Source organism: Sphingomonas bacterium (assembly GCF_903642285.1).
Classification (GTDB): Bacteria; Pseudomonadota; Alphaproteobacteria; order Sphingomonadales; family Sphingomonadaceae; genus Sphingomonas.
On record NZ_CAHJWJ010000003.1, the window covers coordinates 1 to 181244 of the forward strand.

The window sequence follows — 181244 nt, forward strand, 5'->3', positions numbered from 1 at the left end:
CGGCGGCGGTCGTCGGCGCGGTGGCGGTGATGCCGGCCGGCGCGGCCGCGGCCTGCGGCGCAGCGGCACCCGCGGTACCGGCAAGCCCGGCCAGTGCCAGCCCGGCTGCGATCGCCAAAGTCCTGAAGCCCATATTGCGCATCCCTGTCGTCACCCCAAACCGGAAAGCCGCGTATCGACATGGTCCTGGCGGGACATGTGCGGGTTCCCGGACAATAAAATTGCCGGTTCGGCCATGCCTATACGCGGCAGGGGGGTCCGCCTCAAGCACCGAGCGCCGGTTTCTGGCCTACGCGTTGCTTTGCGTTGCGCGACGGCGCGTCGATCCCTAATCGCTGGGCTCGATCAACGCGTTGCGCCCTATGACGCGCGAGGGAGCCGATCCGCATGACCGACGATGACGTGCTCGCCGAATTCCGCGCCGCCGACGCGCTGCTGGAGGGGCATTTCATCCTGTCGTCGGGGTTGCGCAGCCCGCGTTACCTGCAGTGCGCGCGCGTATTGATGGACCCGGCGCGGGGGAGCCGGCTGGCCTGGGCGCTGGTCGCGCGATTGCCGGCGGAGGTGCGCTCGGCGATCGACATCGTCGTGTCGCCCGCGATGGGCGGTGTGATCGCGGGGCACGAGATGGCGCGCGCGCTGGGAGTCGAGGCGCTGTTCCTGGAACGGCCCGACGGCGTGTTCGGGCTGCGCCGCGGGTTCCGGCTGGCACCGGGGCAACGCGTGCTGATGATGGAGGACGTCGTCACCACCGGGCTGTCGTCGAAGGAGGCGATCAAGGCGATCGCCGCGGCGGGCGGCGAGACGATCGCGGCGGCGGCGTTGGTCGACCGGTCGGGCGGCGGCGTCGATCTGGGCGTGCCGTTCTATCCGCTGATCCGCCTGGACGTGCCGACCTATACCGCCGACGCGCTGCCGCCGGAACTGGCGGCGATCCCGGCGGTGAAGCCGGGGAGCCGGGCGGCGTGATCCCGTCCGTCGTAGCGCTCGCGATCGCGGCTCGCCCTCACCCTTCCGGCTCGTACGATTTCCCGATCGACGAGATCCGACAGGGCAAGGGCTTCGCCTGCGACCTGTTGAGCGCGGTCGCATGTTGAGGGTGTCATGTTGAGACTGGGCGTCAACATCGATCACGTCGCGACCGTGCGCAACGCGCGCGGCGTCGGCTATCCCGATCCGGTGCGCGCGGCGCTGCTGGCGGCGGAGGCGGGGGCGGACGGGATCACCGCACATCTGCGCGAGGATCGGCGGCATATCACCGACGACGATATCGCGCGGCTGGCGGCGGCGCTGACGATCCCGCTCAACCTGGAAATGGCCGCGACCGACGAGATGCTGGGCATCGCGCTCCGCCACCGGCCGCACGCCGCATGCATCGTGCCCGAAAAGCGCGAGGAGGTGACGACCGAGGGCGGGCTGGATGCGGCCGGACAGTTCGAGCGATTGGTACCGATGGTGCGCTCGCTCGCGGCGGGGGGGATCCGCGTATCGCTGTTCGTCGAACCCGACGCGCGCCAGATCGACGCGGCGCTGCGGCTGGGTGCGCCGGTCGTCGAGCTTCACACCGGGCGCTACGCCGATCTGGAAGGCGAGGATCGCGAGGGCGAACTTCGCCGGTTGGCGGATGCTGCGGCGCTGGCAATGAAGAACGGGATCGAGGTGCATGCGGGGCACGGGCTGACGTTCGACAATGTCGGGCCCGTCGCGGGGATCCGCCACGTCCGCGAGCTGAACATCGGGCATTTCCTGATCGGCGAGGCGTTGTTCGTCGGGCTGGGCGACGCGGTGCGGACGATGCGCGATGCGATGGATGCGGCGCGTGGGTAGGCGCGCAAATCCTCCCCGGGACGGGGAGGGGAACCAGCGAAGCTGGTGGAGGGGGATCACCGCGAGTGGATCGCTCGCGGTGATCCCCCTCCACCATCCGCTGAAGAAGCGGATGGTCCCCCTCCCCATATTGGGGAGGATTTAAGTGATCCTCGGTCTCGGTTCCGATCTCTGCAACATAGACCGCATCCAGGCGTCGCTCGACCGGTTCGGCGACCGGTTCGAGCGCCGCGTCTTCACCGATACCGAACGTGCCAAGGCGGCTAGACGCCCCTTCACCAAGGCGGGAACGCTCGCCAAGCGGTTCGCCGCGAAGGAGGCGTTCTCGAAAGCGGTCGGCACCGGCTTTCGCCGCGGGGTATTCATGTGCGACATCGGCGTGGTGAACGCAGCTTCGGGCGCGCCCACCCTGGTGCTGACCGGCGGCGCGAAGGCGAGGCTTGACGCGATGATACCGGATGGCCACGGCGCACGCATACATCTGACGATGACCGACGATCATCCCTGGGCGCAGGCCTTTGTGATCATCGAGGCGGTTCGGGAACCGGCGATATGAAGGACGTGGCCTTGGACGGTGAAGACGGCACGGCCCGGCCGGGCGGCGACGGCATAGCCGCCGATGGCGTCGGCGCCGACGGCAGTGCCGCGACGGCCAAGCGCGGCACCGACTGGTGGGGCGAGATCAAGGGCATCTTCTGGCTGATCGTGATCGTACTCGGCTTCCACAGCTTCGTCGCCAAACCCTTCTACATCCCGTCCGAATCGATGCTGCCGGGGCTGCAGGTCGGCGACAGGCTGGTCGTCAGCAAGTTCACCTATGGCTGGTCGTTCGTTTCGCCGACGATCCCCAACCCGGTTGCCATCTTCGACAGTCTGGTGCTGCACGAGCCCGAGGAAAGCTGGGCGTTTCAACTTCCTTTCATCCACGGCCGGCTTCTCGGTCGCCTGCCGGAACGGGGCGACGTCGTGATCGTGACGCCGCCGGGCACCAGCAGCGACTATATCAAGCGCGTCATCGGCCTGCCCGGCGACCGACTCGAGGTGCGCGGCGGCACGGTCATCCTGAACGGCGTCCCGGTGAAGCGCGGCCCGAAGCATGACGTGGATATCGCGCGTTACGGCGGTGACATGACGCCGGACGGCGAAACCTGCGGCGGTGGAACGATCGTGCCCAATGCCAAGGGATATAATTCCTGCCGCCTTCCCGTGGTCACCGAAACGCTGCCGGGCGGGCGCACCTTCGATACGGTCGACGACATCGATGGCAGCCAGGGCGACGACTATCATGTCGGGCACCCCATCACGATTCCGGCGGGCCATGTCTTCCTGATGGGCGACAACCGCGACCACAGCGCCGATAGTCGCTTTCCGTTGGGCGGGATCGAACGCGGTCTGGGTGGCCCGGTGCCGTTCGAGAATATCGGAGGTCGCGCCGAATTCATCACCTTCAGCCTCGACGCTACCGCGGGATGGAACCCGTTGACCTGGTTCGGATCGCTCCGCGGTAGTCGCGCGGGTCAGTCGCTGCATCCGCAAAACGCCGCGCCGCCGGCCGCCGGCAAATGAGCGGCGACGCGCAGGGCGACACGGGGCCCGTGATCGTTCAAGCGCTGGCCCCCAGCGAACTGACCGACCCCGCGATCCGCGCCGAGCTGAAGAAGGCGAGCGTCTGGCTCGGGCTGATCGCGGCGATGGCACTGGTCATCGTGCTGATCCAGCCGCTGCTGATCATCTTCGCCGGGCTGGTGTTCGCGGCGATGCTGGACGGCGGCGTCCGGCTGCTCGGACGGGTGCTGAAGATCGGGCGGGGGTTCCGGCTGCTCATCATCGTCCTGCTGGTCGTCGCGTTTCTGCTCGGCACCTTCTATCTGATGGGCGTCCAGCTGACCGATCAGTTCGCACAGCTTCAGGCGACGGTGATCGCGCAGGTCGGCCGGGTGACCGGATGGCTGAACGGCAAGGGGATCATGCTCGGTGCGTCGGACGTCAACGGCATGCTCCACCAGGCGGCGGGGCAGGTCGGCAAGCTGACATCCTGGGTCGGCAGCGCGCTCGGTGTGCTGACGACGGCGGTGTTCATCCTGGTGCTCGGGCTGTTCTTCGCGATGGAACCGCGCATCTACGAACGCGGGCTGGTGTGGATGGTGCCGAGCGACAGCCGCGCCGAATTCGCGGTGACGACCAAGCGGATGGGGTCAACGCTCCGCCGGCTGCTCGCCGGACGGCTGGTGGGGATGGCGGCGGAGGGCGTGCTGACCGGGATCGCGCTGGCGACCGGCGGCGTGCCGATGGCGCTGGTGCTCGGCATCATCGCGGGGATCATGGCGTTCGTCCCCAATATCGGCGCGTTCGTGACGGGCGCGCTGATGATCGCGGTCGGGTTCAGCGCCGGACCGCATACCGGTCTGTGGGCGCTCGTCACCTGGGCGATCGTGCAGAGCTTCGACGGCTATGTCGTCGTCCCGATCGTCGCCCGGCGGACGGTCGACCTGCCGCCCGCATTGACGCTCAGCATGCAGATCCTGGCGAGCGCGCTGTTCGGCATATTGGGGCTGATGCTCGCCGATCCGATGACCGCGCTGATCAAGGTCGCGCTGGAACGGCGGTCGGAACGCCAGGGCGACATCGAGGCCGACCGGTAGCCGGCGCATGGCGATCGTCCTCTACGATTACTGGCGCTCCTCCGCCGGCTACCGCGTCCGGATCGCGCTCAACCTCAAGGGGGTCGCCTACGACCGTGTCGCGGTCGACCTGATCGGCGGCGCGCAGGGGGCGGCGGCGAACGTCGCGGTCAATCCGCAGGGGCTGGTGCCGACGCTGGTCGTCGACGGGACGCCGCTGACGCAGAGCCTCGCGATCGTCGACTGGCTGGACCGGACCTGGCCTGATCCGCCGCTCCACCCCGCCGATCCCGTCGCCCGCGCGCAGGCGCTGGCGATGGCCCTGGTCGTGGCGGCGGACATCCATCCGATCGACAATATGCGCGTGCTGCGGCGGCTGGGGGTGCAGTTCGGCGCGGATCAGGCGGCGAAGGACGATTGGTATCGCCACTGGATCGCGGTCGGACTGGGCGCGCTGGAGGAGATTGCGCGGCGCGGCGACGGGCCGTTCCTGGGTGGCGCGGCTCCCGGTGTCGCCGATCTGTGCCTGGTGCCGCAGCTCTACAACGCGCGCCGGTTCGCGGTGCCGCTGGACGGCTGGCCGCGGCTGCTGGCGGCGGAGGCGGCATGTACGGTGCTGCCCGCCTTTGCCGCCGCGCATCCCGATCGCTTCAAGCCGTGACGAGGCTGTGGAACAAGGCGAGATAACGCGCCGCCGAGTCGGCACCCGGCGGCACGACCGGAGCCGGGCGTACGACGTCGTCGGCGAGCCAATGGTCGAGTGCTACGACGAGCGCGTCCTGATCGTCGCAGTCGACGATGCTGCCGAGCGAGGCATCGGTCACGATCTCGTCCACCGCCACGCTGGACCGTGTCGCGACGACCGGGGTGCCGACCGACAAGGCCTCGCGCAGCACCCCCGGCACGCCTTCATATTCGGACGGCAGCGCCAGCACGCACGCGTGCGTCATCGCGGGGAAGGGATCGGCCGCGTGACCCGGCAGCAGCACGCGGTCCGCCACTCCCAGGGCCGCCGCCTGCGCCTGCAGCGCGGGGCGTTCGGGTCCGTCGCCCAGGATCGCGAGCACGATATCCCGCCGCGCGAGCCGGGGGATGGCGGCGACCAGCCGGTCCCAGCGTTTCTGAACGACCAGGCGACCGACCCCGAGGATATAGGGCCGGTCGGTCGCGACGACGGGCGGCGCGGCCGGGACACCGGGATGCGCGGGCGGATGCGGCATCGCGGGCGGGTTAGCGATCACGCTGATACGCCCCGCCATCCGCATCGCCGCCGCCGCCGCGACCCCGGTCGCCGCGGTCATCGCCACCGCGTGATCCAGGAAACGGCCGTGCAGCGCCATCCAGGCGCGATATCCGGCGGCGAACAGCCGGCCATGATCGGCACGATCGGGCGCGTTCGATACTTTGCCGACGATCGGTGGACGCGAACCGCGCAGCCACAAAGCGGTCCAGGCGGCGACCGCGGTATAATGATTGCCGGGGCAGAACAGGATATCGGGGCATCGTCGCCGGACGATGACGGGCAGCGCCAGCATCGCCAGATAGCGGCGCGACCCGATCGCCACGCGCTCGACCCCCGCCGGGACGTTCGCCATCAACGGCCCTTCCGCTGCACCGACCACCAGCGTCACCCGGTGGCCGGCGGCGATCCACCCCGCCGCGAGCCGCAACATCGCCAGCTCCACCCCGCCGCCGCGAAGCGTCTGGGCGTAGGTCAGGATGTGGAGACGAGTCGGTTCAATGGTCATCGGCCGTGCCGCTATACCGGCTTGCGCGCCGGGCGCGAGGATGCGTTCCGCGACCCGCGGCGAGAATATTGCGCGGACCGCGTCGAGCGCGCAAGGGACGCCTGGATCGTATCCGCGGGCGGCGTCGTTCATCCGCGGGCAATATCGTATATCGTCTAGCCCCGTCGCGCGATCCGTCGGCAACAACGAGAACAGCATGCGCAAGGCAATCCGAGGGGCTTCCCGCTGACGACCGACACCGCAACCGTACCCGGATTGCTCGCGCCGAAGTCGCTGCCGACCGCAATGCCCGCGGTCGTCGATATCGCCGGGCTGGAACCATTGCCGTCCAAGCGCCGCCACTGGTCCGCCATCGCCGGCACGGCGCTGACCCTCGCGATGATCGTCGGGCTCGGGCGGCAATTGCTCGGCTCCGGGCTGGCGGGGCTCGGCCGCTCGGTGCCGGTCGACTCGCGTTTCTATCTCTTTTTCGCGCTGCTCTACATGTCGCTGCCGATCGGCGACTATGTCATCTTCCGTCGGCTATGGGGCATTCCGCTCGGCGGCGGTCTGGCCGCGCTCATCAAGAAGCGGATCGCGAACGACGTCGTCCTCGGATATCTGGGCGAAGCGTATTTCTACGCCTGGGCACGCGCGCGCGCGACGATGGTCGCGGCACCGTTCGGTGCGGTGAAGGACGTGTCGATCCTGTCCGCCATCGCCGGCAATGCGGTCACGCTGCTGATGATGGGCGTCGCGCTGCCGCTGGGTCACGCGCTGATGACCACGGGGCAGGTCCAGATGCTCAGCGGGTCGGCGGTGATCGTCTTCGCGATGTCGCTACCCTTTCTGATCTTTTCGAAACGCGTCTTTTCGCTGTCGCGGCGCGTGTTGTGGTGGATCTTCGGCGTGCATTGCCTGCGCCTCGTCGCCGGGTCGATCCTGATCGCGTTCGCCTGGCATTTCGCGCTGCCCGAGGTGTCGATCGGCATGTGGCTGTTCCTCGCCGCCGGACGCCTGCTCGTCTCGCGGCTGCCGCTGGTGCCCAACAAGGACCTTCTTTTCGCCAACTTCGCGATCCTGTTGATCGGGCAGGGGGAGGCGCTGTCGCGGTTGATGGCGTTCACCGCAGCGCTAACGCTGCTCGTGCATGTCGTCTTCATCGTGCTGTTCAGCCTGTACGGACTGGCGAAGAGGAAATTCGGATGACGTTCGCGTTCGTGAAGACTGCCGCCGGTCTGCCCACCCTGGCTATGGCGTTCGGTGTGGCGCTCGGCATGGCGGCACCGGTCGCCGCACAGGCCGAAGCCGAAGCATGTCCGGCGAACGAAGGGCCCGCGATCCAGGCCAACGTCGCCGGGCTGAAGGACCGGACCGGCATCGTGAAGCTCGAACTCTATCCCGACAATCCGACCGATTTCCTGAAGGACGACCACGACCTGATCGCGCAGGGCAAGGTCTTCCGCCGCGTCGAGATGAAGCCGCCGGCGACCGGCGAACTGGTGATGTGCATGAAGGTGCCCAAGCCCGGCCGCTATGCATTGCTGTTCACGCACAATCGCGACGGCAAGAACAAGTTCAGCTTCTGGTCCGACGGTGCCGGATTTCCGAGCAACCACCGGCTCGGACGGCAGCGACCGAGCGTGGACGAAGCGCTGGTCGAGGTCGGCAAGGGCGTGACGGTGACGAACATCCGCGTGCAATATCTGCGCGGGCTCGCCGGCTTCGGCCCGCTGACCAATTGAATCGATGGGGCGGGAGCGGTTTGGCGGCGTCGTTGGTTAAGCAACGCTTGAAGCAATCCTAAGGTCTGCAATGCGCATCGTCGACGTCAACGAATTCTACGCGCCGGCCGGTGGCGGCGTCCGCACCTATATCGATCGCAAGATGTCGATCCTGTCCGAGATGGGGCATGAACTGACCGTCATCGCCCCCGGCCGAGCCGATGCGGTCGAGGAGCGTCCGGGCGGCGGGCGGATCCATTACGTCAAGGCGCCGGCGCTGCCGTTCGACGCCAATTACGGGTTGTTCTGGGACGCGACACCGATCACCGACCTGCTCGACGCGATCGACCCCGATGTCGTCGAATGCTGTTCGCCCTGGCGCCCCGCCTGGATCGTCGGCGACTGGCGGGGACGGGCGGTCAAGTCGTTCTTCATGCACAACGACAATGTCGCCGCCTATCCGCAACGCTGGTTCGAAAGCGTGGCGAGCCCGGGGCGGATCGAGGACGCGTTCGCCTGGTACAGCCGGTATATGAGCCGCTTCCTGGCGAAATACGATACCGTCCTGACCAACGGGCCCGCGTTGCAGAAGCGGCTCGGCGCGCGCGGGGTCAGGATCGACGCGGCGATGCCGCTGGGGATCGAGCGCCAGCATTTCTCGCCCGGTTTTCGCGACCTGAAACTGCGCCGCGCGTTGCTGGCACAGTGCGACCTGCCCGAGGACTCGCTGCTGCTCCTCGGGCTCGGGCGGCATCATCCCGAAAAGCGCTGGCCGATGGTGATCGACGCGGTCGAGCGTGCGGGCGCGCGCATTCCCGTCGGCATGGTGCAGATCGGCATCGGCGGCGACGGCAAGCGGATGGAGAAACGGATCGCCGGATCGCCGCACATCCGCCTGTTCCGCCCGGTCTATGATCGCGAGCGGCTGGCGCGGATCATGGCGAGCTGCGATGCGCTGATCCACGGGTCGGAGGCCGAGCCGTTCGGGCTGGTCGCGTCGGAGGCGATGGCGTCCGGACTGCCGCTGATCGTCCCCGATACCGGCGGTTGTGCCGAGGTCGCCGATCCGCGATCGAGCGAACGCTATACCGCGCGCAGTGCGGCGAGCTGCGCGGCGGCGATCACCCGGCTATACGCGCGCGACCGGCCCATGCTTCGCCGCGCGGCCGAAGTCGCCGCGACCAGGGTCCGGTCGGACCGCGAACATGCCGCGGAACTGATCGCCTATTACGAAGCGATGGTCGCGGCGAAACGGGCGCGCGTCGCCTAGGTCACCCGATCCGCTTGTAGACCGCGATCCGCTCGCGTCCCATCGGCAGGGTCGCCGACAGCCCGTAGTGAAGACGGATATCGCCCAGCAGCAGCGCCCGGATGTCCGGGCGTTCGCCGCGGAACGGCGGGCGCATCACGATCATCGCCGGCTGCCTTTCAAGAATGCGGCGTAGCTCGACGGCCTGGTCGATCCCGGTCGCGCCGCTTTCGCGCGCGCGGTTGATATGCGCCGGCACGACGTAGCGCGACACGCGGCACCGCCCCGTCACCGGATACAGCATCGTCGTTCCCGAATAGACATAGAGGCACCCCGGCCCCGACCCCACCGCCCGGGCGAGCGCGCGGAGCTGGGGGCCGTCGCCGCGATCGGCGCGGTTGACCAGTACCGTGGCCTGCCCGCCGATCGCGACCAGCAGCAGCACCGCGGTGCCGATCCGCCGATGGCGGGCCTGCGCGAAGAACCCCGCCGCACAGGCCGTGCCGGGCACCAGGATCGGCAGCCCGTAATGATCGAACCACGGCGGAAACAATGCGACGCCGACGATCGCGACGCACAGCCATATCGCCAGGAATCGCCGGACGCGCGCATCGCCGCCCTCCGCGCCACCGCGCGCGCGCGCCGCCATCGCCAACAGCGGCGACAGGATCAGCAGCAAAGTGCCGATGTTGCGCAACATCTCCGACGCCGGATCGGGATTGCGGTGCAGGACCGACAGGAAATTTGCGTAGACGAACGCATCCGTCCGACCGAGTGCCGCATAGACCGCGAGCGCGGCGAGCGTCGGCGCGAGCGCGGCGACGATCAGCAGCCCGCCATGCCCGACGACCGCGGCGATCGACCGGGTCGTGCGCCATTCCCGCTCCAGCAGCCAGAGCCCGAAGAACACGCCTTCGAACACGACCGAATATTTGATCTGCAGCGACACGCCGACGAGCAGCATCGCGGCGACCCCCATCGCCCGCCGCCGCGGTCGCGCTTCGCCCGCGACGATCAGCCACGCCGCCCCCGCCATCGGCAGGTCGTAGAAGATCGGTGCCTGCCCGCCGACGCCGTTCAGCAGGTCCGGCCACAGCACATAGGCGACCCCGCCGAGCACCGCGCCGCGCCCCCATCCGGCCCGGATCGCGAGCCGAACGATCAGCCACGCGGTCGCGATCAGGCTGGCGAGCGCCATCGCCTGATAGGTAAGCACCGACCAGGGCAGCGGCAGCGCACCCGCGGGCAGGTACAGCAGGAACAGCCCCACAGGCTTGCGGTCCCAGATGTCGACGAACGGCAGCGCACCGTGTCGCATCGCGCTCGCCATGGTGAGGTAGAATTCCTCGTCGACATGGATCACCGGATCGCCGAAGCTCGCCGCGCGCGCCGCCAGCGCGACGAGGGCGAGCAGCGCGAGCGTGCGCCAATGGCGATCGACGGTGGGCAGCGTGGGTGGGCCGGGCATCAATCCCGGGCGGGGACGGCGGTCATGAAATAATCGAGTTGCGTCGATGTCCCGGTCACGAACCCGCGCGCGGGCGACAGAACCAGCCCGGTCGTGTCGATGACCCGCAATCCCGCCGCCGTCAGCAGCGCGGTCAGTTCGTCCGGCGTCAGGAAGGCGTTCCAGTCATGCGTCCCGCGCGGGATCCGACCCGTCCCCTCCGCGATCCCGATCAGCGCGAGGCGTGACAGCGGCGTGCGGTTGGGGGTCGACAGTATCAGCAATCCGCCGGGCGCCAATGCACCCGCCAGTCCGGCCACGAACGCCGCGCGGTCGACGACATGTTCGATGACTTCGAGACAGGTGACGAGATCGAACCGCGCGCCCTCCGTCGCTTCGATCCCGCCCGCGCGGTAGTCGATCGACAGCCCCCCCGACGCCGCATGGTCTCGCGCCACCGCGATATTTTCCGGCGCGGCGTCGATCCCCGTCACCGCCGCCCCCAACCGCGCGAGCGGTTCGGCGAGCAGCCCCGCGCCGCAGCCGATATCCAGCGCGGTGCGGCCGGCGAGCGGCGCGAACCCCTGCGCATCGCCGCCCCAATGCGCGTCCACCGCCGCGCGTATATAGCCCAGCCGGGGCGGGTTCAGCGTGTGCAGCATCGCGGAGGACCCCGCGGGGTCCCACCAATCCTTCGCCAACCGACCGAAATGCGCGGCCTCGTGCGGGGCGATCGTCGTGCTTGCGCTTGCCATGGCCGCTTCCTATCAGGATGGCCCCGCCCCCAACAAGGATTATGGCACGCAGCGATGGCACGGATCGTGATGAAGTTCGGCGGCACCTCGATGGCGGGGATCGAGCGGATCAGGATCGTCGCCGCCCGCGTGAAGCGCGAGGTCGAGGCGGGCAACCAGGTCGCGGTCGTCGTCTCGGCGATGGCGGGGGAGACCGACCGCCTCGTCGGCTTCTGTCGCGAAGCCTCCGCGCGCTACGATGCACGCGAATATGACGTCGTCGTATCGTCGGGCGAACAGGTGACGAGCGGGCTGCTCGCCATCGCGCTCCAGGCGGCGGGCGTGCCCGCGCGAAGCTGGCTCGGCTGGCAATTGCCGATCGGGACCTCGGATGCGCACGCCTCGGCGCGGATCGAGGCGATCGACATGACCGCGCTGGATGCCTCGCTCGCGCAAGGGGTCGTCGCGGTGATCCCGGGCTTCCAGGGCGTCGACGGCAGCGGCCGGGTGACGACGCTCGGCCGCGGCGGATCGGACACCTCGGCCGTCGCGGTGGCGGCGGCGATGAAGGCGGACCGGTGCGACATCTACACCGATGTCGACGGCGTCTACACCACCGATCCGCGAATCGTCCCCCGCGCGCGCAAATTGTCGCGGGTGACGTATGAGGAAATGCTCGAACTTGCGAGCGTGGGGGCCAAGGTGCTGCAGACGCGCTCGGTCGGGCTGGCGATGAAGGAGGGGGTGCGGGTTCGCGTCCTGTCCAGTTTCGAGGACGACCGCGACCAAGACGGCCACCGCGGCACGCTGATCGTGGGCGAAGAGGAGATCGACGACATGGAACGCCAGCTCATCACCGGCATCGCGCACGACAAGAACGAAGCGAAGATCACGCTGACCAAGGTCAGCGACCGCCCCGGCTCGGTCGCCGCGATCTTCGCGCCGCTGGCGGACGCGGGGATCAACGTCGACATGATCGTGCAGAACATCGCGCATTCGACCGGATCGACCGACGTCACCTTCACCGTTCCCTCGGTCGACCTGACGCGGACCATCGACGTCCTGGAGGGCGCGCGCGACAACATCGGCTATGCGAGCCTGGTCCCCGACACCCATGTCGCGAAGGTATCGGTCGTGGGCGTCGGCATGCGCAGCCATGCCGGCGTCGCGGCGACGATGTTCACGACGCTGGGCGACCGCGGCATCAACATCCAGGCGATCGCGACGAGCGAGATCAAGGTCAGCGTGCTGATCGAGGAGGATTATACCGAGCTGGCGGTGCGGGTGCTGCATACGGCTTATGGGCTGGATGCGGTGGAGGGGGCTTGATCGCCGCTCCATTTCGGAGGCCCCAGGAACGCGCGTAAGCGTTGGGAAACGGCCGCCTCGTCCTTCAGTTCGCACTCCCAGACGATCGCCGTTGTCCAGTGGTCCGCGACCAGCGCAAGGATGGTTTCGTTGTCACGTTCTCGGTTGCGCGAAATCTTGGCGTTCCAGAAGTCCGTGTTGGTCTGCGGCAGTCGGCCGCGTGGGCAATCATGCCCATGCCAGAAACAGCCGTGCACCAGCACGACCCGCTTGCGATTAATGAAGGCCAGGTCGAGACGCTTGCGTCGAAACGGGAATTGCACCCGAAACCGATAACCCGCTGCGTGCAACATGCGACGGACGCGGCGTTCGGGCGCGGTATCCCGCCCCTTGACCGCCCGCATCACGGTACTACGTGCCGTCGGGGAGAGCCGATCAGCCATCGCCGAACTTGGTCGCGAGCCAATCGTACACCGCGCGTTGCTCGTGCAGCCCGGCACGCCGTATTTGGCTCAGCAGCCAGATCGTGGATGGTTTCTGTGCGGTGATGTTCTTCGCGCCTTCGTTGCAACCCGAGCAGAGACTCCTGAGATTAGCGAGTTCGTCCTTGCCGCCCAGGCTCTTGTCGACGATGTGTCCGACGTGCATGCGAACCTTGCGCCTGGTGTCGGGGTCCACGTCGCCCGGCGTCAGCCCGCACATCTGGCAGGTGAACCCGTTGCGATCGAGGACTTGCGCCTTGAGCCTGCCGGAAATCGCGCGGGAAAAGGCGACGTCCTTGCGTTCGGTCGGCACCGACACCAGCCGGTACTCGCCGGGCTTCAGTGAAGCATCGTCGTTGTGCGAATGGATCGGCCAGCCTTCCTCGTCGCGCAATTCGCGCAAACGGCGCGCCCATTCGCTGATCCCCGCCGCGGTCCGAACTTGTTCCGCCGTCACGACCTGCCCGACTTTGGCGAGCAAGAATTGGCGCACGCGCTCTTTGCCGCTCGGCCTAGTCATGCGTCGCGGCCTCCGTCGTCGCAGTGACGGCGAGGTGCCGCATCAGTGCCAGCCCGACATATTCCGTGTAGGCGGGCGGGATGGCCTCGTTGATCTCGCCCTTGGTCATCCATTCGATGCCCATCGCGTCGCGGGCCGATGCCAGCGAGCAGTTACCCCCGCCGGTCACCTGGACAAAATCCTTCCACTCATCGGTCTTGCCGAAATGAGCCTTCCGCTTATCGAAGGTGTGGACCTTCGGATGCTTCGCATGGGGCGGGGCCTTCAGCGGGAAATTCGTTTCGAACAGACGGTGTCGCAGGACGCGCAGGCCGGGGAACATCGTACCGCACAGTATGACGGCATCGCGCAAGGGAGCGCCCTCGACGTTCTCGATCACATACGGCTTGCCCGACCGTTCGAGCAATTCCCGCACCGGTTCCACGAGCCGCGGCCAATCGCCGCCGTTGCCGTTGCGCTTGGCGAGATCCGAATAGGATTGGCACGGCGGTGAAGCGTGGATCGCGTCGAACAGCGCTACGAACTTCGGGTCCAGCGTCATCGCGTCGGCTTGCAGGAACGGCAGTGGATTGTTGGGGCGGGGTACGATGTCGACGCCGATCACATCGAAGCCTGCGCGCTGGTATCCCACGCCTGCTCCGCCCGCGCAACAGAACAGGTCGAGCAGTAGCGGTCGTTGCCGTCCGACCGCCTTCTTGACCGCGCCGTTGGATATGGAGGGCTGCCAATCGTCCAGGGAACGCTGCCGAGCCGGATCGAACTCGTCCAAGATATTGGTAATACGGGCTTGCACCGCTTCGTGCAGCATAACGAATGACCTTATGAAAGCGCAGCGATACCATGAAAGCGCCACGATCGATCGTCGCCGATGCCTTCAAGACTACTCCGTAGCGGTTCTTGACATGCTCTCAAGCCCGATGCGCGAATGGGCACCCTTTGCGCCGAGTGGCATCGATCCTATTTCCCGGGAAAGGAGAACGTAATGGGTGGAGCAACCGCAAGATTGGCGGAATTATTCGAAGCTCGGCAGGGCGTTCCGATCTCCAGGAATGAGGTTAGGGCGGTCGCGTCCCAGCTCGACTATATGAAACGGCTTCGACGAAACGGGGGTGCCCGCGACATTCTCGATCGGCAGGGGATTGTGCTGCTGTGGGGAGTCGGCGACAGCGAAGTGATCGGACGATTGGGTCTCGGCGATGTCGGCGACGACGAGTTCATTTCCTATACTCCGAAGAACACGGAAGAGTTGAAGATGCTGCGCGATGCGGGACATCCGTTGAGCCGCCCTCGAGGCTTGTGATCGCTGATACCGTCAGGGTTGAATGCCGGGCAGCGCAGCGCTCACTCCTTTTGGTCGCTCACCGCGTTTGCTAAATGATCAGGTGAGGGAGAGGATTGCGGATCTTCCCCCTTGCGGGCATGTGCGCGGCATGATCGATACGCTTGCCGAACCACCCGTCTCCGCGACCATCCGCGCCGACCGCCTGACCGCCCGCATGGCGCGGGGCACCGCGTTTCTCGGGTCCGAGGTCGCGATCCTGTGTGGGGCGATGTCGTGGGTCAGCGAACGCAACCTGGTCGCGGCGATGTCGAACGCAGGCGGCTTCGGGGTGATCGCATGCGGGGCGATGACGCCCGAACTGCTCGATACCGAGATCGCGGCGACCAGGGCGCTCACGACCAGGCCGTTCGGGGTGAACCTCATCACGATGCACCCCGGCCTGTTCGATCTCATCGCGGTGTGCGCGAGGCACCGGGTCGGCCATGTCGTGCTGGCGGGCGGGTTGCCGCCCAAGGGCAGCATCGAGGCGATCAAGGAGACCGGCGCGAAGCTCATCGCCTTCTCGCCCGCACTGGCGCTCGCGAAGAAGCTGATCCGCTCGGGCGTCGATGCGCTGATAATCGAAGGGATGGAAGCGGGCGGGCATATCGGCCCGGTCTCGACCAGCGTGCTGGCGCAGGAGATGCTGCCCGAGATCGGCGACCAGGTGCCGGTGTTCGTGGCGGGCGGGATCGGCCGCGGCGAGGCGATCGCGGGCTATCTCGACATGGGCGCGGCGGGGGTGCAGCTCGGCACGCGCTTCGTCTGCGCGACCGAATCGATCGCGCATCCCAATTTCAAGCGCGCCTTCATCCGCGCCTCCGCGCGCGATGCGGTGGCGAGCGTGCAGATCGATCCGCGGCTGCCCGTCATTCCCGTCCGCGCGCTGAAGAACGCGTCGAGCGACCTGTTCACCGCCAAGCAGCGCACGGTCGCACAGAGCCTGGACGAGGGCCGCGTCGCGATGCTGGAGGCGCAATTGGAGATCGAGCATTACTGGGCGGGCGCGCTGCGCCGCGCGGTGATCGACGGCGATGTCGAGAATGGCAGCCTGATGGCGGGCCAGTCGGTCGGCATGGTGACGAAGGAGGAACCGGTCGCCGCGATCATCGATGCGTTGATGGCGGAGGCGGCATCGGCGTTCGAGAAGCGCGCGGCGTGATCCGCTAGCTACGCGCCCCATCCCCTCCCAGTATATTCTCCCCCCCCCCCCCCCCGGGCGAAGGCCGGGGTCCATCGGCGAGACGATAGCGGCGGCGCGAACACCAGTCACGCCTGGTCCAGTCGGGCCCCGGCCCTCGCCGGGGCGGGGCGAGGGGGCCGGCTTGGCAAATGCGGTTACCCGGGCTTGCCGTTATCCATCGATGCCTTGGTCAGTCGGATGCGTGACGCTTCCCCATCGGTAGCAAGGGGTGGGGTCGCCGCACGGGAGGGGGTCGGTGCCCGCTTCCGGGCGCGGTTCGGTGCCGACTGGCAGGCGGCGAACGACGCGGCGATGGCGAGGCTCTACAATTCTGGGCACAACCATCCGCACAAGGCGGCTTTTGCCGCGAGGCAAACGCGGTGCTTCATGAGGCGCAAACGGTTGAACCCGACGATTTTCAGGCCTTCCCCGCGGCGGTCCTGCCCCGGCTGGCGGCACCGTTCCTCGCCGCCTTGGCGACAATCGACGAATATCATGTGCGGATGATGCGGTGGAACGACACGCACGGACCGCGTGCGGCGATCGCGACCGTCGCGGCGGTTACCATGGAAGGCACACCCGGACCGCGGATCGGAACCGAGGGACCGTGAATCCCGCGAAGGCTAGCGCGCCATCCGCCGCAACCGCACGTAGTTGACCGCGAAGAGCGCGGCGAGCGCCACGTCGATCAGCGCGAACGGCACCGGCATCGCGGGTACGCCCTTCGCCGCCAGCCAGAACACCGGCAGCGCGAAGCTGAGCTTCGAGACGATGCCGATCGGAATGAAGGGGGCATATCGCCGCGGATCGCCGGCGATCAGCAGATAGGCGAGCTGGGTCGCCGCCGCAGCACCCGCGAACCACCATGCCGCGAGCGTCGCCGCCGACAGCGGCTGCTGGGTATAGACCGCCAGCGTCGCCACCAGCCCGTAGATCCCGGCAAGCGCGAAGCTCGCTCTCGCAAAACGCATGGTTTCTCCCCTGCTTTACGCGGTCTTAACCGAAACGCGTGCAGATGTCCCGTCATGCCGGGGGGCGGAAGGATCGTCGAGTGATGGCCAGCGTACGTGTCCTGTCTACGAGCGTTTTCGCCGGGATCCTGTCCGCCGCCTTGACCGCCTGCGCCGGGCATCCGCCGATCGTCGCGGTCGCGGTCGCGCCCGTTCCCGCACCCGTCGCCATCGCCGCGGCACCGGCCTTGCCGCCCGGGGTGTCGCCGACGATGACCGTCCCGCCGATGTTGCCCGACGGCAGCTACCAGACGCCCAATCGGGGGCTCAGTCCCGACGGCACCCTGTGGCATTTCCGGGTCGCGCTGAACGTGGCCGCGCTAGCCTGCCGCGGTGCGCAAGGCGATGCGATCACGGCTTCGTACAACGCGATGCTGGCTCGCCGGCGCACGACGCTGTCCGCTGCGGAGACGCGCTTCGCCGCGGAATGGCGGGACGGCGGCGGCGATTGGCGCGACCGGTACGACGATGCGATGACCCGACTGTACAATTATTTTTCGCTGTCGCCGGCACGTACCGGCTTCTGCTCCGCCGCGGCGCAGGTGCTGGCGGATGCGGCGACGGTGCCCGACGATGCCCTGCCGGGTTTCGCCGCCGCCGAACTGCCTGCGCTCGACCGCCCGTTCACCGATGTCTACCGCGCGTTCGATGCGTGGCGCGGCGTGAACCGTCCGGCACCACTCCGCGCGCAGCCGCAGACGGTCGCCGCGATCGCCGTCGCGCCGCATATCGCCGCTGCGATGGCACCCCCGCGGCTGGAACTCGACCCGAGCGTCTTTCAGTGATCCGGATCGGCGAGACGGCGTAGCGCATCGCCGGTCAGCCGCTGTACCGTCCATTCGTCCATGCCGACCGCGCCGATCGACCGGTAGAACCCGATCGCTTCCGCGTTCCAGTCGAGCACCGCCCATTCGAGGCGCGCGCAGTCCCGGTCCACCGCGATCCGCGCGAGGTGCCGGAGCAGCGCCTTCCCTACGCCGCGACCGCGCGCTGCCGGCGTGATGTACAGATCCTCCAGATACAGTCCGCGCCGTCCGGTCCAGGTCGAGAAATTGTGGAAGAACAGCGCGAAGCCGATCGCCGCGCCGTCGTCTTGCGCGATGATCGCCTCCGCCGCCGGGGGCACCCCGAACAGCGCCTGGGCCAGCATCGCCTCGGTCGCGTGCACCGCGTCGGGCGCGCGTTCGAACGCGGCGAGATCGCGGACGAAGGACAGGATGACGCCCACATCCGCCAGGGTCGCTGCACGGATCATGCGCCGGCCTCGCTCATCGGCACCGGCATCGCGCGACGCACCGCGACGATGCACCCGCCGACGATCAGCGCCGCCCCCGCCAGCGTGAAGGACGAAACCCGTTCGCCGAAGACCAGATAGCCCAGGATCGCCGACCAGACGAACGCGGTATATTCGACCGGCGCCAGCACCTGCGCCTCGGCCCGGCCATAGGCCCAGGCCAGGCACACCGACGACACCGTCCCGAGCACCGCGGCCGCGCCGATCGCGGGCCATTGCGTCGCGGCCGGCCAGCCCGAGAACCAGGGCGCGCCGGCGAGCAGCACGGTACCGATGACGAGACTGGTGAACACCGTCACCTCCAGCGGGTCCGCCGCCTGCGCCTGGCGACGCAGCAGGATCAGGCTGGCGGCGTAGAGGACGGACGCGACGACGATCGCGACCGTCCCCGCCAGGCTGTCCGCGTTAGCCTCCGCCCGAATCTCGCCCGCGGCGATGACCAGGACGCCGACGACCGCGACCAGCGACCCGGCGATCGCCGCGCGGCGGATCGTCTCGCCCAGGAACGCGGCGGCGAGGTACAGCGCGATCAGCGGCGCAAGGAAGGTGAGCGCGATCGACTGCGCCATAGGCACGCGCTCGAGCCCCCAGAAGAACAGCAGGATACTCGCCCCCGCCGCCAGCCCGCGTGCGATATGGAGGTTCAGCGCGTCGCGTCCGGGCCACGGCCGACGGCGCGCGAGGAACACCGATCCGGTGATCGCCACCCCCGCGACCGAACGCCACAGCACCGTGCTGTACGCGCCGCTGTCGATCGACAGCCGCTTCATGATGGCATCCATGCAGGAATAGATCGCGATGCCGCCGCCCGCGACCATGAATGCGGCCGCGGGGGAGGTTTTGGGATGGGTCATCGGATGAGGCGGATGTCGATGCCGAGATCGAGCTCGGCCAGCCGGCGGTCTCCAGTAATGACCGGTTGAAGTCGCGTGAGCGCGAGGGCCAAGCAGGCACGATCACCCAGCGATGCACCCGCATGACGGGTCTTCGGACGCAGATCGGCAGCCAGCACCGCCTGTCCCATATCGAAAGGTACCACCGCGATTTCGGCTTGGCGAAACAACGTCATAACACTCGATGCGGCAAATCCGCGATCCACGGCACGGGCAATACATTCCGACGCGTTAAGGGCGGAAAGTGCGCTTCCCCGCATCACATCGATCACGAGATCGCTGCCGGGCTCCTCAAGCAAGACGGCGAGCAGCGCAGATGCGTCGAGAACGACGGTCACTCATCGCCCCAATCCGCCCGTCGCTCGGCGAGAAATTGATCGACGGTGTAATCCTCGCCGACCATTTCTCGGAATTTGCGCTGGCAGTCTTTTACGACCTGGGTGAACGTCCTTATTGAGATACCCCCTTCGGCATCGCGCTCGACGACGAGTGAATCGCCATCCTTGATGCCAAATTCCCGACGCAATTCCGAGGGGATGACGATCTTCCCGCCTGCAATCACCTTGGCATGGTAGGTCATATCGATACTCCCGGTACCTGACCTATAGCACAGGACCTATTCCGCCGCCACCGGCACCGCCGCCAGCAGGATCGCATCCGCCGCGTCGATCTCCGCCGCCTTCGCCTCGACCAGCGCGACGATATGCTCGATCATCCCAATATCCTGGACATGATGATCGGTCACACCCGACAGATACACCATATGCTTGCCGTTACCGCCGCCGGTGATGCCGATATCGGTCTCGCGCGCTTCGCCGGGGCCGTTGACGACGCAGCCGAGCACCGACAGCGACATCGGCGTGCGGATATGCTGCAGCCGTTCCTCCAGCGCCTGCACGGTGCGGATCACGTCGAAGCCCTGGCGCGCGCACGACGGGCAGGACACCACGCGCACCCCGCGGTTGCGGATGCCCAAGGCCTTCAGGATTTCGAACCCGACGCGGACTTCCTCCTCGGGCTCCGCGGACAGCGACACGCGGATCGTGTCGCCGATCCCGTACCACAGCAGCGATCCCATCCCGATCGCGGACTTGACCGTCCCGCCGACGAACCCGCCCGCTTCGGTGATGCCAAGATGCAGCGGGCAATCGACCTGTTCGGCCAGCTGCTGATAGGCGGCGACCGCGAGGAACAGGTCGGATGCCTTCACCGCGACCTTGAATTCGTGGAAGTCGTGATCCTGCAGCAGCTTGATATGATCGAGCGCGGATTCGACCAGCGCGTCGGGGCAGGGCTCGCCATATTTCTCCAGCAGGTGCCGCTCCAGGCTGCCGCCGTTCACGCCGATCCGGATCGCGCAGCCATTCGCCTTGGCTGCGTCGACCACTTCCTTCACGCGCGCCGCCGATCCGATATTGCCGGGGTTGATGCGCAGGCACGCCGCGCCCGCATCGGCGGCTTCCAGCGCGCGCTTGTAGTGGAAATGGATGTCCGCGATGATCGGCACGCGGGCGGCGCGGACGATCTGTTTCAGCGCCGCGGTCGATTCGACGTCGGGGCAGCTGACCCGGATCAGGTCCGCGCCCGCATCCTCGCAGCGGCGGATCTGGTCGATCGTCGCGCGCGGATCGCTGGTCGGCGTGTTCGTCATCGTCTGCACGGTGACGGGCGCGTCGCCGCCGACGGGGACGTTGCCGACCATGATCTGGCGGCTCGGACGGCGGACGATGTCGCGCCAGGGACGAATGGACATGGCCGTCCTTATACGCCGTCCGACGCGCGACCGGAAGCCCATGGCGACGATCGGACGATCGGGTTAAGCGCACGGCATGACGGAGATGAACTGGACGATCGCGGTGCATGGCGGCGCGGGCCGCCTGACGCGCGACACGCTGACGCCCGAACAGGATGCGGGCGCGCGGGCGGGGCTGGCGGCGGCGATCGATGCGGGCGCGGCGATCCTCGCCCGCGACGGCTCGGCGCTCGACGCGGTCGAGGCGGCGGTGCGCGTGCTGGAGGACGATCCCCGCTTCAACGCCGGGCGCGGTGCGGTGCTGACGCATGCGGGCGCCATCGAACTCGACGCCGCCATCATGGACGGCCGCGACCGGTCGGCGGGCGCGGTGACGGGGGTGACGCGTACGCGCAGCCCGGTGGCACTGGCGCGCGCGGTGATGGCGGACGGACGCCACGTCTTCCTGGCGGGCGCGGCGGCGGACGTCTTCGCCGACGACCAGGGTCTGGACCGCGCCGCCCCCGGCTGGTTCGAGACCGACGAGCGTCGCCGCCAGCATGCCGAACTGATCGCGGGCGGTGGCGACGGCTTCGACGTCGACATGAAATACGGCACCGTCGGCGCGGTGGCGCGCGATGCCGCGGGGCATCTGGCGGCGGCGACCTCGACCGGCGGCGTGACCGGCAAGCGCTGGGGCCGGATCGGCGATTCGCCCGTGATCGGTGCGGGGACCTGGGCGGACGATCGGTCGGTCGCGGTGTCGTGCACCGGGTCGGGCGAATATTTCCTGCGCGTGGGCGTCGGGCACGAGATCGATGCGCGGGTACGGCTGGCAGGCGCGACGCTGGCCGCGGCGACCGATGCGGTGCTGGCGGAGGTCGAGGCGCTCGGCGGCACCGGCGGCGCGATTGTCGTCGGGCGCGAGGGCCCGGCGCACTGGGCGTTCACGACGCCGGGGATGAACCGGGGGATGGTGTCGGCCGGTGGGGCGGCGGTGGTGGCGATCTACGGGGATGAGTGCGGGTAAGAGGCGGATCGGAAGAATGGCGAGAAATGGGTGGAAAGCAGTCGTTCAACGCAAAGCGTAGAGGATCAACCCGAGGGCTACGGCGATCAGTAGCAGCGTTCCAAAAACTGCCGTGATCCAAGCGGCAACCCACCCATGACGTTCGTCCACGACTTTAATTACGTCTTCGACCAGACCAAATAACATGACGTCCATGCGGCGAGCTTACGCGCGTAAGGAGTTTGCGCAAGTGGACGGAAGCGGCTGCACCTACTTGCTGGAAGCGCCGCACTAGAGCCGCGCGGCAACCCCGCCATTGATGACATTGCGTACTTTACAAACTCTCGTAGCCGAGGTTCAGCACGAAGGCGAATGTGAGGGCCGCGCCGATCCCAGCCAGCACGCCTACAATGGCTAAGCCGCGACGCTGCATTCGGAGATCGCGTCAAGCACTATAGAGGCAATAGATAGGGTTATTGCAAGAAGCAGGGCTGTCCCCAGGACAAGGAGGTCGGCGGACCTCACTCCGGCTTTTCCAGGGACTTAAGTTTTGCCTTTTGCATAATTCAAACCCATCGTTATGGACGGCGCAACCGACGAAAGTAATTCGACTGCTGCCGAAGCCGGACAATCACGGCGCATAAGGCGGGGTACAGGATCAACCCGGTAATCGCGAGACGCCGCCAAAGCTCTGACCAGCCGATATCGTCCTGTAGGCGAGTGTAGTAAGCGGCCCCAATCAGCGCACCCATAACGACGGGCCACATCAAAGCCGCCCGTTTGAGCGTAGAGCGCATTGTCACTCCAGCTTTTCAAGCATCGGCTTCGTGAGCCGTTCCTTGGGCGTTGACCTGTCGGCGGACGGAAAGATCATCTGCATACGACGATTATGCCGGTCTCAACGAACGTTTGCAATCGAGGTGCGACCCAAAGGCGCGGGAATGGCAAGAGTTGGGCGCAGCAGCCAATTCGACGCTGTCCTACAAACGATGATCCATGCCACGTCCGGGCCATGCTACCATCAGTCGGCCACTCAGCTACCACCCCACCAATCAGGCTAAGCCATTCTTTTCACACGAAGTGGAAAAGTGCATGGCACGCCTCCACTTCCTCCACTTCCGCGGCCATCCGGGCACCCGCGTCCCGCCGATCGCGGCCGGCGGCGACCCATGGTATCGGTCTGTCCTACACATTCCGTTCCGTGCCATATCGGCGGCATGTCGCATCATCCCGTCCCCGCCGCCCGCCGCCAGCGCTTCGCATCCGCCTTGCGGGAGGTGATTCCGGGCGGGACGTGGCGTGTGGTTCGTCCACTTCCGCGCATTTGGATGACCCGAATCGGCGCCCGCCTCGCCGCCGCCACGCTTGCGGCACTCTCCCTCGCGACCCCCGCCAGCGCCTATTGGGAATATGGCCACCAGACGATCGCGCAGATCGCGATGGCGAACGTTACGCCCAGAACCAAGACGGCGGTGCGGCGGTTGCTCGCGCGGTCGGCGGTGCTCGACACGCCGACCTGTCCGGCGACGACGATCGAGGACGCCAGCGTCTGGGCGGATTGCGTCAAGCCGCTCAAGGGCGCGGACGGCAAGTCGCGGTTCGGCTATGCCTATGGCTGGCATTTCCAGGACGTGGAGATCTGCCGGCCCTTCACGCTGGCCGACGCGTGCAAGGACGGCAACTGCGTGTCCGCGCAGATCACCCGCGACGTCGCGACGCTGCGCGACCGGCGCGCGGCGACGAAGGACAAGGTACAGGCGCTGGTCTTCCTGATCCATTTCGTCGGCGATCTGCACCAGCCGCTGCATGCGGGCGAGAAGGCGGACCAGGGCGGCAACAAGGTCGCGGCCGCCTACGGCATCTACGAACCCAAGCGCTTCAACCTGCATTCGATCTGGGACGGTCCGCTGGCCGAGCGCGCCGCGACCAGCGGGCCGTCGCTGGTCCGGCGCTTTCCGGTGTCGATGCGGGCGAAGGTGGCGGCGGGGACCGTCACGGACTGGAGCCGCGAAAGCTGGCAGGTCGCGCACGACAGCGCCTATGCCAGCGCGCTGCACGGCGATCCATGCGGTCCGACGCCGGCGCATGTGACGCTGAGCGACGCGGATATCGCCGCGCTGGTGCCGGTGGCGCGGCTGGAGATCGAGCGTGGCGGCTTAAGGCTCGCGAAGGAACTGGACCGGGCGCTGGGGTAATCCCTCTCCCTTCGGGAAGAGGGAAGGAGCAGCGAAGCTGCGGAAGGGTGAGGGCGATTGGAATGCGATGCGCGTCGCCCTCACCCTTCCCATTCGGCTGCGCCGAGCGGGCCCCTCCCTCTCCCAAAGGGAGGGGGAGATCAGCTCAGTTCACTACCACCGTCACCGCGCGGCGGTTCTGGGCCCAGCTCTCCTCGTCGGATCCGGTCGCGACCGGGCGTTCCTTGCCGTAGCTGATGGTGGAAATCCGCGACGGCGAGACGCCGCGGGCGGCCAGATAGTTCTTCGCCGCATTGGCGCGCCGGTCGCCCAGCGCGAGGTTGTATTCGCGCGTGCCGCGTTCGTCGCAATTGCCCTCGACCGTGATCCGGACGTTCGGATATCTCGCGAGCCACGTCGCCTGCCCGTCCAGGATCGCACGCGCGGTCGGATCGATGTCGGACAGGTCGACCCCGAACAGCACGGTGTCGCTCTGCACCGACCGGCGGAAGTCCGCCGCCGATCCCGGGACGACCGCACCGTCGACCGAACCGCCGCGATCGGCGGGTGGAGGCGTATAGGGTCCCTGCGTGTCGGTCGGCGCGGGAGGCAACATCTCGGGCCGCTTCTTCGAACACGCGCCCGTCGCGATCAGCGCGGCGACCAGCAACGTCGCGGCCGGCAATCGGTTGAGATTGGACATGAACACTCTCCAGCAGTTGAAAATCTCTGTCCCCCCCAACGCTCCTTAGCAGCAATCAGGGGCGAAGCGGACCCCAGGCGGGATCCGAGCCGTCGAGCGGCGTCGGGATATGACGTTCGTTGACCCCGGTCAGGTCGACCGAGCGAAGCGTCTCGTGCCCGCCACCGCCCTGGCCCGACCGGAAGAAGGCGATGACGCGGCCGTTGGCGGACCAGGTCGGCCCCTCGTCCTGCCAGTCGTCGGTCAGCAGTTTCTCGGCACCGCCATCGGGGTTCATGATGCCGATGCGGAACTTGCCGGCGATGCGGGTGTACGCGATCAGATCGCCGCGCGGGCTCCAGACCGGCGTCGCATAGCGCCCCCCGCCGAAGCTGATGCGGTGCTGGTTCGATCCGTCCGCGTTCATCACGTACAATTGCTGCCCGCCCGACCGGTCGCTTTCGAACACGATCCGCGATCCGTCGGGCGAATAGCTGCCGCCGGTATCGATCCCGGGCGAATGGGTCAGCCGCTGCGGCGCGCCACCGCTGGCCGATACGCGGTAGATGTTGGTGCTGCCCGACTGCGCCATCGAGAACAGGATATAGCGGCCGTCGGGCGAGAAGCGCGGCGCGAAGGTCAGACTCTGGTTCTCGACGACCTTGCGCTGCCGCCCCGATCCGATGTCGTAGACATAGATGGCGGGGCGATCGTTCACGTAGCTCATATACACGATCGACTGCTGGTTCGGCGCGAAGCGCGGGGTCAGGACGATCGCCTGGCCGTTGGTCAGGAAGCGGTGATTGGCCCCGTCCTGGTCCATGATCGCCAGCTTCTTGGTGCGGTGCGCCTTGGGGCCGGTCTCGGACACATAGACGATGCGGCTGTCGAAATACGGGCCTTCGCCGGTCAGCCGCTGGTACACCATGTCGGCGCATTTATGCCCCGCCCGCCGCCAGTCGGACGGCGATACGACGAAGCCGGCGCGCGTCAGTTCGGCCTTGGCGAACACGTCGTAGAGATAGCAGCCGACCGTCAGCGTCCCGTCGCCGTTGGCACGGACGAACCCCTGGACCAGCGCTTGCGCGCCCGATGCGCTCCAACCGTCGAACGCGGGCTGGGTGACGTCGGAATAGGCGACCGGGTGAAGCTGGCCGGGCGCGAGCGGGCTGAACAGGCCCGAGCCCTTCAGGTCGTTGGTGACGATTTCTGCCAGTTGCCGCCCGAGCGCATCGGTGCCGCCCGCCGGGGTGTCGACGGATGCGTTGGTCGGCATCGGCGGGATCGCGATCGGCATCGGCGCGGAGATGCCGCCGGTGACGGAGACCTCGAGTGGCGGCGGCGTCTGGCCGGGGGCGGGCGGCTGGGCGGGGGCCGCGGCGGTCTGCGCGAGCGCAGGGGTGGCTGCGGTGAGCAACAGCGGAAGGAGTTTGGCGAGACGGTGCATTGGCATCCTCATTATCCTATCGTCTCGGTGGGCGCTGGACCGCTCGCCATTCCCCAGCCCGGCGAAGGCCGGGGCCAGTTGCCGAGGTTTGTGGAAGGAAGCGGAACATTTGCCACGGCTGTCCCGCAACTGGGCCCCGGCCTTCGCCGGGGTGGGTATGAAAGAATGGCCAAACCGACCAATCCCATCATCGCAGCTGCCATTTGTAATTGATGTTGTTCCACCCGCCCGCCGGTGTCGAATAATATTCGCTTGGCAGCTTCAGTGGTGAACAGCCCTTGAACGCGGCGATGCCGATATCGGCGATCTGCTGGACATAGCGTTCGTTGCCCTCGACATTCTGGCGGCGGACGATGCTGGGCGTCGCGGCGAGCGTGCCGTCGGGGTTGAGCCGCAGGTTGAAGGTCACGATGACCTGCTTCGCGTCGTCGGGAATGCCGCCATTGGATTGCCGATCCGCGCAGGGCTGGATTTGCCGTGCGATCGCCGCCTGGATCGAGGCGAGCGCACGGCCGTCGATCTTGGCGGCGACGGGGGCGGGCGATTGGCTTTTCGAGGGCTTGTCGGACAGGCCCTTGAGGAAATCGTCGCCGAGCAGCGAGCCGCGCGGGCGGCTCGTCTTTGCGGCGACCTCGCTGCCGGTGCCCTTCGCAGCAGGCTTGCCGTTCGAGGAGGGCGAAGAGGCGCTCGCCTTGGCCGGTGTCGGCTTAGCGGGTGCCGTCTTCGCGACGGCCTTCTCCGCCGCGGCAGGTTCGGGTCGAGGCTTCTTGACCGGCGCAGGTTTCGCGGCCGCGACGGGTTTCGGCGCAGGAGCGGGTTTCGCGACCGGCTTGGGGGGCGCGGGCTTGGGTTTGGGCGGCGCAGGCTTCGGAACGGGCGACGCGGGTTTCGGCTCGGGTTCGGGCTGCGCATCCTCGGTCGCTTCGGGCGGCGCGGCGTCTTCGGGCGCGCCGCGATCGGGCGCGATCGAGGGGGCGGGGGGTTCGACGGCTTTCGGAGCGGCGGATTGCAGCGCGACGTCCTTGACCAGGCTGACCTCGAGCGATTGCTGCTGCACCGGCGTCGGGATCGGCACGGAGAAGAACCGCGCGGACAGCAGCGCGAAGAGCAGCGCGTGCCCCGCGACCGCTATGCCTAGACCGATCCGTTCGGTGCGGTCCATCAGCGAGCCGCGGCCCCGCTGCCTTCCACCGTCACCAGCGAGACGCGGTTGAGCCCGGCATGGTTCAGCTCGCCCATCACGCGCATCACCCGTCCGTAATCGAGCGCACGGTCGGCACGCAGGAAGATCTGCGGCGGCTGACCGACCGCTCGACTGCCGGCGATCTGCGCCAGTCGATCGGGCAGCGCCGCGTCGGATATCTCGTCCTTGTCGACGAACAGGCGTCCCTGGCCGTCGATCGAGATTTCGGTCGGCTTGGCATCCTGGTCGAGCGGCTTCGCGCGACTGTCGGGCAGCTGCACCGGGACGCCCGCGGTCAACAGCGGGGCGGTGACCATGAAGATGATCAGCAGCACCAGCATCACGTCGACCAGCGGCGTGACGTTGATGTCCGCCATCGGCGCACGCCGGCCGCGCGACCGCTGCGAGGGAAGCATAGGCATACTTAAATTCCTCCCCGTTCACGGGGAGGGGGACCAGCGAAGCTGGTGGAGGGGGTTCTCCACGAGCGTTTCGGTTGCTGCACGCCCCCTCCACCACGCCGCTCTGCGGCGCGGTCCCCCTCCCCGCCAGCGGGGAGGAATTGGATCGGTCCGCTCATCGTGTGCCATCCAGCTGACGGCTGAGCGTCGTGTGAAACCCATCGGCGAAGCGGGTCAGGCTCGCCTCGATCCGGTTGATGCCGTGGCTGAAGCGGTTGTACGCGATGACCGCAGGGATCGCGGCGAACAGCCCGATCGCCGTCGCGAATAGCGCCTCCGCGATGCCGGGCGCTACGACGGCGAGCGATGTGTTCTGCGCGCTGGCGATGCCGGTGAACGCGCGCATGATCCCCCAGACGGTGCCGAACAGCCCGACGAACGGTGCGACCGAGCCGACCGTCGCCAGCACGTTCAGCCGGTCGGACAATCGGTCGATCTCGCTCGCGACCGCGGCCCCCATCGTCGTCGCGAGCCGCTCGCGCGTGCCCGCCTTGTCGATCGCACCGCTGCCGGTCGAGCGCCGCCATTCGCCGACGCCGGCGGCGAAGACCTTGACCGAAGGCAATTCCTTCTCGCCCTTCTCTTTGTAGAAGGCATCAATATCCTCCGCCTTCCAGAAATCGCGTTCGAATATCGCCATGCCGCGCCGGGTGCGGCCGATCCGGAACGCGAACGCGACGATGATCGACCAGGTCCAGACGCTGGCGATCAGCAGCCCGATCATCACCGCCTTCACCACCCAGTCGGCCTGGAGGAACAAGGCGATCGGCGACAGCGATCCCGCGTCGAGATTGAGGGCGGCGTTCATTTGTTGCTCCCGTGAGCGGCCAGGCGGTGATAGGATGCGGTCCAGCCGTACGGCCGGCGGTGGGGTCGTCCGTCGATCGTGTCCGACGGCGGGTGTTGCGGCAATCCCCGCTCGGCTCGGTCGAAGCGCTCTTCGACGGGCTGATCGATGCCGGCGTGCGTCATGGCGGCGGCTGTTAACCCAAGCGCAGCGGCGAAGGAACCCCGGTGACGCTTGCGTCGGCTGCGCAAATGCTGCGAAAGCCTGTCCGGGACTTGCCGGGGCAGAGCCGGGGGGAAGAGCGAATGACCAGAAGCCTGACCGGCATCGCCGGTATCGCCGTGATCCTGCTGATCGCCTGTGCGCTGTCGACCGACCGCCGCGCGATCCGCCTCCGCGTGGTCGGTGCCGCGTTCGCACTGCAGGCGGGGATCGCGGTGCTGGTGCTCTACGCGCCCTGGGGACGCGCGGTTCTCGCTTTCCTGTCGGGCGGGGTTGCCGATCTGCTCGGCTATGCCAATGCCGGCACCAGTTTCCTGTTCGGCGCGCTGGCGGCCGATCCGCTGGGGCACAATTTCGCGATCCAGGCGCTGCCCGTCATCATCTTCTTCGCTGCGCTCGTCTCGATCCTCTACCATGTCGGCATCATGCAACTCATCGTCCGCTGGCTGGGCGGCGCGATCGAGCGGGTGATCGGCGTGTCGAAGGTCGAATCGCTGTGCGCGGCGGCCAACATCTTCGTCGGCCAAAGCGAATCGCCGCTCGTCATTCGCCCGTATCTGGCCGGACTGACGCCCGCGCAGCTGTTCACCGTCATGACCAGCGGGATGGCGGGCGTCGCGGGGACGATCCTCGCCGCCTATGCATCGATGGGCATCCGCATCGAATATCTCCTTGCCGCGAGCTTCATGGCGGCCCCCGGCGGCATCCTGATGGCGAAGATCATCATGCCCGACCGCGTATTGCCGCCCGACGGCGAACTGCCGCTCGGCGACCTGCCGGGCGAGGGCGAGCAGATCGCGATCGCCGAGGCCAGCCACGACGAGGAGAAACCCGCCAACATCATCATGGCCGCCGCGCAGGGCGCGCAGACCGGCGTGAAGCTGGCGGTGGCGGTCGGTGCGATGGTCCTGGCGTTCGTCGCGCTCGTCGCGCTGGCGAACGGGCTGCTGGGGGGCCTGGGCAATTTGGTCGGACTGCCCGGGCTGAGCTTCCAGGGGCTGCTCGGCTATGTGTTCAAGCCGGTGATGTTCCTGCTGAACGTGCCATGGAACGAGGCGGGGATCGCCGGCGGGTTGTTCGGCGAGAAGATCGTGCTGAACGAATTCGTCGCCTATATCGATCTGGGCAAGCAGACCGCGATGCTGTCGCCGCGCACCGTCGCGGTCGTGACGTTCGCGCTGTGCGGCTTCGCTAATTTCTCGTCGATCGCGATCCAGATGGCGGTGACGGGCAGCCTCGCCCCCAACCAGCGGCCGATGATCGCGAAGCTCGGCCTGCGTGCGCTGGCGGCGGGAAGCCTGGCGAACCTGATGTCCGCGGCGCTGGCGGGGTTGCTGATCGGTTGACGTCAGACGAGGAGTACGTGATCCCCGTAAGGAGCAAGGCGACGATCGTGCGTTACCAAAAGGTAGCCGTCGGACATGGCGATCGACACGAGTAGTCGATCGAAAGGATCGCCGTGATGCTGTTCCAAGCGTTCGACCATCGTCAGATGACGGGGTTCGATCGGCAGGATCGTGAACGCAGCTTCTTCAAATTCTGCCTGCGCATCCGCCAGGGTCAGACCGATCGGGTCCCGAACGACGCGGCCGAGATTGTTCTTCAGGGCAATTTCCCAAAGGCTGGCTATGCTGAGGGTGACAGGCATGGTCTGCCCTACGATCAACGTGGTTGCCTGGTCGGACAGCTTTGACGACCCCAGGACTGCCCACAGCGCAATGTGCGTGTCGAGCAGAAGCCTCACTGATCTGACATATGATCGAATAGCTTCGCGACATCATCGTCGAGCGCCAAAAAGGCGTCCTCGTCGAAGTTGAACTTGCCCTTCGCCAGTCCCAATCTCACGCGTCGTGCCGGTCGTACAGGCACCAACATCGCCGCCGGACGGCCATTACGTGCGATCGTGATCTCCGTCTCCGCTCCCGACTCGATCGCGTCGACCAGTTTCGAAAGCTGGGTCTTGGCCTCATGCATATTGATATGCTGCATCGCGATCAACTCCGCTTAGTCCAAGTTAGCTAAGCGACTTCGCGGAAGGCGTCAAGCGCGGGCGGCATGAACGCCGCCCGCGCTCGATCGGTCAGGGCATCATGACCGTGTCGATGACGTGGATCACGCCGTTAGACTGGTACACGTTAGCGATCGTGATCTTGCCCATATCCCCCTTGCCGTCCATGATCATCAGGCCGCCCATCGCCTTCTTGAACATCAGCGGCTCGCCCTGCACCGTGGTGTAGGTGGCAGTCCCGCCGTGCAGTTTCGCATTGGCCAGGATGTCCTTCGCGGTGATGCGGCCGGGGACGACGTGATAGGTCAGGATACCGGTGAGCGTGGCCTTGTTCTCCGGCTTTACCAGCGTGTCGACGGTGCCCGCGGGCAGCTTCGCGAACGCGGCGTTGGTCGGCGCGAACACCGTGAACGGACCCGTGCCCGACAGCGTGTCGACCAGGTCGGCGGCCTTCACCGCAGCGACCAACGTCGTGTGATCCTTGGAATTGACGGCGTTCTCGACGATGTTCTTCGTTGGGTACATGGCGGCACCGCCGACCATCGGGTCCTTCATCTGGGCGCTGACGCTGCCCGCGGCGATCAGGGCGGCGGCGGCGACAGTACTGCGAATGAATGTCGACATGAATTCTCTCCTTCGGCGATATCGATTGTGATATCCGAGCGGGAGATACGGTCGATCCGGTCCGAACGACGCAAGCCTCGACATGTCGATCGTCGAGAAACTTTATCCAAGATAACCCGAGATGATCCAGCGACGCGTGACGGTCGACCGGACCAGCGCATGGCCGCATGTCCGGCAACGGGCACGCTGAACGTGCGGATCGGCGGGATCGGCATGACGGCCGCACACCCGGTGCCCCGCCGCCAGACAGGCGTTTTCGCTGCACCCCATCGCCACTGCTCCACCGGCCCATACGGCATTGCGATAGGAGAGAGGTTGTGCCGCGATGTGTCGCGGATGTGCCGGATTGTCGCGAAATGTCGCAGCCGTCAGCGTGTCGGCACGGGCACCGCGCCGGAATAATCGTAGAAGCCGCGCTTCGTCTTGCGACCGAACCAGCCGGCCTCGACATATTTCACCAGCAGCGGCGCGGGGCGGAATTTGGGGTCGCCCGTCCCCTCGAACAGCACGCGGGTGATTTCCAGGCACGTATCGAGTCCGATGAAATCCGCCAGCGTCAGCGGGCCCATCGGATGGTTGAGGCCCAATTGGCAGGCGAGATCGATGTCCTGCATGGTCGCAACGCCTTCGCCCAGCGCGAAGCACGCCTCGTTCAGCATCGGCATCAACACGCGGTTGACGATGAACCCCGGCGCATCGTTCGCACGCACCACCTGTTTGCCGAGCGCCTTCGCATAATCCTCGACCGCGGCGACGGTCGCGTCGGCCGTGGCGAGGCCGCGGATCAGTTCGATCAACCCCATCACCGGTACGGGGTTGAAGAAATGCACCCCCATGAAGCGCGCGGGATCGGGTGCGCCCTGCGCCAGCCGCGTGATCGGGATCGAGGACGTGTTCGACGCGAGGATCGCGTCCTCCCCCAGCACCTTGCCGACGTCGGCGAAGATCGCGCGCTTGATGGCTTCGCGCTCGGTCGCCGCCTCGATCACCAGCGCGCAGTCGCCCATCGCCGCGACGCTACCGACGGGTTCGATCGAAGCGAGCGCAGCGTCGCGGTCATCCTCGGCGATCTTCTCCTTGTCGACCAGCCGCGCGAGCGCCTTGGCGATCCCCGCCTTGCCCGCCTCGGCCCGGTCCAGCGCGACGTCCGCCAGCAGCACGCGAAAGCCCGCCTGCGCGGAGACCTGCGCGATCCCCGCGCCCATCTGCCCCGCCCCGATCACGCCTATCGTCTGCATCGTCCCGCTCCGTTCCGTATGTTCGCGCGTTCCATAGCCCGACCGATCGACGCGTCTAGGGCGCGGGTCGTTCGGCCTGCGCTTCCGCCAGATACACCGCGAAGTGATCCTCCGGGTCGGTCCAGTGCGCGATCGGGGTCCAGCCACCGCTGCGCAGCAGGATGCGCGCATCGCGGGGGCCGTATTTATGGCTGTTCTCGGTATGGATCGTCTCCCCGGCCGTGATCGAGAAGCGGCGACCGTCGACGTCGAACGATACGTCGCGCTGTGTCATCAGGTGCATCTCGATCCGCGCGCGGTCGTCGTTCCACACCGCCTCGTGGCGGAACGAGTCGACGGGAATTGTCCCGTCCAGTTCGCGGTTGATCCGTTCCAGCAGATTAAGGTTGAACGCCGCGGTGACGCCGGCGGCGTCGTCATAGGCGGAGACGAGGACGTCCGCATCCTTGATCCGATCCATCCCGATCAGCAGCAGCGCGCCTTCGCCGAGCGATCCGCGCATCGCGCGCAGCAGATCGACCGCCATCAGCGGGGTCATGTTGCCGATCGTCGAGCCGGGGAAGAAGCCTAGCTTCGGCGTGGTCGCGATCGTGCGCGGCAGGGTCAGCGGGTGCATGAAGTCCGCCTCGAACGGCAGCACGAGCAGTGCGGGGAATGCCGCCGACAATATGCGTGACGATTCGCGCAGGAAATCGCCCGAGATGTCGATGGGGACATAGGCCGATGGACGAACCGCGCGAAGCAGGATCGGAGTCTTGGTCGACGATCCCGAGCCGAATTCGACGACCGCGCGGCCTTCGCCGGCAAGCGCCGCAATCTCCGGTGCGATCCGTTCGAGGATCGCGATCTCGGTGCGGGTCGGATAATATTCGGGCAGGTCGGTGATCGCCTCGAACAGTTCGGACCCCCGCCGATCGTAGAACCAGCGCGCCGGGATCGCGCGCGGGCGGCGGGTCAGCCCGGCAAGGACGTCCGCACGAAAGGCGGGGTCGGCGAAACTGCGAGTCCCGTCCTCGATCTCCGGCTTCAGCATCAAAGATCCTTTGCGAGGCGGACGCCGGTGAACTGCCAGCGTTGGTGGGGATAGAAGAAATTGCGGTAGCTGGCACGGGCATGGCCGCGCGGCGTCGCACAGGAGCCGCCGCGAAGGACGAACTGTCCGCTCATGAACTTGCCGTTATACTCGCCGACCGCCCCTTCGGCGGCACGGAAGCCCGGATAGGGGCGATAGGCGCTGCCCGTCCATTGCCAGACATCGCCGAAAAACGCCGGTGCGGCGACGGCGGGGCGAGGTTCCACCGGGCCGGCTTCGTCGAGTTGGTTGCCGCCCGCCGGATCATATCCGGCGGCCGCGGTCTCCCATTCGAATTCGGTCGGCAGGCGCACCCCCGCCCAGCTGGCATAGGCATCCGCCTCGAAGAAGCTGACATGCGTGACGGGGGCCGCGGGGTCGATCGCCCGGCGACCGTCGAGCCCGAAGCGAGTCCAGCCGTCGTCCCGTTCTTCCCAGTATAGCGGTGCCGCAATAGCTTCTGCCTTCACCCACGCCCAGCCGTCGGCGAGCCAATGGCGCGCTTCGCGGTAGCCGCCATCGGCGATGAACGCCGCCCATTCGCCATTGGTGACCGTGCGGTCGGCGATGGCGTGGGGCAGGAGCAGCGTGTCGTGGCGCGGCCCTTCGCAATCGAACGCGAAATCCGCCCGCTCGGTATCCCCGTCATGGCCGATCCCGACGATGCCGCCGGCATGTTCGATCCAGCCGACGGGACCGGGCATCGCCACCGGTACCTTGCGCGCCGGCGGCCAGATCGCCGGTTCGATGGGATTTTCGCCGAACAGATGCAGCATGTCGGTGATCAGCAATTCCTGATGCTGTTCCTCGTGATGACAGCCAAGCGCGACCAGTTCGTGTGCCGCGACCGGCAGCCCGGGCAACGCGCGCAGCAGCGCGGCATCGACCGCGGCGCGGTAGCCCCGCACTTCGTCCAGCGTGGGGCGGGTGACCATGCCGCGCCGATCGCGCGCGTGGCGGCGGCCTTCCGCCTCGTAATAGCTGTTGAACAGGAACGGAAAGCGTTCGTCGTGAAGCACGTAGCCGGGCAAATAGTCGCGCAATATGAAGGTTTCGAAGAACCAGGTCGTATGCGCCAGATGCCATTTGGTCGGCGAGGCGTCGGGCATCGACTGCCCGGTGGCATCCGCATCCGACAGGGGTGCGGCAAGCGCGAGCGACAGTCCGCGCACCTTGGCAAAGCGGTCGGCGAGCGCCGACGACAAGGCGGGCATTGGCTTCAGCATCGACGGACCCCTGTATGGCGACGCCTCTACCCCGAGGAACGCCAACCTTTACCGGGCGATAGCAATCAGCGCGCAGCCCCCGGAACCCATAGAACGTCGCCCCCCGCCTTTTTGTTCACGAAGCGTGCGGCGACGAACAGGAAATCGGAAAGGCGGTTGAGATAGGTTAGCGCCTGCGGGTTGAGCGCCGGGTCGACCGCGACCGCGCTCCGCTCCGCCCTGCGGACGATGGCGCGCGCGAGGTGCAGCGACGAAGCGCCGGCCGTGCCCGACGGCAGGACGAAACTGCGCAGCGGTTCCATCGCGTCGTTCATCGCATCGATCTCGCGCTCCAGCCGCGCCGGCTGTGCGGGAACGATTCGCAGCACCATGTCGGACGGCGTGAAATCCTCGCCCGGCGTCGCGATATCCGCGCCGAGGTCGAACAGGTCGTTCTGAATTTGCAGCAGCGCCGCGACGATCGGATCGTTTCCGAGTGCGGAGATCGCGACGCCGATCGCGCTGTTCGCCTCGTCGACATCGCCGATCGCCGCCATCCGCGGATCGGCCTTCGATACGCGGCTGCCGTCGACGAGGCCGGTCGTGCCGCCGTCGCCGGTCCGGGTATAGATTTTCGTCAGCCTGACCAATTCAGGTGCGACCCGCGGCGAACAGGATGACGACGACGATCAGGATCGCGATCGCCTGGAAGAAGATGCGCTGCTGCATCATCCGGTTCGATTTCAGCGACGCCTGGCTCGGGCCGGTGCCCTTCACCTGCGCGGTCGATTCCTGGAGGAACGCGATGATCCCGCGAACGAGCGCCACGACGGTCGCCAGCATCGCCGCGATCAGGAGGATGATGAGGAGCGTATTCATACGTCGGATGTAGGCACTGCCATGTCCGCCCGCAATCGATCCGCGAGCGCACGACCGTCCGTTCCGGTAACACGCATTGCCGCAAGCGTCGGTGCGCCGTCGCGCTTGGCGAGGCGCTTGCCGTCCGCGCCCAGCGTCAGCGCGTGATGATGCCAGCGCGGCACCGGCAGATCGAGCAAGGCCTGAAGCAGTCGGTGGACATGCGTCGCGTCGAACAGGTCCTGGCCGCGCACCACGTCGGTCACGCCCTGCGCGGCATCGTCGGTCACGACCGCGATATGGTAGCTCGTTCCCGCATCCTTGCGTGCCAGCACGACGTCACCCTGCGCGACCGGATCAGCGACGATGGTCCGGCCGTGATCGCTCCAGTCGAGCGGCCCCGCCAGCGCGACCGCACGCGCCATGTCGATCCGCCAGCCATGCGGTCGGCCGAGATCGGGCGCGACCAAACCGCGGCACGACCCGGGATAGACGGGCAGGGCCCCATGCGGTGCGTGTGCGCTCGCCGCGATCTCGGCACGGGTGCAGAAACAGGGATAGACGAGATCCATCGCCCGCAGCCGATCGAGCGCCGCGACGTAGAGCGGCAGCCGCTGCGACTGGAACAGCACCGGCCCGTCCCAGGCCAGGCCGAGCCAGGTCAGGTCGGCGAGGATCGATTCGACATGTACCGCCCGGCTGCGCGTTCGATCGATATCCTCGATCCGAACGAGGAACCGGCCCCCCGCCGCCCGCGCCAGATCGTGCGCGCGGATCGCGGACACCGCGTGGCCGAGGTGCAATTGTCCGGTGGGGCTGGGTGCGAAGCGGGTCACGATCACACCTGCGCACCCCATTTGGCGACGAAACGAGCCTTGACCGCGAATCGTCCGCCGTGCTGTCATGGCAGCGTCATCCGGCTGCGTCATTGGCTGCGTCGGCACTGTTGCTGGGAGGAGTCGTGTTTCATCCCGATCTGATCCGCCATCCGGACGGCTGCCCCGCACTCGTCCTCAATGCCGATTATACCCCGCTTTCCTATTACCCCTTGAGCGTGTGGCCCTGGCAGACCGCGGTCAAGGCGGTGTTCCTCGACCGTGTCGACATCGTCGCGCATTACGAGCGCGAAGTGCGAAGCGCGTCGTCGTCGATGAAGCTGCCGTCGGTCATCGCGCTCAAGCAGTTCGTGCGGCCGTCGCAATTCCCGGCCTTTACAAGGTTCAACCTGTTCCTGCGCGACCGGTTCACCTGCCAATATTGCGGTCACCCCGGCGAACTGACCTTCGATCACGTCGTGCCGCGGGCGCAAGGGGGGCGTACCACCTGGGAGAATGTCGTCACCGCCTGCGCGCCGTGCAATCTGAAGAAGGGCGGACGTACGCCCAAACAAGCGACGATGCCGCTTCACCTCGAACCGATCCGTCCGACGAGCTGGCAATTGCAGGAACATGGCAAGCGCTTCCCGCCGCACTATCTCCATGGTAGCTGGCATGACTGGCTCTATTGGGATGTCGAGCTGGAGGCGTGATGCGCCTGGCGGGTGACGGGGGCAGGAATGCGGTGGACGATCGGTGCGATGACGGCGGCGGCGATCATGCTGGCTGCCTGTGGGCCCTCGAAGCAGGAAAAGCGCGCGATCGCGGATGCCAGGGCGGCGAATTTCATCCCTCCTTCGGTTACCTCGCGGGCCGATTTCGGCATCTCGGTCGATCGCCGGTTCCACGCCCTGGACCGCAACGGCGACAATTTCATCACCCCCGACGAGATGCCGGCGAAGAACCGGGCGCGGCTGATGTCGTTCGACAAGGACGGCGACGGCAAGGTCAGCGCGATCGAATTCAGCGACGGCCAGCTGGCGCGGTTCGACCGCGACGATCTGAACCATGACGGTACGGTGACGTCGGAGGAACATCAGGCGGCACGTGCCGGGGCCGCCCCCGCCCCCACGGGGACGTCCGCGGTTCCCTGACGCGGCGCTCCGATCGACGAAAGCGCGGTTGACGAGGGCGCGCGATTGACGAGGGCGCGAAAGCCGGTAGCCTTGCCGGACATGAACACCCAACCGCCTGCGATCCCGCGTTCGCTCTTCGCCCTCTCGATCTTCTACGGCGGCATGGTCTGCATCGCGGGGGTGCTGGGGAACAAGCAGGTGTCGCTCGGTCCGGTCTCGGCGATCGGGCCGGTCGTCGGGCTCGGTCCGCTGGCGATCGAGGCGGGGATCTTCGCGTTCCTGCTGCTGGTGGTGGTGTCGAGTGCGGTCGCCGAACTGCACGGCGCTGCGACGGCCAACCGGCTGGTGCGGTTCGGTTTCGTCCCGCTGATCGTGTCGATCCTGTTGTCGCTGGTCATCCTGGCCATCCCCGCCGCGCCCGACATGGCCCCCGATCGCCGCGACGCATTCGCGCTGATGATGGGGGGCACGCCGCGCATCTGGGTCGGCGGGATCATCTCCTACGGCATCTCGCAGACATTGAACGTGTCGGTCTTCACCTGGCTGAAGGGGCGCGAGGGGTCGCAACTGCTGTGGCTCCGCGCCGGGATCGCCAGCGTGCTGAGCCAGATCGTCGACACGCTGCTGTTCGTCTCGATCGCGTTTCTGGGCGTCTTCCCGATCCGCGAATTGCTGCTGGGACAGATGATCGTGAAGGTGCTGCTGTCCGCGGTGCTGGTGCCGCCGCTGATCTATGCGTTCGTGGCGCTCGGGCGGCGGCTGGATCGCGGATGACCGTCTTTCGTCATCCCGGGCTCGTCCCGGGATCCAGAGCCCGGCGGGCGTCGCGGCCCCGGATGCCGGGACGAGCCCGGCATGACGGTAGATAGCGGGCTCGCCTTCCACTCCCCCCGCACTCCCGCTAAAGCCCCGCGCATGACCGATCACACCCCGAGCGCGCGGTTGCTGGCGAAGGCGCAGACGCTGACGGAGGCGCTGCCTTATCTCCAGCGTTATGCAGGGGCCACCTTCGTCGTGAAATATGGCGGGCACGCGATGGGCGATCCGGCGCTGCAGCGTGGGTTCGCGAATGACGTCGTGCTGCTGAAACAGGTCGGGATCAACCCCGTCGTGGTCCATGGCGGCGGCCCCCAGATCGGGTCGATGCTGAAGCGGCTCGGCGTCGAATCGCAATTCGTGAATGGCTTGCGCGTCACCGATGCGGAGACCGCGCACATCGCCGAAATGGTCCTGGCGGGATCGATCAACAAGGAAATCGTCGGCTGGATCGGCCGGGCGGGCGGGCGCGCGGTCGGCATTTCGGGCAAGGACGCGGGGCTGGTCCAGGCCGAGAAGGTCGGGCGCTCCGATCCCGATCGTCTGCAGGGAATCGAACGCCACGTCGATCTTGGTTTCGTCGGCGAACCCGTCGCGGTCGATCGGCGGATCATCGACACGCTGTCCGCCGCCGGCATCATCCCCGTCATCGCCCCGATCGCGATCGGGGCGGACGGGCATACCTACAACATCAACGCCGACACGATGGCCGGGGCGATCGCGGTCACGATGCAGGCGTCGCGTTTCTTCCTGCTGACCGATGTCGTCGGCGTGCTGGACAAGCAGGGCGACCTGCTGACCGATCTCGACCCCGCCGCCATCGCGGCGCTGCGCGCGGACGGCACGATCACCGGCGGGATGATCCCCAAGATCGAGACGTGCGTCGCCGCGGTGCAATCGGGCGTCGACGCCGCGGTCATCCTCGACGGCCGCGTGCCGCATGCGATGCTGCTGGAGATCTTCACGTCGGCGGGCGCGGGCACGCTGGTGCATCGCTGAGCCGGATCGGCTAGAGACGGGTTTTCCCGTGGAGTGTATTTCGTGATCCTGCTGCTTCAGATCCTCCAGATCCTGCTCGACGTCGTGTGGTGGGTCATCGTCGTCCAGGCGATCCTGTCCTGGCTGATCGCGTTCAACGTCATCAACACGTCGAACGAGGGCGTGCGAACGATCTGGAACGCGCTGCAGCGGATGACCGACCCGCTCTACCGCCCGATCCGCCGCGTCCTGCCCGATTTCGGCGCGCTCGACCTGTCGCCGCTCGTCGTGCTGATCGTGATCGCGATCCTCGACAAGATCATCCGGGCCGCGATCGTCCAGCAGGTCTATGGCGGAGCGGTCACGGGCTGATCCACGGCACCGGCCCCCGAGTCGCGGGCCTTGTTGTTCCTTATTGCGAACGGAAGTGGACGAACCACACGCTACGTCCGCACCGGAAACACCTCGCGCATGGGTTCGTCGGTGGTTCGTGCTGCGGGGGTGAGGCGAGGGATGCGCCATTGTGCCGCATAGATCACAAGTGACGTTGTGTAGGACAGCCATTTTTCCGTCGTCATCCCGGGCTCGACCCGGGGTCCTGCTTCTTCTTGTCTGCCGAAGAAGCGGGACCCCGGCTGAACGCCGGGGTGACGGTGGTGGGATGGCGTCGCGGGAGTGGGCCCGGGGTGACGCGAGAGGGACCATTGCCGCTAGCGCTCCCACACCGTAGGGGCGCGGGCATGAGTGCTACCATCATCGACGGCAAGGCCTATGCAGCGGCGCTGCGCATCCGCATCGCAGCGGGCGTGGCCGATTTCGCCGAAGCCACCGGCCGCCGTCCGGGCCTGGCGGTCGTGCTGGTCGGCGAGGATCCGGCGTCGTCGGTCTATGTCCGTTCGAAAGGCAAGGCGACCGAGGCGGCGGGGATGATCGGGATCGAACACCGGCTGCCTGCGGACACGTCGCAGGCCGACCTGCTCGCGCTGGTCGCCGCGCTGAACACCGATGCGACGATCGACGGGATCCTCGTCCAGTTGCCGCTGCCCGAGCCTATCGACGAAGCCGCGGTGATCCAGGCGATCGATCCCGACAAGGATGTCGACGGTTTCCACCCCGTGAACGCGGGCCGGCTGGCGACCGGGCTGCCCGGTTTCGTACCCTGCACGCCGCTCGGTTGCCTGATGCTGCTGAAGGACACGCTCGGCGATCTGGCGGGGCGCGACGCGGTGGTGATCGGCCGGTCGAACATCGTCGGCAAGCCGATGGCCGCGCTGCTGACGCAGGCGTCCTGCACCGTCACCGTCGCGCACAGCCGCTCGCGCGACCTGCCGGGCATCGTCGGCCGCGCGGACATCGTCGTCGCGGCGGTGGGACGGGCGAAGATGGTCAAGGGCGACTGGCTGAAACCCGGCGCGACCGTGATCGATGTCGGGATCAACCGGACCGAAGCGGGCCTCGTCGGCGATGTCGATTTCGACGCGGCGCTGGCGGTCGCGGGCGCGATCACACCGGTGCCGGGCGGGGTCGGGCCGATGACGATCGCGGTCCTGCTGCGCAACACGCTCGTCTCCGCCGCGCGGCGCGACGGCCATCCGCTCGATGCGGCTTCGCTGTGATCGAGCTTTATGTTTCGACGCTCATCACCTTCTTCGTAGTGATCGATCCGCCCGGCTGTGCGCCGATCTATGCCGGGCTGTCGTCGGGTGCGTCGTCGACGCAACGGCGCGCGATGGCGTTTCGCGCGGTCGGCGTCGCGTCGGGCATCCTGTTCGTCTTCGCGCTGTTCGGCGAGACGCTTCTGAAGGGGCTCGGCATCAGCCTGTCGTCGTTCCGGATCGCCGGCGGGATCATGTTGTTCCTCATCGCGCTGGAGATGGTGTTCGAACGCCGCACCCAGCGCCGCGAGGACCGTGCCGCGAAGGTCGCGCACGATCATGTCGAGGACGTGTCGATCTTCCCGATGGCGATGCCGATGATCGCGGGGCCGGGATCGATCGCGTCGGCGATGCTGCTGATGAGCCGCAACGATGGGTGGGAGCGGCAGGGCGTGGTCCTGGCCGCGATGGCGACGATCCTGGTGCTGACGCTGATCGCCCTGCTGGCCGCCGGCGCGATGATGCGCGTGCTCGGCACGAAGATCGAGGCGGTCATCACCCGCCTGCTCGGCGTGCTGCTCGCCGCGCTGGCGGTGCAGTTCGTGGTGGACGGCGTGTCGGAGGTCTTGCGGTAGGGGCGTCGTCGTTCCGGGCTTGTCCCGGGATCCAGGGCCTCGAGAACGTCGCGCGCGGCTCTGGATGCCGGGACGAGCCGGGCATGACGGAGGATCAATCGATCCGGAACAGCCGTAGCGGCGATCCCCGCGGCAGCGGCAGCGGGGTCAGCCAGTCGAACGTCCTGCCATGCGCGAGCTGGTCGTAGAAGCCGCCCCGGTTGCGCGCGCGGTAGATCGTGGATTCGGACATGTTCGGGCATACCAGCAGCAACGTCGCGCCGTGTCGCGCCATGATCGCGTGCGCCTGCAGGGGCGATCCGCCGAACGCATGCTGCACGTCCAGGATCGCGGGCCCGTTGCGGTGATAGGGTCCGGCCACCGCATCGTGATGCGTGATCGTGATCAGCCGCGGGCCGAGATCGATGAAGCTGAATACGGTCTGCGCCGGATAGCGGTTCAGCGCAGCCAGGATCGTCGTCCGCACGCAATTGCCCGAGGCGTAATTCACCCGCTTCGTATAGGCGCTCGGCGGATCGACCTTCAGCATGCCCATGGTCAGACCGACGAACGCGCCCGAGATGACGACGACCGCGGCGACCGTCCCGAACACGCGGATCAGCATCGAGCCGCTGCCGAGCAATCGCGGCACGAGCAGCCACGCCAGCGCGACCGCCCCCGGCACCGCGAGCAGCTGTGCCCCCGGTCCGGCGCGGGCCTGCCAGAACAGCATCGCGACCGCGAATGCGGTGAACAGCGCGACCGCGGCCCAGCCGACCGCGCGGTCGGCCCCCGCGCCGCGCGCACGCCACGCGGCGACCGCGGCACCGATCACCCCGATCACCGGGAACACCGTGATCGGGAATGCGATGCGCAACGGATGCTGATAGATCGGCTTGGCCTCGCGGATATTGCTCAGCCAGTTGCGTTCGAGTTCGGGCGAGACCTGTTCGGGGCGGCCGAGACATTGCGGGAAGAAATGGACGAAGCCGGCGACGATCAGCGCGCCCGCGATCACCGCAAGCGCCAATCGGACGATGCGCGACGCCGGGCCGACCCGGGCCAGCACGAACAGCAGCACCCCCGCCGCGATCATGACGCTCAGCCACACCGGCGTCAGCGCGTCGCAGCGCGCCACCCGGTCGGCATAGGACGCGAACCCCGCATAGCCGACCGCGCTGCCGCCGCCGAGCGTCAGCGCGTACGCCGAAAGCCGCCGTGCCTCCTGCCGGTCCCAGATCCAGCGAAGCGCGATGATCGCCCCCGCGCCCGCGCTGAACGGCAGCATCTCGAGCCCGATCGTCAGCGACGCGGCGCTGGCCAGCCCGACGACCGCGCCCCCGCGCGAATCCCTGGGATCGCACAGCCCCGCGACCGTCAGGCTCAGCATCGCCAGCTGCCAGCCATGATGGTCGATGCGTTCGGGCAGGAACATCAGCATCGTCGCCGACGTCCCCATCAGGAACACCAAAGCCAGCGGCCAGGCATAGGGGCTGACGAGACGACGCACCGTGGCGGACAGCCCGAGCATCGCGACCGACAGCGGCAGCAGCGGCGCGATCCCGCACGCGATCCGCTCCGCCCAGCTGTTGCTCGTGAACAGCCGCAAGGTCAGGATCAGCGCGGCGATCGGCAGGTCGACTAGCCGGCTCCAATGGATGTCGAACCCGGCCGGCGGGTTCATCCGGTATTGGCGCAGATCATACCAGGGCTGACCATGCAGCAGCGCGCGCACCTGCATGAGGCGCATATTGTCGTCGGTATCGCCAAGCGAAAGCCAGCGGACCTGGTTCCAGTCCTGCGCGAAGAACCAGATCGAGACGACCGCCCAGAAAACAAGCGTAAGCCGCACCCAGTCGCGATCGAGCGTTTCGCGCCACCATTCGCCCCGAGCGTCAATCAAGCCCCATACCTCGTCCGTCCCGATCTGCTCCCGCGCGGCCGCTCTAAGCGGCAGGCGGCGCGACCGCAATGGGAGGGGCTGGCGGTGCCGCCGTCCGCTCCCTATCTGCCGGGACGGCGCGGGGGATGCGCATGGGGACGGAATCATGATCACGACGCTGATGATCGGCCTGTGGCTGGCGATGACGATCGCACCGGCGACGCCGATCGCACGCACGTTGCGGGTTTGGATGGTCGATCGACCTGCGGCGTTGCTTGCGCGGATTACGCGGGGTCATGTCGTGATGATGGCCGGCGTAGTCCTCGTGACGTTCGCCGCCGCCCGCTGGCTCGGTGACGACATAGTCGCTTTCCTCGGCATGGGCGCGCCAGAATTCGTGGCGTGGAGCGTTGCGTTCGACGTCGCGACCTATGCAGACGTGGCGGTCGCGGTTTTGCTGATATCCTCGACGGTGCCGTTGCGACGCTTCGCGTCGCGTGTCGTGGCTCCAATCCGTCACCTGGCTTCACGCCATCGCCGCATGCGAAGCGTCTCGCGCGGTTCGCGGCGATCCGCGGCAAATGACGATGAAGAAGGACGATTGCCAACCGCCGCCTGATCGCGGCGTTGCGGATATCGTCCGCGGACTCTAGGTCGATCGCGACATTTGGAAGGGCGGACGTGACGGCGCTGTTGCGACGATTTGATGCGATGCGGGCGAGCGGTGTGCTGGGGCAGCTGGTGCGCTTCGGCATCGCCGGCGGGGTGTCGAGTATCGTCTATTCGCTCGTCTATCTGCCGCTCACGCATTTCGTGTTCCCGGGCACGCGCGCGGTGCTGGCGGTGCCCTTTGCGTTCGCAGTCGCGGTGACGGTCGGGTTCGTCCTCCACAGCAAATGGAGCTTCAAGGATCACGGCACGCGCGACGGCGGCTTCGTGCAGCATGGCAAGTTCGTCGCGGTCCAGGCGTCGGGACTGGCGCTGAACGCGGTCGTTACCTGGATCGGCACCGCGCAGTTGCACCTGCAACCCTGGGTTCCGCTGATCCCGGCGATTTTCCTGGCCGCGATCGTCACGTTCCTGCTCAACCGCTTCTGGGTGTTCGGCTGATATGGACCGCATCGTCTACGACCGCATGGCGGCGCATGATTCGACGCATTGGTGGTACCGCGCGCGCCGCGATATCCTGGCCGATTACCTGACCCGCTATGCCGATCTGCCCAAGGGCGCGCGTATCCTGGAGATCGGGTGCGGGACCGGGCACAACCTGCCGATGCTGAGCGGGTTCGGCAGCGTGGACGCGATCGAGATCGATCCCGCCGCGCGCGCCATCGCCAGCAAGCGGCTGGGCAAGGCGGTCGGCGCGGCACCGCTCCCCGAACTGCCGGGCGTGCCGCGCGCCGCTTACGACCTCGTCGCGGTGCTCGATGTGGTCGAGCATATCGAGGACGACGTCGCCGCGCTCGCCGCGATGGCGAAATGCCTGAGGCGCGGCGGCAAGATCCTGATCGCGGTGCCCGCGCACCAATGGATGTGGAGCGCGCACGACACCGTCAACCATCATCACCGGCGCTATTCGAAGACGACGCTGGTCGCCGCGATCGGGGCGGCGGGGCTGAAGCCGGTAAAGCTCGGTTATTTCAATTCGCTGCTGTTCCCGCTCGCCGCGGCGGCGCGGGTCGCCGGGCGGCTGACGGGGCGCGACGACAGCGACGATTCGCCGCCGGCCAAGCCGATCAACGCGTTGTTCGAACGCATCTTCCGGCTGGAACGGCATCTGGTCGGGCGGGTGCCGATGACGCCGGGGGTATCGATCGTGACGCTGGCGGTGCCGAAATAGATACCTACCTGGTCGAGTTAACGCTATCGTCGCTCCGGCCTCGAGCCGGGGTCCTGCTTCTACTGAACGCTCGAAGAAGCGGGGCCCCGGGTCAAGCCCGGGGTGACGAAGCGGGAACGCCCTCCACCGGTTCCGCCCGAAACCCCAAGGTCGCCCGCCCCAGCACCGGCCCCGCCACGTCGGCGACGATGTACAGCGGCCGGTGCTTCGATTCGATGTAGAGCCGCCCGAGATATTCGCCGATCATCCCGAGCACGAACATCTGCACCGCGCCCAGCAGCACGACGACCAGCATCGTCGAGGTCCAGCCCTGCACCGCGCTGCCGGTGAAGAAGCCGATCGCGATATAGACGAACAGCAATAGCGACGCGGCCGTGAGCGCCAGCCCGGCATGGCTCGCGAAACGGAGCGGTGCGGTCGAAAAACCCGTCACCGCGTCGAAGGCGAGCCGGATCATCTTGCCGATCGGGTAATTGGTCTCGCCCGCATGTCGTTCCGCGCGGTCGTACGGGAACGGCACCTGGCGGAAACCGACCCAGGCGACCATGCCGCGGATGAAGCGTGCCTGTTCGGGCAGCGACAGGAACGCATCGAGCGCACGCCTGCTCATCAGCCGGAAATCGCCGGTGTCGAGCGGGATCGGCGTGTCGGTGACACGGTCGAGCACGCGGTAGAACACGGCGGCGGTCGCCTTCTTGAACAGCGTCTCGCCGTCGCGCTTGCGGCGGACGGCATAGACGACGTCGGCGGCCTGAGCGACCATCGCCGCACGCATGTCGGCAAGGAGTTCGGGGGGGTCCTGCAGGTCGGCGTCGATGATGAGGATCTGCGCGCCGCCGCACAGGTCCAGCCCCGCGGTCAGCGCCAGTTGATGGCCATGGTTGCGCGACAGGTTGATCGCGACCAGTTTCGGATCGGCGGCGGCGAGCCGCTGCATCACCGCCCAGCTGTCGTCGCGCGAGCCGTCATTGACCAGGACGATCTCGTAATCCGCCCCCACCGCCGCGTGTGCCGCATCGGTCACGCGTCGGTGCAGCGGCTCCAGACACGCCGCCTCGTTGTAGCAGGGTATGACGATCGACAGCGCTGGACGGTGCATGGCGTGGATAGGTAGCGGCGGCGCGCGGAGGCGTCACCATTTTGTTGAAAGCCCGCGCCCGCTTAGCTAAGTAAGATGGCTAAGGAGCAGGCCATGGCGACGACGGTCAAGATGCACGAAGCGAAGACCCATCTGTCGAGCCTCGTCGCGCGCGCGGTGGGCGGCGAGGAGATCGTCATCGCGCGCGGCGACAAGGCGCAGGTCCGGCTGGTACCGGTCGAGCCCAAACCGAAGCGCGTCTTTGGATCGATGAAAGGGCAATTCGCGGTTCCCGACAGCTTTTTCGATCCTTTGCCGGAAGACGAATTGCGTCGTTGGGAAGGCGGATGAAGCTTCTTCTCGATACGCACGCGATATTGTGGTGGCTGCTGGGCGATGTGAAGTTGAGCGTCGAAGCGCGCAAGGCGATCGGCGCGCCTGAAGCACGCGTCCTGGTCAGCAGCGTGTCGGCCATGGAAGTCGGAACCAAATATCATATCGGCAAATTGCCCCAGGCCGCAGCGATCGCTGGGCTGATGGCCGCTCGAATTGCGGAGCATGGTTTTGAACCGCTTGGGCTGACGATCGCACATGGCGATCTGGCCGGCATGTTGGACATCCCGCACCGCGACCCCTTCGACCGGCTGCTGATCGCCCAGGCGCAGATCGAGGACGCGATGCTGGTCTCCAACGAAACCCTGTTCGACACGTTCGGCGTACGCCGCCTCTGGTAGGGGGCGTCCGGTCCTTTTAAGGTTGATCCGATGCTTTTCCGTTCGCCCTGAGCCTGTCGAAGGGCGCGCCAAGCGCGATATGTCGCTTCGACACGCTCGGCACGAACGGGATGCGGCAATCGGCGGCCGCTACACCCGCTCCGCCTTCGTGCAGACATCGGTCGCGCGCAGCGCCGCGAGCAGGCGCATCAGTTGCGGGACGTCGTGCACCTCGACGTCGATGATGTTGGTGTGAAGCCCGGTGTCGCGGTTGTCGAGGCGCAGGTTGAGGATATTGGCCTTGTGCGCGCCGATGACGGTGGCGAGTGTGCCGAGCGCGCCGGGTTCGTTCTTTACCTCGACCGCGATCCGTGCGGTCGCGCCTTCGGTCTTGTCGCCCCAGGACACGTCGACCCAGTCGGTCTCGTCCTGCGATCGCTCGGCGAGATCGGACAGCGTCGCGCAGTCGATGGCGTGAACCTCGATCCCCGCGTCGGGCCGCCGAAGCCCGACGATCCGGTCGCCGGGCACGGGGTGGCAGCAGGTGGCGAGGTCATAGGCGACGCCCGGGGTCAGTCCCTTGATCGAGATCGCGCTCGACTGCGGGGCGAGCGCATGCGGCTGTGCGACGTCCGCCCCCGCCGAACCCGGCATCAGCGCCTCCATCACCGCCGCATCCGACAGCGTCCGCCGGGCGATCGCGATCATCAGCGAAGATTCGTCGGGCAGTTTGAGGCGTTTGAGCGCATGCCCCATCGCCTCGCCGCCGATCTGCGCGGGCAGCCGGTGGACGATATTGACGTACAGCGTGCGGCCGAGCTTCACCTGTTCGTCGCGCGCGGTGTGGCGCAGATGGCGGCGGATCGCGGCCAGCGCCTTGCCGGTGATCGCGAAGTTCAGCCAGCCCGGCTGCGGCGACTGGCCCTTCGAACGCAGGATCTGGACCTGGTCGCCATTCTCGATCGGGGTGCGCAAGGGCACGACGCGACCGTTCACCTTCGCGCCGACGGTCTGGTCGCCCAGATCGGTATGCACCGCATAGGCGAAATCGACCGGGGTCGCGCCCTTCGGCAACTGGATCAGTTCGCCCTTGGGGCTGAAGGCGAAGATGCGATCGGCGTACATCGCCATCTTGGTATGTTCGAGCAGTTCCTCGGGGCTCTCCGCGGTCTCCAGGATCTCGACCAGGTCGGCGATCCAGCTCTGCTGCGTTTCGGGCCGCACGCCGCTTTGCTTGTAGGCCCAGTGCGCCGCCAGCCCGAACTCCGCTTCGGCATGCATTTCGGCTGTGCGGATCTGGATTTCGACGCGCGCATTCTCGGCATGGATGACGGTCGTGTGAAGCGACCGATAGCCGTTGCGCTTGGGCGTCGAGATATAATCCTTGAACCGCCCCGGCACCATCGGCCAGCGGCGGTGGATGACGCCGAGCGCCGCATAGGCGTCCTCGACGGTCGGCACGATCGCGCGGAACGCCATGATATCGGAGAGTTGTTCGAAGCTGATGTGCCGTTCGGCCATCTTCTTCCAGATGCTGTAGGGATGCTTCTCGCGCCCGGAGATATCGGTGTCGATCCCCGACCGGGCGAGCAGCAGCTTCAACCCCGATCCGATCTTCGCGATCCGGTCGCCGCCACCGCCGTCCTTGAGCTGTGCCAGGCGGCGGGTAATGGACTCGTACGCCTCGGGTTCGAGTTGCGCGAAGGCGAGCGTCTGCATCTCCTTCATGAACTCGTACATCCCGATCCGCTCGGCGAGCGGAGCGTAGATGTCCATCGTCTCCTTCGCGATCCGCCTGCGCTTCTCGGGTTTTGCGATGTGGTGGAGCGTGCGCATGTTGTGCAGCCGGTCGGCGAGCTTCACCAGCAGCACGCGGATGTCGTCGGACATCGCCAGCAGGAACTTGCGCAGATTCTCCGCGGCGCGTTCGTTCTCGGTCTGCGCTTCGATCTTGCTGAGCTTGGTGACCCCGTCGACCAGCCGCGCGACCGATGCGCCGAACACCCGCTCGATCTCCTCGGGCGTGGCGACCGTGTCCTCGACGGTGTCGTGCAGGATCGCCGTCGCGATCGTCTCGTCGTCGAGATGCAGATCGGTCAGGATGCCGGCGACTTCGATCGGATGGCTGAAATAGGGATCGCCGGACGCGCGTTTCTGCGACCCATGTGCCTGAAGCGAAAAGACATAGGCGCGGTTGAGCAGCGCCTCGTCGGCGTTGGGATCGTAATCGAGGACGCGATCGACGAGTTCATATTGGCGCAGCACCGGATTAGGATGAGACCGTCCGGTGCTGCTTTGCAACACAATACGGCGTCATTTCGTCTTCAAACGGTTGCAAGACAAAACCTATCGGCGCTGGGCAGGATGGCCGATCTGCGGTAATGGGCGCTCAGAGGATGTCGTCGATGGGATTGCGCGAACCGTTGCTGAAATGCAGCCTGCCCGCCGCGCTGGAGGCGGTGGGCGAACGCTGGTCGTTCCTGATCCTGCGCGCGGCGTTCAACGGGCTGCACCATTTCGAGGAATTCCAGTCCGAACTGGGCATCGCGCGCAACATCCTGGCGAACCGGCTCGGCCGGCTCGTCGAGCATGGCATATTGGCGCGGCAGACGATCCCCGAGGATCGACGCAAGATCGCCTATGGCCTGACCGACAAGGGCTTCGCATTGCTGCCGACGATGATCGCGCTGCGGCAATGGGGCGAGCGGTGGGAGACGGGCGTACCCGCCTATCCGATCCTGGTCGACGAACGCGATCGGCGGCCGTTGCAGCCTATATCGGTGCTGTCGCAGGACGGCCGCGTGCTGGGGAAGGGCGATCTGATCTGGGCGCTGCCGGGAGATGTGGCGCGGGACCCGGACGAGATGCAGGCGGCGGAATAGGGGTTAGGGTACCCACCGCCCGCGCTTCAACGCCATTCCGGCGAAGGCCGGAGCCCAGTCGCAAGACGATCGTGGCGGCACGATACGCTCTATTACCGAAAACTTGGCAACTGGGCCCCGGCCTTCGCCGGGGTGGCGGGCTCTCCGTAAGCGTTTGCCTAGACTCTACCCCGCCCCCTGCGCCGGCGTATTGATCCCCATCGATTGCAGATACCGCCTGACGTTGCGCGCCGCCTGGCGCAGGCGCTGTTCGTTTTCGACCATGGCGATCCGCACATAGCCTTCGCCATTCTCGCCGTAACCGACCCCCGGCGCGACCGCGACCTGGGCGTGGGTCAGCAATTGCTTGGTGAATTCCAGGCTGCCCAGGTGCATCAGCGCAGGCGGCAACGGGGCCCAGGCGAACATCGAGGCGCGCGGGGACGGGATGTCCCACCCTGCTCGCCCGAAGCTTTCGACCAGCACGTCGCGACGCTTGTGATAGAGTTGCCGGTTCTTCTCGACGATATCCTGCGGACCGTTGAGCGCGGCGCATGCCGCCGCCTGGATCGGGGTGAACGCGCCGTAATCCAGATACGACTTCACCCGGGTCATCGCCGCGATCAGTTTCGTATTGCCGACCGCGAAGCCCATCCGCCAGCCGGCCATCGAATAGGTTTTCGACAGCGAGGTGAATTCCACCGCGACGTCCTTCGCGCCCTTCACCTGCAGGACCGAGACCGTCGGCTTGCCGTCGAAATACAGTTCGGAATAGGCGAGATCGGAAACGATCCAGACCTGGTTCGCACGCGCCCAGTCGACCAGCCGCTCGTAGAACGCGAGGTCGACCGTCTCCGCGGTCGGGTTCGACGGATAGTTCACGACCAGCACGCTCGGCCGCGGCACGGTGAACGCGATCGCGCGCTCCAGGCTTGCGAAATACGCTTCGTCGGGGGTCGTCGGCACCGCGCGGATCGTGGCACCCGCGATGATGAAACCGAAAGTGTGGATCGGGTAGCTGGGGTTGGGCGCGAGCACGACATCGCCCGGCGCGGTGATCGCGGTGGCGAGGCTGGCGAGCCCCTCCTTCGATCCCATCGTGACCACGACCTCGGTCTCGGGATCGAGATCGACGCCGAAGCGGCGGCCGTAGTAATTGGCCTGCGCGCGGCGGAGGCCGGGAATGCCCTTGGATTGCGAATAGCCGTGCGCGCCGGGCTTGCGCGCGACCTCGATCAGTTTCTCGATGACATGCGACGGCGGCGGCAGATCGGGATTGCCCATGCCCAGATCGATGATGTCCTCCCCGCCGGCGCGCGCCGCCGCCCGCATGCCGTTGACTTCGGCGATGACGTAAGGCGGCAGGCGTTTGATGCGGTAGAATTCGTCGTCTGACATGGGGGACCCTTTCGCCGCATCGTTTACATCACCCGTCACCCTTACGAAAGCGGCGGTCTCGCGATCGTCGGGCCGGCATCCCCAAGAGATGCCGACTTTCGCCGGCATGACATTTGGGGGTAGGAGACGGCCAGGAGATGCGCATGGCCGAACAAACGCCACCCGACGATTCGCCGCCGCCCGTGGGCGATTGGCCGCAGCGGATGCTCGAGATGCAGCGTGCCGCGGTCGAGGCCGGGATCGCCGCGCTGGAACGGCCGGGTGCGGTGCCGATCGTCCCCGGCGTGACCGACCCCGCCGCGCTGGCACGCGCACGCGATTTCTGGCGCGACGGGTTCGCGCTGTGGGAGCGGCTCCTCGACCCCGTCCCGCAGCAAAGCGACGCGCCCGAACGCGACAAGCGTTTCAAGGCGGTGGCCTGGCGCGAGCATCCGGGTTTCGACCTGATGCGCCGAAGCTACGACCTGACATCGGCGCATCTGCTGCGCGCGGTCGATGCGGTCGAGGGGATCGACGATGCCGCACGCGAGCGGCTTCGCTTCGCGGCGCGGGGGATTATCGATGCGACCAGCCCCGCCAATTTCGCGCTGACCAATCCGGAGGTGATCGCGAAGACCATCGCCACGCGCGGCGACAATCTGGTCAAGGGGATGTCGCATTTCCTCGGGGATCTCGCACGCGGCCAGCTGACTCATGTCGCGGACGACGCCTTCGAAGTGGGGCGCAACCTGGCGACCACGCCGGGTCAGGTCATCCACCGGACGCCGCTGTACGAACTCATCCAATATGCGCCGACGACCGACGCGGTGCTGGCGACCCCGGTCGTGATCTTCCCGCCATGGATCAACCGCTTCTACATCCTCGATCTGACGCCGGAGAAGAGCTTCATCCGCTGGGCGGTCGACCAGGGGCTGACGGTGTTCATGGTGTCGTGGAAATCCGCCGACGCGAGCATGGTCGACGTCGTGTGGGACGATTACATCGCCGCGCAGCGCGACGCGGTCGATACGGTGCGCGCGCTGCTGGACGTGCCCGCGGTGCATGCGATCGGTTACTGCGTGGCGGGTACGACGCTTGCCGCCACGCTCGCGGTCCAGGCGGCGGAGGGGCAGGCGGACCGCGTGGAAAGCGCGACCTTCTTCACCGCGCAGGTCGATTTCGCCGATGCGGGCGAGCTGAAATTGTTCGTGACCGACGACCAGCTCGCGCTGGTGAAGGCGCTGTCGGCGGACGGGTACCTCGACGGGCGCTACATGGCGATGACGTTCAACGCGCTGCGCGGGCGCGACCTGATCTGGAATTACGTCACCAACAACTACCTGCTCGGGCAGGATTATGCAGCGTTCGATCTGCTCCACTGGAACGGCGATACCACCAATCTGCCGGGCAAATGGCATCTGAGCTATCTGACCGACCTGTACCGCGACAATCGGCTGGTCGAGCCGGGCGCGCTGTCCGCGGGCGGTACGCCGATCGATCTGCGCAAGGTCAAGACGCCGGCCTATGTCCAGGCGGGGCGCGAGGACCATATCGCCCCGGCGGCGAGCGTGTGGAAGATCACCGACCAGTTCACGGGTCCGGTGCGGTTCGTCCTCGCCGGCTCGGGCCATATCGCGGGGGTGGTGAACCCGCCCGCGTCGGGCAAATATCAATATTGGACGAACGACGCGCCGGCGGCGACGCTGGATGACTTCGTCGCAGGCGCGACCGAGACGAAGGGCAGCTGGTGGCCCGACTGGATGGCGTGGCTGCAGGGGTTCGGCGCGGCGACCGTGCCGGCGACGGGCGCGCGGTTGCCCGGCGCGGGAACGCTGCCCGCGATCGAGGACGCGCCCGGCAGCTATGTCCGGACACGCTGACCGCCTGGCGATGCTGCGCTGCACAAGGACTTGATTTCAAGCGGCGACGGCATTATTGTGCGCCGCAGCATAAGCTGGAGCGACGCGCATGACCATCCCCACCGCCAAGGCCGTGACCGCCGCCCCGAAACGGAAATCGCCCGTCCGGGCGGCCATCATCATCGAGGACACTGCCATGGAAGACATGATCAAGAACGCCGCCGAAGAGACCCAGGCCAAGGCGACCGCGATGTTCGCCGATGTCGGCGATCGCGCCAAGGGTGCGATGGAACAAGGTGCCAAGATGGTCGAAGAGATCAACGCGTTCGGCAAGGGCAATGTCGAGGCCGTCGTCGAATCGGGCAAGATCGCCGCGCGCGGCATCGAGACGATGGGCCAGGATTCGGCCGCTTATGCCCGCAAGTCGTTCGAGGGCGCGACCGCCGCGATCCGTACGCTCGCGTCGGTCAAGTCGCCGACCGAATTCATGAAGCTCCAGTCCGATTATGCGCGCAGCATGTTCGACGCGATGGTCGCCGAGACGTCGCGTTCGACCGAAGCGATGCTGAAGCTGGCGGGCGAAGTCGCGCAGCCGATCTCGAACCGCATGGCGATCGCCGCCGACAAGATGAAGGTCGCCGCATAAGCGACCGTCCACTTGGGTGAACGCGACCGACGAAAGGGCGGCCGTCCGGCAGGGACGGTCGCCCTTTTACCGTTCGGGCCCTTGCCCTTGCGTCGCCATTTGCCATATCTGCGCGCTATGCAGCCAGACTCGACCAGGATGGCCCAGCGCCGCGACGACGACCAGGAAGACGGCACCGGCACCGGTATCGCCACCAAGACGCGCAGCCGAACCAAGCAGCCGACGCCTTACCGCGTGCTGATGCTGAACGACGACTATACGCCGATGGAATTCGTCGTCCTGTGCCTCCAGCGGTTTTTCCGGATGAACATGGAAGAGGCGACGCGGGTCATGCTTCACGTCCATCAGAAGGGTGTGGGGGTGTGCGGCGTGTTCAGCTACGAAGTCGCGGAGACGAAGGTCGGGCAGGTCATGGACTTCGCCCGGCAGAACCAGCACCCGCTGCAATGCACGCTGGAGAAGGCGTGACCTGTTTTCCGCCGGATCGATCAGCTCCCCCCTCCCCGGCGGGATGCCGGGGCCCGATAGCCAAGGTCGTCGTCACCGCGTTCGAAGCGCCGCGTTCGTCTCGCAGCAGAGCCCCGGCCTTCGCCGGGGTGGGGAAGCGGGCAAGCTAGCCGCTTGTCTTCCCCCGCTATCCTTCGCTACCCTGCCGCGGCGGCGTCCACCGCGCCGGGGGGATGGATTTGAACAACGGACTGGCCATTGCGGCCAATGGCCTCGTCAAGCGCTTCGGTGACCGGCGTGTGGTCGACGGCATCGATATCGCGGTGCCGGCGGGGACGATCTACGGCGTGCTCGGCCCCAATGGCGCGGGCAAGACCACGACGCTCAGGATGCTGCTCGGGATCATCGAACCCGATACGGGCGATCGGGTGTTGCTCGGCTGTGCGCATCCGCGCGATGCCGGGGACCGGGTCGGCTATCTGCCCGAGGAGCGCGGACTGTACCCGGCGATGAAGGCGCGCGACGCGATCGCGTTCATGGGCGCGCTTCGCGGGCTCGACTGGAAGACGGGGCGCGCGCGGGCGGTGGAGTTGATGCAGGGCGCGGGGCTGGGCCACGCGACCGACACCAAGATCCGGAAATTGTCGAAGGGGATGGCGCAGCTCGTCCAGCTGCTCGGCTCGGTCGTCCACCGGCCCGATCTGCTCGTGCTCGACGAACCCTTTTCGGGGCTCGATCCGGTCAATCAGGAACGGCTCGAAGCGATGATCCTCGCCGAGCGCGACCGCGGCGCGACGATCCTGCTGTCGACGCACGTCATGGCGCATGCGCAGCGGCTGTGCGACCGGCTGGCGATCATCGCCGGGGGCAAGCGCCGGTTCGAGGGGACGGTGGACGAAGCGCGCGCGACCTTGCCCGACCGGGTGCAGTATCGGCCGCGCCATGCCGACGCGGACATCGGGGCGTCGCTGCCGCCGGATGCGGTGCGCGACGGCGGCGAATGGCGCTTCGCGTTGCCCGCCGGGGGGATCGAACCGCTGCTCGTCCGATTGATCGATGCGGGCCACGGCATCGCCGGCCTGTCGATCGATCGCCCGGGATTGCACGAGGCGTTCGTTCGGATCGTCGGCGAACAGGCGACCGCGCCGCTGGGGGATGCGGCATGAGCGACCTGCGCCGGAGCATCCGCCAGACGCTGACCATCGCGCGGCGCGATTTCATCGCGACGGTCTTCACGCCGATCTTCCTGCTGTTCCTGTTCGCGCCGGTCATCATGGGGTCGTTCGGAGCGATCGGCGGCATGGGCGCGGCGAGCGTCGCGGACGGCGGCGGGGGCGACAAGTCGCGGATCGTCGCGATCGTGCCGTCGACGCTCGCCGCCCCGATCGCTGCCGCCGATGCGCGGCTCCGTGGGGGATTTCGCCCCGACGAGGCACCCCCTGCGCTGCGGACGACCGCGCCGGCGGACGATCCGGTCCGACAAGCGCGTGCCGCGTTCGACGATCATGGCTATGAAGCCGCGGCCGTGCTGTACGGGCCGCTCGACCGCCCGACCATCCTCTACGGCGCGCGCGGATCGCGGGCGGCGGACTATCTCGCGCTGCTGGCACAGACGACGCTGGCGGCGCAGCAGCTGGGCGGCGCGCTGCCGACGGTGGCCGCGACCAAGCAACCGATCGTGCGCGGGCATGCCACGCCGGGTGGGCGGCACCAGTCGGCGTTCTTCGCGGTCTTCGGCATCTTCTTCCTGACCTTGTTCCTCGCGGGGCAAGTCGTCGGCACGATGGCGGAAGAACGCAACAACAAGGTGATCGAGGTACTGGCCGCCGCGGTGCCGCTGGAAAGCGTGTTCCTGGGCAAGCTGCTCGGCATGTTCGGGGTCGCGTTGCTGTTCGTCGCCTTCTGGGCGACGGTCGTCAGCCAGGTGTCGATGCTGCTGCCCCAGTCGATCGCGGCCGGGCTGCACGATCTGGCACCAGCGGTCGGCACGCCGATGTTCGCGGTCCTGTTCATAGCCTATTTCGCGATGGCGTATCTGCTGCTGGGATCGGTATTCCTCGGCGTCGGTGCGCAGGCGTCGACGATGCGCGAGATCCAGATGCTGTCGCTGCCGATCACGATCCTGCAAGTCGCGATGTTCGCGCTGTCCTCCGCGGCGGCGGCGCATCCGGGAAGCGCGGTCGCGACCTTCGCCGAAATCTTCCCGCTGTCGTCGCCCTTCGCGATGGCGGGGATGGCGGCGAACTCGGCAACCTTGTGGCCGCATCTGTTTGCGCTGGCCTGGCAGCTGCTATGGGTCGCGATCTTCATCACGATCGGCGCGCGGCTGTTCCGCCGCGGGGTGTTGCAATCGGGCAGCGCCCGGCCGTTCCGGAAGCGCGCCAAAGCCAATTGACAAGAATGTCAGTTAGCGCTTTCCTGTTACCGAGGAGAGAAAACATGGCGACGCTGGTGCCGGATGCGGCTCACGATATTCCGGTCGATCCGCTGGATGTCAGTCGTGCCGAACTCTACCGCGACGATGTCTGGCAGGCCCCGTTCGCGAAGCTGCGTGCCGAAGCCCCGGTCTATCGATGCGAACATAGCGACTATGGCCCCTATTGGTCGGTGTCGGCGTACAAGCCGATCGTCGAGATCGAATCGCTGCCGGAGCTGTATTCGTCCGAAGTCGGCGGGATCGCGCTCGCGGATTTCCTGCCCGACAGCAATGTCCGGCTGCCGATGTTCATCGCGCGCGACCGGCCGGTGCATACCGGGCAGCGCCGCACCATCGCCCCCGCCTTCACGCCGTCGGAAATGACGCGCCTTTCGGGCGACATCCGCGCGCGGACCGCCGCGATGCTCGACAGCCTCGAGATCGGCACGCCGTTCGACTGGGTCGATACCGTCGCGATCGAACTGACGACGCAGATGTTGGCGCTGCTGTTCGATTTTCCCTGGGAGGACCGGCGCAAGCTGACATTCTGGTCGGACTGGGCGGGCGACATCGAACTGGTGAAGACCGAGGCGCTTCGCAAGGAACGGCTCGGCTACATGTTCGAATGCGGGGCCTATTTCCAGCAATTGTGGAATGCGAAGGTCGGCCAGGAACAGACCCCCGACCTGATTTCGATGATGGTCCATTCGGACGCGATGGCGCAGATGGATCAATATGAATTCATCGGCAATCTGATCCTGCTGATCGTCGGCGGCAACGACACGACGCGCAACACGATGTCCGCGCTGGCCTACGGGCTCGACATGTTTCCCGACGAGCGCGCGAAGCTGGAGGCGGATCCGGCGCTGATCCCCAACGCGGTGAGCGAGCTTATCCGTTGGCAGACCCCGCTCGCGCATATGCGCCGCACCGCGACCGCGGATACCGAACTGATGGGGCAGCAGATCAAGGCCGGCGACAAGCTGGCGCTGTGGTACATCTCGGCAAACCGCGACGAGAGCGTGTTCGGCGACGATGCCGACGCGATCCGGGTGGACCGGCCAAACGCGCGGCGGCATCTGGCGTTCGGGCACGGCATCCATCGCTGCGTCGGCGCGCGTCTCGCCGAACTGCAGATCGGCATCTTGCTGGAGGAAATGGCGAAACGGCGAATGCGGGTGAATGTGGTCGGTGAGCCGACACGGGTCGCGGCGTGTTTCGTCCACGGCTACCGCGCGTTGCCGGTGGAGATCAGCCGGTATTGATGCTTTCGGGGACCCGCTCTCGCGGAGGCATCACTCAATTCGGCTTGATCGTCTCCACCCGCACCGTTTCGATATCGCCCGAACAGTCCCCGTTGCCGCGCGCCTGTACGGCAACGGGATTTGCGCGGCCCATCGTCCAGTTCGCCTGCATCCGCACGCGAGGGTTCGGCGCGCACCAGATTTCGCCGGTGTCGTTGATCGCGGTGACCCAGATCAGGTTATGCTCCTGCCCGTAATCGATGACCGCGATGGCGAAACCGGCACCCTTGTCGAGGACATGAACCGGGATCGGCGGTTCCAGCTGCTGAAAGCTCAATTTCCTGCTCCAAATTAGCTTCCGCCAATCGCTCGGCCCGACGGGAAGTTCCCGGCGACGACCCACTGGCACCGACAATCGGGCCAACCTATATCAGTCGTATGAAACATGCCGCGAACCGCCGAGATTTCCTGACCATCGCCGGCACCGGCACTGCGGGCCTCGCGCTGTTCGGGTGCAGCAGCGCGCCGGCACGCGCCGCGGAAAAATTTCCTTACGCGCTGACCGACGCGCAGTGGCACAGGAAGCTGTCCCCCGCCGCCTATGACGTGCTGCGCAAGGAAGGGACCGAGCGTGCCTTTACCAGTCCGCTGAACGACGAGCATCGCGCGGGCATCTTCGCGTGCGGGGGCTGCGCTTTGCCCGCCTATTCGTCGCGGACCAAGTTCGACAGCGGCACGGGCTGGCCTAGTTTCTGGCAGCCGCTGCCGAACGCGGTCGCGTCGCGGACCGACACGTCGCTGGGCATGGACCGCGACGAGATCCATTGTCGCCGCTGCGGCAGTCATCTCGGCCATGTGTTCGACGACGGGCCCAAGCCCACGGGCAAGCGCTACTGCATGAACGGCGTCGCGCTGACGTTTACGGCGGCGAAGGGGTAATGCTTTGCCGACGGCGGGGTCCGCCGTTGCACTGACTTGCCGCGCGCGAGAAAACTACCCCTTCCGGGCCTTCGCCGGGAGGGGAATGATCTCGGACGGCGATGGTATTCAAGCGGCGGACGCCACCTTACTGGACGTCGTTCACCAGCGTGAAGATGCCGCGGGGGTCGGTCGGGCCGTGCTGCGCGATCTGGGTCGCGGGCAGGTCGTGGTCGCCATAGATGAACCCGTTGGTCGCATAGGCCGAGGTGCCGAGCGCGCCTTGCGGCGCGTACCACACCTTCACCATGCTCCAGTCGCCGGCATCCGAGACGTCGACCGCGCGGACGTCGGTTTCGATCCGGCCGGGATGCGACCAGTTGGCATGCGTCAGCAGGACCTCGCGGTCGCCGACGATTTTCGATACCATCGCGACATGGCCGACGCGCATCCGGTGCGACGCCTGGAACGCGAGGACGGCACCGACCTTGGGGGTATGACCACGGTCGTAATGACCGGCCGCCTGGCCCCACCAGGTGTTCGCGTTGCCGCGGATCTGGATGCCCGATACTTCGCGGGCATAGGGTGCGCACTGCCAAAACTGGGCGGCGGCCGGAGCGGCCATCGACAGGGCGCACGATACCATCAGCGCGAATCGCGCCGTCAAAGCCTTGAATGTCATGAGACCCCCCAAAGGTCGCTGGACGGTTGTTGATCCTGGGCTAGGGGGATCGCCGACTAATGGGAAGGGCGGCGGGAACCGTTTCCGACGAACGGTGTTTCAGCGGCGACGATCCGGGATGCGCGGTTTCGCCTCGCTCGATTGGTCGTTCCAGCCCCTCCGTTCATCGTCGAACCCGCCGGTGCCGTTCCGGCGAAGCGTCGACCGACGCTGCGGTACCCGAGCCGCGACCGGCGATTCGCGTGCTTTACGGTCGAACGGAAAGCACGCGAATCCGGTCATCCGAACGAGTCGAGCGCGGTCAGGAGCGACGGCATCGGCATCCCAGTTCGCGCGCGTGCCGATCGTCGGGCCGCCGTCGATCAGATATGCGTGCCGGCGGAGATGGTGTCGATCGGCTCGCGCGCTCCCCGGCCCCTGCATTGTTGAACAGGATGTCGAGGTCGCCGGCATCGTCCGCAAGCTTGAGCAGCGCGACGATGTCCGCCTCGCTGGTAACGTCGCAGCGCCGGAAGACGATCCGGCCGTTCGATTCCTGGGCGATGGCGCGGCGGCCCGCCGCGTCGATATCGCCGATGACCACCTGCGCGCCGTCGTCCGCCGACCGGCGCGCGGTCGCGCGGTCGATGCCCGATGCACCGCCGGTCACGACCGCGCTTGCCTGGAAACCGCATCCTCATCGTCCTTTTTTCGGGATCATAGTATGGGGTTCGGGATGGTCGATCGCGCGTCTTTAGAAAAACCGGTTTGCAGGCGGGAGGCGACGATACTACCAGCCGGTCATCCTGCTGGCGGAGCGCTTATGTCCCTCGACCCCGAAACCTTCGACGCGCTGATCGACACGCTGCGCCGCTTCGTCGCCGAACGGCTGCGCCCGCTGGAGGCGGAGGTCGAGGCGAACGACGCGATCCCCGCGGGCGTGATCGCCGAGATGAAGGACATGGGGCTGTTCGGCCTGTCGATCGCGGAGGAATATGGCGGTCTCGGCCTCACGATGGTCGAGGAATGCCGCGTCGCGATCGAGATGGGGCGCACGACGCCCGCGTTCCGCTCCACGTTCGGCACCAATGTCGGGATCGGCAGCCAGGGGCTGGTGATGGCGGGGACGCCCGAGCAGAAGGCGCAGTGGCTGCCGCGGATCGCGAGCGGCGAGGTAGTGACGAGCTTCGCCTTGACCGAGCCCGATATCGGATCGGATTCGGGCGCGGTGAAGACGCGGGCGGTGCGCGACGGCGACGTCTACCGCCTGTCGGGCACCAAGCGCTACATCACCAATGCCGACAAGGCGGACCTGTTCACCGTCATGGCGCGCACCGGCGAGGAGAAGGGTGCGCGGGGCGTCTCCGCCTTCCTGGTGCCGCGCGACCTGCCGGGCGTGACGATCGGCGAGCCGGAAAAGAAGATGGGGCAGAAGGGTGCCAAGGTCGCGGACGTCAATTTCGACGACGTCCCCGTCCCCGCCGCGAACCGGCTCGGCGCGGCGGGCGAGGGCTTCAAGATCGCGATGCGTGTGCTCGACCGCGGCCGGCTGCACATCTCGGCGGTGTGCGTCGGCGTCGCCGAGCGGCTGATCGCGGACAGCGTCGCCTATGCCAGCGAGCGTCACCAGTTCGGCCACCCCATCGCCCAGCACCAGCTGATCCAGGGCATGATCGCCGACATGAAGACCGAAGCGCTCGCCGCGCGCGCGCTGGTGATGGAAACGGCGGCGGCGAAAGATGCCGGCAAGGACGTCGTGCTGGAGTCCGCGGCCGCGAAGTATTTCTCGTCCGAGATGGTCGGCCGCGTCGCGGACAAGGCGGTGCAGATCTACGGCGGCGCGGGCTATATCGCCGATTACGGGATCGAGCGGCTGTACCGCGACGTGCGGCTGTTCCGCATCTACGAAGGGACGAGCCAGATCCAGCAGATCATCATCGCGCGCGAGACGATCAAGCGGGGCGGCTGACCGACCGGACCGCCCACCCTATCCGTCCCCGGGGCGACGAAAGAGCACAAGGGAGAGACTTCATGGACACCACCAACCTGTTCCGCCTCGACGGTCGTGTCGCGCTCGTCACCGGGGGCAGTCGCGGGATCGGCAAGATGATCGCCGCGGGCTTCATCGCGCAAGGGGGCAAGGTCTACATCTCCGCGCGCAAGGCCGACGTCTGTTTCGCGACCGCGGAGGAACTGGGCCCGAACTGCATCGCGCTGCCGCAGGACGTCTCGACCGTCGCCGGCTGCAAGGCGCTCGCCGCGCAATTCGCCGAACATGAGACGAAGCTCGACATCCTCGTCAACAATGCGGGTGCCGCCTGGGGCGAACCGTTCGAGAATTTCCCCGAGAAAGGCTGGGACAAGGTCATGGACCTGAACGTCAAGTCGCCCTTCTTCCTCACGCAAGCGCTGTTCGACGCGCTGAAGGCGAGCGGGTCGGCGGGGCGACCGGCGAAGGTCATCAACATCACCTCGATCGACGGCCAGCGGCTGAACCCGTGGGAGACGTACAGCTATCACGCCTCCAAATCCGCGCTGATCTATCTGACCAAGCGGATGGCGGCGCGGCTGGTGAAGGACCATATCAACGTCACCTCGATCGCGCCGGGCGCCTTCGCGAGCGAGATGAACAAGGCCGCGCGCGATCACGGCGATACGATCGCCAGGGGCATTCCCGCCGGCCGGATCGGCGTCGACGAGGATATGGCGGGCGCTGCGATCTATCTCGCGAGCCGGGCCGGGGACTATGTCGTGGGCGACACGATCACGGTCGACGGCGGGCTGGTGCATGCCGCGCTGGGGACGTCGATCGACGCGTAGGTCAATCGGGGAGCGATCGGCAGGTGATGCCGATCGCTTCGGCCGCATCGATCATGCCGTGATCGAGCGTCCAGACCATCTCGCCGGTTCGGTATGCGACGGCGAGGTGAAGAGCATCGCCAGCCCGCAACGTCGTACGATGATCGTCGATGAATGCAGTGGCACGCGTGTAATCCGCCGTCGTGATCGTCTCGACGTGCAAAACGCCCCGCGACACGAGTAAGTTGAGCGAGGCGATTGCCCGGCGCCGGTCTGTCTCGGGTAACGTACCATGCCGAAACTTGACCGCTAGGCCGGAGGAAAATTCGACGATGGTCCAACCGCTGATCCGTAACGCGCCGCCCGACCGATCGCCGAGCCAGCGCTGTGCCCGATCGGTCGCGGGCTCGATCGTCAATGCCGCGATAAGGAGAGACGTATCGGGATAGGCCATTCAATAGCGAGCCTCGTCCCGCACCCTTCGCATCAGATCGCCCGCAGATTCCTCCTGCATGGTCATACCACGTGTCAGCCGTTGCAATTCATCGATATCGATCGTCGCATGCTCCGGCATTTCCGCCACCAGCCGAACCACAGGCTTGCCGCGTTTCGTGATGGACACGGTCTCGCCCGCCTCGACCCGAGCGACGAGTTCACTGAGACGTGCCTTGGCATCCGCTAGATTTACGGCTTCCATATCGACACTCCTGACCAACTAGATGGTCACATAGCATCGATCCACGCCGCCGACAACGCTACCGCGCAATCCCCCCCGCCGCCAGCACCGCCAGCGTGACCAGTTCGCTGGCGGTGGCGGTCATCGCCGCGATCTGGACGGGTTTCTCCATCCCGATCAGCATCGGCCCGATGACATTATCCCCGCCCAGTTCGCGCAACAGCTTGGCGGAGATATGCGCCGACTGGAGGCCCGGCATTATGAGCACATTGGCCGGCCCCGACAAACGCGCGAAGGGATAGTTGGCGAGTTGCTTGGGGTTCAGCGCGACGTCGGGCGGCATCTCGCCCTCATATTCGAAGCCGACCCGGCGGCCGTCGAGCACGGTCACGGCCTCGCGGATATTGTCGAGGAACACCCCCCTGGGATTGCCGAAGGTCGAATAGCTGAGGAACGCGACGCGCGGTTCGTGGCCCATCCGCCGCGCCACGGCGGCGGTCTGTTCGGCGATATCGGCCAGCTGTTCCGCGCTCGGCCGCTCGTTGACCGTGGTGTCGGCGATGAAGACGGTGTGGCTCTGCCCGACCATGAGATGGATGCCGAACGGCGTCCGCCCAGGCTCGGCATCGATCACGCGCTTGACCTCGCGCATCGACATCGCCCAGGTGCGCGTGACGCCGGTGATCATCGCATCGCCCTCGCCCAATTGCAGCAGCGCGGCGGCGAAGATGTTGCGATCCTGGTTGACCATCCGCTCGACCTCGCGGCGCAGATACCCGCGGCGCTGGAGACGCGCATAGAGGAAATCGACCATGCGCGGGACCAGCGGCGAGACGCGGCTGTTGTGCAATTCGTACTCGTGCGGATCGGCGACGCCCAGCGCCTTCAGATTGTCGTACACCTCCTCGCGGCCGACCAGCACGGGCGTGCCGTAGCCGCCTTCCTTGAACGCAATCGCGGCGCGCAGGACGACTTCCTCCTCGCCTTCCGCGAAGATGATCCGCTTCGGGCGCGCTCGCGCGCCTTCATAAGCGAGCGTCAGGACCGCGGTCGTCGGGTTGAGCCGCGCACGCAGCGTCTGACGATAGGCCTCGATATCCAGGATCGGCTTGGTCGCGACGCCCGAGTCCATCGCCGCCTTCGCGACCGCGATCGAGACATTCTCCATCAGTCGCGGGTCGAACGGTGCGGGGATGATGTAGTCGGGACCGAAGACGTGGCGCACGCCGTAAGCGGCCGCGACCTCTTCGGGCACGCGCTCGCGCGCCAGTTCGGCGATGGCGTTGGCGGCGGCGATCTTCATCGCGTCGTTGATCGCGCTCGCGCGGACGTCAAGCGCGCCGCGGAAGATGAACGGGAAGCCGAGCACGTTGTTGACCTGGTTCGGATAGTCCGACCGCCCGGTCGCGATGATCGCATCGGGGCGCGCGGCCTTCGCCAGTTCGGGGCGGATTTCGGGTTCCGGATTGGCCATCGCGAAGATCAGCGGCGCCTTCGCCATGTCCTTGACCATTTCGGGCTTCAGCGCGCCTGCCGCGGACAGGCCGAGAAACACGTCCGCGCCCGCCAGCGCCTCGGTCAGCGTACGGCGATCGGTCTCGGCGGCATGCGCCGACTGCCACTGGTTCACGTCGTCGCGCCCGCGATAGATCACGCCCGTCTTGTCGCACATGATGACGTTGTCGCCGCGCACCCCCATCGCCTTCATCAGTTCGGTGCAGGCGATCGCGGCCGCGCCCGCGCCATTGACGACGACCTTAACCTCCGCGATCCGGCGCCCGGTCAGCATGCAGGCGTTGATCAGCCCGGCGGCGACGATGATCGCGGTGCCGTGCTGGTCGTCGTGGAACACCGGGATGTTCATCCGTTCGCGCAACGTCTGCTCGATGATGAAGCATTCGGGGGCCTTGATGTCCTCCAGGTTGATCCCGCCGAAGCTTGGTTCCAGCAGCGCCACGCAGTTGATGAAGGCATCGACGTCCTCGGTGGCGACCTCCAGGTCGATCGAGTCGACGTCGGCGAAGCGCTTGAAGAGCACCGCCTTGCCCTCCATCACCGGCTTCGACGCCAGCGCTCCGAGATTGCCCATGCCGAGGATCGCGGTGCCGTTCGAGACGACCGCGACCAGGTTGCCCTTCGCGGTATAGTCGTAGGCGGTGGCCGGATCGTCCGCGATCGCCTGTACCGGCACCGCGACGCCGGGCGAATAGGCGAGCGCGAGGTCGCGCTGCGTCGCCATCGGCTTCGACGCGACGATCTCGATCTTCCCCGGCCGCCCTTCCGAATGGTAGAGCAACGCTTCGCGTTCGGAGAACTGGATGCTGGGTTCGTCGGACATAAGGCGGCTCCTGGACTGTACCAGAGCCTTAGGATCGATGGTGCCGCGCTTTCAACCCGCGCTAGGCAATGGGAGGGGGATCGATTATGTCGGTGGGATGAAGCATGAGGCTATCTCCGTCGAGCATCGCGACCGTGAACCGCTTGTCACGCTGGTCGCAAAGGCGCGCGCGGATTATGCCGCCGATCTCGGCGTCGACCACGCCGTCGTCAGTGAGTGGCTGAAGACGATTGGACAGGCGGACTACCGGCCGTTTGAGGATTGGCTTGCCGCTTGGGATGGCTGATGTCGTCTGGCGCCGGTCGGCGATCGACGATCTGAACCGGATCATCGCCTATATCCGTAAATTCGACCCCGCCGCGGCAGACGATTACAGGAAGCGACTGACCGCCTTGGGTGAAAGTCTGTCGTCCTTTCCTCATCGGGGACGTGCGACATCGGGCCGCCGCCGCGAGATGGTGACGATCGCGCCCTATATTTTGGGTTACCGGGTAACGGGCCACCGGGTCTCGATCGAGTCGATCCGCCACAGCGCCCGACAACCGCTCGATTGATCGGATGACCGCCCCTCCCACCCCGATGATGGCGCAGTATCTCGCGCTGAAGGCCGAGGCGCAGGATTGCCTGCTCTTCTACCGCATGGGCGATTTCTTCGAGCTGTTCTTCGACGATGCGAAGGTGGCGGCCACCTGCCTGGACATCGCATTGACCGCGCGCGGCGAGCATGACGGGGACCGGATCCCGATGTGCGGCGTGCCGGTCCATGCCGCGACCGGATATCTGCAGCGGCTGATCAAGGCCGGGCATCGAGTCGCGATCGCCGAGCAGACCGAAAGTCCGGCGGATGCGAAGAGACGCGCCGGCAAGACGCTGGTGGCGCGCGCGATCGTTCGCGTCGTCACCGCCGGCACCTTGACCGAAGAGGCATTGCTCGACGCGCGCACGGACAATTGGTGCGCGGCGGTGGCTGAGGCGGGCGGCGGTGTCGCGGTCGCGGCGGCGGACGTGTCGACCGGGCGGTTCGTCGTGATCGAGACCGACGCCGCCTCGCTGTCCGCCGATCTGGCGCGGCTGGCCGCGGCGGAGGTCGTCGCGGCGGAGGGCGGCGCGATCGATGGCGCGACGACGCTACGCCCGCGTCGTGAATTCGACAGCAATATCGGCGAGGCGCGGCTGAAGCGGCTTTACGGTGTCGCCACGCTCGACGGCTTCAGCCAGTTCAGCCGGGCGGGGCTGGCGGCGGCGGGCGGGTTGGTCGCGTATCTGGATCATACCGCCAAGGGGGCGCTGCCGTTCCTGCGCCCGCCCGTCCTCCACCGCGCGGCGCACGTCATGGCGATCGATGCCGCGACGCGCGAGAGCCTGGAACTGACCGCGACCGCGGGCGGCCAGCGCAAGGGCAGCCTGCTCGACGCGGTCGACCGGACGGTGACGGGGGCGGGTGCGCGGATGCTGGGGGGCGATATCGCGGCACCGCTGATGGACCGCGCCGCCGTCGATGCGCGGCTCGATCTGGTCGCGTATCTTTATGACGACCCCGCTCTTCGCGAGCACCTGCGCGGCCAGCTTCGCGCATTGCCCGATATCGGCCGTGCGCTCGGGCGGCTGGCGGCGGGGCGGGGCGGCCCGCGCGACCTGGCACAGCTGCGCGACGGACTGGACGGGGCCTGGCTGCTGGGCGAACGGCTCGGGACGATCGCCGCGCCGCCGGCGCTGCTCGCCGATCTCGTGCCGCGCCTGCGCGGGCACGGGGCGCTGATCGATCATCTCAAGCGTGCGCTGGTACCCGGTCCGCCGGTCGATGCCGCGGATGGCGGGTATATCGCGGCGGGATACGACCTCGCGCTCGACGATCTGCGTGACACCGGCGCAGGCGGCCGCCGCGCGATCGCCGCACTGGAGGCGCAGTTCCGGGGCGAAACCGGTATCGCCAGCCTGAAGATCCGGCATAACGGCGTGCTCGGCTATCATGTCGAAGTGCCGGCGCGCGCCGCCGATCCGCTGATGCGCGCGGACAGCGGCTTCACCCACCGGCAGACGCTGGCGGGCGTCGTCCGCTTCAACACGCCCGCGCTGCATGAGGTCGCCGCCAAGGTATCGCAGGCCGGTGCGCACGCCCTGGCGGCGGAGGCGGCGCATCTGGAGGACCTGATCGCCGGTGCGCTGGCGAACCGGGAGGGGATCGCGGCCACCGCGGACGCGCTTGCCCGCCTCGACGTGTCGGCCGCCAATGCCGAGCGTGCGGTCGAGGGGGGCTGGGCACGGCCGGCGCTGGTCGATCACGCCTGTTTCGATATCGTCGGCGGGCGGCATCCCGTGGTCGAGACCGCGGTGACGGCGTCGGGCGGGCGGTTCGTCGCGAACGACTGCACGCTGTCGGAGACGTCGCGGCTCTGGCTGGTGACCGGGCCTAACATGGGCGGCAAGTCGACCTTCCTTCGCCAGAACGCGCTGATCGCCGTCCTGGCGCAGGCCGGCTGCTATGTTCCAGCGACGAAGGCGACGCTCGGGCTGGTCGACCGCCTGTTCAGCCGGGTCGGCGCGTCGGACAATCTCGCGCGGGGGCGGTCGACCTTCATGGTCGAGATGGTCGAGACCGCTGCGATCCTGGCGCAGGCGACCCCGCGCAGCTTCGTGATCTTGGACGAGGTCGGGCGCGGCACATCGACCTATGACGGGCTTGCCATCGCATGGGCCGTCGTCGAGGCGATCCATGAGGACAATCGCTGCCGGTGCCTGTTCGCGACGCACTACCATGAGCTGACCCGGCTCGCCGAACGCTGCGATGCATTGTCGCTACACCATGTCCGCGCGCGCGAGTGGAAGGGGGAGCTGGTTCTGCTCCATGAACTGGCCGAAGGCCCGGCGGATAGAAGCTATGGGCTGGCGGTCGCCAGGCTGGCGGGGCTGCCGCCGGCAACGGTCGCACGCGCGAAATCGGTACTGGCCAAACTGGAGGCCGGCCGAGCGAGGACCGGCGGGATCGCAGCAGGGCTCGACGATCTGCCGTTGTTCGCCGCCGCCGCAGCGGTTGCCTCGCCCCCGGTCGACCCGTTGCGCGCGGCGATCGAGGCGCTCGATATCGACTCGCTGACCCCGCGCGAGGCGCTCGACACGCTGTATGGGCTTCGGACGCTCGCTATCGGTCAAGAGCGACACGACGAGAATTATTAATCTGCATCAAGATACTGGCGTGTCTTCGCCTTTATGCGTATGCATGTGCCCCGGTCGATCAAGAATCGAGTGGAGTGCCCGACATCGACCCCGCGTAATTGGGGCGAGGACGCCGCGATGAAGTCGTATCTGCATGCGCTGCGATTGTTGGAGCAAGCGTCCGACCTGGTCGAGAAGGACGGCGACACGCTCGTCGTCGCGCATCTCGCAATGCCGATATCGCTGATCCGTGAGCGGCTGGCGCAAATAGGTCCTCAGGTGGATATGGCCGAGCCCGGCTGAACGCCGCGGGCGAGTCGCGGATTGCGCCATGCCGTCGCGCCGTCGATACGATCGGAAGATGACGCCGCGCGGCGATGCGCCTATCGCCGAGGCACATGCCGTCGCGTTTCGATACCCTGCCCAACCGCCGCGCGATCGTCGATTCGCGCCTGCTTGCCGACGATCTGGCGGCGGTCGAAGGGATCGGGCCCGTGGCGCTGCGTCGCGCGGCCGTCGTGACGTTGCACGCCGCATTGGCGGCGGGGCGCGCGGAGATCGCGCGGCGGCTGGCGACCTATCCCGCGCGCGGGCTGGAGGCGGCGGCGGCGCAGGCCTATCTGGTCGACAAGCTCCTGTCCGCGCTGTTCGATTTCACGATGACGCGGTTGTACCCGGCACCCAATCCCACGACCGCGAGCCGTATGACGCTGATCGCGGTGGGCGGCTATGGTCGCGGCGAGATGGCACCGCATTCAGACGTCGATATCGGTTTCCTGACGCCGTGGAAGCAGCCGCCGCAGGTGGAACAGGTCATCGAGGCGATGCTCTACACATTATGGGATCTGGGGCTGAAGGTCGGTCATTCCAGTCGATCGCTGGACGAGATGATCCGCCAGGCGAAAGGCGACGTGACGGTCCGTACCGCGCTGCTGGAAGCGCGCTTCGTCTGCGGCGACATGGCCGTCTACGAGGAAGCGGCGAAGCGGTTCAAGACCGAGGTTCAGGCCGACACCGCGCGCGCGTTCATCGCCGACAAGCTGAGCGAACGCGATCAGCGACACGCGAAGATGGGCGATACGCGCTATGTCGTCGAACCCAATGTGAAGGAAGGCAAGGGTGGCCTGCGCGATCTCCACGCGCTCTTCTGGATCGGCAAATATGTCTATGACGTGCAGCGCGCGGCGCAGCTGGTAGAGACCGGATTGCTGACCGCGGACGAGTATCGCCTGTTCCACCGCGCGGACGATTTCCTGTGGGCGGTGCGCTGTCATCTGCATCTGATCGCGGGGCGTGCGGAGGACCGGCTGACCTTCGATTACCAGCGCGAGATCGCGGAGCGGATGCGGTTCTCCGACCGGCCCGGCAAGTCGAGCGTCGAACGCTTCATGCAATATTATTTCCTGCAGGCGAAGACGGTCGGCGACCTGACCGGGGTTTTCCTCGCGCATCTCGATGACAAGTTCGCCGCGCGCGGGCGGCGGTTCGGATTGCCGACGATCCGGCGCAAACCCGGGCGCTTGAACGGCTTCGTTCTCGACCGCGGCCGGCTCGCATTGCCCGATGACGATTTTTTCGCGGACGATCCCGTCCGGCTGATCGCGCTGTTCGCGCTCGCTGATCGCTATGGACTGGAGATCCATCCGCTCGCGATGCGCGCCGCCGCGCGCGATGCGAAGCTGGTCGGCAAGGTGCGCCGCTACGCCCGCGCCAACGCGCTGTTCCTCGACGTGCTGACCAGCCCGCGCGATCCCGAACAGGTGCTGCGCTGGATGAACGAGGCCGGCGTATTCGGTCGCTTCGTACCCGATTTCGGCCGCGTCGTCGCGCAGATGCAGTTCGACATGTACCATCACTACACCGTCGACGAACACACGATCCGCGCGATCGGGCTGCTCAGCCGGATCGAACGCGGGATATTGTCGGACGATCATCCGCTGGCCAGCGTCGTCATCGGCCAGATCGTGTCGCGCCGCGTGCTGTATGTCGCGGTGCTGCTCCACGACATCGCTAAGGGGCGCGGCGGGGATCATTCGGTGATGGGGGCCGAGGTCGCGTGCCGGTTATGCCCGCGGTTGGGATTGAGCGCTGCGGAGACCGAGACCGTCGCGTGGCTGGTCCGCCACCATTTGCTGATGGCCGCGACCGCGTTCAAGCGCGACCTGTCGGATTTCAAGACGATCCTCGATTTCAGCGAGACGGTGCAGAGCCCCGAACGGTTGCGGTTGCTGCTGGTGCTGACCATCGTCGATATCCGCGCGGTCGGGCCCGGCGTCTGGAACGGGTGGAAGCGGCAATTGCTGGCGACCCTGTACGAATCGGCGGAGGAGGTGCTGCGGCTCGGCCACAAGCAGCGCGGCCGCGACGAGCGGATCGCGGTCAAGCAGCACGCGCTCGCGGCGGCGATGGGCTGGGGCGACGCGGCGCTCGCCGGCTATGTCCGTCGCCTGCCCGAGGCCTATTGGGTGGCGGAACCCGGCGATGTGCTGGCGCACAACGCCCGGCTGGTGGCGCGCGCGGGGGACGCGCCGCTGACGATTGACGCGCAGGTCTATCCGGACCGCGGCGCGACGTTGGTGACGATCTACGCCGCGGACCATCCCGGGCTGTTCTACCGGATCGCGGGGGCGATCCATGTCGCGGGGGGCAACATCATCGATGCGCGGATCCACACGACGCGCGACGGCATGGCGCTCGACAATTTCCTGGTCCAGGATCCGATCGGCCGGCCGTTCGACGATCCCGGCCAGCTTGCCAGGCTGTCGATCGCGATCGAGGATGCGCTGGCGAACCGGGGCAAGCTGGCCGACCGGCTGATCGCGAAACCCGCCGCCCGGACGCGCGCCGACGCGTTCGACATCGTTCCCAACGTCCTGATCGACAACCGCGCGTCGAACCGCTTCACGGTGGTGGAGGTCAACGCGCGCGACCGGCCGGCGCTGCTCAACCAGCTGGCGAACGCGTTCTTCCAGTCCAAGGTCATGATTCATTCGGCGCATGTCGCGACGTACGGCGAACGCGCGGTCGACACCTTCTACCTGACCGACCTGACCGGCGACCGAATCGACGCACCCACCCGGCTGAAGACGCTGGAACGCCGGTTGCTGGCGGCGGCCGGGGGGACGGCGATCGATATCGCGGCGTAGGGGGCGCGAAGTGGAGTCGCGCCATCGGCCGAGGCGTTGCCTCGCCGGCCGTGGCACCGACGAGACGTGAAAATAGCGGCTGCTATTTCACTTCGGTGCCAGCACCATCAGCATCTGGCGACCTTCCATGCGCGGATAGGCTTCGATCTTCGCGACCTCCGCGACGTCGTCCTGCACGCGCTTCAGCAGGTTCATGCCGAGCTGGCCATGCGACAATTCGCGACCGCGGAAGCGAAGCGTGATCTTCACCTTGTCGCCTTCGCCGATGAAGTCGTTCACCTTCTTCATCTTGGTATCATAATCATGGTCGTCGATGTTCGGACGCATCTTGATCTCCTTGATCTCCTGCGTCTTCTGCGACTTGCGCGCGAGGTTGGCCTTTTTCTGCGCCTCGTATTTGAACTTGCCGACATCGAGATATTTGGCGACGGGCGGATCGGCGTTGGGCGATACCTCGACCAAGTCGAGGCCCAGCTCGGCCGCCTGCGCGATCGCTTCGCGCGTATACATCACGCCGAGATTCTCGCCCTCATGGTCGATCACGCGGACCTTGGGGCTGACGATCCATTCGTTGAATCTGGGGCCGTTCATCGGCGGCGCCTGGTTTGGCCGGCGCGTCATGGGGGGTGGTATGGGTATCGCTCCTCGAAATTATCGAGGGGGCATATAGCGCTTTTGCGTCGGTCGCGAAAGACGCGCCGCGCTTTATCGCGCGATCGCTCGTGAAAGGGAGTTGGCACGGTCGCCGACGCCCTTTTCGCCGATCAGCGCGGTCCGACGTGCGGCGGTGGCATACCGGCGAGTTCAGCCTCGTCCGGATCGTCGATCCCGCGCCCCAAATGGCTGCGCGACCGACTATAGCTGAAATAGATCAGCATCCCCAGCGCCCCCCAGACCGGCAGCACGATCATCGCGATCGTCTGCAAATTCAGGAACAGGAAGACGCAGCCGGCCACGGTGAGCGGTGCGATCAGCCAGACCAGCGGCGTCCGGAACGACCGCGGGCGGTCGGGTTCGGTCCGCCGCAGGACCAGCAGCGCGATCGCGACCATCATGAAGGCGTACAGCGTGCCGGCATTGGCATAGTCGACCAGCTGCCCGACCGGCAGGAACGCCGCGGCGACCGCGACGGCGACACCGGTGATCAGCGTCACGATATGCGGCGTCTTCCACTTCGGATGGACCCGGCTCCACGACGGCGGCAACAGGCCGTCGCGCGACATCACGAAGAAGATGCGCGTCTGGCCGAACAGCAGGACCAGGATGACCGATGGCAGCGCGAAGAAAGCGGCATAGCCCAGCAGATTGCCGATCTTGCCGAACCCGATCGTGCGCAGGACATGCGCCAGCGCCTCGTTCGAACAGACCAGCGCCTGGGCGTATTTGGGCATCGCGCATTGCCGCGCCAGTTCTTCCGATCCGGTCGGGAAGGGGATGCCATCGGGCCCCATGACGGGTTGGCCGCCGATCGTTCCCACCGCCCCCGCAGCGACGATGATGTAGAAGACGGTGCAGAATAACAGGCTGGCGATCAGGCCGATCGGCACGTTGCGCTGCGGGTTCTTGGTCTCCTCCGCCGCGGTGGAAACCGAATCGAACCCGACATAGGCGAAGAAGATCGTCGCCGCCGCGCCGACCGCGCCCAGCCCCGTACCGAACCCGCCGAACAGTCCGGCGGGAAGGAACGGGTTGAAATTAGCCGGATCGATCCGCGGGACGGTCAGGACGACGAATGCGGTCAGCGCCACGACCTTGATCAGGACGAGCACCGCGTTGACCTTCGCGCTCTCGCTCGTGCCGATGACCAGCAGCCAGGTCACGAGCAGCGAGATGACGACCGCGGGCAGATTGATCAAGCCGCCGGGCGATCCGCCGAGCGCCAGCGGTCCGGTCGCGAGCCAGGCGGGCAGATGGATGCCCAATGTATGGTCGAGGATCGTGCCCGAGAAATAGCCCGACCAGCCGACCGCTACCGCGGAGGCGGCGACCGCATATTCCAGGATCAATGCCCAGCCGACCGTCCAGGCGGGCAATTCGCCCATCGTCGCATAGGTATAGGTATAGGCGGAGCCTGCGACTGGCATCATCGCCGCGATCTCCGCATAGCAAAGCGCCGCCACGATGCAGATCGCGCCGGCGATGGCGAAGGCCAGCATCAGCCCCGGACCCGCCTTCTGCGCGCCCGCGGCGGTAAGAACGAAGATGCCCGTGCCGATGACGCAGCCGATGCCGAACAGGGTCAGCTGGAACCAGCCGAGCGATCGGTGGAGCGATTTCCGCTCCGCGGTCCGCAGAATTGCGTCCAGCGATTTTACACGACCGAATATCATGAAATGCCGTCCCCCCGGGGATTGATACGGCCCGTCGGGGCCTCTTCACGCGCCGAAGCCTAGAGGCAATTTTGTGACGCGCAATCCCTTACGGCGCGAGCATCGGGCCGAGCGGCCGCCCGGCGAGGATATGGACGTGCAGATGCGCGACCTCCTGGTGTGCGTCGCGGCCGATATTGGCCAGCAGCCGGTAGCCGTCCTCCACCAGCCCCGCCGCCCGCGCGACCGCCCCGACCGCGCGGACGAAGCTCGCGATCTCGGCATCGGATGCGCGCGTGCTGAAATCGTCCCACGACACATATGCACCCTTCGGGATCACGAGGATGTGGGTCGGTGCCTGCGCGGCGATGTCGGGAAAGGCGATCGCATGATCGTCTTCGTACACCCGCTTCGCGGGTATCTCCCCGCGCAGGATCTTGGCGAATATGTTCTGGTCGTCATAGGGAAGGGTGGGGTCGATCGGCATCAGAGTCTTCCCGCTTTCTCGTCATGCCCCGACACGCCCTCGCGCCGGGTCAGTTCGGCGCGGACATCGTCTATCGACAAGCCGGCATCGGCCAGCAGGACGAGCAGGTGATAGAGCAGGTCCGCCGCCTCGGGCACGATGGTTTGCGGGTCGGTCCCCATCGCGGCGATGACGGTCTCGGTCGCTTCCTCGCCCAGTTTCTGCGCGATCCGGGCGCGGCCGCGGGCGAACAGGCTTGCGGTGTAGCTGCTCGCCGCGTCCCGGCCGCGGCGGTCGGCGATGGTCGCCTGCAATCGGTCGATGATGTCGTCGGCCATGCGCTCGCTCTACGGACGGGCGCGGCGCGGTCAATCCTTGTCGGGTAGGCCGGCCTTGTCGGTGCGGTCCGCCTCGTTCCGGAACCGCGCCCGCAATGCCCGACGGGCGAGCCAGACGCCGACCGCGGCGCAGACGAACAGCGCGACGTCGGACAGCGCCGGCCCGGTGCGCGGGTGGACGATACCGCTATGTCCCGATCCGACCGCGGCGAAGGCGGGGGTGGCGAGGAGGAGGAGGGCGAAGCGCATCGCCCCTGCCATAGCGCGGGGGCGTTAACGCGGCGTCAGCGGTTGGCGGACGCGAACGCCCGCGGCGGCGAGCGCGGCGTGCGCGTCGGCGATCGACGCCTCGCCGAAATGGAAGATCGACGCGGCGAGGACGGCGGAGGCATGTCCCTCGACGATGCCAGCGACCAGATCGTCCAGCCCGCCGACCCCGCCGCTCGCGACGACGGGGACGCGCGTCCGGTCGGCGATCGCGCGGATCAGGTCGAGATCGTAGCCGCCGCGGGTGCCGTCGCGGTCCATCGAGGTGACGAGCAATTCGCCGGCACCCAGTTCGGCGAGATGCAGCGCGTGCGCGACCGCGTCGATGCCGGTCGGACGGCGGCCGCCATGCGTGAAGACTTCCCAGCGCTGCGCCGAGCCCGCCGAAGCGCCGGTCGCGGTCCGGCGCGCGTCGATGCTGGCGACGCAGCATTGGCTGCCGAACCGCTCGGCGATGTCGGAGACGATTTCGGGCCGTGCGACTGCGGCGGAATTCACCGCGACCTTGTCCGCCCCCGCGAGCAGCAGCGCGCGCGCATCGTCGGCGGATCGCACGCCGCCGCCGACGGTGAGCGGCATGAAGCATACCGCGGCGGTGCGGCGCACGACGTCGAGGATCGTCCCGCGCGTCTCGTGCGTCGCGGTGATATCGAGGAAGCAGAGTTCGTCCGCTCCCGCGGCGTCATAGGCGCGCGCCTGTTCGACGGGGTCGCCCGCGTCGATGAGGTCGACGAAATTGACACCCTTCACGACGCGGCCGTTCGCCACGTCGAGACAGGGGATGACGCGCGCGCGGACGGTCATCGGATGAACAGCCCGGCAAGCAGAATCAAGCCGCCGATCGTGCAGACGCTGGTCACGGCGACATTGATCGCCGTCGCTCCCCAGAAAAATATCGCGTCGTCGATACGGTCGAAAACCGGAGAGATATTCTTGGTTACGACCTGCATCTTGCCCATGCGGTAGTTGTCGTAGGTTTGGACGCCTACGAAGGCGGCGAGCGCAAACATTACCAAGGTGCCGAGGGTGGCGTTCACGCCGCCGCCGCCACGGCAAGCGCCGCCGTCAGGTCGAGCCGCCCGTCGTACAGCGCCCGGCCGGTGATGACGCCCTCCACCCCATCCCGCGCATGCAGCGCAAGGACGTGGATCTCCGCGATCCCCTTCACCCCGCCCGACGCGATCACCGGGATGTCCACTGCGCGCGCCAAGTCGACCGTCGCCTCGACGTTGCACCCCTTCAGCATCCCGTCGCGGCCGACATCGGTGAACAGCAAGGCCGCCACCCCCGCATCCTCGAACCGGCGCGCCATATCGACGACGGTCACGTCGGACACGTCCGCCCAGCCGCGCGTCGCGACCATGCCGTCCTTCGCATCCACCGCGACGACGATCCCGCCGGGCCAGTCGCGCGCCATGGCACGGACGAAGTCGGGGTTCTCCAGCGCGGCGGTGCCGATGACGACGCGCGAGACGCCGAGATCGAACCAGCCCGCGACGCTCGCCGCATTACGGATGCCGCCGCCCAGCTGGACATGGCCGGGGAAACGTTCGACGATCGCCTTTACCGCTTCACCATTGACCGATTGCCCGGCGAACGCGCCGTCCAGATCGACGACGTGCAGATACTCCGCGCCTGCATCGGCGAACAGCATCGCCTGCGCGGCGGGATCGTCGCCATACACCGTCGCGCGGTCCATATCGCCCTCGGCGAGGCGCACGACCTGGCCGGCCTTCAGATCGATGGCGGGGAAGACGATGAGGGTCACCGTTAAATCCTCCCCGCTTGCGGGGAGGGGGACCGCGCGCGCAGCGCGTGGTGGAGGGGGCGGGCGGCAAGCGAAGCATTTACGGCGAACCCCCTCCACCAGCTTCGCTGGTCCCCCTCCCCGTCCCGGGGAGGATTTGCAGGGGTCACGGCCGCCATGCGAGAAACCTCTCCAGCAGCGCCAGCCCGTAACGCTGGCTCTTTTCCGGATGGAACTGCACCCCCAGCAGATTGTCGCAGCCGATCGCGGCGGTGACGGGGCCGGCATGATCGGTCGTCGCGATCACGTCTGCCCCCGCATAGGCATAGCTGTGAAGGAAATACGCTTCGCCCGGTTCGACGATCGGATGGGCATGGTCCGGCGTCACGTCGTTCCACCCCATATGCGGCACCTTTGCCGCCGGGTCGGCGGGATCGAGCGGGCGGACATGGCCGTCCATCCACCCCAACCCCTCGTGCAACCCCATCTCTTCGCCGACTCCCGCCATTAATTGCATGCCGACGCAGATGCCCAGGAACGGCCGCGCCTTCGTCAGTGCCGCCTCACGCAATGCCGCCTCGAGCCCGTCGACCTTGCGCAAATTGGCGGTACACACGCCGAATGCGCCGACACCGGGCAATATGATCCGGTCTGCCCCCGCTATCGTCGCCGGGTCCGCGGTCACGACCAGATCGTCGCACCCCGCCGCGCGCAACGCATTCTCGACCGATCGGAGATTGCCCGATTCGATGTCGATCAAGGCGAGCATCAGCCCAGCAGGTCCGCCAAGTCGCGCGCCGCCATGCTGGCGGTGAACGCGACGATCCGCGTGGTCGCCAGCCCCTGCACGACGAAGGGGTCGGTCGCGACGACCGCCTCGACCGAATCCTCGTCGCCGCGAAAGATGATTGCGCCGCCGGTCCGCGGCACCTGCCGCCCCGACATCAGGATCACGCCCTGGTCGTAGCCGGTGGCGAGCCAGGCGACATGATCCTTCATCGCCGCGTCGATCGCATCGAGCGGCGCGTCATAGGTCAGGAGGACGATGCACAAAGGCGCGTTCGGTCGCGCAAAGGGTTCGCTCACAACATGCCCTTGGTCGACGGGATCGCATCCCCTTTCCGCGGATCGATCTCGACCGCGGTCCGCAGTGCGCGGGCGAGCCCCTTGAACGCGCTTTCGGCGATGTGGTGGTTGTTCTCGCCGTGCAGCGTCTCGACGTGGAGCGTGATGCCCGCGGCCTGCGCGAAGCTGTGGAACCAGTGCTGGAACAACTCGGTATCCATCTCGCCAAGCCGCTTCTGGCTGAACGCGGTCTTCCAGACGAGCCAGGGGCGGCCGGAGATGTCGAGCGCCACCCGGGTCAGCGTCTCGTCCATCGGCGACAGCGCGTCGCCGTAGCGGCGGATACCGCGCTTGTCGCCGAGCGCCCTTGCCACCGCTTCGCCGATCGCGATGCCGGTATCCTCGACGGTGTGGTGCTGGTCGATATGCAGGTCGCCGTGCGTGCGCACATGCAGGTCGATCAGTGAATGGCGGGACAATTGTTCGAGCATATGGTCGAAGAAACCGATCCCGGTCGCGACGTCGTACGCCCCCGTGCCGTCGAGATCGATCGTCACCGCGATATCGGTTTCCGCAGTGGTCCGGCTGATGGTGGAGGTGCGCGTCATGGCCCTCCCCCATAACGCCGATGCGCGGTCATGCAATCTTGAGCGCGACGCGCTCCGTGCAATCCTGAGCGCGTCGCGCTCGGTGCAATCTTGACCGGCCCCCAAAGCGCGCTACCCAAGGGGAATGAGCGACGGTCTTCCCGACAGCCTGATTCCCTATGACGAGATCGTCCAGGACACCCTGCGCGGCGTGATCGGCCGCGTGCTCGGCTCGGTCGCGGCGGGCGGATCGCTGCCGGGCGAGCATCATTTCTACATCACCTTCAAGACGCAAGGCGCGGGCGTCGACATCCCGCAGCGGCTGATCGAACGCTTCCCCGACGAGATGACGATCGTCCTGCAGAACCGCTATTGGGACCTGATCGTCGACGACACGCGCTTTTCGGTCGGGCTGAGCTTCAACCAGGTGCCGTCGAAGCTGGTCATCCCCTATTCGGCGATCACGGGGTTCCACGACCCCGCGGTGAATTTCGAACTGCGTTTTCAGGCGCAGGAGGGGCCGGACGACGGTCCCGAGCCGCATGACTCGGCACAGAACGACGGGCCTAGCGCCGCGCCGGTCGAGGACGGGTCGAACGTCGTCGCGGTGGATTTTAAAAGGAAAAAGTAATTCCCTCTCCCTTTGGGAGAGGGAGGGGGGCCCGCTCGCGAAGCGAGTGGGAAGGGTGAGGACAGTTCCCCTTTTCCTGTCCTCACCCTTCCGCAGCTTTGCTGCTCCCTCCCTCTCCCGACGGGAGAGGGATAGAAGGTAGCATGACCACCCGCACCGAAACCGATTCGCTCGGCCCCATCCAGGTCCCTGCCGCCGCCTATTGGGGCGCACAGACCCAGCGCAGCATCGAAAATTTCCCGTTCGCCACGCGCGAGCGGATGCCGATCGAGATCGTGCATGCGCTGGCCTTGGCGAAGCAGGCGGCCGCCCGCGTGAACCGCGCGCACGGGTTGCCGGGCGACAAGGCGGATGCGATCGAGGCGGCGGCGGCGGATATCGCGGCAGGACAGTTCGACGACCAGTTCCCGCTCGTCATCTGGCAGACGGGCAGCGGCACCCAATCGAACATGAACGTCAACGAGGTCATCGCCGGGATCGCCAACGAGCGGCTGGCGGGGACGCGCGGCGGCAAGTCGCCGGTGCATCCCAATGACGACGTCAACAAGAGCCAGTCGTCGAACGACAGCTTCCCGACCGCGCTGCACGTCGCCGCCGCGCTCGCCTGTTCGCACCGGTTGCTGCCAGCGCTGCTGCGGCTGGAGGAGGCCTTGTTCGCCAGGGCGGCGGCGTGGGACGACATCGTCAAGATCGGGCGGACGCATCTGCAGGACGCGACGCCGCTGACCCTGGGGCAGGAATTTTCCGGCTTTGGCGCGCAGATGCGTCTGGCGCGGGTGCGCACCGAGCCGTTCGTCGCCAATGCCGTGTCCCGACTGGCGCAGGGTGGTACTGCGGTCGGGACCGGGCTTAATGCGCCGCACGGGTTCGGCGAGGCGTTCGCGCGGGAGATCAGCGCGATCACCGGCTTCGCGTTCGAAAGCGCACCCAACAAGTTCGAGGCTCTGGCATCGAACGACACGCTGGTCGACCTGTCGGGACGGCTCAACAGCCTCGCGGTCGCGCTGACCAAGATCGCGAACGACATTCGCCTGCTCGGCTCCGGCCCGCGCTGCGGGTTCGGCGAACTCGACCTGCCCGCGAACGAACCCGGCAGCTCGATCATGCCGGGCAAGGTCAATCCGACGCAGTGCGAGATGCTGACGATGGTCGCCGCGCAAGTCATGGGCAACCATGTCGCCATCACCATCGGCGGGATGCAGGGCCATCTGGAGTTGAACGTCTTCAAGCCGCTGATCGGCGCGAACGTGCTTCGATCGATCGATCTTCTGTCGACGGCGATGGAAAGTTTCGCCGAACGTTGCGTCGACGGGCTCGAACCCAATCGCGGGCGGATCGCCGAACTGCTCGACCGGTCGCTGATGCTGGTGACCGCGCTCGCGCCCGCGATCGGCTATGACGCCGCGGCGAAGATCGCCAAGCACGCGCACGAGCATGGCCTGACGTTGCGCGAGGCGGGACTGGCGCTGGGGCTGGTCGACGGCGAGACGTTCGACCGCGTCGTCCGCCCCGAGGCGATGCTCGGCCGCTGATGGGAACCTCGCCGCGCGTTCGGCTTTATGCCAGCCGACCAAAGGGAGACAGATCATGGGTGCGACGACCGTAGGCGCGCTGATCGGCGCGGCGATCGATGAACTGAACGGCGGCGACGATGTCGGGGAGGGCGCGATCGTCGGTGCGGTGACCGCCAATGTGCTGAAGGTCGTGCTGCCGCTGGTGGTGACCTATGCGATCGGCTGGGGCGTGCTGCGCGGCGCGGCGGAACTCCGTGAGCGGCTGCTGGGCGGACCGGCGGCCTAAACGCGCCCGCCGGCGATACTTGACGCCCGCACCCCTGCCGCGCCACTAGCGCGCATGGACCAGCCCCCGACCGACGACCCGCATGGCTTTCGCCGCCGAGGCGTATTGTTCGTGCTGTCGTCGCCCTCGGGCGCGGGCAAATCCACGATCGCCCGCAAGCTGCTGGCGGACGAGCCGGAACTCGTGATGTCCGTCTCCGCGACGACGCGGCCGATCCGGCCCGGCGAAGTCGACGGGCGGGACTATCGCTTCGTCGATCTCGATCGGTTTCGCCAGATGGTGGCGGATCATGAATTCATCGAATGGGCGCATGTCTTCGGGCATCGCTACGGCACGCCGAAGGCACCGGTCGAGGCGGAACTGGCCGCCGGGCGCGACGTGCTGTTCGACATCGACTGGCAGGGCGCGCAGCAATTGTTCCAGATCGCGGGCGGCGATGTCGTTCGCGTGTTCGTGCTGCCCCCGTCGATGGAGGAACTCCACGACCGCCTGAGAAAGCGTGCGACCGATACCGATGCGGTCATAGACGCGCGGATGGCGCGTGCGGCGGCCGAGGTCAGCCACTGGGACGGGTACGACTATGTGCTGGTCAACGACGCGGTCGAGACCTGCTTTGCGGGCGTGAAGACGATCCTGGCCGCCGAACGGCTGAAACGGTCGCGCCAGACCGGCATCATCGGCTTCATCCGCAAACTGACGCGGTGAGCCGGGCGGCGGGTCAGGAGATGCGCCGCCCCAGTTCCTTGTTGATCCCGAGTGCGATCAGCGTGCCGAGCGCACCCGACAGCAGATACGCGCCCGCCGCCAACAACCCGAACCGGCTCGCCAGCCACAAGGCGACGAGCGGCGCGAAGCCGGCCCCGACCAGCCATGCGATATCGGACGTCAGCGCGGACCCGGTATAGCGCCGCGCGGTCGCGAAATTGGCGGCGACCGCGCCCGAGGATTGCCCGAAGGCGAGCCCCATCAGCGCGAAGCCCACGACCATGAACACGATCTCGCCCGTGCCGCCGCCGTTCAGCAATTGCGGCGCGAACCCGCTGAAGACGGCGATCCCCAGCGCCGATGCGCCCAGCAGCGAGCGCCGCCCGAACCGGTCCGCAAGCAGCCCCGAGGCGGCGACGGACAATAGCCCGACGAACCCGCCGATGATCTCGATCCCCAGGAACCACGCCGCATCCTCGTGCGCGAACAGCACGACCCAGGACAGCGGGAAGACCGTCACCATGTGGAACAAGGCGAAGCTGGCGAGCGGCGCGAAGGCACCGATCACGATGTTGCGCCAGTCGCTGCGAAGCGTGTCAACGACGCGCGAGGGCTCCAGATCGCGGCTTTCGAACAACGCGGTGTAATCGGGCGTCGTCACCATGCGCAGCCGTGCGAAAAGCGCGACGACGTTGATCGCGAACGCGACGAAGAACGGGTAGCGCCAGCCCCATTCGATGAAATCCGGGGTCGACAGCGACAGCAGGAAGAACGCGAACAGCCCGCTCGCCACGATCAGCCCGAGCGGCGCGCCGAGCTGCGGGATCATCGCATACCAGCCGCGCTTGTGCGCCGGTGCGTTGAGCGCGAGGAGCGAGGCGAGCCCGTCCCACGCGCCGCCGAGCGCGATCCCCTGGCCGATGCGGAACAGCGCGAGGAGGATCGCGGACCAATTGCCGATCGTCTCGTAGCCGGGCAGGAACGCGACCGACGCGGTCGACCCGCCGAGCAGGAACAGCGCGATCGTCAGCTTCGTGCCGCGCCCGAGCACCTCGTCGACGCGCAGGAATATGAGCGACCCGATCGGTCGCGCGATGAAGGCGAGCGCAAAGATCGCGAATGAATAGAAGGTGCCCGTCAGCCGGTCGACATAAGGGAAGACGAGCGCCGGGAAGACCAGCACCGATGCGATGGCGTAGACGAAGAAGTCGAAGAATTCCGATGTCCGCCCTATGACGACGCCGATCGCGATCTCGCTCGGCCGGACATGGCCGTCACCCGCATTGATCGCGCGCGCGTCGCGCTCGGCGGTATGGGAGGCGGGGGCAAGCGTGCCGGGCTGGGCGATCATGGTATGTTCCTGCGGCTGGGAGTCGTGACAGCCATCGTGCTACATGCACCATTACGCATGTTCGCAGGATTGGACAAAATGTCCAATGACGCATCGCAGCATATGGGCCTATATCGGCGTCATGCCTGGCTCGCCAACTCTCGATGACCATTCCCCTACGCCCCACCCCGGCGAAGGCCGGGACCCAGGTGCGCCGGTTAGCGTAAGTGAGGGAAGCGCGCGGCCGCGATCGTCCCGCAACTGGCCCCCGGCCTTTGCCGGGATGGGAAAAGGGTGGACGCTGTCGCCTTTGGTCCTGCTGGGCGGGTGCAGCGCTGTCGTCATGCATCCGATGGGCGACGTCGCGCTCCAGCAGCGCAATCTGGTGATATTCGCGACGTGTCTGATGCTGCTGATCGTCGTGCCCGTGATCGCGCTCGTCGGGCTGTTCGCATGGCGTTATCGCGCGACCAGCCAGACCGCGACCTATGCGCCGGACTGGGATCATTCGACGCAGCTCGAACTCGTCATCTGGGCCGCGCCGTTGCTGATCGTCATCTGTCTCGGCGCGGTGACGTGGACAGGGACGCACCTGCTCGATCCCTACCGCCCGATCGGACGGATCGCGAAGGACCGGCCGGTGGCGGCGGGGGTCGTGCCGCTGGAGGTGCAGGTCGTCGCGCTCGACTGGAAATGGCTCTTCATCTACCCGCAATATGGCTTCGCGACGGTCAACGAACTGGCCGCGCCGGTCGATCGGCCGATCCGGTTCCGGATCACGTCGTCGTCGGTGATGAACGCGTTCTACGTGCCGACGCTGGCGGGCATGATCTATGCGATGCCGTCGATGGAGACGAAGCTGCATGCGGTCATCAACACGCCCGGCGATTATGCGGGCTTCTCGTCCAATTACAGCGGTGCTGGTTTTTCGGGGATGCGGTTCCGGTTTCACGGGCTGGACGATGCGGGTTTCGCGGCCTGGGTCGCGCGCAACCGCGCCGCCGCGCTGCCGCTGACGCGCGCCAATTATCTGACGCTGGAAAAACCGACCGAGACGGTGCCCGTGATCCGCTTCGGCCGGGTCGCGCCCGGCCTGTTCGACGCGGTCGTGAACCAGTGCGTCGTGCCCGGCACCACCTGCATGGCCGACATGATGCGTACCAACGGCGCGGATCCGTCGGCAATGGGCGGCAAGGCGAATAGCGGGACGCCGCGTGGCGACATCGCGCGGTCGCCGTTGACGACCACCAATGCCGGCGGCCCGCCGCCTGCCAGCCCCGTCGACGTCAAGCAACGCGGTCCTTCCTCCCCCGCGGAGTCGACCACGCCCAAGCAGAAGCCCCTCTAAGATGGCCAATCCGATGCATTTATCGCCGCTCGCCGTCAGTCCGGTCCTCGGTCGCTTCACGGTCGAATCGCTGCCGCTCCACGAACCGATCGTCGTCGGGACCTTCGCGGTGGTGGCGATGGGCGGCGCGGCGCTGCTCGCCGCGCTGACGTATTTCCGGCTATGGGGCTATCTGTGGACGCAGTGGTTCACGACGGTCGATCACAAGAAGATCGGGATCATGTACATGATCCTCGGCATCGTCATGCTGCTGCGCGGCTTTTCCGACGCGATCATGATGCGGTTGCAGCAGGCGATGGCGTTCGACGGCTCAGAAGGATATCTCAACGCGCATCATTACGATCAGGTGTTCACCGCGCACGGCGTCATCATGATCTTCTTCGTCGCGATGCCCTTCGTCACCGGCCTGATGAACTATGTCGTCCCGCTGCAGATCGGCGCGCGCGACGTGTCGTTCCCGTTCCTCAACAATTTCAGCTTCTGGATGACCGCGGGCGGCGCGGTGATCGTGATGATGAGCCTGTTCGTCGGCGAATTCGCGCAGACCGGCTGGCTGGCGATGCCGCCGCTGTCGGGGATCGACTACAGCCCCGGCGTCGGCGTCGATTACTACATCTGGGCGCTTCAGGTGGCGGGTGTCGGCACGCTGCTGTCGGGCGTCAATCTTATCGCGACGATCGTGAAGATGCGCGCGCCGGGCATGACGATGATGAAGATGCCGATCTTCTGCTGGACCGCTTTGTGCACCAACATCCTGATCGTCGCGGCCTTCCCCGTGCTGACCGCGGTGTTGGCGTTGCTCAGCCTCGATCGCTATGTCGGCACCGCGTTCTTCACGAACACGCTCGGCGGCAATCCGATGATGTACGTGAACCTCATCTGGATCTGGGGTCATCCGGAAGTGTATATCCTGATCCTGCCGATGTTCGGAGTATTCAGCGAAGTGACATCGACCTTTTCGGGTAAGAAACTGTTCGGCTATACGTCGATGGTCTACGCGACGATGGTCATCACGATCCTGGCGTATCTCGTCTGGTTGCACCATTTCTTCACGATGGGATCGGGCGCGAGCGTCAATTCCTTCTTCGGGATCACGACGATGATCATCTCGATCCCGACGGGCGCGAAGATCTTCAACTGGCTGTTCACGATGTACCGCGGCCGGGTGCGGTTCGAATTGCCGATGATGTGGACGATCGCGTTCATGGTGACGTTCACGCTGGGCGGGATGACGGGCGTGCTGCTCGCGGTGCCGCCGGCGGATTTCGTGCTGCACAATTCGCTGTTCCTCGTCGCGCATTTTCACAACGTCATCATCGGCGGCGTGGTGTTCGGCGCGTTCGCCGGGATCAATTACTGGTTTCCCAAGGCCTTCGGCTTCAGGCTCGACGCATTCTGGGGCAAGGTCAGCTTCTGGTGCTGGGTCAGTGGCTTCTATTTCGCGTTCATGCCGCTCTACGTCCTGGGGCTGATGGGCGTGACCCGGCGGCTGCGGACGTTCGACGATCCGTCGTTGCAGATATGGTTCATCATCGCCGGCTTCGGCGCATTCCTGGTCGCGCTCGGCATCGCGGCGATGCTGGTGCAATTCTATGTCAGCATCCGCGACCGCGAACGGCTGCGCGACCTGACCGGCGATCCGTGGAACGGTCGCACGCTGGAATGGGCGACCTCCTCGCCGCCGCCCGACTACAACTTCGCCTTCACGCCCGTCGTCCATGACGGCGACGCATGGTGGGACATGAAGGCGATGGGCTACCGGCGTCCGGACGCGGGCCATGCAGACATCCATATGCCGAGCAACACCGGCACCGGCGTCATCATCGCCGGGTTCAGCGTGGCGTTCGGCGTCGGGATGATCTGGTACGTCTGGTGGCTTGCCGCACTCAGCTTCGTCGGCATCCTGGCGAGCGCGATCGTCCACACCTTCAACTACAAGCGCGACCACCATATCGCGAAGGCCGATGTGATCGCGCAGGAGGCGGCACGCACGCGCCAGCTGGCACGGGCGGCGACATGAGCGCAGTCACGCTACCAGGTCGCGATGTCTTCCACCTGACGGAGGAACCGCATCATGCCGAGGGGTCGAGCACGATGCTCGGCTTCTGGATCTACCTGATGAGCGATTGCCTCATCTTCGCGATGCTGTTTGCAACTTATGGCGTGCTCGGCACCAGCTATGCCGGCGGCCCGGGGCCGAAACAGCTGTTCGAGCTGCCTTTGGTCGCGGTCAACACGTCGATGCTGCTGTTCTCGTCGATCACCTACGGCTTCGCGATGCTGGCGATGACCGACGGCAAGAAGGGTGGGACGCTGGGATGGCTGGCGATCACCGGGCTGTTCGGCGCGGCGTTCATCGGGATCGAGCTTTACGAATTCTCGCACCTGATCGCGGACGGGGCCGGGCCGGGGCGGAGCGCGTTCCTGTCGTCCTTCTTCACTTTGGTCGGGACGCACGGGCTGCACGTCACCTGCGGGCTGCTCTGGCTCGTCGTGCTGATGGTGCAGGTCCAGCTGAAGGGGCTGATCCCCGCCAACCGGCGGCGGCTGATGTGCCTCAGCCTGTTCTGGCATTTCCTCGACGTGATCTGGATCGGCGTCTTCACCTTCGTCTACCTGATGGGAATGCTGCGATGAGCGTGCATGGTCACGACACCGGTCATCACGATGCCGGTCTGCACGACACCGATCTTCACGACGAGGAATCGCACGGTTCGCGCAAGGGCTATTGGATCGGCTTCGGGCTGGCGGCGGTCCTGACCGCGATCCCGTTCTGGCTGGTGATGACGATGCCGCTCGCGAACCAGGCGACGGCGTTCGTCATCATGGCGTTCGCCGCGGTGCAGATCGTCGTCCACATGATCTTCTTCCTCCACATGAACCGGCGGGCCGAGGGCGGCTGGTCGATCATGGCGCTGATGTTCACCGTCGTTATCGTCGCGATCGCGCTCAGCGGCTCGCTATGGGTGATGTACCATATGAACGCGAACATGATGCCGACCCAAGACATGCGACAAATGGGGTGACGCGCCGGGCGCTGGCGCGCGGGCTGGCCGCGCTGCTGTGGATCGGCGCGATCGTCGGATTACTGTGGCTCGGCACCTGGCAGGTGCATCGCCGCGTCTGGAAGCTGGATCTGATCGCGCGGGTCGATGCGCGAGTCCACGCCGCGCCCGTGCCCGCGCCGATACGCGCGACGAAGGACGACGAATATCGCCGGATCGTCGCGACCGGTAAGTTCGTCGCCGGGAAGGACAGCTTCGTCCAGGCGGTCACCGATCGCGGCGCGGGCTGGTGGGTGATGACGCCGCTGCGGACGGCGGGCGGCCGGACGGTTCTGGTCGATCGTGGATACGTCCCTCGCCGAGCCACGTACCCAGCCCCCTTGTGTCCCCGCGAGGGCGGGGACCCAGCCTTGGCTTCCGCCTTCGCGGGAGAACAGGGACGGCGTGGGATCATGTGCCGAAACGGCCTGGTGATCGTCACCGGCCTCCTCCGCCTGACCGAGCCCGGCGGCGGATTCCTCCGGCGCAACGATCCCGCGACCGACCATTGGTATTCGCGCGATGTGGCGGCGATCGCCGCACGCCGGGGGTTGGGTGACGTCGTCCCGTATTTCATCGACGCCGACGCCAACACGAGCGCGCCGAACCAGCCGGTCGGCGGGTTGACCGTCATCGATTTCCCGAACAATCACCTCGTCTATGCGATTACGTGGTATACGCTGGCGGTCATGGCCGCCGCGGGGTTCTGCTATTGGATCGTCCTCGACCGCCGCGAACGCCCTTGACGCCCGGCCTGCCCCTCGGCGCGCGTCGTCCGCGGATCGATACGGCGGGGCACGACAATCTGCTCCAGCTGGTGCAGTTGCGCTGGCTCGCGGTGGCGGGGCAACTGGTCACGATCCTGCTCACCCGGTTCGCGTTCGGGATCACGCTGCCGCTGATCGCGATGCTTGGCGTGTTGACCGCATTGGTCGCGCTCAACGCGGTCAGTTTCGTGCTGCTGCGCCGCGACCGCGCGATCACCAATGCGGAACTGTTCGGTGCGCTGCTGCTCGATGTCGCCGCGCTGTCGGCACAATTATATCTGAGCGGCGGCGCGACCAACCCGTTCGTGTCGCTGTTCCTGCTCCAGGTCGTGCTGGGATCCGTCTTGCTCGATCGCTGGTCGAGCTGGGCGCTGGTCGCCGCGACCAGCGTGGCGTTCGCCGTCCTGACCGCCGTGTACCGGCCGATCACGCTGCCGCCGACGATCGATCGAAGCCTGTTCGCGCTGCACGTCCAGGGGATGTGGGTGTGCTTCGCGCTCGTCGCGGTGCTGCTCGTGATGTTCGTGACCCGCATCAACGGCAACCTGCGCGCGCAGGACGCGTATCTGGCCGATATCCGGCAACAGGCGTCGGAGGAGGACCATATCGTCCGGATCGGCATGCTCGCATCGGGCGCGGCGCACGAACTGGGGACGCCCCTGTCGTCGCTGTCGGTGATCCTCGGCGACTGGCGACGCACCGCGGCGATCGCGCGCGATCCCGATCTGGTGCGCGATGTCGAGGACATGCAGGCGGAGGTGCAACGGTGCAAGGCGATCGTGACGGGGATATTGCTGTCGTCAGGCGACGCGCGCGGCGAGGAATCCTCCGCCACCAGCGTACGCGTGCTGATGGACAGGGTGGTCGGCGAATGGTCCGCGGCGCGTGGCTTCGCGAATGCGCGCTACGCCGACCGGTTCGGCGCGGACGTGCCGATCGCATCCGACGTCGTGCTGCAACAGGCGGTGTTCAACCTGCTCGACAATGCCGCCGAGGTTTCGCCGGGGGCGATCGCCATCGATCTGTGGCGCATCGGCGACGCGCTTACATTGACGGTGCGCGATGAAGGACCGGGCTTCCCCGCCGAACAGCTGGCCGGTCTGGGCAAGCCCTATAACAGCAGCAAGCCCGATCTCGGCCGCGGCCTCGGCCTGTTTCTCGTCGGCAATGTCGCGCGAAAGCTCGGCGGAACGCTCGCGGCGCACAACCGGCCCGAGGGGGGAGCGGAAGTGACGCTCAGCCTGCCGCTCGCCGCGATCAGCCTGGTCGGTACGGATGGGTAAGCCGCTGCTGCTGATCGTCGAGGACGACGCGACCTTCGCGCGGACGCTGCAACGATCGTTCGAGCGCCGCGATTACGAGGTCGTCGTGGCGGCTGGGCCGGTCGAACTCGACGCGTTCCTCCAATCGCGGACGCCCAATTATGCGGTGGTGGACCTGAAGCTGGCGCAGACATCGGGGCTGACCTGTGTCGAGGCACTGCATGCACACGACCCGGCGACGATCGTCATCGTTCTGACCGGCTATGCCAGCATCGCCACCGCGGTGCAGTCGATCAAGCTCGGCGCGACCTCGTATCTGGCCAAGCCGGCGAACACCGACGACATCGAACGCGCGTTCGGGATGACGATCGGCGACGCGGGGGTGCCGGTCGGCGACCGACAGTCGTCGATCAAGACCATCGAATGGGAACGGATCAACGAAGTGCTGGCGGAAACGGGCTTCAACGTGTCGGAGACCGCACGCCGGCTGGGGATGCACCGGCGGACGCTGGCGCGCAAGCTGGACAAGCGGCGGGTGACCTGACGGGCCGTCGCGCGATTGCGGCGCGCGGTACGATCCGTCTACAGCGCGCGGGATGATCCGCCTGACCGAATTGACGCTGCCGCTGCACCATCCGGACGAGGCGCTGCCGGCGGCGATCTGCAAGCGGTTGCGGATCACCCCGCGCGATCTCGTCCGCCACGCCGTCGCGCGCCGCGCGCACGACGCGCGCGACAAGACGCGGATCACGCTCGTCTATTCGGTCGACGTGAACGTGAAGGACGAGGCTGCGGTGCTCGCGCGGTTCCGCAAGGACCGGCAGGTCGAACGGACCCCGGACACCAGCTACCGGATCGTCGCGCGCCCGCCCGCGCATGGCCCGCGGCCCGTGGTGATCGGTGCCGGCCCGTGCGGGCTGTTCGCCGCGCTGATCCTCGCGCAGATGGGGTTGCGGCCGATCATCCTCGATCGCGGCAAGGTCGTTCGCGAGCGGACGAAGGACACCTGGGGGCTGTGGCGGCGCAGCGTGCTGGACCCGGAATCGAACGTGCAGTTCGGGGAGGGCGGGGCGGGCACGTTCTCCGACGGCAAGCTCTACAGCCGGATCAAGGACCAGCGGCATCTCGACCGCAAGGTGCTGACCGAATTCGTGAAGGCCGGCGCGCCCGCGGACATCCTGACCGAGGCGCACCCGCATATCGGCACGTTCCGCCTGGTGACGATGGTGGAGAGCATGCGCGCGACGATCGAGGGGCTTGGCGGCGAATATCGCTTCTCCACGCGCGTCGACGGCCTCGACATCGCGACCGATGCCGCCGGGCAGCGGCGCGTCCGCGGGCTCCATCTGAACGGTGGCGACTATCTGGAGGCGAGCCATGTCGTCCTCGCGATCGGGCACAGCGCGCGCGACAGCTTCGCGATGCTCCACGCCGTCGGCGTGCATGTCGAGGCGAAGCCCTTCTCGATCGGGGTCCGGATCGAGCATCCGCAATCCTGGATCGACCGGTCGCGCTTCGGTGCGGATGCGGGCAATCCGATCCTCGGCGCGGCCGAATATCATATCGCGCACCACTGCTCGAACGGGCGGACGGTCTACAGCTTCTGCATGTGTCCGGGCGGTACCGTCGTCGCTGCGACGTCGGAGGCGGGGCGGGTCGCGACCAACGGCATGAGCCAATATTCGCGCAACGAACGCAACGCCAATTCCGGGCTGGTTGTCGCGATCGATCCGGAACGCGATTTTCCCGGCGATCCGCTGGCGGGCATCGCGCTGCAACGCCATTGGGAGGAGCGCGCCTTCGTTGCCGGCGGGTCCAGCTACAAGGCACCCGCGCAGCGGCTCGGCGACTTCCTCGCAGGGCGGCCATCGACGTCGCTGGGCGTCGTGACGCCGTCCTACCAGCCCGGCGTCACCCCGACCGATCTGGCGGAATGTCTTCCCGATTTCGCGGTGGCGGCGATGCGCGAGGCGCTGCCCGTGTTCGGACGGCAGATTCCGGGCTACGACCATCCCGACGTCGTCATGACCGGGGTCGAGACGCGCACCTCCTCCCCGGTCCGCTTCACGCGCGGCGACGATTTCCAGAGCCTCAACACGACAGGCTTGTTCCCCGCGGGCGAAGGCGCCGGTTATGCCGGCGGTATCCTGTCGGCGGCGGTGGACGGGATCAAGGTCGCCGAGGCGCTCGCGGCGAGCCTGGGCGGGGCATGACCCTGATCGCGTTCAACAAGCCGTACGGCGTGCTGACGCAGTTCACCGATCGTACCACGACCGGATCGCCACGCCGGACGCTGTCCGGGTTCATCGACCTGCCCGGCGTCTATCCCGCGGGGCGGCTCGATCTCGACAGCGAGGGATTGCTGCTGCTGACCGACGATGGCCGGCTGCAGGCGCGGATCGCCGATCCGAAATTCAAGCTGGCCAAGACCTATCTCGTGCAGGTCGAGGGCGAACCCGACGCGGCTGGGCTCGCGGCGCTGCGCCGGGGCGTCGGGCTGAAGGACGGTCCGACCTTGCCCGCCGAGGCGGATCGGATCGATCCACCCGACCTGTGGCCGCGCGATCCGCCGGTGCGGTTCCGCAAGACCGTCGCGGATTGCTGGCTGCGGCTGACCATCCGCGAAGGGCGCAACCGCCAGGTCCGGCGAATGACCGCCGCGATCGGCCATCCGACGCTCCGGCTGGTGCGCTGGCGGATCGGGGACTGGACGGTCGAGGGGCTTGAGCCGGGCGAATGGCGCGTCGCGGTCGAAAGCCGTACGCCGCATGATCGCGGTGGCGGGTGAGCGAGCGGATGCAACCTTGCGTCGCCCGCGATCATTCAGCCACCGGATCGCGTCTGCAGCAAGGAACGACATCACGGAAATGCGCAAGCTCGGCTCGCAGGGGCTCGAAGTCTCCGCCCTCGGTCTCGGCTGCATGGGCATGTCCGATTTCTATGCCGGGCGCGACGATGCGGAATCGGTCGCCACCATAAACCATGCGCTCGATCGCGGCGTCACCTTTCTCGACACCGCGGACATGTACGGCATGGGTGCGAACGAGGAACTGATCGGGCGGGTCGTGCGCGAACGCCGCGAATGGGTGGTCGTCGCGACCAAATTCGGCATCGTTCGCAGCGCGGACGGCAGCGGGCGCGGGGTCAGCGGACGTCCCGATTACGTCCGGCAAGCCTGCGACGCCAGCCTGAAGCGGCTCGGGCTCGACGTCATCGACCTCTATTACCAGCACCGCGTCGATCCCGATGTGGCGATCGAGGACACGGTCGGCGCGATGGCCGAACTCGTGACCGCCGGGAAAGTCCGCTATCTCGGGCTGTCGGAGGCCGCGCCGGCCACGATCCGGCGTGCGCATGCGGTCCATCCGATCTCCGCGCTCCAGACCGAATATTCGCTGTGGAGCCGCGACCCCGAGGACGAGATCCTGCCGACCGTCCGCGAACTCGGGATCGGCTTCGTGCCCTATAGCCCGCTCGGCCGGGGTTTCCTGACCGGGCAGTTCAAGACCGCGGACGACATCCCCGCCGACGACTACCGCCGGACCGCACCGCGTTTCCAAGGCGAGGCGTTCGCGAAGAACCTCGATCTGGTCCACGCGATCGAGACGATGGCGACCGACAAGGGCTGTAGCCCTGCGCAGCTGGCGCTGGCATGGGTGCTGGCGCAAGGGTCCGATATCGTGCCGATCCCGGGGACCAAGCGCCGCCGGTATCTGGACGACAATCTCGGCGCGACCGGGGTCGTGCTGGACGCGGCCGACCGCGCGCGGATCGAAGCGGCACTGCCTCCGGGCGCGGCGACCGGCAACCGCTATCCGGCGGCGTCGATGGGTACGGTCAACCGGTAGGGGTCGTCATCCACCGGGCACGCGCTACGGCGCGGCGGCGCAGCCTGGCGTCGTTGCGAGGAGCCGGTCGCGGTCGGATCGCAGGTCTGCGGCACCGCGCAGGACGGGTTCGGGTCCGTTGCCGAGCCCGGCCCACAAAGCGGCGTTGAACCGCGCCGTGTCGAGATGATCCTCGACGCTGAAGTCCTGACCCTTCATCGCCGCCGCCCACCAGCCGGCGCTGCGGGTCGCGCAGGGTGCAGCCCCCGTCGCGATCGGCGCGAACCGGTCGGCCGGGATCGGCAGGGCGGTGCGGCGCAACACCTCTGCTGCGACCGCGTGGTACTGCCAGTCGGTCGACCGCGGATCGAACAGGTCGGCCATCGGCGCGGCAAGGCCGTCGTTCAGCCCCATCGGTTTCAGCCCGAGCACGCTTTCGATCGTACGAAGCATGTTCACCGTCGTGTAGCGCGTGGACACCAGCGCGCCCTGCCTGACCGTCGCACCGACAACCAACGCAAGCGACCGGCGTGCGTCGACGTGGTCCGCGCCGTTCTGCGCATCGTCCTCGATCACGAACACCAGAGTGGACCCGGCGGCCTTTCCGTGTGCGACCGTCTCGATCACCTGGCCGACGGCATAGTCGTTGTCCGCCATTTCCGCCTCGACCGTGTTCACGCCGTCCAGTGCGGTGTCGAAATCGCCGAAATGATCGTGGCTGAGCCGAAGCAGGGTCAGCGTCGGCAGCGTGCCGTCACGATCCTGCGCGGTATATTCGCGCTGCCATTCCAGCACGCGCCAGTAATCCGCCAGCCGCTGGTCGAAGCCGCGGAAATACGGGTCGCTGCGACTGGCGAGCAGCCGGTCGCCCGGCGTGTAGATGCGCGTGTGGGTCTTCCACGGCTCGCGGACGGGCGGCACGTCGCCGGGTTTGCGCGGATCGTAGATCGACGCGTCCGAAAAGCCGTAATTGCGGACGCTCAGCCCCGCCTTGATCGCGGCGTCCCACAGAAACCCCTTGCCGCGATCGTCGTCGTCGTCGCCGTCCGCATCGGGTGCGGTCAGCAAGGCGGGCCCCGGCATCAGATCGGGATCCTTCGACAGCGCCGGGTTGGTCGCCTGGCGTTCGGCGCGCGTCTGCTGCGTATAGACGAACCGGTCCGCCTCCTCGGCTTCATAGGCGAGCCCGCGCGCGGCGTAGTTCACCGGCGCGGTCTTTTCGAGAAGGTCGGGCACGCGCCCCGCGGTGGTCCAGGTCCAGCCGGTACTCGACTGTTCGCCGGAGTCGTAGAAATTGTCGAGCGTCACGAACCGGCGCGCGATCGCATGATGGTTGGGTGACAGCGCGCGGCCGAGGATCGCGAGATGCGGATCGCCATTGCCGACCTCCAGATCGCCGAGCACCTGGTCGTAGGTGCGGTTCTCCTTCACGATGAACACGACATGCCGGATGCGCGCGCGCACTGCCGTCATCGCCGCCTCCGCCGCCGCACGCTCCTTCGCCTGGCCGAGACCCAGATTGGTCGCAACCTGCAGCGTCGTCGCCGCCAAAGTCCGTTCGTTCGGCAGCGGGAACTGGAGCAGTCCCGCCTTTTCCAGCTGGAAGATATATTGGTTGGCGGCCCCGCACGCATTGGGCTGCCCCCGGTAGATGGCGAGCTTCGGCGCGCAGCCGAGCGGGTTGGGCCCGGGCGGGCTCTTGCGGTTGACGACGAACACGCGCCGCCCGTCGCGGCTGGCGGTGACCGCGCTCGGATACCAGCCCGTCGGTACCATCCCCTGCACCGCCGCGCCCGTCGCGGACGGCGCGACGATGGCGAGCGCGTTGATCCCGCCCATCGTCACCAGCAGCCGCTTGTCGGGCAGCATCGCAAGGCCGTCGACGTTCAGCCCCTTGCCGAGCGGCGCGCTGCCCGACAGCGCCGCGGGGAGGCCGAGCCGCGGTTCGGCGACGAGGCGCGCCGCGGCGGTATCGATGATCGCCAGGCGATCGGCATTGTCCTCGGTCGCGAACAGCCGGTGGGTGGCCGGATCGGCCAGCAGCGCGGTCGGCTCGCCGAGCGTCGCGATCCGGCCTGCGACCCGTATCCGGTCGCCGTCGATCGTCAGCATGACGACTTGTCGGTCGCGGGGCGCGGAGATCCAGGCGCGCGCACCCTCCGGCCAGGCGATCGCGAAGGGAAACTCGCCGCCGGGGGTGCCGGCGGCGGCGGGATCGATCTTGCCGGGGCGCAAATCCTGTTCGGCGACCACCTGCCGGGTCGTGAGATCGACCAGGCTGACCGAATCATTGTAATAGTTCGCGACCAGCACGCGGCGTCCGTCGGGGCTGACCGCGACGCCCGCGGCCTGCGGCTTCACCTCCGCGCCGATCCCGGCGGCATGACCGAGCGCGATCGGCTTGCCTTGTTCGGCAAAACCACGGTCGGTGCCGGTGAAGATATGGACCGTATCGTCGACGCCGCCGCCGACCACGAAGCCATGGCCGTCCGGTCGCCACGCGATGCCGGAAAAGCTGTTCGTCACGGTCAGCGTCTGGAGCAGCCGGGCGGCCTGACCGTCGATGGCGTAGCGAAAGATATATTGCACCGACTGCGCCGCCACGGTCTTCCCGTCCGAACCGTTGTAGCGGTTGTAGCCGCTGGTCATCACGAGCATCTGCCGCCCGTCCGGGCTTCGGGCGATCACCGCGGCACCGTCCGCGATATAATCCGGGTTCGGGCCGACATGCGCGACCAGCGGCGCGAACCGTGCGCCGGGCGCGGCCAGCGGCGTGATCTGCTGCCCGGTCGGCAGCGCCTGACCGGACGCGATCGCCGGCCAGGGCAGGGCGGCCAGCAGGATGACGGGCAAGCGGGGCATAACGGTCCAGTTCAGCATTGGGTCTTTCGCGGTACCGGACAGTGCTGCCGATATGTGACGCTTTCGGGACGGCCGCCGCTACAGCAATGCGGCCGCGATCGTCAAAAGCCCCAGACCCCCCGACAGCGGCGCGCGCAGCCATAGCCACCATCCGGGCGCGATGCCCAGCCGGTACAGCCGGTAATCGACCAGCAACGCACCGATCAGCGATATCCCCAGCAGCAGCAGCGACGGACCCGGCCATGGGTCTCCGGTCGTCCACGGCACCGCGGATGCCAGCGCGAGGAGTGAGGGTGCAACGGATACCGTCCAGATCCATTTGTGCGCGCGTTCGCCGGCCTGCGCGGCCAGTCCCCACCATGTGCCCCCGAGAAAGCTCAGGATCAGCGCGGCATAGGCGAAACCGGTCGCGAGCGCGGTGAAGCGCGCGGCGACGTTGCCCGTCAGCAACGTCGCCACCACCGCCGCCTGCGGGATCAGCCCCGCAACGCCGAGCCAGCGCGCGGCGGCGGGGATATCGCGGAAATTGCGGTTCATCTGCCGATACTCCGATCAGGCCGTCGCGCGGGTCGCGGCGGCCATGTCCTTCAGGCTGATCGCCGTGTCCGCCAGCATCGCCCGGTCCGGCGAAGCCCCGGCGACCACCAATGCCCGCCCCTGGACATAATCCCTGACCGCATTGACGCAGTCGAGCGCGATGACGCGGCTTTGGCGCAGATACACGATCGAAAAGGATCGCGCCGTCGGATCGCCCCGCAGCACGGCCGAGTCGTGGCCGGCCGACAGCCCGACGGTCTGCAGCTTCAGGTCATATTGATGCGACCAGAACCACGGCACCGAATGATAGGGTTCGGGCGTGCCGGTCATCGCCGTGACGACGGTCGTGGCCATGTCGTTCGCGTTCTGGACCGATTCCAGCCGGATCGGCAGGCCGTCCGCGAACGGGTTGGCGTGGAGCGCGCAGTCGCCGATCGCCCAGATGTCCGCAAGCGACGTGCGGCCATGCGCATCGACCGCAACGCCGTCGCCGCCCTCCGCCCCCGCCATCAGCAGGGGTGCCACCGCGGGTACGATCCCGATGCCGACGATGACCATCTCCGCGGGTACGATCTCGCCCGTCGCCAGTCGCACGCCCGTGGCGCGCCCGGCCTGCTCCTCGATGCAATCGACGACCGTATTCAGCCGGATGTCGACACCGCGGGCGCGGTGTTCCGCCTCGTAGAAGCGCGACAGCGCCTCGCCCGCGACGCGCGCCAGCACGCGGTCCTGCGCCTCCAGCACGGTCACATGCTTGCCCAGCCCCGCTAGCACCGCCGCCGCCTCCAGCCCGATATAGCCGCCGCCGATCACCGCGACCCGGGTCGTCGTCGGTAGTTCGGCCATCATCCGGTCGACATCGGCGCGGCTTCGCACCGAATGCACGCCCGCCAGGTCGTGCCCTGCACATGTCAGCCGGCGGGCATGGCCACCCGCCGCCCAGATCAGTCGGCCATAGCCGATCGTCGTACCGGTATCGGTCGTAACGGTATGCGCGTCCGGATCGACCCGGGCGACCCGTTCGCCGGTCAGCACCGTGATGGCGCGGTCCGGCCAGAAGGCCGGCGGGCGGATCAGGATACGCTCGAACGATTTGTCGCCCGCGAGATAGTCCTTGCTTAGCGGTGGCCGTTCATAGGGAAGTTCGGGTTCTTCGCCGATCATCGCGACCGTGCCGGCGAATTTACGCTGGCGAAGCGCCATCGCCGCCTGCGCGCCGCCATGTCCGGCACCGACGATCAGCACGTCGCACCAGTCCAATGACCATTTCCCCTTCACCAGAGGCCGTCAGGCCGTGACGATCCGTCGGTTCGCCGCGCGTCTTCATGCCGGTAACGGCCGGTTTGCGCAACGTTATCGTCGGGTATTCGAGCGCTTGCGAAAACGCTTTGACAGAATCGAACCCGCGCGGCAGGGCGCGGGCTTCGGCGGCGATCCGCCGGTCATGCGAACAGAAGTCATATAGACGATGCCAAGCGACATTAGTCGACAGCCTGGGCCACCCGCGGCCACCGTTCGAGACTGATCGCATCCGTCTCGCCCGGGCACCGCAGGTGGCGCGCTCGAGGGTGAGACATGAGACAATTGCATTTCCCGACGCGTGCGGTCCGTCCGTTCTCGCGCATCCTGCGGGTCACGCCGCCGAATGTCGCGGATCTCGTCGCGTTCATATTGCTCGCAGGCACCGCGGTGCTGATCTTCCGCGGCGCGGTCGGCGTCGCCGAACCGCTGTCGCGCCTGTCGATCGTACCGGTCGCGCTCGATCCGTGGAACCTGCCCTGGTATGCGCTCCGGACGACGCTCCGGATGTTCGCCGCGTTGTTCGCTTCGCTGATCTTCACGCTGATCGTCGCGACGATGGCGGCGCGCAGCAAGCGGGCCGAACAGATCATCGTGCCGGCGCTCGATATCCTGCAATCGGTGCCGATCCTGGGATTTCTGACCTTCACCGTCACCTTCTTCATGCATTTGTTCCCGGGCCGGCAGCTCGGCGTCGAATGCGCCGCGGTCTTCGCGATCTTCACCAGCCAGGCCTGGAACATGGCGTTCAGCTTCTACCAGTCGCTGCGGTCGGTACCGTCCGATCTGGAGGAGGTGTCGCGCGGGTTCGGCCTCTCGCCGATCCGGCGTTTCCTGCGGCTCGAACTGCCCTTCGCCATTCCGGGGCTGGTCTGGAACGCGATGATGTCGATGTCGGGCGGCTGGTTCTTCGTCGTCGCGTCGGAGGCGATCACCGTGGGCAACACGACCGTCGCGCTGCCCGGTATCGGCTCGTGGCTGGCGCTGGCCATCCAGCGGCAGGACGCCCGGGCGGTCGCCTGGGCGGTCGGCGCGATGGCGGTCGTCATCCTGCTCTACGATCAGCTGTTCTTCCGCCCGATCGTCGCCTGGGCGGATCGCTACCGGTTCGAACAGACCGCCGGGGCCGAACAGCCGGGGTCATGGGCGTATGATCTGTTCCGTCGCACCCGGATGCTCAAGATGCTGATGGAGCCGCTGCTCGGCTTCGGCCGAATGCTGATGCTGCTCGACCGGATGCCGGGGGCGAAGCCGGCGGAGCGCGATCGCTCCGGCCGCGCTGTCGGCGACGTCGTGTGGAAGGTCGCGATAGCGGTGATGCTGGTTGCGGCGGCGTGGCTGGTCGTCGATTATGTCGGCCATACGCTCAGCTGGGGCGATGCCTTCACCGCCGTCGGCTATGCATGCCTCACCCTTTTGCGCGTGATCGTCCTGATCGGGGTGGCGAGCCTGATCTGGGTGCCGATCGGCGTCTGGATCGGTCTGCGACCGCGTTGGGCGGAGCGGCTGCAGCCGGTCGCGCAGTTCCTGGCGGCGTTCCCGGCCAACGTGCTGTTCCCGTTCGTAGTGCTGGCGATCGTCCGCTGGAACCTCAGCCCGGGCATCTGGCTGTCGCCGCTGATCATCCTGGGGACGCAGTGGTACATCCTGTTCAACGTCATCGCCGGTGCCAGCGTGATCCCGACCGACATGCGCGAGGCGGCGTCGATGTTCGGGGTGAAGGGATGGCAATGGTGGCGCAGCGTCGCGCTGCCCGCGATCTTTCCCTATTACGTCACCGGCGCGCTGACCGCATCGGGCGGATCTTGGAACGCCAGCATCGTCGCGGAAGCGGTCTCCTGGGGCAACCGCCATATCGAGGCGGCGGGTCTCGGGTCGTACATCGCGAACGCCACCGTCGCCGGCGACTATCCGCGCGTCGCGCTCGGCATCGCCACGATGTCGATCTTCGTGATCGCATTCAATCGGCTGGTGTGGCGGCCGATGTATACTTTCGCCGAACGTCGCCTTCGCCTCGCCTGACCGCCAACACAACGGATATCCCCATGGCAACCACCGCACCCGCCCGCCCGCTCGTCGAAGTAAACGCCGTCAGCCACCGCTATGGCGGCGGCGGCGCGGCGGGCCAGGTCCTGAAGGACGTCGACCTGACGCTGAACGAGCACGAGATCGTCGGGCTCCTCGGCCGGTCGGGGTCGGGCAAGTCGACGCTGCTGCGCTCGATCGCCGGGTTGATCGATCCGAGCGAGGGCGAAGTCCGGTTGCTGCCCGACGAAGCCGGGCGCGCTCCAAGCGTGTCGATGGTCTTCCAGACCTTTGCCTTGTTTCCCTGGCTGACCGTTCTGCAGAATGTGGAGCTTGGCCTGGAGGCGCAGCGCGTGCCGACGGCCGAACGGCGCACCCGTGCGCTCGGCGCGATCGATCTCATCGGCCTCGACGGGTTCGAGAACGCCTATCCCAAGGAATTGTCGGGCGGCATGCGGCAGCGCGTCGGCCTCGCACGCGCGATCGTCGTCAATCCGTCGCTGCTGCTGATGGACGAACCCTTCTCGGCGCTGGACGTGCTGACCGCGGAGACGCTTCGTACCGACCTGCTTGATCTCTGGTCGGAAGGGCGGATGCCGATCAAGTCGATCCTGATCGTCACCCATAATATCGAGGAGGCGGTGCTGATGTGCGACCGGATCCTCGTCTTCTCGTCCAACCCGGGCCGCGTCGCGGCCGAGATCGTCGTCGACCTGCCGCAGCCGCGCGATCGGCTCGATCCGCCGTTCCGCGCGCTGGTCGACGCCATCTATGCGCAGATGACCGCGCGGCCTGTCGCCGTCCCCGCGAAGGACGGTCTGTCCTCCGGGGCCGGGATCACCATGGCGCTGACGGTCGTATCCACCAACGCGATGGCCGGCCTGATCGAGGAGGTCGATGGTGCGCCGTTCGACGGCACCGCCAGCATGGCGGAACTCGCCGATTCGCTGCAGCTGGAGATCGACGAGCTTTTCCCGATCGCGGAGACGTTGCAGCTGATGCGCTTCGCCGACCTGTCCGGCGGCGATGTCCGCCTGACACCCGCGTCGCGCCAATATGCCGCCGCCGATGTCGATCGTCGCAAGGCGATCTTCGCACATGCGCTGATCGCACATGTGCCGCTGGCGCAGCATATCAAGCGTGTCCTGGACGAACGGTCCAGCCATTCCGCCCCCGCCCGCCGCTTCCGCGACGAGCTGGAAGATCATATGTCCGAAGACTATGCCGACGAGACGCTGCGCGCGGTCACGCATTGGGGACGATATGCGGAGGTCTTCGCCTATGACGAGGATCGCGACCTGTTCAGCCTTGATAACCCGATGTGAACCGGTCCATGTGATTGCCGGCGGGATTGCGTGCTTGCGCAAAATGACGGAAAAGCACCGAACGCGGGGATCGCTGCAGGCATCCGCTACGTGGCCTGGCCGGGGAGGATCGCATGAAACTGCTCGCCCTCGACCGGCGGCCCGGCGGGCGTATCGCCATATCGATCCAGCGTTGACCGATCTGCCGGATCGCCCATCGCCGGAGGCCTTTCTTCGCCGGGCGGCGCAGGAAGGCCGTGGCCAGCTGAAGATTTTCCTCGGTGCCGCGCCGGGGGTCGGCAAGACCTACGAGATGTTGTCCGAAGGCGCAGCCCGTCGTCGCGCCGGCATCGACGTCATCGTCGGCATCGTCGAAACGCATGGCCGCGCCGAGACCGAGGCGCTGACCCGAGGCAAGGAGATCATACCGCGGCGCGACATCGCTTACGAGGGTCGCACGCTGCAGGAAATGGACCTCGACGCCATATTGGAACGTCGCCCCAGACTCGCGCTGGTCGACGAACTGGCGCACACCAATGCCCCCGGCAGCCGGCATCCCAAACGGTGGCAGGATGTCGAGGAGCTGCTGGCGAACGGCATCGACGTCTACACGACGATCAACATCCAGCATGTGGAAAGCCTGAACGACGTCGTCGCATCGTTCACGCGCGTCCGTGTCCGCGAGACGGTACCCGACAGCGTGCTGGAAATGGCCGAGATCGAGGTCGTCGATATCCCGCCGGACGAACTGATCGAGCGGCTGAAGGAGGGCAAGGTCTATCTGCCGGAGGAGGCGACGCGGGCGCTGGCCCATTTCTTTTCCAAATCCAATTTGTCCGCGCTTCGCGAACTGGCGCTGCGCCGGGCGGCGCAGGCGGTCGATACGCAGATGCTCGAACATCTGCGCGCCAACGCGCTTGGCGGAACCTGGGCGGGGACCGAGCGGATCGCGGTAGCGGTCGGCGACCTGCCCGGCGCGGACGGGCTGATCCGCGCGGCCAAGCGGATCGCGGATGCACAGCACGCACCGTGGACTGCGGTCTATGTCGAGACGCCGCGCAGCCGCGCGCTCGGGCCCGAGGCGCACCGCCGGGTCGCGGGCGTGTTCAACCTGGCGACGCAGCTCGGCGCGGCGGTCGTCAGCGTACCGGCGATGTCGGTGGTCGAGGGGCTGAAGACCTATGTCGCCGAAGCCCGCGCGACGCAGATCGTCGTCGGCAAGTCCGCGCGGTCGCGCCTGTTCGAATTGCGCCATGGCTCGGTTGTCGATCGGCTCGTTCGCGAAACGCCCGGGGTCGCGGTGCATGTCATGCCGCTGGAGGGGGCCGCGACCGCGGGCGGTTCGCGGGTGCGGCCGCGGGGTAGCTGGGGATCGTGGGGCGGCTATGCCTGGACGACGGCGATGGTCGCGGTCGTCACGGGGGTGGGGACGGGGCTGTTCCATTTCCTGAACCTCGGCAATGTCGCGCTGCTGTACCTGTTGCCGGTGATGGCGGCGGCCAGCCTGTTCGGGCTTCGCACCGGTCTGTTCGCCGGGCTCGCCTCGTCGCTCGCCTATAATTTCTTCTTCCTGCCGCCGACCTACACGCTGACCGTCAGCAGCCCGGAAAACGTGATCTCGATCTTCGTGCTGCTCGGTGTGGCGATCGTGACCAGCCAGCTGACGGCGCGCGTACGCGTTCAGGCCGATCTGGCCGCTGCCAGCGCGCGGTCGAACGCGGCGCTCGCCGGGTTCCTGCGCCAGCTGACGTCGCTCGGCGACCGGACCGATGTGAGCCGGATGATCTGCAGCGAGATCGCTCGGCTGTTCGATCTGCGCACCGTCATCCTGGAACAGGAACCGACGGGCCTGGCGGTGCAGGCCGCGAACATGCCCGACACGCGGCTCGGCACGATGGAATTCGCAGCCGCCGGATGGGCGCAGGATACCGGGCAGCCCGCCGGGCGTGGATCGGGAACGCTGACCGCGTCCGACTGGCAGTTCCTGCCGCTGAAAGCGGGCGACCGGACGCTCGCGGTGCTCGGCATCGCGCGCGACGACGGAACCGACCCGATCCGCCCGGACCAGCTGCCGCTGCTGCTCGGATTGCTGGACCAGGCGGCGCTGGCGATGGAGCGGCTGCGCCTCGAAGGCGAGATGCGCGACGTCGATACGGTGCGCGAGCGCGATCGCCTGCGCGCCGCCCTGCTGTCGTCCGTCAGCCACGATCTGCGCACGCCGCTCACCTCGGTGCTGACCGCCGCCGCCGAGCTCCGGCGCGAGCACGACCACCCGCTCCTCGGCATCATCGAGAACGAGGCGATGCGGCTCAACCGGTTCGTGTCCAACCTGCTCGACATGACCAGGGTCGAGGCGGGGGCGCTCAGGCTCAGGATCGAACCCGTCGACCTGACGGATGCGGTGGCGAGCGCGGTGGCCGACACGCGTCGGTCGCTGGAGGGTCATGCGATCAGCCTGCAAGTGCCGCCGGACCTGCCTCTGGTGTCGGTCGACCCGCAGCTGTTCCACCATTGCCTGCTCAACCTGCTGGATAATGCCGGCCGCTACGCCGATCCGGGCACGCCGATCACCGTCCGCGCGGAACGCGGCTATGGCGAACTGACGCTGTCGGTCCTCGACGAAGGTCCGGGATTGCCGCCGGGGCGGGAGGCCGAGGTGTTCGAGACGTTCCGGCGGCTGGAGGGTTCCGATCGCAGTGCCGGCGGGACCGGTCTCGGTCTTGCGATCGTCAAGGGATTTGCCGATGCCATGGGCATGACGGTCGCCGCCGCGGGTCGGCACGACAAACAGGGGGCCTGCTTCACGATCCGTTTTTCGGAAGCATTGCTGGTGCTGAATGCCGAGGAATGCGGCGCGTGACCAGCCGGCGTATCCTGATCGTCGACGACGAACTCTATATCCGCCGGCTGCTGCACGGCACGCTTGCCCGCGCGTCCTACGAGATCATCGAGGCGACGACGGGACGCGAGGCGCTGGCGCTCGCGGCGAGTGCCAGCCCCGACGCCATCCTGCTGGACCTCGGGCTGCCCGACCGCGACGGCCTGGAACTGGTACCGCTGCTGAAAAAACAGGCCAAGGTGCCGCTGCTCGTCATCTCGGCGCGCGATGCGACCGACGACAAGGTCGCGGCGCTGGATCTCGGCGCGGACGATTATGTCACCAAGCCGTTCGACGGCGAGGAACTGCTGGCGCGGTTGCGCGCGGCGATGCGTCGCCGGGTCAGCGCGCAAGGGGCCGATCCCGTGGTCCGCGCCGGCGACCTGCTGATCGACCTCGCCAATCGACAGGTCTTTCGCGATTCGGTCGCGGTTCATCTCACGCGCAAGGAATATGAGGTCCTGGCCGAACTGGCGATGGCACCCGGGCGCGTCGTGACGCACGCGCGGATCCTGCAGGCGGCGTGGCCGCTCGAATATGACCGGAAGATCGAATATCTGCGGATCGTGATCCGCAACGTCCGCCAGAAGCTGGAGATCGACCCGGCCAATCCACGGATCATCACGAACGAACTGGGGATCGGCTATCGTCTGCTCGCCGACCCATGAACGCCGGTGCGGCCTGATACGACCGGGCGCTATGCAAACACTATGGCAAGGTACGGCTTTCGCTCTCGAAAGCCTATTCGCGCGCCGATAGATGATCGGTCCAGTCTTGGAGCGCGCATTCGTTGGACCCTTGCGAACCCTGGACGGGCGGTTGCGCCGCAGGCGATGCGGATCGTGACCCTGCGGCATCATGACGGGCGGGGCGGCATTGACGCTGGCAGCGATCGTGACCGCGCTGGTGGGGTTCGATCTGTACCTTTGGGGTCGCTTGTTCCTCGTGAAGCGGCGGCGACAGGCGACCGAGGCGCGGCCCGCGGACTGCCGGCGCGACCGCGTTTTCGATCGGGACGACGCCAGTCCTCCGAGCACTGTCCGGTTGCCGTGAAGAATATCAGCCGGAGATGGCGAGCGAATTAACGTACGACGCACGACGTGCCACTCGCCGGTTCCATCGCACTGATCGATCGGGCTAGGTCAGGCCGGTTCGAGGATGTCGCTGGCCTGACCATGGCGATATATTCGGCCAGCGCCGTGATACCCGATGTATCGGTTCGTACGCCCGGACCTGGCGCATTCGGCGAATAAGACCTCCGTTCGCTTGCTTTCGATTAAAGCAATGCCCTATGATTCTTCCATCAGCTTGCAGTAGGGATTTTAATCGACCATGCGTGTTCCTGCCATCTCGCTATCCCTGCTGCTCGCTCTCGCTCTGGCCGGTTCCGCCGCGACCGGGACCGAGCCGTCGCTTCGCTTCCAGGTTCCCTCCACCGTCTCGCCCGAGGCCGCCAAGGCCCTGAGCGCCATCTATGCCGTCGCCGCCAAACAGCCGCCGGAAGTGAAGCCCGCGTCCGTCGAAGATTGGGATCGTCTGAGAGAAGCCTTGGACAAGCGGATGATCCCCGCGTCCAATGCCGTCGTCGCCAAATTGGGCGCGACCGTGCAGGACGACCAGATCGGCGGCGTTCCGGTCGTGCGCATCCGGCCTGCGAACTACACGCCGAGCGGTCGTACGCTGATCTATTTCCATGGGGGCGGCTATACGCGCTTCTCGGCGCACTCCCGTCTCGGACCGCCGGCGCTGGTCGCGGCCGCGACCGGCGATGAGGTTATCTCGGTCGATTATACCGTCGCTCCCCGAGGAAACTGGAAGATCGTCACCGATCAGGTGATCTCGGTCTGGAAGGCGCTTCTCGCCAAGGGGATCGCGCCTTCGAGCACCGGGTTGTTCGGTGATTCCGCCGGCGGCGGGATCGCGGCCGGGTCGGTGTTCAAGATGCGCGATCTCGGGCTTCCCTTGCCCGGCGCGCTGTACCTGATGTCGCCGTCCTGCGACGTCACGCAGCAGGGCGACAGCTATCAGACGCTTTCGAGCGTCGATCCCGTGCTCGATCGCGAGAGCTCCGCTTGGGGCGCGGCCGCCTATGCCGATCCGCAGGACCAGAAGAACCCTTATGTGTCGGCCGTCTACGGCGACTATACGAAGGCCTATCCGCCGACCCTGATCCAGGGCGGCACGCGCGAAATGCTCCTCAGCAACTACGTACGCGAGTATCAGGCGATCCGTGGCGGCGGTCATGAGGCGGTGCTCGATATCTACGAAGGCGTCCCCCACGTCTTTCAGGGCTCCATCCCGAACACGCCGGAGGCGCGCACCGCCATCGCCAGGGCGGCCGCGTTTTTCAAACTTCACCTGACGGCTCGGTAGGGTGGTGAACGGGTGACGTGATCGAGGGGGTATCGCTCGGCTCCTTCGAAACGCACCACCGTATGATTTGACAGGGCATCGTGCTCGTGATCGAGTCCATCCGGACCGTATGGTCGAGCCACCGGCGTAGAGCCCGGTTTGACATAGCCTCTTCGAGCGAACATCGTTCTTTCTCGAGGAAGGGTCACTCAGCCTCCATCCTCGCCGAACAGACAAGCATGACAGGCATCGCATGATGAACACGCCGACGCGCCGGGACGTTGTGAGGACTGCGGCCATCGCCCCGATCGCGTTGCCGGCGTTGGTCCAGGGGGCCGATGCTGCCGACCGGACCCGCGCGTCGACGCGCCGCACCGCGTCAGAGCACTTCGATTATGTGGTCGCGGGCGCGGGGCACAACAGCCTCATCTGCGCGGCGTATCTCAGCAAGGCGGGATATCGCGTGCTGGTCCTGGAAGGCCAGGCGATCATCGGCGGCGGCTGCAAGACCAGCGAGATATTGCTGCCCGGCTACAAGGAGGATTGGTGCTCCTCCACGCACGGCATCATCGCCAACAATCCGCTGGTGACGCGCAACGAGCTTCACCTCGAGCGATACGGCTATGAGATCCTGCATCCCGAGGTGGTTATCCATTTCCCGTTCGCGGACGGGGCGTCGTTCACCGTCTATCTGAACGACGTGGAGCGTACCGCCGCGACGATCGCGACCGTCTCGAAGACCGATGCGGAGACGTTCCGGCATCTGGCGGCGCTGCGGGCGGCCGCCGCGCCGAAAGCCCCGGACGGGCCAGCGAAGACGCAAGCGCAGGCTTATCTCGGGACGCTGGGAACGATGAGCGGCTATGCCGCGGCGCGGCAGGTGTGGCGTAGCCCGCAGATGCAGGCGGCGGCTCTTTCGGGCGGGCGGTTCTCCGGGCCGTCGGGCGCGGAGCTCGGGACCGGGCTGCAGGCGCTGTCGATGCTAGCGCATGTCGGTGGACGTCCGTTGCCGCGGGGCGGCTCGGGCATGCTCTCGGTCGCGCTCGGCCGACTGATCGAGGCGAGCAACGGCGTCGTGCTGACGAACATGCCGGTGACGGGGCTCGTGATCGAGAACGGCAAGTGCAAGGGTGTCGAATGCGCGGACGGCAGCCGGTTCCTCGCCGGGACCGGCGTGGTCTCGACGATACATCCCCGACAATTGCTGACCATGGCACCGCGCGCGCTGTGGGGCGACGCGCTCGTGCAGCAGGTGGCGCTGATGCAGCCGGAACTGGCCATGTTCGCGTTCCACTATGCGCTGACCGAGCCGCCCCGGTACAACCTCGCATCCGGCGGCTCGGTGAGCAGCCCGGAGGCGGCGGTGATGGACGATCCGGCCAGCATCTTCGTGCCCAACCTCGACGCCGCGCGCGGCGAACTGCACCCGGACGATTATCCGCTCCAGGTCTGCCACCCTTCGGTGGTCGACACGACCCGTGTTCCCCAGGGGCGCGGCCTGGTGAAGGTCCAGGGCTATATCACCTATGACCTTAAAGGCGGACCCGGGCAGTGGGACGTCATCAAGGATCAGGTCGCCGACCAGGTGGTCGCCCGGTATCTGAAGACGACCGCGAACCTGACGCCCGCGAACATCCTCGCCAAACACCTCGTCAGCCCGCTCGACATGGAACGGGGGAACGCGGCGATGTGGCGTGGTAGCGTCCACGGCTTCGACAATCGATACGGCGCCTTCGCACCGTACCGGCTTCCGATCGCAGGGCTCTACCAGACGGGCGATTGCACGTCGCCGGGCGGCGGCATCAGCGGGATGCCGGGCCGCAACGCCGCCGAACTGATCCTGCGGGACCAGGGCCGCGAAATCGGCCAGGTTGTCGCATCGTCGGCCTAGGAACGGCGGCGGTGGATACCCCACCGGAGATCGCTGCGATCGCGACCTCCGGTGGTTACTGCCGCTTGGGCCTTACCGGCCCTGACGGGCTTTGAGGTTGGCGATGAAGGCAGTCGCCGCCATAGCGATCGTGTCCGTCGGCCGCGTTGCACACCGGGTGTGCATGAACGTCTTCATCTCGGTCGGTGTCGTACCCTTGCCGACGTCGAACCCGGGCGGTGACACGTAGATGTTATAGGCGGACATGAACCCCGCGACCCAGAAACGATTGGCATAGTAATCGGACTGGTCGGGCTTGGTCTCGGCCGCGACCCAATCGCTGCACAGCTTATGCCCGGCACCGTAGGTGTTCGGACCGGCGGGAACGGCCGGGACGGGCGCGCTCGTCTGCGCGCGCGCCGGGACGGTAACGGCGAGGATCAGCAGCGCCGCGACGGTTTTCACAGGCCGCTCCTGCCCGGGTCGCCCGACATCACTTCTTCATCCGCAACATAAACCGGTCGGTAGCGAAATGTCCGGTTTCGCTGTTCGAGCCCGCGCGATTGTCACTCGGGTTGCGGAGCAGATCGCCTTCCGCGGCGAGCTTGAACCCCGCAGCCGTCAGTTCCTGCTTCGCGACATCTTCGTCCATCCGGTGGACGGTCGACGTGACGGCGAGACCGGCACCGGGGGCGGCACTGTGATCTTCGACATAGAAAATACCGCCTGGTTTCAGAGCGTCATACACCGCGTGATCCATCGCGGCTATGTTCGCGGTCGGGCCGTTATGGAAGTCATGATAATTCTCGGTGGTCCAGAACAGGTCCGCCTTCGCCGCAAGCGTCAGATGCGCGTAATCGGGAACGCTCACGATCGACACGTTGGGATAGGCTGCCGTGATCGTGCTTAGGGCGGCCAGCCCGTTCGGCCGCGCCGCCTGAGCCGCGGTGACGATCGCATAAACTTTGCCTCGCGGACCGACCGCCTTGGCGAGAAGACGCGTGTAATAGCCTCCGCCCGATCCAAGTTCCGCGACCACCATCCCGGGACGAACACCAGCGAAGGCGAGCACTTCCGCCGGCTTCCGGTTCGCGTCCCGGACGCGGTCGGCGTCTGGACGCGTCGGATCGGCGACGGCAGCGGCGATCGCGGGCGACGTCCGCGCCCCAGCGATGCCCGGCACGGTGCAAAGCAGAAGAGCTGCAAAAAGGGAAGCGGAGGGGATACGGATCATATGACGTCTCCAAATGACGACCAGAAAAGCGAGAAAACTCCGGCAATCTACCAGACTCGAAGCACCTTACTCACAAATCCAGTCATGTTCACGCGGTTCCGGCGACGGGATCGAGCGGCACGTCGGTCGCGCTCTCGGCGATAGGGAACTCGGCGACGCGGAAGCTGCCGAACTGGCGCCGGCATGCGGCCGTAAGCACGATGCACGCGACGCCGCCGACCAGCAGCAGCGCCGCGGGGGCGAGCGGCAATTCGCTGATGGGGATGTGCAGGCTGAGCAGCAACGCGCCCACAAGCGGCGCCGCGAGGGCACCCAGCCGCCCCGCCGCCTGCGTCCACCCCGTGCCGCTCGACCGGATCGCGGTTGGATACAATAGGCCGAGCAACGCGGTCAGCCCGAGCTGCACGCCCGTCACGCAAAAGCCCGCGCCGGCGATCACCAGGTCGTGCACCGCGGGCGGCAGGCTCGTCATCGCGATGGCGGCCACTAGCGGCGCGCCGACGAAAAACATCGCCACGAGCGGGACCACGCCCAGCCGGTCGATGACGAGCAGCAGTAGCACGCCCGCCGCGAGACCGCCGATCGAGAACAACGACGCACTCGCGCCTGCCGAGGCGGTGCTCGCCCCTGCCGCCTGTAGAAGCGTCGGCAACCAGGTCAACGAGAAGAAATTGGCCATCTGGTTCGCCGCCTGGCAAATCCACAGCATCGGCGTCACCAGCGCGAAGGCACCCGCGAACAGCGGCCGCATCGAACCGCGCGCTGGCGACGGACCGGCCGCGGTCGGGATCGCGAAACGGCTGTCCTCGCCGATGGCCAGATCGGGGCGCAGCCGACGGGCGAGCCGCCGCGCGCGTTCGCCGTCGTCGCCGCGCTCGACCAGATATTTGATGCTCTCGGGCATGACCAGCGCGACCGCGACCGCGACCGCGAGCAATACCGAACCCCCGACCACCAGGATCGCGTGCCAGCCATAGATCGGGACAAGCGTCCTGGTCACCAGCCCGGGCTGCGCGATGCCGAGCGCGACGCCGAGACTGACGATCACCATGACCCGCCCCCTGATCCGGCGCGGTGTGATCTCCGCGATCAGCGAGCCGACATTGGGGAACACGCCGCCGACCATCAGCCCGGTGCAAAACCGCAGCACCACGAGCTGGCCGACGCTCCCGACCTGCGTGGTGACGAAGTTGAGGATGCCGATCGTCGCCAATCCGACGATGATCATCGGCTTGCGCCCGTAGCGATCGCCGAGCAGGCCCATCACCGGACCGCCGATCATCATGCCGATGATCCCCGCCGAAAATGCAGGAACAAGAGCCGTGGGAGGCAAGTGCCACTGCTTCAGGAGTTCCGGCGCTATGTAACCGAGCGATGCCAGGTCGTAGCCGTCGCTCGCCATGGCCAGGACGGCGAGTACGACCCACGCTATATTGATCGGCCTGAACCGCTGGCCGTCCACAAGGGTGTCCAACCGAAGCACGTCCGCCCTCATGGCTCTATCTGACACCCTTGCCCTCCTTCAGCATTTTCATGACATCAAACCCGAACGATCGGCTGTGACGGCAAGCGATCCTTCGGCGATGTTCAAACCACGCGTTCGGCGTGTCGCGCCCCGCTCGCTTCCTGTTTCGTGTCCCACCCGGCCGCCAGATCGAATAGCTGGCTGCTCCAGCGTCGCCCTCGCCAGGCGACATATTGGTCGGGTCGCACCAGCGTCAGCGGCAGCGGATAGCGGGTCTCGGCTTCCAATGCACTCAGTTCGACGACCGCGAGCGGCTCGCCCTTCGCGACCGCGTCCTCCTTCGCCCGCCGAACGTCGGCGATGTCGGCATCCGGGGTCACGACCAGCGCGAAGCCCTGTCCGAACTCGTCGTAGACCGAGCCGCCGTCAGCCCGCCACAGATGCGGCGCGAGGCAACCGGGACGGCTCGAAGGCGTGTAGACCCGCGTATCGCCCTTTTCCGGTGCCGACCCCTCGCTCGCGATGATCGGCGAGGCGGTGTAGCATCCTCCCAATACGGTCCCGAGCGTATGGAATTCCCGCTCCTTGGCTGCATAGATCCGCTCGCCCACCTCGCGGCGAAGGCGGTCGCCTGCTTCGCCCGGCGCTTCCAGCTCGTCCGTCCAGAAATCGTTGGATAGAACGGAATGGTTCGCCGCGGCTTCCGCGATCACCTCCTCATGGATCGCGCGCCGTTCGGTCTCGTAGCTTTCGAGCAATCCGGGCCCACCCCAGCCCTGCAGCGTCGCGGCCAATTTCCAGCCCAGATCCGCCCCGTCCGCCACACCCATATTCATGCCGAAACCGCCGAATGGCGGGTGGAGGTGGCACGCGTCGCCGATCAGGAAGAAGCGGCGGTCACGGTACTTGTCCGCAATGAAGCTGCTGGCGACCCATTCGTCGCTGCTCATGATCTCATACGGCAGGTCGATCCCGGTCGCGTCGCGTATCAAATCGGCCGCGTTCTCGGTCGTGACCTCAAAGCCCTTGGGCAATCTCGTCGGCATGAAATACCAGACGTCGTCCTTGTCCATCGGTCCGATCAGACTGGGTGCGACCGGATTGACTTGCCAGAACATCACGGAGGGCGCGTGCGAATGCGCCTCGGCGAGACCCGGTGCCCGGAACACGACGTTATAGTTGCGGGACAGCCCGTACTGCCCCTCCAGCTTGGCACCGATCAGTTCCCGTATCGCGCTGCGCGCACCGTCCGCACCGATCAGATAGCGTGCCCGCACCTGCCCTTCGGCACCGCTTCGCACGTCGCGCACCGTGACCAGCACATGCTCGGCGTCCTGCGTGGCGGACACGAACTCCGTATTGAAGCGGATTCGAACCGACGGGAGCGTGTCGGCATGCTCCCGCATGACCTGTTCCAGCGTGTATTGCGGAATCCACTGACCATGTTCGGGGTACAGGTCGTTGCGGGTCGGCTCGAAATTGGATGTATTCTCGATCCGGGTCAGCCCGAACCCGCCCAGCCGGGTGACGAAGCTGACATTGGCGGGATAATCGACGCCGAAGGGCGCGGCGGCGGCGAGCTTGTCCGCAATGCCCCAACGCCGGAGATGGGTGCGGGTGCGGACGTTCGTGGTTTTCGCACGGGGGGCGTAGCCGACGCGTTCGTTGCGCTCGATCAGAAGCGTTGGTACGCCACGCGAGCCGAGTTCGATGGCCAGCGCCAACCCACTCGGGCCGGCACCGACGATCACGATCGATTGCTCCCCCAGCTCTTCCATCTATGTCCCACTCCCTTGCCGCGGCGGAACCGATATTTTCCGTCTGCCCCGGCACCTTCATATTTCGATCGGACAATAGATCGGTGCGCACGAGCCGGGAGGATGGCAAAACGACGCGCCCGTTGCCGCGCGGGCATCACTCGGCGCGGCGGTCAGACTGCCTTGAGCAAGCCAGCGCCATGATCGAATATGGTCACGCCAGCGCCATTGTGTCCTGCCCGACCGCCGGTTGAAAGCCTTGCACGTCCACCTCGTAATTATGAACGAAGTCTTTCGGGACATCGGGGCCCCAGCTGGCGAGGCTGTCTTCCATCTCGTAATTGGTCGGCGTCCACAGTGAATGGTCGTCGATATAGTCCATATCCGAGAAATATTCGAACCACGATCCCCAGGGATCCTGAATATAGTGGAAGAAGTTGGAGCCGATCGTGTGGCGACCGAAGCCCCAGTCGCCGCGCCTGCTCTTGGCGAGCAGCGCGCGGCCGCCGCGACCGACCTCGTCCGGATCGCCGACCTGAAAGCTGGCGTGATGGAATCCGACGCCGGGCGACTTCGCAAAAGCGACGACATGATGGTCCGAATTCTTTCGCGCGCAGGTAAATGCGATGATGTCCTGCGCGTGATCGGCAAGGCCCATACCGAGCGCGCCGGTCATGAACGCGACGCTTGCGGGCACGTCGGGGCTGAACACCAAGATATGACCGAGCCGGAGCGGATTGGCGGGCGGGTACGCGCTTTGCGGCAGCACGGCCGACCGGCGCTTGCGCACCACCCGGCCTGGCCCATTCACCTCAAACGGCGTTTCGGCCGCAGCCAGTTCGGGATCGGCCGGTCGCTCCGATAAGCGGATCAGCATGCCGTGGGGGTCTTCGATCCACAGGCCATTGTCCTCGAACCCCTCCGGCGCGGCAACCACCTTGCCGCCATGCGCCGGCACTGCGGCGGCGATGGCGTCCAGTTCCTCGGCCCGCAGCGAGATGTGGTGGAGACGCTTCCTGGAATACCCCCCCAGCAGCACGATCGAGGCGCGATCCTGGCCTTCGCAGCGCAGGCGCGCCATATTACCGTCGATCTCGGCGACGAGCCCCGCATCCGTATAGAATTTCACGCCCGATTCGACGTCCGGCACTTCCAGTGTCAGCGACAGCGCACCCAATACGGCCATGATCTTTCTCCTCTGCCTAGATATTTAGTACGGATACCGCCGATTCAAGCGTCATGGACAGCATCGCTACATCAAGGAGTTCGCCGCGACCTTCGCATCCGGGCGTGCCGCTCCGGATGTGTTCCTGGTCGCGCGGGGCCGGAGGAAGGCGCTGCGTAGCGTCGACCCGTACATCGTAGCGACCGGGCGGCTAAGCGCTAGCGGCGCGGGCCGGGGTTGACTGCCGACGCGAGACGGGATGCCGCGACCTGTCGGATTGGCGCGGGTGCCCGTCGGATACTCGCACACCGCCCGCCGCACGGCCGCACCGGCCGGGAGCGGAATGGCGCGAACGCGCACCGTTCAGCCCGCTACCCGGTTCTCGATCGCGCCGATGCCGTCCACTTCGCAGCGAACGACGTCGCCAGCTTGCAAAAATCGTGGCGGCTCCATGCCGACGCCGACACCTTCGGGCGTACCGGTCGCGATCAGGTCGCCGGTCTCCAGCGTGAACGCTTGCGACAGATAGGCAATCTGTTTCCAGAGACTATGAACCATCTGCCCGGTATTGTTCTGCTGACGCAGTTCGCCATTGACGTAGCAGCGCAGGTCGAGCGCATGGGGGTCCGCGATCTCATCCGCCGTCACGATCCACGGCCCGATCGGCCCATGCGTGTCGAACGACTTGCCCATGGTGAAGGTCGGCGTATGAAACTGCCAGTCACGTGCCGACACGTCGTTGGCGACGGTGTAGCCGAACACATGATCCCTGGCGTCGGCCTCGCTCACGCCTTTCGCGGGCGCGCCGATCACCGCGGCCAGTTCAACCTCATAGTCGAGCTTCTCGGTCACGCCCGGCTCGATCACGTCATAGGGCCCCGAGATGCAGGTCGTCTGCTTGTTGAACCAGGTCTGGTGCGCGGAGCGCTTGACGCCGAGCTTGTCCGCTTCTTCCAGATGCTTGGCGTAGTTCATGCCGATCGCCAGATACTTGCCCGGCCGCTCGATCGGTGCCAGCAGGGTAAGGTCGGAGAGCTTCAGGGTCCGCTCGGCCCCCTCGACCAACGCCCGCAATGCGGCGAGCGCCTCGGGTCCTGCGCCCGCGATCTCGCGGATCGTCGACCAGCGACTGCCGGCCGCGACGAGGTCCACAACGTCGTCACCCTTCATCGCGCCGATCCGCGCTCCGTTTCCCATGTCGAATCGTACGAGTCGCATCCGCGCTAATCTCCGTTCTTCGCTCAACCGCCTTTTCGTCACGCGTATCCTGCGCTCGCGTGGCCCGGTTTTATCCATCTCGACTAATGGCGCATACCGTCTGAGAAAACGATAGCAAACTTAGCGCGGCGATGCCATTTACGGAACAGTATGAAATTATCGCATATCCGCGACCTCGTGGCTGTAGCGGAGCTTGGCGGGTTGCGCCGTGCCGCGCGACATCTTGGCGTTGCGCAGCCCGCACTTAGTCGCAGCATCCGTGACCTCGAGGCCGATCTCGGCACGATGCTGTTCGAGCGTGGGCCCACCGGTATGACGCTGACCCCGGCGGGGGAGGCGTTCGCGCGCCGCGGCGTCGCAGTGCAGATGGAACTCGCACGAGCGCGCGACGAACTGCGCCAACTTCGAGGCGAGGGCGGCGGGCAAGTCGCGATCGGCTTGTCGACCGCCGCGCATGTCGCCCTGCTCCCCCGGGTGTTGCCCCCCTTTCTCCGTCGGTATCCCGACGCGCGGCTCAAGATCAGCGAAGGCCTGTTCCCGGCGCTGGAGCCGGAATTGCGGCTGGGCGCGCTCGATTTTTACGTCGGTCCGCTGGCCGAAGAGCGTCTGGGTGGCGAGTTCCTGGTCGAAAAGCTGTTCGACAACTACCGTGTGGTCCTCGGTCGCTGCGGCCATCCTCTCGCGGACGCGACGACGCTCGGCGAACTGGTGGACGCGCGATGGGTCGCGACGTCCGTCACGATGATCAGCGCTGCCGAACTCAACCCGCTGTTCGAGCGTCGCGGGTTACCTGCGCCGACGATCGTCGTGCAAACGCAGAGCGCGCTGTCGATGATAACGGTGGCGGCCTCGACCGACCTGCTTGCTATGCTGCCCCGGCAATGGCTGGGGTTGGAGCCGATCAAGACGCTGCTTACGCACATCCCGCTCGATGAGGTGCTGCCGGCACCGACGATCTGTACCGTCAGTCGCGCGCGGCTGCCGTTGACGCCGGTTGCGCAGCATCTGCACGATCTGTTCCAGCGTGCGGGCCGCAATGAGTGACGGCAGGGGCCTGCATCGACAAGGCCTCGTCAATCGTCCAGATACGCCGGATCGGCCGGATGCCCTGGCCTGCCGGCGAGCCAAGCCGCGCCGCGGGCGTATAATCGTTCGATCTCGGGTCCGGTACGCCCCGGCATGTCACGCTTGACGGTCATTCCCGCCTGCGTCTGAAGATAACCCAGGTGACGATAGCCGACCGGAAAACGATCAAGCAACGCCTGGTCGAGGGTGAGCGTGGCATCGGGCGCGACCGGGTCCATCCGATCGCGTTCATAGATCGGTTGCCGCCAGACGATCCCCCATCGCCCCGCACGCCGCTCGCAGCAGTCGTAGAAACGTCCCTCACAGGTGACGTCGACCAGGACGTCGTGGACGACCGAACGCTGACCGATCGTCATCTTGGTCTGGATCACCGCCCGATCGCCCGCGAGCTCGATGTTCGTCCCGCCGAGGAAATGTTGAACGTCGACACCGCGCGTCCAGGCCGCACGGGAGCCGGCGACGAAGTCGGCACCGCTCGATTGCTGCCAGGTCGCCGACATCACCGAATCTTCGTGCCACAGCGTCAGCAACTTGTCCCACTGACCGCTGTCGCGCCACACCGCCCAGTTTTCCACCATGTCGCGGAGCGCGGTGCGATCTTCCATGTCAGGCGAAACTCCGTCCGATGAACCAATACGTTCCCAATGCTACCAGCCACGAGCCCAGTACGTCGACCGTTATCGCGCGCGGGGTCGCCAAGTGCGCGCGGCGGACCATGACCACGACGCCGGTCGCCGCCAGCACCACCGTCAACTGCGCCATCTCGACGCCCAGGTTGAAGCCGACCAGGATCTCGGCCAGCTTCTCCGGCGGCAAGCGGCTTTCGAGCAGGTCGGCGGCGAATCCGAAGCCGTGGATCAGCCCGAACACGGTCGTCACCACCATCCGCAGCCGCCCCGTGTTCTGGAGGTGGCCCGATACGAACAGGTAGCAGGTCGTGAACAACGCCGCGCCAAGCAGCAGCAGCGGCGGCAGCGTACCATAGCCCAACAGCCGCAGCCCGGCCATCGCCAGCAGGATCAGGCCCGTCGCGAAGGCGAGCTTGGTCGGCCGCCGCAACGAGACGACGATGTTCTCCACCCCGATCAGCGCGATGGTGAGCGCGACCAGCGCGTCGATATATTCCGCATGCGGCCGGATCAGCCCGGTGACCGCCAGCCCGAGCGTCATGCTGTGCCCGATCGTGAAGCCGGTGACCACGAACACCAAGTCCCGAAGCCGCCGCGAGATCAGCACGAGCCCGAGCAGGAACGACATATGGTCGACGCCGGTGAAAATGTGCATCACCCCCATGCCGACGAACCGGAAGAACCCCGCATCGCCCAGTTCGCCGCCCTGGCTCTTCTTCAGGTCGAGCGTGCGGCTATCGTCGGTGAACAATTGCTCCACGAAGTCGCCGCTCGCGAACTGTATTTGCGCGAGATCCAGGTGAGTGGCGACAAGGTCGAAGAACGCGTCGAAGCGCAAGCTGATCGGCGCTGCGCCCGGACAGTCGAACACCATCTCGGTGCGACGGTATCCCGTAGCGGCCAGTACCATCCGAGGCTTCACCGCGGCAGGACATGCCCGGTCGCCCGCGCTCGCGCCGACCCGCGGCGCGAGATAGGCAAGCACCTGTCCGTCAGTGGGTCGTCGGCCGCCGTCGAGACGCGCCGCTTCCAGGTCCGGGATCGTCACTCCGACGCGGATGATCCGACCGTCGATCGTCCAGGTCGAGTGGGTCTCGCTGCGCGTATGCGCGAGCGCGGGCCCGCTCCCGAGCAGAACCAGCATCGCCAGCGCGAGCCGCCACCAGAGGATCGGGCCGCGTGTCATTGGAATCCCGGCGCGATCTGGATGTCGGCGCGCTTGCGCAGGAATTGATCCGCGCCCGCCTGGATTCGCGCGACCTTGTCCGCGCGATAATCCGCCAACACCGTCTCGCGCACGCGATCATAGGGTTGCAGGATCGGCGGGACGTTGCGGGTCATCGCCAGGAGGTGGACGCCGTCCGGCACCACGACCGGGTCGGACACCTGCCCGTTCGCCAGCCCGCGCGCCACCGCGAACAATCGCGGGCCCAGGTGCAGGCGCGCGGCGAAGTAGAACTCCTCGCCGTCGCTCGTCCGCCCCGTGTCCTTCAGGCCATAGGCCGTCACCGCCGCGCCGACCGGCCGGCTGCCACGGATCGCCGCCACGGCGGCGCGCGCCGCATCAATCCCCGGCGCGCGATAATCCACGACCGTCATGACGCCTTCATCGGCGTAAGTGGCCGCACGGGCGCGATAGAAGTCATGCAGGTCGGCTTCGGTGGGCTGGGTGGCGTCCGCGTCGACCGCCTGTTGCCCCTCGACCGCGCCGACCAGTGCTGTGCGCACCTCCACCACGTCGTTCTGCAGACCGAGCTCGATGCCGCGCTGGACGTATAGTTCCTCGCGCACCATCGTATCGAGGGTCTTGCGCTTTTCCGCCGGCGTCGCCTGGGCGAGTCCATGTCCGTAGAGCGCGTTCAACTGCTGGGTGTAGTCGCTCATCAGGATGGGCACCTGGTTGACGATCGCCACGTCCTCGGGTGGCACCCCGGCGATGCGCGTGCCCTGCGCGGTGAACAGCCCGGCACCCGCGACCAGCAGCCCCGCGACCGCCCCGACGCCGCACAGGATCAGCGAGCGCCGCTCCGACGGGGCGGCGAACCGACGCGCCCGGGAGTCGATGACCGAGGGTTCGTTCATGGGGCCGCTCGCGTCTGCGGGTGGAGAGAAGCGACGTACACGGCCACCGCGCGCGCGTCGTAGGGCGACAGGGCCCGGGCGAACGCGGGGCTGACACCGGCGAGCCCATGTTCGAGGGTATAAGCGATGTCCGCCTCGCTGCCGTTGCCCTTCAGCCATTTGCCGTCGACGAGGTTCGGCGCGCCGATCGAGGGGTCACCTTGCGCGTCGCTGCTATGGCAGTCGTAACAGCCCGCATCGCGCATGAACAACAAGCGCCCCCGCTCGATCGCGGCGCGCTCGTAACCGCCGTTGCCGTTCGCCGCACGCAGGAACGCGACGACGTCGCGCAGCCCGGCGGGCGTCAACGGTGGCAGCTTCTCGCGCGCATAGGGCACCGCCCTGGCGTAATTGGGCATGGCCGCCAAATCCCATCCGCGCGTGTCGCCGGCGCGGATGCCGTGAAGCACGATCTGCTCGATCTCGCTCGCCTTGCCCGAGCCGTAGAGGAAGTCGTCATCCGTCATGTCCGGCACCGCGCGCTCCCGGCTGCCCTTCGCGTCCACGCCGTGACAGGAGGCGCAATGCGCGGCATAGACCCGCGCACCGTCCGCCAGCGCGACGGCACGCGCCGGGTCGCTGTCGAGAATCGCTTCGGGATCGACGCGCATCAGCAGCATGCGATTGTCCACCGAGCGGTGGTGCAGGAACAGGGCGGCCATGATCGCCGCCGCGAGCACCAGCCCCATCCACCATAGCAGCCGCGAGCCACCCGTTATCATTCCTTTCGTCATCTCGCCCGCCATCATAGATTGACCGTCACGCTGAGGCGCGCCGATCGCGGCTCAAGCGGGTGGACCTGGAAGTCGGTCACGCCCGCGGCAGGCTCGCCGGGCAAACGCGTGGTGTAATAATAATCGGCTGCATCATCGCGGCTGTTGAACAGGTTGAAGACGCCCAGTCCCAGCCTCAGGCCGTGCGACAAGGTGTAGCCGGCGTTCAGGTTCCACTCGCTGAAACCGTTATCGGTCGGGTAAGCCTCGCCATCCGCTAGGTGATGCGTCCCCAGCCGGCGCCAGATCAGGCTGCCCGACCAGCGGCCAAGACCGTCCACGAGGATGCCGGTCGAATAGATGAAGTTCGGCGCGTCGGCGATATATGGTTGGTCCAGGCCGAACGCTGCCAATGCATAGCTCCGGTAGCGCGGCTTGGAAAAGGCGAGATCCGCATTCAGTTCCAGCCAGCGGAACGGATGGTACTGGCCGGATATCTCGATGCCCTGCCGGCGGCTCGGCGCGCTTGCCTCGTCCTGGCCGACGTCCGCATTATACGCCAGCTCCGACGTGAAGTCCTGCTGGAACAGCGCGAGCTGGAGTTGCAGCCTTGCGATGATGTCCGAACGCACGCCGACCTCATAGCCGGTGGTGGCGGCGAGCAGAGGCGTCGGACCGCCCGCGATCGGGACGCCTTGCGCCGGCACCGTGCCGAACACGCCGCGGACATCGTCCGAGTGGAACCCGCGCCCCGCGCTGACGTAGAACTCGGTCTTCGCCCACGGCCCGAGGATCAGGCTGCCCTTGGGCTGGAACAGCCATTGCTGGCCGCGCCCGCCGGTGCCCGTCACCTCGCTTTGGTCGGTGGCGTGGTAATATTCCTCGCGCAGGCCGACGACGGTGCGCAGCCACGGCGTCCAGTGCAGCGTGTTCTGGATGTACGGCCCCAGATCGAGCAGATGGACCCGGTCGGCGTTGCAGTAACTGTCCACCGCAGCATAGCGCGTGACGGATCCGTCCGGCTGTTCCAGCGTACAATAGGGCAGGATCATGGTCCGGTTCAGCGTGTGACGGCGGCTGACGAAGACATCATCGTAGCGCGCCTGCAGGCCGAAAACGGTTTCGCTGTGGATTGCGCCCAGATCGTCAGCGACCGTATAGGATGCCGCGCCGCCCAGCGTCGTCCGCCCCTCGTCCTGTGCTTCCTGGTCGCCGTTCACCGGATCGTCGAGGTAATGGGTGAAGTCGTTGACCAGCTCCATGGTGCTGTGGATGCCGTAGAGGCTCACCGCGAGTTGGCCGGGGCCGACCGGCTTGTCGAGATGCGTGGACAGGCTGTAGCGCAGCGACTTGCTGTGGTCGGTCGGGTCGAGCGTGCCGAAGCGGCCGATCAGCCCGGCATCGATCGCGCGCAGCGGCTGATCCGTGGTGAGCCCACCCCCGCTTTTGTAGAACAACCCGGTCAGACTGAAGCCGTCCGTCGCGTCGCCCTGGCTGTAGCGGAGCGCGGCATTGACCTTCTTGAAATCCAGCCCCGGCTGCCAGGGACCGTTATAGCGGGTCAGGTCCGCCGCCGCTGCCAGCCGCTGCCCGCCCGAGAAATGGTAGGTGCCGCCGCCGGCAACCTCCTGATAATCGTTCGTTCCCACCGTTACGGTCAGTTGCGTCGGTATCTCGTCCGCGAGCCGGGTGTGTGCGCTCGCGACCGCGCCGAAGTCGCCGATCGCCGCGTAAAAAGGGCCCTTGGTGTAGTCGATCGCGCCGACGATCTGCGGGATGAGGAAGCCGATGTCGGAATAGCCCTGCCCGTGCGTGTTGGTCGGGCGATTGACCGGCATGTCGTCGACGAAATTGGCGAAATCGGTGCCATGGTCGAGATTATAGCCGCGGATTAGGTACTGGTTGGCCTTGCCCTCACCCGAATGGACGGTGACGATCAGGCCCGGGATGCTTTCGAACAGTTCGCCCGAGCGGAACACGGGGCGGAGCTGCACCTCCTTCCGGGTGATCGTCCCCTGGCTCGCCGTCGTCGCGCGCCCGAGCAGATCGGCCCGCGACGCGGTCACCACGATATCGCTGCCTTGCTGAGCGGTGTCTGCGGCGGCGGGGCTTGCGGGAACCGGACCCTTCTGAGCCAGAACATGGCCCGGACAGGCGAGCAGGGCGACAGCGGACCAAAGCAAACGACCCACGAGGCACCCTGTCCCAACCTTCCGCTCGCGATGGCTCGCGGCGGTGGACTGATGTTGGAGGCTGACGCGGGTCGCCGTAAGGTTCGGGACGGTTTCGCCGGGGTTACAGCAGCGTTACAGGTCCCCGCTTTTGACGGATGAGGTCAGTAATTGCTGCGCGTTGGTGAGGTAGAGCTTCTCGCGTGTCGCCTTGTCGAGGCCAAGGCTCTCGATCGAGCGTATCCCTTCGCGGATATACATCTCGCCGCCCTCGGGATCGAACGGGCAGTCGCTCGCGAACACCACTCGGTCGTCCCCGAAAAAGTCGAGCCCGCAGCGCAGCGCCGATGCGGAGCCGCCCAGCACGGTGTCGCCATAGAAGGAACGGAAATAGTCCATGAACGGCCGCTCCAGCCCGCTCAATATCTGGCTGTAATCCTCGTCGCTCGTGCGCGCGCCGAGCTGCGCCCACAGCGTTTCCGCCCGGCCCGCGAAATAGGGCAGCATCCCGCCGCAGTGATGGGTGAGGATGCGAAGCCCGGGGACACGGTCGAACAGGCCGGAAAACACCATCCGCGCCATCGCCGCGGTGGTCTCGTACGGCCAACCCATCACTTGCCAGATCTCATAGCGCGATTTTGGCTCGCTGGCATAGTCGGTGAAGCCTGCGGGACGCATCGGATGCATCCAGACCGGCACGCCGTGATGGTGCGTCGCCCGTTCGAACACCGGCAGGTACTCCGGGTCGTCCAGCGGACGCCCATTGACGTTGGTCATCACCATCACGCCGCGCGCGCCGAGTTCGTCGATCGCGCGGTCCATCTCTTCCAGCGCCGCGGGCACGTTGTTCATCGGCAGCGCCGCGACGAAATGGGGGAACTTGTCCGGCCATTTCTGGCAGATTTCGAGCAAGCCGTCGTTGCAAACGCGCGCCGCGTGGGGGGATTCGTCGGGGCCGCCAAGCGCCTCGGGCGGCGGGCTGGCAGGCGAGATCACCTGCTGAAGTTCGGGCCATTTGTTCAGCATCTCGACCCGCGCCGGCATGTCCCAGAGCAGGCGGATGCTGGTCAGCCGCTTGACCATGCCGGGATCCTTGTACCGGGTGCGCACCAACTCGAGATAACCGGCTGGCATTACATGATTGTGGATGTCGATCTTGCGCATGACCGACGTCGGGCTGTCCATGGCGGTATTCCTTTTGGCTGGGGAAGAGGCGGGCGCACCTGCTCGGACGACGGTTATGGCCAACGCGTCGGCGGGGCAAGCGTCGCGCGCGCCTTGCGTCCGCTGCTTGCGCTGCCCCATGGCCCCGCATCATTCGCCCGAAAGATAGCAGTTCAACCGTTTCCTGAGTACGTGCGCGAAGGGCTGCCCGACGATGCTCTCGAACCGCGCCTCGGCAAGCGCCACGCCGCAGCGCATCTCGTCCAGCATGATAAGCCCGGCGGGCATGAACGCGACCGTCTTCGCCCGCCGATCGACGGGGTCGGGTCGTCGCTCCACGAGGCCGAGCGCTTCGGCGCGATCCACCAACTCGCGCATGGACTGTTTCGTCATCCGCCCCCGCGCGGCAAGCGTCGTCAGACGGGTGCCGTCGAGATCGAGGTTGCGAAACAGCACGAGCAGCACCTGGGTGACTTCCCGGTGCCCCCGCTCGTGCACGAAGCGCAGCAGGTCGCGGGCGAAACGCCGCGCCGCGAGCGCCAGGATCCGTCCGGCATTGCGTTCGCGCCAGCGCGCCGCGACCGTCTCGGAAGGCGTCTCCGGGGGCAAACCGATATAGCGGCTCAGCTGGTGCGTCATGTCTTCGAGAAACGCCGCTCCGACCACATCGGCGAAGTGAGCCTCCGCCTGTCGAATGCCATTTTCGAGCGCTTCCAGCACGCGGACGCCGTCAGGCGTGAAGCGTACGATCTTGGCGCGAAGATCGCGCGGATCGGCGCTGCGCTCCACGATCCGCAAGGCTTCGGCCTTGTCGACCAGCTCGATCATGCTCTGCTTCGTCTGTCCCGCGCGCGCGGCGAGCGTGGTCAGCCGCGTCCCTTCGACGTCGAGATTGAGGACCAGCGCCATCATCGCATCCGACGCGTATGCGACACCGCCACCGCGCATCGACCGCGACTTGTGACGCACGAACATGTTCGTCGCCGCAAACAGAAGACGGCCGACATTGCGCGTTCGCCAGTCCGCGTTGCTTTCGACCGACGCCGATGGCTTTTCGACCTGGGCCGCTTCGATCATCAAGCGGCGACGTCGGTCAGGATCGCCTGATAATCCTCGTTGGTCGGCACATAGGGGCTGGTACGATTGAAGTGGCTCCTGACCATGTCGTCGACCAGCTTCGCCCTGTCGCCCGTCCGGTACCCACTCGCCGCGAGCGTCGCAGGGAGCCCGAGCGACTTGACCAGCGCGCGCAACGCATCGGCAAGATCTTCGCCCGAACCAAGGCCGATCGCGCGGGCGAGCCGCGCGGCCTTGTCCGGCACATACTCGGCGAGCATGTGAGTCGTCCGGGGCAGCGCGACGCCGATCAGTGTGCCATGATGCACGTCCTGATCGCCGCAGACCAACGCGACGGCATGCGCAGGCCCAAGGCCCTTGTGGATCGCCGCCCCGCCCGAGAAGGCCGCCGCCATCAGAGACGCGCGCGCCGCGTCGCCGTCGGGCTCGAGCGCCTTGTGCACGTCCGCGAACACGCGCGCCGCGCCGTCGAGGGCCAGCGCATCGATCAACGGATTGGCGGGATTGGCGAAAAAGCCCTCCACGCAGTGGGAAAGCGCGTCGATCGCCGTCGCCGCGATCAACCGCTTGGGCAAGGTGCGCGTCAGGTCCGGGTCGCAAAGTGCGACCCTGGGTACCAGCAGCGGATGCCGGGTGCCGAAGCCTGGACCGCCCGCCACCAGGTGAAGCGCGGCGACCGGCGAACACTCGCTGCCCGTACCGATGGTGGTCGGGATCGCGACCAACGGCACGACGGCGCCGATCAGCTCGGGCTTGCCGATCAGGTCGCGTGCCCCGCCTTCGACGGTGCCACCCGCCAGCGCGGCGACGATCTTGGCGGTATCGAGCACCGAGCCGCCGCCAAGCGCCACCACCCCATCGCACCCTGCCGCGCGATAGGCGGCGAACGCGCCGTCGGCACCCGCGGCGGTCGGATTCTCAGGCACATCAAGATACATCGCGGCAAAGTCGGGCACAGCCCGCTCGACCGCCGCGACCAGCCCTGCCCCTTCCAATCCGCGATCACTGATCAGCAGCGGGCGGCGCACGCCGAGCAGCGCCAGTTCGGTTCCCAAAACAGCAAGACCGCCCGCCCCGAATACGAGCCGCGGGAGCACAAGAGCAGGGCCCATCCAATTCTCCTTGCCGCATCGCGGCTTGCCAGTGCGCGTCCGCACGCATAGTAAGGGAGCAGAACAATGTCCAGTTTGCCGCGCGCATCCCCGTTCGGCCGAACAACAGGAGAGACTGCGATGAACCTGATGACCAGCATGACATCCGGCACCCGACAGACCACTCATTTCATCAACGGTCGCTGGACGGAACCGGGCGGCCGCACGTTCGAGGACCGCAACCCGCTGAACGGCGAAGTCGTGGCGGAGATCGCAGCGGGTGGCCGCGCCGAGTCGGAAGCGGCGGTGGCGGCCGCGGCGGCGGCGTTCCCGGCCTGGGCGGCGATGCCCCCCGCCGAGCGCCAGCGGCTGTTCTTCAAGGCAGCCGACATCTGCGAGCGGCGGCTGGACGAGATCTGTCAGATCATGGCGGCCGAGATCGGCTCCAGCAAAGTGTTCTCCGCGTTCCAGATCCGGCTTTCGGCGGCGATGCTGCGGCAGGCGGCGAATTACGGCTATATGCCCTATGGCGACGTGATGCGCAGCGACGTGCCGGGTCGCATCGCGCTGGTGACCCGCAAGCCGTTGGGCGTCGTCGCGGGCTTCACGCCCTGGAACGGCGCATTCTACCTGGCGTGGCGCGCGTTCCTGCTGCCGATGGCGTTCGGCAACACCACGGTGATCAAGCCGTCCGAAGAAGGCCCGATTTCCGCCGGGCTGATCCACGCCGAGATCCTGGAGGAAGCGGGCTTTCCCGCGGGCACGTTCAACGTCGTCACCCATGCGCCCGGCGAGGCGGCGGCGGTGGCGGACGTGTTCTTCGAGAGCAAGGCGGTCCGCTGCATCAACTTCACCGGATCGGACAAGACCGCGCGCATCCTCGGCGAGCGCGCTGGCCGGGCGCTCAAGCGGATGGTGCTGGAGCTTGGCGGCTTCAACCCGATGATCGTGCTCGACGACGCCGATATCGCGCATACCGTCGACGCGGTCACCTTCGGCGCGTTCCTGCATCAGGGTCAGGTATGCATGAACACCCGCAAGGTCTATGTTGACCATGCGATCCATGACGAGTTCGTCGACAAGCTCGCCGCCAAGGTCCGCGGACTGAAGATCGGCGACGTTCGCGATCCCAGCGTTATCGTCGGCCCGCTGATCAACGATCGCGCGGTGCGTCAGGTCGAGGAGCGGGTGAAGGACGCGGTCGACCGGGGCGCGACGGTGGTCACCGGCGGCAAGGCCGACGGTATGATCTACGAACCCACCATCCTGACCAACGTGCCGTCCGACGCGATGTGCACGACGGGCGCGGACGAGACGTTCGGTCCCCTGCTGGTCATCGAACCCTTCGACGATCCCGAGCAGGCGCTCCGCGCCGCCCAGGACACGCCTTACGGGCTCAGCGCGGCGATCATGACCAGCAATCACGCGCGTGGGTTCGACATGGCGCAGCGTTTCGACACGGGCATCGTCCATATCAATGCGCCGACCATGGCCAGCGAGGCGCAATTGCCGGTGGGCGGCGTCAAGGACAGCGGCTGGGGCCGGTCGGGTCATTACGCGGTCGAGGATTTCACCGAGTTGCGCCTGACCACCATGTCGCAGCGTCCGGGCATGTATCCGTTCTGACGTCCTATCGTCGCAGCGAGGTCGGACGGGCGGGTTCACCCCCGTCTTACCTCGCGCCGGATATCGGCATCCGCACGGGATGAACGTGGTGGAGGAAGCGGTTGCGAGCGGCGAGGACTGGAACACGGTCCTGATCGGGCAAGCGGCGTTGCTGCGTGACCAACAGGCGCTCGGCCGCTCGCCTTCGCTGGACCGATTATTCGATTTCCTGCTGAAATGTTCGCTGGAAGGACGCTCCCCCAAGGAGGTGGAGATCGCCAATCGGGTGTTCGCCCGCCACGGCGACGGCGCGGATCAGGACGCTTCGGTACGCGTCTATGTCCACCGTCTCCGCCGCAAGCTTGAAGACTTCTATACCGGACCGGGTTCGATGCAGCCGATGCGGCTGGCGATCCCCAAGGGTGGCTATCGCCTGACATTGGAGCCAGCCCCGCATGCCTCGGTCGATGCGTCGCCGTCCGCGGCTCCGCCGGTTGCCCGCACTCGCCGCTGGATCGAACTGCTTGGCGTCGCGGCGTTGGTCATACTGGCGATCGTCGTGACCTGGACGGCGGCAAGCCGCCCCGATCCGATCGATGCGCCGCTGATCGCCGACCGCGCCAATCCGCTCTGGGCAGCGACCGTCGCCGACGGTCGCCCGCTCGTCATCGTCGTCGGCGATTATTACGTTTTCGGCGAGACGGATGGGGTAGGGGACGTCTCCCGCCTCGTGCGCGAGTTCGACGTCAACTCCGCTTCCGACCTGCAGCATCTGGCAGCCACCCGGCCCGATCGGGGCAAGACCAGCGTCGATCTGGGGCTGAGCTACCTGCCCGTGGGGGTCGCGAGCGCCTTGCGGGTCGTGACCCCGATCGTGCGCCGCAACGACCATGCGTTGCGCAAGCCGACCGTCGTGCCCGCGTCACAACTCACGCCCGACATGGTGAAGAACGACGACCTCGTCTACCTTGGCTATCTGAGCGGGCTCGGGAGCCTCCGCGATCCGGTGTTCGGCGCATCGCGGTTCACGATCGGCGGCACCTATGACGAGATCGTGGACCTCAAGGCGGGGCGGCATTATCTGGCCGGAACACATCTGAAGTCCAATCAGGCGCAGCCGAGTGAGGATTACGCGCTCATCAGCAGCTTTGCGGGGCCGACCGGGAACCATGTGGTGGTGATCGCGGGCACTCGGGATGCCGCGCTGATGCAGGCCGCCGAGTTCGTGACCCGGCCGGACTCGCTTAAGAGGATCACCGACCCGCTTCATGGGGCACCCGCCTTCGAGGCGCTGCTTGCCGTCGAGAGTCTGCGCAATGTCGGGTTGCGCGCGCGGTTGCTGATCACGTCTCCCCGCCCGCGCGAGGCGGACTGGTCCGGTCGCCAGACGCAGCCGTTCCCGGACGAACTCGATGAGTCGTCGCCTACTGCCCCTAATCTCTGACACGCCGTCGACACCCATTTGACAGCCGGTGCCCAAGCGTTGCAGGTCCTTCGCATAACGAGAGGAGAGCTTATCTTATGAACCTCAGAACCGTCCTTGTGCTAGGAGCCTCGCTCGCGGCGCTGGTCGCCGCGCCGACCGATGCTCAGCAGGCACCCCCGCCGACCGTGCTCACCACGCACCCGCTTCGAGGTGGTGCCTACTGGATCTCGGGCGGTCGCTCGAACAGCAACTTCATCGTCGGCGACAAGGGCGTGATCGTGATCGACGCGCAGACGACGCCGGGCGATGCGCGACTGCTCTTGTCCGAAATAGCGAAGGTCACCCCGAAGCCGGTCAACATGATCGTGCTGACCCATGGCGACCCCGATCATATCGGCGGCCTCCCCGCCTTTCCCGTCGGGTTAGAAATCATCGCGCACGAAAATGTCCGCGCGACCGTTCTGGTCGCCGACGCGGACCCGAACGCGCCGCCGCTGTACAAGCCGCTGTTCCGTCTGCTCGCGACCAAATATCTTCCGACCCATATGATTTCATCGGGAGAGTCGACCACGCTCGACGGTGTCCGGGTGCAACTGATCCACACCGCGCCCGCGCACACCAATGGCGACGTCGTCGTCTATCTGCCGGCGCAGAAAATCGTCTTTGGCGGCGACATTCTGCTTCAGCAGACCGATCCCTATCCGGTGGTCCATATCGGCGGCTCGTCAGCGGGATGGATACAGTGCGTAAAGGCGATCCTCGCGCTCGATGCTGACATCTTCGTATCAGGTCATGGCGGGGTCATGTCGCGCGCGCAGGTCGAGGCGCAATTACGCGAGGTCGAGCAACGCCGCACGCAAATTCAGGCGATGGTCGTCGCGGGCAAGAGCTTGGCGGATGTCGAGACCGCGCTTCCGGAACCGGGTGCGAACCCGATGTTCGCCGATTTCAACCACACGGTCTACGACGAGATCGAAAAAGGTGATCCGCCATCGGTGCCGCCCTGGGTCAACCTCATCCATCATTGAGGCGTTGCCACTTCAAGCGGCTTTGGTCGGATTGATTCTGGAGGAACCTGTCGCGCGTCCGCTGACGAAGCGCGCGACAGGCAAGATCAATCTCGATGGACGCCGCCTGACGACAGCGAATTCCACCGAACCGACGGACAGGCACCCGGCATTCGCCAGTGCGCTGTCCGTCTCCACCGATCAGGAATGGCAGCGGTGGGCTCTGGGGGCGATCACCACGCTCACGCGATCAGGGCGCGCCCAGGATCTTGTTGCGCTCGCCGAGCAGCTTGCCGTTGGCCAGCATCACGGCGTTGATGGCGCCGCCGTTCTGACCGCTCTTGAGCGGAGCCATGTAGACGGTAACCTTATCGCCCGGCGCCATCGAGCCCTTGGAGAAGCCCTGACGGCGCAGCAGACCGGGATTGCCACCCTCGACGCTGTATTTCAGCGGCTCGCCCTTGCCGTTGGCGACGAGAAGATAGAGCCAGGTGTGCGGGCTGGTCCACTGCCACTCCTTGACCGTGCCCTTGAGTTCGACTTCCTTGTTATGGTCGAACATCGCGTAGGAATGATGCGCCGACACCGATGCGGGGGGCACCGCCGCAAACGCAAGAGCGGCGAGCGTGAATACTTTCTTCATCGTAAAATTCCTCCACAGATTTTCATCGCACGAAGAGCCGATCGGGATCAATGAACATACGTTTCCGGATGATAATCGGTCTTGGGCGTGCAGATAAATTCCCTTGGCTCCCATAGCGGATTTTCGGAAGCCCGGTAAGTCACGGTGGAGACCAATGGCCTCGTATACGCCGTCGGATCGGTCAGCGTCACCGTTACGCGCAAGGTGGTCGCATCGATGCGGTGCAGCCGTTCGCTTATTTTCAGATCGTCGCTGTGCGGAACCCCGGTCGAGTCGATCGGCTGATCCTTGATGCCGATAATTTCCGTCACGAGATCCTGGCCTTCGTAATGTCCTCGCGCATTACCGTTCGAAAAGCTTTCCAGATCTTTTGCGTTAGGAAACGGATGTCCATCAAGCCAGATGCGACGCACCGGCGAACCGTCCCTATACATCATTACGCGACCGGGCGTTTGGATGATCAGTAACGCGTTCGTCGTGCCCGTCATATAGCGCGGCATCCCCGGGGGCAGGCAAGTCTGGATCGGATCGTCCGTGCGCGTACCCGCCGCCGCATCCGCGACGCGCTTTCGCCAGATATCGGCGTATTTATCCTTGAGCGGCGGCGGCCATGGCCCCCAACCCTCCTTGCTGGTATTGGCAGCGACGGGCGTATCGACTCGGACCCACACGCCGCTGAGATTGGGTGCTTTCGGGTCGCCATACCAGCTCAGCGGCTCGCGGGCCGACGGGGCGGGGGTCTGTGCCACACTTGCGACGCCAGGGAAAACGAGCGCGGCCGACAGCGCGAGTTTCAAAGGCCAGCTACTTTTCGCTTCAACGCGCATCGTCATCCTATCCTCGTACCGACCCGACCTGATGTTCGGCCGTCAAGCCTTGGTGCTATGATCTCGACATTGAACCGCGGCTGCGCCGTTTTCCACCCGTTTTCCACTCAAATCCAGCCGGGAGGGGTCGCAATCTCGATCCGGCCGGCGCAACCGGCATCTACGACCTCGAAAGCGCGTCGTGCGCCGCATGACCGATGACCCGAGCGCGCCGCGCCGCGCTGGACCTCATCAGCCGCAGTAAAGCTCCCGATGCTTTTGTATTCGGGCTCGACAGACGTTTCACACCATTCGGATTCGCGACATGGAGCATACCCCCGGCATCACCGTGCAAGCGAAGCCGAGAGATTTGCGTGGCAATCACAACTCCAGAAACGTCGTAACCTAGCCTCCATAGCAACCACGAAAACCACTCGGCCAAGTGCGGCGAACCAACCCGTCCGCGTGTCATGCAAGGTCTTCGTGGCCGCTCGCTTCATACCATCATCAGAACTTGACCGAAACCCGGCCGCCAAACGTCCGCGGAGGACTGGTATAGGCCGACAATAAGCCCTGGAACGCGATCGGTGCCGTCAACAACCGCGTATTCTCGATATTACGCACAAAGCCTGCGATCGACCATTGTCCACTCGCCGGCCCGAACGACAACTGGGCGTTGGTCGTCCAACTCGCGGGCTGAAGCTGCTCCGTCGCAAAGTCGAAATAGGTAAAGCGGCTGGTCTTGTATTGCGTGTCGGCGGTGAGCACGAGCTTGTAGTCGCCCAGCGGCACCGTCTGCTGCCCCGATAGGTTCACCGACCATGTCGGGGAGTTATAGGACGGCAGTCCGGAACAGTTTACGTTGAACAAGGGCAGGCGACCCGCAAATCCCGCGGAAGCCACTGTGCAATTCGTAAGTGGATAGCCTACAACATTGAACGCGAAACTGTCATTGCGCGCATGGAGATATTGAACGTCGGTACTGATCTGCGTGGTGGGCGTGATAAGCACACGACCTTCGGCCTCGATACCCTTGATCGTGGAACGACCGACGTTCTGCGTATAGCTACCGGGCCGGTTGATTTCATCAACTGTTCCATGAGACACCTGCTCGTTGCGGTACTTCCACAAGAATGCTTCAAGATTGAGCTGAACGCGATTGTTGAAGAACCGGTTCTTCGACCCGATCGTGTAAGCCGTCAGATACTCCGGCTGATACACCTGCGACACCGGTGCGTTCGCGTCGAGGACCACGGCCGTGTTGAAACCGCCGGAGCGGAAGCCGGTTTCCGTGCTCGCATACACCAACGACGTGTTGGTCAAGTCATATTCAGCTGCGCCACGCCACGTCACTTTGCCGACGCTCAACGAACTATTGAAAAAATAGTCGGTGCGCGAAATGATGGTGTTCGGCGTCGGTCCGGCGATGGTCGACGGAGCCAACTGCGTCGGGCTCTGCCCTGGGATCGCGAAGGGCAGCAGCGTGATGTACGGCACGACCGTCTCCAGCACCGCCGTCGGACACGTCGCGCCTGCGGCGCACGTCTCAGCTATCGTGACGTTGTGCGAGTTGAACTGCCTGTTGTCGTGCGTGTACCGGATCCCGCCGACTAGCCGGAACTTCGGCCCAAGATGTGCCGTCAGTCGCGCGAACGGCGCGTAGGATTGCGTATCGACGACCTCCGGCAACGCGAAGCTGCCGCTGGTGTTGCTGGTGATCGATCCCTGCCGCAGGCTCGCATCTTCGTTATAGTAAAAGAAGCCGAGCTGATAATCGAGCAGACTGATCTTACCGGCGAACCGGGTCTCTACGCTGTACTGGATGTCCTTCTGATCATCGGCGATCGGGAAGCCACCACTGGGCGTGACGTTCTGCACGTGATCGAACCGCACCGCCGGGATGATCGTCAGCGTACCGTGACCCGTATCCCACTCGATATCGGCGTTCGATCCATAGAAGCTGCTATTCTGCGAACCCAGTGGGAATGGGTCACGCGTGCGACCCGTCACGCCGCTGGCCAGCGATGTCCAGAACGCCTGGGATGCAGCCGAAGTATTACCGTCTGCACGCGAAAGACCGGTAGGCTTGACGACGCAATGGGGGGATTCTCCCGGCAAGCTGACGGTCGCTGCCGAACAGGCATAGGTATCGAGGAAAGTCAGGCCAGCGCCGATACCGCCCAGATGCTCGTAATCGAACGCAACACGCGCGGTCAGGTTCGGCGTGAGATTGGACTTGACCTGTATACGCAGTCCCTCACTCTTATCGTCCGAACTGCCGTCGCTATTATAGCCATCCCGGTCGTTCACGATCCCCGAAACGCGCACCGCACCGTTTTCACCAATCGGAATATTGACCGCACCCTCGACGGATAGCGCATTGTAATTGCCGTACTGTACTGCACCGTACCCGGACAACTCGCCGATTTTCGGCTGCGTCGGCAAGATGTTGATCGCGCCGGCCGTCGCGTTGCGACCATATAAAGTACCCTGCGGACCCTTCAATACCTCAATTCGATCCGTGTCGAAAAAGGTCGTGGAGGTGGCGGTGAAGCGGCCGATATAGACGCCGTCATAGTTGAAGGCGACCGCCGGATCGCTGGTGACCTGGACCGAGAAGTTACCGACGCCGCGAATGAACGACGTGGCGTTGGGACCGACATTGGCGATCGTCAGGGCGGGAACCAGACTGTTCAGCCGGTCCGGCTGCGTGATCCCGTTGTTCACCAGATCGGCGCCACCGACCACGTTGATCGCGATCGCCGCACGCTGCGAGCTTTCGGACTGGCGCTGTGCCGTCACGATGATGTCGCTTAGCCCGGTCGAGTCCAGCTTCTGCGCATCGGCGCTGACGTCCGACGAACTCTTGGTGCTATCGCCGGCGGGGGGTTGGGTCGCATTGCCCGGGGTCGCCGGCTGCTGCGGGGGCTGCACCTGCGACCAGGCCGTTCCTGGCAGCAAGCAAACTGCCGCGGCCGTCGTCATGAGAAACTTACGCATTTTCCTCCCCCAATATATTCTCGACGCATCGAACGTCGGGCTGTCGATCTCGTTCGTGGTCCTCGCAAAAGCCAAGCTTCTGGGCTGGAACCCCGTGCCGCGCTGGTATTGATTCCGCTTTACGAACGTTGTCCGCCTAGCCGCGAACGAACCGTCAAGGAAGCGAGACAAAATTCCGCATAGTGATATCAGATTGCTAACGGGACCAAAGCGGGCAACGCGGGTCATGCGATGGCGCGCGTTAGAAATGTTAGAAATGGAAGCCGAGCGACCCGCCGAAGGTGCGAGGGGCACCGGGAACCACGGCGAAATTGCTGCTCACCACAGCCGCCGCGTAGGTGTATTGATCGGTGAGATTGCGAACGAACAAGTTGACGTCGTAGCGTTTGTCGGGCGCGGTCCAGTTGAGCGAGAGGTCGACTAGGTCATGCCTACCCTGCCGGATGCTGCCGTCGACCGTCATCGAATAAGGCGAGTTGTAATGGTCGTTCGCGCTCAGTGAAAAGGTGCCGCGCGCGGTGTCGAACGTGTAGGTCGCACCCAGCGACGCCGATACCGGCGCTGCGAAGGGCACGTCGAAGCCCGCGAGATTGTAATTGTTGATGATCGTTGCGCCGGGAAGCAGGACGCCGGTGGCGCTCGCCTTCGGCGAGGCGAGGCTGGCGCCCGGGAAGGCGGCATAGCGAGCGTCCAGATATTCGAAGCTGCCGTTGATCGCGAAGCCCTTGAACAGGGCGGCGCTGAAATCGACGTCCACGCCGTCGACATGCTCGCTGGCGGCATTTTCGAGGATGGCGGAAGTCGTCGCGGGCGGTACCAGCGAGCGGACCTGCACGTCCTTGTAGGTGTAATGGAAATAGGCGGCGTTGATACGCAGCCGGCGATCGAACAGCTCCGACTTCACGCCGGCTTCGGTGGCGTAAAGCAGCTCGGGGCGCACCGGCGGATTGGTGAACGCATTGGCATTGAACGCGCCCGACTTGAAACCGAGATTGTGTGACGCATAGACGTGGATGTCCTCGCCCAAATCCTGCGCAAGCACGACGCGATAGGTCAGCCGGTCGAAATGCAGCCGGGTCGGAATGCCGTTGGGATAACCCGCGAAAGGCTGACCGGGATAAAGGATCGTGCTCGCCGGCAGTACGGCTACCGAATTCGGCTGTCCGGGTAGGGGAGTCGTCAGCCCCGCAAGGGTCTTGGCCTCGTCCGTGTATCGCAAGCCGATGGTCAGGCGCGTCGCATCGAGGATACGGATGGTCCCATCTCCATAGACTGACCCAGAAAGGGTACTCGGCAGGCCATTGATGCGGTTGGGAACAGTGCCGGGCGCGCAAACATTGCCGATGCAGGTATTGTACGTATCGAGTTGCAGCTTGAGATGGTCGTCATAGTAGAAAGCGCCCGCGACCCAATCGAAACGCGACGACGGCGACGCTGTCGACGTCAGCGTCAGTTCTTGACTGAAGGTTCGGTTGCGTTCGAAGAACTGGTTGTACGATGCACCCTGGCCCGCCGCCACCTGGCCCAGGATCGGCAGACCGTTCTGGAACAACACGTTGGCCTGGCTGGTCTGGTAACCGGTCAGGCTGGTCAGCGTAGCGAAACCATAGTTCTGCTCGATCCTGAGCGTTCCGATATAGATGGACGTCGGAGCGGACGCGTCGATGCGCGAAGCGATCTTGTACTTGCCAAGATAGGGCGTTCCATCCGTGCCCAACGATCCGGGATAAACCTGATAGGCGTAGCCGATGTCGCGATTATTATAGTCGTATATGAAGCTGCCCGTGATCTTCAGGTCCGACGTCGGCTTCCACTGAAGCTTGGTTTCCAGGCCGTTCTCGTTGGACTTCTGGACGTCGTGGCCGTTGAATACGTTGGTGGTCCAACCGTCCGCCTGTTTCTGGTGAAAGCCGGCGATGTTGATCGCCAGATTGTCGGTGAGTGGGGTGGATACGTACAGGTTCGCGGTGAGCGTATTGTAGTTCGCGTAGCCGATCGATCCGTCTACCCGGGTCTTGTCGCCGGGGTCGCGGGTCGTGACGGAGATCAGGCCGCCCGTCGCGTTGCGACCGTAAAGCGTTCCCTGCGGACCCTTCAGCACCTCGATCCGCTCGACATTGTTGAACGAGGTGATGCTCGCTGTCGGGTTGGCAAGGTAAAGCCCGTCGATATAGGACGCCACCTGTGCCTCGTTGAACCCGGTCGACGCCGAGCCGATGCCGCGCAAATACAGGTTGTTGCCGCCGGCTGGGGTCACCACAAGGCCGGACACGAGGCTGGGCAACTGAACCACGCTGGTCACGTTGAATGCTTTCAGCGTGTTACCGGTTACCGCTTCCACCGTCGCGGTGACCCGCTGAAGGTTTACGGTGCGGCGGGTCGCGGTGACGACGATGTCTTCCAGACTGCCAGCGGACGGCGTGGTCTGGGCTGCGTCGGCGGTTGGCTCGGATGAGGCAACCGCACCGGTTGCATCACTGGCGGTTCCGGGTGTCGCGGGCTGAACCGGCGGTGTCGCGGGTTGTGCGGTCTGCGCGACGGCTGGCGCAGCGATCACGAGCGCCGCTGCGGAGGCAAGCAGCCTCCCTTTACGATCCACCGACACCATCCCTCATCCTCCCCAAATTTTTATCTGGTACGGGCACGATTCCGCGCTCCGTCGGATTGCGATAGCCTTGGCCGACCCGGCCGAACAGGCTAAATTCGGCGGCCGAGGCGATGCCAAATATCTGCGAGTGTTACTAATGCAAGTAACTCCAGTATCTAAATCGTCCCCGTGAAAGGATCGGATGGGTGCGCCATCGTGTTCGATCATCGAGCATGTCTCGTCGCTGCCTCGCGCAGCGCGACCTGCGAAACCGGATGGTTTCTGCGACGCGTAGACTGGACCGGCCGCCGGGTTCGCGAAGAGTGGCCAGGCAATCCTTGGTCTGCCGCGCGGCTATTGACAGAAGCGGGAGAACGCCGTTGATGCCCGGCCAATTGACCGGACGAGGCTGAAACCTTGTACGGAGAATCACCGCGAGGAGAGTGACGCGTGAAAGCGTTCGACAAGTTGGGAAGATGCCTGCTGACGCTCGCCACGCTGTTGGCAGGCGGTCCTGCTATCGGCCAGGCGGTAAGCGAGCAGCAATGGCCGCCGCCAGGCGTGTCTTATTACGGCGACCGGAATGCGCCCGACATTTCGGGTCTCTGGCTCGGAACGGCCATGGCGCCGCCGGGTGGCGCGCCCGCGACCAATTCGGGCGCGACCGCCGACGGCCGCCCGCCGCTGTATCTGACGCCTTGGCCGTTGCCCTATACCCCGGCGTACAAGAAGATCGTCGCCGATCGCACCGCGGCGGCGAAGCAGGGGCGGGCGATCGGTGACATCGGCGCGCGCTGCCTGCCGTTCGGGCTTCCGGCGATGCTCACCAACAAGAATTACCCGGACGAGATCGTGCAAACACCGGGCGAGGTGACGATCTTCATGTACAACACGTTCCCGATCGTCATCTGGACCGACGGCCGTGGCCATCCCAAGGACCTCAAGCCGAGCTACAATGGCCATTCGGTCGGATATTGGGTCGGCGACACGCTGTTCGTCGACACGGTCGGCATAAACGCGAGCACGCCCATGGACGGCGCGCACGATCCCCACAGCGCCAAGCTGCACTTGAAGTGGAGCATCGAGCGGGTCGCACCGGACGTGATCCACACGCATATCACCTTCTACGACGACGAGGCGTTCACCGAACCGGTGACCACCACCAACATCTGGCAACGCAAGACCACGCGGACGTGGGAAGTGCTCGACGATGCGTCTTGCTTCGAAAACGCGAGCGCCTTTTCCGACAAGACGCCCGAGCCGGGCTTCATCAAGTTCTGACGCGCGGGCATCGTTGGAGGGCGTGGTTCAATCGCCGCCGATGATTGGCGAACGGGAGCGTGGAATGGAACAGCGGACCTTGGGCAGCGCCGGCCCGGTCGTCTCGGGGATCGGCCTCGGGTGCATGGGCATGTCGGGGATGTATGGCCCGGCTGATCGCGCGGAAAGCATCGCCACGATCCATGCCGCGCTGGATTCGGGCGTTACGTTGCTCGACACCGGCGACTTTTACGGCATGGGTCATAACGAGACGCTGCTCGGGGAGGCGCTCAGGGGTATCCCGCGCGACCGCTATCAACTCAGCGTCAAGTTCGGCAGTCTACGCGACCCATCCGGCGCATTCATCGGCAATGACAGTCGGCCGAACTCGGTCAAGAACTTCATTACCTATTCGCTTCAGAGGCTCGGCGTCGACCATCTCGACATCTATCGCCCGTCGAGGCTCGACGAGGACACGCCGATCGAGGACACGATAGGTGCCCTTTCCGAGTTGGTGCAGGCGGGCTATGTCCGCCACATCGGCCTGTCGGAGATCGGGGCGGCCACCTTGCGCCGCGCCGTGGCGGTGCACCCGATCGCCGACCTCCAGATCGAATATTCATTGGTCACCCGCGGCATCGAGCGGTCCATCCTGCCGGCCGCGCGCGAACTCGGGGTCGGCATCACCGCTTATGGCGTGCTCGCGCGTGGGCTGATCAGCGGCCACTACCGCGCGGACGTGCCTCAGGCGGGAGACATGCGGGCACGCACGCCGCGCTTTCGGAAAGACAATCTGGACGCGAACCTGTCGCTGGTCGAGGCGCTCCGCACCATCGCCGAGGCCAAAGGCATGAGCGTCACCCAGATCGCGATCGCGTGGGTATTGGCGCAAGGGGGCGATATCGTCCCGGTGGTCGGCGCGCGCCGCCGCGACCAGTTGACCGAGACGCTGAGCGGATTCGACGTGACACTTTCGCCCGACGACTTGGCCGCGATCGAGTCCGTGGCCCCCGCCGACGCGATCAAGGGCGCGCGCTACCCGGATATGGTACTGGCGCATATGGACAGCGAGCGCGGCGATACGTGACCGCGCTCGATCGTCCGCTCCTGTTCGGGATCCCGGGCCTCCGAAAAAACGGTTATGTAACGGCGTTCAGGGCCAGTCGATCGCTATGTCCGAGGCGCGCCTGCCGATTACCGGCATGACGCGTCGTTCCGACAAGATAAAGCAATTTGGAGAGAGTGTTCATGTCGACCATGCGCGCGGCCAGTGACTGGCTCTCGCAAACGCATCTGAGCAGCGCGATCGCCGACCGTTTCTGGGCGGTTCCGACGCTCCAGAGCATACACATCGTCGCGATCGGCATCGTGATGTCCTCGATCGCGCTGCTCGACCTCAGGCTTGCGGGCTTCCTCGGCCGCGAGCAGTCGATGCGCGATCTGACCCTGCGCTTCTATCCCTGGATCTGGGGCGCGCTCGCCGTGCTGGTCGTGACCGGGCTGTTGCAGATCATGGCCGAGCCCGGGCGCGAGCTGCTCAACTGGATCTTCTGGACCAAGATGGGGCTGATCGTCGGCGCGGTCCTGTTCACTGCCCCGGTGCGTCGCCTCCTCGAGGATTGCCGGTTCCGCGACCTGTCCGCAGGTAAGCGAGCGGTCGTGCGGACCTGCGCACTCCTGTCGCTCGCGATGTGGATGATGGTGCTGATCTGCGGGCGCTGGATCGCTTATGCGGGCGCACCCGCGTGACCCGCAGCTTTGGACAAGGGCGTAATCGATGAGCATACTCGACCTGTGCACCTGGCTCGAAGCGACGCCCTTCGCGACCGCGATCGGCGAGTCGGACTGGATGTTCCCGGCGATCGAGACGCTGCATGTGCTGGCGCTCACGCTGGTGATCGGCACCATCGCGATGCTGGACTTACGATTGGTCGGTGCCTCGTCGCGCAACCTCCGCGTGATGCAGCTGTCGAACGAAACCCTGCCATGGACCTGGACGGCGTTCGTCGTCGCCGCGATCACCGGCACGGCGATGTTCGCTTCGCACGCGACCAAATATTACGCGAACGTGCCTTTCCGCATCAAGATGGTGCTATTGGTGCTTGCGGGAATGAACATGGCCGTATTCCACTTTGGCGCCTGGAAGGCAGTTCACGTTTGGGATGCAGTCCTCCCCACGCCGCGCGCTGCGCGGATCGCCGGCGGATTGTCGCTGGTATTCTGGATCGGTGTGGTATTTGCGGGCCGTTGGGTTGGATTTGTAGATTAGTCTTGGATAACGGGGTCGAATTAGCGGCGTCGTTAATTGCCAACCTGCGACGACAATCAATGGCGCTTGCCGGTTCATTCGAACCGGAGCGCCAGATGCAAGGGGGGAAGATCCGCTACTCCGCCCCGCCCGCCGCATCGCCGGTGGCCCCATACGGGATGCCGATCACCCCGGAACAGGCGCGCGTAGTAGCCAACAGGATCGAAGCGGAAAAGGTGCGGCGGGGAATCGACACGGCGGCTATTGCGGTAGTCGACCCGCGGGACGCCTCGTATATTTCGAGCGACACGACAATGCGACGTTTGCCAACGAGGACATGGCAATAAGAAAGGGCCGCGCAGCGGCACGATTGCGGCGCAGTCGGGGCGAAAGCCGTAAATTAGCGACGTTTTCCCGCCACCTATTGCCGCCGCGTATCCGGGCGAAATGGAGTGGGCCGGCGCTCGTCGCACCAGCCCACCTCGCTGTCAGCGGAGACCCTATGGAAGGTAGGAGCGGTAACGCGAACCGCCCTGTTCCAGGTCGCGGCTGCCGTACAATACCCCTTCGTCGGCATCGTGCAGATCATCGGCGGGTTCGGCATAGTCCCATCCCGACTGCCGCCATTCCTGCGTGCGCGCGTCGAGATCGACCGAATTGGCCTCTTCCAGCGCCTTGACCGCCGCGGGCGTCTTGTCGTCGTCGACGTCCGCCGTCAGCAGAAAGCCCCCGCGACGGATGCCCTCCTCATATGCGTGACGATCCTCGGTAGGGACGAACACATTCTTGACCGAGGCCCATAGCCCCTTGTCCTTGTCCGTCGAATACGCGGCGTCGGTCTTGTGCGTCGTCTGGTCGTGTACGCTGACATGACCCGCGTCGACACCGGCCTGGCGAAGCCGCTCGGCACCGGCGTCGGCGTCGGCCTTGGTATCGAACAATGCTGTGATGGTACGTGACATGGGAACTTCCTTTCGTTGATCGATTAACGCTGAGTGACGACCAGCTCGGTGCGACGGTTTTCGGCGCGGCCGGCGGCGGTGGCATTGGTGTCGACCGGATCGGACGTTCCGCCGGTGGTGGTTTCGATCCTGCCCCCGTTGATACCCTTCGCGACGAGGGCGGCCTTGACGCTGTCGGCCCGCGCCTTGCCGAGCGCGACGTTCGCCGCCTCGTTACCGCGGGTGTCGGCGTAGCCGGCGATGCGGATCCGCGCCTTCGGATATTGCTTCAACGTCGCCGCGACCTGGTCGACATCCGCCTGGTCGTCAGGCCGTATGTCGCTCTTGGCGGTATCGAAATTCAATTTCTCGAACGTGAACGTCCGCGGCGTAGGCTGGCTACCGGCGAGATACCCGCCCAGTGCCGATGTGCCAGCAAGCGCGGCGACCTTGGGCGCATTCGGCGTCTCGGCGATGACGGTACTGGTATTCGTGACCGCGGTCGTCTGCGCCGCGTCGTTGTGGTTGCAGCGGCTAAGGCCCAACAGCAGCGCCAGCACGCCGAGCGCGAGCAGCAGCCACGCAAGCCAATTCGTCTTCTTCTTCTCGATATGGATATGGGTGGGCGGCGCGCCATCGGTGCGCTTGTCATTGGGATCGGCCATCAGTGATCTCCTCCTGTTGATCGCCTCGCCAACGCCTCAATCCAGATTAAGACCCGAAGGATCATGGCAACTTGCGCTTGGTTAGTCCGTTTTCGGCATGATCGCGCTTGGCGGGCCGGATGGGCACCTCGCGACGAACGCGGGTATCGGAAGAGCGCATCGCGGCGGCTGCGCGTCGGTTCCCCGTCTTGCGGAACAGGCAGTCAACCGGCATCCTTGGGCAATCGAGGAGACATATATGCGCAGCTTGGCGTTGTTGGCCGCTTTCACCCTCGCCGCGCCCGCGAGCGCGGTATCGCCTGACAGGACCGAGCGATTGCTGGCGGAGCTTGCCGATGCGCCGGGTCCGTCGGGCTACGAGGAGGCGGTACGCGCCGTCATGGTGCGCGAACTGACGCCGCTCGCCGACAAGGTGACGTATGACGGCGTCGGCTCGGTGATCGCCCAGCAAGGGACCGGCGGTCCCAAGGTCATGCTGGACGCCCATATGGACGAACTCGGCGGTATGGTCCGTCGAATAACCCCGACCGGGTTCCTTTCGATGCAGATGCTCGGCGGTTGGCTCGACCAGGCGCTGCCGGATCAGCGCTGGATCATCATCGGCCGCAAGGGCCCGGTGCACGCGGTCACGGGGATCCGCGATGTCCATGTCGTGCCGGCGGAGGAACGTACCAGGGTATTCCCGCGCGACAGTCTCTATCTCGATATCGGCGCGCGCACCGCAGCGGAGGTCGAGGCGCTCGGCATCGGCCCGGGCGATCCGGTCATACCCGACTCGCCGTTCGTGGCGCTGCCGGGGGGACGTTATCTGGGCAAGGCATGGGATGACCGCGTCGGTTGCGCCGTCGTCATCGAGGTTCTGCGGCGTCTGCGCGCGTCGGGGCACCCAAACCAGGTGATCGTCGCGGCCACGGTCCAGGAAGAGATCGGCCTGCGCGGCGCACGTACCGCCGCCGATCTCATCAGGCCCGACATCGGCATCGCCATCGAAGGCGGCATCACCGGGGACAGCCCGGGACGGAGCCCGGAGGAAACGCAGGCCGTGCTCGGCGCGGGCCCCGGCCTGTTCCTTTACGACAGCAGTACGCTTCCCAACCGCCGCTTCGTGGCCCTTGTCGGAGACGTGGCGGCCGCGAAGAGCATACCGCTTCAGCGCGATCTCGTGCAGGGCTATGGCGACGACAGCGCAGCGATCCAGGCCACCGCCGGCGGCGTGCCGACGATCAATCTGGTCGTGCCGGCGCGGTATACGCATGCGCACAACGGGATCATCGATCGGGCGGACTTCGACCGTACCGTCGATCTCGTCGTTGCACTGATCGAGCGTCTGGACGTCGGCACCGTCGCGAGGATACGCAGTTTCGCGCCGTAGCGAACGTCCTCTCGTAAAATACCGAGGTCCTCCTATTCGTCGCTGTGGATTACGAGATCGCGGAGCTCGGGCGTTCGCTGCAGGAACCGTTCAAAGCGGCGTACGCCTGAACGGTGCATTACTTCGCCGCCGCAATCGCACGGACAAGCTTCGATTGCGCACGCGGCTGCGGCCCGACGTCGCGCTCAACCCGGACGGGACGACCAGGTCGCGGGCCGCAGGATCGCGAACGGGCTTTCCAGCGTTCCCGCGAATACGACCAGCAGGAGGCCGCCGACGAGACCAAAATTCTTCACGAACTGCCAGAAATGCTCGCGCGCCACGCTGTCGTCGCCGGCGCTGAAGAAGTCCGGGTACGCCCAGAACGGATGATACAGGAACGCGGTCACGACGCAGAAGCCGGCCAGCAGCACGGCGGCGGGCCGGTCGAGGCAGCCCGTGACGATGCAGATCGGCGTCAGCCCCTCGACCAGGATCGCCAGCACCAGCAGCAGCGGCGCGCCGGGCAGGCCACCGGTCCCGGGCGATCGGCCCGCATTGGTTTGCGCCAATGAATTTTTCCAGTGCCACACCTTGTCGATCGCGCTGAACGGGAACATGGCGACGAGGCAGACCCGCGCCGCGATCCAGATTGCCTCGTTCCACGTCATGACGGGGGGTTCCAACGGAGATCGGTGTGGACGCACCAGTTACGGCCCTGCGCGCGGGCTAACAGGAGCCACGCCGATGAGCAACGACCGCTTCGACGTCATCGTGATCGGCTCGGGCCCGGGCGGCGCTTCGCTCGCGCTCAGGCTGGCGGCGACGGGCAAGCGGATCCTGATCCTCGAGCGCGGCGACTATCTGACCCGCGAGCGCGACAACTGGAACGCGCGCGCGGTGTTCGTCGACGGGAAATATCAGGTCAAGGAAACCTGGTACGACGACCGCGGCCACAGCTTCCATCCCGGCCTGCACTATATGGTCGGCGGCAACAGCAAGGTCTATGGCTCCGCACTGTTCCGCCTGCGCGAGCGCGATTTCGGCGAGATCGTCCATTCGGACGGCGTTTCCCCCGCATGGCCACTGCCGTACGACGTGTTCGAACCCTATTATGCGCAGGCCGAGGCGATCTACTACGTCCACGGGCAGCGCGGTCTCGATCCGAACGAGCCGCCGTCGAGCGGGCCCTATCCGTTCGAGCCGGTCGCGCACGAGCCACGGCTTCAGGCGCTGTCGGACGCTTTGGAGAAGATCGGCCACCACCCGTTTCCCCAGCCGCTCGGCATCCTGCTCGACGAGGTCGGAACGCGGGCGTCGCCGACGAGCGCGTGCATCCGCTGCGACGCGTTCGACGGCTTCCCTTGCCTGACCAACGGCAAGGCGGATGCGCAGATCGCCTGCATCGAACCCGCGCTGGCGCACGACAACGTCACGCTCCTCACCGGGGCCTATGCCGAACGGCTGGAGACCGACGCGTCGGGGCGCACCGTCACCGCGGTGCACGTCGTGCGCGACGGCGTGGCGGAAGTCTATGCCGCCGATATCGTCGTCGCGGCGTGCGGCGCGCTTTCCTCGGCGCTGCTGATGTTCCGCTCCGCGAGCGATCGACATCCGAACGGCCTCGCCAACGGCTCGGACCAGGTCGGCCGCAACTATATGCGCCACAACAACGCCGCCTTCATGGCGGTGTCGCGCGAGCGCAACGACACCGTGTTCCAGAAGACGCTGGCGCTGACCGATTTCTATTTCGGGGCGGACGACTGGGAATATCCGCTCGGCACCATCCTGACCAACGGCAAGTCCCACGGCGCGGCGGTGGAAGGCGAGGCGCTGCCCGCTTTCCTGCAATGGTTTCCCGACAAGCCGTTCGACGTCCTGGCGCAGCACGCGATCGATTTCTGGGTGATGAGCGAGGACCTGCCGTTGCCCGGCAACCGGATCACGCTCGGCAAGGACGGTCGCGTCACGCTCGCGGTGCGGCCGACCGGCGGCGAAGCGCACCGCCGCCTGCGGCACAAGCTGGGGGGGCTGCTGACGCAGGTCGATGCGCACCCGCAACTGCTCGAACGGTCGCTGTATCTGGGGAAGAATATTCCGGTCGGCGGCACCGCGCACCAGGCAGGCACGATGCGTTTCGGCACCGATCCGGCGACGTCCGTCCTCGATCTGCACTGCCGGGCGCATGAGGTGGATAACCTCTACGCCGTCGACGCGAGCTTCTTCCCGACGATCGGCGCGGTGAACCCGACGCTGACGATCATCGCCAACGCGCTACGCGTCGCCGATCACGTCGCCGAACGACTGCGCTGATCGTCCTGGGCGCGGGTCAGCAGGATCAGCGCAAGTCCGCCCGCCGCCATCGCGGCCCCGGCGACCGAGACCCAGGTGTAGCTGAGCCCGGCCGCGATCACCCCGCCGCCAAGCGCCGCGCCGATCGCGTTGCCTAGATTGAACGCGCCGATGTTGATCGACGAGGCGAGATTCGGCGCGTCGCTCGCCACGCTCATCACCCGCGCCTGCAGCGACGGCACGAGCGCGAAGGTCGCGACGCCCCAAGCGAAGACGGTCGCGATCGCCGGTACGGCGCTGTGCATCGTCCAGGCGAACAGGACGAGCAACGTCACGAGCGATGAGAACACCACGATCAGTGTCGGCGTCAGCGCCTTGTCGGCGAAACGTCCGCCGAGCGCGTTGCCGACGGTCAGGCCGATCCCGTAGATCACCAGCGTCGCCGTCACCATATTTTCGGAAACATGCGTCACGTGCTGCAGGATGGGGGCGATATAGGTGAAGACGGTGAACATCGCCGCCGAGCCGAGCACCGTCGCCAGGAGGGCGAGCAGCACGGCCGGCCGGCCCATCGCCTTCAGTTCGCGGCGGATGTCGGTCCGCGCATTCCCGGCGATCCGCGGCAAGGCCAGCACCAGCGCGATCATCGCGATCACGCCGAGCCCGCCGATACCCGCGAAGGCGGCGCGCCAGCCGATATGCTGCCCGATCCATGCCGCCAGCGGCACGCCGCCGATATTGGCGATCGTCAGCCCGCTGAACATCGCCGCGACCGCGCCGGCACGACGCTCGGGCGCGACGAGCGATGCGGCGACCACCGATCCGACACCGAAGAAGGAACCATGACACAGCGACGTCACGATCCGCGCCGCCATCAGCCAGCCATAGCCGGGCGCCACCGCCGCCAGGAGATTGCCGAGCGTGAACAGACCCATCAACCCGACCAGCAGAAGCTTGCGATCGAGGCGGCCCGTCGGCAGGGTCAATAGCGGCGCGCCGACCATCACGCCGAGCGCATAGCCGGTGACGAGTAGGCCCGCCGCCGGTATCGAGACGTGCAGACCGGTCGCGATCACGGGCAACAGGCCCATCGGCGCGAACTCCGTCGTGCCGATGCCGAACGCCCCGACCGCCACCGCGAATAGGGGCCAGTTGATTTTCATTCGCTCGACCCTTCAGCCGCAGGTACGCAGGTACGCAGGCACCGAAACGCCGCTTGCGCGTTATCGGGTGCGTGGGACACTCCGGCATGACCTCTCCGCGCATCGGGCATATCGCGCGGATCGCATTGAACGTGCGCGACCTGGACCGGGCGATCGCTTTCTATACCGGTGCGCTCGCGTTCGTGATCGAGGCGCGGTCGGCGAACGGTGCGCGGCTCGCGCTCGGGTCGGAATGGATCGAATTGATATTGCGTCCGGACGGGGCACCCTATCCGCAGCCGCGCGCCGCGAACGATCCCTGGTTCCAGCATTTCGCGATCGCGGTGGCCGACATGGCGGCCGCGTACGAGCGGCTCGCTCGCGTCTCGCCGGAGCCGATCACCCGGGGCGGGCCTCAGCTCTTGCCGCCGAGCACGGGATCGGTGACGGCGTACAAGTTCCGCGATCCCGATGGCCATCCGCTCGAACTCTCATATGCGCCTGCCAGCGACTGGGCCCGCTTGCCGAACCCGGGTGGCGCGGTCTTCCTCGGCATCGACCACACCGCGCTGGCGGTACGCTCGCTTGCGCCGAGCATCGCCTTCTACACCGGGCTTGGTTTCCGCCTCGGCGCGCAGTCGTTGAACGAGGGGCCGGAACAGGCACGGCTCGATGGTCTGGACGACGCCGTCGTCGACATCGTCACGCTGCTGACGCCCGAGCCGGGGCCGCACGTCGAACTCCTGCATTACCGGTCGCCCGGGGCACCGGCCGTGCGCGAATGCGCGGAGGGTGATATAGCGGCCACGCAAACCCTGCTTGCGCCGTCCGGACCGCCGGCAAGCGGACAGGGGGACGCGGCCATCCCGTGCCTGCGGGATCCCGACGGCCATTTGCTTCGCCTTACCGCCTGACATCGAAAAAGGACCGTCCAATGGCCAAGTACAAGATCGGCATCATCGGCTTCGGCAAGATCGCGCGCGATCAGCATGTCCCTGCGATCGCCGCGACGCCCGAGTTCCAGCTTGCGGCGGTGTGCAACAGCGGCGGCGGCAGCCCACCCGATGACGTGCCGTCGTTCGACGGCTATGATGCGATGCTGAAGGGCGTCGCCGATCTCGACGTCGTGTCGATCTGCACCCCGCCCGGCCCGCGTCGCTCGATCGCCGCGGCCTGTCTCGCGGCGGGCAAGCATGTGCTGCTGGAAAAGCCGCCCGCGGGAACCGTGACCGAAGTCGCGGATATCGCGCACCGCGCCGACGCCGCCGGCAAGGTCGCGTTCGCGACATACCACGCCCAGCACAACGCCGCGGTGAAGCGCGCCGCGGACATGCTGGCGGGAAAGACGCTGAAATCGCTCACGGTCACCTGGAAGGAGGATCTGCGGCGCTGGCATCCCGGACAGGACTGGATCATGGCGGCCGGCGGGTTCGGCATCTTCGATCCCGGTATCAACGCGCTGTCGATCCTGACCCGGATCCTGCCGCAGCCGGTGTTCATCAGCGCGGCGGAATTGTTCTTCCCGGCAAACCGGGGGGCACCGATCGCCGCCGATCTGACCTTCAGCACCGGTCTGGCGACCGACGGGCAGCTCGTCGGCGAACTCGACTGGCGTCAGACCGGACCGCAGACATGGTCGATCGATGTCGAGACGGCGGACGGAACCAAGCTGACCCTAGCGGACGGCGGCGCGCAGTTGCAGGTCGATGGTCAGCCGCCGTTCGTCGGGCCCGCCGACGAATATCCCGACATCTACAAGGAATTCGCCGCGCTGCTGGCCGATGGCCGGTCGAAGGTCGACGCCGCGCCGTTCCAGCTGGTCGCCGACGCCTTCATGCTGGCCAAGAGGACCGAGGTCGCCGCGTTCGACTTCTGAGCCGCATGTCGCGAACCCGCGGACGGGACAGCGGCCTCACCCTTCGATGACGTGGGGCACGAAGCGAGCGGTGTTGCCGGTGATCAACCCGTCTTCGCGGATGCCGATCCCGGCGGGTTCGCCGTCGACGATCCAGCTGCCGATGACCGGAAAACAGCCCGGTGCGGCTTCGGGCAGATGGTACAGCGCCTGGTACACATACCCCTCGTCGCCATAAGCCCCGGTGGTCGAGGCGACGACCGCGCCGGCGCGGCGGATCGAGACGTTCGCACCCTCCCTGGCCAGCATCGGCTTTGCGACCGCGTCGCCCGCGGGGATGTCGAACGATGTCTCGAGCAAGTTGGGATGGCCGGGGAAGAGCTGCCACAAGATCGCGAGAATGGCCTTGTTTGACCAGATCATCTTCCAGATCGGCTCGATCCACACCATGCCGACAAGGCTTTCGAGCAGCTGCGGCGCGAACGCCTCATTTACCAGCCATTCCCATGGATAGAGCTTGAACACCGCGTCGATCGGCTGTTCGGCATCGTCCACGAAGCATCGGCCGTCGTCGTTCCAGCCGATATTGTCGACCAGTATCGGGATCGTCGCGATGCCCGCAGCTTCCGCGGTATCGCGCAGATACGATGTCGTCACCGCGTCCTCGGCCGCATCGTCGGCGACATGCGCGAAATGCACCGCGGGGGGCAGGAGAGCGCGGATGTCGGTCCATTTGCCGACCAGCTTGTCGTGGAGGCTGGTGAACTGGTCGAGATGCGCGAACCGTTCCTCCTTCCACGACCATTGGATCACGGCCGCCTCGAGCAGCGATGTCGGTGTGTCGCAGTTGAATTCGAACAGCTTGGGTGCCCCGCCACCGTCATAACCGAGATCGAAACGGCCGAAATTCAGCGCGGGCGGTTCGGCGTCCCAGGCATCGCGGACGGCCTGATGGAATATCGGCGGAATGCAGAACCGGTCGAGCAGTGTCTGGTCGTCCAAGATCGCCTGCCCGGCCGCGAGGAACAGCCGGTAGAGTTCGACCGTCGCATCCTCGATCTGCTCGATCTGCGCGCCCGTGAAGCTGTAATAGGCGCTTTCGTTCCAATAAGGCCGTCCGGCGCTGGTGTGCCAGATCAGGCCCTCGGCTTCGACCTTCGCACGCCAGTCGGGCCTGGGCTCGATCTCGATCCGTCTCACTCGCCGGCACCGCCGCCGAACCCGCCGAACCCGCGCGCCGACGATCCGAACCCGCCGCGCGATATCGCCGCAGACCGAGTCGTCGCGCTCCCCGCGGGTGCGCGCGCATAGGCCGCTCCGGCGGCCGGCCTGAACGATCCGCCGCCGACATGCTGGCCATAATAGGGGATCACGCTGTTGCGGCCGAGATAATACCACAGGAAGGCGGTACCCATGCCCCCGCCCCCGACATGCCGCTGGCATTCGGCGTCGGGCACGCGGTTGCCCTGCCGGTCGGTGCAGATCGCGGTGTTGTCGGTGGCGGTCCACCCATTGTCCCGCTGGCCGCAGCCCGACACCAGCAACGCCGCGGCTACGCCGGTGGTGATTTTCAGATCGAGTTTCATGGTATCCCCCCCGTCACATTGGCAGCGATCGGGCGCACGGACAATCGGCTTCGATGAGTCCGATCGGTTTGACCGTCACAGCGTCTTCGCCTTCGCCTTCGCCCATTTCTCTCCGGCGTCGCCGCCCCACAACAGCCAGGCGATGAAGCCAGCGGACGGATCGTCGTTCGCGTTCCATTTGTGCGTGCCGCCGTCCTTGTCGACCGCATGGCGCGCGAAATAACTGTGCATCGACTTCACATCGTCCTCGCTGAGGTCCGCGCCCTCGGCGAGTTGCTTCGCACGCCGGACGCCGACATCGGTACCGCCGCGACCGAACTTCTCGCGTAGGCGCAGCCCGCGCCGCGCCGCGGACGCCATTCTCTGATTGGGTTTGAACATGCGATCGGCCATGACGTCCTCCTGTTGCACCGTCGCAACGGCCCCGGCCTGCCTAATGTTTCCGGGACAGCTGCTATTCCAGGTCAGGAACAGGGCAAATACCCGGGTATGCCAATGAAAGGCATGCCAATATTCGCACCGGTGCGTCATGCCATTTGCGCTGCACCGAGCCCTCACGTTCGTTGCGCCTTGCCACGATCGGACCCATATTCGGTAGCATGGCCATCCAGATCCGCACCAGCCTCGCCGAGCCCGAAACCGACGGTTCGTTCGTACCGCACCGGCCGCAGCGGCCGCAAAAGGTGGAGGGCGGCAAGGCTTTCCGGATCGTCAGCGAATACAGCCCGAGCGGCGATCAGCCGGGCGCGATCGCCGAACTGACCGCGGCGGCAGTGGACGGCGAGCGCGACCAGGTGCTGCTCGGGGTCACCGGTTCGGGCAAGACCTTCACGATGGCGAAGGTCATCGAGCAATTGCAGCGGCCCGCGCTGATCCTCGCACCCAACAAGATCCTGGCGGCGCAGCTGTACGGCGAGATGAAATCGTTCTTCCCCGACAATGCGGTCGAATATTTCGTCAGCTATTACGATTATTACCAACCCGAAGCCTATGTGCCGCGGTCGGACACGTACATCGAGAAGGAAAGCTCGGTGAACGAATCGATCGACCGGATGCGGCACTCCGCGACCCGCGCGCTGCTGGAGCGCGACGACGTCATCATCGTCGCGTCGGTGTCGTGTCTCTACGGCATCGGCTCGGTCGAGACCTATTCGGCGATGATCTTCGACCTGAAGAAGGGCCAGATCGTCGACCAGCGCGAGATCGTGCGCAAGCTGGTCGCGCTGCAATACAAGCGCAACGACGCCGCGTTCCAGCGCGGCGCGTTCCGGGTGCGCGGCGATACGCTGGAACTCTTCCCCTCGCATTACGAGGACAGCGCGTGGCGGATCGCGTTCTTCGGCGACGAGATCGAGGAGATCACCGAATTCGACCCGCTGACCGGCAAGAAGGTCGCGTCGCTGAACTCGGTCCGCGTCTATGCGAACTCGCATTACGTCACGCCCGGTCCGACGCTGAAACAGGCGGGCGAGGCGATCAAGCACGAGCTGTCCGAACGGCTGAAGGAACTGGTGATCGAGGGCAAGCTGCTGGAGGCGCAGCGACTGGAGCAGCGGACGAATTTCGACCTTGAGATGATCGCCGCGACCGGCAGCTGCAACGGGATCGAGAATTACAGCCGCTTCCTGACCGGCCGCCTGCCTGGCGAGCCGCCGCCGACCCTGTTCGAGTATCTGCCCGAGAATGCGCTGCTCTTCGTCGATGAAAGCCACGTGACGATCGGCCAGATCAACGGCATGTCCAGGGGCGATCACCGCCGCAAGATGACGCTCGCCGAATATGGCTTCCGCCTGCCCTCGGCGATCGACAACCGGCCGCTCAGGTTCAACGAATGGGATGCGATGCGCCCGCAGACGACCTATGTCTCGGCGACGCCGGGCGGCTGGGAGATGGAGCGCACCGGCGGCGTCTTCGCCGAACAGGTCATCCGCCCGACCGGACTGATCGATCCGCCCGTCGAGATCAAACCCGTCGAGGAGCAGGTGCAGGACCTGATCGTCGAATGCCGCAAGACGACCGAGGCGGGGTACCGCACGCTCGTCACGACGCTGACCAAGCGGATGGCGGAGGACCTGACCGAATATATGCACGAGGCGGGGATCAAGGTCCGCTACATGCATAGCGATGTCGAGACGCTGGAGCGGATCGAACTGATCCGCGACTTGCGGCTTGGCGTGTACGACGTGCTCATCGGCATCAACCTGCTGCGCGAGGGGCTCGACATCCCCGAATGCGGGCTGGTCGCGATCCTGGATGCGGACAAGGAGGGTTTCCTGCGCTCGGAGACGTCACTGATCCAGACGATCGGCCGTGCCGCGCGCAATGTCGACGGGCGGGTGATCCTGTATGCCGATCGCATCACCGGCAGCATGGAGCGCGCGATGAACGAGACGGCGCGTCGGCGCGAGAAGCAGGTCGCGTACAATAGCGAACACGGCATCACCCCGCAGACGATCCGCCGCAACATCGGCGACATCATCGCGCATGTCGCGAGCGGCGACCAGGTCACGATCCCGATCGACGAGGACCGTCCGCACATGGTCGGCCACAATCTGCGCGCCTATATCGAGGATCTGGAAAAGCAGATGCGCAAGGCCGCGTCCGACCTGGAATTTGAGACCGCCGGGCGCCTCCGCGACGAGATCCGCCAGCTGGAGAATGACGAACTGGGCCTACCGGTCGAACAGCAGAAGGCGCCGATCATGGGGCGGTCTAACGAGGGCAAGGCCGGGACCCGCAAGGGACGCTACGGGCGGGAGAGCAAGATGCGGATGGGGGGCTCGCGGTCGCGTTGATATTTTCTGTCTGAGAGAGTATATATAGCTGACAAGAGGGGGTGGACGATGCAGATTGACGTAGATTTCGAAGTCTTCAAGGCGCTCACCAATTTGCGCGAACAGGAGTCCGACTCGTATTTCAATTAACGACCAATGGCGTATATGCTTCGTCTGGAAGGACGGAGACGCATATGGCGTCGAAATCGCAGACTATCACTAATCCCGATTGGCTCGACAACGAGCATGCGGGGCAGATGCTGGTCGCTGAATTTCTCGAACCCGAAGAGATGAGCGTCGAGCAGCTTGCAGGAGATATCGGAGTTGCGCCGCAGCGGATTGCCGAGGTGATCGAAGGCTTGCGCCCGGTCGACGCCGAGCTTGACCTGCGCTTCGCGCGGTACTTCGGAATGTCGGAAGGCTTTTTCCTGCGCATTCAGGACCGTTACGAAATCGTCGAAGCCAAACGCGCCTTGAATGGCGCGCTCGACCGCATCGTCGCCCGCGCCGCCTAACCCGCCGCCAGATTCTCGCTGCCCGTCTCGTAATAGCGCGCCACGCGGTCGGCATAGGCCTGGTCGAACACCGGCGCGTTGTTCGCCCAGCTGGGACCGCCTTCCAGCACGCGGCGGTCGATGGTCACCACATACATGTCGCGGACCGGGTCGAAGGTCAGCAGCGAAAAGGGCAGCGGATAGAAGCTCTTGCCCATCCCCAGAAATCCCCCGAGCGACAGCACCGCATGCGTAACCCGGCCCACACCCTTGTGGACCATGAAGGCATGGACGGTACCGACCGCGTCGCCGTCGCGGCTTTCGACCTTCATCGTGCCGCTGACATTGGCCTGGACGAGCTGCTGGGTCGGGGCGGCGGTGTCGGTCATATGGTGATCTCCGTTCGATAGGGAAACATGCGTTGACCGCCGGCGGTTCCCCGCATGCTGCGGTCGGCGTGGCGCGATGCGGCTTGAGCGGGGGGACGCTGGCGCATAACGGTGCAGGCGATGCGTTTCATCCTTCCCCTCGCCACCATCTTCCTGCTGGCCGGCTGTACCGCGCCGCGCCCGGTCGCACCGCCGGGACCGGTTACCGTCGCGATGCCCGCGCTGCCGCCACCGCCGCCCAAACCCGCCGCCGTCGGGCCCGACTGGCGGGACTGGCCGCCGACGCCGGGCGTTTGGAGCTACCGCCGGGATCCGCGGGGGTCGATCGCATTGTTCGGGCCGGCGTATGGCGAAGCGGTGCTGGTGCTGCGCTGCGACCGGGCGGCGCGCATGCTATATCTGTCGCGCGCCGGCGACCATGCGGCAACGCTGACGCTTCGAACCACCAGCCTTACCCGAATGCTGAATGCCGTCCCGACCGGTAATGCGGAGGAACCGTTCATCGCGGTCGCGATCAAGCCCGGCGATCCGCTGCTCGATGCGATGGGGTTCAGCCGCGGGCATTTCGTGCTCGAACTGGCGGGCACGCCGCCACTCGTCGTTCCCGCCTGGGCCGAGATCGAGCGAGTGACGGAGGATTGCCGCGGTTGATCGGCCGTGCGTCGATTTTGCGCCCATCCCGCATTACGACACTTGCATCGCGCGCGCGTATGACTCACATTGCCGACGTCGCCAGCGATGGGGGCAATTGGCTATCAACAAGCGAAAGGAGGTGATCCGATGTCTCATGGTTCAGCAGTGAGTTCGGTTCGGTTCGTTCGGGGGGCGCGCCGCTGATCCGCCGGGCCCGGTCGGGGAGTATCCTCTCCCATCCAACGATCCAGGGTCCATAGGATAAGCGGAGCATGGTTTCCCGGGCTGGAGCTCTCCGGCCGCTGACCATGTCAGGAGGTTGTCGGGTCGCAGGGATGCGCCCGGCAACCTCTTTTCATTTCGGGGTCTTTCATTCCCGGATTGCGTGAAGGCTACCGCGTTACCCGCGTCACATGCCCCATCTTGCGCCCCGGTCTGGCCTCGCCCTTGCCGTAGAGGTGCAGATGCGCCGCGGTTTCCGTGAGCAGCGGATCGACCGCGACATCGCCGATGAGGTTCTCCATCCGGACCTCGCGCCCGGTCAGCGCGGTCGACCCGAGCGGCAGGCCGCAGATCGCGCGGATATGATTTTCGAACTGCGAACAGTCCGCGCCCTCGATCGTCCAATGCCCCGAATTATGCACCCGCGGTGCCATTTCGTTGAACACCGGGCCATCGCGCGTCGCGAAGAACTCCACCGCCAGCACGCCGACATAGCCGAGTGCCTCCGCGATCGCCTCCGTGAGCGCGGTCGCGGGCGCGGTCTGTTCGGCGATCTCTGGGGCGGGCACCCGCGACGTGCGAAGGATCGCGTCGCGGTGGACGTTGAGCGGCGGGTCGTAGCGCGCGACCCGGCCCTCCGCGTCGCGCGCGATCAGGACGGAGAACTCGTGCACGAACGGCACGAACGCCTCCAGCACCGCGCCTTGCCCGATCGCCGCCCAGGCGGCGTCCACCCCGGCGGCATCGTCGATCCGCGCCTGCCCCTTGCCGTCATAGCCGAAGCGCGTGGTCTTCAGGATCGCGGGGAAACCGGTGACCTGGAGCCCGGCGTCTAGGTCCGCGCGGCTATCCACCGCGGCCCATAACGCAGGACGCCCGCCCAATCCCTCGACGAAGCGCTTTTCCGCGATCCGTTCCTGCGCGACGCGGAGCGCACGGGGGTGCGGATGGACGGGCACGCGCTCCGCCAGCCATTCGACGGGGCCGACCGCGACATTCTCGAACTCATAGGTCACGACATCGCAGGCGGCGGCAAAGTCGGCCAGGACGATCCGGTTGTGATAATCCGCCCGCGTCAGGCTGGTCGCGGTCTGCGCCGCCACGCTCTCGCGGTCGGGAGCGAGGACGTGGGTGCGATAGCCGAGCTGCGAGGCGGCGGCCGCAAGCATCCGTCCGAGCTGCCCGCCGCCCAATATGCCGATCGTACCGCCGGGGCGAATGCGCGGGGGCTCGATCATTTCAGCGCGGATCGGTCGCGACGCCGTCGGTCTGGCTCGCGCGCCAGGTCTTCAGCCGCTCCGTCAGCGCATCGTCCGCGGTCGCCAGGATCGCAGCCGCCAATAGCCCGGCATTGATCGATCCGGCCTTGCCGATCGCCAGCGTCCCCACCGGGACGCCGCCCGGCATCTGGACGATCGACAACAGGCTATCCATGCCCTTCAGCGCCTTTGACTCGACCGGCACGCCAAGCACCGGCAGATGCGTCAGCGCGGCGACCATGCCCGGCAAATGCGCCGCACCGCCCGCGCCCGCGATCACGACCTTCAGACCCCGGCCCGCGGCGGTATGCGCATAATCGTACAACCGCTTGGGCGTACGATGCGCGGACACGACCTTCGTCTCATGCACGACACCCAGCACGTCGAGGACATGCGCGGCGTGGCGCATCGTCTCCCAATCGGATGTGGACCCCATGATGATGCCGACAACGGGCTGCGTCATGAACGGCGGTTAGCCTTGCCGCCGGGACGAGGCAATGCCCGCGGACTATCGGGATTATCGACGCCCGGTTAAGCCTGCCGCATGATCGATCACGTCGCCATCGTCGGTGCGGGCTTTTCGGGCACGCTGCACGCGATCAACCTGCTGCGCCATGACGGCCCGCGCGCGACGCTGATCGAACGCAGCGACGTAGCGGGCGAGGGGCTCGCCTACGGCGCGGCGCATCCCGATCATCTGCTGAACGTCCGTGCCGCCGGGATGAGCGCGTTTCCCGACGATGCCGATCATTTCTGCCGCTGGCTGACCGCGCGCGGGATCGCCGATGCGGACGCGACGTTCGTGCCGCGGCTGACCTACCGCGCCTATCTCGCGGATCTGCTGGCGGAGGCGCGCGCGCGGGCCGGCGACCGGTTGCAACTGGTCCGCGGTGATGTCGTCGATCTTCGGCGCGATGGCACGGGCGCGCGCCTGACGCTGGCGGACGGCCGTACGATCGATGCCGATGCCGCGGTGCTTGCGATCGGCAACCTGCCGCCGCACACCCCGCCGGGCTTCGATCCCGACCGGTTGCCGCACGGTCGGTACAGGCCCGACCCCTGGGCGGCGGATGTCGCCGAAGGGCTGCAGGGCGACGACGTCGTGCTGGTGCTTGGTACCGGGCTGACGATGGTCGATGTCGTGCTGATGCTGGACGCGCGAGGGTTCGCCGGGCGGATCGTCGCCCTGTCGCGGCGCGGACTGTTGCCGCATCGCCATGCGCCGGCACCCAACCCCGATCCGCGCCGTGACCGCCCGGGCACGACCGCGTCGGCGCTGCTGCACGACGTTCGCCAGCGCGCCGCGGCGATCGGCTGGCGCGCGGCGGTGGACGAGCTTCGCCCGTTCAATCAGGCGATGTGGCGCGCCGCGGACGGGGCGCAACGCGCGCGCTTCCTGCGCCATCTGCGCCCATGGTGGGATATCCATCGCCACCGCCTCGCCCCCGCGGTCGCGGACCGGATCGAGCACTTGCGCGCCGAGGGTCGACTGACGCTGATCGCTGGCAAGACGATAGCCGCCGTTCCGGTCGACGGCGCGGTCGCGGTGACGTGGCGACCGCGCGGGTGCGCCACGCCGGAGACGATGCGGGTCGCCAGCGTCTTCAATTGCACCGGGCCGCAGGGCGACCTGTCGCGCACCACCGATCCGCTGGTGGCGCGGCTGGTGGAGACGGGTGCGATCCGGCCCGACGCTGCGCATCTGGGCATCGATGTCGATCCGCAGGCGCGAACGATCGGCCACGACGGCTGCGCGAACGATTGGCTCTACGCGCTCGGCCCGATGACGCGCGGCGCGTTCTGGGAAATCGTCGCGGTCCCCGACCTGCGCGTGCAGACCTGGACGCTCGCGCGGCGGCTGTCGCATGCGCAGTGGGTGGGGGGCGAGGGGTTATAGCCGCCCCCCCCCCCCCGCAAAGCGGGAGTGGGAGAAGAAACTTACCGCTCCGTCGGCAACACGTAACTGAACCGATAGGCGTGCTTGCCCGGCGAAACCTCGATCTCCATCGTTCCACTGATTCCCAACAGACCATCGGTGCCCGAATCCGGCACGACGCCGACGCTCAGCGAAGCCGCGCCGCGGTTCATCGTGCCGCTGTGCTGGAGCGCGAAGCTGCCGCGACGGCCTGCGATCGTGCCCGTCACCCGCTCCATCGCGACGTAGCCCGCCGAACCGGACGTGGGGGTGCGGATCGCCAGCATCTGGCCCGCGCTGGTTCCCTCGAGATCGCCGTGAAAGGTCTTGGCGATCATCATGCTGCCAACCGCCGCATCGGGTGTGCCGACCGGCGTCAGGCTGACGTCGAATGTGCCGGTCGCGACATGCTGGCTCATGGCTCTTTTCCCTGGTTCGATCGCCGGTGTCGTCTGCGCGAGGGCGATGGTCATCAGGACCGCCTGGCGAATCATGGTACGGAAGGTGCCGCGAAGGCGGCGGCCTGACAAGCCTTCAACGGTCCTTCAGATAATAGCGATCGACCGCCGTCAGGTCGTCCGCCAGCTCGTACACGATCGGCTGCCCGGTCGGGATCTCCAGGCTCGTGATCTCGTCGTCGGCGATCCCCGACAGATGCTTGACCAGCGCACGCAGCGAATTGCCGTGGGCGGAGATCAGGACGCGCTGGCCGTTCTTCAGTGCGGGCGCGATCGTTGCGTCCCAATAGGGCAGCACGCGCGCGATGGTGTCCTTCAGGCTTTCGGTCGACGGGATCGCGATGCCGGCGTAGCGGCGGTCCTTCGACAGGTCGTATTCGCTGCCCGCCGCCAGCGGCGGGGGCGGGATGTCGAAGCTGCGGCGCCAGATATGGACCTGTTCGTCGCCATGCTTCGCCGCGGTCTCAGCCTTGTCAAGCCCGGTCAGCCCGCCATAATGCCGCTCGTTCAGCCGCCAGTCCTTCTCGACAGGCAGCCACAGCCGCCCCATCGCCTCCAGCGCGAGGTCGAGCGTCTTGATCGCGCGGGTCTGCAGCGAAGTGAAGGTCCGGTCGAAATCCAGACCCTTGGCGGCCATCAATTCGCCGGCCGCCTTCGCCTCCGCCGCGCCCTTCTCGGTCACGTCGACATCCCACCAGCCGGTAAAACGGTTTTCCAGATTCCAGGCGGACTGGCCGTGGCGGAGCAGGACGAGGGTTGGCATCGACGGGTTCCTACAGTGATAACGTCATGAAGCGGTTGTGCGGGCTGGGCGGATAGCCGCCGAAGACCGGCCCGTCCACGAACCCCGCTTGTTCATACAGCGCGTTCGCGGCAGCGAAAGAGGGGGACGTGCCCGTCTCCAGATTCAACCGGCGATAGCCGCGCGCCCGCGCCGTCTCGACGATGCGGGCCAGCATCGCGCGGCCGATACCCCGGCGCAGCTGGCCGGGCGCAGTGCGCATCGATTTCACTTCGCCTTCACCACCGCCCAAGTCCTTCAGCGCGCCCATTCCCGCAGGGTGCCATCCCGCCACGCCGTCCAGAAGGTGATGTCCGGCGTGCCGAGGCCGTTCGCATCCAGCGCGTGGCGGAATCCGGGCGGCGTGTCCGCGTGCGCGTCGATCAGATGGAGGGCGAGCATTGCCGCGACGTGCGACGCCCGCGGATCGTCCTCACGCAGTTCGATCACCGCTTGTGGGTCACAGGCTATCGATCATCCCCGCCAGCGTCTCCAGCATCGCGACGGCCAGTGTCTTCGACCGTTCGCCCGACCAGCCATGAACCGGATCGGGGTTGGGATCGTGATCCTTGAACGGCATTTCCAGCGTCATGCTGACCGCCCCGAAGCGTTCCGCCAACTGGTTGGTCGACATCGACAGGTTCGCCTTGCCGGGCTGCGATTTCGGATAGCCCTTCTCGATCTGGAAATCGGCGCTGTGGTCGGCAAGCGCGCGCCTATAGGCGTACAGCTTCTCGCCATGCGCGTCCGTCCAGGACGGAATGCCCTCATACCCGGCGATGAAGTTCGCCGGGATCGCCTCGTCGCCGTGAATGTCCATCGCGACATCGACGCCGGTCTCGTCCATGCGGGCGCGGACGCACAGGACTTCGGGGCTTCGTTCGGCGCTCGGCGAATGCCATTCGCGGTTGAGGTTCACCCCCGCGGCGTTGGTGCGCAAATGCCCCCGCGCCGTGCCGTCGGGGTTCATGTTGGGTACGATATGGACGGTCGCGTGCGCCAGCAGCGGCGCGGCCGCGGAACTGGTCAGCCAGTCGAGCGCGCCCTCCATCCACCATTCCGCCATCGATTCGCCGGGATGCTGGCGGGCATAGAGCCAGACCGGCTTCACGCCGGCGCCGATCGTCAGATAGTCGATCGAGCGGCCATCGAGGCTCTGGCCCAGTTCGCGGTGCGTGATGCCCGGCCGTGCGGCGATCCGCGCGATCAGGTCGACATGACGTTCGGTGCTGTACGGTTCGAAATAGGCAAACCAGATCAGGTCGCCCTCGACCGCGCAATCGAACGACAGCACGCCGTCGTCGTAGCGCGTGTCGATCATCCGCCAGTCGATCCGGTCGTCGCTGGCACGTGCCTTGTAGCCGGGCCAGCCGAAGGGATAGGTGGATTCGCCCGCGTTCAGGATGCGGCAGGTGATCGTGCGTCCGCCTCCACCCGCCAGGCGGAAATAGAACCATTGATAGAAATCGGATTGGCGGTCAGCGACCATCTCCAGATCGATGATGTCGCCGTCCACCTTCACGAGACGGATATTGCCGCTGTCGAACGCGGCGTTGATACAGATGCTCATTTGACCTCGATAGTGCGCCCCGACTCTCCCGGGAACCCGGCGAACATCGCGCTCGCGAGTTTGTCCGCCATCGCCGACGTTGTCGCGGCCATGGTGCTCATATCCGCTGCGCCATGGGCATGGCCTTCCCACACCGCGCTCTGGTCCGCGCGGCGCTTTATCGTCACGTCCAGCTGCGTCAGCAGGACGCGGCGCGGGCCGCTGCCGCCGACGGGGAAGCCGACCCCGCCCTCGCCACCGACGCCACCGCCGCGCCCGAAGCTGCCGCCGCCGATGCCAAGCCCGATGCTGAACGGCGCGCGGCGCGGCGGACCGACGCCGTCGGTGCTGCTGAAGCCGACGGTCGCCTCATAGGTCGGCGTCGTACCGGGCGCGGCGATCGTGAACCCCGCCGCCGCCAGTTGGCGCTGGACCGAATCCGCATAGGGGCGGAATTCCAGCCCGGCCTGGCGATCCGGGGTGCCCGGTATGACCGCTACGGTACCGCGCTCGATCGGCTGGTCGAGATGATAGCGCACGACCTCCGTCGGCGGCTGGTGCGGCGTCGTCGCGCAACCCGCGAGCGCGGTGCCCGCCACCATCATCGATCCAAGCAGACGAAGTTTCATCACGCACACCTCTAACGATCCGGTCGCCGGCTCGGCGGACCCTGCCATCCATCGCCAACGCGCATCGCGCAATCAGGGTCCTTTGGCGGGGTCGTTCGGCGGGGTCCGTTGCTTGACTTCGCAGCGGTGGCCCCTTAGGCGACCGCTCTTTCCCGAACACCGTCAAACCAGCAGAAGCGATCGACCATGAAGATCCGCAATTCCCTGAAGTCGCTGAAGGACCGGCACCGCGACAACCGCGTGATCCGCCGCCGCGGCCGGACCTATGTCATCAACAAGACGAACCGCCGGTTCAAGGCCCGCCAGGGCTGAGGCCGGCGGATTAGCGATGCTAATCCGCGTGAACGCTGAAGGCCGCCCGGCGGAGCGATCGCTGCGACCGACGACACGGGATTTACGCCGGTGTCGGGCTTGCGATTTTTGTAGATGATCGCGCCGGAAAATGTCGTCTTCGACATCGGCAACGTCCTGTTCGATTGGGACCCCCGGTTCCTGTACGAGCGTCTCATCCCGCCGGGTGAGGCGCTCGATGGGTTCCTGCGCGACGTCGTCACGCGCGCCTGGCATTTCCAGCATGACGAGGGACGGCCGTTCGCCGAGACGTCCGCGGAATTGACCGCACGCTATCCCGAACACGCCGCGCTGATCGCCGCCTGGGGGCCGCGCTTCGCCGAATCGATCCGCGGCGAAATTCCCGGCATGGTCGCACTGGTCGAGGAACTCGATGCGGCCGGCGTGCCTTTGTTCGCGATCACCAATTTCTCGGGCGAATTCTTCTCGCCGTTCCGCGCGACGCAGGCCGTCTTGTTCGACCGGTTCCGCGATATCGTCGTCTCGGGGGACGAGAAACTGGTGAAGCCGGATGCCGCGATCTACCGGCTGGCGCTCGCCCGGTTCGGGATCGCGGCGGAGGAGGCGGTGTTCATCGACGACAGCGTGGCGAACGTGATCGGCGCGCGGGACGTGGGGATGACCGCGCTGCATTTCGTGGATGCGCCGACCTTGCGGGGGCAGCTGCGGGAATTGGGATTGCCGGCCTGATCCTACGTCACCCCGGCCTTGTGCCGGGGTCCGGAGCCACGGGCGATGTCGCTTGTAATCCTGGATGAAGCGAGAAGCCCGGCATGACGGATCGCTCAATCCCGCCCCTTCAGTTCATCCCCCACGATCTGCACGACGTGCAGCACGTTGGTCGACCCGGGGGTCCGGAACGGGACGCCCGCCATCACGATCACCCGGTCGCCCGCCTTCACCAGCCCCTGGCGAAGCGCGATCCGCTTGGCCTTGGCGACCATTTCCTCGAACGATTCGACGTCGCGGGTGTGAACGTTGTGCGTGCCCCATAAGAGCCCCAGACGCCGCGCGGTCTCCATCCTGGGCGTCAATACCAGGATCGGCACCGGCGGCCGGTCGCGCGCGACGCGGCGGGCGGTCGATCCCGATGTCGTGAAGCAGATGATCGCCGCCGCGCCGACCGTCGCCGCGATCGACTTCGCCGCTTCGGACAGCGCGTCCGCGGTCGTCGCATCGGGCCGCGTGATGGTGAAGCCGATCCGTTGCGCATAGCCGGGATCCGCCTCGACCTCTTTCCCGATCGCGTTCATCATCGCGACCGCCTCGACCGGCCAGTCGCCCGCCGCGCTCTCCGCCGACAGCATGATGACGTCCGCCCCGTCATAGATCGCGGTCGCGACGTCGGACACTTCGGCACGGGTCGGGGAGGGGGATTTGATCATCGATTCGAGCATCTGGGTCGCGACCACCACCGGCCGACCCATCCGCCGCGACACCTCGACGATCCGCTTCTGCAACGGCGGCACCGCCTGGGGCGGCATCTCGACGCCCAGATCGCCGCGCGCGACCATGACGCCGTCGCAGGCCTCGACGATCTCCTCCAGCCGTTCGATCGCGGCTGGCTTCTCGATCTTCGCGAGCAACGCCGCCTTGCCGGCGATCAGCTTGCGCGCTTCCCACAGGTCCTCGGGCCGCTGCACGAAGCTGAGCGCGATCCAGTCGACGCCCTGGTCGACCGCGAACGCCAGGTCGCTGCGGTCCTTCTCGGTCAGCGCCGGCACGGGCACGACGACGTCGGGGACGTTCAGCCCCTTGTTGTTCGACAGCGGGCCGCCGACCTCGACCGTCGTCACGATCCGGGTCGCGTCGTGATCGGTCACGCGCAGCACCAGCTTGCCGTCGTCGAGCAGCAGCCGCGCGCCGGGTTCGATCGCGGCGAAGATCTCCCGGTGCGGCAATTCCACGCGTCTCGCGTCGCCGGGCGTCGGATCGCGGTCGAGCACGAAGATGCTGCCGGACACCAGTTCGACGCGGCCGCCGAGGAACGCGCCGACGCGAAGCTTGGGCCCTTGAAGATCGGCGAGGATCGTCGAGGGCCGCCCGAACTTCTTCTCCAGCGACCGGATCGCCTGGATGACCGCGATCTTGGACCGCTGGTCGCCGTGGCTCATATTCACCCGGAACGCGTCGGCCCCCGCCTGGAACAATGTCGCGATCATTTCGGGCGTGTCGCTGGCCGGACCGAGCGTGGCCAGGATCCGGACCTGCCGCGAACGGGGGCTGATGGCCTTCATCGGGCGTAACGTCCTTCGGCTGTCCATCGTCGCCTCTAGCCTCTATCGCGGCGCGATCAACCAAGGATGCGTGACGATGACATTGGAACAGATCGACGATGCGACCGCGGCGGCGGCGTTCCGCCGGCTGGTGCTGCACCTGCGCCACCGGTCGGATGCGGAGAATATCGACCTGATGGGGCTTGCGGGCTTCTGCCGCAACTGTCTGTCGGACTGGGTGGCGGAGGCGGGTGCCGTCGACAGGGACGCCGCGCGCGAGGCGGTCTACGGCATGCCCTATGCGCGGTGGAAGGCGGCGCACCAGTCCGACGCGACCCCGGAACAGCTTGCCCGAATGGCAGCGAGCGTGGCGAAGAACGCCGGTTGAGCCGTCCGGGCTAACCGCCTACACGCGCCACCCGGCCAGCGGGAAAACGGACATTTGGGGCGCTGCGAAACGCGTCGGCGAACGGGGACATATGATGGCGGAAGAACGGCAACACGGCATGGGCGGCGGCACGGTCGCCGCGGACGAACTGCGCCTCCTGATCGAGCGCGCGGAACGGCTGGAGGAGGAGAAGAAGGGAATCGCGGACGACATCAAGGACGTGATGGCGGAGGCCAAGGGCCGCGGCTACGATCCCAAGGCGATCCGCAAGATCCTGTCGATCCGCAAGAAGAAGAAGGAAGAATATCAGGAGGAAGAGGCGATCCTGGAGACGTATCTGGCCGCGTTGGGGATGATCTGAGTACCCGGGCTCGGCCCGGTGTGCCAGATCGAGCAGCGGTTCGCTTTTGCCTCTGGACGCCGGGACGGGCCGGCGGGAAAGCGCCGGGCGGACCATGAAGGATTTCGGCATGACGAAGGTGGCTTCGGCGACGACGAAGGATCCGGCGGCCAAGAACCCCGCGGCAATGCTGACCGATCTGGCGCACCGGTTGCTCGGCAAGCAGCCCGGCGAACTGGATGTCGAGGAACGCCGCGTGCTGGCGGGAATCGAGGCGGGCACCATCGTCAGTCGCGACGCGGCCGACGTCGCCGACGAACGATCGACCTTCGGCGAACGATTGTCCGACCGGGTCGCAGCGATCGGCGGGTCGTGGGGCTTCATCATCGCTTTCAGCGTCGTCCTGCTCGGGTGGATGCTGCTGAATTCGGATATCCTCACGCATTTCGGCGGGGCGTTCGATCCCTTTCCCTACATCTTTCTCAATCTGATCCTCTCCACCGTCGCCGCGATCCAGGCTCCCGTCATCATGATGAGCCAGAACCGCCAATCCGCGAAGGACCGCCTTGCCGCGAGCCTGGATTACGAGACCAATCTGCGTGCCGAACTGGACATCCTGCGCGTGCACCAAAAGCTCGATCATATCGTGCTGGACCGGCTGTCGGCACTGGAGGGGAAGATCGACCGGCTGTGCGCGGCGCTGCCCACGGGTTGAGCCGCGCCATCCCAGGGTTTAGGGCTGCTGCCGACAACATCTCGTGGGGTTACGCGTGGCAGGCCATTCCAAGTTCAAGAACATCATGCACCGCAAGGGCGCGCAGGATAAGAAGCGCTCCGGCATGTTCTCCAAGCTCAGCCGCGAAATCACGGTGGCGGCGAAGATGGGTCTGCCCGATCCCGACATGAACCCGCGGCTGCGCGCCGCGATCAACGCCGCCAAGGCGCAGTCGATGCCCAAGGACAATATCCAGCGATCGATCGACAAGGCGGTAAAGGGCGACGCGGAGAATTACGAGGAGATCCGCTACGAGGCGTTCGGCCCGGGCGGCGTGTCGCTGATCGTCGAGACGCTGACCGACAACCGCAATCGTACCGTCACCAACGTCCGCACCGCGATCGGCAAGAACGGCGGCAACCTCGGCGCGCCGGGGTCCGTCAGCCATGCGTTCGACCGGATGGGGCTCATCTCCTACCCCGCCAAGGTGGGCGATGCGGAGAAGGTCTTCGAAGCGGCGCTGGAGGCGGGGGCCGAGGACGTGGCATCGAGCGAGGACGGCCACGAGATCTGGACCGCGGTCGGCGACCTGCACGAAGTGTCGAAGGCGCTGGAGCCGGCCCTTGGCGAGGCGGAAGGTGCAAAGCTCGCCTGGCGACCGCAAACGACGGTCGAGGTGGACGAGGGTGACGCTGCGACGCTGTTCAAGTTGATCGACGTGCTCGACGACGACGACGACGTGCAGACGGTATGGGGGAATTACGAAGTGTCGGATGCGGTGATGGAGCGGTTGGGGTAGGAGGGGCTTTCTGAATGCTGATCCTCGGCCTCGACCCAGGCCTCGGCACGAGCGGCTGGGGGGTCATTCGGGCGGAGGGCAACCGGCTCTCCCATGTCGCCAACGGGCGGATGAAGACCGACAGCGCCGCGCCGCTCGCGCGAAGACTGGCGCATCTCGACACCATGCTCGCCGCGATCCTTGCCGACCACGCCCCTGCCGCCGCGGCGGTGGAGGAGGTGTTCGTCAACGCCAACCCGCAATCGACGTTGAAGCTAGGGCAGGCGCGCGGCGTCATCCTGCTCGGCGTCGCGCGCGCGGGGATCGCGCCGGGCGAATATGCCGCGCGGCTGGTCAAGAAGGCGGTGGTCGGCGTCGGCAATGCGGAGAAAGCGCAGGTCCATGCCATGGTCGCGCGGCTGTTGCCCGGCGTGAAGGTCGACGGGCCGGATGCGGCGGATGCGCTGGCGGTCGCGATTTGCCATGCGCATCATCTGGCGAGCGCGCGGCGGGTTCCGGGATAGGGCTTTCCTACGCGCATGCGTTCTGTCTATGTCCCACGCATGTCTCGTCGCCCCGATCCTGCCCCTCGCCCGATGGATCGTGCGGTTTCGTGCGGGGTGCGATTCCGACGCGGACGTGGCGTGTGGTTCGTCCACTTCCGCGGGTTCGTCGCGGCATGATCGCGCATTTGAAGGGCCGGCTCGCCGCGACGGGAATCGACCATGCGGTGATCGATGTCGGCGGCGTCGGCTATCTGGTCGGCGCGTCGGCGCGGACCTTGTCGGCGCTCGGCTCGGCGGGCGAGGCGGCGATGCTGCATACCGAGATGCTGGTGTCCGAGGACTCGATCCGGCTCGTCGGCTTCGCGCAGGCCGCCGAACGCGACTGGTTCCGCTTGCTGACGGGGGTGCAGGGCGTCGGCGCGCGCGTGGCGCTGGCGATCCTCTCCGCCTTCGATCCCGCCGATCTGTCGCGCGCGGTGGCCGCACAGGACAAGGCGATGGTCGCGCGCGCCAACGGCGTCGGCCCGAAGCTCGCCGAACGAATCGTGCGCGAATTGAAGGACAGGATCGGCGGGATCGCGCTGTCGCCCGGCGGCACCGCGCCGATCGCGCCGGTCGGCGCGGGTGCCGACGCAGTGTCCGCGCTGCTCAACCTGGGCTTCCGTCCTGCGGAGGCGAGCGCCGCGGTGGCGTCGGCGCAGGAGGAACTGGGCGCGGGCGTCGGGCTGGACGCGTTGGTGCGGCTGGCGCTGCGCAAGGCGGCGAAGTAACGTGGCGACGGCACCGCGAAGGGAAACGGACATGGTCGATATGGGCGCGCTGATCGGATCGGTGCGGCGCTTCGGTCTTGCGGGGCCGCCCTATGAAATCATCGGCATGGCGCCGCCCTCGCCGTCGGGCGAGCCGCAGATGCGGATCCACTTGCTCGAAAGCGACGAAGACGCGGATTATCCGGTCGGCGACATCCTCAACGACCCAATGGACGACTGATGTTCGCGATCGGATTCGACCTGTTGCTGCATCAGACCCGCGCGACGCATCCCAAGGGTGTCAGTCAGGCCTATGCCGATATCGGAGCGGTGCTCAATCGCTACGGTTTCATGCGCGTTCAGGGCAGTGTCTACGTCTCGCAGGGCGACAGTCTCGTCAACGTGACGTTGGCGATGAACGCGCTCAAGGCGCTTCCCTGGTTCGCGACGTGCGTCCGCGACATCCGCGCGTTCAAGGTCGAACATTGGAGCGACTTCACCGATTTCATGAAATCGTGACCGACGACCGCCTCCTCACCTCCGCGCGCCAGCCCGAGGACATCGACGCCGCGCTGCGCCCGAAATCGCTCGACGATTTCGTCGGGCAGCGCGCGGCACGGGAGAATCTGCGCGTCTTCATCCAGGCGGCGAAGGCGCGGGGCGAGGCGCTCGATCACGTGCTGTTCTTCGGTCCGCCCGGGCTCGGCAAGACGACGCTGGCACAGATCGTCGCGCGCGAGATGGGGGTGGGGTTCCGCGCCACCTCGGGGCCGGTCATCGCCAAATCGGGCGATCTCGCGGCGCTGCTGACCAATCTCGAGGATGGCGACGTGTTGTTCATCGACGAGATCCACCGGCTCCAGCCCGCGGTCGAGGAGGTGCTGTATCCGGCGATGGAGGATCGCGCGCTCGACCTGATGATCGGCGAGGGACCGTCGGCGCGGTCGGTCCGCATCGACCTGCCGCGCTTCACGCTGGTCGGGGCGACGACGCGGCAGGGGCTGCTGACGACGCCTTTGCGGGACCGCTTCGGCATTCCGGTGCGGCTGCAATTCTACACCGTCGAGGAACTGACCCGCGTCGTGACCCGCGCCGCAGGGCTGCTCGGGCTGGCGATCTCCGCAGACGGTGCGAGCGAGGTCGCCCGGCGGGCGCGGGGTACGCCGCGGATCGCCGGACGCCTGCTGCGCCGGGTACGCGATTTCGCGCATGCCGCGGGGCATGATCTGGTCGATTCGGCGGCGGCGGATTCGGCGCTCAACCGGCTGGAGGTCGACGGGCTCGGCCTCGACGCGATGGACCGGCGCTATCTGACGATGATCGCGGACATCTATCGCGGCGGGCCGGTGGGGGTCGAGACGCTCGCCGCCGGCCTCAGCGAACCGCGCGATACCGTCGAGGAAGTGATCGAGCCCTATCTGATCCAGCTCGGATTGGTAGCGCGGACCGCCCGCGGGCGCTGCCTGAACGCGGGCGGCTGGAAGCATCTGGGGCTGAACCCGCCGCCGGGGTCTCAGGACGGTCTGTTCGATGTGTAGGTCGTCCCCGGCATGGGGAGGATCTGATAGCTTTTGTTGCGTGGCACCCATGCCGTCGATCTGGTAGCCGATGGCCATGCCCGTCTCCGCCGCCGCCTCCGCTCGCGAGATTCTGACCCGCCTTCACGATGTGATGGCGGGGCGGACCGCGCCGCAGGCGAAGCTGAACGCGGTGGTCGGAATCGTCGCTGAGGCGATGAACAGCGAGGTCTGTTCGATCTATCTGCTGCGCGAGGGCGTGCTCGAACTCTATGCGACGCGCGGCCTCGACCAGGCGGCGGTGCACGTCACCAAGCTGGCTCTCGGCGAAGGGCTGGTCGGCATGATCGCGGCGGAGGTCGAGGTGCTGAACCTCGACGAGGCGGCGAGCCACCCGGATTTCGCCTACAAGCCCGAGACCGGCGAGGACCGCTATCACAGCTTTGCCGGCGTCCCGATCATCCGCCGCGAACGTGCGGTCGGCGTGCTGGCGGTCCAGCATTTCGAGACGCGCAAATATGCCGATGTCGAGATCGAGGCGCTGCAGACCGTCGCGATGGTGTTGTCCGAACTGATCGCCAATGCCGGACTGATCGATGTCGCCGGCACCGGCAGCAACCGGGTGCAGTCGACCGCTTCGGCACGGCTATCGGGCCAGAAGCTCGTCGACGGCATGGGATCCGGCTTCGCGGTGTTCCATCAGCCGCGGATCACGATCGAACATACGGTGGCCGAGGACACCGATGCCGAGCGCCACCGCGTCTATGCCGCGTTCGACAAGATGCGCGAACAGATCGACCGGATCACGCGCGAGGCCGAATTCGGCGTTGCGGGCGAGCATGACGAGGTCATCGCGACCTACAAGATGTTCGCCTATGACGAAGGCTGGACGCGGCGGATCAACGAGGCGATCGACAGCGGGCTGACCGCGGAGGCCGCGATCGAGCGCGTGCAGCAGCGCACCCGGCAACGGATGCGCCAGATCGACGATCCGCTGCTCGCCGACCGGATGCACGATCTGGAGGATCTGTCCAACCGGCTGCTTCGGATCGTGTCGGGCCAGATGGGCACCGCGGCGCAGCTGGGGTTGCGTCAGGACACGATCCTGATCGCCCGCAATCTCGGCCCCGCCGAGCTGCTGGAATATGACAAGCGCCGGTTGAAGGGTGTGATTCTGGAGGAGGGGTCGCTGACCGCGCACGTCACCATCGTCGCGCGCGCCATGGGCGTGCCGGTGCTCGGCCGGGTGCGCGATACCCGCCGGGAGATCGCGGAAGGCGACCTGCTGATGCTCGACGTGACCGAGGGTAATGTGTTCGTCCGCCCTTCCACGGCGATGGAGGAGTCGTTCGAGGGGCGTCTCGCGGTGCGGCAGAAACGGCGCGCGGCCTATGCCGCGCTTCGCGACGTGCCGCCGGTGACGAAGGACGGGCATCGCCTGACCCTGATGATCAACGCGGGGCTGCGCGACGATGTCGCGGCGCTGGACGTCATGGGTGCTGACGGGATCGGGCTGTTCCGCACCGAATTCCAGTTCCTGGTGTCCGCCACCCTGCCTCAGCGCGAACGCCAGCAGCGACTGTACAAGGAGGTGCTGGACGCGGCCGGCGATCGTACCGTGGTGTTCCGCACCGTCGATATCGGCGGCGACAAGGCGCTGCCCTATCTGAAGGAAGGCGACGCCGACGAGGAGAATCCGGCGATGGGCTGGCGCGCGCTTCGGCTCGCGCTGGAACGCGGCGGGCTGATGAAGGCGCAGGCGCGCGCGTTGCTCGAGGCGGCGGCGGGGCGGACGCTCAACGTGATGTTCCCGATGGTCAGCGAACCCTGGGAATTCGACACCGCAAAGGCGCTGTTCGAGGCGCAGCGGGAATGGATGACGAAGCGCGGCAAGCGACCGCCGGCCGCGATCCGCTACGGCGCGATGCTCGAAGTGCCGGGGCTTGCCGAGCAACTCGACATCCTGCTTCCCAGGCTGCAGTTCCTGTCGGTCGGCACCAACGACCTGACGCAGTTCCTGTTCGCGGCGGACCGCGCCAATCCCAAGCTTGCGGATCGATACGACTGGCTGTCGCCGACCATCCTTCGATTCCTCGCGCGCGTCGTCGGGCCGTGCCGCGATGCCGGCGTCGATCTGGCGGTCTGCGGCGAGATGGGCGGGCGTCCGCTGGAGGCGATGGCGCTGATCGGGCTGGGTATCGAACGACTGTCGATCACCCCCGCGGCGATCGGTCCGGTGAAGGCGATGGTCCGGTCGCTCGATCGCGGCACCTTGTCGATCCATCTGAAGGCGCTGCTGGCCGATCCCCCGCGCGACATGCGCGGCGCGCTGACGGCCTGGGCAATAGCGAACGGAGTCGAACTGGCCTGATCGGGCGACGGGCGGTCCGCGGCGCGTTGACACGCCAAGGGCGCTCTGAAAGACAAGCTGTGCGGTGCCGCCGGGACGCGCCGCTACCGGAGACGCGAATGGACGACGGCGAAGTTCGCCAGCCCGAAACGGCACAGCCGCCTGCGACGGTCGGCACTTCTCTGCGCCTCGCGCGCGAGGGGAAGGGCCTGTCGCTGGCGGATGTCGCGGCGCAGACGCGGATCCCGTTGCGTCACCTGGTCGCCATCGAGCAAGGCGATTATAGCGCGCTGCCTTCGCCGACCTATGCTGTGGGTTTCGCCAAGGGCTATGCCCGAGCGATCGGGGCCGACGAAGTGGCGGTCGCGCATGCGGTCCGCGCGGAAGTCGATCGCGCCGGCCCCCGCGTGCCCGAATATATTCCCTATGAAGCCCCCGATCCTGCGCGCGTCCCCTCGCGCGGCATCGCGATCGTCGGGCTCGGCCTGGCGCTGGCGATCCTGATCCTCGGCAGTCTCTGGTACGGTACGTCGTTGTTCAGCGGTGGCGGTACTGACTATGGTTTGCCGCTCGGAGGGCCAAAGCCCGGCACCAAGATCGTAACGCCGATCGCCGCGCCCAAGCCCACACCTGCCGCCCCGACCGGCGGCCAGGTCGTGCTGACCGCGAGCGACGATGTCTGGATGCGTGTCTACGACGCCGACAACAAGACGCTGTACCTCGGCACGATGAAGCCGGGAGAGGCCTTCACGGTGCCGGCGGCGGCGAAGGATCCGATGATCAATGTCGGCCGGCCCGACAAGCTGACGGTGACGCTCGACGGCAAGGCCGTTCCCCCGCTCGGCACCGGGGAGCACGCGATCAAGGACGTGAAGGTCGGTGGTACGGCGATCGCCGCGCGTCTCACCGGCGGTGCGACGACGCCGGCACCGGACGCGTCCTCTACGCCGCAGTCGTCGGCGCACCGTTCGAGCGATACGCACCGCGACGGCAAGGCGGGCAAATCGCACAAGGCACCGCTGACCGAGACGCAGCGGGCCAATATCGATTCCGCCGCGCACCCGCCGGCCGCGACGGGCAATATATCGGCACCGTGAGGAACGCGGACAATGGCCGACGACACGGCGGCGCTTCGACGATATGGCGACGCCGCGTTGCGATATCGGGACCAAACCGGGGGGGTGTGACCTATGCGTAGATATTCATTGGCGATCCTTGCCGCTTCGGCGACGCTGCTGCCGGGGGCGGCGACTGCGCAGGCCAGCCTGGACGGTCGCATCGGCAAGCTGGAAAGCGAGATGCACGCGGTCCAGCGCAAGGTGTTTCCCGGCGGCGCGAACCAGACCGTGCAGCCGGACATCGCCCCGCCGTTGGCAACCGGCGATCCGTCGATCGGCACGCCGGCGTCGAGCCCGATGGCCGATCTGACCGCGCGCGTCGGTTCGCTCGAACAGCAGATGGCCACCGTCACCGGCCAGGCCGAGCAGAACCAGTATAAATTGCGCCTGATGCAGGAGCAGTTCGATGCGTATAGGCGAACGACCGATGCACGGTTCGCGACGCTGGCGACGGGGGCACCGACCGGCGCGCCGGCGGCGACGGCGGGTGGCGACGACGACTCGCTGCCGACTCGCATGCCGCCTGCCAAAGCGACGCGCGGCGGCGGCAGTACCGGCGGATCGACCAGGTTCGGCGCGGCCAGGGACAGCGGACCGGCCAAGGCCGCGCGCGACCCCGAGCATGCCGATGCGGTCGCCGCGGTGGAGAAGCCGGCGACCGGCGATGCGACCGAGGACGCCTATCTCTACGGCTATCGTCTCTGGCAGGCGAAGCTGTATCCGGAAGCCGAGATCCAGCTGAAAAAGGTCGTGGCGGATTATCCCAAGAGCCGCCGCGCGAGCTATGCGCAGAACCTGCTCGGCCGGTCCTATCTCGACGAGGGCAAGCCGAGCCTCGCGTCGATGGCGTTCTACGACAATTACAAGAAGATGCCCGATGGCGAGCGGGCACCGGAAAGCCTGCTCTATCTTGGCCAGTCGCTCATGAAGCTCGATAAGCCCGCCGATGCGTGCAAGGTCTATTCCGAGCTGACCGATGTCTATGGCGGCAAGATATCGGCCGGCATGAAGGCGGACGTCGCGAAGGGACGCGCCGCCGCCAAGTGCCAATAGCGCCGGACGCGCCCGCAATCGTCCGCTTTGCCGCCGATCTGGCGCGGTTGAGCGGCGAAGGCCCCGTCCTGCTCGCGGTGTCAGGGGGGCCGGACAGCATGGCGATGCTGGCCCTTGCTATCGGTATGCGCGCCGGCGTCACGGTCGCGACCGTCGATCACGGACTCCGTGCGGATGCCGCGGCGGAGGCGGCGATGGTCGCGGCCATCTGCGCCGATCACGGCCTTGCGCATGCGACGCTTCGGCCCGCCGGATCGATCGAGGGTGCCAGCCTGCAGGCGCGCGCGCGCCAGGCCCGTTACGCGCTGCTGGCCGATCACGCGCGGTCGGTCGGCGCTGCCGCCATCGCCACCGCGCATCATGTCGACGATCAGGCGGAGACGTTGTTGATGCGCGCCGGCCGCGGGGCGGGGCTTTCGGGGATGGCGGGCATCCGGTCGCGCGTGGTGATCGAGGGCGTGCCGGTCATCCGACCGCTCCTCGACTGGCGGCGCGCCGAATTGCGCGGCGTCGTTCGCCGCGCCGGGCTGCGCTTCGTCGACGATCCCGCGAACGCCGATCCGCGCCACGACCGGACGCGCTATCGCCGGTTGCTCGAGGAGAACGAATGGCTCGACCCGCTGCGCCTCGCCCACACCGCAGGCGCATTGGCCGAGGCGGACAGCGACGTTCGGACGATGACCGACTGGCTGTGGCGGGAACGGGCGACGCCGGGCGATACCGAGGTGACGCTTGCCGTCGACGACCTGCCGCGCGAATGGCGTCGCCGTCTCGTCCGGCGCGCCGTCGCCGCGGTGCGGATCGCGGCCGGGATCGACGCGCCCGAATGGCCCGAGTCGGCGGACGTCGAATCGGTGCTGGCGATGCTAAGCGAGGGTCGTCAGACGACACGGGGCGGTGTCCTGGCGAGCGCGCGTGGACCGAATTGGCGGTTCCGTCCCGCCCCCGCGCGGCGAACGGGCTGATTTGGCGGTTGCGGTACCCTTTGTTCCATTGCCATTAACCGCTGCGCGCTTATCTTGAAGGCCGAAAGGTACATGCGCGCATGAACGAGAACGACAAGCAGCCGGGTGACGGCAATGGCGGCAATCCCTGGATGAAAAGCCTGCTGATCTGGGTCGGCGTGCTGCTCGCGCTTGCGATGTTCGTGACGCTGTTCGACGGCGGGCATACCCCGGCGGGTAGCGGCAATGCGATCGCCTATTCGGCGTTTCTCGACAAGGTCGACGAAGGCACCGTGAAGGACGTGGCGATCAGTCGCGACGTCATCAGCGGTACGCTGACGTCGGGCGAGAAGTTCAAGACGCAGGCGATGCCGCAGGGCGACGGCGCGCTGGTGCCGACACTTCGCAAGAAGAACGTCACGTTCAGCATCAAGGCCGACGAAGGCACATCGATCTGGATGGTGCTGCTGTACCAGTCGCTGCCGATCCTGCTGATGTTCGGCGTCGGCTTCTTCGTACTTCGCCAGATGCAGAAGGGTTCCGGGTCGGGCGCGATGGGCTTCGGCAAGAGCCGCGCGAAGATGTTGACGCAAAAGGAGGGTCGCGTGACCTTCGAAGACGTCGCCGGCATTGACGAAGCGCGCGAGGAACTCGAGGAGATCGTCGAGTTCCTGAAGGACCCGACCAAGTTCGCACGGCTGGGCGGCAAGATCCCCAAGGGCGCGTTGCTGGTCGGCTCGCCTGGTACCGGCAAGACGCTGCTCGCCCGCGCGATCGCCGGTGAGGCGGGTGTGCCGTTCTTCACCATATCGGGTTCGGATTTCGTCGAGATGTTCGTCGGCGTCGGCGCGAGCCGTGTGCGCGACATGTTCGAGCAGGCGAAGAAGAGCGCGCCGTGCATCGTCTTCATCGACGAAATCGACGCGGTCGGCCGTCACCGCGGCGCAGGCCTGGGCAATGGCAACGACGAACGCGAACAGACGCTCAACCAGTTGCTGGTCGAGATGGACGGGTTCGAGGCTAACGAAGGCATCATCATCATCGCCGCGACCAACCGTCCCGACGTACTCGACCCAGCGCTGTTGCGGCCGGGCCGGTTCGATCGCCAGGTGGTCGTACCGCGTCCGGATATCGAGGGCCGGGTGAAGATCCTCGAAGTGCATATGAAGAAGGTTCCGCTCGCGCCCGACGTCGATTCGCGCACCATCGCGCGCGGGACGCCGGGTTTCTCGGGTGCGGATCTGGCCAACCTCGTCAACGAAGCGGCGCTGACCGCGGCGCGCAAGGGCAAGCGCCTGGTCGCGATGGCGGAGTTCGAAGAGGCCAAGGACAAGGTCATGATGGGTGCCGAACGGCGTTCGATGGTCATGACCGACGACGAGAAGCGGATGACCGCCTATCACGAGGCGGGGCATGCGATCGTGTCGATCCACGAACTGGCGTCGGACCCGATCCACAAGGCGACGATTATCCCGCGCGGCCGTGCGCTGGGCATGGTCATGCGCCTGCCGGAACGCGACTCGTACAGCTATCACCGCGACAAGATGTATGCGAACCTGGCAGTGGCAATGGGCGGGCGCGTCGCGGAGGAAGTGATCTTCGGCTACGACAAGGTGTCGTCGGGCGCGTCGTCGGACATCCAGTATGCGACGGGTCTCGCGCGCGACATGGTCACCAAATGGGGCATGTCGGACAAGGTCGGACCCGTGGAATATGCGCAACCCGAGGGCGAGAGCTTCCTCGGCTATTCGTCGTCGCAGCCGGTCCGGATGTCGAACCAGACCGCGCAACTGATCGACGACGAGATCAAGACGATCGTCGAGGGTGGCCTGAACCGGGCCAAGCAGTTGCTGACCGATCATGTCGATCAGCTCCATCTGCTGGCGGGTGCGCTGCTCGAATATGAGACGCTGTCGGGCGACGAGATCAAGAAGCTGATCGCCGGCGACGATATCGGTCGTGTCGATCAGGGACCGACCCGGTCCGTCCCGCGGGCGGGTACGTCGATCCCGAAGACGCGTCGCCCGAGCGGCCCGTTCGGCGCGCCCACCCCGCTGGGGGCCTGACGAACCGCAAGCGCGGTTCAGCCGCGCGACAGGCGTGCGCGATTAATCGGCGGCATTCCCAATGGAGTGCCGCCGATGTCGTTCAGATCGCCCATGATTGTCGCCCTGTCCGCCATCGCCGTGCTGGCCGTCGCGACCCCGGCGATGGCGGCGATGAGCGTCGCGACCTTCCTGTCTCGCGCCGAACCGCTCCGCGCTAATCCGCTGATGGCGCTGACATCGCCCGACTATCCGGCGCTGAAGGCGGAGGCCGCGGCCGCGACGCACCAGCTGCGCGCCGAGGCGGACGCGCGGCGAGCGGCGGGCAAGAAACCCATCGCGTGCGTGCCCGATGGTCAGTCGATCGGGATCATGGAGATGCTGGGCGGCCTCGACGCCTTGTCGCCGGCGGACAAGCGACTCCCGCTCAAGGACGGCTATGCCCGCGTGCTGGCGAAGAATTATCCCTGCCGCTGACCGTCCGGTCAGTCCATCAACCCGTGGATCAACAGCAGCGCGGCGAACCCCAGGAGCACGGTGAAGCTGAACGTCAGCAGCACCACCGTCCGCCACGCCGCGGATGTCTTGCCGAGCGAATAGGCACCGCGCAGCTGGACGAACATGTGCACCGGCGGCACGACCGTCGCCGCCAGCCCGATCCACGCGCTGTCGACCCCAATCGCGCCGGCGATCGTCAGGACGATCATCAGCATCATCATGAACGCGATCGAATAGGTCACGAATATCGCGTGGTCGTACAGCGTGAACCGCCGCCGCCACAGGAACAGCAGAGCGACGAACGGCGTCGATAGCGGGATCAGCGTCCAGCTGTATTTATACGCGCTGGATTGCAGCTTGTAGATCGCCAGCGCGGGGTTCGCTGCCGCCTGACCGATCCCCTCGTCGAGCCGCGCCCAGCCGGTGTGGATCTTGCCCGCGATGCCGCGCAGTCCGCCCGCATTGTCCTTGTCCTGCATCAGCCCGATGCCGTCGATCGTCGCCTGCAGCGCTGCGATCGAGGCGTCGGCATGCGTGGTCGGCTGGCCGGCCAGTGCCAGTTGCTGGCGGACCTGGCGTTCGCGCGCGAGCTGCACCCCGGCCCGGTCCGCGGCCTGCGCGCTCGCGACCTGCGTCGTCGCCGCGGTCGCGTCGCCGGCCGCGCGGGCACCGTCCCAACCCATCCAGCTGATCGTCGCGAACAGCAGGAACACGGTGAACAGGAACAGCGCCAGCGGCGACACGAACCGGGCGCGCTCGCCCGCGATATAGCGGCGGGTCAGCGCGCCCGGATGGAGGACGAGCAGCGGCAGCGTGCGCCAGACCTTGCCCTCGAAATGGAATACGCCGTGCGCGATCTCGTGCCCGATCGCGCCGACCGACCGGTGGACCTCGGCCGACTGCCCGCAGGCGTGGCAATAGCCGCCCGTAAGCCGCGTTCCGCAGTTCAGGCATATCCCGTTGCCATGCCCGTGCCCGGCCTCGCCGGCCCGGGGTTCGATGGTACGCGCGCCAACCGCCCCGGTCATGACGTCGCCGATCGCGGATAGTTCGCCGTGCATGGGCGGCAGCGTAGCAAGGCAGTGCGATTGGCGCGAGGGGGTAGGTCGTGATAGCGTCGGCGCATGACGACCGATCCTTCCGCCCCGCCGGACGTGCTGATCGCCGCGATGGCACGCCGTGCGCGTGCCGCGTCGCGGATGCTGGCGGGCCTGTCGAGCGCGCAAAAGGCGGCGGCCTTGCGCGCCGCGGCGTCCGCGATGCGGGCGGGGACCGGCGCGATCTGCGCGGCCAATGCCGACGACATGGCGGCGGCGTCGGCGGCGGGGCTGTCGTCGGCGATGCTTGATCGCCTGCGGCTCGATGCCGAGCGATTGGCGGGGATGGCGGATGGGATCGAGGCGGTGGCAGCGTTGCCCGATCCGGTCGGCCAGGTGATCGACTCGCGCGACCGTCCCAATGGCCTGAATCTGGCACGTGTGCGGGTGCCGATCGGCGTGATCGGTATCATCTACGAAAGTCGGCCCAACGTCACCGCGGATGCGGCGGCCTTGTGCGTGATGGCGGGCAATGCGGCGATCCTGCGCGGGGGTAGCGAGGCGGTTGCCAGCAATCGCGCGATCCACGCGGCCTTCGTGCGCGGGCTGATCGAGGCGGGCGTCACCGCGGATGCGGTCCAGCTTGTGCCGATGACCGACCGTGCCGCGGTCGGAGCGATGCTGGCGGCGGAGGGTGCGATCGACCTCGTCATCCCGCGCGGCGGCAAGAGCCTGGTCGCGCGCGTCCAGGCCGAGGCGCGTGTGCCGGTGCTCGCGCATCTGGACGGGATCAACCATGTCTATGTCGACGCGTCCGCCGACGCGGCGATGGCGGAGGCGATCGTGGTGAACGCGAAGATGCGACGCACCGGCGTATGCGGCGCGATGGAGACATTGCTGATCGACCGCGATTACCCCGACACGGTGGCGCTGGTCGAGCGCCTGATGGCGGCGGGATGCGCGGTTCGGGGCGATGCGACCGTCCGCGCCAGGGTATCCGGGGTCACGCTGGCGGACGATGCGGATTGGGACACCGAATATCTCGACGCGATCGCCTCGGTCGCGGTGGTGGGTGGTGTCGAGGGGGCTATCGCCCATATCGCGCGCCACGGATCGCACCATACCGACGCGATCGTCGCGGCGGACGCGATCGTCGCCGACCGGTTCCTGGCCGCGGTCGATTCCGCGATCGTGCTGTGGAACGCCTCGACGCAATTCGCGGACGGCGGCGAGTTCGGGCTGGGCGCGGAGATCGGCATTGCGACGGGGCGGCTGCACGCCCGCGGCCCCGTCGCGCTGGAGGGACTGACGACGTATAAATGGGTCGGGCGCGGGACCGGGCAGGTGCGGGGTTGATATCGACCAGACAGAAGCATAATCTCGCGCAATGAAGAACAGATCATCCTTGTCGCTGGTCCTTGATCCGAAGCTGCTTGCATCGTTGCAAGTTGCCGCAGCGTGGCGACATCTGTCCGTCGGAGATTATGCAGTATCGGTCATCGAAACGGCAACGGCGATGGATGTCGAACTTGCTGCTTTCGTGCAGGAAGGTATCGATTCCATCGAGCGTGACGGAACCATCAGTCAGGAAGAGATGGAAGCCTGGTTCGAGGCGCGTTACCGCTCCGCTGCTGCCGAATGAGCATTGCCCATTGGAGTGTTCTGGCACGGGCCGATCTGGCCGGTGCCGATAGTTTCCACCGTGGGATCAGTCCGGACTATGCCTACCGGATCGGCCATGCGGCGATCGCCGCAGGCCGATTTCTGGCCGATCATCCCCGCGCCGGCCCCCTCTTTGGCGGCGACTCGCGTAAATGGCGGATCCGGCATACCAATTATCTTTTGATCTACCGGATCGTCGACGATGGCATCGAGGTCATGAGGATGCGGCACGCAGCCGAAAATTGGCGGACCGATCCCTGACCCGCACCGGCCTGCTCGGCGGCTCCTTCAACCCCGCGCATCGCGGCCATCGCCGGATCACGCTCGCCGCGATCGATGCGTTGGCGCTCGACGAGGCATGGTGGCTGGTATCGCCCGGCAATCCGCTGAAGCCTGCCGCAGGTATGGCACCGCTGCCGGCGCGCCTCGCCTCGGCCAGGGCGATGGCGAGGCGTGCGCAGATCCGGGCGACCGATATCGAGGCACGGCTCGGCACGCGCTACACGCTCGACACGCTCCGCGCGTTGAAACGTCGCTACCCCAGGCGGCGGTTCATATGGCTGATGGGCGCGGACAATCTGGCGCAGTTCCACCGCTGGCGCGGCTGGCGTCGGATCGCACGGACGATCCCGATTGCGGTGATCGCGCGTCCGGGGTATGACGCCGGAGTCCTCGCGGCCCCCGCGATGGCCTGGTTGCGGCGGTTTCGACAGCCCGCGAACAGTGCTGAGACCTGGACGACGTGGAGATTGCCGGCGATCGTGCTGTTGCGCTTCCACCCCGACCCGACCTCCGCGACGCGGATTCGTGCGGCCAATCCCGGCTGGATCAGCGCCTTTGTCGATCCGCCGTCCCAGGAGCTGCCTTGACCTCGTCCACCCTACGTCCCGCCGATCCCGCCGAAAGCCAGGCGATCCACGACCTCGTGCTCGCCAGCCTGGACGACGATCAGGCGGTCGAGCCGATTTCGATCCCGCTGGCGGGCAAGTCGTCGATCGCGGACCATATGGTCATCGCGAGCGGCCGCTCGACCCGCCAGGTCGCATCGATGGCGGCCAAGCTGGCCGAGCGGATCAAGGGCGAGTTCGGTCGGCATTGCCGGATCGAAGGCCTGCCGACCGCCGATTGGGTGCTGATCGATGCGGGCGACGTCATCATCCACCTGTTCCGGCCCGAGGTGCGCAGCTTCTACAATCTGGAACGGATGTGGTCGTTCGGCGACGCGCCCGCCACGCCGCAGATGGGCCAGGCCTGATCCAGCTGCACATCGTCGCGCGGGGCCGGATCGGGCGATCCCCCGAGGCGGATCTGGTCGATCGCTATATGAAGCGGATCGCATGGCCGACGAAGTTGACCGAATTACCCGAACAGGGCGGTAGATCGCCGCCGCTCGCACTCGGCACGAAGCGCGTGCTGCTCGACGAGAAGGGCGAGATGCTCGGCTCGGTCGCCTTCGCCGAGCGGCTCGGCCGGTGGCGCGACGATGGCGCGCGCGAGGCGCGGTTCGAGATCGGCGCGGCGGACGGGTTCGACGACGCCGACCGCGCGGAGGCGGACCTGTTGCTGTCGTTCGGCCGAGCGACCTGGCCGCATCTGCTCGCCCGCGCGATGCTGGCGGAGCAACTGTTCCGCGCGACCAGCATCCTTGCCAATCATCCCTATCACCGCGAGGGGTAGCGGATGCGCGGGCGGATCCTCATCCTGACGGCGGCGGGGCTGCTGACCACCGGCGGTAGCGCGCAGCAGACGGTCGCGGACGATCGCCGGCGCCTGATCCTCGCCAAGCGGCAGGCGGCCGAGGCCCAGGCGCGCGCGGCAACGCTGGAACAGGCCGCATCCGGGGAGCGCGGCGCGGCGGATCGCACGCAGGCCCAGGAGGCGGCGCTCGGCGCGCGCGTG

193 protein-coding genes and 1 pseudogene are annotated in these 181244 nt (G+C 66.5%); 106 read left to right on the top strand and 88 right to left on the bottom strand.

Annotation, left to right across the window (positions count from 1 at the left end):
• Positions 1-387 precede the first annotated feature (387 nt).
• From pyrE to maiA, 6 genes are all read left to right on the top strand, one after another.
• Positions 388-969 (top strand): orotate phosphoribosyltransferase, encoded by a 582-nt coding sequence (gene pyrE / locus HUU99_RS02055; RefSeq protein WP_174284916.1) that lies wholly within the window; start codon positions 388-390, stop codon positions 967-969.
• Between the two features lie 135 nt (positions 970-1104).
• Positions 1105-1827 (top strand): pyridoxine 5'-phosphate synthase, encoded by a 723-nt coding sequence (locus HUU99_RS02060; protein WP_174284917.1) that lies wholly within the window; start codon positions 1105-1107, stop codon positions 1825-1827.
• A 145-nt stretch (positions 1828-1972) separates the two neighbouring features.
• Positions 1973-2383 (top strand): holo-ACP synthase, encoded by a 411-nt coding sequence (acpS, locus tag HUU99_RS02065; RefSeq protein WP_174284918.1) that lies wholly within the window; start codon positions 1973-1975, stop codon positions 2381-2383.
• The gene (gene lepB, locus HUU99_RS02070; protein ID WP_174284919.1) at positions 2380-3393 is read left to right on the top strand and encodes a signal peptidase I; all 1014 of its coding nucleotides are present in this window, start codon (positions 2380-2382) and stop codon (positions 3391-3393) included. The genes acpS and lepB overlap by 4 nt, the downstream gene beginning before the upstream one ends.
• On the top strand, positions 3390-4469 hold the full coding sequence (locus HUU99_RS02075; protein WP_174284920.1) for an AI-2E family transporter: 1080 nt from the start codon (positions 3390-3392) through the stop codon (positions 4467-4469). Before lepB ends, HUU99_RS02075 begins: the two co-directional genes overlap by 4 nt.
• 7 nt (positions 4470-4476) lie before the next feature.
• Positions 4477-5109, top strand: coding sequence for a maleylacetoacetate isomerase (gene maiA, locus HUU99_RS02080; RefSeq protein ID WP_174284921.1), 633 nt, complete (start codon positions 4477-4479; stop codon positions 5107-5109).
• Here maiA and HUU99_RS02085 read toward each other — a convergent pair.
• Positions 5099-6196 carry a glycosyltransferase gene (locus HUU99_RS02085; RefSeq protein ID WP_174285078.1) on the bottom strand — a complete coding sequence of 366 codons (1098 nt, stop codon included), beginning with the start codon at positions 6194-6196 and terminating at the stop codon, positions 5099-5101. The two genes, maiA and HUU99_RS02085, sit on opposite strands and share 11 nt — an antisense overlap.
• Positions 6197-6451: 255 nt before the next feature.
• On the opposite strand from HUU99_RS02085, the gene HUU99_RS02090 reads away from it, so the two are divergent.
• From HUU99_RS02090 to HUU99_RS02100, 3 genes are all read left to right on the top strand, one after another.
• Positions 6452-7384: a hypothetical protein gene (locus HUU99_RS02090; protein WP_368039898.1), complete on the top strand. Its 933-nt coding sequence runs from the start codon at positions 6452-6454 to the stop codon at positions 7382-7384.
• A complete protein-coding gene (locus HUU99_RS02095) occupies positions 7381-7920 on the top strand; it encodes a DUF2141 domain-containing protein (RefSeq protein ID WP_368039899.1) in 540 nt (179 codons plus the stop codon). Before HUU99_RS02090 ends, HUU99_RS02095 begins: the two co-directional genes overlap by 4 nt.
• Before the next feature lie 70 nt (positions 7921-7990).
• Entirely contained in the window at positions 7991-9169 is a 1179-nt protein-coding gene (locus tag HUU99_RS02100) for a glycosyltransferase (protein ID WP_174284922.1), read from the top strand.
• 1 nt (position 9170) lies between these two features.
• Here HUU99_RS02100 and HUU99_RS02105 read toward each other — a convergent pair whose 3' ends face one another.
• Together HUU99_RS02105 and ubiG are read right to left on the bottom strand one after the other, a co-directional pair.
• Positions 9171-10616: a hypothetical protein gene (locus HUU99_RS02105; protein WP_174284923.1), complete on the bottom strand. Its 1446-nt coding sequence runs from the start codon at positions 10614-10616 to the stop codon at positions 9171-9173.
• Positions 10616-11350 carry a bifunctional 2-polyprenyl-6-hydroxyphenol methylase/3-demethylubiquinol 3-O-methyltransferase UbiG gene (gene ubiG / locus HUU99_RS02110; protein ID WP_174284924.1) on the bottom strand — a complete coding sequence of 245 codons (735 nt, stop codon included), beginning with the start codon at positions 11348-11350 and terminating at the stop codon, positions 10616-10618. Before ubiG ends, HUU99_RS02105 begins: the two co-directional genes overlap by 1 nt.
• Positions 11351-11404: 54 nt before the next feature.
• Here ubiG and HUU99_RS02115 point away from each other — a divergent pair, with 54 nt between their 5' ends.
• Positions 11405-12658 carry an aspartate kinase gene (locus HUU99_RS02115; RefSeq protein ID WP_174284925.1) on the top strand — a complete coding sequence of 418 codons (1254 nt, stop codon included), beginning with the start codon at positions 11405-11407 and terminating at the stop codon, positions 12656-12658.
• Here the strand turns inward: HUU99_RS02115 and HUU99_RS02120 are convergent.
• Genes HUU99_RS02120 through HUU99_RS02130 form a run of 3 tightly spaced genes read right to left on the bottom strand, consistent with a single transcriptional unit; the run spans position 12628 to position 14447 of the window.
• Complete coding sequence (locus HUU99_RS02120) at positions 12628-13080, bottom strand: very short patch repair endonuclease (RefSeq protein ID WP_174284926.1); 453 nt, start codon at positions 13078-13080, stop codon at positions 12628-12630. The genes HUU99_RS02115 and HUU99_RS02120 overlap by 31 nt on opposite strands.
• Positions 13073-13612 (bottom strand): HNH endonuclease, encoded by a 540-nt coding sequence (locus tag HUU99_RS02125; protein ID WP_217430737.1) that lies wholly within the window; start codon positions 13610-13612, stop codon positions 13073-13075. Before HUU99_RS02125 ends, HUU99_RS02120 begins: the two co-directional genes overlap by 8 nt.
• A gap of 19 nt (positions 13613-13631) precedes the next feature.
• Entirely contained in the window at positions 13632-14447 is an 816-nt protein-coding gene (locus HUU99_RS02130; RefSeq protein ID WP_174284928.1) for a DNA cytosine methyltransferase, read from the bottom strand.
• Between the two features lie 174 nt (positions 14448-14621).
• On the opposite strand from HUU99_RS02130, the gene HUU99_RS02135 reads away from it, so the two are divergent.
• From HUU99_RS02135 to HUU99_RS02145, 3 genes are all read left to right on the top strand, one after another.
• Positions 14622-14939, top strand: a complete 318-nt coding sequence (locus tag HUU99_RS02135) for a NaeI family type II restriction endonuclease (protein WP_217430738.1) — start codon at positions 14622-14624, stop codon at positions 14937-14939.
• Positions 14940-15135: 196 nt separating this feature from the next.
• Entirely contained in the window at positions 15136-16122 is a 987-nt protein-coding gene (locus HUU99_RS02140) for an NAD(P)H-dependent flavin oxidoreductase (RefSeq protein ID WP_174285081.1), read from the top strand.
• Positions 16123-16523: 401 nt separating this feature from the next.
• Complete coding sequence (locus tag HUU99_RS02145; protein ID WP_174284930.1) at positions 16524-16754, top strand: hypothetical protein; 231 nt, start codon at positions 16524-16526, stop codon at positions 16752-16754.
• Positions 16755-16766: 12 nt separating this feature from the next.
• On the opposite strand, the gene HUU99_RS02150 is transcribed toward HUU99_RS02145, so the two are convergent.
• Positions 16767-17114, bottom strand: coding sequence for a hypothetical protein (locus tag HUU99_RS02150; protein WP_174284931.1), 348 nt, complete (start codon positions 17112-17114; stop codon positions 16767-16769).
• Positions 17115-17197: 83 nt separating this feature from the next.
• On the opposite strand from HUU99_RS02150, the gene HUU99_RS02155 reads away from it, so the two are divergent.
• The gene (locus HUU99_RS02155) at positions 17198-17938 is read left to right on the top strand and encodes a hypothetical protein (protein WP_254602869.1); all 741 of its coding nucleotides are present in this window, start codon (positions 17198-17200) and stop codon (positions 17936-17938) included.
• Here HUU99_RS02155 and HUU99_RS02160 read toward each other — a convergent pair.
• The 5 genes from HUU99_RS02160 to ispG are packed head-to-tail and all read right to left on the bottom strand — an operon-like array spanning position 17932 to position 21093.
• Positions 17932-18408, bottom strand: coding sequence for a GNAT family N-acetyltransferase (locus HUU99_RS02160; RefSeq protein ID WP_174284932.1), 477 nt, complete (start codon positions 18406-18408; stop codon positions 17932-17934). The genes HUU99_RS02155 and HUU99_RS02160 overlap by 7 nt on opposite strands.
• Positions 18405-19301 (bottom strand): DMT family transporter, encoded by an 897-nt coding sequence (locus tag HUU99_RS02165; protein WP_254602870.1) that lies wholly within the window; start codon positions 19299-19301, stop codon positions 18405-18407. Before HUU99_RS02165 ends, HUU99_RS02160 begins: the two co-directional genes overlap by 4 nt.
• Complete coding sequence (locus HUU99_RS02170) at positions 19298-19678, bottom strand: type II toxin-antitoxin system VapC family toxin (protein WP_174284933.1); 381 nt, start codon at positions 19676-19678, stop codon at positions 19298-19300. The genes HUU99_RS02165 and HUU99_RS02170 overlap by 4 nt, the downstream gene beginning before the upstream one ends.
• Entirely contained in the window at positions 19675-19920 is a 246-nt protein-coding gene (locus tag HUU99_RS02175; protein ID WP_174284934.1) for an AbrB/MazE/SpoVT family DNA-binding domain-containing protein, read from the bottom strand. Before HUU99_RS02175 ends, HUU99_RS02170 begins: the two co-directional genes overlap by 4 nt.
• 36 nt (positions 19921-19956) lie before the next feature.
• On the bottom strand, positions 19957-21093 hold the full coding sequence (gene ispG, locus HUU99_RS02180; RefSeq protein ID WP_174284935.1) for a flavodoxin-dependent (E)-4-hydroxy-3-methylbut-2-enyl-diphosphate synthase: 1137 nt from the start codon (positions 21091-21093) through the stop codon (positions 19957-19959).
• A gap of 85 nt (positions 21094-21178) precedes the next feature.
• On the opposite strand from ispG, the gene HUU99_RS02185 reads away from it, so the two are divergent.
• Complete coding sequence (locus HUU99_RS02185; RefSeq protein WP_174285084.1) at positions 21179-22102, top strand: isoaspartyl peptidase/L-asparaginase family protein; 924 nt, start codon at positions 21179-21181, stop codon at positions 22100-22102.
• Positions 22103-22147: 45 nt separating this feature from the next.
• Here HUU99_RS02185 and HUU99_RS02190 read toward each other — a convergent pair whose 3' ends face one another.
• Positions 22148-22297: a hypothetical protein gene (locus HUU99_RS02190; protein WP_174284936.1), complete on the bottom strand. Its 150-nt coding sequence runs from the start codon at positions 22295-22297 to the stop codon at positions 22148-22150.
• Between the two features lie 1112 nt (positions 22298-23409).
• Here HUU99_RS02190 and HUU99_RS02195 point away from each other — a divergent pair.
• Positions 23410-24276 carry a S1/P1 nuclease gene (locus tag HUU99_RS02195; RefSeq protein ID WP_174284937.1) on the top strand — a complete coding sequence of 289 codons (867 nt, stop codon included), beginning with the start codon at positions 23410-23412 and terminating at the stop codon, positions 24274-24276.
• A gap of 145 nt (positions 24277-24421) precedes the next feature.
• On the opposite strand, the gene pal is transcribed toward HUU99_RS02195, so the two are convergent.
• From pal to tolQ, 5 genes are all read right to left on the bottom strand, one after another.
• Entirely contained in the window at positions 24422-24958 is a 537-nt protein-coding gene (gene pal, locus HUU99_RS02200; RefSeq protein WP_174284938.1) for a peptidoglycan-associated lipoprotein Pal, read from the bottom strand.
• Between the two features lie 55 nt (positions 24959-25013).
• Positions 25014-26390: a Tol-Pal system beta propeller repeat protein TolB gene (gene tolB / locus HUU99_RS02205; RefSeq protein WP_254602871.1), complete on the bottom strand. Its 1377-nt coding sequence runs from the start codon at positions 26388-26390 to the stop codon at positions 25014-25016.
• Positions 26391-26571: 181 nt separating this feature from the next.
• Entirely contained in the window at positions 26572-27546 is a 975-nt protein-coding gene (locus HUU99_RS02210) for a cell envelope biogenesis protein TolA (protein WP_174284939.1), read from the bottom strand.
• Complete coding sequence (gene tolR, locus HUU99_RS02215) at positions 27546-27989, bottom strand: protein TolR (protein WP_174284940.1); 444 nt, start codon at positions 27987-27989, stop codon at positions 27546-27548. The genes HUU99_RS02210 and tolR overlap by 1 nt, the downstream gene beginning before the upstream one ends.
• 154 nt (positions 27990-28143) lie before the next feature.
• Entirely contained in the window at positions 28144-28836 is a 693-nt protein-coding gene (tolQ, locus tag HUU99_RS02220) for a protein TolQ (RefSeq protein ID WP_174284941.1), read from the bottom strand.
• 284 nt (positions 28837-29120) lie between these two features.
• On the opposite strand from tolQ, the gene HUU99_RS02225 reads away from it, so the two are divergent.
• A complete protein-coding gene (locus tag HUU99_RS02225) occupies positions 29121-30383 on the top strand; it encodes a NupC/NupG family nucleoside CNT transporter (RefSeq protein WP_174284942.1) in 1263 nt (420 codons plus the stop codon).
• 2 nt (positions 30384-30385) lie between these two features.
• On the opposite strand, the gene HUU99_RS02230 is transcribed toward HUU99_RS02225, so the two are convergent.
• From HUU99_RS02230 to gluQRS, 9 genes are all read right to left on the bottom strand, one after another.
• The gene (locus HUU99_RS02230; RefSeq protein WP_174284943.1) at positions 30386-30781 is read right to left on the bottom strand and encodes a type II toxin-antitoxin system VapC family toxin; all 396 of its coding nucleotides are present in this window, start codon (positions 30779-30781) and stop codon (positions 30386-30388) included.
• Positions 30778-31026 carry a type II toxin-antitoxin system Phd/YefM family antitoxin gene (locus HUU99_RS02235; protein WP_174284944.1) on the bottom strand — a complete coding sequence of 83 codons (249 nt, stop codon included), beginning with the start codon at positions 31024-31026 and terminating at the stop codon, positions 30778-30780. Before HUU99_RS02235 ends, HUU99_RS02230 begins: the two co-directional genes overlap by 4 nt.
• A gap of 91 nt (positions 31027-31117) precedes the next feature.
• Positions 31118-31669 carry a fasciclin domain-containing protein gene (locus tag HUU99_RS02240; protein ID WP_174284945.1) on the bottom strand — a complete coding sequence of 184 codons (552 nt, stop codon included), beginning with the start codon at positions 31667-31669 and terminating at the stop codon, positions 31118-31120.
• Between the two features lie 368 nt (positions 31670-32037).
• A complete protein-coding gene (locus HUU99_RS02245; RefSeq protein WP_174284946.1) occupies positions 32038-32907 on the bottom strand; it encodes a 3-hydroxybutyryl-CoA dehydrogenase in 870 nt (289 codons plus the stop codon).
• Between the two features lie 55 nt (positions 32908-32962).
• Positions 32963-33940, bottom strand: coding sequence for an L-histidine N(alpha)-methyltransferase (gene egtD, locus HUU99_RS02250; protein ID WP_174284947.1), 978 nt, complete (start codon positions 33938-33940; stop codon positions 32963-32965).
• Positions 33940-35205, bottom strand: coding sequence for an ergothioneine biosynthesis protein EgtB (egtB, locus tag HUU99_RS02255; RefSeq protein ID WP_174284948.1), 1266 nt, complete (start codon positions 35203-35205; stop codon positions 33940-33942). The genes egtD and egtB overlap by 1 nt, the downstream gene beginning before the upstream one ends.
• A gap of 65 nt (positions 35206-35270) precedes the next feature.
• Positions 35271-35834 carry a cob(I)yrinic acid a,c-diamide adenosyltransferase gene (locus HUU99_RS02260; protein ID WP_174284949.1) on the bottom strand — a complete coding sequence of 188 codons (564 nt, stop codon included), beginning with the start codon at positions 35832-35834 and terminating at the stop codon, positions 35271-35273.
• Between the two features lies 1 nt (position 35835).
• Positions 35836-36063, bottom strand: a complete 228-nt coding sequence (locus HUU99_RS02265; RefSeq protein WP_174284950.1) for a twin transmembrane helix small protein — start codon at positions 36061-36063, stop codon at positions 35836-35838.
• Positions 36060-36899: a tRNA glutamyl-Q(34) synthetase GluQRS gene (gluQRS, locus tag HUU99_RS02270; RefSeq protein WP_174284951.1), complete on the bottom strand. Its 840-nt coding sequence runs from the start codon at positions 36897-36899 to the stop codon at positions 36060-36062. The genes HUU99_RS02265 and gluQRS overlap by 4 nt, the downstream gene beginning before the upstream one ends.
• A 104-nt stretch (positions 36900-37003) precedes the next feature.
• On the opposite strand from gluQRS, the gene HUU99_RS02275 reads away from it, so the two are divergent.
• The 7 genes from HUU99_RS02275 to HUU99_RS02305 all read left to right on the top strand — a co-directional run bounded on the left by HUU99_RS02275 (position 37004) and on the right by HUU99_RS02305 (position 42017).
• Positions 37004-37570, top strand: coding sequence for an HNH endonuclease (locus HUU99_RS02275; RefSeq protein ID WP_174284952.1), 567 nt, complete (start codon positions 37004-37006; stop codon positions 37568-37570).
• Between the two features lie 27 nt (positions 37571-37597).
• Complete coding sequence (locus tag HUU99_RS02280) at positions 37598-38011, top strand: hypothetical protein (protein WP_174284953.1); 414 nt, start codon at positions 37598-37600, stop codon at positions 38009-38011.
• An 81-nt stretch (positions 38012-38092) separates the two neighbouring features.
• Complete coding sequence (locus HUU99_RS02285) at positions 38093-38767, top strand: queuosine precursor transporter (protein WP_174284954.1); 675 nt, start codon at positions 38093-38095, stop codon at positions 38765-38767.
• Positions 38768-38908: 141 nt separating this feature from the next.
• Positions 38909-39808, top strand: a complete 900-nt coding sequence (argB, locus tag HUU99_RS02290) for an acetylglutamate kinase (RefSeq protein WP_174284955.1) — start codon at positions 38909-38911, stop codon at positions 39806-39808.
• Positions 39809-39850: 42 nt separating this feature from the next.
• A complete protein-coding gene (locus HUU99_RS02295; protein WP_174284956.1) occupies positions 39851-40159 on the top strand; it encodes a YggT family protein in 309 nt (102 codons plus the stop codon).
• Positions 40160-40527: 368 nt separating this feature from the next.
• Entirely contained in the window at positions 40528-41403 is an 876-nt protein-coding gene (gene folD, locus HUU99_RS02300) for a bifunctional methylenetetrahydrofolate dehydrogenase/methenyltetrahydrofolate cyclohydrolase FolD (protein ID WP_174284957.1), read from the top strand.
• On the top strand, positions 41400-42017 hold the full coding sequence (locus HUU99_RS02305; RefSeq protein WP_174284958.1) for a MarC family protein: 618 nt from the start codon (positions 41400-41402) through the stop codon (positions 42015-42017). The genes folD and HUU99_RS02305 overlap by 4 nt, the downstream gene beginning before the upstream one ends.
• A gap of 94 nt (positions 42018-42111) precedes the next feature.
• Here the strand turns inward: HUU99_RS02305 and HUU99_RS02310 are convergent, their stop codons facing one another.
• Positions 42112-43899: an AcrB/AcrD/AcrF family protein gene (locus HUU99_RS02310; protein ID WP_254602872.1), complete on the bottom strand. Its 1788-nt coding sequence runs from the start codon at positions 43897-43899 to the stop codon at positions 42112-42114.
• A 145-nt stretch (positions 43900-44044) separates the two neighbouring features.
• Here HUU99_RS02310 and HUU99_RS02315 point away from each other — a divergent pair, with 145 nt between their 5' ends.
• The 3 genes from HUU99_RS02315 (at position 44045) to HUU99_RS02325 (ending at position 45718) form a co-directional block, all read left to right on the top strand.
• The gene (locus tag HUU99_RS02315; protein WP_174284959.1) at positions 44045-44497 is read left to right on the top strand and encodes a hypothetical protein; all 453 of its coding nucleotides are present in this window, start codon (positions 44045-44047) and stop codon (positions 44495-44497) included.
• Positions 44498-44589: 92 nt separating this feature from the next.
• A complete protein-coding gene (locus HUU99_RS02320) occupies positions 44590-44988 on the top strand; it encodes a GtrA family protein (protein WP_174285087.1) in 399 nt (132 codons plus the stop codon).
• A gap of 1 nt (position 44989) precedes the next feature.
• Positions 44990-45718: a class I SAM-dependent methyltransferase gene (locus HUU99_RS02325; RefSeq protein ID WP_174284960.1), complete on the top strand. Its 729-nt coding sequence runs from the start codon at positions 44990-44992 to the stop codon at positions 45716-45718.
• A gap of 91 nt (positions 45719-45809) precedes the next feature.
• Here the strand turns inward: HUU99_RS02325 and HUU99_RS02330 are convergent, their stop codons facing one another.
• Positions 45810-46817: a glycosyltransferase family 2 protein gene (locus tag HUU99_RS02330; RefSeq protein ID WP_174284961.1), complete on the bottom strand. Its 1008-nt coding sequence runs from the start codon at positions 46815-46817 to the stop codon at positions 45810-45812.
• A 93-nt stretch (positions 46818-46910) separates the two neighbouring features.
• On the opposite strand from HUU99_RS02330, the gene HUU99_RS02335 reads away from it, so the two are divergent.
• Positions 46911-47147 carry a type II toxin-antitoxin system Phd/YefM family antitoxin gene (locus HUU99_RS02335; protein ID WP_174284962.1) on the top strand — a complete coding sequence of 79 codons (237 nt, stop codon included), beginning with the start codon at positions 46911-46913 and terminating at the stop codon, positions 47145-47147.
• The gene (locus HUU99_RS02340) at positions 47144-47530 is read left to right on the top strand and encodes a type II toxin-antitoxin system VapC family toxin (protein ID WP_174284963.1); all 387 of its coding nucleotides are present in this window, start codon (positions 47144-47146) and stop codon (positions 47528-47530) included. Before HUU99_RS02335 ends, HUU99_RS02340 begins: the two co-directional genes overlap by 4 nt.
• A 129-nt stretch (positions 47531-47659) precedes the next feature.
• Here HUU99_RS02340 and HUU99_RS02345 read toward each other — a convergent pair whose 3' ends face one another.
• Positions 47660-49774, bottom strand: coding sequence for a RelA/SpoT family protein (locus tag HUU99_RS02345; protein ID WP_174284964.1), 2115 nt, complete (start codon positions 49772-49774; stop codon positions 47660-47662).
• A 140-nt stretch (positions 49775-49914) separates the two neighbouring features.
• Between HUU99_RS02345 and HUU99_RS02350 the strand changes: the two genes are divergently transcribed.
• Positions 49915-50391: a winged helix-turn-helix transcriptional regulator gene (locus tag HUU99_RS02350; protein WP_174284965.1), complete on the top strand. Its 477-nt coding sequence runs from the start codon at positions 49915-49917 to the stop codon at positions 50389-50391.
• A 165-nt stretch (positions 50392-50556) separates the two neighbouring features.
• Here HUU99_RS02350 and HUU99_RS02355 read toward each other — a convergent pair whose 3' ends face one another.
• Positions 50557-51768 (bottom strand): LL-diaminopimelate aminotransferase, encoded by a 1212-nt coding sequence (locus tag HUU99_RS02355; protein WP_174284966.1) that lies wholly within the window; start codon positions 51766-51768, stop codon positions 50557-50559.
• Between the two features lie 143 nt (positions 51769-51911).
• Here HUU99_RS02355 and HUU99_RS02360 point away from each other — a divergent pair, with 143 nt between their 5' ends.
• The 6 genes from HUU99_RS02360 to HUU99_RS02385 all read left to right on the top strand — a co-directional run bounded on the left by HUU99_RS02360 (position 51912) and on the right by HUU99_RS02385 (position 58380).
• Positions 51912-53627: a PHA/PHB synthase family protein gene (locus HUU99_RS02360; protein WP_174284967.1), complete on the top strand. Its 1716-nt coding sequence runs from the start codon at positions 51912-51914 to the stop codon at positions 53625-53627.
• Positions 53628-53715: 88 nt separating this feature from the next.
• The gene (locus tag HUU99_RS02365) at positions 53716-54252 is read left to right on the top strand and encodes a phasin family protein (protein ID WP_174284968.1); all 537 of its coding nucleotides are present in this window, start codon (positions 53716-53718) and stop codon (positions 54250-54252) included.
• Positions 54253-54390: 138 nt separating this feature from the next.
• Positions 54391-54720 (top strand): ATP-dependent Clp protease adapter ClpS, encoded by a 330-nt coding sequence (clpS, locus tag HUU99_RS02370; protein ID WP_174284969.1) that lies wholly within the window; start codon positions 54391-54393, stop codon positions 54718-54720.
• A 212-nt stretch (positions 54721-54932) separates the two neighbouring features.
• Entirely contained in the window at positions 54933-55865 is a 933-nt protein-coding gene (locus tag HUU99_RS02375; protein WP_174284970.1) for an ABC transporter ATP-binding protein, read from the top strand.
• A complete protein-coding gene (locus HUU99_RS02380) occupies positions 55862-57094 on the top strand; it encodes an ABC transporter permease (RefSeq protein WP_174284971.1) in 1233 nt (410 codons plus the stop codon). The genes HUU99_RS02375 and HUU99_RS02380 overlap by 4 nt, the downstream gene beginning before the upstream one ends.
• A gap of 44 nt (positions 57095-57138) precedes the next feature.
• Entirely contained in the window at positions 57139-58380 is a 1242-nt protein-coding gene (locus HUU99_RS02385; RefSeq protein ID WP_174284972.1) for a cytochrome P450, read from the top strand.
• A 34-nt stretch (positions 58381-58414) separates the two neighbouring features.
• Here HUU99_RS02385 and HUU99_RS02390 read toward each other — a convergent pair whose 3' ends face one another.
• On the bottom strand, positions 58415-58696 hold the full coding sequence (locus HUU99_RS02390; RefSeq protein ID WP_174284973.1) for a hypothetical protein: 282 nt from the start codon (positions 58694-58696) through the stop codon (positions 58415-58417).
• Positions 58697-58797: 101 nt separating this feature from the next.
• Between HUU99_RS02390 and msrB the strand changes: the two genes are divergently transcribed.
• Positions 58798-59298 carry a peptide-methionine (R)-S-oxide reductase MsrB gene (gene msrB / locus HUU99_RS02395; RefSeq protein ID WP_174284974.1) on the top strand — a complete coding sequence of 167 codons (501 nt, stop codon included), beginning with the start codon at positions 58798-58800 and terminating at the stop codon, positions 59296-59298.
• A gap of 127 nt (positions 59299-59425) precedes the next feature.
• Here the strand turns inward: msrB and HUU99_RS02400 are convergent, their stop codons facing one another.
• Both HUU99_RS02400 and HUU99_RS02405 read right to left on the bottom strand, forming a co-directional pair.
• The gene (locus tag HUU99_RS02400) at positions 59426-59959 is read right to left on the bottom strand and encodes a CHAP domain-containing protein (protein WP_174284975.1); all 534 of its coding nucleotides are present in this window, start codon (positions 59957-59959) and stop codon (positions 59426-59428) included.
• Between the two features lie 301 nt (positions 59960-60260).
• Entirely contained in the window at positions 60261-60608 is a 348-nt protein-coding gene (locus tag HUU99_RS02405) for an SDR family NAD(P)-dependent oxidoreductase (RefSeq protein ID WP_254602873.1), read from the bottom strand.
• Positions 60609-60761: 153 nt separating this feature from the next.
• On the opposite strand from HUU99_RS02405, the gene HUU99_RS02410 reads away from it, so the two are divergent.
• Together HUU99_RS02410 and HUU99_RS02415 are read left to right on the top strand one after the other, a co-directional pair.
• A complete protein-coding gene (locus tag HUU99_RS02410; RefSeq protein ID WP_174284976.1) occupies positions 60762-61907 on the top strand; it encodes an acyl-CoA dehydrogenase family protein in 1146 nt (381 codons plus the stop codon).
• A 62-nt stretch (positions 61908-61969) separates the two neighbouring features.
• Positions 61970-62758, top strand: a complete 789-nt coding sequence (locus HUU99_RS02415; protein ID WP_174284977.1) for an SDR family oxidoreductase — start codon at positions 61970-61972, stop codon at positions 62756-62758.
• Position 62759: 1 nt separating this feature from the next.
• Here the strand turns inward: HUU99_RS02415 and HUU99_RS02420 are convergent, their stop codons facing one another.
• From HUU99_RS02420 to HUU99_RS02430, 3 genes are read right to left on the bottom strand one after another with little or no spacing between them, the layout of a single operon-like run.
• The gene (locus HUU99_RS02420) at positions 62760-63191 is read right to left on the bottom strand and encodes a type II toxin-antitoxin system VapC family toxin (RefSeq protein WP_174284978.1); all 432 of its coding nucleotides are present in this window, start codon (positions 63189-63191) and stop codon (positions 62760-62762) included.
• The gene (locus HUU99_RS02425; RefSeq protein WP_174284979.1) at positions 63192-63434 is read right to left on the bottom strand and encodes a type II toxin-antitoxin system Phd/YefM family antitoxin; all 243 of its coding nucleotides are present in this window, start codon (positions 63432-63434) and stop codon (positions 63192-63194) included.
• A gap of 58 nt (positions 63435-63492) precedes the next feature.
• Complete coding sequence (locus HUU99_RS02430; RefSeq protein WP_174284980.1) at positions 63493-65751, bottom strand: NADP-dependent malic enzyme; 2259 nt, start codon at positions 65749-65751, stop codon at positions 63493-63495.
• A 97-nt stretch (positions 65752-65848) separates the two neighbouring features.
• Here HUU99_RS02430 and HUU99_RS02435 point away from each other — a divergent pair, with 97 nt between their 5' ends.
• From HUU99_RS02435 to HUU99_RS02455, 5 genes are all read left to right on the top strand, one after another.
• Positions 65849-66037, top strand: coding sequence for a hypothetical protein (locus tag HUU99_RS02435; RefSeq protein ID WP_217430739.1), 189 nt, complete (start codon positions 65849-65851; stop codon positions 66035-66037).
• A complete protein-coding gene (locus HUU99_RS02440) occupies positions 66030-66305 on the top strand; it encodes a type II toxin-antitoxin system RelE/ParE family toxin (protein ID WP_174284982.1) in 276 nt (91 codons plus the stop codon). Before HUU99_RS02435 ends, HUU99_RS02440 begins: the two co-directional genes overlap by 8 nt.
• A 25-nt stretch (positions 66306-66330) precedes the next feature.
• Complete coding sequence (mutS, locus tag HUU99_RS02445) at positions 66331-68925, top strand: DNA mismatch repair protein MutS (protein WP_174285088.1); 2595 nt, start codon at positions 66331-66333, stop codon at positions 68923-68925.
• 117 nt (positions 68926-69042) lie between these two features.
• Entirely contained in the window at positions 69043-69207 is a 165-nt protein-coding gene (locus tag HUU99_RS02450; protein WP_174284983.1) for a hypothetical protein, read from the top strand.
• A gap of 95 nt (positions 69208-69302) precedes the next feature.
• Entirely contained in the window at positions 69303-72050 is a 2748-nt protein-coding gene (locus tag HUU99_RS02455) for a [protein-PII] uridylyltransferase (RefSeq protein WP_174284984.1), read from the top strand.
• Between the two features lie 87 nt (positions 72051-72137).
• Here the strand turns inward: HUU99_RS02455 and infC are convergent, their stop codons facing one another.
• The 11 genes from infC to hisB form a co-directional block, all read right to left on the bottom strand.
• The gene (gene infC, locus HUU99_RS02460; RefSeq protein WP_174284985.1) at positions 72138-72671 is read right to left on the bottom strand and encodes a translation initiation factor IF-3; all 534 of its coding nucleotides are present in this window, start codon (positions 72669-72671) and stop codon (positions 72138-72140) included.
• Between the two features lie 143 nt (positions 72672-72814).
• A complete protein-coding gene (locus HUU99_RS02465; protein ID WP_174284986.1) occupies positions 72815-74380 on the bottom strand; it encodes an amino acid permease in 1566 nt (521 codons plus the stop codon).
• An 88-nt stretch (positions 74381-74468) separates the two neighbouring features.
• On the bottom strand, positions 74469-74846 hold the full coding sequence (locus HUU99_RS02470; protein ID WP_174284987.1) for an HIT domain-containing protein: 378 nt from the start codon (positions 74844-74846) through the stop codon (positions 74469-74471).
• Entirely contained in the window at positions 74846-75163 is a 318-nt protein-coding gene (locus HUU99_RS02475) for a phosphoribosyl-ATP diphosphatase (RefSeq protein WP_174284988.1), read from the bottom strand. Before HUU99_RS02475 ends, HUU99_RS02470 begins: the two co-directional genes overlap by 1 nt.
• Before the next feature lie 30 nt (positions 75164-75193).
• A complete protein-coding gene (locus tag HUU99_RS02480) occupies positions 75194-75412 on the bottom strand; it encodes a hypothetical protein (RefSeq protein WP_174284989.1) in 219 nt (72 codons plus the stop codon).
• A 24-nt stretch (positions 75413-75436) separates the two neighbouring features.
• Positions 75437-76234, bottom strand: coding sequence for an imidazole glycerol phosphate synthase subunit HisF (gene hisF, locus HUU99_RS02485; protein WP_174284990.1), 798 nt, complete (start codon positions 76232-76234; stop codon positions 75437-75439).
• On the bottom strand, positions 76231-76467 hold the full coding sequence (locus tag HUU99_RS02490) for a hypothetical protein (protein WP_174284991.1): 237 nt from the start codon (positions 76465-76467) through the stop codon (positions 76231-76233). Before HUU99_RS02490 ends, hisF begins: the two co-directional genes overlap by 4 nt.
• Positions 76464-77198: a 1-(5-phosphoribosyl)-5-[(5-phosphoribosylamino)methylideneamino]imidazole-4-carboxamide isomerase gene (gene hisA / locus HUU99_RS02495; RefSeq protein ID WP_174284992.1), complete on the bottom strand. Its 735-nt coding sequence runs from the start codon at positions 77196-77198 to the stop codon at positions 76464-76466. Before hisA ends, HUU99_RS02490 begins: the two co-directional genes overlap by 4 nt.
• 145 nt (positions 77199-77343) lie before the next feature.
• Positions 77344-77949 carry an imidazole glycerol phosphate synthase subunit HisH gene (hisH, locus tag HUU99_RS02500; RefSeq protein ID WP_174285089.1) on the bottom strand — a complete coding sequence of 202 codons (606 nt, stop codon included), beginning with the start codon at positions 77947-77949 and terminating at the stop codon, positions 77344-77346.
• Entirely contained in the window at positions 77946-78263 is a 318-nt protein-coding gene (locus HUU99_RS02505; RefSeq protein WP_174284993.1) for a YciI family protein, read from the bottom strand. The genes hisH and HUU99_RS02505 overlap by 4 nt, the downstream gene beginning before the upstream one ends.
• Positions 78260-78850 carry an imidazoleglycerol-phosphate dehydratase HisB gene (gene hisB / locus HUU99_RS02510; RefSeq protein ID WP_174284994.1) on the bottom strand — a complete coding sequence of 197 codons (591 nt, stop codon included), beginning with the start codon at positions 78848-78850 and terminating at the stop codon, positions 78260-78262. The genes HUU99_RS02505 and hisB overlap by 4 nt, the downstream gene beginning before the upstream one ends.
• A 124-nt stretch (positions 78851-78974) precedes the next feature.
• On the opposite strand from hisB, the gene HUU99_RS02515 reads away from it, so the two are divergent.
• From HUU99_RS02515 to gmk, 4 genes are all read left to right on the top strand, one after another.
• Positions 78975-79460 (top strand): SspB family protein, encoded by a 486-nt coding sequence (locus HUU99_RS02515; RefSeq protein WP_174284995.1) that lies wholly within the window; start codon positions 78975-78977, stop codon positions 79458-79460.
• 143 nt (positions 79461-79603) lie between these two features.
• Positions 79604-80992 carry a class II fumarate hydratase gene (gene fumC, locus HUU99_RS02520; RefSeq protein ID WP_174284996.1) on the top strand — a complete coding sequence of 463 codons (1389 nt, stop codon included), beginning with the start codon at positions 79604-79606 and terminating at the stop codon, positions 80990-80992.
• Between the two features lie 55 nt (positions 80993-81047).
• On the top strand, positions 81048-81260 hold the full coding sequence (locus tag HUU99_RS02525; protein ID WP_174284997.1) for a hypothetical protein: 213 nt from the start codon (positions 81048-81050) through the stop codon (positions 81258-81260).
• Between the two features lie 54 nt (positions 81261-81314).
• Entirely contained in the window at positions 81315-81965 is a 651-nt protein-coding gene (gmk, locus tag HUU99_RS02530; RefSeq protein WP_174284998.1) for a guanylate kinase, read from the top strand.
• Between the two features lie 13 nt (positions 81966-81978).
• On the opposite strand, the gene HUU99_RS02535 is transcribed toward gmk, so the two are convergent.
• On the bottom strand, positions 81979-83316 hold the full coding sequence (locus HUU99_RS02535; protein WP_174284999.1) for an MFS transporter: 1338 nt from the start codon (positions 83314-83316) through the stop codon (positions 81979-81981).
• Between the two features lie 331 nt (positions 83317-83647).
• Between HUU99_RS02535 and cyoA the strand changes: the two genes are divergently transcribed.
• The 10 genes from cyoA to HUU99_RS02585 all read left to right on the top strand — a co-directional run bounded on the left by cyoA (position 83648) and on the right by HUU99_RS02585 (position 93564).
• Complete coding sequence (gene cyoA / locus HUU99_RS02540; protein ID WP_438827176.1) at positions 83648-84643, top strand: ubiquinol oxidase subunit II; 996 nt, start codon at positions 83648-83650, stop codon at positions 84641-84643.
• A 13-nt stretch (positions 84644-84656) separates the two neighbouring features.
• Positions 84657-86663 carry a cytochrome o ubiquinol oxidase subunit I gene (gene cyoB / locus HUU99_RS02545; RefSeq protein WP_174285001.1) on the top strand — a complete coding sequence of 669 codons (2007 nt, stop codon included), beginning with the start codon at positions 84657-84659 and terminating at the stop codon, positions 86661-86663.
• Positions 86660-87280: a cytochrome o ubiquinol oxidase subunit III gene (gene cyoC / locus HUU99_RS02550; RefSeq protein WP_174285002.1), complete on the top strand. Its 621-nt coding sequence runs from the start codon at positions 86660-86662 to the stop codon at positions 87278-87280. Before cyoB ends, cyoC begins: the two co-directional genes overlap by 4 nt.
• Positions 87277-87669 carry a cytochrome o ubiquinol oxidase subunit IV gene (gene cyoD / locus HUU99_RS02555; RefSeq protein ID WP_174285003.1) on the top strand — a complete coding sequence of 131 codons (393 nt, stop codon included), beginning with the start codon at positions 87277-87279 and terminating at the stop codon, positions 87667-87669. The genes cyoC and cyoD overlap by 4 nt, the downstream gene beginning before the upstream one ends.
• Positions 87666-88433: an SURF1 family protein gene (locus tag HUU99_RS02560; RefSeq protein WP_254602874.1), complete on the top strand. Its 768-nt coding sequence runs from the start codon at positions 87666-87668 to the stop codon at positions 88431-88433. The genes cyoD and HUU99_RS02560 overlap by 4 nt, the downstream gene beginning before the upstream one ends.
• A complete protein-coding gene (locus HUU99_RS02565) occupies positions 88430-89737 on the top strand; it encodes an ATP-binding protein (RefSeq protein WP_254602875.1) in 1308 nt (435 codons plus the stop codon). Before HUU99_RS02560 ends, HUU99_RS02565 begins: the two co-directional genes overlap by 4 nt.
• Positions 89730-90260 (top strand): response regulator transcription factor, encoded by a 531-nt coding sequence (locus HUU99_RS02570; protein WP_174285005.1) that lies wholly within the window; start codon positions 89730-89732, stop codon positions 90258-90260. The genes HUU99_RS02565 and HUU99_RS02570 overlap by 8 nt, the downstream gene beginning before the upstream one ends.
• Positions 90261-90312: 52 nt before the next feature.
• Entirely contained in the window at positions 90313-91929 is a 1617-nt protein-coding gene (locus HUU99_RS02575; protein WP_174285006.1) for an NAD(P)/FAD-dependent oxidoreductase, read from the top strand.
• Positions 91926-92504 (top strand): pseudouridine synthase, encoded by a 579-nt coding sequence (locus HUU99_RS02580; RefSeq protein WP_174285007.1) that lies wholly within the window; start codon positions 91926-91928, stop codon positions 92502-92504. The genes HUU99_RS02575 and HUU99_RS02580 overlap by 4 nt, the downstream gene beginning before the upstream one ends.
• Positions 92505-92583: 79 nt before the next feature.
• Positions 92584-93564 carry an aldo/keto reductase gene (locus HUU99_RS02585; RefSeq protein WP_174285008.1) on the top strand — a complete coding sequence of 327 codons (981 nt, stop codon included), beginning with the start codon at positions 92584-92586 and terminating at the stop codon, positions 93562-93564.
• Between the two features lie 24 nt (positions 93565-93588).
• Here HUU99_RS02585 and HUU99_RS02590 read toward each other — a convergent pair whose 3' ends face one another.
• The 3 genes from HUU99_RS02590 to HUU99_RS02600 all read right to left on the bottom strand — a co-directional run bounded on the left by HUU99_RS02590 (position 93589) and on the right by HUU99_RS02600 (position 98202).
• Positions 93589-96405 carry a bifunctional YncE family protein/alkaline phosphatase family protein gene (locus HUU99_RS02590; RefSeq protein WP_254602876.1) on the bottom strand — a complete coding sequence of 939 codons (2817 nt, stop codon included), beginning with the start codon at positions 96403-96405 and terminating at the stop codon, positions 93589-93591.
• Positions 96406-96483: 78 nt separating this feature from the next.
• Positions 96484-96942, bottom strand: a complete 459-nt coding sequence (locus HUU99_RS02595) for a DUF3429 domain-containing protein (RefSeq protein WP_174285009.1) — start codon at positions 96940-96942, stop codon at positions 96484-96486.
• A 15-nt stretch (positions 96943-96957) separates the two neighbouring features.
• Positions 96958-98202 carry an NAD(P)/FAD-dependent oxidoreductase gene (locus HUU99_RS02600; protein ID WP_174285010.1) on the bottom strand — a complete coding sequence of 415 codons (1245 nt, stop codon included), beginning with the start codon at positions 98200-98202 and terminating at the stop codon, positions 96958-96960.
• 315 nt (positions 98203-98517) lie between these two features.
• On the opposite strand from HUU99_RS02600, the gene HUU99_RS02605 reads away from it, so the two are divergent.
• From HUU99_RS02605 to HUU99_RS02635, 7 genes are all read left to right on the top strand, one after another.
• Positions 98518-100263 (top strand): ABC transporter permease, encoded by a 1746-nt coding sequence (locus HUU99_RS02605; protein WP_174285011.1) that lies wholly within the window; start codon positions 98518-98520, stop codon positions 100261-100263.
• 23 nt (positions 100264-100286) lie between these two features.
• Complete coding sequence (locus tag HUU99_RS02610; RefSeq protein WP_174285012.1) at positions 100287-101591, top strand: ABC transporter ATP-binding protein; 1305 nt, start codon at positions 100287-100289, stop codon at positions 101589-101591.
• A 172-nt stretch (positions 101592-101763) separates the two neighbouring features.
• Entirely contained in the window at positions 101764-104430 is a 2667-nt protein-coding gene (locus HUU99_RS02615) for a sensor histidine kinase (RefSeq protein ID WP_254602877.1), read from the top strand.
• Positions 104427-105116, top strand: a complete 690-nt coding sequence (locus HUU99_RS02620; protein ID WP_254602878.1) for a response regulator — start codon at positions 104427-104429, stop codon at positions 105114-105116. Before HUU99_RS02615 ends, HUU99_RS02620 begins: the two co-directional genes overlap by 4 nt.
• Before the next feature lie 190 nt (positions 105117-105306).
• Positions 105307-105501: a hypothetical protein gene (locus HUU99_RS02625; RefSeq protein ID WP_174285015.1), complete on the top strand. Its 195-nt coding sequence runs from the start codon at positions 105307-105309 to the stop codon at positions 105499-105501.
• Between the two features lie 279 nt (positions 105502-105780).
• On the top strand, positions 105781-106821 hold the full coding sequence (locus HUU99_RS02630; RefSeq protein ID WP_174285016.1) for an alpha/beta hydrolase fold domain-containing protein: 1041 nt from the start codon (positions 105781-105783) through the stop codon (positions 106819-106821).
• A gap of 262 nt (positions 106822-107083) precedes the next feature.
• Complete coding sequence (locus HUU99_RS02635) at positions 107084-108691, top strand: phytoene desaturase family protein (RefSeq protein WP_217430740.1); 1608 nt, start codon at positions 107084-107086, stop codon at positions 108689-108691.
• 72 nt (positions 108692-108763) lie between these two features.
• Here the strand turns inward: HUU99_RS02635 and HUU99_RS02640 are convergent, their stop codons facing one another.
• From HUU99_RS02640 to HUU99_RS02665, 6 genes are all read right to left on the bottom strand, one after another.
• A complete protein-coding gene (locus HUU99_RS02640) occupies positions 108764-109135 on the bottom strand; it encodes a hypothetical protein (RefSeq protein WP_174285018.1) in 372 nt (123 codons plus the stop codon).
• Between the two features lie 28 nt (positions 109136-109163).
• Positions 109164-109904, bottom strand: a complete 741-nt coding sequence (locus tag HUU99_RS02645) for a class I SAM-dependent methyltransferase (RefSeq protein WP_174285019.1) — start codon at positions 109902-109904, stop codon at positions 109164-109166.
• Positions 109905-109992: 88 nt separating this feature from the next.
• Positions 109993-111414, bottom strand: a complete 1422-nt coding sequence (locus HUU99_RS02650) for an MFS transporter (protein ID WP_174285020.1) — start codon at positions 111412-111414, stop codon at positions 109993-109995.
• Positions 111415-111491: 77 nt separating this feature from the next.
• A complete protein-coding gene (locus HUU99_RS02655) occupies positions 111492-113147 on the bottom strand; it encodes an FAD-dependent monooxygenase (RefSeq protein ID WP_174285021.1) in 1656 nt (551 codons plus the stop codon).
• Positions 113148-113340: 193 nt separating this feature from the next.
• Entirely contained in the window at positions 113341-114312 is a 972-nt protein-coding gene (locus HUU99_RS02660) for a VOC family protein (protein ID WP_174285022.1), read from the bottom strand.
• 342 nt (positions 114313-114654) lie between these two features.
• The gene (locus HUU99_RS02665; RefSeq protein WP_174285023.1) at positions 114655-115509 is read right to left on the bottom strand and encodes a fumarylacetoacetate hydrolase family protein; all 855 of its coding nucleotides are present in this window, start codon (positions 115507-115509) and stop codon (positions 114655-114657) included.
• Positions 115510-115659: 150 nt separating this feature from the next.
• On the opposite strand from HUU99_RS02665, the gene HUU99_RS02670 reads away from it, so the two are divergent.
• On the top strand, positions 115660-116553 hold the full coding sequence (locus HUU99_RS02670; RefSeq protein ID WP_174285024.1) for a LysR substrate-binding domain-containing protein: 894 nt from the start codon (positions 115660-115662) through the stop codon (positions 116551-116553).
• A 29-nt stretch (positions 116554-116582) separates the two neighbouring features.
• Here HUU99_RS02670 and HUU99_RS02675 read toward each other — a convergent pair whose 3' ends face one another.
• The 8 genes from HUU99_RS02675 to HUU99_RS02710 form a co-directional block, all read right to left on the bottom strand.
• Positions 116583-117200, bottom strand: coding sequence for a nuclear transport factor 2 family protein (locus HUU99_RS02675; protein WP_174285025.1), 618 nt, complete (start codon positions 117198-117200; stop codon positions 116583-116585).
• A gap of 1 nt (position 117201) precedes the next feature.
• Positions 117202-118410 carry a HupE/UreJ family protein gene (locus HUU99_RS02680; protein WP_174285026.1) on the bottom strand — a complete coding sequence of 403 codons (1209 nt, stop codon included), beginning with the start codon at positions 118408-118410 and terminating at the stop codon, positions 117202-117204.
• The gene (locus tag HUU99_RS02685; protein WP_174285027.1) at positions 118407-119306 is read right to left on the bottom strand and encodes a peptidyl-prolyl cis-trans isomerase; all 900 of its coding nucleotides are present in this window, start codon (positions 119304-119306) and stop codon (positions 118407-118409) included. The genes HUU99_RS02680 and HUU99_RS02685 overlap by 4 nt, the downstream gene beginning before the upstream one ends.
• On the bottom strand, positions 119303-120079 hold the full coding sequence (locus HUU99_RS02690; protein WP_174285028.1) for a c-type cytochrome: 777 nt from the start codon (positions 120077-120079) through the stop codon (positions 119303-119305). Before HUU99_RS02690 ends, HUU99_RS02685 begins: the two co-directional genes overlap by 4 nt.
• Positions 120080-120090: 11 nt before the next feature.
• Positions 120091-122124 (bottom strand): TonB-dependent receptor, encoded by a 2034-nt coding sequence (locus HUU99_RS02695; RefSeq protein WP_254602879.1) that lies wholly within the window; start codon positions 122122-122124, stop codon positions 120091-120093.
• Positions 122125-122364: 240 nt separating this feature from the next.
• The gene (locus HUU99_RS02700; RefSeq protein ID WP_217430741.1) at positions 122365-123414 is read right to left on the bottom strand and encodes an amidohydrolase family protein; all 1050 of its coding nucleotides are present in this window, start codon (positions 123412-123414) and stop codon (positions 122365-122367) included.
• Positions 123415-123543: 129 nt separating this feature from the next.
• Positions 123544-124470, bottom strand: coding sequence for a MarR family winged helix-turn-helix transcriptional regulator (locus HUU99_RS02705; RefSeq protein ID WP_174285029.1), 927 nt, complete (start codon positions 124468-124470; stop codon positions 123544-123546).
• Positions 124470-125582 carry an iron-containing alcohol dehydrogenase gene (locus tag HUU99_RS02710; protein ID WP_174285030.1) on the bottom strand — a complete coding sequence of 371 codons (1113 nt, stop codon included), beginning with the start codon at positions 125580-125582 and terminating at the stop codon, positions 124470-124472. Before HUU99_RS02710 ends, HUU99_RS02705 begins: the two co-directional genes overlap by 1 nt.
• 120 nt (positions 125583-125702) lie before the next feature.
• Between HUU99_RS02710 and HUU99_RS02715 the strand changes: the two genes are divergently transcribed.
• The 3 genes from HUU99_RS02715 (at position 125703) to HUU99_RS02725 (ending at position 129620) form a co-directional block, all read left to right on the top strand.
• Complete coding sequence (locus HUU99_RS02715; RefSeq protein ID WP_217430742.1) at positions 125703-127187, top strand: aldehyde dehydrogenase family protein; 1485 nt, start codon at positions 125703-125705, stop codon at positions 127185-127187.
• A gap of 79 nt (positions 127188-127266) precedes the next feature.
• The gene (locus HUU99_RS02720; protein WP_174285031.1) at positions 127267-128610 is read left to right on the top strand and encodes a helix-turn-helix domain-containing protein; all 1344 of its coding nucleotides are present in this window, start codon (positions 127267-127269) and stop codon (positions 128608-128610) included.
• Positions 128611-128687: 77 nt separating this feature from the next.
• Positions 128688-129620 carry an MBL fold metallo-hydrolase gene (locus HUU99_RS02725; protein WP_174285032.1) on the top strand — a complete coding sequence of 311 codons (933 nt, stop codon included), beginning with the start codon at positions 128688-128690 and terminating at the stop codon, positions 129618-129620.
• Between the two features lie 229 nt (positions 129621-129849).
• Here HUU99_RS02725 and HUU99_RS02730 read toward each other — a convergent pair whose 3' ends face one another.
• The 3 genes from HUU99_RS02730 to HUU99_RS02740 form a co-directional block, all read right to left on the bottom strand.
• A complete protein-coding gene (locus tag HUU99_RS02730; RefSeq protein WP_174285033.1) occupies positions 129850-130242 on the bottom strand; it encodes a DUF6152 family protein in 393 nt (130 codons plus the stop codon).
• A gap of 47 nt (positions 130243-130289) precedes the next feature.
• The gene (locus HUU99_RS02735; protein ID WP_174285034.1) at positions 130290-131075 is read right to left on the bottom strand and encodes a hypothetical protein; all 786 of its coding nucleotides are present in this window, start codon (positions 131073-131075) and stop codon (positions 130290-130292) included.
• Positions 131076-131555: 480 nt separating this feature from the next.
• Positions 131556-134048, bottom strand: coding sequence for a TonB-dependent receptor (locus HUU99_RS02740; protein WP_174285035.1), 2493 nt, complete (start codon positions 134046-134048; stop codon positions 131556-131558).
• On the opposite strand from HUU99_RS02740, the gene HUU99_RS15695 reads away from it, so the two are divergent.
• Positions 134032-134160: a hypothetical protein gene (locus HUU99_RS15695; RefSeq protein ID WP_302479965.1), complete on the top strand. Its 129-nt coding sequence runs from the start codon at positions 134032-134034 to the stop codon at positions 134158-134160. The genes HUU99_RS02740 and HUU99_RS15695 overlap by 17 nt on opposite strands.
• Before the next feature lie 138 nt (positions 134161-134298).
• Here the strand turns inward: HUU99_RS15695 and HUU99_RS02745 are convergent, their stop codons facing one another.
• Positions 134299-136653: a TonB-dependent receptor gene (locus tag HUU99_RS02745; RefSeq protein WP_174285036.1), complete on the bottom strand. Its 2355-nt coding sequence runs from the start codon at positions 136651-136653 to the stop codon at positions 134299-134301.
• Between the two features lie 432 nt (positions 136654-137085).
• On the opposite strand from HUU99_RS02745, the gene HUU99_RS02750 reads away from it, so the two are divergent.
• The 4 genes from HUU99_RS02750 to HUU99_RS02765 all read left to right on the top strand — a co-directional run bounded on the left by HUU99_RS02750 (position 137086) and on the right by HUU99_RS02765 (position 140164).
• Complete coding sequence (locus HUU99_RS02750) at positions 137086-137916, top strand: hypothetical protein (RefSeq protein ID WP_174285037.1); 831 nt, start codon at positions 137086-137088, stop codon at positions 137914-137916.
• A 64-nt stretch (positions 137917-137980) separates the two neighbouring features.
• Complete coding sequence (locus tag HUU99_RS02755; RefSeq protein WP_174285038.1) at positions 137981-138982, top strand: aldo/keto reductase; 1002 nt, start codon at positions 137981-137983, stop codon at positions 138980-138982.
• Between the two features lie 161 nt (positions 138983-139143).
• Complete coding sequence (locus HUU99_RS02760) at positions 139144-139644, top strand: DUF6644 family protein (protein WP_174285039.1); 501 nt, start codon at positions 139144-139146, stop codon at positions 139642-139644.
• Between the two features lie 100 nt (positions 139645-139744).
• Positions 139745-140164 (top strand): DUF6644 family protein, encoded by a 420-nt coding sequence (locus tag HUU99_RS02765; RefSeq protein ID WP_217430743.1) that lies wholly within the window; start codon positions 139745-139747, stop codon positions 140162-140164.
• Between the two features lie 479 nt (positions 140165-140643).
• Here HUU99_RS02765 and HUU99_RS15460 read toward each other — a convergent pair whose 3' ends face one another.
• Together HUU99_RS15460 and HUU99_RS02775 are read right to left on the bottom strand one after the other, a co-directional pair.
• Entirely contained in the window at positions 140644-141105 is a 462-nt protein-coding gene (locus tag HUU99_RS15460) for a general stress protein (RefSeq protein ID WP_254602880.1), read from the bottom strand.
• Between the two features lie 23 nt (positions 141106-141128).
• Positions 141129-141749 carry an OmpA family protein gene (locus tag HUU99_RS02775; protein WP_174285041.1) on the bottom strand — a complete coding sequence of 207 codons (621 nt, stop codon included), beginning with the start codon at positions 141747-141749 and terminating at the stop codon, positions 141129-141131.
• A 238-nt stretch (positions 141750-141987) separates the two neighbouring features.
• Between HUU99_RS02775 and HUU99_RS02780 the strand changes: the two genes are divergently transcribed.
• A complete protein-coding gene (locus HUU99_RS02780; protein WP_174285042.1) occupies positions 141988-143121 on the top strand; it encodes a M42 family metallopeptidase in 1134 nt (377 codons plus the stop codon).
• A gap of 185 nt (positions 143122-143306) precedes the next feature.
• Here the strand turns inward: HUU99_RS02780 and HUU99_RS02785 are convergent, their stop codons facing one another.
• The gene (locus tag HUU99_RS02785) at positions 143307-143771 is read right to left on the bottom strand and encodes a DoxX family protein (protein WP_174285043.1); all 465 of its coding nucleotides are present in this window, start codon (positions 143769-143771) and stop codon (positions 143307-143309) included.
• 76 nt (positions 143772-143847) lie between these two features.
• Here HUU99_RS02785 and HUU99_RS02790 point away from each other — a divergent pair, with 76 nt between their 5' ends.
• The gene (locus HUU99_RS02790; protein ID WP_174285044.1) at positions 143848-145413 is read left to right on the top strand and encodes a GMC oxidoreductase; all 1566 of its coding nucleotides are present in this window, start codon (positions 143848-143850) and stop codon (positions 145411-145413) included.
• Here HUU99_RS02790 and HUU99_RS02795 read toward each other — a convergent pair.
• Complete coding sequence (locus HUU99_RS02795; protein ID WP_174285045.1) at positions 145389-146555, bottom strand: MFS transporter; 1167 nt, start codon at positions 146553-146555, stop codon at positions 145389-145391. The two genes, HUU99_RS02790 and HUU99_RS02795, sit on opposite strands and share 25 nt — an antisense overlap.
• An 86-nt stretch (positions 146556-146641) precedes the next feature.
• Here HUU99_RS02795 and HUU99_RS02800 point away from each other — a divergent pair, with 86 nt between their 5' ends.
• Positions 146642-147448, top strand: coding sequence for a VOC family protein (locus HUU99_RS02800; RefSeq protein ID WP_174285046.1), 807 nt, complete (start codon positions 146642-146644; stop codon positions 147446-147448).
• A gap of 20 nt (positions 147449-147468) precedes the next feature.
• Complete coding sequence (locus HUU99_RS02805) at positions 147469-148410, top strand: Gfo/Idh/MocA family protein (protein WP_174285047.1); 942 nt, start codon at positions 147469-147471, stop codon at positions 148408-148410.
• A 36-nt stretch (positions 148411-148446) separates the two neighbouring features.
• Here HUU99_RS02805 and HUU99_RS02810 read toward each other — a convergent pair whose 3' ends face one another.
• From HUU99_RS02810 to HUU99_RS02820, 3 genes are all read right to left on the bottom strand, one after another.
• Entirely contained in the window at positions 148447-149589 is a 1143-nt protein-coding gene (locus HUU99_RS02810; protein ID WP_174285048.1) for a glutathionylspermidine synthase family protein, read from the bottom strand.
• Complete coding sequence (locus HUU99_RS02815; protein WP_174285049.1) at positions 149586-149975, bottom strand: hypothetical protein; 390 nt, start codon at positions 149973-149975, stop codon at positions 149586-149588. The genes HUU99_RS02810 and HUU99_RS02815 overlap by 4 nt, the downstream gene beginning before the upstream one ends.
• Positions 149976-150050: 75 nt before the next feature.
• Complete coding sequence (locus HUU99_RS02820; protein ID WP_174285050.1) at positions 150051-150368, bottom strand: hypothetical protein; 318 nt, start codon at positions 150366-150368, stop codon at positions 150051-150053.
• A 206-nt stretch (positions 150369-150574) separates the two neighbouring features.
• Here HUU99_RS02820 and uvrB point away from each other — a divergent pair, with 206 nt between their 5' ends.
• Both uvrB and HUU99_RS02830 read left to right on the top strand, forming a co-directional pair.
• A complete protein-coding gene (uvrB, locus tag HUU99_RS02825; protein WP_174285051.1) occupies positions 150575-152770 on the top strand; it encodes an excinuclease ABC subunit UvrB in 2196 nt (731 codons plus the stop codon).
• 173 nt (positions 152771-152943) lie between these two features.
• Positions 152944-153264, top strand: coding sequence for a HigA family addiction module antitoxin (locus tag HUU99_RS02830; RefSeq protein ID WP_254602881.1), 321 nt, complete (start codon positions 152944-152946; stop codon positions 153262-153264).
• Here the strand turns inward: HUU99_RS02830 and HUU99_RS02835 are convergent.
• Entirely contained in the window at positions 153261-153632 is a 372-nt protein-coding gene (locus HUU99_RS02835) for a PRC-barrel domain-containing protein (RefSeq protein WP_174285052.1), read from the bottom strand. The two genes, HUU99_RS02830 and HUU99_RS02835, sit on opposite strands and share 4 nt — an antisense overlap.
• A 120-nt stretch (positions 153633-153752) precedes the next feature.
• Here HUU99_RS02835 and HUU99_RS02840 point away from each other — a divergent pair, with 120 nt between their 5' ends.
• Complete coding sequence (locus tag HUU99_RS02840) at positions 153753-154283, top strand: hypothetical protein (RefSeq protein WP_174285053.1); 531 nt, start codon at positions 153753-153755, stop codon at positions 154281-154283.
• Positions 154284-154657: 374 nt separating this feature from the next.
• Here HUU99_RS02840 and HUU99_RS02845 read toward each other — a convergent pair whose 3' ends face one another.
• Both HUU99_RS02845 and purE read right to left on the bottom strand, forming a co-directional pair.
• The gene (locus tag HUU99_RS02845; RefSeq protein ID WP_174285054.1) at positions 154658-155725 is read right to left on the bottom strand and encodes a 5-(carboxyamino)imidazole ribonucleotide synthase; all 1068 of its coding nucleotides are present in this window, start codon (positions 155723-155725) and stop codon (positions 154658-154660) included.
• 1 nt (position 155726) lies between these two features.
• Positions 155727-156209 carry a 5-(carboxyamino)imidazole ribonucleotide mutase gene (purE, locus tag HUU99_RS02850; RefSeq protein WP_174285055.1) on the bottom strand — a complete coding sequence of 161 codons (483 nt, stop codon included), beginning with the start codon at positions 156207-156209 and terminating at the stop codon, positions 155727-155729.
• Positions 156210-156290: 81 nt separating this feature from the next.
• On the opposite strand from purE, the gene HUU99_RS02855 reads away from it, so the two are divergent.
• A complete protein-coding gene (locus tag HUU99_RS02855) occupies positions 156291-157643 on the top strand; it encodes an FAD/NAD(P)-binding protein (protein ID WP_174285056.1) in 1353 nt (450 codons plus the stop codon).
• A gap of 41 nt (positions 157644-157684) precedes the next feature.
• Here the strand turns inward: HUU99_RS02855 and HUU99_RS02860 are convergent, their stop codons facing one another.
• The 6 genes from HUU99_RS02860 to HUU99_RS02880 form a co-directional block, all read right to left on the bottom strand.
• Positions 157685-158134: a DUF3224 domain-containing protein gene (locus HUU99_RS02860; RefSeq protein WP_217430744.1), complete on the bottom strand. Its 450-nt coding sequence runs from the start codon at positions 158132-158134 to the stop codon at positions 157685-157687.
• A 61-nt stretch (positions 158135-158195) separates the two neighbouring features.
• Complete coding sequence (gene gpmA / locus HUU99_RS02865) at positions 158196-158882, bottom strand: 2,3-diphosphoglycerate-dependent phosphoglycerate mutase (RefSeq protein ID WP_174285057.1); 687 nt, start codon at positions 158880-158882, stop codon at positions 158196-158198.
• A gap of 10 nt (positions 158883-158892) precedes the next feature.
• Positions 158893-159171 (bottom strand): GNAT family N-acetyltransferase, encoded by a 279-nt coding sequence (locus tag HUU99_RS02870; RefSeq protein WP_368039905.1) that lies wholly within the window; start codon positions 159169-159171, stop codon positions 158893-158895.
• Positions 159159-159350, bottom strand: a complete 192-nt coding sequence (locus HUU99_RS15730) for a hypothetical protein (RefSeq protein ID WP_368039906.1) — start codon at positions 159348-159350, stop codon at positions 159159-159161. Before HUU99_RS15730 ends, HUU99_RS02870 begins: the two co-directional genes overlap by 13 nt.
• A 10-nt stretch (positions 159351-159360) precedes the next feature.
• On the bottom strand, positions 159361-160470 hold the full coding sequence (locus HUU99_RS02875; protein WP_174285058.1) for a M14 family metallopeptidase: 1110 nt from the start codon (positions 160468-160470) through the stop codon (positions 159361-159363).
• A complete protein-coding gene (locus HUU99_RS02880) occupies positions 160467-161078 on the bottom strand; it encodes a DUF4136 domain-containing protein (RefSeq protein ID WP_174285059.1) in 612 nt (203 codons plus the stop codon). The genes HUU99_RS02875 and HUU99_RS02880 overlap by 4 nt, the downstream gene beginning before the upstream one ends.
• Positions 161079-161264: 186 nt before the next feature.
• Here HUU99_RS02880 and ykgO point away from each other — a divergent pair, with 186 nt between their 5' ends.
• Positions 161265-161390: a type B 50S ribosomal protein L36 gene (ykgO, locus tag HUU99_RS02885; RefSeq protein WP_003046794.1), complete on the top strand. Its 126-nt coding sequence runs from the start codon at positions 161265-161267 to the stop codon at positions 161388-161390.
• A gap of 114 nt (positions 161391-161504) precedes the next feature.
• Positions 161505-162119: an HAD family hydrolase gene (locus HUU99_RS02890; RefSeq protein ID WP_174285060.1), complete on the top strand. Its 615-nt coding sequence runs from the start codon at positions 161505-161507 to the stop codon at positions 162117-162119.
• Positions 162120-162214: 95 nt separating this feature from the next.
• Here HUU99_RS02890 and pyk read toward each other — a convergent pair whose 3' ends face one another.
• On the bottom strand, positions 162215-163666 hold the full coding sequence (gene pyk / locus HUU99_RS02895) for a pyruvate kinase (protein ID WP_174285061.1): 1452 nt from the start codon (positions 163664-163666) through the stop codon (positions 162215-162217).
• Positions 163667-163742: 76 nt separating this feature from the next.
• Between pyk and HUU99_RS02900 the strand changes: the two genes are divergently transcribed.
• The 15 genes from HUU99_RS02900 to HUU99_RS02970 all read left to right on the top strand — a co-directional run bounded on the left by HUU99_RS02900 (position 163743) and on the right by HUU99_RS02970 (position 176625).
• Positions 163743-164033 (top strand): DUF1244 domain-containing protein, encoded by a 291-nt coding sequence (locus tag HUU99_RS02900; protein ID WP_174285098.1) that lies wholly within the window; start codon positions 163743-163745, stop codon positions 164031-164033.
• A 118-nt stretch (positions 164034-164151) separates the two neighbouring features.
• On the top strand, positions 164152-164394 hold the full coding sequence (locus tag HUU99_RS02905) for a DUF2312 domain-containing protein (protein ID WP_217430748.1): 243 nt from the start codon (positions 164152-164154) through the stop codon (positions 164392-164394).
• A gap of 166 nt (positions 164395-164560) precedes the next feature.
• Positions 164561-165088 (top strand): DUF1003 domain-containing protein, encoded by a 528-nt coding sequence (locus HUU99_RS02910; protein ID WP_174285099.1) that lies wholly within the window; start codon positions 164561-164563, stop codon positions 165086-165088.
• Positions 165089-165143: 55 nt separating this feature from the next.
• Positions 165144-165887, top strand: coding sequence for a YebC/PmpR family DNA-binding transcriptional regulator (locus HUU99_RS02915; protein ID WP_174285063.1), 744 nt, complete (start codon positions 165144-165146; stop codon positions 165885-165887).
• Between the two features lie 14 nt (positions 165888-165901).
• A complete protein-coding gene (gene ruvC / locus HUU99_RS02920; RefSeq protein ID WP_174285064.1) occupies positions 165902-166390 on the top strand; it encodes a crossover junction endodeoxyribonuclease RuvC in 489 nt (162 codons plus the stop codon).
• A 155-nt stretch (positions 166391-166545) separates the two neighbouring features.
• Complete coding sequence (gene ruvA, locus HUU99_RS02925; RefSeq protein ID WP_174285065.1) at positions 166546-167142, top strand: Holliday junction branch migration protein RuvA; 597 nt, start codon at positions 166546-166548, stop codon at positions 167140-167142.
• A gap of 40 nt (positions 167143-167182) precedes the next feature.
• Entirely contained in the window at positions 167183-167362 is a 180-nt protein-coding gene (locus tag HUU99_RS02930; RefSeq protein WP_217430745.1) for a DUF5397 family protein, read from the top strand.
• Positions 167362-167640, top strand: coding sequence for a virulence factor (locus HUU99_RS02935; RefSeq protein ID WP_174285067.1), 279 nt, complete (start codon positions 167362-167364; stop codon positions 167638-167640). The genes HUU99_RS02930 and HUU99_RS02935 overlap by 1 nt, the downstream gene beginning before the upstream one ends.
• Positions 167637-168659 (top strand): Holliday junction branch migration DNA helicase RuvB, encoded by a 1023-nt coding sequence (ruvB, locus tag HUU99_RS02940; RefSeq protein WP_174285068.1) that lies wholly within the window; start codon positions 167637-167639, stop codon positions 168657-168659. Before HUU99_RS02935 ends, ruvB begins: the two co-directional genes overlap by 4 nt.
• A gap of 76 nt (positions 168660-168735) precedes the next feature.
• Positions 168736-171009 carry a phosphoenolpyruvate--protein phosphotransferase gene (gene ptsP / locus HUU99_RS02945; RefSeq protein ID WP_174285100.1) on the top strand — a complete coding sequence of 758 codons (2274 nt, stop codon included), beginning with the start codon at positions 168736-168738 and terminating at the stop codon, positions 171007-171009.
• Between the two features lie 98 nt (positions 171010-171107).
• On the top strand, positions 171108-172085 hold the full coding sequence (locus HUU99_RS02950; protein WP_174285069.1) for a helix-turn-helix domain-containing protein: 978 nt from the start codon (positions 171108-171110) through the stop codon (positions 172083-172085).
• Between the two features lie 93 nt (positions 172086-172178).
• Entirely contained in the window at positions 172179-173159 is a 981-nt protein-coding gene (locus HUU99_RS02955; protein ID WP_174285070.1) for a tetratricopeptide repeat protein, read from the top strand.
• Positions 173150-174124: a tRNA lysidine(34) synthetase TilS gene (tilS, locus tag HUU99_RS02960; RefSeq protein WP_254602882.1), complete on the top strand. Its 975-nt coding sequence runs from the start codon at positions 173150-173152 to the stop codon at positions 174122-174124. Before HUU99_RS02955 ends, tilS begins: the two co-directional genes overlap by 10 nt.
• An 80-nt stretch (positions 174125-174204) precedes the next feature.
• A complete protein-coding gene (ftsH, locus tag HUU99_RS02965; protein WP_174285071.1) occupies positions 174205-176169 on the top strand; it encodes an ATP-dependent zinc metalloprotease FtsH in 1965 nt (654 codons plus the stop codon).
• A gap of 93 nt (positions 176170-176262) precedes the next feature.
• On the top strand, positions 176263-176625 hold the full coding sequence (locus HUU99_RS02970) for a hypothetical protein (RefSeq protein ID WP_254602883.1): 363 nt from the start codon (positions 176263-176265) through the stop codon (positions 176623-176625).
• An 8-nt stretch (positions 176626-176633) separates the two neighbouring features.
• Here the strand turns inward: HUU99_RS02970 and HUU99_RS02975 are convergent, their stop codons facing one another.
• A complete protein-coding gene (locus tag HUU99_RS02975; RefSeq protein WP_174285072.1) occupies positions 176634-177707 on the bottom strand; it encodes a DUF3667 domain-containing protein in 1074 nt (357 codons plus the stop codon).
• A 63-nt stretch (positions 177708-177770) separates the two neighbouring features.
• Between HUU99_RS02975 and HUU99_RS02980 the strand changes: the two genes are divergently transcribed.
• From HUU99_RS02980 to HUU99_RS03010, 7 genes and pseudogenes are all read left to right on the top strand, one after another.
• A complete protein-coding gene (locus tag HUU99_RS02980; protein WP_174285073.1) occupies positions 177771-179039 on the top strand; it encodes a glutamate-5-semialdehyde dehydrogenase in 1269 nt (422 codons plus the stop codon).
• Positions 179040-179070: 31 nt separating this feature from the next.
• On the top strand, positions 179071-179325 hold the full coding sequence (locus tag HUU99_RS02985) for a hypothetical protein (RefSeq protein ID WP_174285074.1): 255 nt from the start codon (positions 179071-179073) through the stop codon (positions 179323-179325).
• Positions 179322-179606, top strand: coding sequence for a type II toxin-antitoxin system RelE/ParE family toxin (locus HUU99_RS02990; RefSeq protein ID WP_174285075.1), 285 nt, complete (start codon positions 179322-179324; stop codon positions 179604-179606). Before HUU99_RS02985 ends, HUU99_RS02990 begins: the two co-directional genes overlap by 4 nt.
• Positions 179588-180214 (top strand): nicotinate-nucleotide adenylyltransferase, encoded by a 627-nt coding sequence (locus HUU99_RS02995; RefSeq protein WP_254602884.1) that lies wholly within the window; start codon positions 179588-179590, stop codon positions 180212-180214. Before HUU99_RS02990 ends, HUU99_RS02995 begins: the two co-directional genes overlap by 19 nt.
• A complete protein-coding gene (gene rsfS, locus HUU99_RS03000; protein WP_174285077.1) occupies positions 180211-180600 on the top strand; it encodes a ribosome silencing factor in 390 nt (129 codons plus the stop codon). Before HUU99_RS02995 ends, rsfS begins: the two co-directional genes overlap by 4 nt.
• Complete coding sequence (locus HUU99_RS03005; RefSeq protein ID WP_174285103.1) at positions 180600-181022, top strand: 23S rRNA (pseudouridine(1915)-N(3))-methyltransferase RlmH; 423 nt, start codon at positions 180600-180602, stop codon at positions 181020-181022. The genes rsfS and HUU99_RS03005 overlap by 1 nt, the downstream gene beginning before the upstream one ends.
• A gap of 3 nt (positions 181023-181025) precedes the next feature.
• Positions 181026-181244: pseudogene (locus HUU99_RS03010) on the top strand (hypothetical protein); the annotation flags it as partial.

Coding starts and splice junctions, on each gene's coding strand:
- pyrE (WP_174284916.1), top strand. CDS start 388: ATGACCGACGATGACGTGCTCGCCGAATTCCGCGCCGCCGACGCGCTG.
- HUU99_RS02060 (WP_174284917.1), top strand. CDS start 1,105: ATGTTGAGACTGGGCGTCAACATCGATCACGTCGCGACCGTGCGCAAC.
- lepB (WP_174284919.1), top strand. CDS start 2,380: ATGAAGGACGTGGCCTTGGACGGTGAAGACGGCACGGCCCGGCCGGGC.
- HUU99_RS02075 (WP_174284920.1), top strand. CDS start 3,390: ATGAGCGGCGACGCGCAGGGCGACACGGGGCCCGTGATCGTTCAAGCG.
- maiA (WP_174284921.1), top strand. CDS start 4,477: ATGGCGATCGTCCTCTACGATTACTGGCGCTCCTCCGCCGGCTACCGC.
- HUU99_RS02085 (WP_174285078.1), bottom strand. CDS start 6,196: ATGACCATTGAACCGACTCGTCTCCACATCCTGACCTACGCCCAGACG.
- HUU99_RS02095 (WP_368039899.1), top strand. CDS start 7,381: ATGACGTTCGCGTTCGTGAAGACTGCCGCCGGTCTGCCCACCCTGGCT.
- HUU99_RS02100 (WP_174284922.1), top strand. CDS start 7,991: ATGCGCATCGTCGACGTCAACGAATTCTACGCGCCGGCCGGTGGCGGC.
- HUU99_RS02105 (WP_174284923.1), bottom strand. CDS start 10,616: ATGCCCGGCCCACCCACGCTGCCCACCGTCGATCGCCATTGGCGCACG.
- ubiG (WP_174284924.1), bottom strand. CDS start 11,350: ATGGCAAGCGCAAGCACGACGATCGCCCCGCACGAGGCCGCGCATTTC.
- HUU99_RS02115 (WP_174284925.1), top strand. CDS start 11,405: ATGGCACGGATCGTGATGAAGTTCGGCGGCACCTCGATGGCGGGGATC.
- HUU99_RS02120 (WP_174284926.1), bottom strand. CDS start 13,080: ATGGCTGATCGGCTCTCCCCGACGGCACGTAGTACCGTGATGCGGGCG.
- HUU99_RS02130 (WP_174284928.1), bottom strand. CDS start 14,447: ATGCTGCACGAAGCGGTGCAAGCCCGTATTACCAATATCTTGGACGAG.
- HUU99_RS02135 (WP_217430738.1), top strand. CDS start 14,622: ATGGGTGGAGCAACCGCAAGATTGGCGGAATTATTCGAAGCTCGGCAG.
- HUU99_RS02140 (WP_174285081.1), top strand. CDS start 15,136: ATGGCGCGGGGCACCGCGTTTCTCGGGTCCGAGGTCGCGATCCTGTGT.
- HUU99_RS02150 (WP_174284931.1), bottom strand. CDS start 17,114: ATGCGTTTTGCGAGAGCGAGCTTCGCGCTTGCCGGGATCTACGGGCTG.
- HUU99_RS02155 (WP_254602869.1), top strand. CDS start 17,198: ATGGCCAGCGTACGTGTCCTGTCTACGAGCGTTTTCGCCGGGATCCTG.
- HUU99_RS02160 (WP_174284932.1), bottom strand. CDS start 18,408: ATGATCCGTGCAGCGACCCTGGCGGATGTGGGCGTCATCCTGTCCTTC.
- HUU99_RS02165 (WP_254602870.1), bottom strand. CDS start 19,301: ATGACCCATCCCAAAACCTCCCCCGCGGCCGCATTCATGGTCGCGGGC.
- HUU99_RS02175 (WP_174284934.1), bottom strand. CDS start 19,920: ATGACCTACCATGCCAAGGTGATTGCAGGCGGGAAGATCGTCATCCCC.
- ispG (WP_174284935.1), bottom strand. CDS start 21,093: ATGTCCATTCGTCCCTGGCGCGACATCGTCCGCCGTCCGAGCCGCCAG.
- HUU99_RS02185 (WP_174285084.1), top strand. CDS start 21,179: ATGAACTGGACGATCGCGGTGCATGGCGGCGCGGGCCGCCTGACGCGC.
- HUU99_RS02190 (WP_174284936.1), bottom strand. CDS start 22,297: ATGGACGTCATGTTATTTGGTCTGGTCGAAGACGTAATTAAAGTCGTG.
- HUU99_RS02195 (WP_174284937.1), top strand. CDS start 23,410: ATGACCCGAATCGGCGCCCGCCTCGCCGCCGCCACGCTTGCGGCACTC.
- pal (WP_174284938.1), bottom strand. CDS start 24,958: ATGTCCAATCTCAACCGATTGCCGGCCGCGACGTTGCTGGTCGCCGCG.
- tolB (WP_254602871.1), bottom strand. CDS start 26,390: ATGCCAATGCACCGTCTCGCCAAACTCCTTCCGCTGTTGCTCACCGCA.
- HUU99_RS02210 (WP_174284939.1), bottom strand. CDS start 27,546: ATGGACCGCACCGAACGGATCGGTCTAGGCATAGCGGTCGCGGGGCAC.
- tolR (WP_174284940.1), bottom strand. CDS start 27,989: ATGCCTATGCTTCCCTCGCAGCGGTCGCGCGGCCGGCGTGCGCCGATG.
- tolQ (WP_174284941.1), bottom strand. CDS start 28,836: ATGAACGCCGCCCTCAATCTCGACGCGGGATCGCTGTCGCCGATCGCC.
- HUU99_RS02225 (WP_174284942.1), top strand. CDS start 29,121: ATGACCAGAAGCCTGACCGGCATCGCCGGTATCGCCGTGATCCTGCTG.
- HUU99_RS02235 (WP_174284944.1), bottom strand. CDS start 31,026: ATGCAGCATATCAATATGCATGAGGCCAAGACCCAGCTTTCGAAACTG.
- HUU99_RS02240 (WP_174284945.1), bottom strand. CDS start 31,669: ATGTCGACATTCATTCGCAGTACTGTCGCCGCCGCCGCCCTGATCGCC.
- HUU99_RS02245 (WP_174284946.1), bottom strand. CDS start 32,907: ATGCAGACGATAGGCGTGATCGGGGCGGGGCAGATGGGCGCGGGGATC.
- egtD (WP_174284947.1), bottom strand. CDS start 33,940: ATGCTGAAGCCGGAGATCGAGGACGGGACTCGCAGTTTCGCCGACCCC.
- egtB (WP_174284948.1), bottom strand. CDS start 35,205: ATGCTGAAGCCAATGCCCGCCTTGTCGTCGGCGCTCGCCGACCGCTTT.
- HUU99_RS02265 (WP_174284950.1), bottom strand. CDS start 36,063: ATGAATACGCTCCTCATCATCCTCCTGATCGCGGCGATGCTGGCGACC.
- gluQRS (WP_174284951.1), bottom strand. CDS start 36,899: ATGGGGTGCGCAGGTGTGATCGTGACCCGCTTCGCACCCAGCCCCACC.
- HUU99_RS02280 (WP_174284953.1), top strand. CDS start 37,598: ATGCGGTGGACGATCGGTGCGATGACGGCGGCGGCGATCATGCTGGCT.
- HUU99_RS02285 (WP_174284954.1), top strand. CDS start 38,093: ATGAACACCCAACCGCCTGCGATCCCGCGTTCGCTCTTCGCCCTCTCG.
- argB (WP_174284955.1), top strand. CDS start 38,909: ATGACCGATCACACCCCGAGCGCGCGGTTGCTGGCGAAGGCGCAGACG.
- folD (WP_174284957.1), top strand. CDS start 40,528: ATGAGTGCTACCATCATCGACGGCAAGGCCTATGCAGCGGCGCTGCGC.
- HUU99_RS02315 (WP_174284959.1), top strand. CDS start 44,045: ATGATCACGACGCTGATGATCGGCCTGTGGCTGGCGATGACGATCGCA.
- HUU99_RS02320 (WP_174285087.1), top strand. CDS start 44,590: ATGCGGGCGAGCGGTGTGCTGGGGCAGCTGGTGCGCTTCGGCATCGCC.
- HUU99_RS02325 (WP_174284960.1), top strand. CDS start 44,990: ATGGACCGCATCGTCTACGACCGCATGGCGGCGCATGATTCGACGCAT.
- HUU99_RS02330 (WP_174284961.1), bottom strand. CDS start 46,817: ATGCACCGTCCAGCGCTGTCGATCGTCATACCCTGCTACAACGAGGCG.
- HUU99_RS02335 (WP_174284962.1), top strand. CDS start 46,911: ATGGCGACGACGGTCAAGATGCACGAAGCGAAGACCCATCTGTCGAGC.
- HUU99_RS02340 (WP_174284963.1), top strand. CDS start 47,144: ATGAAGCTTCTTCTCGATACGCACGCGATATTGTGGTGGCTGCTGGGC.
- HUU99_RS02350 (WP_174284965.1), top strand. CDS start 49,915: ATGGGATTGCGCGAACCGTTGCTGAAATGCAGCCTGCCCGCCGCGCTG.
- HUU99_RS02355 (WP_174284966.1), bottom strand. CDS start 51,768: ATGTCAGACGACGAATTCTACCGCATCAAACGCCTGCCGCCTTACGTC.
- HUU99_RS02360 (WP_174284967.1), top strand. CDS start 51,912: ATGGCCGAACAAACGCCACCCGACGATTCGCCGCCGCCCGTGGGCGAT.
- HUU99_RS02365 (WP_174284968.1), top strand. CDS start 53,716: ATGACCATCCCCACCGCCAAGGCCGTGACCGCCGCCCCGAAACGGAAA.
- clpS (WP_174284969.1), top strand. CDS start 54,391: ATGGCCCAGCGCCGCGACGACGACCAGGAAGACGGCACCGGCACCGGT.
- HUU99_RS02375 (WP_174284970.1), top strand. CDS start 54,933: ATGGATTTGAACAACGGACTGGCCATTGCGGCCAATGGCCTCGTCAAG.
- HUU99_RS02380 (WP_174284971.1), top strand. CDS start 55,862: ATGAGCGACCTGCGCCGGAGCATCCGCCAGACGCTGACCATCGCGCGG.
- HUU99_RS02385 (WP_174284972.1), top strand. CDS start 57,139: ATGGCGACGCTGGTGCCGGATGCGGCTCACGATATTCCGGTCGATCCG.
- msrB (WP_174284974.1), top strand. CDS start 58,798: ATGAAACATGCCGCGAACCGCCGAGATTTCCTGACCATCGCCGGCACC.
- HUU99_RS02400 (WP_174284975.1), bottom strand. CDS start 59,959: ATGACATTCAAGGCTTTGACGGCGCGATTCGCGCTGATGGTATCGTGC.
- HUU99_RS02410 (WP_174284976.1), top strand. CDS start 60,762: ATGTCCCTCGACCCCGAAACCTTCGACGCGCTGATCGACACGCTGCGC.
- HUU99_RS02415 (WP_174284977.1), top strand. CDS start 61,970: ATGGACACCACCAACCTGTTCCGCCTCGACGGTCGTGTCGCGCTCGTC.
- HUU99_RS02420 (WP_174284978.1), bottom strand. CDS start 63,191: ATGGCCTATCCCGATACGTCTCTCCTTATCGCGGCATTGACGATCGAG.
- HUU99_RS02425 (WP_174284979.1), bottom strand. CDS start 63,434: ATGGAAGCCGTAAATCTAGCGGATGCCAAGGCACGTCTCAGTGAACTC.
- HUU99_RS02430 (WP_174284980.1), bottom strand. CDS start 65,751: ATGTCCGACGAACCCAGCATCCAGTTCTCCGAACGCGAAGCGTTGCTC.
- HUU99_RS02435 (WP_217430739.1), top strand. CDS start 65,849: ATGAAGCATGAGGCTATCTCCGTCGAGCATCGCGACCGTGAACCGCTT.
- HUU99_RS02440 (WP_174284982.1), top strand. CDS start 66,030: ATGGCTGATGTCGTCTGGCGCCGGTCGGCGATCGACGATCTGAACCGG.
- mutS (WP_174285088.1), top strand. CDS start 66,331: ATGATGGCGCAGTATCTCGCGCTGAAGGCCGAGGCGCAGGATTGCCTG.
- HUU99_RS02450 (WP_174284983.1), top strand. CDS start 69,043: ATGAAGTCGTATCTGCATGCGCTGCGATTGTTGGAGCAAGCGTCCGAC.
- HUU99_RS02455 (WP_174284984.1), top strand. CDS start 69,303: ATGCCGTCGCGTTTCGATACCCTGCCCAACCGCCGCGCGATCGTCGAT.
- infC (WP_174284985.1), bottom strand. CDS start 72,671: ATGACGCGCCGGCCAAACCAGGCGCCGCCGATGAACGGCCCCAGATTC.
- HUU99_RS02465 (WP_174284986.1), bottom strand. CDS start 74,380: ATGATATTCGGTCGTGTAAAATCGCTGGACGCAATTCTGCGGACCGCG.
- HUU99_RS02470 (WP_174284987.1), bottom strand. CDS start 74,846: ATGCCGATCGACCCCACCCTTCCCTATGACGACCAGAACATATTCGCC.
- HUU99_RS02475 (WP_174284988.1), bottom strand. CDS start 75,163: ATGGCCGACGACATCATCGACCGATTGCAGGCGACCATCGCCGACCGC.
- HUU99_RS02480 (WP_174284989.1), bottom strand. CDS start 75,412: ATGCGCTTCGCCCTCCTCCTCCTCGCCACCCCCGCCTTCGCCGCGGTC.
- hisF (WP_174284990.1), bottom strand. CDS start 76,234: ATGACCGTCCGCGCGCGCGTCATCCCCTGTCTCGACGTGGCGAACGGC.
- hisB (WP_174284994.1), bottom strand. CDS start 78,850: ATGACGCGCACCTCCACCATCAGCCGGACCACTGCGGAAACCGATATC.
- HUU99_RS02515 (WP_174284995.1), top strand. CDS start 78,975: ATGAGCGACGGTCTTCCCGACAGCCTGATTCCCTATGACGAGATCGTC.
- fumC (WP_174284996.1), top strand. CDS start 79,604: ATGACCACCCGCACCGAAACCGATTCGCTCGGCCCCATCCAGGTCCCT.
- HUU99_RS02525 (WP_174284997.1), top strand. CDS start 81,048: ATGGGTGCGACGACCGTAGGCGCGCTGATCGGCGCGGCGATCGATGAA.
- gmk (WP_174284998.1), top strand. CDS start 81,315: ATGGACCAGCCCCCGACCGACGACCCGCATGGCTTTCGCCGCCGAGGC.
- HUU99_RS02535 (WP_174284999.1), bottom strand. CDS start 83,316: ATGATCGCCCAGCCCGGCACGCTTGCCCCCGCCTCCCATACCGCCGAG.
- cyoA (WP_438827176.1), top strand. CDS start 83,648: ATGGGCGACGTCGCGCTCCAGCAGCGCAATCTGGTGATATTCGCGACG.
- cyoB (WP_174285001.1), top strand. CDS start 84,657: ATGCATTTATCGCCGCTCGCCGTCAGTCCGGTCCTCGGTCGCTTCACG.
- cyoC (WP_174285002.1), top strand. CDS start 86,660: ATGAGCGCAGTCACGCTACCAGGTCGCGATGTCTTCCACCTGACGGAG.
- cyoD (WP_174285003.1), top strand. CDS start 87,277: ATGAGCGTGCATGGTCACGACACCGGTCATCACGATGCCGGTCTGCAC.
- HUU99_RS02570 (WP_174285005.1), top strand. CDS start 89,730: ATGGGTAAGCCGCTGCTGCTGATCGTCGAGGACGACGCGACCTTCGCG.
- HUU99_RS02575 (WP_174285006.1), top strand. CDS start 90,313: ATGATCCGCCTGACCGAATTGACGCTGCCGCTGCACCATCCGGACGAG.
- HUU99_RS02580 (WP_174285007.1), top strand. CDS start 91,926: ATGACCCTGATCGCGTTCAACAAGCCGTACGGCGTGCTGACGCAGTTC.
- HUU99_RS02585 (WP_174285008.1), top strand. CDS start 92,584: ATGCGCAAGCTCGGCTCGCAGGGGCTCGAAGTCTCCGCCCTCGGTCTC.
- HUU99_RS02590 (WP_254602876.1), bottom strand. CDS start 96,405: ATGCCCCGCTTGCCCGTCATCCTGCTGGCCGCCCTGCCCTGGCCGGCG.
- HUU99_RS02595 (WP_174285009.1), bottom strand. CDS start 96,942: ATGAACCGCAATTTCCGCGATATCCCCGCCGCCGCGCGCTGGCTCGGC.
- HUU99_RS02605 (WP_174285011.1), top strand. CDS start 98,518: ATGAGACAATTGCATTTCCCGACGCGTGCGGTCCGTCCGTTCTCGCGC.
- HUU99_RS02610 (WP_174285012.1), top strand. CDS start 100,287: ATGGCAACCACCGCACCCGCCCGCCCGCTCGTCGAAGTAAACGCCGTC.
- HUU99_RS02625 (WP_174285015.1), top strand. CDS start 105,307: ATGACGGGCGGGGCGGCATTGACGCTGGCAGCGATCGTGACCGCGCTG.
- HUU99_RS02630 (WP_174285016.1), top strand. CDS start 105,781: ATGCGTGTTCCTGCCATCTCGCTATCCCTGCTGCTCGCTCTCGCTCTG.
- HUU99_RS02645 (WP_174285019.1), bottom strand. CDS start 109,904: ATGATCCGTATCCCCTCCGCTTCCCTTTTTGCAGCTCTTCTGCTTTGC.
- HUU99_RS02655 (WP_174285021.1), bottom strand. CDS start 113,147: ATGGAAGAGCTGGGGGAGCAATCGATCGTGATCGTCGGTGCCGGCCCG.
- HUU99_RS02660 (WP_174285022.1), bottom strand. CDS start 114,312: ATGGCCGTATTGGGTGCGCTGTCGCTGACACTGGAAGTGCCGGACGTC.
- HUU99_RS02665 (WP_174285023.1), bottom strand. CDS start 115,509: ATGCGACTCGTACGATTCGACATGGGAAACGGAGCGCGGATCGGCGCG.
- HUU99_RS02670 (WP_174285024.1), top strand. CDS start 115,660: ATGAAATTATCGCATATCCGCGACCTCGTGGCTGTAGCGGAGCTTGGC.
- HUU99_RS02675 (WP_174285025.1), bottom strand. CDS start 117,200: ATGGAAGATCGCACCGCGCTCCGCGACATGGTGGAAAACTGGGCGGTG.
- HUU99_RS02680 (WP_174285026.1), bottom strand. CDS start 118,410: ATGACACGCGGCCCGATCCTCTGGTGGCGGCTCGCGCTGGCGATGCTG.
- HUU99_RS02685 (WP_174285027.1), bottom strand. CDS start 119,306: ATGAACGAACCCTCGGTCATCGACTCCCGGGCGCGTCGGTTCGCCGCC.
- HUU99_RS02690 (WP_174285028.1), bottom strand. CDS start 120,079: ATGACGAAAGGAATGATAACGGGTGGCTCGCGGCTGCTATGGTGGATG.
- HUU99_RS02700 (WP_217430741.1), bottom strand. CDS start 123,414: ATGGACAGCCCGACGTCGGTCATGCGCAAGATCGACATCCACAATCAT.
- HUU99_RS02705 (WP_174285029.1), bottom strand. CDS start 124,470: ATGATCGAAGCGGCCCAGGTCGAAAAGCCATCGGCGTCGGTCGAAAGC.
- HUU99_RS02710 (WP_174285030.1), bottom strand. CDS start 125,582: ATGGGCCCTGCTCTTGTGCTCCCGCGGCTCGTATTCGGGGCGGGCGGT.
- HUU99_RS02715 (WP_217430742.1), top strand. CDS start 125,703: ATGAACCTGATGACCAGCATGACATCCGGCACCCGACAGACCACTCAT.
- HUU99_RS02720 (WP_174285031.1), top strand. CDS start 127,267: ATGAACGTGGTGGAGGAAGCGGTTGCGAGCGGCGAGGACTGGAACACG.
- HUU99_RS02725 (WP_174285032.1), top strand. CDS start 128,688: ATGAACCTCAGAACCGTCCTTGTGCTAGGAGCCTCGCTCGCGGCGCTG.
- HUU99_RS02730 (WP_174285033.1), bottom strand. CDS start 130,242: ATGAAGAAAGTATTCACGCTCGCCGCTCTTGCGTTTGCGGCGGTGCCC.
- HUU99_RS02735 (WP_174285034.1), bottom strand. CDS start 131,075: ATGACGATGCGCGTTGAAGCGAAAAGTAGCTGGCCTTTGAAACTCGCG.
- HUU99_RS15695 (WP_302479965.1), top strand. CDS start 134,032: ATGAGAAACTTACGCATTTTCCTCCCCCAATATATTCTCGACGCATCG.
- HUU99_RS02740 (WP_174285035.1), bottom strand. CDS start 134,048: ATGCGTAAGTTTCTCATGACGACGGCCGCGGCAGTTTGCTTGCTGCCA.
- HUU99_RS02755 (WP_174285038.1), top strand. CDS start 137,981: ATGGAACAGCGGACCTTGGGCAGCGCCGGCCCGGTCGTCTCGGGGATC.
- HUU99_RS02760 (WP_174285039.1), top strand. CDS start 139,144: ATGTCGACCATGCGCGCGGCCAGTGACTGGCTCTCGCAAACGCATCTG.
- HUU99_RS02765 (WP_217430743.1), top strand. CDS start 139,745: ATGTTCCCGGCGATCGAGACGCTGCATGTGCTGGCGCTCACGCTGGTG.
- HUU99_RS15460 (WP_254602880.1), bottom strand. CDS start 141,105: ATGTCACGTACCATCACAGCATTGTTCGATACCAAGGCCGACGCCGAC.
- HUU99_RS02775 (WP_174285041.1), bottom strand. CDS start 141,749: ATGGCCGATCCCAATGACAAGCGCACCGATGGCGCGCCGCCCACCCAT.
- HUU99_RS02780 (WP_174285042.1), top strand. CDS start 141,988: ATGCGCAGCTTGGCGTTGTTGGCCGCTTTCACCCTCGCCGCGCCCGCG.
- HUU99_RS02785 (WP_174285043.1), bottom strand. CDS start 143,771: ATGACGTGGAACGAGGCAATCTGGATCGCGGCGCGGGTCTGCCTCGTC.
- HUU99_RS02790 (WP_174285044.1), top strand. CDS start 143,848: ATGAGCAACGACCGCTTCGACGTCATCGTGATCGGCTCGGGCCCGGGC.
- HUU99_RS02795 (WP_174285045.1), bottom strand. CDS start 146,555: ATGAAAATCAACTGGCCCCTATTCGCGGTGGCGGTCGGGGCGTTCGGC.
- HUU99_RS02800 (WP_174285046.1), top strand. CDS start 146,642: ATGACCTCTCCGCGCATCGGGCATATCGCGCGGATCGCATTGAACGTG.
- HUU99_RS02805 (WP_174285047.1), top strand. CDS start 147,469: ATGGCCAAGTACAAGATCGGCATCATCGGCTTCGGCAAGATCGCGCGC.
- HUU99_RS02815 (WP_174285049.1), bottom strand. CDS start 149,975: ATGAAACTCGATCTGAAAATCACCACCGGCGTAGCCGCGGCGTTGCTG.
- HUU99_RS02820 (WP_174285050.1), bottom strand. CDS start 150,368: ATGGCCGATCGCATGTTCAAACCCAATCAGAGAATGGCGTCCGCGGCG.
- uvrB (WP_174285051.1), top strand. CDS start 150,575: ATGGCCATCCAGATCCGCACCAGCCTCGCCGAGCCCGAAACCGACGGT.
- HUU99_RS02830 (WP_254602881.1), top strand. CDS start 152,944: ATGGCGTCGAAATCGCAGACTATCACTAATCCCGATTGGCTCGACAAC.
- HUU99_RS02835 (WP_174285052.1), bottom strand. CDS start 153,632: ATGACCGACACCGCCGCCCCGACCCAGCAGCTCGTCCAGGCCAATGTC.
- HUU99_RS02840 (WP_174285053.1), top strand. CDS start 153,753: ATGCGTTTCATCCTTCCCCTCGCCACCATCTTCCTGCTGGCCGGCTGT.
- HUU99_RS02845 (WP_174285054.1), bottom strand. CDS start 155,725: ATGATCGAGCCCCCGCGCATTCGCCCCGGCGGTACGATCGGCATATTG.
- purE (WP_174285055.1), bottom strand. CDS start 156,209: ATGACGCAGCCCGTTGTCGGCATCATCATGGGGTCCACATCCGATTGG.
- HUU99_RS02855 (WP_174285056.1), top strand. CDS start 156,291: ATGATCGATCACGTCGCCATCGTCGGTGCGGGCTTTTCGGGCACGCTG.
- HUU99_RS02860 (WP_217430744.1), bottom strand. CDS start 158,134: ATGACCATCGCCCTCGCGCAGACGACACCGGCGATCGAACCAGGGAAA.
- gpmA (WP_174285057.1), bottom strand. CDS start 158,882: ATGCCAACCCTCGTCCTGCTCCGCCACGGCCAGTCCGCCTGGAATCTG.
- HUU99_RS02870 (WP_368039905.1), bottom strand. CDS start 159,171: ATGGGCGCGCTGAAGGACTTGGGCGGTGGTGAAGGCGAAGTGAAATCG.
- HUU99_RS02875 (WP_174285058.1), bottom strand. CDS start 160,470: ATGAGCATCTGTATCAACGCCGCGTTCGACAGCGGCAATATCCGTCTC.
- HUU99_RS02880 (WP_174285059.1), bottom strand. CDS start 161,078: ATGAAACTTCGTCTGCTTGGATCGATGATGGTGGCGGGCACCGCGCTC.
- ykgO (WP_003046794.1), top strand. CDS start 161,265: ATGAAGATCCGCAATTCCCTGAAGTCGCTGAAGGACCGGCACCGCGAC.
- HUU99_RS02890 (WP_174285060.1), top strand. CDS start 161,505: ATGATCGCGCCGGAAAATGTCGTCTTCGACATCGGCAACGTCCTGTTC.
- pyk (WP_174285061.1), bottom strand. CDS start 163,666: ATGAAGGCCATCAGCCCCCGTTCGCGGCAGGTCCGGATCCTGGCCACG.
- HUU99_RS02900 (WP_174285098.1), top strand. CDS start 163,743: ATGACATTGGAACAGATCGACGATGCGACCGCGGCGGCGGCGTTCCGC.
- HUU99_RS02905 (WP_217430748.1), top strand. CDS start 164,152: ATGGGCGGCGGCACGGTCGCCGCGGACGAACTGCGCCTCCTGATCGAG.
- HUU99_RS02910 (WP_174285099.1), top strand. CDS start 164,561: ATGCTGACCGATCTGGCGCACCGGTTGCTCGGCAAGCAGCCCGGCGAA.
- ruvC (WP_174285064.1), top strand. CDS start 165,902: ATGCTGATCCTCGGCCTCGACCCAGGCCTCGGCACGAGCGGCTGGGGG.
- ruvA (WP_174285065.1), top strand. CDS start 166,546: ATGATCGCGCATTTGAAGGGCCGGCTCGCCGCGACGGGAATCGACCAT.
- HUU99_RS02930 (WP_217430745.1), top strand. CDS start 167,183: ATGGGCGCGCTGATCGGATCGGTGCGGCGCTTCGGTCTTGCGGGGCCG.
- HUU99_RS02935 (WP_174285067.1), top strand. CDS start 167,362: ATGTTCGCGATCGGATTCGACCTGTTGCTGCATCAGACCCGCGCGACG.
- ptsP (WP_174285100.1), top strand. CDS start 168,736: ATGCCCGTCTCCGCCGCCGCCTCCGCTCGCGAGATTCTGACCCGCCTT.
- HUU99_RS02950 (WP_174285069.1), top strand. CDS start 171,108: ATGGACGACGGCGAAGTTCGCCAGCCCGAAACGGCACAGCCGCCTGCG.
- HUU99_RS02955 (WP_174285070.1), top strand. CDS start 172,179: ATGCGTAGATATTCATTGGCGATCCTTGCCGCTTCGGCGACGCTGCTG.
- ftsH (WP_174285071.1), top strand. CDS start 174,205: ATGAACGAGAACGACAAGCAGCCGGGTGACGGCAATGGCGGCAATCCC.
- HUU99_RS02970 (WP_254602883.1), top strand. CDS start 176,263: ATGATTGTCGCCCTGTCCGCCATCGCCGTGCTGGCCGTCGCGACCCCG.
- HUU99_RS02975 (WP_174285072.1), bottom strand. CDS start 177,707: ATGCACGGCGAACTATCCGCGATCGGCGACGTCATGACCGGGGCGGTT.
- HUU99_RS02980 (WP_174285073.1), top strand. CDS start 177,771: ATGACGACCGATCCTTCCGCCCCGCCGGACGTGCTGATCGCCGCGATG.
- HUU99_RS02985 (WP_174285074.1), top strand. CDS start 179,071: ATGAAGAACAGATCATCCTTGTCGCTGGTCCTTGATCCGAAGCTGCTT.
- HUU99_RS02990 (WP_174285075.1), top strand. CDS start 179,322: ATGAGCATTGCCCATTGGAGTGTTCTGGCACGGGCCGATCTGGCCGGT.